The following is a 230,686-nucleotide window of genomic DNA, read 5'->3' as shown; positions in this document are numbered from 1 at the left end:
CCATTTCAAGCAATAAGATCATCTCCAGCCAATATAACTGGAAACTTTACCGTGAAGTAGAAAAACTGCCCTGGCATAAAGCGGTTTACTACTTTGCTTGGTATACTTACAGAAGTCTTTTGAAGTACAAGTCATAAAATATAGAGAGTGAGGTATGTATGCAGTTCCAACCAATCCATGATAAAAGAGTCGATACAAAGTATCTAATTTTGTTAATGCTTGTGGCCTATGCCTTCAGTTTTTTGATCCGTATGATATGGGTATGGCAGTTCCAGGATAATCCAAGCTTCTATTGGAATGATCAGATCATGATCAATACCAATGACGGATACTTCTTTGCAGCAGGTGCGCAGCAGGCACTTTTTGATATGCATCAGCATAACCCTAGAATTCCAGATATCTATAGTTACGGCATGGTTTTCTTAACGACCTGGTTGGTAAAATTAACCCCTTTTAGTTTGGAGACGATCACGCTTTATCTACCGGCTGTGATATCCGGTTTAGTGGTGATTCCTATTATTCTGATTGCTAGATTGTATGGTGAGGCACTTTGGGGATTTTTTGCTGCTTTACTTGGTTCGATTGCATTGAGTTACTATAACCGTACGATGATCGGTTATTACGATACGGATATGTTCTCGGCTATGGCTCCGATGTTTATTTTGTACTTTTTGATGAAAAGTACGATTGACTTTAACTTGCGTAGTGCTCTATATGCTGCGATTGCTATCTCTATCTACCCGTTTTTGTATGATCAGGGGGCATCAATCATCTATGCAATGGGGATCATCTATGCACTCTATCTTATATGGTATCACCGTGAAGAGAAGTTGACGTATATCTCATTATTGCTGGTATTTCTTGCGATGATCCCTTTTGGTCTGCCTAAACCTTATGAGTATATAGCTCATATTGTACTGGTTGTGGTTGTCTATGGTGTTCTTTCCAAAATATCGGTATCTCAAAAATATCTTATAGGTGCATCAGTAGCAGCATTTATCGCTTTATTATTTTTTGGAAATGTTTTTGGTATTATCTTGGGAAAAATGATGAGTTATATGGCTACGGGAACCAAAGCTGAGGGACTCCATTTTTATGGTGTGCATCAGACAGTAAGAGAGGCAGGGAAGATACCGTTTGATATTTTTGCAGACCGTATCAGTGGTTCGGTACCTGGATTGATCGCAGCAATGCTGGGTTATATACTGTTAGCAGTAAGACACCGTGCGTTTTTCTTGGCACTTCCTTTGATGGGTATCGGGATATTCGCACTTTGGGGTGGTCTTCGTTTTACTGTGTATGCGGTACCTGTAGCTGCGATGGGAGCAATCTACTTCTTCTATATGCTGGGAAGTTATTTTAAAGATAAAAAAGCGCAGTATGCATTGGTCTTAGCGGCTACTGCGGCACTGCTTTATCCAAATATTAAACACATTATAGGATATAAAGTCCCGACGGTAATGACTAAAGATGAGGTACAGGATCTGAAGACACTGAAAACAATAGCAAAACCGGAAGACTACACGCTCACTTGGTGGGACTACGGATACCCTATCTGGTACTACTCTGAAACCTCTACGTTAATTGATGGAGGTAAGCACCAGAATGACAATTTTATCATTTCAAAGATCCTTCAGACCACTTCTCCTGAACTTGCAGCAAATCTCAGTCGTTTGGCAGTGGAAACTTATGTAAATTCCGGATATAAGATAGTGGCGGACACTTTGTTTAAAAATGAGCAGAAGGATCAAACAGATCCAAACCTGATGCTTTCTGAGCTGGAACTGTCAAGCTACAAATTGCCTCCAAAGACAAGAGATATCTATCTTTATCTGCCGTACCGTATGCTGCGTATATTTCCAACGGTAGTTCAGTTTGGAAACCTTGATTTGACTACCGGAAAGCCATTACGTGAGCTGATGTTCTATCCGCTATCTTTAGATAGTCAGAAAGACGGGATGTTAAAATTTTCCAATGGTATTGTCATGGATGCGAAAAAAGGAGAGCTGTATCTTGGCAAACAAAAAGGTGATGTCAGGTTCTTTATCCTTACTGACAATTTAAAAAATGGTGAAGTAAATGTCAAAGCACAACAGTTTCATCCAGAGGGGAAATATGTTGTCATCTATATGCAAAGCTATGGGCAGTTTGTGCTAATGGATACAGAGACATTCCTTTCGACCTATGTACAAATGTTTATCCTGGGGAAATATAATCCAGATCTTTTTGAACTAGTGGTATCTACCCCGTATAGCAAGATCTACCGTCTCAAAAAATAGAGGAAAAGCAACTACCTCGCATTCTCTTTTTTTGAGAGGAAACGGTAGAAGAACACATAACAGACAATAAAGATCAGCAAGATCAAGATATTGGCTTTTGAATTATGCGGGAAAAGTGAGGAGAGGAGTATAAAAGGGGCATAGCCTCCAAGCAATACAAGGGAAGTGAGGGGATTATTTTTGGTAATATGCCTATAGACAAGCATATGTAGATGATAAGCATCCGGCTGCAAGGGTGAACGTCCTGCTCTCAGTTTGCGGTAGATAGAAAAAAGCACCTCCCAAACAGGGTAGCCCAAAATCGCCAAAATATACCATGGACTGATTGCCGGGTAGGTACTTGCCAAAAAGATACCTATCAGTGCCACAACAAATCCTATAAGATATGCTCCTCCATCTCCCAAAAATATTTTTCCTTTTGGAAAATTGACGATAAAAAAAGCAAAAACGGCACTCCAAACGATTAAGATCATATCAATCATCCCCTTGTCCCCTACAAGCAGTGCTGTGTGCCCAAGAGAAAAGAGTATAAGGAGTGTCGCACCGGATGCCAGACCGTTGAACCCGTCGATAATATTCATGGCATTCATCAAACCGACAATACTAAAGATGCTAAAAATGATGGCAATGAGATAAGGCAAATAGATTCCAAGGCCCAGATAAGTAATAACCGAATGTGTAAGAAGTATCGCCGCACCTGCAGCGATCATTTGTAAGATTAGGCGAACCTTTGGTTGCATAGACCGGTGAAAATCTTCAAAAATACCACTTAAGAACGCTAAAATCATTGAAATAAGAAGTTTCCATCCGATGGGTGTGAAAAGGACAGCAATCATACCCAAAAGAATACCTATCCCTCCGGCACGCGGTGTTGAATCATCGTGGAATTTTTGAGGTTTTTCATCCAGGTGGGAATCAATGAACAGATTGAACTTCTTACTATATTTGATAGTAATGGTCTGTAGTGTCAAAGAGATTAAAAATGCACTGAGTGCAAGCTCCCATGCATAGGTCATGATTCGCCTTTGATTGAATTTAAAAGAGATTTTAACATAATAGCTTAATTGCACTATATTTTTAACGTAAAGATAATGCACGCTACAATCATCTGCCTCTTGGAAGAGGGGTTATATTAATAAAAAGGGGACAATATGTTCAAGAAAATGATTCTGGGTGCTTTGCTATTTGCAGGCACTTCGTTGATGGCGATGAGTGTTAGTGAGCTGAATAAAGATTCAAAAGAGGAATTGATGGCGATAAAGGGTATCGGTGCAGCGAAAGCCGAAGCGATCATAAAAGAGAGAAATAACGCTGCATTCAAATCTGTGGATGACCTTGCCCGTGTCAAGGGTATCGGAAATGCGATCGTAGAGAATGTCAAAAACGATGTGAAATCAAAACAGAAGGCTTAAGTAGTCAGACTAAGAAACTCATCCAATGACGAACCAGCTTAGAGGAGATTTCTCTTTGCTGGTGTTACACTCTCCTTTTAACCACAACTTTGTTACAATTTCACAATTTAACTTCAAGGTATTACTATGGCAGTCACACGTTTTGCACCCTCTCCTACAGGGTATTTACACATTGGTGGACTAAGAACAGCACTATTTTCCTGGCTATGGGCGAGAAAAACAGGCGGAAAGTTTTTACTTCGTATCGAAGATACGGATCTTGCACGTAACTCAGAGGATGCGCTTGATGCGATCATTAAGGCATTTGACTGGGTAGGAATGAGCTATGATGGTGAAGTGCTCTACCAATCCAAGCGTTTTGATATTTATAAGAAGTATATTCAGCAGCTTCTTGATGAAGGGAAAGCCTATAAGTGCTATATGAGCAAGGAAGAGCTCGATGCTCTCAGGGAATCGCAAATGGCAGCAGGTGAACGTCCTAGATATGATGGAAAGTATCGTGATTTTACCGGTACACCGCCTGAAGGGGTCAATCCGGTAATTCGTATCAAAGCACCGACTGAAGGAACGATCTCGTTTGTTGATGGTGTAAAAGGTGATTTCTGTGTATCTGCAGATGAGGTAGACGATTTTATTATCGCACGTAGCGATGGGACACCGACGTATAACTTTGTTGTGGCGATCGATGATGCATTGATGGGACTTAGTGATGTGATACGCGGAGATGACCATCTTTATAATACGCCTAAGCAGATCGTAGTTTATAATGCACTCGGGTTCAAGTTGCCAAAGTTCTACCATGTGGCGATGATAAACAATGAGCAGGGGAAAAAACTTTCAAAACGTGACGGTGCTACAGATGTAATGGAGTATGAGAAACTTGGTTTCTTGCCAGAAGCACTGCTTAATTTCCTGGTACGTCTTGGGTGGAGCTATGGGGATCAGGAGATCTTTAGTCTTGAAGAGATGGTAGAATTATTTGAACCAAAGAATCTAAGCAAATCATCATCAAACTACAATCTTGATAAGCTGCTTTGGCTAAACGCACACTATATCAAAAATACACCTAATAGCAGACTTGCTGATCTGCTTCATCCATTTGGTGTGGATATCAGGGAGCATGATAAGAACGAACTGCTTCTTGATGCGACCAAAGAGAGAGGAAAGACACTTGTAGAGCTTGCCGAACAGATTAAGCTGATCCTTCATAGACCTGAAGCATATGATGAAAAAGCGGTGAAGAAAGCTTTCAAAGGTGATGCAAAAGAGATTCTTGCAGAATTTGCAGAGATGTTGCAAAGTTGGGAGAAAGCACTGCATCTTCCTTGTGACTACCATGAAGTACTTGAGAAGATCGTTGAGACCAAAGAGATCGGGTTTGGTAAGATCGGTCAACCGTTGCGTATAAGTTTGCTCGGAAGCATGACCGGTTCAGGACTTGATGAGATCATGTCCATTATTGGTGTAGAAGAAACCGTACAAAGAATCAACAAGGCAATTGCTGAGATCGAGTAAGTCTGTTTCTTGAAAAAGGGAGGGGGAGAGATGAAGCTTTTACGCTATGCTGTATCACTACTGTTTATGGTCACAGGCCTTGTGCATGGCTCGGACAAATATGTCGTGGCATTTGCACAAGATACGATGGCAAATGATTTTAGAAAAGCCCAGGTACATGAGGTAATGGATACCCTTGCCAATCAACCTGATATAAAATTTATCTACTCAGACGGGGAGGGTAGAATCTCACTAATGATCAATCAGGTAGAACACTTTATCGAACAAAAAGTGGATGTACTCATCATAGGCACCAGTGATGCTTCAGCCATCGTCCCCATAGTTGAAAAAGCACATGCGTCTGGTATCAAGGTAGTGATTCTTGACCGTGGCGTCGATACAAATGCCTATACCACCTTTATAAACTCTGACAATAGAAAAATCGGTATATTGGCGGCTGAGTTCATTGCCAAACAGTTGAATAATGAAGGAAAAGTATTACTCTTTGAAGGCTTGCAAAATGCTGATGTAACACAGGATAGAAGTCAAGGATTCCTGGGCGAGATCGGTAAGCACAAAAAAATCAAAGTGATCAAACGTACCGGCAACTACCTTAGAAGAGATGCGATCATAGAGATGGAAAAGCTCATTGAAGAAGGCGTTCAACTCGATGCTGTTTTTGCTGAAAGCGACAGTATGTTAAGCGGTGTACGTACTGTCTTAAAACGTCACGGTATTGACCCCTCCTCTATGATTATGGTAGGATGTGATTATACTACTGAAGCAAAAGAGTCGATTATGAAGGGGACACAGAGTGCCTCTATACTGTTCCCTTTGGGGGGAAAGGTTGCTGCGGAGGTCGCAATTTCATTGCTGAACGGGGAAAGTGTTCCCAAGCATATTCAGATACCGGTGAAATTGGTGACCCAAGAGAATGTTAAAGAGGTGTCCCCTATATTTTAAACATGAAAAATCTTAAACTCAGTCATAGCCTCTCACTTTTAGTACTGACAGCAATTATTATATTGGTTAGTGTTTTGGGTATCTATTTTGATACGGTACTGAAAAAAAACTATATGGAAAATACCAAAAAACGTATGATCAATGGTTTTACAAGACTGTACAATGAAACCAAACAGTCTGAAGAGATGTTAAAAGAAGGGATCTCTTTTATCAAAACAGATAAGTATCTTGTCAGTTCGATTGATCTGGTCAATAATTATCAGAATAAGTATGAATATAATGCGGCATTGTTAGATGAAGAGAAAAAAATGATTGTCAAGCAGTTGCTTGACAGGGTAAAGCTCTCTTTGAATGATGATATTGCACTTCATGATAAGAATGAAGAGCTTATCGCTTTTGTTCAGAAAGAAAAAGGTGATTACAGGCTAAATTTTTTCTCTTATGAAAATGGTAATCGCGTACTTTACAGCAAACTTGAGAGTCAGCAAACCTATCAAAAAATATCCTATAAAGAAGACCTGCTACTAACCTTTAATCATAGATCGTACTATAATCTTGAAAATACCTTTGAGGGTGTTGTAACATATCATTACTCAAACGGGAACCTGGTCATCAAATCACATCAAAGCCTTTTTGAAAAGGATAATTCACAGATAACGGCGCATATCGAAATGTCCCATATCATTACAAATAGTTACCTTTCCGAGTTATCTAATGCTCTTGGCATAAAACTGCAAATGAGTCTGCAGTCACCCTATGCCTCCAGTGCTATATTGCTCAATGATCCAAAAAGTTTTGATAGGTTGGAAGTATTTGATGTTGATGATAGCTATTTTGCGCTAGTAAAGCTCAAAACAGAAAACGGAATGGTCTATTTTACTGCCAAGCTCAATACATCATTGCTGCTAAAAACATTGTATGAGAATAGATATCAGCTGCTCTTTATTTTGGTGATAGTGACACTGCTTGTATTGTGGTCATTGCATCGGTTTGTCTCAAAGAGATTGACTCAGCCGCTTAACCAGGTGATGGGACAGATAGAAAAGATAGAACATAGTGACTACACACCCTCTCAATCTGTTCATACAGGGGATGAACTGGAGATGATCTCTGATAGTATCAATCAACTGGCACAGACGATCAATAAGCGTGAACGAGAGTTGAAAGCATCACAAAAAGACCTTGAGTTCCTCTCATTGTATGATGCTTTGACCAACTTGCCAAACAGGCGACTTTTTATATCCAAACTTGAATATGCCCTTCATAAGGCACAAGCACAGAGCACAAAGCTTGCGATCATGTTTTTAGATATTGATCAGTTCAAGCAGATCAATGATACCTTGGGACACAATGTCGGCGATCAGCTTTTGCAGGCAGTAGCTACACGGCTCAACCATGTGATACGTTCTGTAGATACTTTGGCTCGCCTGGGGGGAGATGAGTTTATTTTGATGATCGAAAATGTAGAGGGATCTAAAGAAATTGAGACAATCGCACAAAAAATTCTGAATGTATTCAATGAGCCGTTTGTATTTGATGAACATATTCTCAATACAACTGTCAGTATAGGGATCTCCGTATACCCTGAAGATGGGGAGGATACCGTTACCCTGATCAAACATGCCGATATGGCAATGTACCACTCCAAGGATCAGGGACATAACGGTTACAGTTTCTTTTCAAAACAGTTGGCAACAGAGGTTGAAAAGAGAGCAGAGCGCATCAATGCGCTTAAATCCGCGATCCGTAATGGTAAAGAGTTTCATCTCCTTTATCAACCGAAGATCTCCATAAGTACCGGAAAAATTGTAGGGATGGAGGCACTGGTAAGGTGGGAAAGTGAGAGTTTTGGTCTGCTTGGACCCGATGAGTTTATAGATCTGCTGGAAGAAACCAACTTGATCATACCATTTGGTGCATGGGTGACACAAAAAGCTTGTAGTGACTTTATGTCTTTGTACAACGAAGGATATTCTATCAAACAAGTGAGTATCAATATCTCAACAATCCAACTGTTTAACAGTGATATTGTCGAAATGATGGATAGGATCATAAAAAATACGAAGATCCCTCCTAAAATGATTGAACTTGAAATTACAGAGAGCTTTTCGGCGGATTATAAGGAACAGGTACTTCAGACACTTTACACATTAAGACATATGGGAATTGAACTTGCCATTGATGATTTTGGTACAGGATACTCATCAATGGCATATCTGCAAAAACTTCCGGTTACACGATTAAAGATCGATAAATCATTTGTTGACGGCATTCCTGTCTCAAAGGAGAGTATCGCCATTGTCAAAGCGATTGTAGCATTGGCAAAAACCTTTGATCTGAATGTCACAGCAGAAGGTGTGGAAACCGAAGTGCAATTAAGGTACCTCAAGGATCTTGGATGTGATGAGGTACAAGGGTACTATTATGCCAAGCCTATGGATCTTGAGACACTTAAAACATTATGTGCGAAGATAAATCAATAGCCCGATTTAACGTGTTTTATGAGCATGTGTTAAAAAAAGCTTCAATGCTCTTTTTGACCGGTAGTCCATAGTATAATTGATATGCTCCAGGTACCATAGTAGCTCTTTAGGGGTTATCCCTCTTTTTTCTGCTTCTCTTTTTAGAATATATTGTGGTATCCGTGTTTTTGTATGAGAAAATTTTTTCGCCAGCTTTTCTATGTCTCTTTTGTGACGGTTATAGCATAGGCGGGCAAAGACAAACGGAAGCTTTTTCTTTTTATACCATGCCTCAGCCAGATCGATACCTTCCCCGCCTGAAAGATAATATTTGAGTGCCTGATCGCCGATAAGTACTTTGCCCTTGAGTCCCAGAACTTTTGCAAGCTGGTTAGAGGTAGCTGAAGCCGGATCAGTCTCTTCGTCACCGGGGATGACAAAGACACTGTAAACCTTTTTATTTGCTATGATCCCAAGATCGGTACATTGACGTTTTCTGGATTCAATGGATGAAATAAAAGCTGCGTTGACCTCACCTCTTTTTAGTGAAGCATTGATCTGACTGGGTACAGCACGTTTATACCGGAAGACCATTTTTGCGGTATTAGAGCGCAGATACTTTTTCAAAAAGAGTTGAAATGGTAAGAGATTAAGGTAACTGATAGAACCAAATAACATCGATATACATATGCTCCCAAAATCTGTTTAAGCGTAATTATAGCAAACAACTTTTATAATCCACGTCATTTATATAGTATTCTTAGCTAGTGTTTAGAATAGTATACATGAGACGGATATGCGTATCTGTTTAAAGCAACACCAGTGTTGTGAGCCGTCCGCTAAGGATAATTGCGTGTATGGGAGCTTTACTTCTGTGCAAATTAGCAAAGGAAATATATGATAAAAGTAGAATTTTTAGGCCCTATCGGTAAATCACCGATCGAAATAGAGGCTGATACGCTTGCAGATGTTTCTGTAAAACTAAAAGAAGATGAGACTATCGCACCTTGGCTTAGCAAGTGTGCTGTAGCAGTGAATGATACGATGGTCAATGACCGTAACTTTGAACTAAAAGATGGGGACAGGGTATCGATCCTTCCTCCTGTGTGCGGCGGTTAAGTGATGGAATTGTATCACGGACCATTGGATATCAAAGAGATCTTTGGGCGCTGGCTGGATGAAGAAGCAGAGTCAAACTATGGTGCCTACATCCCTTTTGTCGGTACGATCCGTGCTGAGGGAAATATCGAAGCACTTAGTTTTGATATCTATGAGCCGGTGTTGAAGTCATGGTTTGAAAGTTGGCAGCAAAAGGCCAAAGAACGTGGAGCGATCGTCAAGATGGCTCACTCTATCGGTGATGTACCGGTGCATACCTCTTCGTATATCTCTGCAGTTTTTTCTCCTAAACGCCGCGTGGCACTGGAGTTGATCGATGAATTTGTAGAGGACTTCAAGGCCAATGCCCCAATCTGGAAATATGATGTGATAGAGGGTAAACGAATCTACGCAGAAGACCGTAGTACGCCAATGGATGGCTCAGGCCTTTTACACTAAGAAAATCTATTTCTACAAAAAGAAGTCATGAATATTTTTTTATGACTGTTGAGTGTAGAAGCAAGATAAATTAGAATGAGACTTGTTTCTCATGGAAATAAGAAGGATAATTATGTTTATGCATTTTGATGCATCTATGCAGATCATAGACGATCAGCAGATCAATCATTATAAGACAAAAAAGCTTTATTTGATGGAGTGTTTGGGGTATGTATTGGCTGAAGATATTATTGCCGATCATAACTCTCCTGCTTTTCCGACTTCAGCGATGGACGGATATGCATTTAAGCACGAGGATATCACTCTTGGAAGACTAAAGATCGCAAGTATCAATCCTGCAGGATCTGAGTTGAAAGAGGAAGTATTTGGCGGTACCTGTATCAAAACCTTTACGGGTTCATTGATGCCTATAGGTGCAGATACGCTTATCCCTATAGAGAATGTAGAGGTTGACGGTGATGAGATCGTTATCAAAGAGGAAGTTCCTTATGGTTTTGCCGTTCGTGAGGTAGGTGAGAACTATGCCCAAGGACAAAAACTGATCCCTCAAGGTACAAAAATCGATTTTCCCCAGATCGGTGTCATGGCGAGTCTCAATGTAGTGAGTCCACTCGTTTATGACAAACCGGTTGTTTCTATCATCTCGACAGGTTCAGAGCTTTTAGAGCTTGGTCAAACTCAGACGAATGATGCTCAGATAAGAAGTTCTAACAACTATATCCTGGAAGCTATCACTGCAAAGTATGGTGGTAGAGCGCTTCAGATGGGATGTATCAAAGATGATAAACAAAGTATCACCGATGCTGTAGCTGCAGCACTGGAAAAGAGTGATATTGTTGTTACAACAGGTGGAGTAAGCGTAGGTGATTTTGACTTTGTCAAAGATGTGATTGCAGAACTTGGGGCAGAAGTGCTCTTCAAAGGGGTACGTGTAAAACCTGGTCAGCATATCATGGTAGCAAGAAAAGAAGACAAGTTTATTGTAGGATTGCCTGGTTTTGCTTACTCCTCAACAGTAACAGCACTGCTCTATGTGCTTCCATTGATCGCGAAGCTTCAACGAGGCAAGTGTGCTTTACGTAAGATTAAGGCGGTACTTGATGAACCGTTTAAAAAACGTGCGGGTAAAGCAGAGTTCACCACATGTAACCTCAAACTGATAGATGGAAAGTATCACATTGACTTCAAGGATAAAAAAGTAGGAAGCTCTGCGATTTTGACCAATATGCTTGGAGATGTTGCACTGCTCTTTACACCGGAAGAAGAGGGATCTAAAGAAAAAGGGGATGAAGTAACAGTACTAGTCTTGGACTAGGCTGTTATCTTTGTATGTAGTTTAATATAAAGTGCCAGTTGGGCTACGGTTTGGCATCCTGCATTGATCGCTTCATTGATAAGGTTTCTTTCGCTTTTGTAATTCATTTTTCATCCTTCCAATATTTTTTTGAAGTTTTTTACTTCTTTCTTGTTCAATAATATTTCAAAAATAGATTTATATAATAAAAATATCCCAAATTGTAATATTTTTAGAAAAAATGTACTATAATTTAAAAATAAGTGCTCATTAGAAGGACACACTATAAAAAAACAAGGAGATCGAAATGTTAATTTTAAATGAAATTATCGAGAAGTTAAAAGATGTGATTTCTGAAACTATGCCGGGGAAAAAGGTCTTTGATAAGGATGTTGCCCAGGTACTCAATATCCCGCAAAGTACTTTTGCTACGATGAAAAAGCGTAACTCAATCCCTTATGAAGAGATCCTGGAGTTTTGTGCTCTTAGAAAGATATCAGTTAACTGGCTTTTCTTTGATCAAGCGGTTGATATGCTCAAAGAAGAGACGGAGAAGTTCTTTCATGTACGCTACTTCTCTGATATCCGTGCAAGTGCAGGAGGCGGGGCTGAGGTTTTTGATGAGAACTATGAGACGATCACCATTGATGAGAAGGTAATGCGTAACATGGTAGGCTTTGGTAATACCGATCTTGAAGCGATCCATGTGGATGGTGAATCAATGGAGCCGACCCTTCAGGATGGATCGATCGTATTTGTCGACCGTGCCCAGAACAATATCAACAAAGACGGTATCTTCATCGCTTCAACCACTGCCGGACTATTTATTAAACGTATCCGTCAAAGAGCAGACGGGATGGTCGAGCTTATCTCGGATAACAAAAATTACTCTCCGGAAGTTTTGGCTCCGGATGAAGTAAGTATTGTAGGAAAAGTAGTGGGGAATATAGAGAGTTTATAATTTTCTTGGAATATAGATATCCTATTAGGATTGTGCATTCGCACACTCTACACATCGTACACTCTCAGGACGGATGCTCAACCGTCCAAAACCTATCTCTTCTTCACACTCAATACAGATACCAAACATTGGTTTGTCAATCCGTAGGAGTGCATTTTTTAGCCGTGTAAGGCGTAGTCTGGACTCATCAAGGATCTTATTATTGACATGCTGCTCACCCATCGCTTCAAGACGTGTGAGTCTACCAAGGCTGCAGTCCGGAGTGATAGGTTCAGCCTTTTCTTCGAGTGTTTTGATCTGTTTTAAGAGTGTGGCAATATCAGACTCAATCTTCTCTTTTATCTTTTTTTTCTCTTGGGATGTCATACTTTTACCTTCATATGCTATATTGGCATTATACATAAATAAGGAGATATCCTGATGCCTGATGAAAGTACACTGATATGCTACTGCCATGATGTCACATTGGGACAACTTGCAAAATATATTAAAGAGAATAAGATCAATACTATTCAAGAGATACTGGATGATACGGACTTTGTTTGCGGTGATACTTGTGAAAGCTGTTGGGAAGATGGCTATAACAATGACGGACTCTCTATAGCAATGGCGATAGGGATGGTAAAAAGAGGATATATTTAATGTTAAAGATGAACCATGATCTTGAGGGTGCGCTAAGAGAGTATATGAAGCTGCTCGATGAAGAGGAGTATTTTGAAGCGCATGAGGTACTTGAAGAGGCCTGGCATCCGCTGCGTCTTTCCTCCCATCCTCTAAGCAATCTTGTTAAAGGGCTGATCAACGGAGCTATTACTTTTGAACATATAAAGCGCAATAGAAAAAATATGCCCTCAAAAGCCCAAAAGGTCATCGCTTCTTATGAACGGTATAAAATGATGTGTACTCCCGACATAGAGCATGCAGAACTATTTGCTCATGCGTGTGCAAAGATCGAATCACTCAAAGTGAAACATAAAGAGGTCTTTGATGTTTTGGTATCATGAACAGACAAAACACTCTTATGCATCTGTAAGAAGCAACCCAAATCAGCTTGACTGGTCCTCACAACCTTCTACCTATAAAAACTACCCTGATACTTATTCTAAACGTAAACTTGATCCTGATCATAAAGAAGATAATTTCCTTTATCATATTGCAGGGCTTACGGTAAAGAAAAGCTATCCCGGTTTTGAATACTATTTGCGTATCAATCCAAGTGCAGGGGCTCTCTATCCTAACGAGCTATATCTTCAGGCTAGAGGAGTGGAGGGCGTAGAAGATGGTATCTACCACTATGAAGTGGCTACCCATTCGATCTCTTTGTTGGCATCGATTAGTGAAGAGGAGGGATTAGAGCCGTATCTGGGGTATGACCATGCAATGCATGGCTATCTTTTTTTCGTCTCTGCGATCTACTACCGCTCAAGCTGGAAGTATAAAAACCGTGCCTTGCGCTACTGTCTTTTAGATGCAGGACACCTTTTGGGAAGTATCGAAGCTTCCGCGCTCATAAAACCTCATGCAGTACAGATGGTATATGATATTGATAAGGAGAAGCTCAACCGGATGTTCGGATTTGAGCAAAGAGAGTTCTTCCTTTCTGCAGCTACAATGGCTATCCCAAGAAAAGAGCAGAAGATCAAAGCCGTGGAGTTTGCATTGCCGTATGTAGAAGGAAGTGGAACGTTTGAGCCAAATGAGAAGATAACACAGGCCTATAAAGAGACGATGTCACTCCAAGCATGTCATAAAGTATTTAAAGCACCTAAGTTTGACTATAGGAGCGATAAACTCATAGAGACGATTTTTAACAGACGTTCCCAGAGGGGGTTTGAAGGAGGTGCGATCACGAAAGCGCAATATTCGTACATCATGGAAATGATTACTCAGCCGATTCTTTCAGATTGCGATGAAGAGGTATCGGTCTATACCGTACTTAACCGGGTACTTGATATGCCTTTGGGAGTACAAAAAGACGGGGCTTATATCAAGTATGGAGACTTTTCCAGACAAGCCGGATACTTATGCCTTGAACAGTACAGCTTGGCTTCCAAGGGAGCAGTGACCTTTTTTCTTACGTCCAAGGCTCACAATTATCAGGCTCTTTATCAAAAGGCCGGTATTATCGGGCATAGACTCTATATCGCATCAAACTACCTGGGAGTAGGATGCAGCGGGATCGGGGCCTATTATGATGATGAAGTGAATGCGTTTGTAGAGAATGATGAGATGGTTTTGTATGCATTGGCGATCGGAAAATAAACCGTTTTCTTTAGTTGGAAATATCGGACCTTGGGTTCCTCAGTTATTTGATGGCTGTATTTATTACAAAAAATTCGATGTTCGATAAAGATGATCTAAAAAACTTACTGAGGATAAAAGACCAGATAAGGAGTAATCCTATTTAAATACCTTATGCTACAATATCCTAAATCTTCTTGGGGTATGAGGAATGTTCAGTTTAAGAGTTTGGTTACCATTAAGTTTTTTTATTTTTATCAGTTGGATCATCTTTTTAGCAGATAGTGCAAATTATAATTTTGCTTTTTATGTTGTAGGCGGTATTCCTTATGGAGACAAGATGGCCCATGCACTACTGTATGGTATGATGGCACTGTTATTAAACTATGGACTCAAATTTAAATCTTTCTCTTTTAAATGGCAGCGGATACAACTCGGTTCTATTCTTATTTTCCTTTTTGCTGCTATAGAAGAGTTCTCCCAATACTTTATCGCCTCAAGGACGTTTGACCTTTATGACTTGCTAGCCGATTTTATAGGAATAGTATTTTTTTCATTGATTAAAGGTGAAAGATGAAACATTACGATGTGGTTATTGTAGGTGCAGGTCCTGCAGGTTCAACGCTAGCTAGGTATCTCAAAGAACAGTATAGTGTACTTTTGATTGACAAACGTCCATTAGATAAAGAACCCAAAAAACTAGTTAAAAACTGTGGTGGGTTGATCGCACCAGATGCACAAAAAGCTTTAGCATCATTTGGGCTAAGTATTCCTAAAGATATCTTGGTTGATCCACAAATGTTTTCAGTTAATACCATTGACTTCGATAACAATTTACAAAGAGAATATCAAAGACACTATATCAATGTAGATAGAGAACTGTATGATAGATGGTTGGTTTCATTATGCGGTGATGATATTGAGTATGCGTTTTCAACACGATTCAAATCTTTTTCTTCTCAAAACGGTGGGTATATCGTTTCTCTTGCAAATGCTGATGAAAAGATAGAAGTAAGCACAGACCTTATAGTCGGGGCAGATGGAGCTAACTCAACGGTAAAACGTTTACTGCCGTCTTATTCTAAAGAAAGCATAAAGCGATATATCTCAATACAAGAATGGTTTGATAATACCACTGATCTCAATGAGTTTGTAGCGATATTTGATGAAGAGATCAGTGATTTTTACTCATGGATTATTCCAAAGGATGGTCAAGTTATTTTTGGTTCAGCCATTCCTGAAGACAAGGATGCAACTACCTATCATAATTTACAAAAAGAGAAGCTCAGAACCTATGGGTTTGATCTTACAAAAGCTAATAAAAAAGAGGGGTGTTTTATCCTAAGACCTTATAGTAGTCAAGAGATCAATTTAGGTGAAGGTAATATTGCATTTGTAGGTGAAGCAGCAGGTTTTATCAGTCCTACATCAGCTGAAGGTATCAGCTACGCTATGCTTAGTGGTTATGCATTAGCGAAAGCATTATTGACTGATAAGTCAAATTTTATGAGTCATTACGATCGTTTTAGCAAAAAATTACAACGAAATATTAATTTTAAAATGCTCAAATACCCTGCAATGTACAATAAGTGGCTGAGAAAAATTATTCTTGGTCTTGGGATAGGGGCTTTTAAAAAAGTGAAATGACTACTTAAACCTATATCCCAAATTTTCAAGGTGAGTATGCAGAATCTCAGCAATTTCCCCTTGAAACTCTAAGCTGTCCTCTTTTGCCGTTCCTCCCGTACCCAGTTTCTTTTTCAATACTTTTAACAGTGCCTGAAGGTCTTGCTTCTCTAGATGAAAAGGTTTGACAATAGTGACGATCTTTCCTCTCCGCTTCTCTTTGGCAAAGTGGAGCTGGTGTTTTTCTGGTGCTTTGACTTCTATAGTTTTCTTGTTGGAAGGCTTATCTTTATTGTCAGAACTCCAACTATCTTCAAAGTTTGCACCCATTTCAAATAGATTTTCTTTCACATCAATTCCTTAGTTATAGTTAGTATCAAAGAGTATGCCGAGTATCACAAAGAGCACCAGCAGAAAAATAAAAATTTTATACAGTGTCCTATCACTTGGCAATTTCATCTTATCCTCATTTCATGCCCTATAAAGAGCACCTAGGTGCGTGAGCCCATTGCTGAAGTGGACACAGCGTCAGCGTAGCTATCTGAGCTTTGCTTGGATAGCGTTCTATCAATAGTATGCTGCAATGATCGCATAACAGACAAAGAACATCAGCTGAGCAAGTCCTTCAAAGTAGTTGGTCTGTCCTTCTTCCGTACTCTTCCATGCGAGGATCACAGTCATGATCAATGCCCCTACTTGCAGAGGGTTGAAGTCAAGCATCAGTGTCAGACCACTCAGATAAGAAAGCCCAAGCAGGATAGGCACTGTTAAGAGGATAGAGACTACTGATGCACCCATTGCGATATTGACTACTCTTTGTATCTGGTCATTGCGTGCTGCTTTGATGGCAGTGAATATCTCAGGGGAAACTGAGATGATCGCGATGATCAAACCGGCTATCCCTGCAGAGACACCATACTCTTTGGCAAGCTTTACTCCATCACTGGCAAATACTTCTGCACCGATGGCGATTGTGGCAATAAGTACCAAGAGGACAATAAAATTGGCGAAATTGTTAAATCTCTCAAAGAGATAATCACTATGCTCTTCCTCATTGATCTCTTCTCCCTCTTTAAGTTTTCTTTTAAGCCTGAAAAAACGGCTTTTTGCTGTAGCCTGGAAAAAGTGTGTGTGAGTTTTGGTCTGAAAGATAAAGATAATGATATAAAAGAGCATCAGCACAACAGCAATACTGTAGCTTGCTTTTTCGATCACTTCATCCCCATGTTGTGTGTGGCTGAGCAGGCTGGGCACCAAGAGAGCTAAAGCTGTTACAAAAAGAATGGTAGTGTAGGTACTGGAGGTCTCTTTATTGTGTTCTTGTTCAACATACTTTAACCCTCCGATGAAAACGGCAAGGCCTAACAGTACATTCATGTCCACGATTACCGCTGAGATGATCCCGCCTTTTACCGTCTCTACAACTTCAGGGGAATGCAATGCTTCACGCAAGACGATATAAAGTAGTACGATCTCCACGATAACCGCACTAAAGGTAAGGACCATACTTCCATAAGGCTCTACCAGTCTTTCAGAAAGAATCTCTGCGATTTCAGAAACTGTCACAGAGAGTGCAGCGATCCCTAATGCAGCAAACATTGTGGCCATCGCACCATTACCGTTTTGGTGCATAACAATCGAAGTAATGATAGCAATGATACCTACTACGAGATCCCAGTAGTCTTCAACGTAGTATCTTATCTGTCCGGGCTGATGGTCTGTTTCAGAATTTTCCATAACTGCATTATATCCTTAATTTAGAGTAAAATCATTGTTGCTAGACCAAGGAAGCTGAAAAAGCCTACGACATCGGTCACAGTAGTTAATAGTACAGTCGATCCGATGGCAGGGTCGATACCGAACCGTTTAAGTCCTAAAGGGATCACTGCACCAAAAAATCCGGCTGAGAGAAGGTTGATCACCATAGCAGCACCGATCACTACACCAAGCATTGGCAGAGCAAACCACCAGTATGCAATGAGTCCCATCACAATGGCATAGATCATTCCGTTCATCAGTGAAACGACTACCTCTTTGTAGATTGTCTCTTTGGCTTCATCCAGATCGATATCGCCCAGAGCCATCTGTCTGACCGTAACGGTAAGTGTTTGTGTGCCGGCATTGCCTCCCATAGATGCAACGATAGGCATCAAAACAGCAAGTGCAACCAGTGATTGGATAGTGCTGTCAAACAAGCCGATCACAAGTGAAGCCACAATTGCAGTCACTAAGTTCAGTCCCAACCAGATTCCTCTGGATTTTCCTACTTTCCAGAGACTCTCTTCTTGTTCGGCTTTATCATTAACCCCTGCAAGGTGGTAGAGCTGGTCTGTTGCTTCCTCTTCGATGATATCGTAGATGTCATCCGAGGTGATTCTTCCAAGCAAGGTACCCTTCTTATTGACTACCGGGATAACACTAAGGTCATAATTGCTGACTGTTTCAACAACACTTTTGATCTCATCGCTATCATTGACAGAAACGGTGATCTTCCCTTCAGCCTCGATGATATCTTTGTAGTACTCTTTAGGTCCGTGTAGGATCAGGTCCTCAAGGGGAATCATCCCCAGGAACTTTTTTTTGTCCGAGACAACAAAGACATGGTGGATATTGCTTACTTCATTGTGTGCTTTCATATGCTTAAGTCGTTTTATAGAGTCACCGATTGTTTCATCAATATGTGCATCAAAAAGCTCTACCTGCATATAGGCACCAGCTTCATTCGAATTATAGGAGATAAGCTCTTCTATAGTATCTCTGTCTTCAGATGGAAGGTTATTGAGGATAGCTCCGGCTTTTGTTTCATCGACGACTTCGATATGCTGGATCAAATCTGCAGCATCATCGGTATCGAGTTCCTGTGTAAGCTGAGCAAGCTCTTTGGCCCCATGCTCTGCATAAAACTCCTCTTGCAAGGGTTTTGGAAGTTCGACAAGTACTTCAGCCAGTAGAATGTGAGGAAGAATCTCTAAAAGACCTTGATAGACACTTTTGTCAAGTTCTGCTATCTCAACAAGAAGATCAGCGATTTCATAAGGGTGAACACCCAGTGCCATCCCCTCATTATATTCAGTGATACAGTGTTTGATCTTTTCTACACTTGAGAATAGTTCTTCGTTCATTGCCAACCTTTTTAAATGTCAATACAGATCTGAATTTGAAAGCGCAATATAGCACAAAAAGCCACTTTTTAGTATACATTTTTTATGGATTTTTACGCAATGATTTAGAGTGTAATTAGAGTATGAGCTATAATAGGATGAAAATAAGCAGAGATTGGCATAGCAGACGGGCTATGCGTTTATCTCATAAATGATCTCAGTCTTGTTCTTGCTGTGCAGTATTTCCTGCACACATAATCCCTCAATCGGAAGTTTCATAAACTCTTCAAGACTCTCTATGCCTGCTTTGGCTACTTCTTTAAGTACGATGCCCCTATAGGCTTTTGCCCAGTGGCTTACCACTTTGCCTTCTTTGATAAATTTGAGTGTGGTATAGGGCTTGGAAGGTATGTAGAACTTATCATAAAAGCCTGCACGGAGGTCAAGGACGTCTTCATCTGCAAGATAGTTATCCATATGTTCGGAAAGATGTTCTTTATAAAATTTTTCTACTTTTATCTCTCCTATAGGTTCTCCCTGTTTGAGCCTATACTCCGGTATCTCATCATTAGCACGCAGTACACCGAATAGATTTGAGAATAAAATAACATGGCTGTCTATATAGATTTTAGCATTAGCATTAAGCGTATCATAACTAAGGTGATCAAATGCTACACCTGTATATCGTTCTATCGCTTTCATTGCAGGCTCATGGATAATATCTTTAATGTGTACCTTAATATCCGCTTCTTTTTTAAGACCGAACATTTTAGAAAGCTGATGAAGATCTCCTCTTTGCAGGATATTTATATAGCTGTGCAAAAGCCTGTTTCTATAAGGAAGCAATTCATTAAAGAGCAGACTGCTGATATCAAAGGGTTTTTCCCCACCTGATTTTTTTGTTTCACTAGGAGCAAGTAGTATTTTCATTGTATATTCTTAACGTGGAAATTAGGGCTGTATTTTAATGAAATTAAATAAAAAAGAGAAATTTTAATTTTTTTTCAAAAAACTCTTGACAACTAAAACTTTTTTGTCTATAATTCCCGTCCATTTTGAGTCGAATAACTCGGAATGACGGTGCTGGTGTAGCTCAGTTGGCTAGAGCAGCTGATTTGTAATCAGCAGGTCGGGGGTTCGAGTCCCTTTACCAGCTCCATAAAATTTATCAGTGTTTGACCAGAAATAACATTTCATTAATTTCGATTAATGTTTTTTGGTGAGTTACTCAAGCGGCCAACGAGGGCGGATTGTAAATCCGCTGACTACGTCTTCGGAGGTTCGAATCCTCCACTCACCACCATGTTGACCATAAAAGACGCGGGAATAGCTCAGTTGGCTAGAGCGTCAGCCTTCCAAGCTGAGGGTCGCGGGTTCGAGTCCCGTTTCCCGCTCCATGGTTTGATCTGGGAGCTGATGTGAAAACCATTAAACACTTCACATTACTACAATATCAAACACTCATAACATTTTTACAAACAAACGTCAAACAGTGATAAATTAAATGGCCTATTTAGGTTAATATGCCCATATGGCTCAGGGGTAGAGCACTTCCTTGGTAAGGAAGAGGTCGTGAGTTCAAGTCTCACTATGGGCTCCACCCTCCAAAAGTATGGACAAAAGTGTTACAGTCGTGTAATAGTTTTGTCCATATGGGTTTATGGGGTCTAAGAAATTTTAGGTATAATTATGCCTTTAAAAACATAATCAAGCTAGGAGAAAAGCATGGCTAAAGAAAAATTTACGCGTACGAAACCGCACGTAAACATCGGTACTATCGGTCACGTTGACCACGGTAAGACAACTCTTACAGCTGCAATCACAATGTGTCTTAACCTTAAAATGGGTTCAGGTAAGGCAATGGATTACGATCAAATTGATAACGCTCCAGAAGAAAGAGAAAGAGGGATTACAATCGCTACTTCTCACGTAGAGTATGAAACAGCAACAAGACACTATGCTCACGTTGACTGTCCAGGTCACGCTGACTACGTTAAAAACATGATTACTGGTGCTGCTCAAATGGACGGTGCGATCCTAGTTATCGCTGCGACTGACGGACCAATGGCTCAAACTAGAGAGCACATCCTTCTTTCTAAGCAAGTAGGTGTACCATACATCGTAGTATTCTTGAACAAAGAAGATCAACTTGATGACGAAGATAAAGAAGAAATGCTTGAGCTAGTAGAGATGGAAGTTAGAGAACTTCTTTCTGAGTATGACTTCCCAGGTGACGATACACCAATCATCGCTGGTTCAGCATACCAAGCACTTGAAGAAGCAAAAGCTGGTAACCTTGGTGAGTGGTCTGAGAAAATCTTTGCACTTATGGATGCAGTAGATGAGTACATTCCTGAGCCAACAAGAGAGACTGATAAAGACTTCTTGATGCCAATCGAAGATATCTTTACTATCCAAGGTCGTGGTACAGTTGTAACTGGTAAAGTTGACAGAGGTACTGTATGTGTTGGTAATACTGTTGAGATCGTTGGTATCAAAGATACAATGACAACAACTGTTACTGGTGTTGAAATGTTCCGTAAAGAAATGGATTGTGGTGAGGCTGGTGATAACTGTGGTGTTCTTATCAGAGGTATCGATAAAAACCAAGTACAAAGAGGTATGGTTCTTTGTAAGCCAGGTTCAATCACTCCACACAGCAAGTTTGAAGCAGAAGTATACGTACTTACAAAAGAGGAAGGTGGTAGACACACTCCATTCTTTGACAACTATAGACCACAGTTCTACGTACGTACAACTGACGTAACTGGTTCAATCAAACTTCAAGAAGGTACTGAGATGGTTATGCCAGGTGACAACGTTAAAATCAACGTTGAACTTATCGCTCCAGTAGCTCTTGAGCAAGGTACTAAGTTCGCGATCCGTGAGGGTGGTAGAACAGTTGGTGCTGGTGTCGTAGCAAAAATTATCGAATAATTGTCTGCAAGGGTAACCCCTTGCATACATCATAGGAGAATATGATGAGAGAAACTGTTCACCTAGGTTGTGAGAAGTGTACAAGACGTAACTATCACACAACAAAGAACAAAAAAAATACAACAGAGAAGCTTGCAATTAAGAAATTTTGTAAGTGGTGTAAAACACATACTGTTCATAAAGAGATGAAGCTCTAATAGCTTTGCCTCTTTTTTAAATCTAGGCCAATAGCTCCAATGGTAGAGCATCGGTCTCCAAAACCGAGTGATGGGGGTTCGAGTCCCTCTTGGCCTGCCACTAAAAAGGTATACAAAATGGAAAAACTTTCAACTTTTATTGCACATGCGAAAGCAGAGATACATAAAGTAATATTTCCAACTAAAGTACAAGTAAGACAAGCATTCTTAGCGGTTATTCTTGTAGTGACTGTTATTTCAATATTTTTAGCATTGGTTGACCTTTTAATGTCATCAATCGTATCATCAGTATTATAGGATAGAAGATGGCTTATCAATGGTATGCAATTCAGACATATGCAGGAAGTGAACAATCTGTAAAAAGAGCAATTGAACAGATGGCAGTTGATCATGGAATTGAAGATAAGGTCAAAGAACTTGTAGTCCCAACTGAAGAAGTAATTGAAGTTAAAAACGGTCAGAAAAAAATCACCGAGAGAACACTTTATTCAGGATATGTATTTGCACATATAGATCTGGATACTGATCTATGGCATAAGATTCAGTCTTTGCCACGTGTATCTAGATTTATCGGTGAACAAAAGACTCCTACTGCACTCTCTGAGGCAGATATCAAAAACATCTTAGAAAAAATGGAGAAAAAATCTGCTCCTAAGCCTAAGGTTGATTTTGAAAAAGGTGAAATGGTGCGTATCATTGATGGATCATTTGCTAACTTTACCGGAATTGTTGAGGAGTATGACCTTGACCACGGTAAGTTGAAGCTTAATGTTTCTATCTTTGGTAGAAATACGCCGGTAGAGATACTGTATACACAAGTAGAAAAAATCATATAACCTAAGTGGTTAAATCTAATAGAAGGACAAAGAGATGGCAAAAAAGATAGCAAGTAAATTCAAAATGATCATTGCTGCTGGTGCTGCGAACCCGTCACCACCGGTGGGACCTGCACTTGGTCAACGTGGTTTGAACATTATGGAGTTCTGTAAAGCGTTCAATGAAAAATCAAAAGATATGATGGGATTCAAAGTTCCTGTAATTATTACAGTATATAGTGATAAGAGTTTCACATTTGAACTTAAGCAGCCACCTGCATCTCAACTTATCATGAAAGCGGCAGGACTTAACAAAGGTTCAGACAATCCACTTAAAAATAAAGTAGCTACTATCAGCCAAGCAAAAGTTGACGAGATTGTAGATCAGAAAATTAAAGACCTTAACACAAATGACAGAGAGATGGCAGCTAGAATCATCGCTGGTCAATGTAGAAGTATGGGTGTAGATATCGTAGGCTAATACGATCTAAAGAATAAATCATTACCACATTGATTGAATGTGGGAGCATAAAAGCGGAGAGAATAATGGCAAAGAAAGCAAGTAAAAGAAGAGAAGCTCTACTAAAAAAAGTAGATGTAAGTAAAGTATACAGTGTTGATGAAGCTATCGCTACACTACCGGAGCTTAAATCAGCAAAATTTGATGAGACTGTAGAAGTTGCACTTAACCTTAATGTTGACCCGAGACACGCTGATCAAATGATCAGAGGTTCAGTAGTATTGCCACACGGAACAGGTAAAACAGTAAGAGTTGCAGTATTTGCAAAAGATGCAAAAGCTGATGAAGCAAAAGCAGCAGGTGCAGATCTTGTTGGTAGCGATGAACTAATCGAGCAAATTCAGGCTGGTAACATCAATTTTGATATCGTTATCTCAACTCCTGATATGATGGGTGTACTTGGTAAAGTAGCAAGAGTACTTGGACCAAAAGGTTTGATGCCAAACCCAAAAACTGGTACTGTAACTATGGATGTAGCTAAAGCTGTTGAGAACGCTAAAGGCGGACAGGTTAACTATAGAGTTGATAAAAAAGGTAACATCCATGCAGGTATCGGTAAAGTAAGTTTCGATAATGCTAAAATCAAAGAGAACTTTATTACATTCGTAAGAGCGATCAATAAAGCAAAACCAGCATCTGCAAAAGGTAAATATATTACTAATGCAGCAGTATCACTTACAATGAGTCCTTCAGTGACACTAGATGCTGCAGAACTAATGGAACTAAAGTAATCATACATTTTTCAAGTGCAGCTCAGCTGCATCTTGAACTATTTTCAAACAAGTGCTAACTTAGCATTTTATTGAGAATAGTATTCTCAAATTTAGGTCAAAGACAATAGGGGCGAAAGCTTAATTAGTATGGCTGAAGGGCTATACATGTGGTTTACCACACCCTGTTGTAGGTCGAAAGGAGAAAATATGTTAACTAAAGCACAAAAAGCGCAGATCGTTGCAGAGTTGGCTGCTGAGTTCAAAGAAGCTGGTGCCGTTGTAGTTTGTGACTACAGAGGTATGACAGTTGAAGCTCTTGAAGCAGTAAGAAACAATGCACGTGAGCAAGAGTGTAAAGTGAGAGTTGTTAAAAACAAACTTGCACAACTAGCTATTAAAGAAGCTGGGTGTGAAGAGCTTGTACTTACAGATACTAATATCTTTATCTGGGGTGAAACACAAGTACTTCCGTGTAAGGTAGCTGATAAAGCTGCATCAGACAACAAAGATCACTTTTCTATCAAAACTGGTCTAATTGAAGGTAAAGCAGCTGACCTAGCGACAATCAACGCTATGGCTAAACTTCCTACAAGAGACGAGCTTCTTGGTATGCTTCTCAATGTTTGGAATGCACCGGTACAGAACTTTACAATCGGTCTGGATGCACTCAGAAGAAAGAGAGAAGAAGAGGCTTAATAGCGAGTGGTGAGGGCAATCACTGCTCTCTAATAAGTAAATCGTATAAGATTTCTGCATAATAGATAAAAAAGGAAAATATTATGGCAATCACAAAAGAAGATGTAATTGAGTTTATCTCTAACCTTTCTGTACTTGAGCTTTCTGAGCTAGTAAAAGAATTCGAAGAAAAATTTGGTGTAACTGCACAAGCTACAGTAGTAGCTGCTGCTGGTGGTGCTGCTGCTGAGGCTGCTGAAGAGCAAACTGAGTTCAACGTAGTACTTACTGACGGTGGTGCTAAGAAAATCAACACTATTAAAGTTGTAAGAGCTGTTACAGGTCTTGGTCTTAAAGAGGCTAAAGATGCAGTTGAAAACACTCCAACTGTACTTAAAGAAGGTGCTTCTAAAGAAGAAGCAGAAGATATCAAAAAACAACTTGAAGAAGCTGGTGCTTCTTGTGAGCTTAAGTAATCGATATTACTTCCAATTAAAGCCGGGATATATCCCGGCTTGACAAACTAACCTTCGTTAGATACAGTGATAAGCTATTCGGAGATGAGACATTTTCATACCCTCCTCTAATAGTTTCTTGGTGTATCTAACTAATTATGATTTATTAGTTACATAAATTTTATAAACAACGATATTAACCATTAACCTAACCATTCAAAAGAAGGATAACCATGTTAAACTCTTTACATTCTGGTAATAGACTTCGCGTCGATTTTTCAAAAACCCCAAGAGAGATAGAAATCCCTAACCTTTTGCAACTTCAACAACAAAGTTATGATGACTTTTTGATGATGGGCAAAAAAGATAGAAAAAACTCTACATTAGAGAAGGTTTTTAAAGGATCTTTCCCTATCCACGACCAGCAGAACAGACTTACACTTACATATAAAGGCTCAGATATCATTAAGCCGAAGTATACAGTACGTGAGTGTATGGAGAGAGGATTGACTTACTCTGTTTCATTGAAAATGAACATTGCATTGACAATCTGGAACAGAGATGAGAAAACCGGTGAAAAACTTGATCCAAAAGAGATCAAAGAGCAGGCGGTATTCGTCCGTGACATCCCATTGATGACAGATAGAACATCATTTATTGTTAATGGTGTAGAAAGAGTGATCGTGAACCAACTTCATAGATCTCCTGGTGTAATCTTTAAAGAAGAAGAGGGTACAACTACTGCAGCTAAACTTCTTTACTCAGCACAAATCATTCCGGATCGTGGTTCTTGGTTGTATTTTGAGTATGATGCAAAAGATATCCTTTATGCACGTATTAATAAAAGAAGAAAGATCCCTGTAACGATTCTATTCCGAGCACTTGATTATTCTAAAGAAGATATTGTTAAACTTTTCTATTCTACAAAAGAAATCGTGATCAAGAACAATAGATTCCTTACAAAATATAATCCGGATGACTTTACAGGTAGAGCTGAGTATGATGTAAAAGACGCTGATGGTAACATCGTAGTAAACCTTGGTAAGAGACTTACAAAGAAAAAAGCTCAATCTCTTCAAGAAGAGGGATTAGAGTGGATTGAATACCCTGTTGATGTACTTATGGAAAGACACTTGGCTACACCAGTGATCGATCAAGAGAGCGGTGAAATACTTTATGATGTAGTTACACCACTTGATGAAACTAAACTTAAAAAGATGATCGAGCAAGGTATTGACAGCATTACGATCATTGATGATCTTGCTGAAGGTTCAGATAATTCTATCATAAATGCCTTTATTGCTGATCAAGAAAGTTTGAGACTACTTAAGCAGACTGAAGAGATAGAAGATGAGAACGTACTTTCTGCTATTCGTATCTATAAAGTGATGAGACCAGGTGAACCGGTTACACCTGAAGCGGCAAAAGCATTCTTGCAGCAACTTTTCTTTGATCCTGAGAGATATGATCTGACAAAAGTCGGTCGTATGAAAATGAATCATAAGCTAGGTCTAGAGACTCCAGAGTATACAACAATACTAACAGCAGAAGATTTGATCAATACAGTAAAATATTTGATCAAAGTGAAGAACGGTCAAGGCCATATCGATGATAGAGATCACCTTGGTAACAGACGTATCCGTGCTATCGGTGAATTGCTAGGTAATGAGCTTCACAATGGTCTAGTTAAAATGCAAAAAGCGATCAAGGATAAGATGACTACTATTTCGGGTAGCCTTGAAGAGTTGATGCCACATGATCTAGTAAACTCTAAGATGATTACAAATACGATCCTTGAATTCTTCTCAAGCGGACAGCTTTCTCAGTTTATGGATCAGACGAACCCACTTTCTGAAGTTACACACAAAAGAAGACTTTCTGCACTTGGTGAGGGTGGTCTTGTTAAAGAGAGAGCAGGATTTGAAGTACGTGACGTTCACCCGACTCACTATGGACGTATCTGTCCGATTGAGACACCGGAAGGTCAAAACATTGGTTTGATCAACACACTTTCAACCTATTCGAAAGTAAATGAGCTTGGATTCATCGAAGCACCATATAAAGTGGTAAAAGACGGTAAAGTAACTGATGAGATTATCTATGTAACTGCTACACAAGAAGAAGATAAGTGTATCGCTCCTGCATCAACTGAAGTAGATGAGAAGGGATATATCGTTGGTGACCTGATTGAGACAAGACTTAACGGTAACATTGAGTTGAATGACTCAAAGAGAGTAGACCTTATCGATATCTCTCCATTGATGATCTCAGGTTCGGCAGCAGCACTTATTCCGTTCCTTGAGCACGATGATGCAAACCGTGCACTTATGGGATCGAACATGCAACGTCAGGCAGTACCACTTCTAAGAACAGAAGCACCAATGGTTGGTACAGGTATGGAAGCGATTGTAAGCCGTGATGCATGGGAGTGTGTGAAGGCAAACCGTGGCGGTACAGTTGAAAAAGTTGATGGTAAGAATGTTTATATCATGGGTGAAGATGAAAGTGGCGTATTTATCGACCACTATGCGCTTGATAAAAATATGAGAACCAACCAAAATACAACATTTACTCAAACACCGATTGTTAAGCTTGGTCAAAAAATAGAAGCTGGACAAGCAATCGCGGATGGTGCGAATATGGATCAAGGAGAGCTTGCTATCGGTAAGAATATCCGTGTTGCGTTTATGCCATGGAACGGGTATAACTATGAGGATGCGATTATTATCTCTGAAAAACTGATCCGTGAGGATACATTTACTTCAGTTCACACGTATGAAAAAGAAGTTGAAGCAAGAGAATTGAAGCATGGTACAGAAGAGATCACAAGAGATATTCCTAACATCCGTGAAGATGAATTACTTCACCTTGATGAGTCCGGGATCGTTAAGATAGGTACCTATGTGAAGCCTGGTATGATCCTTGTTGGTAAGGTAAGTCCAAAAGGTGAGATCAAACCGACACCTGAAGAGAGACTACTTAGAGCGATCTTTGGAGAGAAAGCTGGACATGTTGTGAATAAATCACTTTATTGTCCTGCTTCAATGGAAGGTGTAGTTGTAGATATCAAAGTATTTACAAAAAAAGGGTATGAAAAAGATGCACGTGCTATCCAGGCGTATGAGGCAGAGAAAGCACAGCTTGACAGTGACCACCATGATCAACTTCTTATGATCGATAGAGAAGAGATTCTTCGTATCGCTAAGTACCTTTCTGAACAAGATCTTGTAAAAGATGTGACAATCGGTGAAAATGAGTATAAATCTGGTTCTAAGATAGACCAAGAGACGATTAAAGAGGTAAACAGATTTGCTCTTAGAGGCGTGGTACAGTCATATTCTGAAGAGGTACAAGAAGAGTATGAAGCACTTAAGAACTACTTCCTTAAACAGAAGAAGAGACTTAAGACTGAGCATGAAGAGAAACTTTCTGTACTTGAGAAAGACGATATTCTCCCTAGCGGTGTAACAAAACTTGTAAAAGTGTATATTGCAACGAAGCGTAAGCTAAAAGTTGGGGATAAGATGGCAGGACGTCACGGAAACAAAGGTATCGTATCTAATATCGTTCCTGAGATCGATATGCCATATATGGAAGATGGTACACCGGTTGAGATCATCCTTAACCCACTAGGGGTACCTTCTCGTATGAACATTGGACAGATCCTTGAAGTACACTTGGGGCTTGTAGGTAAAAATCTTGGTACACAGATCCAGGAGATTTTCGATAACAAGCAGGCTGATTTTGTTGAACAGCTTAGAGCAAAGATGACTGAAATTGCTGATGTTGCGAAACTAATGAATGCCAAAGAGACATTAGCGAAGATGAGCGATGAAGATCTGATCAAGTACGGTAGAGACTGGAGTAAAGGTGTTAAGTTTGCTACACCGGTATTCGAAGGTGCGAACCAAGCAGAGTTTGATAAACTCTTTGAGCTTGCAAAAATCGAGAGTGACGGTAAAATGGTACTCTTTGACGGGAAGACAGGTGAGCAGATGATTGAGCGTGTAAATGTTGGATATATGTATATGCTTAAACTACACCACCTTGTTGATGAGAAGGTGCATGCACGTTCAACTGGTCCATACTCACTTGTTACTCAACAGCCAGTAGGTGGTAAAGCCCTCTTTGGTGGACAAAGATTTGGGGAAATGGAAGTTTGGGCACTTGAAGCATATGGTGCATCACACATTCTAAAAGAGATGCTCACAATCAAATCAGATGATGTTGAGGGTAGAGCAAGAGCATATAGAGCGATCACTAAAGGAGAGCCGGTACCTGAGTCTGGTGTTCCTGAAACAATGTTCGTATTAACAAAAGAGCTTCAAGCACTTGGACTTGATGCAGAACTTTATGCACAGAAAAATGAAGTGGAGGTTGAAGATGAGTAAGCAACTAGAAAATTTAACACCAATAGATCTTAACAGTGAAGAGAGACCTCAGGATATTGAGGCCTTCCAACTAAGAGTAGCAAGTCCTGAGAAGGTACTTTCTTGGAGTTACGGTGAGGTAAAAAAACCTGAGACGATCAACTATAGAACACTGAAGCCTGAACGTGACGGTCTTTTCTGTGCGAAAATCTTCGGACCGATTCGTGACTATGAGTGTCTGTGCGGTAAGTACAAAAAGATGCGTTACAAAGGTGTTGTATGTGAGAAGTGTGGTGTTGAAGTTACTACTTCAAAAGTAAGAAGAAGCAGAATGGGTCATATTGATCTTGTTGCACCGGTTGCACATATCTGGTATGTATCTTCACTTCCATCACGTATCGGTACATTACTTGGTGTTAAGATGAAAGATCTTGAACGTGTACTTTACTACGAAGCATACATCGTAAAAACTCCGGGTAGTGCAAGTTATGATAGTGAAGGTCTTAGTCCACTAGCAAAATATGATGTTCTTAATGAAGAGCAGTACCAGCAGATCATGCAGCGTTTTGCTGATACAGATCTTGATGCGCGTATGGGTGGAGAGATCATTCAAGAGCTTCTTGCAGACCTTGATCTTGTAGAGATGTATAATCAGCTTAAAGAAGAGATCGAATCAACAAGATCAGAAGCAAAGAGAAAAACGATCGTTAAAAGACTGAAAGTAATCGAGTCATTCCTACACTCAGGAAACAGACCAGAGTGGATGATGCTTACACAACTTCCAGTACTTCCTCCGGATCTAAGACCACTTGTAAGTCTTGATGGCGGTAAATTTGCAGTTTCAGATGTTAACGACCTTTATAGAAGAGTAATTAACAGAAACCAGCGTTTGAAGAGACTGATCGAACTTGATGCGCCTGAGATTATTGTAAGAAACGAAAAACGTATGCTTCAAGAAGCGGTAGATGCACTTTTTGATAACGGTAGAAGAGGCAATGCAGTTAAAGGTGCAAACAAAAGACCATTGAAGTCACTTTCAGAGGTAATTAAAGGTAAGCAGGGACGTTTCCGTCAGAACCTTCTTGGTAAAAGGGTTGACTTCTCTGGACGTTCTGTTATCGTTGTTGGTCCGGACCTTCGTATGGATCAGTGTGGTCTTCCTAAAAAGATGGCGATCGAGCTATTTAAACCTCACTTGATGGCGAAGCTTGAAGAGAAAGGGTATGCAACAACGCTTAAACAAGCTAAAAAAATGATTGAAAAGCAGGAAAACGAGGTATGGGAGTGTCTAGAAGAGGTAGTTGAGAACTATCCGGTTCTTCTTAACCGTGCACCGACACTTCACAAACTTTCGATCCAGGCGTTCCACCCAAGATTGATTGAAGGTAAAGCAATTCAGCTTCACCCGCTTGTGTGTGCGGCATTCAACGCCGACTTCGATGGTGACCAGATGGCTGTACACGTACCGCTTTCAGATGAGGCAATAGCTGAAGCAAAAGTATTGATGCTGGCTTCAATGAACATCTTGCTTCCAGCATCAGGTAAAGCGATCGCTGTACCGTCTCAGGATATGATTTTGGGTCTTTATTACCTAACGTTAGAGAAAAATGATGTAAAAGGTGAGCACAAACTCTTTGCAAACGTTGAAGAGGTTGAGATCGCATTTGAACAGCAGTCTCTTGACCTGAATGCACGTATCAGAACAGTGATCGAGGGACGTATCACGACATCTACTGCAGGTAGACTGATCTTGAAATCGATTATTCCTGATTATGTACCTGAGAAGTACTGGAATAAAATTCTTAAGAAAAAAGATATCGGTGCACTAGTTGACTATATCTATAAAATTGGTGGTGTAGCAGAGACTGCAACATTCCTAGATAACCTTAAGGATATGGGTTTCAAATATGCAACAAAGGTCGGTGTATCGATCTCAGTTGAAGATATCAAGATCCCTGAGCTTAAAGAGGAGCTTGTAAAAGCTGCTACTGAAGATGTAAAAGAGATCCAAAGACAATTTGGTGCAGGTCTACTTACTGATCAAGAGCGTTATAACAAAATTATTGATATCTGGACAGATGCGAACAACGGTATCGCAGAAGGTTTGATGGCTAAGATCAGAGCTGATAAAGACGGATTTAACTCAGTTCACATGATGGCTGACTCTGGTGCGAGGGGTTCTGCAGCTCAGATCAGACAGCTTTCAGGGATGAGGGGTCTTATGGCGAAATCGGATGGATCGATCATTGAAACACCGATTACCTCAAACTTCCGTGAAGGACTAAATGTACTTGAGTACTTTATTTCAACACACGGTGCGAGAAAAGGTCTTGCCGATACGGCACTTAAGACAGCGAACGCTGGTTACTTGACAAGAAAACTGATTGACGTTGCACAAAACGTGAAGATTGTAATGAGTGACTGTGGTACACATGAAGGTGTAGAAGTATCGGATATCGTAGTTGGTAACGAGATGATCGAACCACTATCAGATCGTATCTACGGTAGAGTATTGGCTCAAGACATCATCGACCCAATCACTTCAGAAGTATTGGTAAGTGAAGGTACACTGATCGATGAAGAGATGGCTCAGCGTGTTCAAGATGCAGGAGTTAGATCAGTAGTGATGAGAGCTCCATCTGCATGTAAAGCGCCGAAGGGAATTTGTGCAAAGTGTTACGGTCTGAATATGGCTGATAACAAACTGGTAAAACGTGGTGAAGCGGTTGGTGTTATTGCAGCACAATCGATCGGTGAACCTGGTACACAGCTTACACTACGTACATTCCACACTGGTGGTACGGCAACAGCAGGTAAGGAAGAGAGACAAATCGTAGCAAGTAAAGAAGGTTTCATCCGTTACTATAACCTTGCAGTTTATAGAAATACTGAAGATAAGTTGATCGTTGCGAACAGAAGAAATGCCGGTGTACTTTTGGTTGAGCCAAAAGTAAAAGCGACTATTTCTGGTAAAGTGAAGATTCAGGTTACACATGATGAATATGTAATCTCTGTGGTTGCTGAGGGTAAAGATGAGATTAAATACAATTTCAGAAAGTCTGACGTAGCAAAATCAAACGAGCTTGCTGGGGTTGCAGGTAAGATTGAAGGTAAATTCTTCTTACCGTTAGAAGATGGTGATGTTGTTGAAGAGGGTGATTCTATTGTTGAGATGATCAATGAAGGTTGGTCAGTACCATCACGTATCCCATTTGCTTCAGAGCTAAAAGTGGAGAATGGTGCACCTGTAACACAAAAAGTGATCTCTGAATCAAAAGGTAAAGTGAAGTTCTTCTTACTTAGAGGTGATTATCTTGAAGCACATCCTGAAAGTAAAGAGGGTGATGTAGTTACACAAAAAGGTCTCTTCGCGGTTGTCGTTGATGATAACAATAGAGAAGCAGCAAGACACTACATTTCAAGAGGATCGAAACTTCATGTGTCAAATGATCAGAAAGTGGAAAGAGGAGATCTCCTTTCTGCACCGGAAGTAATGGAACAAACTGTTGTTGCAGAGTGGGACCCTTACTCAGAGCCGATCATTGCAGAACAAAAAGGTACGTTGAAGTTTGAAGATATCATTCCTGGTGTTACGGTAATCGAACAGTTCGATGAAGTGACGGGTGAGTCAAGACTAGAGCTTAATGAGTATATCCCGGCTGCATATAAACCGGCGATCATTCTTGCAACAGAGTCAGGAGAGCTTATTCGTTATCAACTTGTTCCAAGAACAAGCCTTTTTGTGAAAGACGGAGCAGAGGTTAACACAGCAGATATCCTTGCAAAAACACCAAAAGCTGCGATCAAGTCAAGCGATATTACCGGGGGTCTTCCAAGAGTATCCGAACTCTTTGAAGCAAGACGTCCTAAAGATATTGCTCTGATTGCACAGATTGATGGTGTCGTAAGCTTTGGTAAACCTCTACGTGGTAAACAAAGACTTATCATTACAGGTGACGGAGATCAGATCACTGAGCAGTTTGTTGATAAGAACAAGAACGTATTGGTTCATGCAGGAGATTATGTACACGCAGGTGAGAAATTGACTGACGGTACTATCTCAAGCCATGATATTCTTGCTGCACTAGGTGAGAAAGCACTGTATGAATATATCGTTTCTGAAGTACAGATGGTTTACCGCCGTCAAGGGGTTAACATCTCAGATAAACACATTGAGATCGTTGTTTCTCAGATGATGCGTCAGGTAAAAGTAATTGATAGCGGTAATAGTAAATTCATCGCTGGAGATATTGTATCTCGCCGTAAGTTCCAAGAAGAGAACGAAAGTGTGTTGAAACTTGGTGGTGAACCTGCGATCGCTGAGCCAATGCTAGTAGGTATCACCCGTTCAGCGGTTGGTGCAGACTCGATCATCTCGGCTGCATCATTCCAGGATACTACAAAAGTATTGACTTCGGCATCAATCGCTGGAACAGTAGATGCGCTTGAAGATCTTAAAGAGAACGTTGTTATCGGTCGTCTGATCCCTGTTGGTACAGGTATGATCAACCTTGACAAAATCTCAATCAGTACTACAGAAGAGTAGTATAAGAACCACTTCGGTGGTTCTTGAACTTTCCTTTACATTAACTACTGTAAAAATGTATATAAAAAAATCTTAAGATATTTTCAGTATAATATGCCTCCATTTTTCCGGGGTTTGTTCGATTTTAGAGCATTGTGGTGTTTTAAGATGGGATTATCCCAAGATTGATGAGTTATGGAGTGTATTTTTAGCGCAAAGCTTAAAAAACTTCGTGAACACCGGGTTTACTTCAACAGAAGACACCTATAGGAAGTGCCCTTTGGGTACTAGCAGCTAGCTGCTTTTACATTAAATTCGAGTACTTAATTATAAGTATTGTTATTTGGTGTAACAGCCAATGATTCAATTCAAAATAACAAAGAGAAAGGATTACGATTGCCTACAATTAACCAATTGATTCGTAAAGAGCGTAAAAAAGTGATTAAAAAATCAAAATCACCAGCGCTTGTGAACTGTCCTCAAAGAAGAGGTGTTTGTACAAGAGTATATACAACTACTCCTAAGAAACCAAACTCAGCACTTAGAAAAGTTGCTAAAGTAAGACTTACAAGTGGATTCGAAGTAATCGCTTATATCGGTGGTGAGGGTCACAACCTTCAAGAACACTCTATCGTACTTATTCGTGGTGGTAGGGTAAAAGACTTACCGGGTGTTAAGTATCACATTGTTCGTGGTGCATTGGATGCTTCAGGTGTAGCTAACAGAACTGTTGCTAGATCTAAGTATGGTGCTAAGAGACCTAAAAAATAATTTTAGGAATATACTTAAAAGAGGTTAGCCTGATATCAGGCTTATGCAGGTATTGTCAGTGAACCTTCGTGGACAAGACTTGAGTAAATCAACAATATAAAGATTGAAGAGGAAAAACAAATGAGAAGAAGAAAAGCTCCTGTTAGACCGGTACTTCCAGATCCAGTATACGGTTCTAAAGTTTTAACAAAATTCATCAATGCAGTAATGCTTGATGGTAAGAAAAGTACAGCACAAAAAGTAGTTTATTCTGCGTTAGAAAGAATTGAATCAAAGACAGGTGAAAAAGGTATCGATATCTTTAACCAGGCAATGGACAATGTAAGACCATTGATGGAAGTAAAGAGTAGAAGAGTTGGTGGTGCTACTTACCAAGTACCAATGGAAGTAAGACCTGTAAGACAACAATCATTAGGGATCAGATGGATCGTTGATGCTGCAAGAAAAAGAAATGAAAGAACTATGATGGAGCGTCTAAGCAACGAGCTAATGGATGCTGCAACTGAAAAAGGTTCTGCTTTCAAGAAGAAAGAAGATACTTATAAAATGGCAGAGGCTAATAAAGCATTTGCTCACTACAGATGGTAAGGAATTAGATTATGGCAAGATCACATAAACTAGAAGACGTAAGAAACATCGGTATTGCTGCACACATTGATGCAGGTAAAACGACAACAACTGAAAGAATTCTTTTCTATACAGGTGTTGAGCACAAGATCGGTGAGGTTCATGATGGTGCTGCTACAATGGACTGGATGGAGCAAGAGCAAGAAAGAGGTATTACAATTACTTCTGCTGCGACAACTTGTACATGGGCTGATAAGCAGATCAACATTATCGACACTCCGGGTCACGTTGACTTTACAATTGAAGTTGAGCGTTCAATGAGAGTACTTGACGGTGCAGTTTCTGTATTCTGTGCAGTTGGTGGGGTTCAGCCACAATCTGAGACAGTATGGAGACAAAGAAACAGATACGGTGTACCATCTATCGTATTCGTAAACAAAATGGACAGAACAGGTGCAGATTTCTATGAAGTAGAAAGACAAATTCGTGAAAGACTTAAAGGTAACCCGGTTCCTATCCAACTTCCTATCGGTGCTGAAGACAACTTCGAAGGTGTCGTTGATCTTGTAAAAATGAAAGAGATCGTATGGGATATGGATGCAGCGATGGGTTCAGCATACCATGAGCAAGATATTCGTCCAGAGCTTCAGGATAAAGCAGAAGAGTACCGTGAATTGATGATCGATGCGATCTCAGCAGTAGACGGTAACGAAGAGCTTATGGAAAAATTCCTTGAAGGTGAAGAGATCAGTAACGATGAGATCAAAGCAGCGATCAAGCGTGCGACTATCGCAATGCATATTGTTCCAATGACTGCTGGTACTGCGTTCAAGAACAAAGGTGTTCAGACACTTCTTGATGCGGTTGTTGATTATCTTCCTGCACCAACTGAAGTACCACAAATCAAAGGTACGATGATGGATGATGAGACTCAAGAAGTTGTGGTTGAGTCTACGGATAACGGACCTTTTGCTGCACTTGCGTTTAAGATCATGACTGACCCGTTTGTTGGACAGTTGACATTTATCCGTGTGTACAGAGGTATTCTTGAAGCTGGTTCATATGCGCTTAACTCTACAAAAGATAAAAAAGAGCGTGTTGGTCGTATTATGAAGATGCACGCGATCAAACGTGAAGAAGTTAAAGAGATCTATGCAGGTGAGATCGGAGCAGTTGTAGGTCTTAAAGATACAACAACAGGTGATACGCTCTGTTCAGACAAAGATAAAGTAGTTCTTGAGAGAATGGATTTCCCAGAGCCGGTTATTTCAGTTGCGGTTGAGCCTAAAACAAAAGCTGACCAGGAAAAAATGGGTATTGCGCTTGGTAAACTTGCTGCAGAGGATCCATCATTCAGAGTTGCGACAGATGAAGAGTCTGGTCAGACAATTATTTCTGGTATGGGTGAGCTTCACCTTGAGATCATCGTTGACCGTATGAAGAGAGAGTTTAAAGTAGAAGCAGAAGTTGGTGCACCACAAGTTGCTTACCGTGAAACAATCAGAAGCTCTGTTGAAAAAGAGTACAAGTACGCAAAACAATCTGGTGGTCGTGGACAGTTCGGTCACGTATACCTCAGAATCGAGCCGCAAGAAGCGGGTGCTGGTTACCTATTCGTTGATGAGATCAAAGGTGGGGTTATTCCTAAAGAGTTCGTTGGGCCGGTTGATAAAGGTATCCAGGAAGCAATGCAAAGAGGTATCCAAGCTGGTTATCCGGTAGAAGACGTTAAAGTAACACTTTACGATGGATCATACCACGATGTTGACTCTTCTGAGATGGCATTTAAACTTGCTGGTTCGATGGGATTCAGAGAGGGTTGTAAACAAGCTAACCCTGTTATCCTTGAGCCACTTATGAAGGTTGAAGTTGAGACGCCTGAAGAGTCAATGGGTGACGTTATCGGTGACGTTTCAAAAAGACGTGGTCAGGTAAATGGAATGGATGATAGAGCAGGTATGAAAGTTGTTAGAGCATTCGTACCACTTTCTGAGATGTTCGGTTACTCAACTGACCTTAGATCGATGACACAAGGTCGTGCGACTTACTCTATGGAATTTGACCACTATGAGGAAGTTCCGACTAACGTTGCAAAAGAGATCATCGAAAAGCGTAACAGCTAATTTCAGATTTCTTTACTGCATATCCGCCCGAACGGGGCTTGCTCCGTTCGGTCACTTACTTAAATGTAAGCTCTCTCACTATACAATCACCATTCAAACAAATCTACAGCAAATTAACTCTGAAATAAGTATTTATTTTTAAACCACATTATATTTATACATTTAGGATTTTTTATGAAATTCATTATTGACCTTATTGAAGATATCAGAGTCGAGATTGGTAATAACCCTGATTTTACAATAAATGCTATGCTCCTTAAAGAGGATGTTAATGATCCTCAGAAGCTTATCTATGGCGGTGAAGCAGGTCTTAATAGCTTTACGTTGGATGAAGCTGGCAGAAAACTTATGATCAAATTTAACGGCTCAACTGAGATATTGACAATAGGTGAACTGATCAAGCATATTTTGATCTATGATATGGATAAGATGATGTATGAAGCAAGACTCAATATAAACCATCAGCACAATGATATAGAGGTGCTTGGTTTTGGTAAATCTATTGAGGAAAAGAAGTATTTTATTTTTATCAAACTGTAGCAGGTAGAACGATCTGTCTACCTGTTATCAGTTAATCATATATTGCTGTTTTACCGAAGTTCTTTGCTAATTGAGCATAAAAAAGTGCTCTGTATTTGTGTCTATTGGAATTTCCCATCATTTCGCATACATTTGCAATAGCTGCATCAAGTTCTTTATCAGATTGTGTAAGACCCAATTTATTTTTTAGAAAATTTTCTCGGACGGTCTCTACTTCACTCTCATCAGTACATGATACTATTTCTGAATCATTATTATAGATTGACGGTCCTAAAGCAATTGTGACTTTTTCTATCAATTCTGAGCTAAGTGCCAGGCCTAATTTTTTGCACTCTTCAACATAGTGTGCTACTTTTTCATCCAGTTTACTCATGGTCACTCCTTTTTTTAATGATGTGACTTCATTATAACATATAACTATCTTAGTCGAGTAACATTGGATTTTGACTAAACAGTATCCAGTTTATAGAGACCTTATGGTATTGACAAAACAATGCTATTGATTCATAGGGGATCTTTTTTCGTTTTTTTATCACGGCATAATATTGGGGATCAAGTTTAAGTGCATGCGCGATATCTCTATCATAAATTTTCTCTTTTTTAAGTGTAGAGTGCAGGATAGTACGGATACGTTCAGTAACTTCTAAAAAATCTATCATGTAACTCCTTTTGGGATATCATAATAGATTTTTGAAGAGCATGAACAATATATGTCACATTGACATATTTTAGTTGTTTTCGCTATCGATTTCTATAATTGTATGTACATTCCCACGTGGATTAAAATCAGCGATAAGCTTCATAGATTTTGGTTGAAGTTTATTAAAGAGTGTGTCATAAAACTCATTTGCAGCATTTTCATGTGAAATATATCTATGCATAAATGAGTTGATATAAAGTTTCAACGCTTTTAGCTCGATCACTCTTTCATCGGGTTGATATGATAGTCTAAATGTAGCAAAATCAGGGTAACCTGACCTAGGACACATACACATAAATTCAGGGAGTTCTATGTTGATCGTATAATTTTTCTTATGTTCATTTGGCCAGAAGTTCTCTTTCGCATTGATATCAAATTCACGTATTTCTTTTTCACCGTATTTCATTTGTTTCCTTTATTGTATTTTTCTATTAAATGATATTCATCAATTGGTTTGGCGATACCAAATCCTTGTAGGTAATCGATACCGAGTAATTTTAGTTTTTCTTTTTGTTCTTCTTTATCCACCCATTTGGCTACAGTAGTAATCCCAAGTTCTTTGGACATTTTGATTAATGAATCCAACATAGCTAGGGTGTTTTTGTCAGAGAGTTTTGTGACGTACTCTCTATCAAACTGTATCATATCAAAGGAGAAGTGTTTCATGTATTCCATAGAGGCATTAGATGCACCGAAATTATCGATACATATGCGTACACCATGTGCACGTATTTGTTTTAGTGTTCTAAGGTAACCACTAAGGTTATGGTGTGTTTTTCTCTCATAGAGTTGAATGATGATACGGGATGCATCAATATTTGATTCTTCAAGCAGTTTGAAGAACTGATCTTGAAACTGTTTATCTCTTAATGAAAAAGGTGAAAGGTTAAAGGTTAAAGAGATATTCTTATCAATTAAAGGCAGCAAGTCAACAACATGTTTGAGCAGCATCATATCGTACTCTCTACCAAGTCCCATTTTGTTAATGATAGGTAGATAGACACGTGGAAGAATATCTTCTTTTGTCTGATGCTTGAGTTTAGCAGCGATCTCATATGTATCTATCGTATTGGTATGAAGATTGAAAAGCGGACGAAAAGAGAGAGATAGGTCTCCTTTTTTCATAGCATTGACAATCGTTTGTTCGATTTCAGAATACTCTTTAGCATCTTTTACCAGCTCTTTTGAATCATCATCTTTACTTTGGTTGGAGTTCAAAATATTTCTGAGCTGTGAAATATCTTTTTTTAGATTGAAATCCGGATTAGTGATCACTGCATATTGATAATCCAATTCAATGTGGTCGATCGTGCCATATTTGTTGATAAATGCATTGATAATATCCGTCACCGGTTCATCTATGGTAGTCAGGCCTATAAGGAACTCTGCTCCGTAACGTCTAGCGATGAGTGGTTCTTTAATCCCTTTTTCGCGCAAATAATGATTGATCTTATGTATCATATTATACAGCAGTAGGTCAACTTGCTCATTACTATAGTTCTGGTTAATCAAATAGAGGTTATCAACAACGAGAAGTGCCAATGCGTCAGGTTTTTTCTTTTTGAGTTTTTCCCAAAATGCTCTTTCATTAAATCCATGTGTGACAGGGTCTATCAATGACTCCTCAACACTTCGTTCCAAAAAGAAGTAGATAAAATAGACGGAGATAAAGACCATTGCAGCGATCAAGATTTTGTTTTCAAAGTTAAGATCTACAATTTCGCCCTTGAGGTATGTAGAATAGACGACCAACGCAACCAATACCAGAATAGGTATTGCTGCCCTGAGGGCAAGTTTGAATCGTCGTCCTCGTTCCTCAAGTTCGGATAAGAGCATTATACATCCAGGTGTTTTACATCTTTTGCATGTGTTTCGATGTAGTTACGTCTTGGTTCAACTTCATCACCCATGAAGAGTGTAAAGGTTTCACTAGCAGTTTCCAAGTCATCGATTTTGACCTGAAGCAGTTTTCTGTTCTCAGGAGTCATCGTAGTTTCCCATAACTGTTCAGGGTTCATCTCACCCAGACCTTTATAACGTTGGATATAGGCACCTTTTTTAGCATTGCTTTCTATCTGTTCGAAAAGTTCAAGCAGGTCTTGATCAGCAAACTCTTCTGTGATATGATCGTTGATACGTGCATGGATCTCGATCGCACTGTTGTATTGCGGATTCGTAAAGAGGACATCATCGATGATAAGCTCTTCAAGTCCATCCTTGGTCTGAACATAAAGGTGGATCTGATCATCAGTGACAGACTTGTTGAGAATGTTATAGCCAAGTTGGTCAATGTAGGCTTCAATCGTTTTAAAGAGGGCTTCATTAGAAGTACCGATGATATCAGGGTTCTCTATCATATAACGTACCACTTCAGGCAGGGCAAAACGGTTCTCTAGGTCTTTCAATGTCATTTTATAGTGTCCTACAAGCTTGAAGAGATCCACAAGATCGTTATCTCCCATTGTCTGACTCTCGATTGCTGCGATACCGTTTTCGATCAGGAAGTTGTTAAGATCTACATCATCCTTAAGGTACATTTCATTCTTCCCTTTTTTATAACGGTAAAGCGGCGGTTGAGCAAGATAGAGATATCCTTTTTCGATCACCGGTCTTAAGAATCTGAAGAAGAATGTCATCAGAAGTGTTTGAATATGGCTACCGTCGACATCGGCATCGGTCATGATGATGATTTTGTGATAACGTAGCCTTTCCTCATCGAATTCATCACCGATACCGCAACCAAGAGCAGTGATCATATTTTTGATCTCATCAGATTTCAGGATCTTGTCTAAACGTGCTTTTTCTACGTTAAGGATTTTACCTTTTAGTGGCAATATAGCTTGGAACACTCTATCACGTCCCTGTTTTGCAGAACCACCAGCAGAGTCTCCCTCAACAAGATAGATTTCAGAGATTTCCGGATCTTTGCTTTGGCAGTCTGCAAGTTTACCCGGAAGTGTTCCAATGCTCATAGAATCTTTACGTTTTACGAGCTCTTTTGCACGTTTTGCAGCGTCACGTCCACGTGCAGCAAGAAGGACTTGCTCCATAATAGCTTTCGCTTCGATCGGGGTCTCTTCAAGATACTTGTTAAAGTTTTCACTAAAGAGCTTCTGAACCAGTGGTCTTACGTAACTTGAACCCAGTTTCCCTTTAGTTTGTCCTTCGAACTGTGGTTCGGGTACACGTACTGATACGATAGCGATGAGACCCTCTTTGCAGTCATCTCCAGTGATTTTTGTATTTTTTTCTTTGGCATTGGCATTTTTAGAGATGTAACTTGCAATTGATCTGGTCAGACCGGCTCTAAATCCTGCTTCATGCGTACCACCTTCAGGAGTTTTAATGTTATTTACAAAAGAAAGTACTTTTTCGGTATCTGAGTTACAGTACATCATCGCGATATCGATTTCTACGGTTCCTCCCTCTGCATCTTCTGCACTACCGCTGAAGAACTGTGCACTAGAGAGCGGTTCTTTTGTATTCATCTCCTCAACAAATTGGCGGATACCGCCTTCAAAGTGGAAGAGTTCTTTTGTATCGTCTCTTTCATCTCTAAAGTCGATAGTGATCTTTGGATTAAGGTAACAAAGCTCTTTGAAACGCTTCATCAAGATCTCTTTTTTGAAGGTTACTGTCTCTGTAAAGATCGTTTCATCCGGCCAGAACTCGATCTTGGTTCCGTGTTTTTTTGTACTGTCACCTGATGCAAGCGGTGCATCCGGGATACCTTTTTGGAAGCTTTGTGTATGGATCTCACCGTCTTTGAAGATGGTCATGTCCAGTTTTTTAGAGAGTGCGTTTACTACAGAGACACCAACTCCGTGAAGTCCACCTGAGACCTTATAGGTGTCTTTGTCAAATTTACCACCGGCATGAAGAACTGTAAGTACTACTGTCGCAGCAGAGATCTTTTCAGTCGGATGTTCTGTAACCGGGATACCACGGCCGTTATCCTCAATGATCGCTGAACCCTCTTTGGTAAGAGTGACTTTGATCATATCACAGTAACCTGCCATTGCTTCATCGATTGAGTTGTCGACAACTTCGTAGACTAGATGGTGAAGCCCTCTTTCTGAGGTGTCACCGATATACATCCCCGGCCTTTTTCTTACCGCTTCTAGACCTTTTAGGACCTTAATATTACTAGCACCATAATCTGCCATTTTGCACTCCGTTCTGTGGGGTTATAATAGTAAATATTTTAGCCAAAAAGTGCTTAGAAATGACGTGTAAAATGTCAACACTTTTGTAGAGCTAAAAAATAGAGGAGAGTTAGGCTATAAGAGCATCCCGGCTTGTTGTTTTTTGGTCACAACAACGTCGATCTCATAAGGATCGATAAACTGCTTTTTCTGATAGGCTTCGAGAGCAAAACGTCCTATCATTGCAGCATTGTCCGAGCAGTATTGAAGCGGTGCAACATGAAGGGTTTTGTCAAACTCATTACAGAGGTTTTGATAGGCTTCTCTGATATATTTGTTCGCCGAAGCCCCACCTACGATCGCGAAATCTTTGATCGTTTCGGATTTGAAGATCTTTTTGCTTTTTTGCACCAGATGAAGTTTGAGCGCTTTTTGGAAGCTTGCAGAGAGATCACACTTGTCCTGCTTGCTCATTCCTTCAATCCCGCCAAGCTTTTCGATTTCCAGCCGTACGGCATTTTTCAGCCCGGAAAGAGAAAATGCAATGAGTTTTGAGTTTCGGAGTGGTACAGGTAGATCAAAACGATCTTCATCCCCGTTAAGGGCAAGTGATTCAATGATAGGCCCTCCCGGATATCCAAGTCCCATCATTTTAGCGACCTTGTCATAGCTTTCTCCTACACTGTCGTCCATACTGGTTGCCAGTATCTCCATTCGCTCAAAACTCTCTACACGAATGATTTGTGTATGTCCTCCTGAGATAAGAAGGACCAATAGAGGCAAAGTGGTCTCTTTTTCAATAAAAAGCGAATAGATATGTCCTTTGAGATGGTGTACAGCGATCAATGGAATCTTCTGAAGTGATGCAATCGTCTTTGCCATAGCGATCCCCTCAAGCAAAGTGACACCCAAGCCCGGCTGGTTCGTGACAGCTACTGCTTTGAGTTTATCAAAATAGGGCTTGGTCTCTTCAAGGAGTTTGGGAAGTGTTACTGCATGAAGTCTGGAAGCAAGTTCCGGTACGACGCCTCCATAACAGGCATGTTCTGCTTCTTGGGAGATTTTTTTGTGGAAGAGAACCTTTTTGGTTGCTATCTCTGTGATCGCCAGTGAGCTGTCATCACAGCTTGATTCAATACTTAAAATCATTTTTTCTCCATTACCAGATTCTCTATTAGTTCCCATTTTCCATATCCGCTGTCAGCATTGATATGTCCCGCATTTTCAATGACTTTTAGCGGTATATTGTAATGAGATGCGATTTTTGCTGCTTCGTCAACACTTACCCAAGGATCATTATCAGAGACGATCATATGAACCTCTTTTGCATGTAAAGAAGTCGGCATAGGTGCAGGGAAGAAGGTCTTGATCGTTTTCTCTTCTGTGTCTAGACTTGGAGGTGAGACCATAAAAAGACGCTCTACCGTATTCATTCCATCTTCTTCACAGAGCCATAACCAGAGTGTATTTGCCAAAGAGTGGCAGACCACGGTATCGGGTTTAAACTCTTTTAGTAACTGCATCACCTGTGTAACCCAACGGTTTTTGCTTGGGAAATGACAGTTATCTAAAAGCGGAAAAGAGACCGTACCATAGTTTCTTGCAACTTCTGCAGCAAGTTCTGCCTGCCAGTGCGGCGCATCACTCCCACCCCATCCATGCAGGATAAGTACTTTATCATTTCTTGACATAAGCCCGTACCTCTTTATCTATTGCAATGATCTCATCAATTGTATCGGCTTTGAAATTCTCAAACTTTTTATACGCATCCAGTACCATTTCACTCATTCCAAAAAAACTGCACTGCTCACGTTTAAAGGCTTCGATCGCTTCTTCATTGGCTGCGTTGACCACTACACCAAGATGCGGATTTCCCAGGATATGCTCCTTGATCTGCCAAATAGGATATCTTCGCTCTTCTATCGGTAGGAATTCAATACTGCCCATTGTCAGCAAATCTGTAGGAGGCAAGATCGGTTCGGTGACCTCTCCTCGCAATGCAAAAGCGATAGGCAGCTTCATATCTACTCCTGCAAAGTGTGCTGTTGTTGAGCCGTCTTTAAACTCAGCCAATGCATGAACCATGGATTTCTTTTCGATCAGGGCATCGATATCAGTCGTATCAAAGAGCCATTTGGCTTCCAGCAGTTCAAAAAGTTTATTGGTCATGGTCGCTGAATCAATCGTAATCTTGTCACCCATCGACCAGTTGGGGTGTTTGAGCGCATCTGCAAAGTTTGCATTTTTCATCTTTGCGATCTCCCACTCTCGGAATGCTCCTCCACTGGCCGTGATATAAAGTTTGGAGAAGGGACGGTCGTTCATCAGGTACCAAAGTCCAAAGTGCTCCGAATCAATCGGAGTGATCAGGGACATATCAATGAATTCACCGGCAACTACCAGTGACTCTTTATTGGCAAGTGCCACTTTTTTACCAAGGCTTGTTGCTTTGAGTGTAGGAGCCAACCCAACATATCCCACTAAAGCATTGACGACTGTCTCGCTTTTACTCTCTTCGATTGCTTCCAAGATCGCTTTACTCCCTGCCCTTACATCGGTGTGGTTGACCTTGGCTCTGTCTGCCTCATTGGCAATAACAACTGTTTTAGGATGATGCTCTGCGATCTGTTCGTTGAGCAGATCAATATTGTTGCCTGCTACCAGTGTTTCTATCGCGATATTGTATCGCTTGGCAATGATCAGTGTATTGACTCCGATAGAGCCGGTAGAGCCCAGTAGTACAATGCTTTGCATACTTAGATCAGTGCTCTCAGGGAGATCAACATCATGATAGAACCGAAGAGGTAACCATCAATGCGGTCAAGTACACCACCATGTCCTGGAAGGATATCTCCCGAGTCTTTGACCTCTGCTTCACGTTTGAGGTAAGACTCGAACAGATCACCAAATACTGATGATGCAGAAGTAAAGAGTGTCACAAATACAGCGATCCAAAACGGTACTATATAGGCACCGATCGCACTTCCGATCAATGTTGCAAAGAATAGACCTCCATATACACCTTCAAGTGTTTTGTTTGGAGAAGTATCCGAGAACTTTGTCTGCCCGAACTTTTTACCGGTGAAGTAGGCTCCCGTATCCGTCAAAGTGATAGTGATAACCAACCATAGTATCGTCATCATGCCAAAATCCTGGTAAAGCGTCAAGATAAAGAGCATTCCGCTGACTGGATAGAGAAACGGCAGGATAAGTTTTTTATCAAAGTTGTGAAAATAGGCAATAGCAGCACCAAAGATTACCGCAATAAAGAAGAACAGGTCATCAGGATTTGGGTAAAAATAGGCAATGACCCAGATAAAAACCGCCCAGAAGTAAGCACTGTTGGATTGAAGTTCAAAGAGTCTCATCGCTTCAAAAAAAGCAATGATATAGATTGCACCCAAAAATATCCATGTCAGTGTAAAATTATCGATCAATCCAATAAATAAGACGAGAGTGAATAGTCCCACGCCGGTAACCCAGCGCTTTTGATACTGAGATAGGTTTTCTATCATTGTTGTGTCCTGATTTTAATATGGATAATATTATATCAGATGGTGAGTTATACTCTGATTTCTACACCCTCTTTGGTCACATGGATGGTGTGGTATTGATTGTAAAGGACATTGGATCCCTCTTGGACCTTGACAAATTTTCGTTTGGTATAGTCTACTTCGTAATCCCCCGGATTTTTTACAGAAAAGTCTACACAGAGTTTGGCCGCAGCCTGAATGACCGATTCTGGCAGATTTTGTTTGTCCGTACGGATAATCACGTGCGAAGAAGGGATATCGCGTACGTGCATCCAAACATCATTGGCCTTGGCAAGCTGAAGCAGTTTTTGGTTTTCTGTGCTGTTGCGGCCGACAAGTACTTTATAGTCTTCGATCCAGAAGAGCTCTCCCTCTTTGAGTTTCTCTTTTTTCCTCAGGGATTTTGCACGCTTTGGTACAAGAAGTTCCAGTTCATAAGGGGTTTGAGCCTGCTCTAGAGCATAGTAGATGTTTTCATAAAATGCTTTTTTGCTCTCCAGGTTACTCTTTTCGATATGGACATTTTTCGCTTTGTTCTTGGCACGTTTGGAGAGGTTGAAGTAGTAGTCTGAAAGTCTGTTGGTCTTTATATCTTTAGGAAAAGGGATAGTCACCTGATGGCCCTCAAAGTCATAAGTCTCCAGCTTTTTATCGTAGGGTTTGATCTGGTAGAGATTTGCCAGGATGAGGTTGGCATAATTGGTATATTTTACTGATTCAGCTTCAAGATCTGTTTCACTTGGCAGATTATCGACGAGCTGTTTGAGTTTATCGATCTTTTTTTGTGTAGCGGTAAGTTTTTGTTTTTTGAGCTCTCTTAGTTTTTTTGACTGAACTAAAGAAAAGTTATCTTCCAGGAATGCATCGACATCATTGAGTTCACCTTGTTCCTCTTTGCTCTCAAAGGGGGGCAACTCAAGCAACTCAACACCAGGGCGTATGACCCTGAAAGAACTTTGTGCATCTATATGTCTGAGTGCTTCAATGATGATCCCGTGTTCATCTAAAAGTATGGCATTGGTATTTTTCCCGGTAAATTCCAGTTGCAGCACTACGACTTGATCTTTATAGGAGCTTTTAGGGGCGACTTTGATCCGTAGTATACGGTCGTCACCGGGTACTTCGATAGAGAGGATTCTGCTGGCTGCAAGCAGTGAATGAAGCAGGGCATCAAAAGGTGCGTTATAGCTTTGCATAGGCCGTTGGGAGGGTGCTTTATAGACAAAGCTGTGTCCTCTGGTCATATTGAAAAAGTAGCTCTCGTTTTTATCAAAGACAAGCTCTATGGTATTGTCCTCCACGCGTCTTGCACGGCTAATGAAACTAAAGTCGTTCAGTCGTTTGGCGATGGCCTGTAGTTCGTACAATTTCATGGAGATACCTTAGTGGAAATAATAGTGAAATTCTAACATAAAAAAATTTCGATATAATTCGCGTAATTTACAATGTATTATCAAGGATAACATAATGGGTCAAACTATTACAGAGAAGATCTTTTCAGAACATGCCGGACATGAAGTAAAGGCTGGAGAGATCGTAAGAGTAGATATCGATATGATCATCGGTAATGATATCACTACACCGATCTCTATTAAAGCATTTGAAGAGAGCGGAGCGACAAAACTTGCAAGACCGGATAACTTCTGTATCGTTATGGATCACTATATCCCGGCTAAAGATATCGCTTCGGCAAACCAGGCAAAGATCAGTAGAGATTTTGCATATAAGCATGATATGAAATATTTCTTTGATGAGAAGGATATGGGTATCGAGCATGCATTGCTTCCTGAAAAAGGTCTTGTGGTCCCTGGTGATGTGATCATCGGTGCGGACTCTCATACGTGTACACATGGTGCGCTTGGTGCATTCTCAACAGGTATGGGTAGTACAGACCTTGCGTTTGGTATGATCACAGGGGGTAACTGGTTCAAAGTACCTGAAACGATCAAAGTTGAGCTTACAGGTAAGCCGGGTAAACATATCTACGGTAAGGATATCATCCTTGAGCTTATCCGTATGATCGGTGTGGATGGTGCACTTTATAAAGCGATCGAGTTCACAGGTGAAGCAGTACAGTACCTCAGTATGGCAGATAGATTTTCGATTGCGAACATGGTGATCGAAGCAGGTGCTAAAAACGGTATCTTTGCTGTGGATGATGTGACACTTAAATATCTTGAAGAGAGAAAAGCTGAAAACGGTGGACTTAGAGCAGAGCCGAAGATCCACTATGCAGATGCAGACGCAAACTACTGCCAGACACTTACTATCAATACAGCAGCACTTTCTCCGGTAGTTGCGTATCCGTTCTTGCCGGAAAACGGTAAGCCGATCGAAACAGCAGTAGCAGATGATCTTAAGATCGATCAAGTGATGATCGGTTCTTGTACGAATGGACGTATCGAAGACCTTAGAATTGCTGCAGAGATCATGAAGGGTAAACGTGTGGCAAAACATACACGTATGATCGTAACACCGGGTACACAGAAGATCTTGCTTCAGGCACAGCATGAAGGATTGATCGATATCCTTATCAATGCAGGTGCAGTCGTATCCAACCCGACATGTGGTGCTTGTCTTGGTGGATATATGGGTATTCTTGGGGATGGAGAGCGATGTGTTGCTACGACTAACCGTAACTTCGTAGGTCGTATGGGTGCGAGAACTTCCGAGATCTATTTGGCGAACTCGGCAGTAGCAGCAGCTTCAGCGATCGCAGGAAAGATCGTAGATCCAAGAGATATCTAATTTTTTGTTTTGAAAAAGCCTAAGTTTAGTCATCTTTTCCCCAAAGAGAAGACTGAACAACGACATTTGCCTACCAAACCTGCCAAAAAGGCAGTGTTGGTACTCTTTACGCTTTTTTTACTTCTCTATATCAATTATAAACCTTATCTAACGACTCCGCATCATATCACTAGTATTTCAGAATATTTTTTTACGATCTATCAGTTTATCATCAACCAAACTCTAGGTATCGTACATGAAGGCGGGCATGGGGTATGTTATATCCTGCCTTGTCCAAAATTCATGATGATCAGTATGGGGACGGTTTTCCAATGGCTTTTCCCGTTAGGAATTGCATATTATTACAAAAAAAGAGGTAACCAGACAGCCTTTCTGATAGGGTTGTTTATTTTGGGTATTTCAATGGATTATACCGCATGGTATATGTCTACAGCACATGAGGGAGCGATCCTGCCTGCACACAAATCCTTCCTTGGGGTGGATGCACTGCATGATTTTCACTATATCTTCAGTAGTTTAGGGGTATTGGGGTATGAATCATTGATCTCAGGTATGACAAGGGTCATGGGTTATCTTTTGATGATAGGTGCTGTGATCGGGATGTTTTTTGAGGCATTTTCGAATAAGCATCAGTAATTATTTTTTATCTTTCCACAAAGATCACTTCATCCGGATGGTTCTGATAGAGCATTTGCAAAGCATTGTTGATCTGATCTTCTGAGTTGATATCAATGTCATAGGCACAATCAGTGATGTGAATACCGTCGTTTTTATATTCGGCTATTTCATCTTTTGAGAGAATATGTTGATTGACCCAAATGGTCAGATGTGCAGATTCTCTGAGTTTCATTACTTCATGAAAGCCTTTCTGTGTGAGTACCAATACCACCATGTTTAACCTCCCCTCATTCAGGTTAATTTCACTTAATATAGAGTGTATCTAAATTTATCTGTTAAAAGTTTGTTAGAAGTAAGGCATTATTTCTAACAACCATTGATATAAATTATTGATAGATTTGACTCTGTTAAGTCATTTTTTCATATATTTCATATATTATACATCTGTAAAATTTATTATTGTTGGAGGGTAGGGCGAAAGGTAAAAAATGATTAGAAAAATCCTTTTTGTTCTGCTATTTTTCAGTACAACAATGCAGGCGGGTTATGTCATTCAGCTTGGGCTGTATAAGAACCGTCTGATGCTTCAAAAAATGGTCGATCGTATTGCTCAGACCAAGCTCAAATCAAATGTGACCATAGAAAAACTTGGAGAACTTCACTGGGCTCACTCTCAACCTATAGAAGATAAAGTATCCGCACAACGGGCACTTCTGCATTATAGAAAAGTTTTTAAAGATGCATTTATCAAAGAAGTCTCAGCAAAACAGAACCAAAAAAAAGAGCAGACCAATATCCCTGTTGTCTTAGATCAAATGGTGTCAAAGAAGGGTCATGCAAAACGTGCCAAGAAACGTTCTTTAGAAACATTGTTGAATGGAAATGTCTTTTATGTCTGTTTTGAGGCCGCAGATAAAGAGCTCGTCATAGTAGCATTTGATGGGGATTATATCGAATATAACACAATCATAGGAGATATTCCTTCCTTTAAAGAACGTTACAATGTGATAAATAATCGTTTATATACATTTAAAGAAAAGGTTTCTCAACACTCAGTATACTCAACGCTTGAAGAGGTAAAAGAGAAGTATCTGCTGATCAGCAGCTGGCATAAAAATGAAAAGGTAAATTCCATACGTTATTACTATAAATTAGAGGATGCCTTAGCGTATGTAAAAAGGGGTTAACTCCCCGCATTCGCATCTGCCTTGGGGCATACTCTTTTTAGCAAAGCTCAATTTACCTTAAAATCCAAAACCTCCGCCTCCAAAGTCAGGTGTACCAAAACTCATTTGAGAGAAGCTCGGATCTTCATAACCTTGTTGTACGGAAGTAGAGCGTAGCATGGTGATATCCATCTTTGGGTCGATTCCCTTGGGACATACTGCTGTACATTCACCACATAAGGTACAGTCCCACACACCATTACTCTGTATGTTATCAATGATGCCTTTTACATTCTCTTCACGTTTGTCTACACTGTAGCGGTAAGCACGGGTGAGGGCAAATGGACCTATAAAGTCAGGGTTAACAGCTAATACCGGGCAGGCAGAGTAGCAGCTATCACAAAGGATACAGTCGGTTTGTCTTTCACTCATCTTCTCATCGGCGTGGTTTTGTGCAGCTTCTTGAAAACTGTGCAGCCATGCAGTGGATGTAGAGAGTGTCTTTTTGGCAGGTTGTTTGTCTACTTTGAGATCACGCAATACCGGGTGGTACTGTAACGGCTCGATGATATCGCCGTCTTGTACCTTGTACGCACAGGAGAGCTTTTCCCTCCCGTTCACACGTACCGCACACGTTCCACAGACTGAGGCACGGCACCCCGCACTAAATGTCAGTGTAGCATCCTGTGTGGCTTTGATATGTGTAAGTGCCTTAAGAAGAGTGGTCTCTCCATCGGGAAGGGTATATTCTTGATGCGTATTGGTTTGGCTTCTTAGGATCTTAATTTTCATTGTGCATCCTTGTTCCACTGTAGTACGATATGTTTTTGAAACCTCTCATCATCTTCACATTCAAATCCACGTTTGAAATGTGCACCACGGCTCTCATCTCTTGCTATAGCGGAAGAGATCACCGTAGGAGCGAGAAGCAGGGCATTACTGAACTCCAAAAACTCTATCAGGTTTTGATTATGTGTTGTGGCTTGGTCTTCTATGCCCATCTTTGACAGCGCTACCTGCATTGTGATCACCTCATGAAGAGCATGCTCAAGTTTGTCATTCTCTCGTACGATACCGACTTGATCATAGAAGAGTTTTCCAAGTTTGTCTCTTTCTTCATAGAAATTGATACTGCATTCCTGGCTGTAAATCTTTTCGATATGGGCTTTGTCTTTTTGCAGCTGCGTATCATCTGCAGGTGTGCTTTTGGCAAACATAGCATGTTTATAGGCATTCTCCCCTGCGAACTTTCCAAAGGCTGTGATCTCAAGCAGTGAGTTCCCCCCCAGACGGTTTGCCCCGTGGATTTTTGCATTGGAACATTCACCTACGGCAAAACATCCCTTTATTCCGTTTACTTCAAGGACATCATCCACATCGATCCCTCCCATGGTATAATGTGCTACCGGTTTGATGGGGACAAGTTCAGTTACGGGGTTTACTCCTTCGTGCAGACGACAAAGTTCTACTTCTTGTGGCAGCAGTTCCATCAGTTTTGTTTCACCAAGGTGTCGCACATCAAGAAAGACCTCCTGGCCGGCTTCGAACTGCTCAAAGATCGCACGGGCTACGATATCACGTGGTTTGATCTCATCCACAAATCTTTCCCCATCACTGTTCAACAGATACCCGCCTTCACCTCTAGCTGCTTCTGAGATAAGAAGGCTGGAGTGTTTGAGTGCAGTTGGATGGAACTGTATAAACTCCATATCGCTCACCGCTCCTCCAGCACGCAGTACGGCTGCTATACCATCACCCGTTGAGCCGTATGCATTGGTCGTATAGCCATGGTAGAGTGCCCCGAAACCGCCTGTAGCGATCACTACGGATTTTGCATCGATCTTTACTACTTCACCACTACGGATATCCAGGAAAGTTGCACCTTTGATAGTCCCTTCATGAGTAATGAGATTGAGTAGATAATGCTCTTCTAAAAAGTCAATCCCTTCTTTAAGACAATTGTCATAGAGGGTGTGGAGGATCTTCAGCCCCGTATAATCCTGTGCATAACATGCACGTTTTGCACTCGCTCCACCCATTTGACGCTGTGCGACACTGCTTATACCGCTTTGTCCGTTATCCAAACGTGAGAAAGGGACACCGAGCTGTTCCAGCCACTCGATCACCTGCGGTCCATCTGCACACATTTTTCGTACCATATTCTCATCACAGATACCGTGCGCTGATTTGATCGTATCTGCAATATGTGAGGCAATATGGTCCTCTTCGACATTTCCCAGTGCAGCGTTCATCCCACCTTGTGCCATAGAAGTTTGAGAAGTGGTCGGATAACTCTTACCGACTACCAGTACTGAAGCCCCTTCCTGTTTGGCTGTAAGTGCCGCGCTCAGTCCCGCACCGCCACTGCCGATCACTAAGATATCTACCATGAAAAAATCCTTTTATCCAAGGTTTGAGTTTGTCACACCAATAAAGAGATAAAAGCTGCTGACAATACTCCTGAGTATTGCAAAGATTGTTCTCAAAACCTTTTTTAGCTCAATTCTTTATTTAAAAATGTACTGATATTTCCCACTATGCCTTCCAAAAGCTTAACTCTAGCTTCTTTACTGGTCCATGCTATATGCGGGGTGATAAGCAGTCTCTCTTGTGCTTCGATGTGTAGCAGAGGGTTATCAGTTGGGATAGGTTCTTTTTCTACCACATCCAATCCTGCATAAATAGTTCTGGAATCCAGTTCTTTGGCAAGGTCAGCTTCATTGATGATCCCACCGCGTCCTACATTGATAAGGATACTTTCTTCTTTGAGCAGTTTGAGATTTTCTGCATTGATAAGGTTTTTGGTTTGTTCATTAAGTGGTGCATGGATTGAGATGATCTCACAAGTGCTTAGAAGTTCTTCTAAACTTTGCTGGGTATAGCATGTATCGGTATTTTTCCCTGATGTAGAGTAGTAGCTTACTTTTGCACCGAAGGCTTCAGCAACTTGAGCTACTCCTTTACCTATCTCTCCAAGACCGATGATCCCCCAATTTTTCCCGGCTATCTCAAAAAACGGATGACTTACATCAGTAAAAAGTCCCGAACGGCTCCATTCCTGACTTTTAACACTGTTATCATAATATGCCATCTTTTCCAAAAGATAAAGAGCCATTGCAAATGTATGCTGTACCACTGACTGAGTAGAGTACCCTGCAACATTTTTGACTTTGATACCGATCTGGGCAGCAGCATCCAAGTCAACATTGTTCGTACCTGTCGCCGCAATACAGATAAGTTTTAACAGCGGGCATCGCTGCATATGGAGTTTGCTGATAACAACTTTGTTTGTGATAACGATGGTAGCGTTTCTGATACGTTCATACGTCTCTGAAGGATCAGTGGTTTCATATCTGACAACTTTGCCAAACTGATCTAATACACTGAGATCGAGATCATTACCCAGTGTTTTTGCATCCAGTATAACGATATTCATTAGGCATCCATGATCTGATCTACGATCTGAGTCGCTCTTTTCTTTGCCTCTTCTACTTCATCAAGAACCAGGCTCACTGCCATACGGCGGCCTACGTGTGATTCCGGTTTTCCAAAGACTCTTACAAAACTGTCTTTTGTAAAGGCACTATCAGGGATCTCCAGTGTCGGTGTATGACTCTCATTTTTGGCTTTGTAGGCGCCACATGCACCGCTTCCATAGAAAGTAAAATCAAGTGGAAGCCCGAGTACAGCTCTTACATGCAAAGCAAATTCACTCTGGCTTTGTGTAATGAGTGTAACCATCCCTGTATCATGTGGACGTGGAGAGAGCTCCGAGAAGTATACTTCGTCCCCTTTTACGAAGAACTCCACACCGAAGATACCGCGGCCGCCCAGTCCGTCAGTCACTGCTTTTGCAATATCTTTGGCTTTTTGAAGCGCAATATCGCTCATTTGCATTGGCTGCCAAGAGAGGATAAAGTCCCCGTCTTTCTGTACATGACCGATAGGTTCACAGAAGCTTGTACCTGTTTCGTTACGCACGGTAAGCAGTGTGATCTCATAATCAAACGGGATAAACTCTTCTACGATCAGTTCACTTGCATCACCACGTGCTTCTTTTGCGATCTCCCAAGATTTTTCGATATCATCTGCGCTTCTCGCGATACTCTGTCCGTGTCCTGAAGAACTCATAACAGGTTTAATGACACAAGGGAATCCCATACGCTCGCCGGCTTCCTTGAGCCCTTCAAGCGTAGTAACGAATTCATAGCTGCTTGTTTTAAGACCTAATGTTTCAGCAGCAAAGACACGGATGTTTTTACGGTTCATTGTTTTATTAACCGCTTCAGCATTAGGGATCACATGAAAACCTTTCGCTTCCGCTTCAAATAATGCAGCGATGCTGATCGCTTCAACCTCAGGAAGGATAAATGTCGGCTGCTCTTTTTCGATCAGTTCAAGCACCGCTTCTTTATCTTGCATATTGATCGCATAAGAGCGGTTTGCAACCAGGTGAGCCGGCGCATTTTCATACTTGTCGACCGCGATAACTTCAACACCGAGTCTCTGTGCTTCGATCGCAACTTCTTTACCAAGTTCGCCTGAACCAAGCAGCATGATCTTGATAGAGTTTTGTTGTAGTGGAGCTGTATATGTCATAGGAAAACCTTTGAAAAAATAATTAGAATTATTTTACCGAAAAGTTAAATAAGGCGTAATGAGTTTGGATAAAAAATGAATAATATAGAGGTTGAAGTCACAGGGCAAAAGCCCTGTGAAGATATGATTAGAGTCTTGACTCGTATCTTCTAAGCATGAAAAGTTTCTTGAGGATCTTCTTTCTAGTAGCGATCTTCTCTTTCTTTTTCTTCTCTGTAGCTGTCTCATAGTGTTTACGAGCTCTTGCTTCAGTTACGATAAGGTTTCTATCACACTGTCTTTTGAACTTTCTGTACGCATCATCAAATGAATCACGTGAAGTTAGTTTAATTCCTGGCATTTCAAGCACCCCCTTCCTTATCAAAATTTTCTGCGTTTAGAACGGCAGAAGGGATAAAAGTAAAGCGGATTATACCGATTTAATTTTAAGATATGCTAAACCTGTAGATGGATGGGTGAAGAAGTACTATTTTGTGGACATTTTATAGTTGTATGTTGTCGGTTATTGAAGTGATATAAAAGAAAAATGTAGAGTAAGCTGCGTACTTGGCAGCTTACTCTGTAAGAAGATTATAGTTCTTCGAGTGCAGCAGATTTTTCCAGCATTGCATACATACCGGTTCTTACTTCATTCGCAAGCTCTAGCAAATCCGGAGATAACGGACGTCCTCCATTGATCATAAGCTCCATACTCATTGTATAGATCCAGATCTCACCCTTGTCATTTTCAACAAAACCTACTCTACAAGGCATGAATCCAATAAATTCGCCTGAGTGTGTCAAGAATTTATCAGCAATAGTAGGAGAACAATAAGAACGGATATGTGTCAGTTTCCCACCATCTTTAAAGAGTTTACCCTCTCTTGGCATGGTTTTTTGGTCTACCATTGAAAGTCCATGTTCATTGGCTACTTCATCCATGATCTCTAGAGCATTTGCAAATGCTTCTTGTTTCGTCATGCCCTCAGGGATGATTAGTTGCTTTTTACGGATCATTCCTTTAGCCGGATCACCTGTTTCAAGTACCTTATCAAACATTTTCATATATTCTGGCAATGCTTGAGGGTCAAGTTGAGCAGCCTGTCCTATTCTTGTTCCCAGATCAAACTTTACGAATGCAAAGATTACTGCAGCTACTACCAAAAACCCAATAACGCTAAAAAGATTTTTTAAAAAATTCATGTTGTCCCTTTCCTTTTACGAGGATTAGTTATATTTTCTAATCTCAGTATGTGCAATGATATAAAAGTATATTTTAAATATTGATTAACTTTATTGATCATGATAAATTATATAGATAAATATAAATAAAATATATTAATGTCTTAAGAAAATATTATCAAAGAACTATTTTGATAGCTTTTGTTTAGAATTTATGATAAAATCGAAAGATAGTGAGGAGGTGAAGATGCAAAAAGTATTTAAGTCCTGTGATAAGCTTGATCAGAAGTGTTATGAGTCCTATATAACAGAAGATATACTGATGGAACATGCAGCGATGGGTATGGAAAAGTACATTCGTACGCATTTTGCACCTGGTAATTCTGTATTGATCGTTGCCGGACCCGGTAACAATGGTGCAGACGGTATCACACTGGCCCGACTTCTCTATCATGATTATGAAGTAAAACTACATCTTCCTTATGGCATAAAATCTCTGATGCCAAAACTTCAGCTAAAAAGGGCCAATGCATTAGGAATTGAGGAGACAGAAGAGTTAGAAGATGCAGATGTGATCGTAGATGCTCTATTTGGTGCTGGACTCAATCGCCTTTTAGATGATCTATCGATACAGCTTATACATAAAATGAACAGTTTTAAGGGACATAAGATCGCTTGTGATATTCCTACGGGGGTAGCAGAAGATGGCACGCTGATGCCACTGGCTTTTAATGCTGATACTACATTGACAATGGGGGCCTATAAAGAAGCTCTCTATCTTGATGAAAGCAAAGACGTCATCGGAAAAGTAGAACGGATCAACCTGGGTATGAGCAGTCAGCTGTATGAAGGAGAGAGCGATACGTTTGTCCTGGAACCTGAGGATATGAAACTTCCTACCAGAGATAAAGAGGCGACACATAAAGGCACTTTTGGCCATGCAGCGATCTTTACAGGAGAAAAAGAGGGTGCAGGTATCATTGCAGGTACTGCGGCGACACGTTTTGGTGCAGGACTGACTACATTGGTGATCCATGAGAAGATCATGGCACCACCTTATCTGATGCATGCTACTACCGTACCGGATAATGCTTCTGCTTTAGCCATCGGTATGGGGCTTGGAGGACATTTTGAAGAAGAGTTTTTGCAAAAATATGTGATCAATTCACACCTTCCTATTGTACTGGATGCAGATGCGCTCTCTTCTATGTTGTTACTCTCCATTATAGAGCAAAGAGACAGAGAGATTGTACTTACCCCACACCCTAAAGAGTTTGTTTTGCTATGGATGATACTTACAGGTGAAGTTTTAAAAGTTTCTGAAGTTCAGGCTAAACGTTTTGAAATGGTACGGATGTTCAATCATAAATACCCTCATGTCACACTTCTGCTCAAAGGTGCCAATACGTTGATCATGCAAGAGGAAAATCTCTATATCAATCCACTAGGATGTACAAAACTCAGTAAGGGAGGCAGCGGTGATGTGCTCAGTGGATTGATCGTCTCATTGCTCGCACAAGGTTATCCTGCAATTGATGCAGCCATTCATGGCTCACTTGCTTTGGCTATAGCTGCACAAAACTATCAAGGAGCAAGTTATGCGATGCTTGCTACAGACCTTATCGATGAGGTAGCCAAACTTGAGTTGTGCTAAGCACTAAAACGCTACAATGCGCTCTATGAAGAGAATAGCAGTACTTTTTAGTGGCACAGGAAGCAACTTTGCCCACATTATCAATACCTTACATAAGCAGGAAGTTGAGATTGCCGTAGCACTTACCAACAATCCTGAAGCCGGAGGGATCCAGCTTGCCAAAGAACATGGTATTCCGCTTGAGATCATTGATTCAAAAGCTTACGATAGTAGAGAAGCATTTGACAGTGCAGTGATAGAAAGACTTCGCCCTTACGGTGCAGACCTGACAGTGCTTGCAGGGTTTATGCGTATTCTTACTCCGGTATTTACCGACCAGATCAAATGTATCAATCTCCATCCTTCCCTTCTTCCAAGGCATAAAGGGCTTAAATCAATAGAGCGAAGTTATGAAGATGAGTATCCTACGGGTGGCGTTTCTGTACACTGGGTAACTTCTGAACTAGACGGAGGGGAGATCATACTGCAAAAAGAGGTAGCCAAAGAGGGGCTTAGCTTTGAAGAGTATGATGAGAAGGTACGTGCGATTGAGAAAGTAGCATTGGAAGAAGCGATACGAAAAGCTTTAGATTAATCTAGTATAAAAAGAGGGGGAAGAGAAATGAAACTACAAAATATCATCTTTATTACAATTATCGGATTTTTTTTAACTGCTTGTACAGAACCAAGCTTGGAAAGTTCGTCTGAAGGACTTAACTCACAGCCGGCTTTATGGGTAGCAACCAGTAAACAAAGTACAGTGTATTTATTTGGTTCGGTACATGTATTACCTAAAGAAGTGAAATGGTATGGGCCAAAACTCAGAAAAAGTTTTGAGTCATCGGATGAATTGGTCTTTGAGACAATTTCAAGTGAAGCAAACAAGAAGGACTATATTGCTTATGGTAAAGAGCATGGTTTGTTGCCAGATGGTAAAGTGATTAGTGATTATCTCACAGATACTGAGTATAAAAGGTATACAGAGATTGTTGAGTTGGCTAAAATGGATAAGTATTTTGCCAATAGAATGAAACCGTGGCTCTTTTATCTTAGCTTGAATGCTGTGGCAACGAAAGAGTTAAGCCGTTACGGTGTCGATGGGATATTTGAAAAAGAAGCAGTAAAAAGAGGAAAGAGAGTTGCAAGTTTGGAGAGTGTTCAAAGGGCTCTTTCATCACTTTCCTCTACACCGTTAACAACAGATATCAAGAACCTCAAAAAGATGCTCAATAAAAAAGAGAGTAAAGAGAGCAGAAAAAAAGACGTATTGAAAAGAATTGAATTACTTGTATCATGGGCAACTGGTGATACGGCCAGAACCGAACGTTTATTGGCAGAAGAGACACCGGGTAACATGTATAACAATATCATAGTAAACCGTAACAACCATTGGTATCCAAAAATCAAAAAATACCTGAAAAAAGAACAAACAACTATGATCATAGTAGGTCAAGCACATCTTATCGGACGTGGAAATCTTATTAGTAAATTAAAAAGAGATGGATATAAGGTAGAAAGAGTGCAGTAGTATCACCTTTATCAGTTTGAAGGTGATACTGTATTGACCTCATAAATACTTTGATACTCCAACCCTTTGGAGGTCCGTTTACTCTCATACAAAGAAATCTGGGGCAAGATGATCCCCAGCTTCTTCTCTCTATACTCTTTCATCTTCTCTTTATAAGCTTTATAATCATGTATGACTTTGATACGGCAGAGAGTGATATGAGGTTTGAAGCGGTAGAGATCAAAGCCTGCTTCTTTAAGATGACGGGCTTTCTCATAAAGTAATTTTTGTTCTGCCCTTGCAAAGAAGATCTTGGGAGGCCTGCCGAAGTATCCTAGCTCTGCGATCTGCACTTCACTTTCGAGATCGGTAAGTGATGACATCCTTGCAATAGTAGACTTGGCTTTAGGTATCTCCCCTAAAAAGACCCAGGTCATGTGTAGGTTCTTCTCTTCTACCCATGTACCTTCGATGATATCTTTGAAATCTTCTTTGATGGCGTCATAATTATCGAGAAGTACCGGGGAAGCGATGAAGAGTCTCATGGATATTCTTTTTTGGTTTATTATAGCAGATATGACAAATTGAGATAATAGTATGGATTTCTCATCTTAGTATGGCACAATTAGATGAATGGATACTCTTAGGAGAAAAAGAAATGAGCAACACAACTATAAAATGCCCTAACTGCGGTACACAGATCGATATCGATGAGATCTTCTATCATCAGATCGAAGAGAAGTTCAAACAACAGCATCTTCTGGAACAAAAGAAGCTGCAAGATGAGATAGAGGCGAAACGTAAAGAGTACAAAACATTTCTTGACCAACTTAAAGCAAAAGAAGAAGCTCTACTTGAAGAGAAAGAGAAGTTTGATGAGCAGTTGCGCAAGGCCACCAATGCATTGCTAAAACAAGAGAGAAACAAACTCTATGATGAGATCAAAAAAGAGCTTGCTCTGGAGCAGAGCGAGTCAGTCGCACTGCTGCAAAAGGAGATTGCCCAAAAGTCTGCTCAGGTGCAGGAGCTGGGTGCGGCTAAGATCATGATCGAACAGCTTAAGCGTGAGAAAGAAGAGGCCGCAATGGCAGCGAAGCTGGAAGCGCAAAAATCTTTGAATGAAGAGTTGAGGTTGGAAAAAGAGAAGCTGTCAAAAATGGCTGAGGAAGAGAGGGAGCGTATCGTCAAGCAGGTGGCTGAAGAGAACGAACTGAAATTGAAGGCCAAAGACGAGCAGATGGAACAGCTCAAACGCAGTCTTGAAGATGCAAAACGCAAAGCCGAGCAGGGAAGCATGCAGGTGCAGGGTGAAGCACTGGAGCTGACCATTGAGAGCTGGCTCTCTACACAGTTTCCTTTTGACACTATCGAAGAGGTCAAAAAAGGTGCATACGGTGCAGATTGTATCCAGACGGTTCATACAAGAGAAGTGCAAAACTGCGGGCTTATCTGCTATGAGAGTAAGAATACCAAGGCATGGAGTGAAGGATGGATCAGCAAGCTCAAGCAGGATATGCTGAAAGTCAATGCCGATATCGGTGTGCTTGTTACTTCTGTATACCCAAGCGGTATGGATCGTATGGGTTTTGTGGAGGGAATCTGGGTCTGTAGTCTTGATGAGTTCAAGGGGTCTGTTTCGCTGCTTCGTGAAAGTCTGATACGTGTACATGCAACACTGCAAAAAGAGGAAAACAAAAGTGACAAGATGACACTGCTTTACAACTACCTAACAGGCAATGAATTCAATATGCAGTTAAGATCAATCGTTGATGGATTTATGCAGATGCAAGCAGAACTGGATAAAGAGAGACGTTCGCTGATGGCAAGCTGGAAACGGCGTCAAAAGCTGATAGACGGTGTACTGCAAAATACTACGGAGATGTACGGTTCACTGCAGGGAATCGCCGGGCATGCTGCATTGGGACATATCGATGCACTGGAATTGTATGAGGATGAAAATCTTTTGGAAGAGTAAATGAACTTCTGAAAATGAATTGATGTTTTATTGCATGGTGAAAAACTGGATAGTTGAAGCAATGTTAGACGTTTATGGTAACCTTCAGGAAAAAAGGGAGGGAGGGACTAAAGGATCACTGCATAAACGCCCAATCTTGCTTATTAAAAACGAAGTAAAAAAATATGTGGAAAACTTGTGAAAATTAGGAATAGTAGAATATATAGATAAGTCTATAATATCTGGCAACCCGGCTATCTACTTGAGACCCGTGGCTTTCCGTCCTTGCTTCACAACAAGTTTGGCACAACAAATAATACTGATTTTTAATAGGTGTATTATAGTGCATCAAACTTTAAGTAAATCTTAAAAATACAATATATTCTTTTTTTATTTGATCATAGCGTTAAATTAGAGATTGGATATAATGCATCTTATGTTGATCTCATGAGCGGATCAAAAAGGAGTAAAGGGATGCAAAAGTATGATGATACGCAAACAAAAATAGGGCTTTACCTCTATTTTGTTCTATATCAGATCTTTATGCTGTTGATCGTTTATGCAGTGGTTTATACTGCTTTTATCGCCTTACGTTTAGCAATCGAAAAATACGATCTGACCCTTATGGCTTATTTTCCGGCAGTACTTGCCGTAGCTGGGTATCCGGTGGCACTCTATAAAACAAGAAAACAATTTCAACAAGAGAAAAGATTACGGGCTGTGGCATGGGTGATGGCATGGGCCTGGGTGATCATCATCGGGCTTTACTGGCATCTTTCTCAAATCACGATATCTTAAAAAGAACAATAAAGTTTGGTTTAGTCGTTCATTGTCCTTATATCCACAAAACTGCCGCTTTCATACTCATGGAGTTTTGGGAAGGTGTTTATAAGCAAGAGAGCAGCTTCCTTTGGTGACTGGATCTTTCCGCTTTTGAGTCGGGATACGGAAGGATATTTTCTCTCATCGATAGTGTGAATGATATGGCGGACCATGTCAGTATCAATCACTCCTGGTGCAAGAGAAGTGAAATGTATGTCAGGTAACTCTTTGGCATAAACGTTTAGAAGCATATTGAGTGAAGATTTGGAAAGTGAGTAGGTACCCCATCCTTTGGGTCCACTCACCGAAGCCCCCGAACTGATACCTACAATCTGTTGAACAAAGGCATATTGGCTTAAGGTATCAATGATCTCTTTGTTGGCCCATACATTGACCTCCATGACCTCTTTGATCTGCATCAGATTGGTCTGATTGAGCGGTTTGATATCCCCTAAGACCCCGGCATTGAGAATAGCGATCTCAAAAGTTCGTTTCTGTATGAACTCTTTGAGCGACTCTTTGAGCATATAGGTATGAGAAAGATCATAGGGGAAGAAGAAAAAGTTAGGATTTTTATCAAGTATAGAAGGGACTTTTCTTCCTACGGCATAGACTTTATAGCCTTGTGAAAGATAGGCAGCTGCTAGAGCATTTCCCAATCCTGTATTGACACCGGTAATGAATATATTTTTCATCTGTATCCCTTTTGTTTGGTAGCTGTGTTATAATTATAGCAGAAGAAAAAGATTGCTGTTGATCGATAAAAAAAGGATGAAGAATGAGTAATAAAGAAAGCAAAAGTATTGAAGAACGTATAGAACGCATCCATAAAATGGCAAAAGAGCATTTTGGAGAAGTACGTTTTGTGGGGATCAAGCTTCATACTAAGATCGGTTGGGTAGCAAAGATACAGTTTGATGAGTTTGACTCTTTGATCGCAGAGGGAGACAATGCCGAGCTGGCACTGAAAAACCTGAGAAAACGTCTTAAAAAGATCATTGATCGTTACAATATGGTGTAAACAAAAAATAATATATTCAGAGTGAAGTTGTCAAGGGTTGGGTACGATTTAGAGAATGAATCATACATTTATCCTCAAGAAGAAGGTAATAGAGAGTGAAAAAAAACATTATTTTAATCGGATTTATGGGAGTGGGCAAAGGGACAACAGCACGTGCTTTTGCCAAAAAATATGAAGTATATAACATTGATACGGATGATCTGATCGAGTCAAAAGAGAATAAAGAGGTAAAAAAGATCTTCGAGAAGAAGGGTGAAGCATACTTTAGAAAACTCGAACAGAAGACTGCTGATTGGATCATTGACTCGGTACAAGGTACATTGATCAGCTGCGGTGGTGGATTTTATAAGGTGAAAAACCTTCACAAGATGGGGACTGTTGTGTTGCTTGACGCTTCATTTGACTGGATACTCAATCGTCTTAAAACGGCTAAAAACTCTGAATCAAAGCTTGCGAAAAGACCGCTTTTTTCCCAAGAAGCTGAGGCTAAAAAACTGTATGATGAAAGAGAGAAAGCTTATAAGAAAGTGGCGGATGTCATTGTCAACGTAGAGGGAAAATCTTTAGAAGAGATCGTCAAAGAGATTGCTAAAAAATGCAGGGTACAGTAAGGAATATGTATTCCTTACTTTTCCGCATCCTCGATACCTACAAAAAACTGAAGAAGTACTATCAATACATAAAAAATTGAAATGATAATAAGGGTATCTTGTCCATAAGAGAATAAGGCTTCTAAAGCTGAGTCAAACGATTCTTTGTGTGACATCACATAGACCCAGATACCAAAAGCAATAAGGAATAGAAAACCTTTAAGATTAAGCATGGTCGAACGATTAACTTTCTTTTTATTCATGGTCTTTACCTTTAGTGATGTGTGCTTCCCATCTTTCCAAGCCTTTAAAGACAGCTGTAAGAACTCCAAAGGTTAGCATAGTGCCGGCCATACAGTAAGGTGCTTGTTCCATAAACGGTGCGGATGTCTGCATGATAGTGTAGAGGATGAAAATCCATATAAAAAAAGCGGTCACTCCCAACCCTCTTTTTGTCCATACAATGAGTTTGATTTGTGCATTTTTGTCCATGAGGGACATTTTATCGAAATTCGATATAATTGCGCAATATTTTAAAGTGAAGCAATTTTTCATAAGGCGAAAGTTTTATTGATATAAATTGAACATGAGATAATAGAGAGAAAATGCAACGATTTGAGACGTATTTAACGAAGCACCTTCCTAAAGTAGCTACTTTCCATCCAGTGTATGAAGATGCATTGGGTGCGATGCTACTTGCGGGTGGGAAACGTTTCCGTCCGATGTTGTTGTTGAGTATCGTTGAGGCGTATGAACCGATGCTGTATGAAGGAGCACTCCCTGTTGCTTTGGCAGTAGAGATGTTTCATACCTACTCTTTGATCCATGATGATCTGCCGGCTATGGATGATGCCGACCTTCGTCGTGGACATAAAACACTGCACAAACGTTATGATGAAGTGACTGCAATCCTTGCCGGAGATGCACTCAATACTGATGCATTTTTGATGATCGCCAAAGCACCGTTTCGTGAAGATGTGAAGATCAAGCTTGTTGAACTGCTTGCACGTAACGGTGGAGGTCAGGGAATGGTGCTTGGTCAGGCGATCGACTGTTACTTTGAAAATCAACCGCTTACCCTCGATCAGGTAAAAGTGCTGCATATCAACAAAACTGCCAAGCTGATCGCGGCAAGTCTTGTGATGGGTGCTGTGATCGTACGACTTGATAAAAAAGTGCAGGATGCGCTCTATGCTTTTGGTATCGATCTTGGTCTGTTGTTCCAGATACAAGATGATATCATCGATGAGACTCAGAGCCCTGAGGAAGCGGGTAAAACGACTGGAAATGACACGGATAAAAATAGCTTTGTAAATCTTTTAGGACTTGAACAGAGTATCAAGGAAGCCGATGATCTTGCAAAAGATTTGCAAAGACGATTTGAATCGTTTGAGGAGAAGCTGCAGACAGCTTTGAACCCTTTGATGGAACAATATCTACATAGACACAAAAAGGATTAACACAATGCCTATGACTGAACAAAATATAATGCGCAAAAAAATGGCAAATACTATCAGATTTTTGGCAGCTGATATGGTACAAAAAGCAAACTCAGGACACCCGGGTGCACCGATGGGACTTGCAGATATCGCAGTAGTACTTTCTGAACACCTTTCACATAATCCGAAAAACCCAAAGTGGCTGAACCGTGACAGACTGGTATTTTCAGGTGGGCATGCATCTCCGCTGATCTACTCACTCCTTCACCTATGGGGATACGATGTTAGTATGGATGATCTTAAAAACTTCCGTCAGCTTGATTCTATCACTCCGGGACACCCAGAGTACGGTCATACAGCAGGTGTTGAGATGACAACGGGACCTCTTGGACAAGGTGTTGCGAATGCTGTTGGTTTTGCGATGGCAAGAGCATATACTGCAAACCAGGTGAACTCTGAAACATGCGAACTGATCGACCATAAAGTATATTGTCTGTGTGGAGACGGTGACCTTCAGGAAGGTATCAGTTATGAGGCATGTGCACTTGCAGGTCACCTTGGTCTTAAAGATCTTGTTTTGATCTATGACAGTAACCACATTACGATCGAGGGTGATACAAGTATCGCATGGAGTGAAGATGTAGAAAAACGTTTTGAAGCACAGAACTGGAACGTAATAAAGATTAACGGTCACTGCTATACAGATATCGATAAAGCGCTTACTGAAGTAAAAAATGCAAATAAACCGACGATCATCATTGCAAATACGATCATCGGTAGATGTGCACTTGACCTTGAAGGTTCACACGAGACACACGGTGCACCGCTTGGTGAAGAGATCATTTGCGGATCAAAAGAGAAAGAAGGATTTGACAGAGATAAGAAGTTCTTCATTCCTGAAGATGTATTGCTAAGATTCAGATGTGCGATAGAGCAGGGTGAACTTGCTGAAAAAGAGTGGATCCACAGACAAAAAGAAGCACCGTTGGTTGAGCAGAATGAAGCATTGGCTCGTCTTCTTAACCCTGATTTCTCTGCGATCGAGTTCCCGGATTTCAGTAATGATAAAGAGATGGCAACAAGAGACTCAAACGGTAAGATCCTCAATGCGATCGCAAAAGCGGTACCTAGCTTTATCGGTGGTTCTGCTGACCTTGCTCCGTCAAACAAAACTGAGCTCAAAGATATGGGTGATTTCCCAAAAGGTAAAAACCTGCACTTTGGTATACGTGAGCATGCTATGGCAGCGATCACGAATGGTATTGCACTGTATGGTACAACGATCCCGTTCAATGCGACATTCTTTGTATTCTCAGATTATATGAAGCCTTCAGCACGTATCGCAGCACTGACTAAGATACAGAACTTCTTTGTCTGGACGCATGACAGTATCGGTGTAGGTGAAGATGGTCCGACACATGAGCCTATCGAGCATCTAAGCCAATTCAGAGCATTGCCTAACTTCTATGTATGGAGACCGGCAGATGCAACTGAGAACGTAGAGGCATGGAGAACAGCGCTTGAGATGAAAGCACCACACGGTTTCGTTCTTAGCCGTCAGAAACTTAAAACACTGAAGCCGGAAAGAGACTTCGGTGATGTGAGTAAAGGTGCGTACATCGTGAAGAAAAGAGAAGATGCGAACTTTACTTTGATGGCATCAGGTTCAGAGCTTATGCCGTGTCTTCAGGCTGCATGTTCTCTAGAAGCACTCGGTATCAGAGCGAACGTAGTTTCTGTACCTTGTTTTGACCTATTCAATGAGCAAGATGAGGCATATAAAGCACAAGTAGTTGATGCGAACACAAAAGTACTTGCAGTAGAAGCTGCTACAGCAACTGAGTACTACCGTTATGCAGACGATGTACTCGGTATGGAAACATTCGGGGCTTCTGCACCGGCAGAGCAGCTCTTTGAGAAGTTCGGATTCACTCAAGAGAACATCATGAAACGTGCATGTAAACTCATGGGTGTAGAGTATAAAGAAGTAACTAAAGAAGAGTGCTAATCCTATTCTTTCACTTCATCGTATAACTTATCTTTTCAGAGGGCTCCCATTAAAACAATGGGAGTCCCTCCTTTCAACTTATTTCCCTTATCGAGTCTCATCACTATATTGGCTATAATGTTAAAGCTTTACCACCATCTTGTTGGTAACATAGGGGAAAATCATCGTAACTTTCAACCATTTAAACAAAATTAGAGGATACTAATGAGATGCAATATATTCGGGCATTCTTTTTTATATTTACTTCTTTTTTATTTTCACAAGAGAGTATCTGCTATGGTACTACTTCAAAGGGTAGACTTGAAAATGGTGTAGCACTTCCTAGTAGTGGAGAGAACTATACCAGCTACAGTACAATGGGTGAATTGCTGGGTAGAACCTATGTACACTCCAAGGTAAAAGAGATCATTGTTGCTTCTTACAGGTCACTTGAAACCTCGATGCCGGATAAAGTCTATAAGTATGCAGAGACAGGTTTTGAAGAGGGAGGGAAGTTCTCTCCGCACAAAACCCATCAAAACGGTTTATCTGTGGATTTTATGGTACCGGTGAATGATGCAGAAGGGAAGTCAGTACATTTGCCTACCCATCCGTTCAATAAGTTTGGTTACAACATTGAGTTTGATAAAACAGGGCATTATGATGAGGTTACCATTGATTATGAGGCAATGGCAGCCCATATCGTAAGCTTGCATAAAGAAGCAAAAAAAAGAGGGGCAAGGATATGGCGCATCATCTTTGATCCCAAACTACAACACTATCTTTTTAAAACCAAATACGGAACTTATCTAAGAAAACATATCAACTTTTCTGAAAAGAGATCTTGGGTAAGACATGACGAACATTATCATGTCGATTTTATCATCCCTTGCAAAGGAATATAGGATGAAACGATTATTGAAGTTTTTCATTGCTTTTTCACTTTTGGGGACAACTGTTGCTTTGGTACTGGGGTATCTCTCTTTTTTGCATCCCCTGTTTGATTCAATGAGTCATTTCCGTATACACCTTTTGTTTATCTGGTGTTTTCTTGTCTTGATAGTAGTTTTTCTGCAACGCCATACGGTCAGGTATATCTTGATTGTATTACTCATCGTTGTAGGTGGTTACATCACTATGCTCTTGCAGCCTTACAAAGGTGAACTTCAAACAACTACAGATGCAAAAGTCATCAAGTTTATGCAGTTTAACCTCAATTTTAGAAATAGACATATGCAGCGTGTCAAAGAGTATCTTGAAGAACAAAAGATAGAGATAGCGACGTTTCAAGAGGTCACTTCAAAGCACCGTCAGTTTTTAGAGGAGATGAAAGAAGCATATCCATTTCAGAGACATTGTAAGTTTGCTGGCGTTGGTGATGTCGCGATCCTTTCAAAATATCCCTTTGTAGAGTCTCAAGGAGGATGTGTCAAGGAAGAGGGTTTGGTATGGGCTAGAGTACAGTTTGGTGAGGGTGAACTCAGTGTGGCTTCCTTGCATCTACACTGGCCTTATCCCTATAAACACCATAGTCAGATAAGCAGGCTTGAAAAAGCATTTGCCAAGATACCGTCACCGAAGATCATCGCAGGGGATTTTAATGCTGCTCCGTGGAGCTATGCAGTAAAAAGAGTGATGAAAGCATCAGATACGAAGGTAGTGGAGGGTATACGCTGGTCGCTCAATATAGGTGATCCAAGCTCGTTTGTTCATATGCAGATACCGATAGACCATATCTTGCTATCTAAAGAGTTTGGACTCAAAGATATCCATGTAGGGAAGTCACTGGGATCAGATCATTTTCCGATCATAAGTGAGATTGTTTTTCAGAAAAAGAGATGAGTTAATTATATGAAGTTAGATGTTCAAAAGATTGCAAACCAAATAAAAGAGTTGTTTTACTCAAAAAAGTTCCTTATCTATTTATTTTTAAATACTGTTATGGTGTGGGGCTTTATCATCTTTTTATTTTCAAGAGAAAAAGAGTTACATGTAGTCTTTCTTTTCTTGTTTCTTTCTTGGGTGATAATTATTATTCAATATACTCCGATTAAGAATGCCAAAACATGGATAAGAAAAATTTTGTATTATCTTATCAGTATGTTGTCTTTTCTTTTTTTAATAGGCATGCTATTTGGTATGTTTAGTGACCCATCAAATTTTCTTAAAGGCGGATTATTTATGGCAGTGGTTGGAAGTTGGATTTCAATCATATCAGTACCGGTTTTCCCTAGTTTTGTATTGATAAACTGGCTATTTAGGAAAGAGACAGGTATAGGATGATACTAGCTGAGGGCTTAACTCAAAAGCCCTCTTACTTCATCTTCATCGATAAGATCTTTTTCATACTTCACTACAGCGATGTTTTCTGTCTCATTGATATAACTCTCTACGATCGCTTCATGTTCGGTGAGTGCAGCTACTTTTTCTCTATCAAAGATATCAAGTGGCAGATAGACATTTCCGCGGTTATTGGGATTTGGCATGGTCATTACCCAGACAAACCACATCGCACTAAGCAGAGCAACCATAAGTGCCAATGCACCCCTGTCGTAATGATCCATTACATATCCGGCCAGAAGACCTCCAAGGAAGATACCGATATAGGCAAAAGTATTTGCTACACCGAGTGCAGCACCTTTTTGGTGTACTTTTGCAAATTTGCTCACAAAACTTTGCAGCAACGGTTCGAACATGTTGAAACCGATAAAGAAGAATACCACTCCGACAATGAACAGCCATGGAGAGGTCGCATATCCCATCGCGATGAAGCCTAAAAAGATCACGGCAACCGAGATCATGAAGACCTGACGGCCTTTACCGTACTTTTCACCAAATACGGCAGCAGGACCCATCGCAAGCAGTCCGAAGATCATTGCAGGAAGATAGACCTTCCAAAGCTCAGCTTTCTCCCATCCAAATCCACCTTCATTCACGCTCTGTGTCATCACTAACGGGATGATGAAAAAAGCCATCGTCATGATAGAAGAGTGGAAGAGGAAGGTGATATACATTCGTGTAAGTGATCTATCCTTGAACACATCAAGCATTTTGGACTCTTCTTCTGCATAAGAGTGAACGATTTTCGGTGGTTGAGGGACGGCAGTAAAGAGGATACCGATAGCCAGAACTGAAAGGATGGCAGTGAGCCAGAAGAGTTTGTCAATCCCCCAGTTACCACCAACAATTGGTGCGATGATCATAGCAGCCGCAAAACTCATTGCGATGGTTCCTCCCATGATCGCCATCGCATGTGCTCTTTGCTCCTCTTTTACCAAGTCTGCGATCATTGCAGAGACCACTGATCCGATCGCACCGGCACCTTGTAGGAAACGTCCAAGCATCAACGTATAGATATTGTCACTTATTGCACAGATCACAGATCCGATGATAAAAATGATCAGTCCGAAAAGCAATGTCTTTTTACGGCCGATTTTGTCACTCATTAATCCAAAAGGTACTTGGAAAAGTGCTTGTGTAAGTGCATATCCACCTACGACCACGCCGGCTAAAAATGCCGTAGCACCCTCCATTTCCAATGCATAGACCGAAAGTACCGGAAGAACAATAAAAAGTCCAAAAAAGCGCAAGGCAACGATAGAACTAAGCGGAAATATCTGTTTAAACATTAAATACCTCGGAAATCCTGTTAATAAGGATAATTTTACTCTTATTATATAATGTTATAGTTAAGAAAAGATGATAAAATTTTAATAGATAATGAGTGATGAGGAGTGAGTGTTCAATGAAGCTGGTATTGGCAACGGGCAATAAAGGTAAATTACGAGAGTTCAAGCAAATGTGTGAGGTAGAGATCACACCATTTTCTGAGCTGTTGGGAGAATTTGATATAGAAGAAACCGGGAAAACTTTTGCAGAAAATGCACTGATAAAAGCTCGAACAATCTATGAAAAACTGGGAGATGACTATTTGGTGATCTCTGATGACAGCGGTATCTCTTTACCTATATTGGACGGTGCACCGGGTATCTATTCGGCGCGATATGCACAGGAAGACATCAAAGACAGAGCAGTGACTGATAAAGATAATCTGTATAAGCTGATTAATGCAGTGAAAGCCAAGGGCTTGAAACGTACACCGGCATATTATACTGCTGCGATCGCTATCGTCAGTAAGTATGGTGAGTATGTAGTGCATGGATGGATGCATGGGGATGTGATCGATGAAGCAAGAGGTGATAAAGGGTTTGGATATGACCCGATGTTCATCCCTGACGGCTTTGATAAAACGTTGGGTGAACTTGATGATGAGATCAAGAAGAAGATTTCTCACCGTGGACAGGCATTGGAGCTTGCAAAACCGATCATTAAAATGTTAAAAGACAAATAGTTTATAATAAATAAAGACCAAAGGAGGGGAAGATGGAAAGAAAAAAATTTGTAGAAGATCTGCAACTAGTCTATGATGAATTACAAAAGCGGCAAAATGAGCTTAATGAATATTACAAGCTTTTAGAGGGAAGGCATGCTGAGGCATCTAAAGTAGTAAACGCATTTCTCTCACGTTTAGAGCTGAAAGATACAAAAGAAAATATCATGGCGGCGTTGACACGTATTGTAAATTTACGTGAAGATGCACTCGATCAGGTATTGCAAAAAAGCGGTTACAGTCAAACCGAGATCATGGATAAGAAAGAAGAGGCTTACTTGTTTGTGAGCAACTTTCATATCGCCCGTCATGAGGCTTTGATCTCCTGGATCGAGGATAAAAAGCTTCTTACCCCGTTTTATCGTACGATCATTTCCGGAGTTGATGCGGTCGGAATTGCAATAAGCGGATGGCAAAGTGCTTGGACGGCACATATCATCAATGGGGTAAACCGTGATCTTTTTGAGCTTTTTAACGGTGATGAAGAACAGATTTTTGAGAAACTGCAGAGTGAAAACCTGCTCGATCTTGACAGCACAGGTTCGGTAGGAGATCGCTGTTATTCGGTATTGCACCAGCAAAAAGACGGCAGTTATAAACGTGTGGCTTATGCAGAAGCGTTTAAAGAAGAGGTGAAGCAGATCTGTAATGCACTTAAGCTTTTTATCGATGAGCTAAGTGGACTTGAAGATGATGTTTATGATCAGAAAAAAGAGTGGCTGGAGTACCTTGGTACGATCCTTGATGCCTTCGGACATACCCATCCTGATGAGCTCATTACATACTGGGCCAATGTGGACAGAGCATGGATGAAAGTCACTACTCCGATCCAGATAGGACATCCGCTTGAGTATTATGAAGATCATTACCGTAAAGCCGTTGCACTTGAGTGGGATCTTCGTATTGTCAATCCTAAGTTGCAGACAAGTTCACATACTAGGGAAAATATCATCTCCTTTGCTAAAGAGATGGCCGAGAATATCGGGGGGGAAGCAGGTAGGATCATTGATAAAAATATCACTCAGGTAGATGAAACACAGCTTTATATCGGTCAGCCTGTACTCTACTACGGAGCAGAGTTTAATGGACTTTTTTCTGCACAGGTAGTACCTAATGATGAACAGGTTTCAGCTGAGCTTGGCAAAAAGATCTTTGCCTATGCTGATTTTGTTATGGAGTCAAAAAAGAGTAAACCGGTCATGAAGCTCAGTGTAGAGACTTTCGGTGAAGCCTTTATCAAGTCACAGCGTACACTGATCTCCGAAAATCCTGAGTTATGGCACGATATCTATGATATCTCGACCATTGGACATGAGTTTGGCCATATTTTGTGGATCGATAGCGATACAGAAATGAAAATGAACGGTACGGGACAGTTTAAAAATATCGAAGAGTTTAAAGCGACTACAGGCGGACTCATGGCATTTTTCCATAATGAAAGAGAGGAGATGAAAGAACATGTCGTGGATGATCTTGTCTCCCGTGCAGTGGGATTGATGGCATGGAGAGAAGTCGGAGAGGTACTGCCTTACTATTGTGAAGGGTTGATACATCTGGATATCCTGTTTAGATCGGGAGTGATCACCTATCAAGATCAGATTGGGATCGATTACAGCAAATATGATGCCATGAAAGAGGGGTATATCGCTGCTTATGAAAAACTGGCAAGACACTATCTGAGTAAAAAGGATGCGTATGGCTATCTTGGCGAGTATGCAGAAAAACTAGGCGGTGTATTCCTTCCTGTGGATGAGAAGATCAGGGAGTTTGTCGAGTATTACTATAAGAGATACAAAGAGATCGGGCAGGAGACAGTTGTTCTAAATTAAGGTGAAAGTATAATTCAACCTATTTTTAGATGAAACGAATACAATAGTCACTATCAATTTTTCAAAAAGGAGAGATAATGAAAAAAAGTTTGGTTGCATTCTTTATGATGAGTCTAGCATTGTTCGGATATGAAGTGAACAGTGTTGAGGTTGGATTTACAGCATTTAAAACACCTGCAAAAGTAGGTGTAAACGGTAGTTTTAACAATGTCGAAATCGTAGGGAATAAATCTGCAGAAAGTATCGAAGCGATGTTGACAGGGTTAGGTGTGAATATCCAAACCAAAAACGTTAACAGTGGGAACGAGGGCAGAGATAAAAAACTGGTAAGTGACTTTTTCCTTACTCAGTTCACTCATACTATTCAAGCAAAGATCGTATCTGTCAAACCTGACGCAATGGTAGTTGAGATCACAATGAACAACAAAACACTATCTGTTCCAATGGTTTATAAAGTAGAAGAGAACAAGGTCATCGCAAAAGGTTATATCGATTTAGGTGATTTTGACATGCTTCCGTCACTTATGAGTATCAATAAAGCATGTTATGATCTTCATGCAGGTAAAACTTGGCAGGATGTCGAAGTCGGATTTTTGCTTAACTTCCAATAAAAATGTACAAGAGAGATTTCTCTTGTACCCCCCCTCTCTCTCTCTATCTATACCTTTCCCTCTTTTAAATACTTCTATTTGTTGTTTACATTCGTTCACAAAGCATTGACAAAAAATTTACATAACTGTTTTATGATTGTAGTATCTCAAGAATGAGAGATAGTACACTTTTATAAAGGATAGACAATGAAAAAAACAGTTATCGCAATCATAGCAACAGTTGGTCTGAGCAGTGCACTTATGGCAACAGGACCAGGTATGAATCCATGTAAAGATTCTATAGGTAAGCATTATAAAGAGAGAAGTGAAATTTATAAAGCGATACAGCAGCTAGATCTCACGCAGGCACAAAAAGAACAGCTGCAGACATTCAGAGAGTCTCAAAGAGAAGAGAGAAAAGCTAATAGAGCAGCGCTAAAAGAAAAAAGGGCAATGAAACAGAATAGAACTGATCTAAGCAGATTTATGTCAGCAGAGAAGTTTGATAAAAATGCCTATAAAACTGCTATGAAAGAAAGAATGCAGCAAAGGGAGGAAATGAGAGAAAAACGCCGTGAACTTGTGCTGGAAAAAAGAGCAGAAAGAATGGAGAAGATCTTCAATATCCTCACTCCCGAGCAAAGAGAAAAATGGATACAATTATCTAAAAGCAATAGTTAGGAAGAGAGATGTCACGTATTTTGATGGTAGAGGATGATGTACAGATCACCGAACTTTTGGAAGAATATCTTGCCAAGTACGGTATCGATGTATTTTCAGTTTCTTTACCTACCGTGGCACTTGAGAAGTTAAAGATCGAACAATATGATTTGGTGCTGCTTGATCTGGGATTACCCGAGATGGATGGTTTGGAACTGTGCAAACACATCAAAGCAGATCATCCCAATCTCCCTGTGATCATTTCAACAGCGCGTGCCGATGTAAGTGATAAAGTCGTGGCATTTGATGTCGGGGCGGATGATTATATTGCCAAACCCTATGAACCCAGGGAGCTTGTTGCCAGAATACAGGCGATGATCAAGCGTTATGATAGATTCTCTTTTAATTTAAATGATGAAGAGTTTAGGGTCGATAGAGTGAAGATGCAGATTTTGCAGGAAGGTAAAGTACTGGATCTCACCCTTGCAGAGTATGAGATATTTTCACTCTTATTGGAGAAAAAACACCAGGTAGTGAGTCGTGAATTTATCATCAACAGTATCAATGCAGTCAAATGGCAGAGCAGTGACAGAAGTATTGATGTAATCATCAGCAGGATCCGTCAAAAGATCGGTGATGATACCAGAAATCCTAAATACATCAAGTCTATACGGGGTGTAGGTTATAAATATATTGGACAGTAAATGAATCAGCATTCTGTATTTTTTAAATTAAATATTCTTTTTATGATCGCTTTGATGGCGACAGTGATTGCAGGAAGTTCTTTTATAATACATTTTGCCAAAAAAGATAACAACGATTTACTGTTCAAGGGCAGGATTATCATGCATGAGTATAAAATGACACAGCAATCCCCTCTACAACTCTTTGAAGAGCTCGATCTCACGCTTATCAAAGGTAAAGAGAAAGAGAAGATCCTTAGACAAAGCTCTAGATTTCTGAAACAGACTAAGGAGCATTTAAAAAGAGGAAGAGTTATACGTTATCAAGATCATTTATATCTCTACCTTGAAAATCATCATATCAATTTCCTACTTAGAGATGATCGGACCTATTGGGAGCGTTTTTTTATACCGTTATTAGTAATGATCGGCACGATTGTTTTGTTGATCAGCATGTATATTTTGTTGAGGAAAACCCTTGTACCGTTAAAAACACTTCAAAAGGATATCGAGCGCTATGGTGAAGGCACATTAAAGAAGTACGTTTTTTCAGATAAAAATGATGAGATATCCCAGGTTTCCAATGCATTTTATAAATCAGTTTCCAAAATCCAAAGACTTTCCGACTCTCGTACACTCTTTATACGCAATCTTTTTCATGAGCTTAACACACCGGTAACCAAAGGAAAAATTCTTACAGAGATCGTTGAAGATCCCAAAACCAAAACGATGCTGGATGCGATCTTTTCAAGGCTTGCTTCTTTACTCAAAGAATTGGCACAGGTTGAACAGATCACTTCGGAGAACTATGTGTTATCCAAAAAAGAAGTACGTATCATCGATCTTATCGATGAAGCAAAAGACCTTTTATATTTAGATCAAACAATCCGGACAAATGTCACAGACCAAACAATATTTGCAGACTTTGCATCGATGAGTATCGTATTTAAAAACCTGATCGATAATGCTTTAAAATATGGACAAAATCTGATGATTCATTATGAAGATGACGCCCTTTCTTTTATCAGTGAGGGTGAAGCTTTAAAAGGGGAATTTAGTGCATATTTGGAACCTTTTTCAGATAAAAAAAGCAGTGAAACTGCAGGTTTTGGATTGGGATTATACATTGTCAAGGAAGTGCTCAATATGCACAATATGGGGCTTGAATATACTTATCATGAAGGTAAAAATCAATTTACAGTAAATTTCAAAAACATCTTCTAACCTCATTTTAGCTATAATCGCAACCAATTATGCCGTTATTAAAGCGGTTTTTATGAGGATTATTATGCTACTTTTTACTCCAGGACCGACACCGGTACCAGAATCAGTACGTCAAGCGATGGCTACGCCTACACTACACCACAGAACTCCTGAATTTGAAGCGATCTTCAAAGAGGCCAGAGAGCGTCTGCTAAAGCTTTATGGTATGGATGAATGTGTGATGTTAGCAAGTACAGGTACAGGTGCAATGCAAGCATGTGTAGTTAACTTGTGTGAGAAAAAAGCGTTGACAATCAATGCCGGAAAATTCGGTGAGCGTTTTGGCAAGATTGTTGAGAGCATGGGTAAAGAACTTGTAGAGCTAAAATACGAGTGGGATACACCTGCAAAAATTGAAGATGTCAAAGAAGCATTGGCAGCCAATCCTGATATTGATGCATTCTTTGTTCAAGTCAGTGAGAGTGCTGGGGGACTTCGTCACCCGGTTGAAGAAATTGCAGCGTACATTAAATCAGTGAATCCTGCGATCATGGTAGTAGCTGACGGGATCACAGCAGTTGGTGTTGAGCCTATTGAAGTGACAAATATCGATGCATTGGTAACAGGTAGCCAAAAAGCATTGATGCTTCCTCCTGGGCTTGCAATGATCGGTTTGAGCAGTGCAGCAGTAGAGAAGATCGGTAAAGGGAAAGACTATTACTTTAACCTTGCTAGCGAGATCAAAAAGCAGCAGCAAAACACTACAGCATATACTGCAGCAACGACACTGATCATCGGTCTTAATGCAATTTTTGATGAGATCGATAAAGAGGGTCTGGATGCATTGTTTGAAGCTACTGCAAAAAGAGCAAAAGCAACACAGGCTGCACTGGAAGCGATCGGTTTTGAAATGTATCCTCAAACTCCGGCTCTCTCAATGAGTACTGTTTTTGATGAAGATGCTGAGCCGATCAGAAAGCTGCTTAAGACAAAATACGGTGTCAACATGGCAGGCGGGCAGGATCACCTCAAGGGAAAAATTTTCCGTATCAACCAGATGGGATTGATCCCTGTTTATGAGTCTGCATGGGTCGTGAACAGTATCGAGTTGGCACTTGATGAACTCGGTAGACGTCCGTTTGACGGTACGGCAAGCCGTGTGTTCAACCAAACCTACTTTAAGGCGTAGAAACTATGATATTTGAACATGAGATACCAAGCGGGAGCCGTCTCTATTTTGGCAGCAGTGCAAAGATCAAACGTCAGATCGAAGCTACTGCAAGTCAAACATTGGAGTCGCTAGGGTTTGAAGAGATCGTTACACCGCTCTTTTCTTATCACCAGCATGATGCGTTTGATGAGATGACGCCTTTGGTACGTCTCAATGATGCAAGTAACAACGAAGTGACACTGCGTGCTGATTCTACAACAGATGTAGTGCGCATTGTTACTAAAAGATTGGGACGCAGTACCGAGTCTAAAAAATGGTTTTACATTCAGCCAATCGTTACTTTCGCAACGAAAGAGCAGTATCAGATCGGTGCAGAGATTATCAACGGGAACTTTGTAGAAGTTGCCCAGACAACAGCAACACTTTTACAAAAATTGGATGAGACGCCTATCATGCAGATCTCAAATATCCGTATCCCGCATCTTCTCAATGAAAAGTACGGAGTGAGCCTTGAAGTGCTTAAGTCGATGCATATAGAGCAGATCATGAAAGCCAAACTGCCATGGATCGAACAATTGGTAAAAGTCCATAGAGTAGAGGACCTGAATGATCTGAGTGTTTTCCCTCAGGATATCAAAGAAGAGCTGCAAATGATTAAAGAAGCAGCTTCCAGTATCGAGTATGCAAAAGTTGTAATCTCTCCGCTTTTTTATGCGAAGATGAGATACTATGATTCGTTGACATTTAGAATGTTTGAAGACAATGCGTTGATCGCAACAGGTGGTACATATAGTATTGACGGTGTAGAGGCAGCAGGATTTGCGCTCTTTACCGATGAATGTATCGCAAGTAAAATAAGTAAAGGGAAGTAAGTGAGTAGTAAAGCAGATTTGATCGTAGGTCTCCAGTGGGGAGATGAAGGTAAAGGTAAGATCGTTGACCATATGGCACAGACACATGATTATGTATGTCGTTTTGCAGGGGGTCATAATGCAGGACACACGATCGTACTGGATGGTAAGAAGTATGCACTTCACTTGATCCCGTCAGGAGTACTTAATCCAAATGCAAAAAATATCGTAGGAAACGGTGTTGTAATTTCTCCTAAAGATTTTATCAAGGAGATGAGCCAGTTTGACAACCTTGAAGGTCGTCTTTTCCTTTCAGATAAAGCACATGTATTGTTCCCTTACCATGCAATGATCGATCAGGCCAGAGAGCGCATGAAAGGTGATAAAGCAATAGGTACTACAGGAAAGGGTATCGGACCTGCTTATGGAGATAAGATTGCACGAGTAGGTCATAGACTAGGTGAATTGCACCACCCTGAAAAACTTGCTGATAAGATCATTGCGTTTTTTGAGATGAACAAACCGGTATTTGACGCAATGGAAGTAGAAGCACCAAACAAAGATACTTTACTTGCTGAATTGAACGAGTATAAAGAAGTACTTGGAAAATATATTGTTGATACGACAAAGATGGTTTGGGAGATCCTTGATCAGAATAAAAAAGTATTACTCGAAGGTGCACAAGGAACGATGCTTGATATAGACCATGGTACCTATCCGTATGTTACATCATCGACAACGGTAAGTGCAGGGGCTTGTTCCGGTCTTGGACTCAATCCAAAAGATATAGGTAAAGTAACCGGGATAGCAAAAGCATATTGTACCAGAGTAGGAAACGGTCCATTCCCAAGTGAGGATCTTGGAGAGGATGGTGATATTCTCAGAAAGAACGGGCATGAATTTGGTACAACGACAGGACGACCAAGAAGATGTGGATGGTTCGATGCTGTGGCAATGCGTCATGCAGTGCGTGTGAACGGTGCAGACCAAGTCGCATTGATGAAGCTGGATGTACTTGACGGATTTAAAGAGATCAAAGTATGTGTGGCTTATGAAGTAGAAGGTGAACAGATTGATTATGTACCGTATGATCTTGAAGATGCAAAACCTGTCTATCAAACATTCCCGGGTTGGGAAAAGACAGAGGGTGTAAGAAGCTTTGAAGAGCTTCCTGAAACAGCACAGTCGTATATCGCTGCACTTGAAGCAATGATCGGCACAAAGATCGGTATCATCTCGACAAGTCCAGAAAGAGATGATACAATTATAAGATAATAAAGGAGTAGTATGAGACTTAAACCACAACAGACGGGATATGTAGCTACAAAGATCGGTATCGACCTTGCCAATGCTCCTTTTGTAACTTTGCCAAAAGGTAGAGAAGCTGTAGTCGCGGCTGCAAAAAAGATCATCGATGAGAACCTTGCTAAAGAACGTGCATTGGATGAAAAGGTAAAGTCTATTTTGTCGGAGAACGATGAAGAGATTGAGTTTCAGCATGCTGATGAAAGACAACTTTTCTTTATGATCAAAAAGAAACTGGCTCCTGAGTACGGAGTGATCATGAACTATGACGATAGATATAATGATCTGGCTCATGTTATCTTGGATGAACTATATGAGAACTACCTTGCAGAGTATGATGTCAATGAAAACCAGATTAAAAATGTGATCTTCAAGTCATTTAAAGAGTTTGCAAACGCTTATGAAGAGATCGATGACATTGTTTACAATAAGATCAAAAAGATGAAAAAAGAGGTGATACCGGGTTCGCAAGAGTATGAATTGCTCTATGAGAGATTGTATCAGGAAGAACTATCTAAAAGAGGAATGCTATAATGAACAAAGTTTCACTCTATTTTGAAAATGGGCTCTTTCTTGAAGCAAAGAGTTTTGGAAGTGATGGAACAAGTGTCGGTGAATGTGTATTTAACACTTCAATGACAGGTTATCAGGAGATTGCTACCGACCCTTCTTATGCAGGACAGTTTGTGACATTTACAATGCCTGAGATCGGTAACGTGGGATGTAATGCTCAAGATATGGAGAGTACTAAAGCCCACTGTAAAGGTGTAATCGTACGTAGCTACCAAGATAGACCATCAAGCTTCAGATGTGAGGAAACACTTGCAGCACTTCTTAAAAAACATGGTGTACTTGGAATCACAGATATCGATACAAGATATATCACCAAAATACTCAGGGATGAGGGTGCGATGATGATGGTGGCTTCAACTGAGATCCATGACAAAGAAGAACTTAAAAAAGTGTTAGAGAACTCGCCTCGTATTGAAGAGATAAACTATATTGAACAGGTAAGTACCAAAGAGCCTTATGTACATAATCAAGCACGTTATGATATCTTACAGTTTGACTATGCAAAGCCTAATACCAGCAAAAAAATTATTGCATTGGATTTTGGTATTAAACGTAATATTCTCAATGAATTGACTCATGCTGGGATGGAAGTGACTGTAGTACCAAACAGTATGCCGTCTTCAGAGATCATTGCAAAATTCGAAGCAAAAGAGATTGATGGTGTATTCCTTTCAAACGGACCGGGAGACCCTCTTATCCTTAAAGATGAACAAGAGAAGATCAGAGATATGATCGCAGCGAAAGTACCAATGTTCGGTATTTGTCTGGGACACCAGCTTCTTTCTATTTCACATGGATATGATACATATAAACTGCAGTTTGGACAACACGGGGGTAACCACCCGGTTAAGAACCTTCAAACCGGTTCAGTGGAGATCACTGCGCAAAACCACAACTATAATGTACCTGACAATATCACTGAAGTAGCAGAGATCACACATATTAACCTTTTTGACAACACAATCGAAGGGGTTAAATATAAGGATGCGCCTATCATGTCAGTACAGCATCACCCTGAAGCAAGCCCTGGTCCACATGAGAGTGCTTATGTGTTCCAAGAATTTGCAGATATGTTAGGATAGTGTGAATGAAACTAGCTATACTCTTTGGGGGCTCAAGTTTTGAGCATGAGATCAGTATCGTCTCTGCTATCACGATGAAAAAGGTGTTCAAAAACACTGAACTCTCTTTTATCTTTGTGGATGCAGAACGTCAATTTTATCTGATAGAATCAGATAAAATGAAATCAAACTTTTTTAGTTCCGGTGCATACAAGAAATCAAAAAAACTTGTTTTAAAGAACGGTGCATTTAATATAGAAGGAATTTTTGGTTCAAAAGAGATCGTATTTGATACACTGCTTAACTTGATCCATGGAAGAGACGGTGAAGACGGCAAGATCGCATCACTGATGGAATTCTATAAAATACCGTTTATCTCTCCTCGTATAGAAGCTTCTGTACTTAGCTTCAATAAACTCTATACGAAGTTTCTTGCAGAAAGTCTTGGTGTTAAGACATTATCATATCAGTACCTTTCTAAAAATGAAGAGAGAAAACTAACGATGGAATATCCAGTGATTGTTAAGCCTGTACGTCTTGGTTCTAGTATCGGTGTCAGTATCGTTAAGAATGATGAAGAGCTTGACTATGCACTGGATGTAGCATTTGAGTTTGATACGGATGTGATCATTGAACCGTTTATCGATGGTGTGAAAGAGTATAATCAGGCCGGTACTTACACGCGTGACTGGGAACTTTCTATCGTAGAAGAACCGCATAAAGAAGAGTTTTTGGATTTTGAGAAGAAGTATATGGATTTTTCTCGTGATTCACAAGTATTGGCAGCAGATATTGATGAATTACTTGAATCAAAGATAAAAGATACATTCAAAAAGATTTATGACCCACTTTTTAAAGGGGCAATCATCCGTTGTGATTTCTTTGTCATAGAGGGAGAAGTATATCTTAATGAGATCAATCCTATCCCAGGCTCAATGGCAAACTATCTATTTAGTGATTTTGAAGGTATGGTAGAAAGACTCTCAAATAATCTTCCAAAAGAACAAAGTATTCAGATCAATTATCAATATATCCACTCAATACAATCCGCAAAAGGCAAAGCTTAATACTATCAATTTAGATTTGATAGTTAAAAAATAGGAGTATTCCACTCCTATAAAGCTTCGGCATAAAATACCCCAATAATTCAGAGTTTTTTACTCCTATTAAATCCTCACAAGAGCCCATATATTGGGAATGTGTGACGTTTTGTATCATAATAAATTTAATGTATAACTTTTAAGTAATTTAACATTAATTTAACACTATAATTGATGTTGAATGTTGTCATTTCACAACATAAGATTTTTTTACAAGGGGGTATGCATGCAGTCAAACGCAGCATTGGAATACGATTATTCCGTAGCAAGGTTGTTTACTTATACGACAATTTTGTTTGGATTTTTAGGTATGTTGATTGGTACGCTTATCGCATCACAGTTAGCATTTCCAGAACTTAACTACCTATTGGGTGAGTATGGTACGTTCTCAAGACTTAGACCACTTCACACTAATATAGTTATTTATGGTTTCACTTTAAGTGGTATCTGGGCTACTTTTTATTACGTTGGACAAAGAGTACTGAAAGTATCAATTGCAGAGTCACCATTTATTATGGCAATTGCAAAGATTCACTTTTGGCTTTACTTTGTAGGAGCATTAACAGCAGTTATAACACTTCTACTTGGTATTACTCAGTCAAAAGAGTATGCAGTATTTGAATGGCCAATTGACATTGTTGTAGTACTTATCTGGGTACTATGGGGAGTTGCAATGTTTGGTCTCATCGGCATAAGAAGAGAAAAAGCACTTTATATCTCTATGTGGTATTACATCGCTTGTTTCCTTGGTATCGCTATGCTTTATCTATTTAACAACATGGCAGTTCCTACATATTTTGCAGCTGGTGGTCTTGGTAACATTATGCACTCAGTATCTATGTATGCTGGAACAAATGACGCACTTGTACAATGGTGGTTCGGTCATAATGCTGTTGCATTTGGATTTACTGTGCCTATCGTTGCTATGATCTACTACTTCCTTCCAAAAGAGTCTGGTCAAGCAGTTTACTCATATAAACTGTCACTTCTTTCTTTCTGGGGATTGATGTTCGTATACCTTTGGGCTGGTTCACACCACCTACTTTGGTCAACAGTACCAGACTGGATGCAGACAATGGGTTCAGTATTCTCTGTAGTACTTATCCTTCCATCATGGGGTTCAGCGATCAACATGCTACTTACTATGAAAGGTGAGTGGAATCAATTAACTGAGAACCCGCTGATCAAATTTATGGTACTTGCATCAACATTCTATATGCTTTCAACACTTGAAGGACCGATCCAAGCGATCAAATCAGTAAACGCAATTGCGCACTTCACTGACTGGATTCCTGGACATGTTCACGATGGTGTACTTGGTTGGGTTACATTCATGATTATGGCTGCTCTCTTCCACATGGCACCAAGAATATTCAAAAGAGAGATCTTCTCTAAGAAGTTGATGGAAGCACAATTCTGGCTTCAAACAACAGCGGTTGTTCTGTACTTTACATCTATGTGGGTTGCAGGAATTACACAAGGTATGATGTGGAGAGCGGTTGATGAGTATGGTAACTTGATGTATTCATTCATCGATACTGTTACAGTACTTCACCCATATTATACAATCAGAGCAGTTGCGGGATTGATGTATTTAGTCGGGTTCTTAATGTTCGCATATAACATGTATATGACGATCACTGCTTCTAAGAGATTGGAAGAAGAACCACAATTCAGAAGCCCTATGGCAGCATAAGGAGGTAGGTTATTATGTTTCACTGGTTAGAAAAAAATCCGTTCTTCTTTGCGGTAGGAGTTTTTGTAGTTATCGCGTTTGCAGGTCTTATCGAGATCGTGCCTAACTTTGCTGAAGCATCAAGACCAGTTGTAGGGCTTAAGCCTTATACTGTTCTTGAGCTTGCAGGTAAAGAAGTGTATAAAAAAGACAACTGTATTGCTTGTCACTCACAGCTTATTCGTCCATTTAAGTCTGAAACTGACAGATATGGTCAGTATTCACTATCTGGAGAATATGCATACGACAGACCATTCCTTTGGGGATCAAAAAGAACCGGTCCGGATCTTCACCGTGTAGGAAACTATCGTTCAACAGACTGGCATGAAAACCACATGTGGGAGCCAACTGCTGTTGTTCCAGGTTCAATTATGCCTGCATACAAGCATCAGTTCACAAATATTGCTGATATTGAAACAGCATATGCTGAAGCAGTAACAGTGAAGAATGTATTTGGAACACCATATGGTGATGAGTTCCAACCTTCAAAAGAGGCGTGGGAAGCACATAAACCAAAAGTGCTTGCTGAAGCAAAAGCGATTGCTGATGATATGAAAGATCCAGGTGTTAAAGCTGCTGTAGAAGCAGGAGAAGTACCTGAAATCGTTGCATTGATCGCATATCTTAATAAACTAAAGTAAGCAGATAAAATGGACATCAGAGAACTTCAAGGCTATGCCAGTTTCTTTATGACCATTTTTTTGGTAGTGATGTTGTATGGGTATATTATTCACCTGTATAGAAGTGAAAAGAAGGGCGAGAAGGATTATGAAAAATACGGGAATATTGCTATCGATGATGAGATCGATAGCAAACCTGTAGATGAAATTTCCCAAGCTCAGAGTGAAAAGAAGGAGCAAAACAAATGAATTCGTTAGTCGTTAAAGCATTAGCTTTTGCAGCAGTACTAATCGTAGTAACGATGGTAGTTGTAAAGCAGATGAATGTTAACTTGGATGACCCGATCAACCAATTGACTTTACTTGGTGCAGTGGCAATTGCAGTACTTGCATTTGGTGTATCTGCAAAATATGTTTCTCAGATGAAGACTGATACTGCTGGTGGTGAACTTGCAGAGGATAACTGGGATGGAATCGGTGAGTATAAAAATGAACTACCAGCTGGTTGGGCATACTCTTTCCTTGGTCTATTGATCTGGGCTGTATGGTACTTCCTATGGGGATTCCCTGTAAATGCGTACAGTCAAATCGGTGAGTACAATCAAGAGGTTAAGAAGTATCAGTCTAAATATGAAGAGATGCATAAAGATCCTGATCAAGCAACATTAAATGCAATGGGTAAATCTATCTTCTTGGTACAATGTGCACCATGTCACGGTATCACTGGTGACGGTATGAATGGAAAAGCACATGACTTTACTGCAAGAATGAGTAAAGAACAAGTACTTAATGTGATCAACAACGGTCAGAACCAACTTGGTTATCCAATGGGTGCAATGCCAGCAGGTATGGCAAGTGGTGCAGATGCGGAAGCGATTGCTGAGTATGTATCAGGTGGTATGAAAGGTGAAGCACCGGCAATGTTCGCTGCATGTGTAGCATGTCATGGAGCTGATGGAAAAGGTAACATGGGTATGGCACCAAATATTGCTGGTTATGATGATACATTGGTTCATAATGTTCTTACTAACGGTAAAAAAGGTATGATCGGTAAAATGCCATCATTTAAAACAATGATCACACCTGTACAAGAAAAAGCATTGACTGTTTATCTACAGTCTTTGGTACAATAAGGAGTAAGCATGGCAGAAAATACAAGTAGAGGCGTATTTGGTCTAAATGGTATTTCAGGAATGTTGATCGCAACAGTACTATTGCTTTCAATTCTTGTTTTCTTGACATTCAATGCAATCAAAGTACAGAATGCAAATGCTACTAATGCATATAATCCAGCTCCAATTACAGGTAGTTTGGATAATGTTAAAAAGATCAGCAAAGAGAATGCACAACATGCATTCCAAGATGCTAAATAGTAAAAGGATAAATGATGATTACTATTATGGATAAAGTATTAACTGTAGGTATGATAATCACTGCTATTATTACTCTTTGGGCGGTTGTTACACCTAACCACCTATATATAGGATAATTATATGAGCAAAGCACAAGTAAGGGTAACCTTGCTTGCTTTGTTACTTCCACTACTTCTTAACGCTACACACATACTCTATAATAATATTTTAAAACCCGAAGTTTCAACTAACATTGAAAAGATGGGGACTGAGTTATCAGCAAAAACAGGTATTAATGCGTATGTAGTTGCAACCAATGAACCGTTTCCTGAACGATATAATCTGGTGGAGTATAGCAAGAAGTATGAAGATAACATGAGCAAGCCATACGTCCTGTTCATTTTTGCACCCTATGCAGTGATTACAAATGAGTCCAGACAAAAAGGTAGAGTTGGTTTTATCGCTTCCTCAAGTGAAGTAAAAAAATTGTATGATTATGATGAAGTAAGAGATGCTGCTATCGATGTGGTTGCTGCAAAAGATCAAAACAGTGATGAGGATAAGCACAATATCGGGGTACTCCAGGGATACTCAGAGTTAGCTGATCAGATTGGTAAATCAATGGGTGTTAAAATGACTACAACGATTCCTGATGATACAAGTTTTGTTATTAATATTCTCAAAATATTTGTCTATACGGGTTCTATTTTTGTCTTTTGGATATTCTTACTTAGACCGCTAATTATGAGGATAAAAAATGGCAAACAATAAAGAGAAAACCTACTGGCCGCATATGATACTCGGTTTCTTTTTCCTAGGTATTACACTCGGGTATTGGACGGTAAAGACAGCATCAAATATGCCAGTTCAAGAGTCAAATGACTATATGATGAAGTATCAATCGGCAGATATGAATATTAATGATATCATGGAAAAAAAGATAGCATTTGATAAAGAGTATATGATTGAACTGATTGGTAAAGAAACAATGGAAGTGCCTGACAACGTAAACTCTAATAAGGTACAGATGGACCCTGTAAAGCTTTCTAAGGGTCTTAATGAGTTTACTTATATGGTTATTAAGAATAACGGGAGCGTAGTGTCTGATGCAAACGTTTCATTTTTATTGACCAGACCTCATACTAGAGCAGATGATTTTGTAGTTGACTCGGTACCTTATGGTAGTGGTGAATATATTATAAAAGATATCAATATCACAAAGCCGGGAAGGTATACATTACAGCTTCGTGCAAAAGTAGGCGATGCTATAGGTTATTCAGAGATTCCGGCATATCTGAGATAGTCATCTATGACGATTTAGATCGTCATAGAAAAGATTCTTTTTTCCGGCTGGTCAGCCACTAATCTTAAATCAAATGCCATGCAGACATTTCTTACGAACATACGACTGGACTCTTTGACTACAAGTCTGTCTTCATAGATCTCGATGAGATCATCATCTTCCATCTCTTTGAGACGATCAAGTATTTCCGGCATCTTATCCAGTTTCATACTTTCATCAGTCCATGAGGTTTCAAGGTTACACATCAAGTTTAGGATATGTTTACGTACGATGAGATCCTCTTTTGTAAGAAGGTGTCCTCTAAAGACAGGTAGTTTGCCTTCATTGACACGTTTGATATAGTCTTCAACACGTTTTTCGTTTTGCGCGAAGCTATACCAACTATCTGAGATTGAAGACATTCCCAGTCCTATCATCAACTGTGTTTTTCCTGCAGTATATCCCATAAAGTTTCTATGAAGTGTATGGTTTTTCATCGCTTTATAGAGTTTATCCGTAGGCAGTGAAAAGTGATCCATCCCGATCTCTTCGTAGCCTGCATCAAAGAAGAGCTGTTTCCCCAGTTCATAGAGTTCCCTTTTGTACTCGTCTTTCGGTAGATCACTCTCATCAAAACCTCGTTGTCCAACTCCTTTGATCCATGGCACATGTGCATAGCTGTAGTAAGCGATACGATCTGGCATGAGTTTTACAGTATTTGCAATCGTTGTTTTAATATTTTCTTTATTCTGGTGTGGAAGACCAAAAATAATATCATGGGAAATAGACTCATAGCCTATTTTTTTTGCCATATTGTGGATCTTCTCTACATCTTCAAAACTCTGTATACGGTTGATCGCTTGCTGCACTGTCGGATCATAATCCTGAATACCGAAACTGGTACGTCTGAATCCTAGATCATACAGTGTTTGAAGCTGTTCTTCAGTGGTATTATTCGGGTGGGCTTCAAAGCTATAGTCATAACTTTCAGGACGCTTTGCATATACGAAGATACCATCAATAAGACGCTTAAGGTTCTCTGCAGAGAAAAATGTCGGTGTACCGCCTCCAAGATGTATTTCACGGATAATCGGAGTATCTCCTAAAAGATCAATATAAAGTTTCCATTCTGCTAGGAGTGCGTCAATATAAGGATCTTCAACAGAATGCTGTACAGTGATATGTTTATGGCAAGCACAAAAAGTACATAGATTTTCACAATAAGGAAGGTGAATATAAAGGCTAATACCCTCAACCTTATTACTCTCATCAAATGAACGCTTAACTGTTTCTTCCCAGTTATGTATAGATATTCCCTCTTTATCCCAGAACGGAACAGTTGGATACGAAGTGTATCTTGGGCCCGGAATATTGTATTTTTGTATCAGTGCTGCATTTTGAAGCTCCGCCATTTTTATCCTTCCTACTTTTAAATCTTAAGATTATATCCAAAAGGCACTATTAGCCAAATTATTAGTAAGATTGTCAATATGGGATATAATGCCTAAACTTACAACGGCTGTGATATACTACCCTCTATGATTAGAATGATAATACAACAGAAGCGAAATATATCATGTTAAGCCGTAGTGAACTGCATGTCTATCCTACTTCCAGAGCTCTTAGAGAAGTCAGTACCGCATTCAAACAAGAAGAGGGTTTTTTACCTACATTAATGCGTATGGATGAGTTTGAAAATCGACTGATTTTGCTTGATGGTAAGACACAGGTTGATGCACTTCAGCGTATTCTTTTTTTGAGAGAAGCAGCAAAATTTGAAGCGTTTGAAGGACTCAATTTCGATCTGGAGCTCATTCGTTTTTTTACAAGGTCTGATGCAATCTTCAAATTTTATGAAGAGTTGGCAGCTGAAGGCATCGGATTTAACAGACTGCGTGAAGCCGATGCTTATGCTGAGTTTGATGCCCACCTGGATATTCTTGAACAGCTTTTGGAAAATTATCACAAGATTCTTCTGGCAAGAGGATTGACTGATAAAGCATTTATCCCTGCTGCCTATGAGATCAATGAAGGTTTTATACAAAACTATCAAAAGATAGAGATTCATCTGGAGGGATATTTGAGCCGCTTTGAACTTGAACTGCTTCAAAAGGTATCTCAAAATATACAATTGATCATTCACTACAATACCAGTAGATTTAACAAGAAAATGCTGGAGCGCTTTGCAGAGTATGATATAGTGTTTCCTGAAAATGCTGAAGTTTCGATAGATTTTTCATCCAAAAGTATCCTGAAATCTGTCACGAATACTGCTAAGATCAATGTAAACACTTTCAAGGTGGGTGAGCGAAGTGAACAGGTTGCACTGGCTTTTGAGAAGATCGAGGTATTGGTTCAAAAGGGTATAGATCCAGAAAAGATGGTAATGATATTGCCTGATGAAAGTTTCAAAGCCTATTTGTCTATTTATGACAAATTGAATAATCTTAACTTTGCAATGGGATATGATTATAGTGATGGAAGAGTCTATAAATCTTTAGAGGTACTTTCACGTTATCTTGGAAGTTTTGAAAAAGATGATAGATATTTACTGCAGAAGTACGGAGTCGATCTAGAAAAAGTAACAGAAACTATCCCCTCTGGAGTATGTAATGTTATACAGTTCGCTCAGGTATTGGATGAACTTGGTTTACTTGATATACGTTTAGGTGATGAGGAGAATAAAGAATCACCGTCTAATGAAAGGGTCTATGAAAAGTATTTACAGTTTATACATACATTTCATGAAGAACAGTTGCGGTTTAAAGAGTGGCTTTATATATGGATGAAGGCACTTAGCAAAATAACGATTGACGATGTACGGGGTGGCAAGGTGACAGTCATGGGAGTACTTGAGACCAGAGGTGTAAGCTTTGATGGTGTGGTGATCGTAGATTTCAACGAGGGCATTGTACCCGCCAGTTCCAGCAAGGATCAGTTTTTAAATTCAAGTGTCAGGGCTTTTTCAGGATTACCCACACGAAGTGATAGGGAATCATTGCAAAAACAGTATTATAAGCGATTGCTGGAACAATCAAAAGAGGCGGTGATTATCTACTGTAGCAGTGAGAACAGATTGCCTTCAAAATTTCTTTATGAACTGGGTCTGCAACAATTTAGCGAATCGGAGGCATCTCTTGAGCTGCTTTATAATGAACCTAAACAGACTGTTGAGCAGCAAGATCCTGTTGTCGAGTCATTTGATGCAAAAGCGATCACATGGTCAGCCTCAAGGCTTAAAACCTTTTTAGAGTGTAAACGAAAGTATTACTATAGATATATCCAAAAGATAGAAGCAAAAAAAGAGGAAGAATTGAATGAAGGGGCATTTTTGCATGAGCTGCTGGAGTATCTTTTCAAAGAACAAAATCACTATTTCACAGCTGAAGAGATGGAGGAGAAACTTTACCGTCTGATGGATCAGCTGCTCATAGATAATGATGCTAAAACCAACTATCAAAAACTGCTTTGGAAAGAGAAACTTAAAGGTTTTATCAACAGTCAGATCACACACTTTGAATCCGGATGGGAGGTTGTAGAACGCGAGAAGGAGTTTGTGGGTGAGATCGGAGGATTACGTTTTAAAGGGCGTATCGACCGTATTGATCAAGATGCAACACGCACATTGGTACTTGACTATAAAAGCGGGAGTACAGCAGAGGCACAGAAGAGTAGAAATCTTGAAACGCTGAAAGACTTTCAAATGAGTATCTATCATCAAATACTTCAATCAAAGTACCAAAATATCTCCTTGGCATTTGTCAAACTTTTTGAGGATGGGATGATCGAAGAGATTACGTCACTGGAAGCGAAAAATGAACTGTTGGCAGAGCATATTATAGAGCTGAAACAGACGACGTCCTTTGTGGCCCAAAAGTGTGAAAAACTCTCTACTTGCACCTACTGCGAATTTGCACTCATGTGTGAAAGAGGGGAGTATTTATGAGTTTTAAACCTTTCTTGGCCTATTCAGCAAGTGCTGGCAGCGGTAAGACCTTCGCACTTTCTGTGCGTTATATCTCTTTGCTGTTTATGGGGGAGTCACCAAGTTCCATCCTGGCAGCGACATTTACCAATAAAGCAGCCTCAGAGATGCGTCAGAGGGTAGTGGATTCTTTACGTAATTTAGAGAGAGATGAAGCATTTTTAAATGCGATCTGTGAACAGACGGAGCTAAGCAGAGAGGAACTGCTTGATAAACAGCCTGAGGTCTTGGCAAAGTTTCTTGCATCTATTTCACATATCGTTACACTGGATAGTTTTTTCTCTTCTATTTTACGTGCTGCAGCACTAGAAATTGGGCTTGAACCTGATTTTGTGACAAAAGAACAGGGGGATGATGCATTAGAACGTCATTTCTTAAATGAAGTGCAAGCTCAGGGATTGCTCTCTTCTCTGGTAAAACTTGCAATGGACATCGAAGATAAACGCTTTAGCAAGATTTTCGATCTAATGCAAGGATTTTATACAGTAGATCCGCTTCTGCCGGAAGTACAGAAGATTCAGCACTCGGTTCAGAGTGTGGAGGAGCATTGTGAGTCTCTGAGATTAGAGATGATGAAGGCACTTAAGGATGCAGGATCGGCTGATAGGTGTATCAAGCAGTTTGAGACACAAAGTATCAAAGAGCTTTTTGGTAAAAAACTGTTTGAAAACGAAATGTTGGGTGAACATTCTTGGTTTAAAAAGAGTATCAATAATGAGATAGAAGAGGTTTATGCCCGATTAAAAGAGGCACTTAAACTTTGGGGAAAATCTAAAGAACAGGTGGTACTTTATAATCTTTTCAAGATTTATGACTATTATAAAAATGCCACGATCGCAAATGCCAAGTTCTCAGGTATATTGAGTTTTGATGATCTCACTTATTTTACTTATAGACTGCTGCATGAGAGTATTTCCAGTGAATTTTTGTATTTTAAGATCGATGCAAAGTTTAAACACATTTTACTTGATGAGTTCCAGGATACTTCTACCTTGCAGTTTTTGCTGCTAAAACCACTGATCGATGAGATATTTGCAGGACAGGGGCAGAGCGAATTTAAAAGTTTTTTTTATGTAGGTGATACCAAACAGTCACTCTACCGTTTCCGTGGTGGTGTTGAAGAGCTTTTTGACAAAGTTGCAGAACATTACGGCATTACGATTGAACCGATGGATACCAACTATAGAAGCTGTAGACATGTAGTAGAACAGGTAAATCGATGGTTTGAACCAACTATGACGGGATATATACCTCAAAAGAGCAGATCCGGAGCCAAAGAAGGCTTTGTGGAAGTTGTAGAGTCCGATGAAGTGATCGATGAAGCCGTTAAACAGGCACAAAACCTGATCCAACTTGGTGTAGATGTTGATGATATCGCTTTTTTGGTCAGTACCAATAAGGATGGGCAGCAACTGCAGGAAGCATGTGAATATGCAGGTATAGATACACTACTGAAGACTTCAAGCTCATTAAAAACCCTTCCAAAAATCGCTACGCTTGTTGCTATGATGGAGTATCTTTACCTCGGTGATAGGATAGATGCTGAAGCACTGATGATACGTATTAACAAGTCACTGGATGATATAGATCTTAACTGGTATTCCCCTTTGATGCAACCGCTTAAGATACTTGATAGATTGGTACGGGAGTTTGGCTATTTTGAAGAAGATAAAAATATCCTCAAACTCTTGGAATTTGCAGGGAGTTTCGGGGATATTCCTACCTTTATAAAAGAGTTCAAAAGTAGTTCAATCGGTGTAGCTGAACACTCGGTACATGGAGCTAATATCATGACCATACATGGTTCTAAAGGATTGGAATTTGGATATGTGATCGTCTTGGATAAACTCACCCGGCCAAACAGTGACAAGTCACCATTGATCTTTCATTATGATGAGAACCTGTCTGTTGAAGAGATCCTTTACCGGATCAGCGGTAGGGATCATTTTGATGAGCACTATGCACGCTTGATCGCATCAAGAAAACTCTCGGAGATAAAAGATAGAAAAAATGTACTTTATGTTGCACTTACACGTGCAGTGGAAGGGATGATCATCATCCGAAAAGAGAAGGATTCGATCTTTGATGAAGTTGGTGTTTCTCCTATGAAGATCGGTGAGATCAAAGTATCACAGCCGGTATTTGATATACAAAAAAAAGAAAAGAAGAGCCATCTAGTGAGACTGAGTCATTATGGCACGCAAGAGATACTGAAAGAACAAGAGGATGAAGAGAAGGATCTTCAAGCGATACTTTTTGGATCAGCACTGCACTATACATTAGAGATGATGGTAAGATTTGATCTTTCAAGCCTTTCTAAAGCACTGATCTCGATGCAGAACAGATATGGACAGCAGTTGGACATGCACCATGCAGTTCAAATTGAAGCGCGTATTAAAATGCTTATAGTTCATGAAGGTTTTCAGAAGTTGTTGCAAGGTGCACAGGTTAGTAAAGAAAGAGCATTTGCTTATGATGGAGAGCTTAAACAGGTAGATTTGTTGTTGGAATATGAGGATAGCTGTCTAGTTATAGACTATAAAAGTTCTAAAAAATATGATTTGAAGCATCACGTACAAGTACAAGGATATAAAAAAGCCTTAGCAAAATTGATGAGAAAACCTACAAAAGGATTGATCCTCTACCTTCTGGAAGATGCGATAGAACTCATAGAAGTATAAGAAAAAGGTATGGAGGATGTACCGAAGTTCTGATTTTAGAAATTATTTTATAGTAAGTTGAAGTGTAATATCATATAATATAATATGAGAATGAAAGTTTTGATTATTGAAGATGATAGTATTGTCGCAATGCATATGAAAGAGACTATACAGGGACGCAATCATGATGTTGTCGGGGTTGCAAAGAATGCCCAAAAGGCACTTAAGATAGCAGAGAAAAGCCCTATTGATCTTGTAATATCTGATATCAATATTGAAGGAGATATTGACGGCATAGAGTGCTGTAAAATACTCCAAAACACTTATCATACATCGGTCATTTTAGTGAGTGCTTACAATGATCAAATGACCCTAAAGAATGCTTCTACATTAGATTTTTCCGGCTATTTGATCAAACCGTTCCGTGAAGATGAACTGCTTACCCATCTTGATCTTATTGTACTGAGAGAAAAGAAAAAAGAACACTATAAAAGAAAGAAGATTAATGAAGTTTATAGTTACTGCCCAATACACCAGACTTTTTATCGATTTCAAGAAGTCATAGAACTTACTCAAAAGGAAAAAAGTTTTTTAGAAGCATTATTAAGGGCAAATGGTGCAATCGTTTCTTATGAGCATTTTTGGGATACTATATGGTATGGAGAAGTTGTGAGCGATGAGGCACGTAGACAACTTGTTTACAGACTAAGACAGAAGTTACCGGATTTTCCTCTCAAACTTGTTAAAGGTATAGGGTATAAACTGGAAAATAAAATTTAGACTAGCCCTGTTTACATTTTAATTCTTGAGAAATATCCATTTATTTGTTTGTAGAATAGTTTTTTTTAAAAAAATATTATGATTGTAACGTTTTTGTTATGTTAAATAGGTACTATATTGTGCATAGGGAGTGGAGATCAGTACAACACTTGGGGAAGAGGGGTGCCGGTTGCTGCAATTTATGTTTCAAATGTGACGTTAGCCAATGATTAGTAGTTATTATTGGTTAGTGTCCTTTGATGATAGAAACTCTTCAAAATGTTAATATTAAGCCATTAAATGCAAGCTTCAAATTCTTCTCTACGAAATAAAAATGAGAAAAATTCATTAATAATCTTAAATAAAACTTAATTTAAATAAAATTTAAGAATAACTCGATACAATCCGTCCACAAAAAGCATGAAAAGCCGCATGGAAAGCAAACTAAGTTGCTTTTTTAGCTTTGAAACCGAAACGGTTATCATTACATTTGAAGCCGTACATGGGAAAAATAAAATAAGGAAACATCATGAAAATGACAAAAGTCGTAAAGCCTCATGAAGTACAAAGAGACTGGGTTTTGATCGATGCTGAAGGTAAAACTTTTGGTCGTATCCTAACTGAAGTAGCTTCAATTCTTAGAGGTAAACACAAGCCATCATTTACACCAAATGTAGATTGTGGTGATTATGTAGTAATCATCAATGCTGAAAAAGCTATCTTCTCTGGTGCAAATAAATTAGAAGATAAAAAGTATTTTACTCACTCAGGTTACTTTGGTTCTACAAAGAGCAAAAAACTAGGTGAAATGATGGAAAACCATACTGAAAAACTTTATAAACTAGCGGTTAGAGGTATGCTTCCAAAGACTACACTTGGTAGAGCAATGCTTAAAAAACTAAAAGTGTATGCAGGTCCTGAACACCCACACACTGCACAGATCAATAAGGAGGCGTAAGAATGGCAACTGTCTACGCAACAGGAAAAAGAAAATCAGCTATCGCTAAAGTATGGTTGACACCGGGTAACGGTGAAATCAGCATCAACGGTAAGACACTTGATCAGTGGCTAGGTGGTCACGAGACTCTAAAAATGAAAGTAAGATTGCCGCTTGAAGCAACTAAACAGCTTGAGTCTATAAACATCAAAGCTTCTACACTTGGTGGTGGTTACTCTGCGCAAGCTGATGCAGTAAAACATGGTATCACTAAAGCACTTGTTGAGTTCGAACCATCATTCAGAGCGATCTTGAAACCTATGGGTCTTCTTACTCGTGACTCAAGAGTGGTTGAGCGTAAGAAACCAGGTAAGAGAAAAGCGAGAAGATCTCCACAATTCTCAAAAAGATAATCGATCTTTGTATTATCTTTTTTACAAGAGGTTTTTACCTCTTGTATCTCCTCTATATTTTATTTTAAATTTCATATATCACAATTTCTATTTCATAAGATATACCTCCTCCTTTATAGCTAAAACAAGGCATTGTTTCTTCAAGAGAGTAAAGTTATAATGTTATATTTTTAAAAAGAAGGGGAAATCGTGGAAGAATCAAATGTGAGTTCATCATCCTTGAATAAAGAGGCATGGCTGCGTTATTTTGCACGTGTCATCGATATAACTATCGGTACAATGATCGTGGGAGTTGTTATAGGGATCATTATAGGAATTTTCTTCGTGATCTTTGGAGTAGACATTCAAATATTGTCGGAGATTCCTGAATATATTTCTATGCTTTTTGTTATGATCATCTACTTTCTTATAGAAGCAAATGTAATTTCCAGTTTTGGAACAACACCAGGTAAAAAGTTATTAGGCATTAGTGTGCATCATAACAATGGAGACTATTTGGATTATATGACAAGTTTAAAAAGAACTTTTACCTTATGGTTCAAAGGTTTAGCCTTATCACTACCTCTTATCTCTTTGATTACCTTGATTGTTGCATACAATAGATATACAGATCATGGGATCACCTCTTGGGATGAAGAATACAATGTAAACGTTGCATATCAGCCTATCGGAACAATGAGATTAGGTGCAGGTATAGTGGTTTGGATTGTTGCAGTCATGATAAATTTGAGTGCATATATAAGTAATTAGATCTTTGATACGTTCAAAATGGATAAAGTATTTTAACTAAAAATATTTTTTGAGAAGATCACATAGGAGTTAATATGAGAATATGGATATATCAAGAAGAAAAAGATACTCATTTATTGGTTAAACTGTATAAAGAAGATCATGGTGAAGGTGAATACCTGGGTGATCTGGATGAAGAGAGTATCAAGAAGCTTATCTTGGAGATCAAGCCAGATGTAAAGATAGATCAGGCATATGGAACATTAGCTTATTTTGGATTATTACCTCTCCTGGTCTTTAAAAAGAAAAGTTAGCCCAGAATTATATATGCTCCAATGGCTAACACGATTCCTGTAATAAATCGTTTGATAATTACTCCAATATTATTTCCTATCTGACATGAGCTGCATTGTGAGTACTTTTTTGCTTCATACTGAGCATAGAAAAAGAATCCTATCATCAATACAAAAATAATCGGTAGCAAGAACTTATCCAATGTATACAGTGTATTTAGTGTCTCTTTAGAGAGGTTAAAAAAAGGTGAAACAAGTGTAAGTCCCATAATAAAAAGCAGCTTGTCAGTGAAACTGACAAAATAGTCTTTTTTGGAAAAAGTAGGACAGATTTCAACTTGTGGTATAAGACCATTGTTTTTCAGTGCTTCAAGTACACGTTCTCTATGCGCTTTACTCACTTTATCAAGAAATGTTCCTCCAAAGAGATAATCCACTTTTCTTTGGAACGTTGCAGCATATTTTTCATCATCAATATCAATTGATTTTGGTTTGCCATGACGGTCTTCATAGATAACCTTAATTCTTTGTGCTCGTGGAACGATTTGGGTGATTTCAGGGTAATATGCTGTAGTCTCTATAGAATCAAATTTCCCATAGCTTCCTATGATCCTTGGATTAATATATTCACTGTAACTTCCATCTGCTTCTTTGATCAGTACGATATTATATGGATAGGCAATCTGGATTGCAGCTAATGCATCTAGGTTATGTTTGATCATTGTATCTTTGATATCTTCGATCACATCCCAAAGTGTTTGATTAAAAGAACGCACATCAGTACATGCGATATTGACACGTTCATCCGGATATATAACAAGTTTTTGTACCATAAGCATCCTCTTCAACTATTTGTAAAAGCTAATTTAAATAGATAGATTTTAAAAAGAGTTGGAAAATATGATCACTCCTGCTTTGAAGCAGGAGTGTGTAATATTAGTGGCTTTTACGTACAACAATAAGCATTTTAATGTTGATAACGATAAATCTGATAATTTGCCAAAGTATACAAGTTCTCATGAATTTTACAAAACCTGTTGGAACCATTGTAGTAAAGTTCTGGTCGTAAGGCTTTACTCTCTCTTCAATTTGTTTCATTTATTTTCTCCTAATTTATTTTATTCGGTATTTCTACTTTCAACGATACTTTATTTCGTGCTTCTTATTCTGGGATCAAAGTCCAGCCCGGCTTGAGTTTTGCTTTATAGATGAACATATGGTGTAGGATATGTTTGATCCAGTGTCCAGCAAGTCCAATCTCTCCGAATGTATAGTCCAGATCTCGTCCAAGTCCAGGATATTTTTCAAAGTCAGGTACTACAGGATAGACAGTCAATGCTGCTGCCGTACCGTCAGTCAAACCTTTACCTGCAGATGCTACACATGCTGCACCCATTTCAGCCATTGAGGCTTCATGTAAATGAGCGTCCGGACCTTTTTGGATCAGATCAGTGATTGAGTGAGCCACTGCTTTTCCTATGATACCTGATGGCATACCAGTTCTAGGAGGCGTTGGGTTGATTGGAGTACCGTTTGGTGAGCTCATCGGTTTAGAAATGAGGTGCGGTGGTGCAAATGCAATACCACATGCAAAGATATTTTTGAAATCTGGGTTTTGATAAGTTCTCGGCCAGTCACTTGCTTTCCAATCTTCATACGCTTTTGGCGTATAGTCTGCATCAACTTTCAAGAAGCCATTTGGTGCAAAGATCTGAGCTGTCATATCCGAACCATCTTTATCATATGCCTTTAGACCTACTCCGGCAAATGGAGGGATAAGCATTGCAAAGTCAAATTCCATCTCTCCCGTACTTCCATCCAGAAGTTCATACTCAAGTCTTCCATCTTCTACTTTACTGACATGTGCACCAATTGTCCAAGGGATTCCTCTTTCCGTGTAAAGTGATTCCGCAAAAAGTCTCGAGCTTGCAGCATAGCCACCACGTTTCATGTGAAGTCCACCGATACCGAAGTCACCCAGGAATGACTCATTTGAGATCCATTGTATATCAACCATATCCCTTACGCCAGCTTTGTTTGCTTCGTGCTCAACGTTGAAGATATACTCAAATGCTGCACCCTGACATGTACACATACCATGACCTGTACCGATCACTACTTTTTGTCTTTCACCGGCTTTTGCTTTGGCAAATATCTGTTGAAGCTCAAGATTTGCATGCGTAGCATGGTCTGCAGTACATACTGAAACAGTATGTCCTCCGATCCCCCCTTTACCGTCACCAAGCCCTGGAGTTGCATCAAAATTGAGCTTAGGTCCAGTTGCATTGATAAGATAATCATAGCTTACCTCTTCACTCTGACCTTCTTTTCCTTGCCCAGTGTATTCAATTGTAATATACGGTGTATCGCTACCTTCTTTTCCATTTGGATGGATTGATACGGCTTTTGCCTGTCTATAGTCAATCCCTGCTTTTGCATATACAGGAGCAAGTGGGAAGACAACATCCTCTTTTTTCATTTCTCCAACACCTACCCAGATATTCGATGGAATCCAGTTCCATAGAGAGTTTGGGGTGACCACGACGACCTCATGAGCATCTCCCAACCATTTTTTTGCAAATGTTGCAGCAGTGTGTCCTGAGACACCACCACCCATAACTACCAAACGTGCCATATTCTTCCTTTAGTTTAAAATTTCTAGCAAGTATTAATTTTATGAAATGTAATGTTAAATATAAATTAATTATATAAAATTTATTTTTTTTGATCAGTTTATATCTATAAAAATAATTGAAAATATAATTCAATATTATATATTATCTTTCTGCTCTAATATTATGTCTGGGATAGAGGCTAATAATTTCTATGCTACTATTCTGTCTAAATGAATTAAAACAATATAGACAAGTAAGGATAGGTAATGCAGTCATTGATGGATATCTTGTTGACACCGATAAAGGCAATAAGGCTACGTTATCTCCCATTACTGTTGATATATTTTGCTTACGGTTCCAGTGTCTTTGTTGCTATTGCCAGGGACTTCTGGGTCAAAAAAGAGTTGAGCCTCAGTGCGGAAGATCTACTTGCACTGAGTGTATGGCTGACAGTACCCTGGACCATTAAAATGATTTTTGGACAATTGGTAGATTCAGTAACGATCTTTGGCTCCAACAGAAAAGTCTATGTCTTTATCGGGGCAATTCTGATTACAATAAGTACTCTGATGCTGATCGATGTAGTAGGGGATCACACGATACTTGCCGGTTACAGTAAAGAGCATATCTATATACTTGCTTCCGTAATAGGGGTAGTGGGTTTTGTAATGCAAGATGTCGTAGCTGATACAATGAGCACAGAAGTGGTTGATCGTACACAAAGCAGAGAAGAGATAAAAAAAGAACTTGCGATGATACAGGTACTTGCGCGTCTCTCTTTGGGGTTTGCAATCTTTATTATGGGTTGGCTTGGTGGTGAACTGGCGGGGATTTACAACTATGAAACGGTTTTTATCTTTTCTCTTTTTATACCTGTGTTATCCATCCTTGGTGTACTCTTTGTCAAACTTAACCCGGTTCCTACTTCCCCTATCAATAAAGAAGTATTGTTCGGAGGGCTTGCATTTGCTGTTTTTGTCGTAATGATGGGATATCATGACGTACCGTATTCTCAGTTGATTGTTTTTGTGATCTCACTTATCGTGGTGTTGTATCTTTTGCGTTCTCTGGTTGGTGATCTGGACCCTGAGACAATCCATCATATTAAGATGGCGATGATCGTGATCTTTGTGTATCGTGCGATGCCAAGCGTAGGACCTGCATTACAGTGGTGGGAGATCGATGTCCTTGGGTTTGATGAAGCATTTTTTGCCAAACTTGCGATGATCGGAGGAGGGATCGCGCTTGCCGGTATGTGGTTCAGTTCCAAGTTCATTGTTAACCAATCGATATCAAAGGTATTGATATTCCTAACTATTATAGGAACAATACTCTCTATGCCAGTACTGGGGATGTACTATGATTTACATACATTATTAGGTATTGATGCAAGAACTGTAGCACTGGTGGATACGGCGATCGCTTCTCCTTTTGAATATATTGCCGGTGTATTGATGCTGACACTTGTTGCGATCTATGCACCCGAAGGGAAAAAAGGTACGTGGTTTGCTTTGATGGCATCACTGATGAACATTGCATTGAGTGCAGCCGGGATCTTCAGTAAATATCTTAATAAACTATTTATTGTAACACGTGATGTAAGAGAAGATGGTATTATTGTTATCCCTGCAAATTATGATGAACTCGGTATTTTGCTTTGGGTAGTAATCTTACTGGGACTGGTCATACCGATCGTAACGATATGGAAATTCAACCCTGATCCGAATGGAAAAAAATAAACGATCTTCTATCTCATACTTGACAGTATTTGGAAAGTTTGGTATATAGTAACAAATTTTGCTCTCAACGAGAGACAAAAGGAGATCAATGATTATACTTTTTGACCTGGACGGTACACTTATCGACTCAACTGAAGCAATACTTGAGAGCTTTAAAGTTGCCTTTGAGACACACGGAGAAGCAGTACCAGACAGTAAACTTATCAAAGCAGAGATCGGACATCCCCTTGATGTCATGTTCACTACATTGGGTGTAGAAGAGGGGAAAGTATGGGATTACGTTGATGCTTATAAAATGCATTACCGCATTATTTCCTGTCAAAAGACTGTGCTTCTACCCCATGCTAAAGAGGCAGTTGAACTTGCGAGTCAACATGCTACTTTGGGTGTAGTGACCACAAAGACAGCAAAGTATTCGATTGAATTGTTGGAGCATTTAGGCTTAATGCATCATTTTGAAGTATTGATCGGTAGAGAAGATGTGGAAAACCCGAAACCGCATCCAGAACCGATACAAAAAGCCCTCCAGGCGTTACCAAAAGGTGCAAAAAATGTCTGGATGGTAGGAGATACCTGCATGGATATGCTTTCTGCTAAGGAAGCAAATGTTATAGGTGTCGGGGTCACTTGCGGTTATGCAGATGAAATAAATTTGATCAATTGTACTGATTACATTCATTCAAATGCGTTAGAGGCGGTTAGATTTATCGCAAACCGATAGGTACAGCTTAAATATATTATAATTTCAACCCGATTTAAGAGTCGCATGACTACAATAGGGAAAATATGATAATAGGTCCCTCTGCACAACACTACTTTTTTGTAGTGTTATCTAGAGGGTTTTATTATTTTAGATAGGAGAAAACATGACAGAGATTAGATGGCACAGCCGTGCTGGTCAAGGGGCGGTATCTGGTGCTAAAGGTCTAGGGGACGTTGTTGCAACAACTGGTAAAGAAGTTCAGGCTTTTGCACTATACGGTTCAGCAAAAAGGGGAGCTGCACTAAGAGCGTATAACAGAATTGACGATGAACAAATTTTTAACCATGCAAAATTTATGAACCCTGACTATGTCCTGGTAATCGATCCTGCATTGGCATATACGGATAATATCGTAGAAAATGAAGCCGATCATACTAAATATATCGTTACGACACACCTTACTAAAGAGGAGTTGATCGAAGGTATTCCTTCACTTAAAGGCAAAGAAGATAGAGTATTTGTCGTTGACTGTGTACAAATTTCATTGGACACTATCGGTAGATCAGTTCCAAATGCTCCAATGCTTGGTGCATTTGTAAAAGTTTCAGGTATGTTTGAACTTGATTATTTCTTGGAAAATATGAAGAGAGTACTTGCGAAGTTCCCTCAAAAGATCATTGACGGAAACATGGCAGCGATCACAAAAGCATACAACGACGTGAAGTAAGGAAAGAGGATTAGCATGCAAGATTTAAAATTATTAGCAAATGACAACAGAGGACAGCGCGGACTGGAAAGCGGTAGCAGTCTAGAGGGTTGGCATGAGGTAACACAAGGATGTATCCTTCCTTCATTTGAAGGTGATGCAACAGGTATCGCACTTAAAAAAGCTGAAGAGAGAACATATTCAAATCATAACTCTTATACAGCAACTGTTGCATCATGGAGGGTAAAAAAACCTGTATTTAACATAGATGTATGTATCGACTGTCAAAACTGTTGGGTATGGTGTCCGGACAGTTCTATTTTATCAAGAGATAAACAGATGTTAGGTATTGACTATGATCACTGTAAAGGGTGTGAGGTATGTGTGGAAGTATGTCCTACAAACCCTAAATCACTTTTAATGTTTAGTGAATATACTCCGCTGGATGAGGCATTGTCTCAGTGGCCAGAGAAAAAGAAAAAAGAGAAGTAAGGAACTGGTATGGCAGAAAAATACGATTTACAAGAAAGAGAAGTATGGGATGGTAACTTCGCCGCTTCTCAAGCGTTAAGACAAGCACAAGTGGATGTTGTTGCAGCATACCCTATTACGCCTTCTACGCCAATCGTTGAAAACTACGGAAATTACGTAGCAAACGGTTATATCGACGGTGAGTTTGTTATGGTAGAGTCTGAACATGCTGCAATGTCAGGATGTGTAGGTGCATCTGCTGCAGGTGGACGTGTATCTACAGCGACTTCATCACAAGGTTTTGCTTTGATGGCTGAGGTACTATACCAAGCATCTGGTATGAGACTTCCAATCGTACTTAATGTAGTAAACAGAGCGCTTGCTTCTCCACTTAACGTACGTGGTGACCATGCGGATATGTATCTTGGACGTGATTCTGGTTGGATCCAGCTTGATGCATTCAATGCACAAGAAGCATATGACTTGGCACTGTGTGCATTTAGAATTGGTGAGAACCACAATGTAAGACTTCCGGTCATGGTTCACCAAGATGGATTTATCACATCTCACACAGCTCAGAACGTGTATCCTCTTGCAGATGAAGTGGCTTATAACTTCGTAGGTGATTTCCAACCGGTAGATGATATGCTTGATTTCTCAAGACCGGTAACATATGGTGCGCAAACAGAAGAAGATTGGCACTTTGAACACAAAGCAAGACAACATAAAGCATTGATGGATTCTCGTCCTATTATTGATGAAGTGTTTGCTGACTTTGAAAAAGTATCTGGTAGAAAGTACAATAGAGTTGAGACTTATGATATGGAAGATGCTGAAGTGGCAATCGTTGCACTTGGTACGACTGTTGAGACAGCAAGAGTAGCGGCAAAAGAGCTTAGAGCCGAAGAAGGTATCAAAGCAGGTGTTGTTGCAATCAGATGTTTCAGACCATTCCCGTTTGATAATGTAAGAGATGCACTCGAAAATGTTAAATCAGTAGCGGTTCTTGACAGATCAAGTCCAGGTGGTGCAATGGGTGCATTCTTTAATGAAGTATCTGCAGCGCTTTATACAACAGCAAACAGACCACTTGTAACAAACTTTATCTATGGTCTTGGTGGACGTGACTTTTCTATCGCAGAAGCAAAAAGAATCTTCAAAGAGCAGAAAGCACATGCTGATGCAGGTTATATTACAACAGATATCCAACAGTTCTCAGGACTTAGAGGACCAACCCTTGGATTCTTTCAAACGAAAAGAGGTTAATTATGGCAATTACATCAATTAAAAACTTAAAAGATTTTTCAACGAACAATGACAGGTTCGAAGGAGCACATACTCTTTGTCCTGGTTGTGCGCACTCTATGATCGTTAGAGAGCTTATGAACTGTACGGATGACAACCTTGTTATCTCTACAAACACAGGATGTCTTGAAGTATCTACTGCGGTTTATCCGTTTACTTCTTGGGATACTTCATGGATCCATATCGGGTTTGAAAATGCTGCAACAGCAGTTTCTGGTGCAGAAGCAATGCACAAAGCTCGTAAGAGAAAAGGTACACTAAAAGATAACGATGCTCCGGTAAAATTCGTAGCATTCGGTGGTGACGGATCAACATTTGATATCGGTTTCCAATGGTTGTCAGGTGCAGTTGAGAGAGGTCATGACTTCACTTATATCTGTCTAGATAATGAAAACTATGCAAACACTGGTGGTCAAAGATCTTCAGCAACACCTATCGGTGCAACTACATCGACAGCTCAAGCTGGTTCACACTCTTATGGTAAAAAAGAGAAGAAAAAAGATATCGTAGCGATCATGGCTGCACATGGTGCGCCTTATGTTGCACAGCTTGCACCAAACAAGTGGAAGTCTATGGCAAAAGGTTTCCAAAAAGCATTGGAGACTGAAGGTCCATGTTTCATCAACACAGTATCACCATGTTGTACTGAGTGGAAATTCGACCCAAAAGATACGATCGGTATCACTGACTTGGCGACTGACTCATTGATGTTCCCAGTTTATGAGATCATCGACGGTCATGAGCTTAACATTCTTTACAGACCAAAGAATATCATCACTGTTGAAGAGTATATGGGTGCTCAAGGTCGTTATAAGCACCTCTTTAAACCAGAGTACAGACACGTCATTGATCAAGTACAAAAAGATGTGAATGAGTACTGGGATTATCTACAAAGAAGAGAAGAAGCAAGAGTTTAATCTTTCTTCCCTCATCTCTACGATCAGACGGATCTTTATTCCGTTTGATCACTGCACTTTAAAATCAATTATTTTAAATTACCCAACACGCATTAGACCCTTAAGTGTTACTTTTACAATTTTTTTAAACAAACTCTTTTGTATTCATGATTCACTCATGAGTTTTTCCGTTATAATTTGAAAAATCATAAGAAGGAAAATATCTATGCCGTTATTAGATAGTTTTACAGTAGACCACACAAAAATGAAAGCACCTGCAGTACGTGTAGCAAAGAAGATGAGTAGTCCAAGCGGTGATGCAATTACAGTATTTGATCTAAGATTTACACAGCCTAACAAAGAGATGCTTTCTGAGAAAGGCATCCATACGCTTGAGCATCTTTTTGCAGGTTTTATGAGGGACCATCTTAACAGTAAGAATGTGGAGATTATCGATATCTCTCCTATGGGATGCCGTACCGGTTTCTATATGTCTTTACTGGGTACACCTAAGAAAAAAGAGGTAGCCAAAGCATGGAAAGAATCAATGGAAGATGTTCTGGAAGTGAAAAGCGAAAGCGATATCCCTGAACTTAATATCTATCAGTGCGGAACATGTAAGATGCACTCTTTAAATGAAGCACAAGAGATCGCACAAAAAGTACTTGATGAGGGTATCGGTACAATGAGCAATAAAAAGCTTAAAATGAGTAAAAAGCAACTTCAAAAGGCAGCAACATGCTAATCCTTATACCTGTAGACAGTGATAACGGAATTCAGGCTAAGATCACTGCTTTGCCTGATATGAAAAAGTGGGCACTGGTAGAATTCGATGAAGGAGAAGCAAAGTCTATTACATTCCATGATGACAGGACGGAAACAGGTGCAGATTGGATTGACTTTGTTATCCTTGAAAACCGTTTTGAGAATGCCATGGATTTTATGAATGAAGGGATGATGTGTCTTGCTCGCCGTGAAGAAGAGACGATTGAGGAGATACTCTCGGCATTTAAGTTCAAAGAACTGGATGAAATCGGTTTTTAGAGTAGAAAGGAGGTATTAGTGTGGGCAGCGGATATGATGAATCCCTAAGAGGTCAAAAAGAGGTGATTGTAACTGAGGACGGTTCAATGACGCTTTACTCGAAAGAGTTCGATCAAGCATACCACTCAACAAAAGACGGTGCATTGCAGGAGTCACTGCAAAAGCATGTCATTCCCGCTTTTTCTCTCCAAAAATACAAAGACAAACTTACCATACTCGATATATGTTTTGGCCTGGGGTACAATACCTTAGCTACACTTTACTATGTTAAATTAAACCATTTGGATACTAAGGTGCATATCATTTCTCCGGAATTTGACCGGGAACTTGTCGAGTCACTTTCAACATTTGAGTATCCTAAAGAGTTTGACAGTTTCAAACCGATTATCCGGGAACTTTCTCAAAACTTCTGTTATGAAGATGAACAGTTTAAGATCGAAGTACTGATCGGTGATGCCAGAGAAGTGATCCCAAAGATCAGTGAGAAGATAGATATCGTTTATCAGGATGCATTTAGCCCTAAGCAAAATCCATTACTCTGGACAAAAGAGTACTTCCATGATATTCGTGTGATCTGTAATGATGATGCGATCATTACGACCTATTCGACAGCGATAGCTACGCGTATGGGTTTATATGAAAATGGTTTTGAGATCTTTATTTATTATGGTGAAGAGGCGAGAAGATCGACTATTGCGAGTCCTCAAATGATCGAAGGATTGGAGTATGTAGATATGGAACTGAAAAAGCAGAGAAATAAAGATGCCAGAAGCATAAGCGATAAGGAGTTTCAATAACTCATCTGAATCGCATCGACTTCATCCCAGCTCATTGATTTTTTCCTGTTCCTGTGTGAAAGGATATGATCGATATATCTTGCAAAAAGATCAGTTTCCACATTGAGCGTTGTACCCACCTTATAATTTTTCATCAGTGTTTCATTGAGCGTATGAGGGATGATGGTTAGACGAAAACTATCTTCAAAGACATCATTAACGGTTAAAGAGATACCATCAATAGTGATCGAACCTTTAGGCACGATATGAGCTATGTATTTTGAATCCACCTTGATGATGAAGTCCGTAGCATTTTCTCTTGGAGTGATCTTGGCTACAGTTCCCACACAGTCTACATGTCCCTGTACGATGTGTCCTTCAAACCGGTCATTCATTTTCATCGCAGGTTCCATATGTACCTGTCCTGTGATCTTCGATTCATCGATGATTGAACGTGTTTCATCTGCAAGTTCCAGATCAAATCCGTCACTATTGACCTTGATAACTGTCAGACATACCCCGTTGATCGCAATAGAGTCACCCAGCTTTGCTTTGTGTTTGGACTGGATCGTCAAAATATTATTTCGATAGCTTTTGACAGTAGCGATTTCCCGGATAAGACCTGTAAACATAGTACCTCAATATATTTGGATATAATTCGATAATTATAGCAAAATCTTATTAGCAAAGATTGATGGAGAATTCAATGAATTATGAAGTAATAGTCATCGGTGGCGGTCATTCTGGTATCGAAGCAGCACTAGCTTCAGCACGTATGGGTGTGAAGACACTGATGGTGACGATATTGGCCGAGCAGATCGGTGCTTCATCCTGTAACCCTGCTATCGGTGGATTGGCAAAGGGGCACCTCGTACGCGAAGTCGATGCACTTGGTGGAGAGATGGGATTATGTACGGATAAAACAGGTATTCAGTTTCGTACTTTAAATGCTTCTCGCGGTCCAGCCGTAAGAGGGACTAGGGCACAGATCGATATGGATGCTTACCGTATCTATATGAGGAAAGTAGTGCTTAACACGGAAAACCTGGATGTGAAGCAGGAGATCGTAGAAGGGCTGATTATTGAAGATAATGTTGTGAAGGGTGTTACTACACAGCTTGGCAATGAGTATATGGCACCTAAGGTGATCATCACTGCCGGTACATTTCTTAACGGACTGATCCATATTGGTGAAAAGACACAGACTGCAGGAAGACAGGGAGAATTTGCCTCTGTAAAACTGGCTGAGTATCTAAGAGGATTAGGCCTTGAGATCGGAAGGTTGAAAACAGGTACCTGTGCAAGGATCGATGGTAAAAGTATTGATTTTAGTGTGATGGAAGAACAACCGGGTGATGTACCTCCTCCACCATTTTCATTCCGTACAGATAAAAAGACCTTTAACCCTACTCAGTTACCTTGTTATGTGACTTATACCAATGAGACAACTCACAATATTATCGAGAGTAACTTTTACCGTGCACCAATGTTCTCAGGCCAGATCGAAGGGATGGGACCAAGGTATTGTCCAAGTATCGAAGATAAGATCAACCGTTTTAGGGACAGACCTCGTCATCAGATCTTTGTAGAGCCACAAACGATGGAAGCTACTGAGTTTTATATCAATGGTATGAGTACTTCTTTGCCAACTGATGTACAGCTGGATATGATCCATTCAGTAGAAGGGATGGAGAATGCAAAGATCGTACGTTACGGTTATGCAATCGAGTATGATTATCTCTATCCGACAGAGTTAAAGCATACGCTTGAGGTCAAAAAGATCGAGGGACTCTACTTTGCTGGTCAGGTCAATGGAACGACAGGATATGAAGAGGCAGCAGCACAGGGGCTTATGGCCGGCATCAACGCAGCACTCAGTATACAGGGGAAAGAGCCTTTGATACTCAGACGTGATGAAGCATACATCGGGGTTTTGATCGATGATCTAGTGACAAAGGGAACGAGAGAACCATACCGTATGTTCACAAGCCGTGCAGAGTATAGACTATTGTTGCGTGAGGATAATGCTGATATGAGGCTTTCTCCTTATGGTAAAGAGCTTGGTCTGCTTGATGAAGACTATATTGAAAAGTTTGAAGCAAAAAGAGCGGACATTGAGGAAGCACTAAGCTTTTTACGTGATAACTTTGTGACACCGACCAAAGAGTTTCTTGCCCAACTTGAAGAGATAGGAGCGGTCAAGATCAATGATAAGACAGCATGGATCGATGTGATCGGGCGTGGTGATTTTGACAGAGATAAACTTATCACTCTTTTACCTGAATTTGATAAGTACAGCGATGAGGTAGTAGAGCAAATTCTGGTAGAGGCGAAGTACAGCCGTTATATTGAAAATCAGCAAAAGCAGATTGAAAAGATGAAAGACATGCTTAAAGTTAAAATCCCTGAAGATTTTGAATACCGAACTGTATCAGGTTTGAGTAACGAAGTGGTTGAAAAGCTTGAAAAAGCAACTCCTCCGACACTGTTTGCAGCATCAGAGATCTCTGGTATCACACCTGCATCATTGGAGATACTACACGTACACATTAAAATGCGACAAAAACAGAAGAATAAATAGAAGTTTTTTAGTTAACTTCGGTATAACAAGATATAGAGATTGCAAGACAAGGATAATAAATGTTGTACTACTATGCAAATACCGGGCATAAGATAGGTCTGGATCGAGTCAAAAGAGCAGTAGCATTGTTAAAAGCATTAAACGATAAAGGCGTAGAGACAAGACTTTTGGTCAATGATTTTAGAGCAGGATTAGCAGCCAGAGAGTTAGGGTTGCGTGATTATGTGACCATTGAAGGAGTCATGGATATCGATGCGATCGCTGATACGGGCGATTCGATCATTATGGATACTCCAGAAGATGACAGGGGGCGTATCCAGAAGTACTGTTCAGACTTTTCTCATGTATTTCGTTTTGCCAACAGTTCTGAAGATGAAGTCCGCGTGAGTGAAGTACTTTTTAAGCCTGAGTGTGATGATGAGAACTGTATAGAGGCACTCATTGTAGACAGCATGTATGAGAGTAGTGAACCCAAAAAGGAGAGAGTACTCTTTTTTCTTTCAGATGCAGACTATGACAAAGAGATCTTGAGTAATAAAGAATTTTTTCAAAATGCGGGTATGGAACTGCTGCTTGGGAACTATTTTTTTGTGAAGTATGAAGATGAGTTGGCTGAAATCTTTGAGAGACTTCATGAAGCTGAAGAGTATGAAGATCTACTCAAAACCTCTTCTCATATCGTGACAGCATCTGGACAGACTGCGTTGGAAGCCCATGTATGCGGTGCAAAAGTAGTCTATATCAATACAGCAAGAGAAGATATCATCCCGCTTTCAGTGATCAAGGGACTTGATATACCTGTGATTGAAGGTTTTAATAGAGCTGCTTATGAAGGAGTAGATAAAAATCAAAAGAGTGAAAAAACACTTAACTTCTCAGTTGATCAAATTTCCGACCAACTGATTGACAGACTTAAAAGCTAATTAAAACATCAAAAAATTAGGAGTTCAAATCTCCTAATTTACTCCCAGAAACAAGAACTTTTTTTATCCCCAAATTAATGGAATTTTTCAATTATATTTTTATTTAATATCTACTATAATATATGGTTAAACATAACAAAAGGAAAGGAGTAGGTATGAAAGAAAAAGGTCGTAGAGACTTTATGGGTATGGCACTAGGTGGCTTTACTGCATTGGGTGGCCTGGGTGCACTCTATGCAATGAAGCGTAGCTGGGATCCGTTACCAAGTGTTAAAGCTGCTGGTTTTACCACTATTGATCTGAGTGCTGCACAAGAAAATGTGCTAAATGTAGAAAAATGGAGAGGGAAGCCAATTTTTGTACTTAAGAAGTCAGCGGATATGACGCAGGATGAAAGAGATATCGTAATCGGTTCTGACAGATTTCACGTATCTATAGGTCTATGTACGCACCTTGGATGTATTCCGGCATATTTGCCAGATGCTAAAAAATTCAAGTGTGCTTGTCACGGGGGAGAATTTGATACTGCAGGACATCAGATCTTTGGACCGCCGCCAAGTCCACTAGAGATACCTCCGTTCAAAATCGAAGGTACTACACTAGTACTTGGTGAAGAAGGACCTGAGTTTAAAAAAATGAAAGACGCTGGTCTAATAGTATAAGGGAGAGAAGATGGCAAAATTTGATGAAAAAGCAAGACCATTTTCTGAAAAATGGTTAGATGAGCGTTTAGCGGTCAATACTCTGAAAAGAGTCCTTTCAACAGAGTATTGGATTCCAAAAGATATTAACTTTCTATGGGCAATGGGAATGGTACTTGCAGCGACTTTCGGTTTGCTACTTATCTCCGGTATTTTTCTTTTGATGTACTACAAGCCAGATGTCAATATGGCATTTGATTCTGTAAACTATACGATCATGTCTGAAGTTGGTTTCGGTTGGCTTTGGAGACATATTCATGGGGTAGCGGCATCAGTCGTATTCTTGATCATCTATATCCATATGTTCACGGGTATCTACTACGGTTCATATAAAAAAGGTAGAGAGCTTATCTGGATCTCAGGTATGTTGTTATTTGTGACTTTTTCTGCAGAAGCTTTCTCTGGGTATATGCTTCCATGGGGACAGATGAGTTACTGGGCTGGTATGGTTATTACAAACCTTTTCTCTGGTGGTTCTCTTGAGGCGTATGGTCTTGTTGAATGGATTAGAGGTGACTATGTACCTGGTGATGCGTTCCTTACAAGATTCTTCATGCTTCACGTATTATTATTGCCACTTGTAATCATAGGGCTTATCGTACTTCACTTCGGTACACTTCGTATCCCGCATGTTAACAACCAAGAGGGTGCAGAGATCGATTTTGAAGAGGCAGCTGAACTTTACAAAGCTGGTAAGAAAAAAGAATCAAAAGTGATTCCGTTCAATCCGGTATTCTTAAGTAAAGATGTTTTTGTAATGGGTGTATACTTTATCCTGTTCTTCTATTTGGTGTTCTACCATTTTGAATTTGCAATGGACCCGGTAAACTTTGACCCGGCAGATGGATTGAAAACACCACCGCATATCTATCCGGAGTGGTACTTCCTATGGAGTTATGAGATTTTGAGACCATTCCCTAAAGATCCAGGATTGATCGCATTTGGTATTGCTCAAGTTGCACTATTCATGCTTCCGTTCATTGATAGAAGTCCAAATGTTGCACCTGCACACAAAAGAGGATTGTTCTTTGTATGGTTCTGGGTATTCCTTATTGATATGATCGTACTTACTGTGCTTGGGAAACTTCCACCGGAAGGAATCTTCAATACTTTAGGAGCAGTTGCAGCGGTTATCTTCCTCTTATTGGGGCCTGCATTGATAGTAATCACAAAACTTGAGAAAAAACTATAGGAGGCAGGTAAGATGAGAGAACTAAAAATATTAGCAATTGTTGTATTCTTTACACTTGTCACTTACTACGGGGTTGAGCCTTTTGCTCACTCAAAAATGCATAAGCATGTAGAAGGACATGGATTTGTCTATGATGGTACAGCAGATGTAGAACAAGCATCTGATGAAAAAAAAGAGACTAAAAAAGCGTTCTGGAATGACGTAAACGAGATCGCGAAACTTGAAGGTAATGTTGCAGCTGGTGAAGCCGGGTTTGCAATGTGTATGGGATGTCATATGGATGGTGCTGTCGCAATGGGCGGTGTCGTACCACCAAGCCTTGAGCATGCAGGTGCATTGTATGATAAGAAATACTTGATCGCAGTTGTGAAAAACCCTGCTATGGCGATGAATACTGATCACAAATTTGCAGATCCTATGATGCATCCGATGGGTCCTGTTATGACAATGTTCATGGACAATCAATCTATCGCTGATGTCGTAGCTTATCTTAAGGCTAAAAAAGCAGGAGAAGTGACTCCTAAGGAAGCATTCACGGATGCATGTAGCAGATGTCACGCGATGCGTTATGCGAAAATGACACAGCTTGGAGATACACCGACATTCAAGTATGAGAAAGATGCACTGGCATATAAAATCAATGTACTTGACGCACAAGACGGTGTAAAAGGATACATGGGTAAATTGCCACCGGATCTTTCTATCATCATTAGAGCAAGAAGTGAGCACTTCCTTGAAACATTCATCGAAAACCCTCAAACTCAGCTTCCAGGTACCTCAATGCCTAGAGTTGGTCTAAATGAAGAGGGATATGAGAAAGTGAAAGAATTCCTTACTGAGATCGGTGATCCGAGTAAACCAAAAAGAGAGGCAGTAGGACCGTATGTGATTCTCTTCTTTGTTGTATTTGCTTTCCTCGCATTCCTATGGAAAAAGTATCAGTGGAGAGATTTACATTAATTTGACGCAATAGGGCGAAGCCCTATTTGCTACGCTAACGCTGAGTTTTTCTCAGCGGAAAGCTCTCGCGACTTGCCGCTCTTGGCTAATTACATTTTTAAACTTCATTTTTCAAGACTTTTTACGTTTGATCACTATTATCCTATTTTTATCTAGTTTTGGATACCCTACAAAAAAATTTATCTCAAAAATGTTATTTTTTTTGGGAATTATGGATATGTAATGCTTATAGATGGACACGGACGTACTGTTAACTATCTTCGTATCTCAGTAACAGAGCGATGTAATTTTAGATGTCAGTACTGTATGCCGGAAAAGCCCTTTTCATGGGTACCCAAAGAGAATCTACTAAGTTTTGAAGAGCTCTTTTTGTTTGTGAAGGTAGCCATAGATGAAGGCGTGAACAAGATCAGAATTACCGGTGGGGAACCGCTACTTAGAGAGGATCTGGATAAGTTTATCAAAATGATCTCAGACTATAAACCTGATATTGATCTGGCATTGACGACAAATGCTTTTCTGCTTCCTGATGCCGCACAAAGGTTGAAAGATGCAGGATTGAAGAGGCTCAATATTTCTCTAGACTCACTAAAAACTGATGTTGCAGCAAAAGTAGCAGGGAAAGACGTACTAAGTGAAGTACTTAAAGGGATAGATAAAGCTTTAGAAGTAGGACTTCAAGTAAAGATCAATATGGTACCGCTTAAAGGTATCAATGACGATGAGATCCTTGATGTGATGGATTATTGTAAAGCACATGGTATGAAAGTACGTTTTATCGAATATATGGAAAATGAACATGCAGATAAAGCACTTAAAGGGATGCATGGACGTGAGATCCTCGCGAAGGTAAAAGAACGTCATACGATCAAAGCACTCGGACGTGAAGGTGCAAGCCCTTCATTTAACTATCTGCTTGATGATGGGTACGAGTTTGGATTGATCGATCCGCATAAGCATGATTTTTGTGAAAGCTGTAACCGTATCCGTCTTACGGCCGAAGGATTCTTGATCCCCTGTCTTTACTTTGATGAAGCGATGAGTATTGCAGAACATGTGAAAAAAGGCGATGTTGAAAGTGCTGCAGGTGTACTTGCACAGGTACTTAAAGATAAGCCGAAAGAGAACCGTTGGAGTGAAGAAGAGCTTGAAGACAGAGAGCTATCCAAGCGTGCATTTTATGAGACGGGTGGCTGATGTTTTATCTTACTGAAGAGTTTTTTTCTATACAGGGAGAAGGGAAATACGCCGGAGTACCATCTTACTTTTTACGGACTGCAGGGTGTAACCTGAGTTGTCCTGGGTTTGGTGCACGTTACGAGGTGAATGGAGAGGTTCAGTATGGATGTGACACTTACTTTGCAGTAGATAGAGGTTTCGCCAAGTCCTGGATAAAGATAGAGCAAGCTTCCGCTCTTATAGAAAAACTTAATGCCGAGTTCGAACAGATCGGATATTTACCTCATGTGGTGATCACCGGTGGAGAGCCATTACTTTACCATAAAGATGAAACTTTTTATGACGTAGTACAATGGTTGATAGATGCAGGCATTGATGTAACCTTTGAGACTAATGGGACAGTTGAGATTGATTTTGAATCTTATCCTGCGTATGCATCCTGTATATTCTCTCTTTCACTCAAACTTTCCAACTCAGGTGAACCAAAAGCAAAACGTATCTTACCTGAAGCGTTAAATGCAATTGCAAACTCTGCAAAAGAAGCGTTTCTGAAATTTACGATAGATACCCCTTTGATCGAGAGTACGGCATTGGAAGAGATCAAAGAGATCAGAGAGATCGTTCCGCAGTTAGCAGTATATTGTATGCCGGTAGGGGAAAGTCGTGATACAATATGGAAAAATGACAAAGCTGTTTTCGGATTTTGTATGAAGCATAATTTTCGGTATAGTGATAGACTACATATCCGTGTTTTTGATACGACACAGGGGGTCTAAATGTTAATACGTAAACTATTTAAATTTGAAAATGCCCATATCGTACGTGGATGCACGACGCAAAGATGCAGTCAAAATATCCATGGACACTCTTACAAGGTTGAAGTGCTTTTAGAATCTAACTATCTTGATGATGGACAGATGGTCTATGATTTTGGATTGACCAAATTGACAATTAAAGAGCTGATAGATTCGTTTGATCACAGTATTACCTTATGGCATAAAGATGATGCAGCATATCTTCAAGCGATGAAAACTCATAGTGCCAGGTGGGTAGAGTTACCTGTGTCTCCCTCTGCAGAACAGTTCAGCCGTGTGATCTATCTAATGGTTGAGCGTATCTTAGCGTGCACTGCAATGCAAAATGGTGAGAGAGAAGTGAAGCTGCACAGTATTATCGTACATGAAACAGATACAGGATATGCACAGGGATTCAAAGAGGATGCACACAGTATACTGATGGGAGAGATCAAACTTGAAGAGATCATCTTCTCTGCTCAGGTACAAAAAGAGTGGAGCGACCCGGGAATTTGGGACAAACTCTTAAAGATGGAGAAGATCGCTAACCCTACAATTGTTTAACGATTTTAATGTATAATGATTCTAACTCATATTTAAAAGGAAGCATAATGAAAAAAGTGGTATTACTTTCAATCGCAGCAGCCGCAGTACTGTTTACAGGATGTAGCGAAGAGACAAAAAAAGCGGCATCTGAAACTGCAACTGCAGCAAAAGAGACAACACAGTCGGCAGTAAAAGATGCGGAGACAGCGGTAACAGAAACGGTACAACAGGTTGTAGAAACCACTAAAGAAGCAGCGCAAGAGGCTAAGGAAAAAACATCAGAAGCAATTGAAGCGACAAAAGAAGCAGTAGCTCCGGTTGTGGAAGGTACTAAAGAAGCAGCGGAAGATATTATTAATCCAATTACTGGTCAAGTAGAGAAAACACCTGCATCGGCTGAAGAAGCTACTACTGTAGTAACATCTGCCCCAGCATCGGAGATGGAAGAACCTACAGAGGAAACAACAGTTTCTACATTAGAGACTGAAGAAAAAACAGAGACGGAAACGACCGCTGATAATGAAGCAGGGAAAACACTCTTTGCAAAATGTGCAAGTTGTCATGGAGCTGACGGTAAAACCAAAGCACTTGGCAAGTCCGAGATCGTTGCAGGACAAAGTGCTGCTGATCTTGAGACAAAGATTACAGAGTATAAAGCAGGGACAAGAGATGTAGCCGGTATGGGAGCTTTAATGAAAGGTCAAGTCGCTACATTGAGTGATGAGGATATTAAAGCACTTGCAGCATATATGGCTACACTGTAATTTTTAGAGAGTTTGTTTGTTACAAACTCTCTCCTTCAATTTGCTTATTTCACTTCATAGTTTCTAAAATTGTTTTTTATCCTGTATGCTTTATGTATGATGCCAAGAATAGATTGTACATTTACATTTTTTATAGGATTTGGATTTAAAAAATAGATGACTGATGATAAAAAAATGTTCACCAAAAGAATACGTTCATTGAAAAACTTTACACAGCTTAAGCTTATTATTTTGACAAGTATATTCCTTGTGCTATTTGATAACTATGCATTTTTTAAAAGTACAGTTGATATCTATCCCATCCATGAAAATATTGCATTTTTATTTTCTCTTGGAGTAGTTTTAGGTACATTGACAACATTACTTTTAATACTGTTCAGTTCAAAGTATACCACTAAGGCCATTTTGATTATAGTTGTTTTGGTCTCATCCCTGACAAACTATTTTATGAATACCTATTTTGTCGTGATCGATAGTGAAATGATCCGTAATACCGTTCAAACAAATATGAATGAGCTTTTGGATCTGTTGACATTGAACCAGGTAGGATATTTTCTATTTTTGGGTGTTCTTCCATCATGGTTTATTTACCGTTCAAAAATTGTTTATCAACCAATGCGAATAGAATTGATAGTCAAAATGAAAGTGATAGTTATTTCACTACTCATTATTTCCGGTACGGTTTTTATTTTCAGTAGATATTACACCTCATTTTTTAGAGAACATAAGCCACTTAGATACGCTACCAACCCTACGTATTGGATCTACTCTATCGGAGACTATATCAATAAGATCTATAATAACGGCCCTGTGATTGTCAATGCGATCGGTGAAGATGCAAAAGTAGTAAGAAAACAGGGAGATAAGCATAAGATCGTTATTGTTGTAGTAGGAGAAGCTGCTAGAGCAGATCATTTCAGTTTGAATGGTTATGAAAGAGAAACCAATCCACTTTTAGTAAAGCAGGATGTTATCAACCTTTCAAATGTTTTCTCCTGTGGTACATCTACTGCTGTTTCGGTACCGTGTATGTTCTCGATCTATGATCATAATGACTATAGCTATAATAAAGGGATATCAACGCAGAATGTTTTAGATGTTTTGAGTCATACCAATGAGATAGCTGTTCTCTGGAGAGACAATAACTCAAACAGCAAGGGTGTCGCACTCAGAGTACCTTTTGAGGATTATAGGATGCCTGAGAATAATCCAATTTGTGAAGGGAGCGAGTGTAGAGATGAGGGAATGCTGGCAGGACTGGATAGTTATATTGACCAGCACCCAAAGAAAGATATTTTGATCGTATTACACCAGATGGGTAATCACGGCCCGGCTTATTATAAACGCTATCCTAAACGTTTTGAGATGTATACACCTGTGTGTGAAACAAATCAGGTAGAACAATGTACACAAGAAGAGATCAACAATGCCTATGACAATGCACTTCTCTACACAGATTATTTTTTAAATGCAACCATTGAATTTCTTAAAAAGTATGACAAAACACATGCAACAGCAATGGTATACATGAGTGATCATGGTGAAAGTTTGGGTGAAAACGGTCTTTACCTGCATGGACTGCCTTATGTAATGGCACCAGAATCACAAACACATATCAGTGCGTTGATGTGGTTCAATACCTTCTTTAATGTGGAGAAGAAAATTCAAAAGTTCAAAAAAAGTAAGGATAAAGAGTATACACATGATAATCTCTTTCATACACTATTGGGACTTTTTAATGTGCAAACAAGTGTTTATCAACCATCAAAGGATATATTGTATATCCCCTAATGTAAAATCACTCCGAGAAACGGTTGATGAGGTCCTCTGTTTTTTCTGTACATGATTCCCATCTTAGCGGGATCATTTTGACTGTACTGTTTATTGACAAGTGAGCAATATCAGGACTAAGGAGTATCATCCCGTCAGCTTTTTGCATTGGTGATACCATCCCCGGTTTTTGATTGTGGATCGGTGTAAATGACTTTCCATCAAATGTACCCAGCAGTGCTGTAGTTTTTCCGCCTTTTAGTTTCAGTTCTTCTCCCATGATCGTCGTGACAGTTCCATGGCGTGCATCATTTCTTCCGCTCATTTTACGGATAATGGCTCTGATAAAAAGCTCGTAGTTTACCATAGAGGCAAGAGGATTACCCGGCAGGTTCACCACAACGGTTCTCCCTATGGTCCCAAATACAGTAGGACGTCCCGGTTTGATATCGACTTTTTCAAAATGTATCTGCATACCAAGATTGGTAAAAGCCTCTTTGGTAAAATCCTTATCGCCTACACTTACCCCACCACTCGTAATGATAATATCCGCATCAAGTACAGAAGCAACGGAATCTTGAAGTGCTTCAAGCGTATCAGCACTGGAACGGATAAATCGTACTTCACATCCCAGCTCTTTGCTTCTAGTGAGAAACATAGGAGAATTGGAGTTATAAAGCTGGTGATCTTCAATTTTTTCAAAATGAGGGCGGAGTTCATCCCCTGTTCCAAAGATGGCTATTTTGATCTTTCGGTTTACTGTGATATGAGTAACTCCCTGAGACGCAAGTGATGCTACAGTATAGGCATTGATCACTTCTCCTTGATGAAGATAGGTCGTATCCTTTGCTATATCTTCTCCTGCTAAACGAATGAAGTTACCCATTTTGATGTTACCTGGCAGTGTGACTTTGTCTTGTTCGATGGTCACATCTTCGATAGGTACGATCGCTTCACATCCTTTTGGGATGGGTGCTCCTGTCATGATTTTGATCGCATGGCCTATTTTGAGCTCTATAGAAGGATTGTCTCCTGCATAGATAACCTGGGTGCAAAGTACAGTAGAACCTGCATCTGATACTTTTACAGCATAGCCATCCATTGCCGAGTTATCAAATCTTGGGAGGTTGAAATTAGCAGTATAGGAGTCTTGTACCACACGGCCGACAGAGTATTCAATAGGGATGATCTCACCGTCTAATGGAGTAACTTTTTCATTGATGAGATCCAGTGCTTGAGGGATGGATACGAGCATAATAAACCTTCTTATATTAGTTATGGGGATTATAACAAATTAGAGTATAATTCCGATTATTATAGAAGGACATTTGATGATTGAAACGATTTTATTGACACATAGTATATTGATCTATATGTTTTTAGGATTTTTGGTTGGAGGACTTTTTATGCCGATGATGACTACCAAAAATCCGCAGGTACTTAAAAAAATCAGTATGATCTATACCTTTATCTTTCAAGCGATTATTACGATGATCGCCTTTGCGGGACTTGTGGCATTTGTCGTGGGAGAATATTCTATGAATATGGCTATTGTACTGATGATCGTGATCTGGGCAGTAATGATGTACATTGAGATACGTAAACATAAACTAGTGAAAGTCGCTAATCTGGGAAACCCTACAACGTATAAACTGATAAGAGGACTATTTATCAAGATTGGTTTTGTTCAGATTTTGCTGGTAGCTGTGATGGTTGTATTGATGGTGTTAAGGGTGAAGGGTGTTATATCTTTATAATACTTTAGCAGGACAGCCTTCCTTGATATTGGAAGGAGATGATCATCGATATATTTTTAAGGTACGTCGCCATAAGGTAGATGATATCCTTTATCTGCGTAACTTAGAAGACGGTTTGATCCACCGCTATTTGATCACACAGATGGATAAACGTAACGCTACACTCATTCTTCAAGAGAGTAAAATACTCGAAGTAAAAGCAAAGCATGATCTTCATATAGGATGGTGTATGATCGATCCTAAGAGTGTAGAGAAAGTACTCCCGTCACTCAATGAGATGGGGGTGGCAAAGATCACTTTTATCTATTGTGACCGTTCGCAAAAAAGTTTCAAACCTGATTTTAAACGTTGGGAAAAGATACTGCTGAACTCTTCCCAACAGTCAGGGCGAAGCGAGATGATGCAGTTTGATATTTCTGAGAATCTAAAAGCATTTATTGCTGAAAATCCTCAAAGTTATCTTTTGAACTTTTCAGAACATACTCTCTCATCCGGAATGACTATTGATACGATAGTGATCGGTTGCGAAGGTGGATTGACCGAGAAAGAAGTGGCACTTTTTGCACAGGAGAGAGTGGTAGGATTTGATACACCGCTGGTGCTTAAAAGTGAAAGTGCGGCATGTGCAGTAGCTTCAAAAATACTACTCTAAATTCTGCAAACACATTGAAATTATTTTAATGTATATACGTAACATCTGATAAAACTTATTCCGCCAATTGAAAACATGGAGTGTGATTTCACCTCACATTATGCAGTGACTACCTTGATGCAATCCTTGAAAAATACTTCATTAAGTGTTAGATGCATCTAACAGGCAAACCCTGTTTCTTACATTTTTTTTTTGATTTAAACTTGATATAATGCATCCCATAGAATTTTTGATCAGGAAAGAGCTTAGGCATTTTTTCATTTTGTTTTTAAAATAAGTAAAAACAAACAATCCTGAGTAGATATCCTCTCTAAAGTATCTGCTTAGCCTTACTCATAGTCTCAAGAAATGATCGAAAATACATTAATAGTGATAAAAGGAAAATTTTTGAACTTACAAAGTTTTTTATGGGAATATGGAGCAAAAGTCCCTGGATATGATATCAGGGTTATTAATGAAAGAGAAGCAAGAGCTGCAGCAGGAATACTTGGAATGCTGGGGATGATTGTCATCTTTGTCGGTATAGGATTTAACCACATTATAGTAGCAAGAGTCTATCTGGCATTTTTATTTATTGATTTTACGGCAAGAATTATAAGTCCGAACTATTCTCCCTCTTTGCTTTTGGGAAAATTTATTGTACAAAATCAAAAGCCTGAGTATGTAGGCGGATTACAAAAACGCTTTGCATGGACACTGGGCTGGCTTATCTCCATTCCTATGGTCTGGTGGTTTGTTATACACTGGGATATTACTTTTTACAAAGTTCTAATCTGTGTACTTTGTCTTGTACTTACATTTTTAGAAAGTGCTTTTTCCATATGTGTGGGCTGTATGATATACAAAGTTCTCACTAGAGTGGATCCGGTACATTGTCCGGGAGGTGCATGCGAAATACGTATCAAAGAGCCTATTCAAATGTTTAATCCGGTACAAAAAATGATTACTGCCTTAACTATGATCGGGCTTGTAGTAGGAACGTACTTCTTTATCGCGTATTCCGAGCCAAAAACATTCTTCGGAGAGTTCCTTCATGAAGCGGTGTTGACAAATGCACAACTTGAAAAACAGAAGGAAGAAGCGTACCAAAGAGAGATAGAAAATGAATTTGGAGATGATGACGAGTAGGTCTTGATACAGGTAAAACATGTATGGACGGGCAGAGTCCTGAGACAGATTGATATTTGGATAATCCATATCAATCTGTTTTATAATTTTTTAAAATTATTTAGATATAATTTCGCCCTAAAGTTGTCTCACCTCTTGAGTGTTGCAGCGACCCCTATCGGACTGAAGATAGCGGAAGAGCCATCGTGCTAGAACAGGTTAGTTGCCTGTCACATTTTAAAATTATTATTTAAAAGGTAACACAATGAGAAAAGATATTCACCCAGATTACAAAGCATGTGAAGTAACATGTGCATGTGGTAACAAATTTGAGATCAAATCAGATAAAGAAACAATGAGTATCGATATCTGTAATGAGTGTCACCCATTCTTCACAGGTTCTGAGAAGATCGTGGATGCTACAGGTAGAGTTGAGAAGTTTAAGAAGAAATTCAACCTTCAGTAAACCCTCTTCGGATTCCCCTATTTACGATGGGAATCCGAAATTCTGTTCATTTAACCTACCATGTTAACTTTCATACCAACCCCCATCGGAAACCCCCAAGACATTACCATTAGAGCTATGAAGCTTTTTGAAGAAGCTGAACTTTTTTTATGTGAAGATACCAGAGAAACTAAAAAACTTTTAAGACTTCTTGAAGAGCGTTTTGACATGGTTTATCCTGATGCAGATTTTGTCTCTTTTAATGAGCATAACGGCCACGAACGTCTCGAAGAGTACGGAAAAATACTGGAAAGTAAAAATGTAGTGTATGTCAGTGATGCAGGTATGCCTATCATCTCAGATCCGGGTCAGATACTTGTAGAGTATTGTCAAGAAAACGGTCTTAAGTATGATGTGCTTCCGGGTGCTAGCGCCGTGACTACGGCATATGCGGCATCAGGTTTTTCAGAAGGAAAGTTTCTTTTTTATGCTTTTTTACCACATAAAGGTAAAGAGCGGGCGATTGCATTGGCTGAAGCAATGAAAAATGGTTTTAATACTGTACTCTATGAGTCACCTCACAGGCTTGAAAAGCTTTTGGAGGAAGTGGTTGCAGCGGATGAAAACAGAGAGCTCTTTTTAGCCAAAGAACTCAGTAAAAAGTATCAACGTTACTATCGCGGCAGTGCAAAAGAGTTAAGCGAACAGTTAAAAAACGAGACAATACGGGGTGAGTGGGTCGTAGTAATCAGTGCAAAAAAATGTGTCGAAAAAAGTCTCTCTTTTTCTGAGGTTTTAGCACTGGATCTTCCCCCAAAGCCCAAGGCGAAATTACTCTCTATGTTAAGTGACAAGAGTGTAAAAGAATGGTATCAAGAACTGATAAACACTTAAACAGCAAAAAAAAGGTAAAATCACGCACATGATCATTTATGGAAAACAAGTCTGTTTTTATGCGCTGGAGCATAAAGAAGAAGAGATTCAAACTGTCTATATTGCTAAGAAAGGGATCCTTCCTCAGCCTTTGTTTCACAAGTATCACGATAAGATCAAGTTTTTAGAACCAAAGTGGGCGCAAGCGATGGCCAAAGGCGGCAATCACCAGGGAATTCTGGTGGAGATGACACCTTTTGAGCAAACAAGTTTTGCAAAGATCAAACAAAGTGATTTTATCGTGGTACTTGATGGGCTTACAGATGTTGGAAATATCGGTGCGATTGTAAGAAGTGCTTATGCCTTGGGAGTAGATGCGATTATTGCTTCAGGTGTCAACCAGCTTAACTTTGCAGCCATTGCACGAACGAGTGCAGGTGCATTGCTTGATATGCCTTTTATGATCAGTGACAATATTTTGGACAATATCAACGAGCTTAAGCAAGTGGGATACCGTTTCTACGGAGCATCGATGGATGGTGAGGCCGTACAGGGGTGTAGCTTTGCACCCAAGAGAGTTCTGGTAATGGGAAGTGAAGATAAAGGGCTTTCAAAAAAGGTTCTTTCAAAGATAGATACAACAGTATCTATCACGATGCAGCATGCTTTTGATTCACTGAATGTGAGTGCAGCAGCCGCTATATTAATACACAGGATGGTATATGCAGTTAAGTGACATTCTTGAAGAACATAGCCTCAAAAATATCAGTAAAAAAACGAATATCTCTGAAGATATGATCGAGTATCTTGTAGAGAGAAAGTTTGAAAAACTTGAAAGAGTAAAAGCTATAGGCTTCATCACTATCATTGAACGTGAGTACAAGGCAGATCTAGATGCATTGAGAAGTGAAGCACAGGCCTACTACGCTGAGCATGATAATAGCGATCGCGGTATCATTGTGACAGGGAACTTGCTTGGAGAAAAAAGAGGAAAGTCAAAGTGGCTGTTCTTTATTGTGTTGATATTATTGGCATATGCATCCTGGTATTTTGTCACACAGTATGATAAATCACATTTGAATACACTTCAACTGTTCAAAGAAGAGACTGAAGAACAAACAAGCGGAATGGAGAATACTTCCGACAATGATTTAGATATTATTCACACGATTAAACAAAAGTGGAACGATATTGTCAGCAATGCCCAAAAAGAAGCTACAGTGACAGATACAGAGATTAAGATCGAACAGCAGGAAGTTTCAGAAGCTGCAGTAGAGGTGATCGAGCCGGTTGAAGTTGAAGAAGCAAAACCGGAAGAGACAAATGTGGCCCGGGTTGCTGAAGAGGAACAGGGTTTAGGGATAGAGACGAAATAATTTTTCTAACAAAAGTAAAGTATAAAGAAAATATTAAATATTAGAGAGTAGAAATGTTTGACGAAATTCAATTTGAAAAGATAAATCAACTGCCAAAGTATGTCTTTGCAGCGATCGATGAGCTTAAAGCGCAAGCAAAAGAAGAAGGTAGAGATGTTGTAGATTTTTCTATGGGGAACCCTGATCAGGATACCCCGCCGCAGATCGTAGAGTCTTTGATAGAACATGTACGTACAGCAGGAACACATGGATATAGTGCAGGAAGCGGAAAAGGTCTTTTGGCACTAAGAGAAGCGATCTGTAACTGGTATAAAAGAAAATATGATGTTGACCTTGACCCGGAACGTGAAGCAGTAGCGACAATGGGTAGTAAAGACGGGTTTTTCCATATGGTTCAGGCAGTGACAAATCCTGGAGATATCGCTTTAGTACCTGATCCTACTTACCCGATCCATGCTTATGCATTCAGTATCAACGGTGCGAAACCTATCGGTATTAAAATACCTTTCAATGAAGAGAACTATGAAGTAGACGAGGCTAAATATCTTGAATTGATCGAATCAACAATCGATCTTCAACACGCACCGGTAAAGTATGTACTTGTGAATTTCCCGCACAACCCTAGTACAGCTACAGTGACGCTTGATTTTTATGAGAAATTAGTGGCTCTTGCTAAGAAGAAGCGTTTTTATGTAATTTCTGATATTGCGTATGCTGATATCGCATTTGACGGTTATAAATCACCGTCTATCCTTCAGGTAGAGGGAGCAAAAGATGTTGCAGTAGAAGCTTATACTCTTTCAAAATCATATAATATGGCTGGATGGAGAGTTGGTTTCCTTGTTGGTAACAAAAGCTTGGTAGGAGCACTTCAGAAGCTAAAAAGCTGGATTGATTACGGTATGTTTACACCGGTACAATTGGCTGCAGCTGATACACTGAACAAATACTATGCAATCGCTGATGAAGAGACGGCACCACGTTATCAAAGAAGAAGAGACTACCTGGTCAAAGCGTTCAATGAAGCAGGATGGAATATCGGTACGCCAAATGCAAGTATGTTCATCTGGGCACGTATTCCTGATCAATGTATGCATATGGGTTCACTCAAGTTCTCAGAAGAGCTTATCAAAAAAGCAGATATGGCAGTGAGCCCTGGTATCGCATTCGGTGATGATTCACATGTGCGTATTGCACTGATCGCTGATGAAGATCGTATCCAGCAAGCTGCAGATAAGTTGAAAGTATTTTTAGAGGAAATGAAGTAATATGGTTAAAATCGGGATTCTCGGAGTAGGGACAGTCGGTCAAAGCGTTGCAAATATCTTGGAGTCAAATGCTGACATCCTTGAAGCTAGAGCAGGCAAAAAGATCGTAGCAAAGTCTGGTGTAGTTAAGAACCTCTCTAAAAAAAGAGATGTCAACATCACCCTCTCTGACAATCCACTCGATGTAATTGACGATCCTGAGATCGATATCGTTGTAGAGCTTATGGGTGGTATAGAAGAACCCTATGAACTGGTCAAAAGAGCACTCAAAAACGGTAAGGCGGTAGTGACTGCTAATAAAGCATTGCTTGCGTATCATAGATATGAACTTCAAGAACTTGCCGGTGATCTCCCACTAATGTATGAAGCAAGTACAGCCGGTGGTATCCCTATCATTGGTGCATTGCGTAACGGGCTTGCAGCCAATCATATCGAATCAATCCAGGGGATCATGAACGGTACATGTAACTATATGCTTACCAAAATGATCAAAGAGGGTGCCAAGTATGATGAGATCCTCAAAGAAGCTCAAGAGCTTGGATATGCTGAAGCGGACCCGACTTTTGATGTAGGCGGATTCGATGCCGCACATAAACTACTTATACTCTCTTCTATCGCCTATGGTATCGATGCGAAACCTGAAGATATCGTGATAGAGGGTATCGAGAATATTACTCAAACTGATGTTGAATTTGCCAAAGAGTTCGGTTATGAGATCAAACTTTTGGGAATTGCCAAAAGAGCAGATAACGGCGTTGAACTACGTGTACATGCTACGATGATCCCTCAAGAATCTATGATCGCTAAAGTAGACGGGGTAATGAATGCCGTGACTGTAGTGGGAGACAGAGTAGGGGAGACGATGTTCTATGGTCCGGGTGCAGGTGGTGATGCAACGGCTTCAGCAGTGATTGCGGATATCGTTGATATCGTACGTGGAAACCAAGGACCGATGCTTGGATATAAAAAAGGTCTTGAGTCCGGTTTGAAACTGTTGCCAAAAGAAGAGATACGGTCGCACTACTATCTTCGTATGAGCGTGGATGATAAAAAAGGAGTCCTTGCTGAAGTGACACAGCTTCTAAGCAACCTTGATATCTCTATAGAGGCAATGATGCAAAATCCTGACAGTGATCATGATGCATGTGTGGAATTACTTTTTATCACACATGAGTGCCAAGAGAAGATGATACAAGAAGCGATCATAGCGCTTGAAAAACTTGATGTAATTCATGGAAAAGTTGCGATGATAAGGATAGAACAGTAATGGCAAAAGATCACTATTTTGATATCAGCGCGAAGCTGGATATGATGGAAATGAAGAATGCTGTCGTGATGGCAGAAAAAGAGGTAGCGACGCGTTTTGACTTCAAAGGGGTCAAAGCAGAGATCGATCTTAACGAAAAAGCAAAGACTTTATCACTTAGCTCTTCTTCAGATAGTAAGATCGATGCACTCAAAGATATCCTTATCTCAAAGTTGATCAAAAGAGATATCGCAGGTAAGTCTCTTGAAGAGGTAAAGACGGAAGGGATCAGCGGAGGCAATACCAAGGTGATCTACCGTATCGTTGATACGATCGATAAAGATGAAGCCAAAAAGATCGTCAAAGCGATCAAAGACAGCAAACTTAAAGTGACGCCTTCTATTCAGGGTGATGAAGTACGTGTCAGTGGTAAAAAGATCGATGATCTTCAAGCGGTCATGAAGGTAGTCAGAGAGCTTGATCTCAAAGCACCGCTTACTTTCGGAAATTTCAAATAACCCTTTCTTCTCATTCCCGACTTGCGCCCCAAGGGCATCGGGAATCTAATCTTTTAACTATTTAGATTTGTTCTTCTGTCACGTAGTATTGGGTGAGCAGTGATGAAAGCGTGCATATTTTGCGAAGCAAACACGCTGTCGTCACGTCCGCTCACTTGCGAAGTGACGCTTTTTTGCCTACTTTTTACTAAAAAAAATAGAGAAAGAATGAATAACCTTGATTAAATGTTCATTTTCTTTTTTTGTTGCATCGACAAAAAAAGAGAAACGAACCAAAAGAAAAAAAAGTGTAAACGGCTAACGCTATTAAAATATGTCATGAGATTTTTTTCTTTTTTTATATAAGATATTTCCGAAAATAACACCCAATAAAACTAAAGTAGCTGAACCATATAGTGCCATTACATAAGGTTTGCCTTGTTCTTTAATAATTGCCGATCCGATATCTGGCTCTATTAGTGTGTCATAGGCAAAGTAAAAAAATATAGCTGTTAACGGTATTGCAAGAATGTTAATCCATTTTGTCCACCGTAATAAGATTACTAATACTATGCCTACAATCGTACCAGATAACCATAAACCTTCTTGACTTGGTATTTTATCTGATACTTCGGCATAAGTATTGCATGAAATAATTAGAAGTGTAAGTATAAATTTTTTCATTTTTCCCCTCTTTATATATCTGCTAAATTATAGTTATGATAGAACTAGAAGTCAAGAATAATAAAGTATAGTAAGAAATATAATAATTTGTAAGGTGTTAGGAGAAAGTAAGAGTAGAAAAAATTTCTACTCTTTGCATGGCAAATCAGTAAACCGATTAACTACAGTGTCCGCCACCGCAGCATCCGCCACCGTGTGAGTGAGTTTGTGGTTTCATTTCTACCATGATCTTGAAGTTGTCACCGTCTTCTACTGCTGTAAATAGATGTTTTTGACAGAACTTTTGGTTCATGTGATTCTCCATAAGTTTTGCCTGCATTAAGGCATCATCTCTTGACTCAAAACTTTTGTTGTTTTCAAATGCACTTCTTTGGAAACATCCGCATTCTTTTTCTACGTTAATAGTAAACATTTTTTATCCTTTTGATATAATATTTTTCTTGAACGTAGCTTACGATACTTTACCTTAAGTATAAATAAGATAAAAATAGTCCTATATTAAAAAGTGTAAGAAGGTAGCCCTATGACTAAAAAATTTGACGGTGAAAAGCAGGACATAGAGAGCGTATGTACCTATTGTGGTGTTGGATGTGACATCACAGCACAGGTAGAGAACAACAAGATCGTGAAGATCTATGCACAAAAAGACGGTGTGGTTTCACAAGGAAAGCTTTGTATCAAAGGAAAGTACGGGTATGACTTTGTCGATTCAAAAAATCGTATCAGAGAGCCTCGTATCAAGAAGAGCTTTTTGGAAAAAAACCCGACATTGGCTCAGAAGTATGCAGGCAAACTCAGCGAATTCAGTGCAGAGTATATGACCTGTGATGTGGATACGGCTACCAGTATCGCAGCAGAAAAACTTCAGGAGGTCAAAGAGACATTCGGTGGAGACAGTTTCTGTGCGATCGGTGGTGCAAGAACCTCGTGTGAATCCGCTTACAGTTTCCAGAAGTTCTGCCGTGAGACGATGGAGTCTCCGCACGTAGACAATTGTGCAAGAGTCTGTCACTCACCATCACTCAAAGGGATGAGAACAACGATCGGTGAGGGGGCTGCAACAAACCCGTATAATGATATCTATGAAACAGAATTCATGGTAGTGATCGGTTCCAATACCATGGAAGCACACCCTATCATTGCAAATCGTATCATCGATATGGCAAGAACCCATAACAATCTTGCCGTCATTGATGTACGTGAGACCAAACTGGCAAAACTTGCGAAACACAACTGTATCATCCCTTATGAAACGAACCTGTTGGTACTCAATATGATGGCGCATGTGATCATCAATGAAGAGCTTTATGATGAAAGTTTTATCGCTAACCGTACCAAAGGTTTTGATGAGTTCAAAGAAAAGATACTGAACGATCCGTATGCCAATCCAAAATTCATGGAAAAGATCGAAGGGTATGAGTATCTGGCAAAGATGATCCCGAATATTGCCAGAGAGTATGCGGTCAAGAAGTCAATGATCTTCTGGGGCCTTGGTATCACTGAGCATCTGGATGGATCGTATGCGGTCATGGCAATCACACACCTGGCATTGATGACCGGCAATGTCGGAAAGACAGGTGCAGGGCTTATGCCGCTTCGTGGACAGAACAACGTCCAGGGTGCATGTGATATGGGATGTCTGCCTTACTTTGCACCAGATTATCAGCAGCCAAAAGTAGAGGGTCTTATGACACCGCAACTTGTTGATGCGATGCTGGATGGGAAGATCAAAGCGCTGCTGAATATGGGTGAGGATATCACACATATCCATCCAAATCTCAACAAGATAGACAAAGCGATCGAACAGCTTGAGTTCTTGATGGTACAAGAGCTCTTTATGACAGATATCGCGCAGCGTGCAGATATCGTGATCGGTGTAAGAAGTGCGTATGAGAAGACCGGTGTCTATGTCAATGCGATGAGAAGACTGCATCTTTCACAGCCATTAGTGAAGTCTGATCTTCCTGATGACTGGGAAGTACTGACGGAGATGGCGAAAAAGCTTGGAGACGGTGAGAACTTTGACTTTAAAACCAGTGAAGATGTCTGGAATGAGGTTAGAAAAGTGGCACCAAGACGTTTCTCAGGAGCGGACTACTATAGATTGGAGCGTCACAGAAAACGCGGTATGCAATGGCCGATCTATCATGAAGATACACCGGTACTTCACCTTCTTGACTTCCGTACCGAGGATGGACTTGGAAAGTATGTCTATAAGCAGTATCAGCTTCGAGGAATGGTTCAATCCATTTTGGAGAAAACTTTCTTTGATGACTCATTGAACGGTTTCTACCTGACTACCGGACGTACTTTGGCACACTATAACAATGCTGCACAGACTAAGCAGACCGAGAGTCTCTATAGCAAACATAGTGAAGATGTGGTTCTGGCTTCTGTAGAAGATGAAGGAAAGTTTGGTGATAAGATTATCCTTAAAAGTGAGTATGGTGAGAGTGAAGCACTTACAGTCAAATATACGGACAAAGTGAAGCCAAAAACACTCTTTTGTACCTTCCACCATGCTAAAAGCCGTATCAATGCCGTGTTTGGAGATGAGTCAGATGAGTTGATCCTTACTGCTCGTTTCAAGTCGGTAAAAGTGGATATCCTTCCTGTGGGTGATGAGATCGCCTGCGGGTAATCGGATAGAGATGGATACACAGCCTTGAAGCTTTAAGCTTCGGGTTAATGTCGGTAATCGACTGACTTCTCTGTTACGGTTAAGTGACAGATATTTGGCTATACTGCGCCAAGAAAATCCAATTCAAAGAATATTTATGAACCTTTTGTCAAAGACCGCCCCGGTGGAAACCTCGATCGAAAAAATGAAAGCTGCCCTCAAAGATGCAGGAAGCGAACCTTGTTTTTCTCAGGAAAAAAACCCGCTTAAACACTGTTTCTCTGTTAACCTTGCTTCTGTTGAGGCACCGCGGCATATTTATTCCAACGGGAAAGGGATCAATTCGCTGGCATCGATGGCAAGTGCCCTTGGCGAGTATATCGAACGGCTGCAGACCAATACTTTTTTTAACGACTTTTATCTTCCGGAGCGCAAAATCTATCCGGATGAAGTTGCTTTTGAATTTGGCGGAAAGTATCTTAATGATTCGTTGCATAAATTCTATGATCCTGACGGTGAAGTATGTATGGAAGACCTGCTAGACTTTAACAGTGACCATGATTCAAAGATTGTCGCTTTACCTTTTATACAGCCCTCTACCAATGAAAAAGTCTATTTCCCACTTAATATCCTGAACAATCTTTATGTCAGCAACGGTCTTGCAACAGGTAATACACCACAGGAAGCTCAGGTACAGGCACTCAGTGAAATATTTGAACGTCATGCAAAGCTGGAGATCATTAAAAACGGTTACGCACTTCCCTCTTTCCCGGATGATGTATTAGCTTCTTTTGAAAGGGTGTATGGCGATGTGATAAAGCTTCGAGAACTTGGTTATAGAGTTGAAGTACTCGATGCATCACTGGGAGGAGAGTTCCCTGTGACAGCTATTTCGTTGATCAATCCAAAAAATGCTTCGTTGTTCGTATCCTTTGGTGCGCATCCGATACTTGAGGTCTCTCTTGAAAGAACGATGACAGAACTGATGCAGGGGCGTGGATTGGATGATCTTGATGCCTTTGAAAAACCGACTTTTGATATGAGCCTTGTATCGAGCAGTTTTAATCTTGAGTCGCACTACATCGATTCGACCGGGAAGCTTGGATTTGGTTTTTTAAGTACGGATAAAAGTTTTGATTATGCACCATGGGTTTACCAGGGAGAAGGAACGGAAGATGAACTTCGTTATCTGAAAGGTCTTTTGGATACATTAGGCAAGGAGATGTATCTAAGAGAGTATGATTATCTTGGATTTTATTCCTGTCAGGTAATTGTCCCGGGCTTTTCCGAGGTCTACCCTGTTGAAGACCTTGTTTACAATAATAAAAATACAGGAAAACAGATCAGAGACATGATACTTCATTTTGATCAGTACGATCCCGAAGATATCCTTGATGCTGTTGAACCCCTGGATGATTCGATCAATGTAGAAGCCTATATCGGAGTGATCTTCGAACACAGTTTCACGATGGCTGATCTCAAGGCACAGCTTTATCTTTTGGTAGATGAGAGAGAAAATGCACTGATGCTTTTGGAAATGGGTTCTCATCCTGTCGGTCGCATCGTTGCAGAGTTGATCAGGATGGAAGAAGCACAGTTGCCGTTTGAAGCTTACGAAGAGGCATTCAATATGCTTTATCTGCCTGAAGATGTACAAAAAGCACGGCGTGTTCTGGCACTGGAAGAATTGATGATCGATACGACTCTGCATGTAGATTATCTGCGTATGCTTGAATTATACGACAGGCTCACGGAAAAGAAATCCAAGATTTTAGGATAGAAGATGTCAAAATGACATTTTTTGTTTTTCCTGTAGCTTGTTATGACATAATAGTGTATCTCAAGTGCAAGGATGTAGAGAATGCAGGAAATGAGCAGAAAGATCGGGGATAAAAGTGCAGAGTTGGCTACCGGATTTCTGGAAAGAAACGGGTTTGTGATCGTAGAGCGAAACTACTATGCGAGCAAGCTTGGAGAGATCGATATCATAGCTACGAAAGAAAGTGTTCTCCATTTCATCGAGGTCAAAAGCAGTTATGGTGATTTTGACCCTGTTGATAATATTACTCCATCCAAACTCAAAAAAGTGATCAACTCCGCATACTATTATCTTAAAACCAAAGGGTTGGCATCAACTTTTTGTATCGATGCCCTTTTGATACGTAAGGATGAAGTAGAGCTGATAGAGAATATAACGCTATAAAATTCTGCTATAATTTTTATAAATTTATGTACAACTGGTTGTACGAGCCGTCTGCTCAGGACAGTTGTGTACACAGGGGCTTTGCTTCTGTACAAATCAGTATAAAAAGGCAATCGATGAAACTAACTGAAGCGCAACTTGCACAGTTTCAAAATGACGGTTTTATCATTTTAAGAGATTTTGCCGACCCGGCACAGTGTGAAGCGATCCTGGATGTAGCCAAAGCACACCTCAAACACCGTATCGAGCCGATCGAAACAGAGACAGGGTATGATATAAAGAGCAAAGAGTATCGTACCGATGTAGCAGACTATACCAGTTTGCCGACAGAACAAGAAAAAACCGTTCGAAGACTTAGACAGGTCTATAGCAGAGATATACTTTTTAAAAAATGGATGGAGAACGAGAAGATTCGCCCTATCTTAGAGCAGATACTGGATGACCAGGTGGTGATCACTACTGCACATCATAACTCCATCATGACAAAAATGCCGCATCGCAGTACACAAACCAGATGGCATCAGGACAGACGCTATTGGCGTTACAGTGATAATAATCTTGTTAGTATCTGGTTAGCATTGGATAGTGAGTATAATGACAATGGAGTACTAGAGTTTATCCCCGGTTCACATCGTATGAAATTTGAAGCAGACCAGTTTGATGAAAAAGAATACTTTAGAGAAGATTGTGAGAAGAATATCCCTTTAATAGAAACGAAAGTTTCTACGACACTCAAAAGGGGTGATGTGATTATCTTTCATTCACTCTTACTTCACCGTGCCAACAAAAATGAAACAGATACACCTAAAATAGCTTTTGTTTATACGGTAAAAGGGGCAAAGACCAAGGCGTTAGAAGGTTCACGTTCGGCAGAATTTTCTGAAATTCCTTTGCCGTTTATCTAAGCATAAGTTAAATAGGAGTAGAATACTCTTATTTACAGAGATAAATAAATAAAAAACTAAATATAATGAAGAATATAAGCCGTGCATATTGATAATTCAATTAATTAGGTTATAATAACTTCATTAAATTTCAAAAAAGGAATGAACATGGGTAAATATGTAGAATTGACATCTGAAAACTTTGATGCGACAGTAGCTGAAGGTGTAACAATGGTAGACTTCTGGGCTCCATGGTGTGGACCTTGTAGAATGATCGCTCCTGTTATTGAAGAACTTGCTGAAGATTTTGAGGGTAAAGCAACTATCGCGAAAGTAAATACTGATGAAGAGCAAGAACTTGCTGTAAAATATGGAATCAGATCAATTCCTGCTATCCTTTTCTTCAAAAACGGTGAAGTGGTAGATCAAATGGTTGGTGCTGCAAGCAAAGATGCATTTGCTGAAAAAATCAACGCACAACTATAATTTATAGTCATATCCTGAGTCTGCATCAAAGCAGACTCTCTTATTAAACCTTATCTATACAACATTTAGATAAAATCTCCTAAAATTTTTAACCAAGTATTTTCACAGTATAATAGATGTCATTGGCTAATATATTTGTTTAAACATTTTACTTTTTTGAAGGAATTGTGGATGCTAGATTGTGCGATCATCGGTGGTGGACCTGCAGGACTTACTGCCGGGCTTTATGCTACACGCGGTGGATTGAAAAATGTAGTACTCTTTGAATCCGGTATGCCCGGTGGGCAGATCACTCAGAGTTCAGAGATTGAAAACTATCCGGGTTTTTTTGAACATACAAAGACAGGTATGGATTTTATGGATACCTGGCAAGAACAGTGTTTTCACTTCGGGTTGAAACATGAGATGAAACGTGTAGAGCGCGTGGCCAAAACAGGAAAACACTTTACGGTCACACTGGAGAACGGTGAAAAGATAGAGGCGATGGCAGTCATCGTCTGTACGGGTTCAACACCTAAAAGAGCAGGCTTCAAGGGTGAAGATGAGTATTTTGGACGCGGTGTAAGTACCTGTGCAACCTGCGACGGGTTTTTTTACAAAAATAAGCCTGTTACCGTACTAGGCGGGGGTGATACGGCACTTGAAGAAGCATTTTATCTCTCTAACATCTGTTCGGATGTGTATGTCGTGCACAGAAGAGATACATTTAGAGCAGCCCCCTCAACAGTGGATAGAGTCAAGAGAAAAGAAAATATTCATCTCATTACAGATACAGTGATTGAAGAAGTACTTGGCGATGCAATGGGTGTAAGCGGAGTGAAACTCAAAGATAAAGAGGGTAAGATTACACAACTTGATACACCGGGTCTTTTTGTCTTTGTCGGGCACAACGTCAACAATAGTGTACTCAAAGACGAGAACGGTACATTTATCTGTGAAATGAATGAATGGGGGCAAGTAGTCGTGGATCTTAGTATGAGAACTTCGGTTGAAGGGCTGTTTGCTGCAGGTGATATGCGTATCGAAGCACCCAAACAAGTTGTTATTGCAGCAGGTGATGGAGCAACTGCTGCACTTCAAGTAATTTCATATATTCAAGAACAAGCATAAGGAATAGTATAGATGGCAAAAGTAGGAATCGTAGGCAGTACGGGTAGAGTAGGAAACTTATTGATCAATGCACTGGTAGAGGACACAGAGCTTCCACTGGGAGCCGTACATGTATGTGGTGAACTCAAAAGAGAGCTTCCAAGCGGTGTATTGGTAACAAACAGTATGCAAACACTGCTTGAAAACTGTGATGTGGTTATTGACTTCTCTGCACCTGAGGCGACACAGGAGCTGTGTGAAGAAGCACTAAAAAATCCTACTCCACTGGTGATTGCAACGACGGGATTTACAGAACATCAGCAAAATCTGATGCTTGAAGCATCTAAAGAGATGCCGGTACTGTATGCATCAAATATGTCAGCAGGTATCGCATTACTTAAACAGCTGGTAGAGCAGGTATCAAGAACGTTGAAGGATTTTGATATCGAGATCGTCGAACAGCACCACAGGCACAAAGTGGATTCACCATCTGGTACTGCCCTTACACTTGGAGAATTTGCTGCGAAAGGCAGAGGACTTGAGTTAAGTGATGTACGTGTGAGTGGACGTGACGGACAGATCGGTGCCAGAAGCAAAGACGAGATTGCAGTCATGGCATTGCGTGGCGGGGATATAGTAGGACGTCATACGGTAGGATTTTACAATGATGGTGAGTTCTTGGAGCTCAACCATACAGCAACAAGTCGTGAGACATTCTCAAAAGGTGCGATCAGAGCAGCAAAATGGCTGATCGCTCAAGAAAAACCGGGTCTTTACTCGATTAATGATTGTTTAGGAATATAATATGTGTGCAATTGTCGGTGTTTATGGTTCAAAAAATGCTTCTAAGGTAGCTTACTACTCACTTTTTGCGATGCAGCATCGTGGGCAGGAATCTACAGGGATTTCTTCAGCTGATGATGAGAAAATCCATCTTATTAAAGCACGAGGTTTGGTAACTGAGGTATTTGATGATGATGCATTTAAGGTACTTACCGGTAGCTGTGCGATCGGTCACAACAGATACTCTACGGCAGGAGATGATTCTGTTCTCGATGCACAGCCTGTATTTGCACGTTACAAACTCGGAGAGATCTCTGTTGCGCATAACGGTAACCTTGTCAACAAATATGAGGTACGTAACGAGCTGATCGATAAAGGTGCGATCTTTCAGACAGGTATGGATACTGAGAATATCGTACATCTTATCGCAAAAAGTCAAAAAGACTCATTGATAGACCGTATTAAAGACATGATCACTAAGATTGAGGGAGCATACTGCCTTGCGATCCAGAGCCGTACCAAAATGTTCGTCATCCGTGACCGTTTCGGTATCCGTCCATTGAGCCTGGGAAGACTTGCTGATGGCGGATGGATCGTAGCATCTGAAACGTGTGCTTTTGATCTGGTAGGTGCAGAGTTTATCCGTGATGTTGAACCGGGTGAAATGCTGGTATTTGAAGAGGGTCAAGAGCCGCAGTCTGAAAAACTTTTTGAAGCAGATTATCATCCGTGTGCATTTGAGTATATCTATTTTGCAAGACCTGACTCGATCATTGATGGAAAGAACGTATATCAAAAACGTCTTGAGATGGGAAGAAGACTTGCTCAAGAGTCACCGGCAGAGGTAGACTTGGTATTGCCTGTACCGGATAGTGGTGTTGCAGCGGCAAGAGGATATGCAGAAGGGCTTGGCGTACCGTTTGAAATGGGAATCGTACGTAACCACTATGTAGGGCGCACTTTCATTGAACCGACTCAGGAGATCAGAGACCTCAAGGTAAAACTGAAACTCTCACCTGTCAAACATTTGATCGAAGGTAAACGTATAGCGATCATCGATGATTCACTCGTGCGTGGTACGACTTCGAAGCAGATCGTGAAAATGCTGATTGAAGCAGGAGCGAAAGAGGTTCATATGCGTATTGCTGCACCGGAGATCAAGTATCCGTGTAGATATGGTATCGATACTCCAACACAGGCCGAGCTGATCTCAGCAAGTCACTCGGTAGAGGAGATTGCCAAGAAGATCGGTGCAACGTCACTTGGTTTCTTATCTATTGAAGGACTTAAAGAGTCATTGGGCACTGATAGAAACTATTCATTGGTAAGTTTTGATGGAGAATATTTTGCGGGTGGTAATGCAGACAGCCCTGGATGTTGTAGCTCAGAATCGTAATTCCAAAACGAGGGAGTTTGATCTTTCAAACTCCTGCTATTTTTTTCTATTTTCTTTTTCTTCTATTCCACTCATTCCAAACCGTCTTGCAAGTTCTTGTTTCACACGGTCCGGAGAGATCTCTCTGTAACCTAGTCCGACTAATGTATGATAAAGAAGATCTGCACTCTCATAGATCACCTGTTCATCACTCTCTTCATTGATGGCAACACATACTTCATTTGCTTCTTCACGTATTTTGCTAAGCATAAGTTCTTTATCATTTAGCAGTTTTTTAGTCCATGATTTTTGGCTGTCATCTGCATTTTTACGTTCAAGGATCGTATGGTAGAGAGTATCGACTACGCCATAGATCGCATCGGTGTTTACTTCCTTTTCCAGTATGATCTTCTCTTGTACTGCTGAGGTGAAGAAACAGCTTTTGCGTCCGGTATGGCAGGCTACACCATTTTGCTTGATCTTTAGAATGATGGTATCTGCATCACAGTCGATCAAGATATCTTTGATCTCCTGTGTATGGTTGGAGCTTTCACCTTTTTTCCAGATACGCTGTTTGCTTCTACTGAAATAGTGTGCAAACCCTGTCTCTAGAGTCAGATTATATGCCTCTTCATTCATATAAGCAAGCATTAGAACTTCGTTGGTCTCTGCATCTTGGGCGATAACAGGGATAAGAGGATTTTTTTGCCAGTCAAGCTGCATGATAGGTCTCCATAGCATTTATAATGATGACATTATAGCTATTTGGTTTTAAACTGCAAGATAGGTATAGAGACAAGAGAATAATTTAAGAAATCTTTTAGAGTAAAAAGTCGATTTATGGACTATAATGCTACGCTTTATAGCTATCTTACTTTTTGAGCTTTAAATGATACAAATCAGTAATCATGTCTATTGTGATAAACGATTGGAACAATTGGAAATCACCAATAGATTGCTTCCTAATCCTTATAGAGAAACCCCCTATTTGATTATCAAAAATTTTTTTACTCCCGAGCTTTGTAAGCACCTTGCTTCTTTAGTAAAAAAAGATGAAGATGCTCAAGCAGCCAAAGTGAAACAAGAATCCATCAGTGGGATCATCGAGGCTGATATTGTCACGAAGTACCGCAAGACCAATATCTATACACTGGATGACTTTTATAGTGAGTATTATGAAAAACAGTTTTTGAAGTATAAGCCAGTCATTGAAGAATATTTTGGTGCAGTGATGACGCTCTCTACCGATATTCAAGTACTTGAGTATAAAGAAGGCTACTTTTATGTCAAGCATGCCGATGACTCAAGTGAACTGGTAGATGAAGATGGGCAGACAGTTGCATTTAAATGTGTGGCACCTGAACGCAAACTGACGACGGTGCTTTTTGCAACCAGTCATATCTGTAATAGTGATGACGACAATGATGGTTTCAGTGGTGGAGAACTGCTTTTTAACTACTTCTATGATAAAGAAGGAAATCCAGTCAAGATCAAACCGCAAGCCGGAGATATGGTAGTGTTCCCTAGTAATCCCTATTTTTCACATGAAGTTCTACCGGTACAAAAGGGATACCGTTTGACACTGGTTCAGTGGCATGATGCAATATGGTAAGTAGAAAAGGTAACTTTTAGTAGTTTAAACTAAATGTGATTATGTCATAATTAGTCCATACGTTCTTAAAAGGGGATGGACTTGATATTACGTTTGTTGATGATATTACCGCTGTTATTGTTTTTATCTGCCTGTTCTGTCAAATCACGTACTTTTAGTGCACCAAACAAGGAACACTATCTCAATGCCAGCGTCATAGGATATCAAAATATCCGTAACTGGGGAGATAGAACATCTGATGATATTTATCATAATGCTAAATCTTTACGGTCAAATAATTCGCTAAATAAGCGTGTTGATATATTGGCACTTTCAAGCGGAGGAGAAGACGGTGCTTATGGTGCAGGATTTCTAGAAGGGTGGAGTAAGCGTGGAGATCGTCCCGAGTTTTTCATGGTCACAGGTGTTTCAACAGGTGCATTGATCGCTCCGTTTGCTTTTTTGGGATCAAAGTATGATTATGTGCTTAAAGACCTTTTTACCCAAACTTCAAAAGAGAATATCGTTACCGCAACCCCATTAAGTGCACTTTTCGGTGGGTCTTCGATAGGTGATAATACACCGCTTAGAAGAAGGCTTGAAAAGGTAGTGACCAATGACTTGATAGCAGAAATTGCAAGAGAAGGGAAAAGGGGTCGCATACTTCAACTTGGAACAACCAATCTGGATGCACAGCGCCCCGTAGTTTGGAATATTACCAATATCGCACGAAGCGGTCGGCCTGATGCCCGTAAGCTGATCCTTGATATCATGCTCGCCTCTTCTTCTATCCCCGGTACATTTCCGCCTGTACTGATTGATGTAACGATTGATGGGAAAAGATATCAGGAGGTTCATGTCGACGGTGCAGTCACAAGACAGATCTTTGTGTATCCTCATGATATGAATATCCCCAAACTTGAAAAGAAATTGGGTGTACATCCTGAAAAGAAATTTTGGTTGATACGTAATACGAAGATCGATCCTGAATACTCTCCGGTTTCTCTTAATATCAGCGATATCGGTGATCGTTCCATAAGCACACTTATAAAATATCAGGGAGTTTGTAATCTATATAATATCATCTCACTTGCAAAGAGAGACGGTTTTGATGTCCATATTACGAATATACCTCCTAGTTTTAATATGCCTTCAAAAGATACATTTGATCGTGAGTATATGAGAGCACTCTATAAAGTAGGTTATGAAAGAGGGCGTTTGGGTCAAGCTTGGCATAATTCACTGAAATAATTATTGTAATTAACTATGAATTGAGAAGAAGTAAAAAGTGAAAAAATACCCGGCAGATCACCGGGTAAGAGAAAGGACTATTGTCCGACTACTGTCGGTTCCTTTTTGCTTTTGGCATCTACCCAGATATTTGGAACTGCACCACCAGGGGTGAGGAATATCTGAGCATCTTTATTGACTTGTAGTGCTTTATTGAACTCAGCTTGTGTTTTGATCTGTTCAAGCTGGATAAGCTGTTGTGTCAAGGAATCAGAGATTAGCTTGTTTGCTTTTGACTGCTCTTCAGCCTCGATACGGATCTTATCAGCCTGTCCTTGTGCTTCGATACGGTTTCTCTCCGCCTCACCTCTTGCGATCTCAGCTTTACGCTGTGCTTCCTGCTTTGCTTTTTCTTTTTGCTGTTCAGCGATCGTTACGTCCTGTTTGGCAATCTGAACACGTTCTATCTGGTCTTTGATCTTTGTAGGAAGGTCAATGTTTCTTAGTTCAACAGAAGAGAGAAGGACCGGTTCTCCTTCAAGTGCAGAGATTCTTTCGGTTACTTTGGTCTGGATTGCTGAAGCAATCTGGTTTCTCATCTCAGGAAGTTGTTCCGCAGTATATTGACCGATGACATCACGTACCACTTCACGTACTTTAGAGTTGATGATTTTCTCTTCCCAGCTTGCACCCCATGTCTCGATAGTTTTAGGTGCAGTTGACGCTTTAAGCGAATAAAGAACTGCCAAGTCAATGTTAACAGTCAATCCACGCTTATCAAGTACCTGAATCGCAGGATTTCTTTTTAGTCCACCTTCAAAACTCTCACTAGAGAGACCACGCGTATAGTCATCACCTACTGCTGAAGTTTTGGAGTTCGAGTAAGTGATCAATCTTACACGTGTGTTGACAGGAATGATCTTTTGGAAAACCGGGATATAGAAGTGAAGTCCGGGTTGTAAAGGAGTTTCATCGAATTTACCTGTTCTTACCTTGATCCCTACTTCACCGGAGTTAATGATAGTAAAGGGTTTGAAAGCAAAGAGTGCAAATGCAATCACTACAACAATCAAGATAAATGGTGCACCTTTACCCAAACCGTCAAGCGGATTTCCTCCACCCCTGTTACCGCTGCCTGTGCTACCGGTGTTATCAGGTTTGTTCATGTTTAGATTAGGTTTTTTCTTTTTAAAATAGTCATTCATATCTGCTGGCATATTTTAATATTCCTTTTGTGAGTTATTCTATAGTAATTCTAGGATATAAAACCCTAAACCTGCTTAAAAGAGGTTTAGAGTAAAAAATTGTAAGTTAGTTGATGTAAGTAAGATGTTGAATATAGTTCGGATTCTTTCCTGCAACTACATCAAAATATGCAGATTGAAGTTTTTCCGTGATTGGGCCTCTGCTACCGTTTCCGATAATACGAGCATCAACTTCACGGATCGGTGTAACTTCTGCAGCAGTACCTGTAAAGAATGCTTCATCAGCAATATAGATCTCTTCACGTGTAACACGGCGTCTTACTACCTCGATTCCCAAATCTTTTGCAAGATCAATAACAGTCATTTGAGTAATAGACTCAAGTGAATTATCATTTGGAGGAGAGATCAATTTACCGTCTTTAACCATAAAGAAACATGCACCCGAAGCTTCAGCGATATACCCTTGGTCATCTCTTAAAAGCGCTTCATCATATCCTGATTCTACCGCTTCATACTTTGCCATCTGGCTATTGAGATAGTTAGCAACCGCTTTTGCTTTACCCATACCCGAGGTGTTACCTGTTCTGTTGAATGATGAGATCTTTACACGGACACCTTTTTTAAGACCTTCTTCACCAAGATATGCACCCCATTCCCAAGCAGAAATTGATACATTTACGGGAGCATCTTTATGGTAAAGCCCCATTACTCCATATCCTAGATAAACAAGCGGTCTGATATAAGCACCTTCGAAGAGTTCATTCTCTTGAAGCAGCTTTACTTGTGCTTCGTTGAGTTCTTCAACAGTGTAAGGTACATCAATCAGTGTCATTTTAGAAGAGTTGATCAATCTTTGTGTATGCTCTTTCAGTTTAAAGATCGCACATCTGCCATCAACTGTTTTATATGCTTTTGTTCCTTCGATCGCACCGTTTCCATAGTGCAGTGTATGTGTGAGGACATGTACTTTCGCATCATCCCACGGTGTAAGTTCACCATCCATCCAGATATATTTTGCTTTGTTCATTCTTTCATCTCTAGTAGTTGAATTTTAGAAGAGATAATATCGAAACTTCCGTTAAAAATCGGTTAGTTTCAAGGGGTTGATACACCCTAGATTTACCACTCTTTGGTTATAATCAAAAAAATTGACTTTTATACTTTAAAGTTATGGAAGGTGTGAAGATGTTTGGACTGTTCAAAGGTAAAGATCAGATAGCTGAAGCAAAAATATTTTTTGGATCAACCGAAGCAACCACAGAAGAGTTGGATGAGAGAAGGAGCCCCTTTGATAATACTGTGGTGAGTAAAGCACCTAAGTGTAATGCAGAAGATACGATAAAAGCATTGAAAATTGCACAAGAGGCAGCTAAAGAGGCCAAAAAAATACCACTTTCCCAACGTATCTTATGGTTGGAAGACGTAGCTAAAAAACTTCAGGAAAGCCGTGAAGATTTTGCTATGATGCTTGCTAAAGAGGTTGCAAAACCGATTGCATTTGCCCGTGTGGAAGTTGATCGATGTATGGAAACTGTCAAGATCACTGCGATGGAACTGGCAAATCTTCATGGAGAGACACTTCCCACAGATCTTATGCCTTCGGGTAAACAGACCACAGCATTTTTCCGTAGAGAACCTGTCGGGGTAGTTGCCTGCATTACCCCTTTCAATTTCCCGCTTAACCTTGTAGCACACAAGATCGCTCCGGCACTTGGTGCAGGAAATGCTGTTGTGCTTAAACCTACACCTGAAGCACCGATGACAGCTTATATGTTTGCTAAGCTGTTTGTGGAATCCGAATATGCTGTAAAAGATGCACTCTCTGTGGTATACGGTGATGTGGAAGTAGGATCGACATTGGTTAAAAGTGATATTCCAAGGGTACTTAGCTTTACAGGATCGGTACCTGTAGGCAAAATTATCACTCAGCAGGCAGGGATCAAAAAGATCAGTCTTGAGCTTGGTGGTAATGCGGCTACCTATATCGATAGCAGTGCTGATATAAATTATGCGGCACAACGCTGTGCTTATGGAGCCTTTTACAACTCCGGCCAGGTGTGTATCTCCTTGCAGCGTATCTATGTAAATGAAGAAGTCTACGAAGCATTCTCTGATGCGATGGCAATTGAGACTAAGAAGCTTAAAGTAGGCTCGCCGTATGAAGAAGACACCTTTATTGGTCCAATGATCAACGAAGAGTCTGTACATAGAGCAAAAAGTTGGGTAGCAAGTGCCAAGAATGAAGGGGCTAGAGTCGTAGCTGGCGGAGATGAAATAGAGGGGATCTTCCCTCCTACAGTCATGGCCGATGTGACTGATGAAATGAAGATTGTGTGTGAAGAGGTCTTTGCCCCGATCGTAAGTTTGGTGAGTGTCCCTAATTATGATGTTGCGATTGAAAAAATGAATGACTCCCCATATGGATTGCAATTCAGTATCTTCACCAATGATCTGAAACGTACACAAAAGTTTATTGATGATGCGCAGTGTGGGGGTGTGGTGATCAACGATATCCCTACATTACGTTTTGATGTACAGCCTTACGGCGGTAGCAAATTCTCCGGTGTTGGAAGAGAAGGTCCTAAGTGGGCACTTGAAGAATTCACAGAAGTCAAATCAGTAGTGATTTGCTAAGAAAAAAAGAAAAAGGATATAAATAAATGTTTGAAGCAGGATTTTTAGGTACCAGAGCACCGCTCTTTATGGATATTGTCACAATCATCGTAGCACTTTTGCCTTTCTTGATATTAGGGGCTATCTCATTGGCTAAGCGTAAGCTTTATAATCTTCATGCGACGGTACAGAAGATACTCTTCATTGTTTCGGTAATTGTGGTAGTTTATTTTGAGTATGGTGTCCGTAATGTAGGTGGATTTGATGCGTTTATGGAAGGGAGCTCGACACCTAAAGGTTACGCATTTTGGGTACTCATCTTTCATATCGCTATCGCTGTAGTAACCTTGGGGATATGGATAAATACACTTTTAAGGGCAAAAAGAGACCGCCGTATGAATGTTCTGCCTGGAATGTATAGCATATCGCATAAGAAAGCAGGGATGAGAACCTTTACAGGAATTGTATTGACTTCGGTAACAGGGATCTGGGTTTACTACCTGCTTTTTGTGAACTAGAAATCTATGAGAAAAGTAGCGATATCGGCATGTTTATTAGGACAAAGATGTCGTTATGATGGAGATGATAATTATGCTCCATCCCTGCTTCAAATGCTGCAAGAGGATGAGCTGATCCCTTTTTGTCCCGAAGATGCAGTATTCGGTTCTCCCCGTCCTACCATGGATCTGGTACAAACTCCGGACCTCATAGAAGCAGTATGTAATGAGAGCGGCAAGTTACGCTCCAATCCGATACGCACCTATGCAAAAAATTTTTTTGATCAACATGGTCAGATTGATCTTTTTATCGGTAAAGACAGAAGTCCCAGTTGCGGTGTCTGTAGTGCCAGGTTATACGATGAAGAAAAAAATCTACTTAGCTCTTGTGCTGCAGGATTGATGGCACAGGAAGCAATAGATAGAAATATTGCTGCCATAGATGCAGAGAAATTTGAAGGAAAACAATGAGAGTTTTATGGGTTATCGTATTATCGGTTGTATCATTGTATGCACAAATAAAAGATGAACAGACAAAAGAAGCAATTGTAAAAATATATACTGTCTCCAAGGCACTGAACTACCAGCAGCCATGGAGCTCTTCAATGATGCAAAGTACAGGTTCGGGAGCTATTATTGGAGATAAAAATGGACAAAGATATATTCTTACCAATGCACATGTTGTTGCCAACGAGACATTTTTGGAAGTACAGAGGTATGGAGAGCGTAAACGTTTTATTGCTACTGTACATGCTGTATCCCATCAAGCAGATCTGGCACTGCTAAAAGTAGAAGATAAGAGTTTTTTTGGTGATGTCACACCGTTGGAATTTGGTGAACTGCCGTCTGTAGAACAAGAGATTGTCGTATATGGGTATCCAATGGGAGGGAACACTCTTTCTGCTACTATCGGTGTAGTCTCACGTATCGAACATCATCTTTATGCACATAGTGGAGAGAGTTTCTTAGCGATACAGGTAGATGCAGCAGTAAATCCGGGGAATTCAGGCGGTCCTGCACTCTCTGAAGGAAAAGTGATCGGGGTAGTGATGCAGGTGATCAGCAACTCGCAAAATATCGGCTATCTTGTACCTGTAAGTATGGTCAAGCATTTTATTGATGATATGCAAGACGGTAGATATGACGGGTTTCCTGAGCTTGGTATTATGACCCAAAATCTTGAAAATCCTGCCCTTAAAGCCTATTATGGGCTTAATGAACAAACTACCGGAAAGCTGGTTGCAGATATTGTTTATAATTCTCCGGTAAAGGGATTGGTCAAAGAGGGTGACATCATTACGCATATTGATGGTCATAAGATAGAAAATGACGGTACAGTGGAATTTCGCCATCATGAATATACAGACTATGGTTATTATGTTGATATGCATCAGATGGGAGAGAGTGTAAAGCTGAGCCTGATTAGAGAAGGCAAGTCTATGGAAGTCGAAGCGAATCTTACAAAAATTGCCGATGATGTATTACTTGTTAAAACTACTCAGTATGATCAAATGCCTAGCTACTTTATAGAGGGAGGCTATATCTTCTCTCCTCTTTCACGCAACCTTATACTTTCAACCAAGATAAATCAGCTACAGTTGAGTCAATATGCCAGAGAGTGGCCTACAAAAGAGAAAAGAGAGATCGCAGTACTTTTAAAAGTATTAGCCTCAGATATTAGCCGTGGTAACACAGATTTTAGGATGTGGCCTATAGAGAAAGTAAACGGTGAGACTTATGTTGATTTCGAAGATTTTTATCATAAGGTAAAGAACAGTAAGTCAAAGTACCTCGTTTTTGAAGATGAAGACGGTATCAAAGTCGTCATTGACAGAACAGAAGCGCAAGCCAAACAGAAAGAGATATTGAAACAGTACAATATAGAATTTGATAGATCGATCAACTTCAAGAGAACAGAGGTAAACAGTAAGTAATAGGTTTTTACCTTATTACTGTTATCTGTGCAGTGCTTATTATTTACTTTGAGTATTCAAATGTCTCTTGGTTACTCATATTTTTTAAACTGTTCCAACCACTTTTTATCTTCATCACTGAGTTTACCTACTTTCTCAAGCAGGTTATTACGCATGGAAATCAGATCATCCATACTCAGGTATGCTAAAAGATCAGGATTGATAGTGGTCTCCTGACTTCCGTAAGCGATCAGTTTTTCTATCTGGGAGAGTAGTATCTCTTTAGTTTCTTCATTCATTTTGTTATACTACCAAAATAATTACAAAATAAAGGAAAATAGATGTTAGAAGTAGGTACAAAAGCACCGGAATTTTGTCTTCCAAACCAGGATGAAGAGGAGATCTGTCTAAGAGATATCAAAGGAAGATGGATCGTACTGTACTTTTATCCAAAAGATAATACACCGGGATGTACGACTGAAGCATGTGATTTTACAGAGGCATTGCCTCAGTTTGACGAGCTTGATGCTATTATCCTTGGTGTTAGTCCGGACTCTCCTCAAAAACATAGAAATTTTATAGAGAAAAAAGAGTTGGGTATTACACTGTTAGCCGATGAAGATAAAGACTTATGTAACAAGTTTGGAGTATGGCAGCTTAAGAAGAACTACGGCAAAGAGTATATGGGTGTGGTCAGAAGTACTTTTATCATCGATCCTGAAGGCAACATCGCAGCAATGTGGGATAAGGTAAGAGTCAAAGGGCATGCACAGGCTGTAAAAGAGAAGCTTGAAGAGTTACAAAATTAAATTAGTGTATAATAATCAATAATAAAAAAAGGAGGAACCAGAATGATAAAACAGTATCATAAGCATGGAGACAGAAGACACAAGTCATCTCTCAAACCTTTACTCTACTTATTGATGGAGTTGACACTCCTATGCATTCTATGTTGGATAGTTTTCGAGGTTTTTGAGAGTACAATAGCGAATGTTTTAATTGTATTGGCATCTATCTATTTTTTTATTATTTCTTCATGGAAGCGTTATCGTATTGTTAGTGGGCGTCAAAAGTATTACGAAGAGTGATGCCCTTTAACTCAACACCTGCTTCGATTCTTCATTTCTCACTTCTATCATTTTATTTAGATTTAATTATATTTATAGTAAAATCGCGACTCTTATTTCCATGATGGAAGTAAAAAATACTCATGTAGTTATTCCTTGAAAGGTTGCGCTAATTGGAGCGTTAAGGACTACAGAGGATCAAACCTATGGCGAGGCATAAGCCTTTAGTATTTTAATAATGTTATACCAAGGAGCAAAATTATGGTAACAATGAAAGACCTACTTGAATGTGGTGTACACTTCGGTCACCAAACAAGAAGATGGAACCCAAAAATGAAAAAATTCATTTTCGGAGCAAGAAAAAATATCTATATCATCGATCTACAAAAAACACTTAGATACTTCAAATATACATATAATATAGTTAGAGATGCAGCGGCAGAAGGACAAACAGTTCTTTTCGTTGGTACAAAAAAACAAGCAAAACAAGCGATCAAAGAGCATGCAGAGAGAGCAGGTATGCCATATGTAGCTGAAAGATGGCTAGGTGGTATGCTTACAAACTACCCAACAATGAAAAAGTCTATCAGAAAACTTGAAGTGATCGAGCAAATGGAAGAGAGCGGTCAGATCAACCTTCTTACTAAAAAAGAAGCATTGATGCTCAGAAGAAAGAAAGAGAAGCTTAACTCTTACCTTGAAGGTTTCAGACACATGAAAAAGCTTCCAGATATCATGTTCGTAATCGATACAGTAAAAGAGCACATTGCAGTACAAGAAGCAAGAAGACTTGGTATGAAAGTTGTTGCACCGGTTGATACAAACTGTGATCCTGATATGGTAGATTACCTTATCCCAGGTAACGATGATGCGATCCGTTCAGTAAACCTTTTCTGTCAAGAGATTGCAAACGCAATTATCGAAGGTAAAGCAGCATACGCTGAAACTCACGGTGAAGAAGTATCAGAAGCTCCAACATCAGCTGAGGTTGAAGAGATCCTTTCTGAAGCAGATGCAGAAGTAGAAGGTGATGATCTTACAAAACTTTCTGGTATCGGTAAAGTAGGACAAGACAACCTTTATGAAGCAGGAATCACAACATATGCACAAGTTGCAGCAATGAGTGAAGAGGAAGCAAAAGCAGCGAAAGTTAAACCAGAAGCTGTAGCAGAAGCAAAAGAACTAGCGGAGGCGTAAGAATATGGCAAACTTTGGACCAAAAGATATCAAAAAACTCAGAGAGATGACTGATGCAGGTATGATGGACTGTAAAAAAGCTCTTACTGAGGCTGATGGAGATATGGACAAAGCGGTTGAGTGGCTAAGAGACCAAGGTATCGGTGCTGCTGCAAAGAAAGCAAGTAAAGTAGCTGCTGAAGGTTCAATCGCAGTAAAAGTTGAAGGAAATAAAGCTGTAGTGATCGAAGTTAACTCACAGACTGACTTCGTTGCACAGAATGAAAAATTCCAAAACATTCTTGCTCAGATCGCTGATCATGCATTTGAAAACAACCTTGCAGATGCAGATGCAATCAACGCTTCTGAGATCAACGGTCAAGCATTCAGCGAGTTCATGGCACACAATATTGCAACAATCGGTGAAAACCTTGTTGTTAGAAGAGCAGGTCTACTTGTAGCTGATGAGACTTCAGCAGTGAACGGTTACCTTCATGCTAACAAACAAATCGGTGTAATCGTTGAGGCTAAATGTGACTCAGCAGAAACTGCTGCTAAAATCCAGTCGGCACTGAAGAGTGTAGCAATGCACGCTTCAGCAATGAGCCCGTCTACACTTTCTTACAAAGACTTTGATCCGGAGTTCGTTGCTGCGGAAACTCAAGGTAGAATCATCGCGATCGAAAAAGAGAACGAAGAGCTAGTAAGACTTGGTAAACCTCTTAAGAATGTTCCACAGTACATCTCTATGTCTCAATTGACTGATGAAGTACTTGAGGCTGCTAAAGAAGAGATGAAAAAAGAGCTTGCTGCTGAAGGTAAGCCAGAGCAGATCTGGGACAAAATCCTTCCAGGTAAAGTTTCAAGATTTATCCTTGACAACACGACACTTGACCAAGAGCAGTGTCTCCTTGACCAAAAATTCGTAATGGATGACAGCAAAACTGTTGCTGAATTCATCGAAGAAGAAGCAAAAAAAGCCGGCGGTACAGCTGAAATCGTTAAATTCATCAGACTTGAGGTTGGTGAAGGTATCGTAGTAGAAGAGGCAGACTTCGCTGCTGAAGTTGCAGCTCAAATGGCATAATCATTTACTGTAAACGGCTTTGTAGCCGTTTATGGTACTTTTAAAACTTTTCTTTAATACTCAATCTATTCAATTCATTTTTTCAAAACGTTTATTTTCTTGATTGTATGCTTCAATCATTCCATCTTCTATCTTATAATACCATCCGTGTATTTCCAATCTTTTTTCGTCTACTCTTTTTTTAACTTCAGGATAGGTCAGAAGATTTTCAAGTTGATACAAGATTGAGACTTTCTCTGTTTTTCGGTAGAGCTCTTCTTGGTTTAATGTTTCAGAATATTGTTGAAGTACCTGAGTCTTAGCCTTTCTCCCAAGTTCAAGCCACTTTCGTATATGTATGAGCCCTATATCATCACTGAACTCTTGATAGAGTGCTTTACAAGCTCCACAGTGTGAATGTCCGCATACAATTATATGCTCTACATCAAGGATACTGACTGCATATTCGATCACAGCAGCACTGCCGTGAAATTCATTGTCTGCTTTAAAAGGGGGTACGAAATTGCCGACATTTCGTAAAATGAACATATCTCCGGGTTTGGAGTGCAGGATCAGGTCAGGAACAACCCTGCTATCGCTGCAGCCGATAAAAAGTACTTTTGGTTGTTGTCCCTTTTCTACAAGCACGTCAAAGTCCTCTTTAAATAATTTGAAAGAGGAGTTTTGAAAGGCTAGATTACCTTCTATCAGCTCGTCGATAGTCATAGCATATCCTTTATTGATATTTCCGAGGAATATCGCTTTTGATTAAAAGAGAAATTTCGAAAAGATAGATGAAAGTTTGCTTTCTATCTCTTTTTTAGTCTCCGGGTTGACAACATTAAATTTGGGAAGTTTTTTATCAAGATAGTTAGTTGTGAACTTTCCATTGATAAAATCCTCATCTCTTACGATCTGCTGATGAAGAGGAATATTGGTAGGCAGTCCTTCAATGAAGAACTCATCAAGTGCTCTTCTTGCTTTGTTGACCGCACCTTCCCAATCAAGTGCAGAAACGATCAGTTTACCTATCATAGAGTCATAGTTTGTCGGTACTTTATACCCTGCATATGCGCTGGTATCGAGTCTTACTCCAGGACCGCCCGGTGTAAGATATGCGCTGATGGTGCCACTTGATGGCATAAAATTATTTTCAGGGTTTTCTGCATTGATCCTGAATTCGATGGCATACCCTCTGAACTTGATCTCTTCTTGCATAAATTTGAGTTTGTCACCTGCTGCTATCTCAATCATTCTTTGGATAATGTCTATTCCGCTGATGATCTCAGTAACAGGGTGTTCTACCTGCACGCGGGTATTCATCTCGATAAAATAGATCGTATCATTTTCATCGAGCAGGAATTCGATTGTCCCCACACTCTCATATCCAAGTTTGAACATTGCTTTAGTAGAGATACGGAAGAGCTCTTTTTTTACTTCATCATTAAGCCGGGGAGATGGAGCAATTTCGATAACTTTTTGGTGTCTTCTCTGGATAGAACAGTCACGTTCTCCAAGATGCACGACATTTCCGTATTTGTCTGCGATGATCTGTACTTCGATGTGTCTAGGGTTTTCAACGTATTTTTCGATAAATACCTCTCCCTTTCCGAAAAACTTCAATGCTTCTGAAGTAGCACTTTCGAACATTGAATCAAAATCTTTTGCTTTATGAACGATCCTCATACCTCTACCGCCGCCGCCAAATGCTGCTTTGATAATAATAGGGAATCCTATCTCCTCTGCAATTTTTGCACCTTCTTTTTTATCCAGTATCGGCTCATCAGTTCCTTCAAGTACCGGTACTCCAACGGCTTTCATTGCAACCTTGGATGCCATTTTATCCCCGAACAAAGAGATATGCTCGGCTTTAGGACCGATAAAGATGATGTCATTTTCCTCACATGCTTTGGCAAACTCAGCATTTTCCGATAAGAAACCGTAACCAGGGTGGATCGCATCACAACCTGATTTTTTTGCAATACTGATGATATTTTCGTAATTTAGATAAGCTTGAAGTACATCTCCTTTGATCAGGTGTGATTCATCGGCTTTCAGCACCCATACACCCTCATTGTCTACTTCTGAGTAGATCGCTACGCTTTGGATGTCAAGTTCTTTACATGCACGGATAACTCTTAGAGCAATCTCACCACGGTTTGCGATAAGAATCTTGTTTATTTTTTTCATGATTTTATTCCTCATATGAAAATTTATGTCATTATAGGCAGTTTGAAGAGGCTATTTCTTCATAATTATTGTGCATTATATTGTTTATTATTGCTCAAAATAGTGTTTAATATATTCTAAAATTTTATTTATCCATGCTACAATATTGACATTATGAAAAAAGAAACATTGGAAAAAAGAACTCAATTAGCCAATGATATGATGTACTATATCTATACGCATATTGATACACATATCGACATTGAAGAGTTAAGTCAGGATCTGCATGTGAGTAAATTTCATATGCATCGTATCTTTAAGGAAGCATTCGGAAAGAACATTTATGAAAGCATCAAGTCCATTAGACTTCAAAAGGCAGCGAACCTTCTTGTGACCAATAAATATTCTACGATCTCCAATGTTGCCAACGAATGCGGATACAGTTCACAGTCCTCTTTTATTAAAGTTTTCAAAGAGCGTTTCGGTATGACTCCCAAAGCATGGCGTCAAGGTGGACATAAGCTTTACTCGAACGAAATTCTTAAACAGTCAAAAAATGCGATGCATTCCCAGGCAGATTTCAGTTCATTGATTCCTACTATCGTTAAAATGCCTTCCATTGAAAGTTATTATATCCGTAATCAGGGTTACAACGTCAATGTAAAAGAGACATGGCAGAAAATGCAGACATGGATACTCACTCATCATATTCAGGATTCTACCCAGATCGCACTACTGCATGACAACCCGACCATTACTCCTTTGGCAGAGTGTCAATACATTGCCTGTGTCAGTACATCAAAAGAACAGAAGATCACTAGTCAGCGTTTGCCGAAATTTAAAATCTCCGATGGAGTGTATGCGAAATTTGACCTGCAGGGAAAACATGGAGATATGCTTAAATTCATTCACTGGGTCTATCATGAGTGGTTGGTAAAGAGTGAATATGAGACAACTACAAAGCCTTCTTACGTGATCTATAAAAAAAATAATTTTCTAAGTGAAGATGGAGAATTTGATATCAGCTTCTATGTTTCTATCACATTTTAAATTTTTCAGCTTGTGTTAGTATGCTGATTAGATGTTATATTTACATTTCAAAAATCTTTTATGTTAGAATAAGCCAACTCATTTAAAGGCAATTATTGATGTCAGAAGCTCTGTTAGAAGCCAAGGGAATTTCTCACGGTTTTGAATATACACTATTTGATGATGTAGATTTTGTACTGAAAGCTACCGAGTCTGCAGCAATTGTAGGACGAAGCGGGAGCGGTAAGTCTACACTTTTACATATCGTATCTACTTTTTTAACCCCCAATGAGGGAAGTGTTAAGTTACTGAACAAAGAGCTCTATGCACTAAAAGAGAGCGAAATTGAGGAGATGCGCCGTTATGAGATCGGAATCATTTTCCAGTTTCACTATCTCTTTAAAGGGATGAGTGCGATGGAGAACGTGAATGTTGCTACGATGCTTTCGGGTGAAGAGATCGATGAAAATTTACTTGAAAAGCTTGAGATCAAAGAGGTTATGGATCATAAGATCGGAGACCTTTCAGGCGGGCAGCAACAGCGTGTCTCGATCGCAAGGGTATTGAGTAAAAAACCACGTGTTATATTTGCCGATGAACCTACAGGTAATCTGGATAAAGAGACAGCCAATCTGGTGATGGATGTACTCTTGGAATATACCAAACACAATGATGCAGCACTGCTTTTGGTAACGCATGATAATGAAATGGCATCACGTTGTGACAAAACCTATAGACTTGAAGAGAAACAGCTCAAAGAGTATGCATGAAAGAGATAAATTTACTGGATATTTTTTATACCGGAGGTAAGCTCTTTCTTGTCTTTTATGGAGCAATCATTATTACTAATCTATTGACAAAAAAGAAAAAAGAGCAAGACTCTAAAGAGTCAGAGGGAAAGTAGATTTACTTTGCTTGTGAGATCAAGACACCTTCGATGATCTTATCAATATCCCCATCTAGAATTGCTTCAACATTACTGAATGCCTGATTACTTCTGGTATCTTTAACTTGTTGGTATGGCTGAAGAACATAAGAACGTATCTGATGCCCCCATCCTATTTCGGATTTTTCCACTCCGTCAAGTTCCGCCTGTTTTTTAGCCATTTCAAACTCATAAAGACGTGACTTAAGCATTTTCATTGCAGAAGCTTTATTTTTATGCTGGCTTCTGTCATTTTGACACTGTACGACGATATTGGTCGGGATGTGTGTGATACGAATCGCCGACTCGGTTTTATTGACGTGCTGCCCCCCTGCGCCTGATGCGCGATAAGTGTCGATACGGATATCCTTATCCTCTATCTCTATCTCGATATCATCTTCTATCTCAGGGGATACCATGACAGAAGTGAAAGAGGTATGACGTTTGGCATTGGAGTCAAATGGACTGATACGTACAAGACGGTGAATGCCGTTTTCCACTTTGAGATACCCGTAAGCATTTTCTCCTTTGATGATGAAAGAGGCATCTTTAATCCCTGCTTCTTCTCCTGCCTGATAGTCAAGTACTTCGACTTTGAAGCCATGACGTTCAGCCCATCTTAGATACATACGATAGAGCATACTTGCCCAATCCTGAGACTCAGTACCTCCTGCTCCCGGATGGATCGAGACGATTGCGTTATTGCCGTCGTTCTTACCGCTGAGCATCATTTGTATCTCAAGTGCTTGTGTATTGGCTTCTAGATTTGGCGCATCCTCATAGAGCATTTCCAAAGTTTCATCATCCCCTTCTGCTTTTGAAAGTTCGAAATATTCTACAGCATCTTGAAGCGCATCTTTTGCATTGTTGTAGGTAGCAAGCACTCTTTCTGTTCTTGTTTTTTCCTGGGAGATCTTTCCTGCATTTTCCGCATCATTCCAGAAACTTGCATCTTGTTGCATCGCCTCTATCTCATCCAATCTCGCATTAAGCTTGTCAGGTTTGACGATATTGGTAATATTTGCCATCTTGGTAGAGAGGGTTTTAAGTAGTTCGCCGTATTCGTACGCATCCATAGTGAAAAAGGTCCTTTTTTATACTTTATATTTGCCTGCACGGCTTCGCTTTGCTATGTCCGTTTCGGTTTTTTGCTATAAACAACACGTATTTGTTGTTTATTTTGTCTTCACATCCAACTAAAGCATGGGCAGTTTGCCTCATCTATCATTATGATTTAATTTCTCTAGCGGATAGTTTTGGTAAAATTTTACCAAAATTGAGCGAAAGTTGAGGTTAGAGATGATCATCGTACAGACGATAAAAGAGTTGCAAGAAGCAAAGAGAGCATTGCATGGGAGTATAGGCTTTGTACCGACCATGGGCGCTTTGCACCAGGGACACTTATCTCTTATCCAAAAGGCTAGATCAGAGAATGACCATCTTATCGTTTCTATTTTTGTCAATCCAACACAGTTTTTGGAAGGTGAAGACCTTGATGCATACCCTCGCAAGGAAGAGGCTGACCGAAAGATCTGTGAATTGGCAAAAGTAGATATTCTCTTTATGCCGACAATCGATCAGATGTATGAGCACGATGAACTCAGCATAGGTGCACCTGCAATCCGCGGTTATATTTTGGAAGGTCAGAAGCGTCCGGGACACTTTGACGGAATGCTTCAGATCGTGATGAAACTGCTCAATATCAGTGGTGCAGATAATGCTTACTTTGGGAAAAAAGATGCACAGCAGCTTGCCCTCGTTACTCAAATGGTCAGAAACTATTTTATGGATGTGAATATCATTCCATGTGAGATCATTCGTGATGAAAAAGGATTGGCACTTAGCAGCCGCAATGCCTATATGAGTGAAGAGGAAAAAGTGAGAGCACTTTGTCTTTCCCGTTCACTTAAACGTGCTTCAAAGCTCATTATTAGCGGGAAACGTGATGTAGAAGAGATCAAGGCTGAGATGATGGAGGTGCTTAAAGAAGCGGATGAAGTAGAGTATGTTGCAATTGTTGATCGCACCTTCAAACCTTTGGAAAATGTTGAGATAGGCAATACGATGATATTGGTTGCTGCCTGGGTAGGTAAACCAAGACTAATTGATAATCTTTGGCTCTAACAGGAAGGAAAGTTACCTGTATCTGAGGCATATGCTTTACTAAATTCATAAAGAGGCTCTATCCAGTCATCTTTTAGTACCGTTGCCGTCTTTGGACAGATCTTATAGATCTCAATACGAAAGTTCCCCTCTTCTTTAAGTTCTTGCCACTCATTTAGAGTATGTGTTTGTGCAAACCTTGCACCTGTAAGTCCACATTTTCTTCTGAGTTTTTGTCTAAATACATTTCTGCCTATCGTGGCTTGGGTAGTATCTGATACCAGAGGTTCATTCGTATCAATTAGTGAGGTCGTTTCAGAAGCGACAATCAGTGCTGGTGAAGTTGTGAGTAAAAGTAAGCTCAAAAAAATTCTTTTCATGTGGTTTTCCTTATATAAATTAAGAAAAAAGAGAACTTTTTTCGAGCAGATAGTAACTCAAGAGAGTATCAAAATGATAACATTAAAAGAGATCTTCAAAGAGTTTATGAGGATTATTGTCTTTTACCGGCAATGGCTGTTGAACAGGCTCGACATAAGGTTTTGGTTGTGATTGTTGGGGTTTCTCTTTGAGCTTAAAGAGATCCGTAATCGTGTTTTTTGGCTTGCTTGTGCTACTTGATGGTTTTACCTGAGACGATGCAGGCTTATTGGCAACTGTTTCAATATCCTCTGGTGTTTCTGGCAAAGAAGGTTCATTCTCTTCTATTTGATAAAGCATTTCATTGGTAGCTATCTGTTCAGATGCATCCGGATCCGGCTTGAGATAGTTTTGATCAACCAGAATCTCTACGATATTTCTAAAGGTCGGTACAGCTGACAAAGAAGCAAAATATTTTCGGTATTTTTTGGCTTTGATCACCAGTACACCGATCGTATATTTGTTGCCCTCTTTATCATTGGCAAATCCATAAAAGCTACTATGGTACTCACGCAGGTAGTGTCCCTTCCTCGCGATGTGGGCCGTACCGGTTTTCCCTCCGATCTCCAGACCGGGATACTTTGCCTTTACCCCTGTCCCTTCCTGTACGACACGTATCAATATATCATGCACTGTTTGAGCGGTCTTTGGATCAATAGCGTGAAGATCGGGTACTTCCGGCTCTAGGGTATAGTGGTTGCCTTTTGCATCTTCAAGATAGCTTACTATCCTAGGTGTTACGGCTATACCCCCATTGTTAAAGGCGGAGTAGGCTTTAAAGAGTTGTGCAAAGGTAATTTGCATACCGTATCCGTATGAGGTACTGGCACGATGAAGTTCATGATTTAGTAAGTAGAGAGGTTTGAGACTTCCTGGTAGATCACGGGAGAGGTCAATTCCAGAAGGTCTCGCAACACCAAAAGCAAGCAGCCCATCTCTAAATTCTTTTCCTGTAAGTTTCCATGATATTTTTGAACTACCGATATTGGATGAGTGGATGATGATACCTGCTGCATCTAAAGATTCAAACTTGTCATCATCCCTGATCGTAAATTTACCTATCTTCATTTTACCGTTTTCTGTATTGATCATGGTGCGTGGAGTGATGACACCATGACTTAATGCTATAGACAAGGTGAGAGGTTTGAGTACGGATCCTGCCTCATAAGGATATTCTGCAAATTTCGGATTGAGTGCAGGGATATCTTTTTGGGTGATATGGGAAGGATCAAAACGTTCTGAACTGGCAAGGCTGAGTAGTTCTCCGGTATCACTTTTCATCACTCCGACAATGATCTCATCTGCATCGAGCTGTGTTTTCATCGCATCGAGCATGATCTCAATATGACGTTGCAGGGCCAGCGGAATGTTCAGATGCAGGTCAAGCCCGTCGATACGTTTGATCTTCATACTGTTTTTATCATGGATGACCGTCCCGATAACATCTCTTTTCCCTTGAAAATATCCGTTTTTCTTAGACGTGATATGTTCTTCGTATTTTCTTTCCAGGCCTTTTTTACCTTGCGGACGAATGTATCTTCCCTCTTGTCTGTCTCCTACATAGCCTAGTGTCGGGCTAAGTATATCTTTAAGAGGGAAACGTCTACTCTCTCCGTTTTCTATAATATCCAGTCCATAAAGCACTTTGACACCGTTACCATTCTCAACCCACTGAAAGACATCCATTTTTCTGAGTTTGTGTGCCAGTTCTTTAAGCTGCATTGCAGATTTTGCATTGAGCTCTTTTGAGAGTACAATATTCCCTGTGATAAGCCGGCCTTTTTTATCGGTAAACCTTTCTTGGATTGCTTTGATAGGGATACCGCTGTAGATACTGAAAAATTTGATGAAAAGTTCTCTTTTTTCAGGTTTGATACTTGCTCCGCGTATGACGGCCTGGTAGGTTTTTTGAGAGTAACTTAAAGTATATCCGTCAGCTGAGATGATAGATCCGCGTAATGAGCGGTCATGTATCTTTGCATGTTCGCTTGGGATTCGCCGGTCAGACTGGATCGTATGTATCACTGACATAAGAAAAACGACAACAAGAAGTACTAAAAGTAAAAAAATAGTAAGTACTTTATTGCTTCTTTCTCTGATCGCTCTATTATTAACTGCTTCTTTCATACGCTCCCTGTGTGACCCTTAACCCATACAATATAATATGATTTTATCAAATTTATCTACTAACTCTGATAAAATACCTTTTAACCTTAGTCCAATGTAGTATCCCCGTCACGGTTTTACAAGATTTTCACAAGCAAAGCTAAACTTTTGTAGGATTAAAGGGTTAATATTACAATTCCATTGAGAGATACTGTATTATGATAGATAAACCGCTTTTGGCAGCAGTCATTGCATTGTTGACATTTTCATTGATGATGAGTTATTCACTTTCGACCTACACGGTGATACACTTTCATTATAGTGATTTTCATTTTTTTCTAAGACAGTTTATTGCGATATTTATTGCTTTGTTGACGATGGTAACCATCAGCAAAATCAATCCCGATAAGTGGTTCGTACCTATGAGTATGGTATTGTTTGTTACATTTTTTCTGCTGATGATTTTTATGCAATTTTTACCGGCTAGTCTTGTGAAGGCCGTCGGAGGTGCAAAACGTTGGATTCATCTGGGACCGATTTCGATTGCGCCGGTGGAATTTTTCAAGATCGGTTTTGTCTTTTTTCTCTCATGGAGCTTAGCACGAAAGTTCCAGAACAAGAATAAGATGAGCTTTATAGAAGAGGTTAAGGCATTCTCTCCTTATGTAGTGCTCTTTTTGATTATCGTGGTTTTGATCGCAATCTTTCAAAAGGACCTTGGTCAGGTTGTCGTCCTAGGGGCTACACTTGTCGTACTTTTTTTGCTGGTGGGAAGCAGTTACAAATTTTTCTTGACTTTGGTTGCCGGTGCATTGAGTGCATTTGTCGCCCTGATCTTCGCCGCACCGCATAGAATTGCGCGGATTAAGAGCTGGTGGAGTACCGTACAGGACAATATACTTTCTTTATTGCCGTTTGAGGGTGTAGAGAATTTGCGTGTTGATGCTGCCAAAGAACCCTATCAGATATCAAATTCACTCAACGCGATCCATAACGGAGGCTTCTTTGGCCAAGGTCTTGGAAACGGACAGTTTAAATTGGGGTATCTTTCTGAAGTACATACGGACTTTATCCTGGCAGGTATTACCGAGGAGTTTGGTTTCTTGGGATTGGCATTAGTAAGCTTTGCGATCTTTTTTATCATTTACCGGATTTTTAAGATCGCAGCTAAAGTAGAAGAGCCTATCTATTATCTTTTTTGTGTAGGGGTGGGATTGTTGATCGCTTTTGCGTTCTTACTCAATTCCTTTGGGATCTCCGGGATCACTCCGATCAAAGGTATTGCTGTACCTTTTTTAAGCTATGGGGGATCGCATATTATGGCTGCAGGATTAGCGATCGGTATGGTACTGATGATATCCAAAAAAGTGCCAAGAGATGCACAAGGGCGTATGCTATAAGCGGCAACACATCTAAAATCTTGTAAGAAAAACAAAGGAAGCATATGAGTATCGTCATGACAGGCGGGGGTACTGGCGGTCACTTAGTGATCATCAAAGCAGTTAAAGAGTATTTGAAAGATGAGGAGTTGATCTATATCGGTTCAACTAAAGGACAGGATCAAGCATGGTTTGCAGAGGATAGTGACTTTGCCAAGACCTATTTTCTTGAGAGCAGGGGAGTGGTCAACCAGGGATTGCTTGGAAAGATCGGTTCACTTTGGAAGATATTTACTTCTGCCTTGAAAGTACGTAAGATACTGAAAGCCCATCAAGCCAAGGTAGTTTTCTCTGTCGGAGGTTTTTCTGCTGCACCCGCTGCACTTGCAGCAAAGCTTTCGGGAGTTCCTTTAGTCATCCATGAACAAAATGCCGCACTAGGCTCACTCAATAAACTTCTTAAGCCCTATGCGGATGTTTTTATCTCTTCGTATCTGGAAGAGAGTCCGGTCAAGGCCTATCCTATCAAACAGGAGTTTTTTGATAATGCACGGATTAGAAAGACGGTAGAAACGATCATCTTTTTAGGCGGATCGCAGGGAGCTAAAGCGATCAATGAGCTTGCCCTTTCCCTTGCACCGACACTGAAAGAACGAGGGATCAAGATCATCCATCAAGCCGGAGAAAGAAATATTGATGAGGTGAAAGCACAGTATGAAAAGCTGGGGATCGAGGCAGAGGTTTTCGGATTTACCAAAGAGTTGGCTAACTATATGAAAGAAGCGGATTTTGCAGTTGCACGGTCGGGGGCATCAACACTCTGGGAGCTCTCTGCTACGGCACTTCCGGCACTCTTTATCCCGTATCCTAATGCGGCCAGTGACCACCAGTATTACAATGCGAAGTTCTTGGTAGAGAAAAACCTGGCATGGCTCATGCGTGAAAACGAGATCGATAAAGATAAGGTACTGTCCCTTCTGGATGAGGACCTGGAAGCTAAAAGCAGAGGGTTGATGGAAAGTGTTGAAAAAGAGGGAAGCAAAAAGATCGCAGGGATCCTTACACAAATCTAACACATTTGTGTGCTATGATATAAAAAGAAGGAGTTAAGTATGAAAAAAATAGCAGGATTTTTAACTGCTGCAGTAGCAGTTTTATCGTTGAATGGATGTGGCGGTGGTAGTGATTCCTATGATCACATATATTACCTTCAAAAATTTGATAGTGTGAATTATGTTGGAGTACCTGATGTTTACTATGACTGCGGAGTCAATGTAGGTTATACAGGTCCAAATGGCGAGTTTTATATGAGAGATGGTGATATCTGTACTTTCTATGACTTAGATGAGACACTCTCTACTGAAGAGTATAATGTATTATATCTTGGTGCAAATGCGAGCGGAACCGTTGGTTTAAGTGGAGTTGACTATATTTGTGATTCAGACTTCTCATGGAGTACTACGGATCCAGATGGAATGTTTACCTATGATCCAACTTATTATGTCTCTGGTGATATATGTGATTTCTCTTTTAATTAGTGTATTATTGGTATGATTTTTACTTCAACCGCAGATTAACTACATTTTAGATAAAATACCCTCAATTTTTTATAGGCAACTTTAGTGCCTAAACTGAGGTAAATCAATGGATATCAGACAGAAATATTTAGACTATTTTGAGAGCAAAGGACACAGAGTTGTACCTTCTGCTCCACTTATACCGATCGATGATGACGGATCCCTGCTTTTTGTAAATGCAGGGATGGTACCTTTCAAAGGGATATTTACGGGTGAGGAGCCTATCCCTAATCCTCCGCGCGCAACTTCAGCTCAAACTTGTATCAGAGCAGGTGGAAAACATAATGACCTTGACAATGTAGGATATACAGCAAGACACCATACGATGTTCGAGATGCTGGGGAACTTCTCTTTTGGTGATTATTTCAAAAAAGAGGCGATGGCATATGCATGGGAATTTGTGACCTCTCCTGAGTATCTTGCTCTCCCGATCGATAGACTTTGGGTTACGGTACATGAGAATGATGATGAAGCCTTCGAACTATGGCAGGATCATGTCCCGGCTGACCGTATCATGCGTTTTGGAGACAAAGATAACTTCTGGCAGATGGGAGATACCGGTGCATGTGGACCATGTAGCGAGATCTTCTATGATCAGGGGGAACAGCACTTTAACGGTCCTGAAGACTATATGGGTGGAGAAGGAGACAGATTCTTGGAGATCTGGAATCTGGTTTTCATGCAGTATGAAAGAGATATCCAAGGTAATCTCAAACCGCTTCCAAAACCGAGTATCGATACGGGTATGGGCTTTGAAAGGGTTGCAGCGATCAAAGAAGGTGTGTTCAACAACTACCACTCAAGTATCTTCATGCCATACCTTGAAAAACTGGGTGAGCTGGTAGGTACAACATATGACTATGATGCTCCTAACTCTGCAAGCTACCGCGTGATCGCTGATCACCTTCGTTCTACTTCGTTCTTGCTTGCTCAGGGAGTCAACTTCGATAAAGAGGGACGCGGGTATGTACTCCGCCGTATTATGCGACGTGCGATCCGTCACGGATACCTTCTTGGATTACGTGAACCGTTCATGTACAAATTGGTTGATACGATCGGTAAAGTAATGGGTGCACAGTATCCGTACCTTATCGAAAAAGCTGAAGCGATCAAGGCTTCGATGAAGCTTGAAGAGGAGAGATTCTTCGATACGATCGATGCAGGGATCAAACTCTTTGATGAAGAGCTCGAGAACACAACGGATATGTTTAATGGTGAAGTGGCATTTAAACTCTATGACACTTACGGTTTCCCGCTTGACCTTACAGAGGATATGCTTAGAGAAAAGGGCATTGCACTGGACAGTGAAGGTTTTGACCGCAAGATGGAAGCGCAAAAAGCACAATCCAAGGCTAGCTGGAAGGGAACCGGTGAAGCAGCAGCAACGGGTGATTTTAAAGAGCTCAAAGAAAAATTTGGTCAAAACAAGTTTGTAGGCTATGAGCATAAAACATACCATACAAAAGTCCTTGGTCTGTTGGATGAGAACTTTAAGCATGTATCCACTCTTCAGCCGGGCATGATCGGTTGGGTAATGCTTGAAGAGACACCATTCTATGCTGAATCCGGTGGTCAGACAGGTGACAGAGGAGAGCTTGAAGGTAAAGCAAAGGTACTTGATACCAAGCTTTTCCAAGGGATGAACCTTTCAGAAGTAGAAGCAAAAGAGGTAATATCTGCTGATGACAGTGTGGTTGCTATCGTTGATCAGGATAGAAATGAGATCGTAAAACATCACTCAGCAACACACTTACTCCATGCAGCACTCTTTGATATATTGGGTGAGCATATTTCACAAGCAGGGTCTTTGGTTGAGGCTAACAGACTTCGTTTTGACTTTTCACACCCTCAGGCATTAAGTGCAGAAGAGATCCGTACGATAGAAAATTGGGTCAACGATAAGATCGCTAAGGGTGTTTCCTCTACTACCCAGGAGATGAATATTGATGATGCAAGAACATTGGGGGCCAAAGCACAGTTTGGTGAGAAGTATGGAGAGAGTGTACGTGTGGTAAGTATGGGAGATATCTCTGTAGAACTTTGCGGTGGAACACACGTACACAATACTTCCGAGATCGGACTATTTGTCATTTCCAAAGAGAGCGGTGTAAGTGCAGGGGTGAGACGTATCGAAGCGATCTGTGGTGCTACAGCTACCAAATATGTTTTCGGACTCAAAGATACACTTGAAGCGGTAAAAGCAGAGGTAAAAAACCAGGATCCGATTGCGGGGATCGGTAAGCTTAAAGATCAGATCAAAACGCTTAAAGATGAGCTTCAGACTGCCCTTAGCACAACGAAAAAACAACTGAGTGTCACACAGTTCAATGGTGTGAACGTGGTAGTAGATGAAGTTGAAGCTGGAGATATCAAAGAGATGATCGACGAGGCTAAGAACAAGTATCCAAATATTGCAATCATGCTTTTCCAGAAGAAGGGAGATAAAGTACTGATTGCGTGCGGAAGTAAAGAGACTGCTATCAAAGCCGGTGACTGGATCAAAGAGATCGCACCGGTTCTAGGCGGCGGGGGAGGTGGTCGTCCGGACTTCGCTCAAGCTGGTGGTAAAGACCCATCTAAGATCGCTGAAGCAAAAGAAAAAGCTTTGGCATACCTTGAGGAGAACCTATAAGATCATGAGTGAATTATATACGAACTATGCCCATACGATTGTTTTTTTGCATGTACTTTCTGCCTTTATCTGGGTAGGGGGTATGATCGCGATACGCTTTGCAGTGCACCCGTCAATGCAAAGTATCGATGATGCCAAGATAAAACTTGGCAAGACACTTATGCTGGTAGGAAAGTTCTTTCATTTAGTGATCCCGTTTATCCTACTGATCTTGATCACCGGGTTGATCATGGCAATCGCTCTGCAGGGACACCATGGAGGGCAAAAAATGATTTTTATCTTTAAAGAGTCTATCTGGGTAGTGATGGCTGTAAATTTTAGTTGGATGTATCTAAAGCGCAGAAAAGCACAAAAGCTTTTTGATGCGGGTGACTTGCCTGGGGCAAAAGCCTCGGTTGCTTTGATACCAAAGCTGCTCTTACCGATCAATATTCTTTTGGGTATCGCAGCACTCTGGACCGGTATCGCACTTAGAGGACTATAATGATCACGTTGTGTTCAGCCTCAGAGTCCAGGGCGCTGCTTTTACGCAATTTTGGTGTAGAGTTTATCCAGAAAGTACCTGATTATGATGAAGAGCAGATCACGACGAACATTGCCAAAGACTTTGTCTATACAGCAAGCAAAGGAAAGCTTGACGCTGCGGTACGTGAGTTTGGACTGGATATGCCACTCTTGTGTGCAGATACCGTGATCGCAGCAGCCGACGGTTCCATCCTGCGAAAGCCCAAAGATATCGAAGATGCCAGACGCATACTAGAGATACAGAGCGGTTCAACGATTTCAATCATTTCTTCAGCACACTATCGATCTAAAACACTGCTTTTTTCAGATATATCGGCAACACACTACCGCTTTGCAACCTTTGAAAAGGATGAAATGGAAGCCTATTTACAAAGCGGTCTATGGGAAGGAAAAGCAGGCGGATGTATGGTAGAAGGATTTTGTAAAAAGTATATTCTTGAAGTGAATGGATTTGAGAGTACCGCAATGGGTCTTCAGGTAGAGACGTTGCTTCCATGGTTAGGAAAATAATATGATGTATGAAAACGAAATAGAAGCTCTGAAAAGAGCCGGACGTTTTAGAGAACGCAAACTCTATGATGACACGTTAAAAGATCTTGCCTCCAACGATTATCTGGGTCTCGCTACCAAAAAAAAGCATTTAAAAAAAGCGATGAAGCTATTGGATGATTATGCAACGATCTCTCCTAAAGCAAGTATGCTGGTCAACGGCTATCATCCGATCCACCGAATTTTTGAAATGGAACTGGCTGAAGCGAATAATTTTGAGGAAGGGCTGGTAGTAGGATCGGGATTTTTGGCAAATATGGCACTGATCGAATCCTTGGTCCGTAAAGGCGATATGCTGTTTATGGATGAGGAGTACCATGCTTCTGGCGTTTTGGCTTCTCAGCTTTTGGGGAAGCGTGTTGTAAAATTTAAACATAACGACATCGAAGATCTGAAAGAAAAGCTAGAGGCTTATCCCGGCAAACGTCAGATCATTGCGATAGAAGGGGTCTACTCTATGGGTGGAGATCTTGCGAAAAAAGAGATTTTTGATTTGGCTGAGGAGAAACAGGCACTAATGATCGTTGATGAAGCGCATAGTGCAGGCGTACTTGGATGGAAGCTTCAGGGGATTTTTGAGCACTATGGTATCCCTATCACAGAACGCCATATCAAAATGGGTACACTGGGTAAGGCTTACGGCTCATACGGTGCGTATATCCTTGCAAGCAAGGAGATCATCAGCTTCCTGGAGAATCGTGCAAAGTCAGTCATCTACTCAACAGCTCCATCTGTGATCGATACGGCATTGGCTCTGGTGAATTTCCGCTATATCCGTAAAAAGGCAGAAAAGATAAAAGAAGAGATAAAAGAGCGCCAGGAGATTGTCAAACAAGAGTATGGCATCAACCTTCAAAGCCTTATTTTGCCAATAGCCGTGAAAAGTAATGAACAGGCACTTTTTTTACAAAAAGGGTTGATGGCACAAGGGTATCTCGTTGGTGCGATCAGGCCGCCAACCGTAGCGCAACCGATCTTAAGGGTGATCCTTTCTTTGGCTGTGCCGATGCGTGAGATCAAGCATGCGCTTGCACTGATCCATCACAATCTGGACTAAGAGGACATCTCTTGGCTAACTTAACTAAATACGATAAAATAAGAAGATTTTAACGAAAGGTAATCAGTGTTTCATAGTCTTATAAAAGGTTCCATAATCCTGGCGATAATTTTTTCTGCTGCGCTTTTAGCAGCATTTGTCTACGCCTATGAAGAGGTAAAACTGGATGCCGACAAATTGATCAATTATAAGCCCGAGATTTCATCCGTAATTTTGGACAAAAACGGCAATAGACTGGCATATGTTTTTAAAGAACAGCACCGTCTCTATGCTACTTATGATGAGCTTCCTAGTTTTATCGTAGAAGCTCTGGTAGCGATGGAGGATACGAAGTTCTTCGAGCATAGCGGTGTGAACCCTGATGCAATTATCCGTGCGATTATAAAAGATATTCAGGCCGGATCATTTGTAGAGGGTGGTAGTACACTTACGCAGCAGCTCATTAAAAACAAAATACTTAGCAGTGAAAAAAAGTTGGTCCGAAAGATCAAAGAGGCTATTTTAGCACTTAAGATAGAAAATGAGTTAAGCAAAGAGGAGATCATTGAACGCTATCTCAATGAAATCTCTTACGGGAATAACTATTTTGGGATCAAAACAGCGGCAAACGGCTATTTTCATAAAGAGTTGAATGATCTGACAATTAAAGAGGCGGCACTACTCGTCGGATTGCCGAATGCACCAAGCTACTATAACCCTATCAAACATTACCAAAGAGCCTTGGACCGTGCCAATAACGTACTCTACCGTATGAAAAATATTGGGTGGATCAGTAAAGAGGATTACCTCAAAGCAGTCAAAGAGTCACCAACTGTCTATCAGACATCTCTGACGCAAAATATTGCACCGTATATCGTTGATGAAGTTGTAAGACGATTTAACGGTAAGCTTGGTGATATCCGTACAGGCGGATACAAGATCTATACAACTGTGGATATGAAACAACAGGAGATTGCAAAAAAAGCGGTCACATTTGCATATGAGAAAGCATTGAAACAGTATAAAGAAAAAGTAGGTGAAACTACACTTAATGCAGCACTTGTCTCTGTAGAGAGCAAAACCGGAAATATCCTGGCAATGGTCGGTGGTGAGAATTATGAGCGAAGTACTTTCAACCGTGTGACACAAACAGAACGTCAACCCGGATCAGCTTTCAAGCCATTTATCTATCAAACTGCATTAGATATGGGATACAATCCTGCTACACCGCTTACCGATCTGGCTAGAACTTTCCAGTATTACTATAAGGGGAAACGTAAGATCTGGGCACCTAAAAACTATGAGCGTGATTTTCAAGGTTTTCTGCCACTTAGAGAGGCTTTGGTACATTCTCGTAACCTTGCTACGATCAACCTGGTAGCTGATATTGGAGTAAGTACGATTCGTAAAAGACTGGCTTTCCTGGATGTCCCTCATATACCAAGAGATATGTCGATCGCGTTGGGGAACCTTGGACTTAGTCCATTGAAAATGGCACAGATCTTCTCAGTATTTGCGAACAGCGGGCATATGATCGAGCCAAGATTGGTAAGTAAGATCATCTCTAAAGAGGGTGCTGTGATCTATGAAACGCGTCCTAAAGAGATCGCCAACTTTACGACTCCTGAGCAGGCTTACTTGATGACAGATGTGTTGAAAGATGTTGTTCTGAGAGGTACAGGAACTAATGCAAGAGTAGATGGGATAGAACTCGCAGGTAAGACCGGTACAACAAATAATAGTGTCGATGCATGGTTCTGCGGTTATTCTCCGGAAATCGAAGTGATCGTATGGTTTGGACGTGACGACAATAGACGTATAGGGAAGAGAGGTGCGACAGGCGGGGGTCTAGCGGCACCAGCATTCTCTTACTATTTTAGGGAACTACTCAAAGTATATCCAGATATGAAACGAACATTTGATATACCTGAAGGTGTCTACAGGGGAACGTATGAAGGTAAAAGTGAGATCTATACCAGACAATCTCCTCTACCGACTGTGAAGCCAAAAGATGAGTATGGTTTTAGTGATACGGAAGTTTCTTCAGATGACACGAACAGTGATGTCATGCCGGTACAGGATACAAATATTGTAGAGACAGTAAACTATGATGATGCAAATACGGATGATATGGGCTATGCAGAGACGATCCAGATCGATGGTGAAGAAGTAAAAGATACAGAAGAAGATGATCCGCTGCATCCGAAAAGAAAGGTACCAAAGACACCGGTATCAGAGGATAGCGGAACACTCTTTTAACAGCTAAAGGATTATCATGCATAGTTTTGCGCCTGAGATATTGCTCGTTACGATCTTGAGTCTTGTAGTGCTTTCTGACAGTATATCTGCAAGACTGAAAATACCTTCGGTCTTCTTACTGTTGATCGGTTCCTATCTTATTTATACTTATGCCAAAATGGCAGTTCCTATTGATTTGAAGCTCTATTTTGATACGGTGATACTTTTTTGTATTCCTCTGATCTTTATGGCCGATGCATTACATTTACATTTTTCAGATATCAAAAAACACGGCTGGAGTATTTTTTATCTTGCTGTTTTCGCTGTTGCACTCTCTATTACAGCTGGGGCCAGCCTGTACAATTTAGATCTCTTTGAAGGACTGACCTTAGGGGCTTATGTCTCTTTATTTGCGATCAATATGGCAACTGATGCAGTCAGTGTACAATCGGTACTCTCCCGTTTTCATGGGATAAGTCATGATATCAAAGTTTTGATCGAGGGTGAATCGCTGGGTAATGATGCAACAGCAGTTATTGCTTTTTTCTTTATCGGTCTTCCATGGATGATGAGCGGTACGATAGATGCCGGTGATGCAACAATGGATGCTTTACGCGTCTTTGTTGTGAGTATCGGGCTTGGTATCGCTTTTGGGTATCTCTTTTATATGCTTATGAAACTGATCGATGATAAGAGGGGTGAACTCTTTATTTTTATTATAGAAGCCTACTTAGCGTATCTCATTGGTGAGCATTTTCATGTCAGTGGTATTTTGACATTGATCACTGCTATTATCGCAACGAAAGCGTGGATAGACATCGATATGAAATCGTTGAAAGACGTGAGTGAAAAAAAGAGTAAGACTTTTTTACAAAAGCTTCGTTTGCATGGCATCGACCCCACTACATCAGAGAGAATGGAGTATATCTATGAGATGGCTAAAGAGTTTGGATATATTGCCGCAGTAGTGATCTTCTTTGTCTTGGCAGAAATGGTCAGTTTGGAGAAGTTTTGGGAGTACAAAACAGAGATCCTGATCATGTTTGTTGTCACAACAGTGATACGTGCACTCTCCATGGCAAAGTTTGCATTTTGGGGCAACAAGGTGAAACATATCAAGCCTGTAGGTTTTGAGGGGTGGTTTATCCTTACCTTCTCAGGGATGAAAGGGGCACTCTCTATCATCCTCGTGCATATGATCCCTGCAAGCTTCGAGTATAAAGAGCTCTTTGAAGTCGTGACTACGGGTGTTGTGATACTCTCTATCTTCGTCTATGGTACAACGCTGTGGGCTTATTTTACATTTTTTAAGAAAGATGAAGAGAAGAAGTTGTTTTCACACTAGATTTTACATATTGAAAACCTTATAAACATATAAATTTATAAGGTTTCTGCAAAAGAAAAAGTAGACGATGTCTTTGTTCGCTTTCGAATGCATGCAAAGTAGTATTTTGATTAATAATTGAGTGTTGTATTCCAAGCTGACTTTGAACGCCCCTTTTCATATCCCACTTGATAAAGTGCATTCATATATTTTTTGTCAAAAACCTCTTTTAGAGGTACATCAAAACTCTTTGGTACATTGGTTATTTGTACATTAAATCCATCACGTTTAGCTAATGATATGATATTAACAAGGTCACCCAGACCTTGGTATTTTGTCAAGGTATAAATAGACCGTTCTGCAACATCACTAACTGAAAGGGAAACAGGTTTATATTCAGGGTCTACCTTGGTATTTCGTATCAACCACATATTTTGTTGAGGATGTATATGTAACATACGTTGCAGTTTTCGAATATCCAGGTCACGCGGGTATACGAATATCTGTCTGGTTACACCACCGTCTACATGAACTTCCTCATGCTTCTTCCCATTAATCACTACATCTATTAGTACTGGAGGAAAGACTCCCGGAATGGAAGATGAGGCCAACATAATATCCCTAATAAGTTTTGGTGCATCTGAACGACCACTTAAAGCAATTTTAGTAATATCCCAAACAACTGGGCGCTGTGCATCAAGATTGGTAGTACCGATCTGCAGCATACGTCCTTTACTTGCTTCCTTTGCTAAATCGGCTACGAAAACGTCATTTATCTCTTCAGTGAGAATCTTTCTAAGTGGTGCCGAATCTCCTAGTGAAGCACCAAAAAGTGCTTCAATCGGTGAAAATAAGACGATATTTTTTTGAGAGGACTCTGTATAGAGCCTTTGTATCACATTATCATACTTTGATCCCATGAATGCAAAAGGAGCAATCAGTGCACCGGTCGATATGCCAGTAACCACAGTGAACTGAGGTCTATCTCCACGTTCACTCCAACCCTTTAAAAAACCTGCACCATATGCTCCGTCTTCAGCACCACCTGAAAGGGCAAGTATATCTATTCTTTTGCGAAAAGTTTTATTGGCTTCAAGTCTCTTTAGATTTTCTCTTGTATAGGTATAATGCGCTGTTTTGTCACCCCAGTAACGAATGTTTGTATAACCCATTATCGTAGCTTTCGTATAATCTTCTGTAGGAGATGGAGGATAAGAGCGTTGCTTAGCAGAGCAAGCAGAGAAAAATAACATGAATGGTAAAATGCTTATTAAACTAACGAATTTTAAAATCTTCTTATCTACATAAAACTTATCAAATCTTTTCAAATGCTTTATCTCCTTAATTTAAACTCTTTTTGAAAATTGAAAGTGAAAACAGGAAAAAAAACATTCCAATTATGAAAATCCAAAACATATCAACCCATACTACATCCAAGCCAGCTCCACGATAAAGGATGGCTTGTGCCATACTGACAAAATGACTTGTAGGCATCAGTAGCATAACATTCTGTAGCGCTTGAGGCATACTCTCAAAAGGTGTGATAGCTCCCGAAAGTATCTGAAGCGGTAAAATGGTAATAATGATAATAAGACCAAGCTGTGGCATAGATCTGGCAACAGTTCCCATGAAAATCCCCATTGAAGTTGTTGAAAAAAGCATCAAAAATGCTCCAAACAAAAAGAGCCCTTCAGACCCTGCTATAGGAATATCAAGTATCCTTTTGATGACAAACTCCAGAGAAAGGGCTGCAGCGACCAGTACAACAGCTCCCATAGACCATACTTTCGATAACATAATTTCTGTAGCGCTTAAGGGCATAACAAGCAGATGCTCAAGCGTCCCATGCTCACGCTCCCTGATGAGTGCTGCACCTGAGAGAATGATCGAAAGTAAAGAGATTTGTTCAATGAACTCCATGATACTACCGAACCAAGTACTTTCAAGTGCAGGGTTGAATTTAATCCGGGTTACTAGCTCTATAGGAAGTTGTGTAGTAACTGAAGAGCCTTGTAAAAAGGTATTTATTTCATTATGAATGATCTGTTGTATATATCCGGCCCCAATACCTGCCTGAGACATGCGTGTAGCATCGATATTAAGTTGAATTGTTGGTTGATTACCATGAAGTATTTCTTTTTCAAAAGAGGCAGGAATAATGAGTACAAACGTGTAGATCCCTTTATCCATTCCAAGATCAGCCTTGTCTGCATCAACTAAATCAGGAGGGAGGAAGCGGGGTTTATAAAAAGCCCCCATAATTCTCGCAGATAGTGCCGAATGATCTTCATCTATAAAAGCAATTGGTACTTTATTTAATTCCGAAGATGTTGCTGTTGCGCCAAGGTAGATAGCGAAAGAAAAAGTATAGATAATCAGTACAGCCATAATTTTGTCATGCCATAGGCTTTGAAGTTCTTTGATACCTAGACGATAGATATTTAGAAGACGTTTTTTCATTTAGGCCTCCTGCTTTTTCAATGCTATCATACTGAGTAGCGTGATGACGACTACGGTTGCTGTAAGAACTGCAAAGTCATGACTAAGATCATTAAATTCAAGTGCTTTACTGAAGATACCACGGCTTATATTGATAAAATATGTTGCCGGAAATATGTTCCCGATTACTGCTCCGGCACCTTCGAGTGCACTGACCGGTTCTTGTAGTCCAGAAAAACTTACAGTCGGTAATAATGTGAAGATAGCTGTTGCAGCTAGTGCAGCGATTTGCGTTTTTGCAAAAGAAGACATCAAAAGTCCCAAGCCTGTAGTTGCCGTAACAAAAAGCAGTGCACCAAGACTTAAGATCAATAAACTTCCTTTAAGAGGTACTCCAAAAAGTGTAATAGCAAAAAACACCAAGCCAAAATAGCCAATCATACTGATAACAATATAAGGTAGCTGTTTCCCCAATAAGAATTCCAACCGTGTTACCGGTGTAGCGTAGAAATTGGTGATAGAACCAAGTTCCTTTTCACGAACTACACTTAGTGCCATAAGAATAGATGGGATAAAGACCAGGAGCAGAGGGATAACGGCCGGTACCATTGCATAGATACTTTTAAAGTCCTGATTATACCGATAACGCATTTCGATATTGACTGCCGAGAGAACGGGAGTATATCCTAACTGCTCTTTTGTCTGTTGAACCAGGTAGTCATAATGCATACCTTTGACATATCCACGAATGGTCTCAGCTATAAATGGCATAGCTCCATCTACCCAAACGCCAACCTGTACAGACTTTCCCTTCATTAGTTCCCGGCCAAATCCCGGAGGTATTTCAAGTGCCAGGGAAATTTCTCCACTGCGCATTCTCAAATCAAGTTCTTCAGATGACTTGATTTCAGGCTGTTCGAGAAAATAACGAGACCCCGAAATATTTTGTATATAAGAACGACTTTGGGGTGTTTGATCTCGGTCAAGCACCGCAAAACGTAGGTCCTCTACATCCATGTTGATTCCATACCCGAGCGTTAACATCAAGAAAATCGTTCCAAATAGAGCAAAAATTAGTCGGATAGGATCACGAATTAGTTCCAAAGATTCGCGGTAAGTATATCCAAGAAGACGCAGGGGACTGAAATATCGATTCTGAGGTACTGATTTAGGAAATGAGTGTGATGCCTGAATACTTTTGGATTGTTCTTTACTTTCATCAGCCTCTGTGAGGTAGTCTATAAATGCATCTTCAAGGTTTTCTTTATTTCGGGCATGGATCAAGGTTTCTGGAGTATCGCTGGCCAATACTTTTCCTTGATGCATCAAAGAGATCCGGTCACAGCGTTCCCCTTCATTCATAAAATGGGTTGAGACAAAGATCGTAACGCCTTGATTTCGTGAGAGGTCAATGAGCAGTTCCCAAAAACGGTCACGAGAGACAGGATCAACGCCGGAAGTAGGCTCATCAAGAATCAGTATCTGGGGGTTATGGACGACAGCCACAGCTAAAGAGAGACGTTGCCTGATACCAAGAGGAAGTTCTGCCGCAAAACTGTCAGCATAATGTTCCAGGTCAAAATGTTCTAGCATCTCTTTGATCCTAGGTTCTATTTCAGGTGGCGGAAGATGAAAGAGCTGGGCGTGTAGTTTCAGGTTTTGCCTGACCGTGAGCTCTGAATAAAGTGAAAAGCCCTGGGTCATGTAACCTACTCTACGACGTGTTGCTATATCTTGGGCATCAGAAGGATGACCAAAGAGCCATGCTTCCCCTTCGCTTGGGTTGAGTAATCCTGTGAGCATTTTCATTGTTGTAGTCTTACCACAACCGTTTGATCCCAGAAAGCCAAAGATCTCTCCACGTTCAATACTAAAACTCACATCTTCAACTGCAGTGAAGTCACCAAAACGCATAGTTAGCCCCTTGGCGATGATAGCTTCTTCACTATTTTTATAGTTCATATCGGTTCGTGGCGGCACAACAAGTGTTTTGTATCCTCGTCGCTTTGACTCAGGAAGTAATGCGATAAAGGCATCATCAAGATTGTTGGTTTCGGTTAATAGGTACAATTCATCCGGTGTACCTGTAGCTAATATCTTGCCATCATCCATTGCAACGATCCAGTCGAATCGTTCGGCTTCCTCCATATAGGCTGAAGCAACAATAACACTCATCCCCTCTCGACGAGTCCTTATTCGTTCAACTAGTTCCCAGAATTGACGGCGAGAAAGAGGATCGACCCCTGTTGTCGGTTCATCAAGGATTAATAGATCAGGATCATGAATAAGTGCACAGCAAAGACCCAGTTTTTGCTTCATACCACCGGAAAGCTTTCCTGCAGGACGATCACGGAAATGAGAAAGACCCGTACTTTCAAGAAGTTCATCAATCCTTGCTTTACGCTCGGCTTTTTCTTGTCCAAAAAGACGACCGAAAAAATCGACATTTTCTTCGACCGAAAGTGACATATACAGGTTTTTCCCAAGTCCCTGTGGCATATAGGCAATTCGAGGACCGATACTGCTCCGGTGTTTTTTGAAGCGCATGTCTCCATCAAAGACTTTGACAGATCCCTCCTGTATTTTTCTCACACCAGAAATTAATGCTAATATCGTTGATTTTCCAACCCCATCAGGACCTATAAGTCCAACCATGCAACCTTTGGGTATATCTAGACTTACATTATCCACTGCCATAGTATCACCATAATGATGACTTAGATTAAGCAGGGATACTATAGATTTCATGGTCTTGACTCGTTACGATCTCTCATAGTTAATGAATCCGGCCAAGGCATTGTTTCATTGAGTCGGACATAAGCAACACCTGGTAGTCCACTTTTGATTTTATGTAAATGTCCTTGTAAAAGTTCAGGAGCTATTTTTACTTTAACACGAAACATCAGTTTTTCTCTTTCTGTCTCAGTTTCTATCTCTTTAGGAGTGAATTGTGCTTCAGGAGAGATAAAACTTACCTTTGCAGGTATTGGGATATTCGGTAATGCATCCAAAACGATACGTGCTTCTGAACCAATGTTGATAAGACCAACTTCTGATGTCGGTAAAAAAATGGTCATATAAGTATCAATAAGATCTAGGACAACTAAAGCTTTACCGCCATTTCCGATCATTTCACCTTCTTCAACCAAGCGGTAAAGCACTCTTCCTTTTACTGGAGAGTAAAGTTTACTTTCTTGAAGTTGGACCTCTATACTTTCAGCATTTGCTTTTGCTGCATTAATTGCAGCTTCATAATTTGTTACCTGTGCTTTTGCTGCCATCAGCGCAGCTTCTGCCCTTTGATATTCAGTTTCATCTTCTTCTAACGTGATCAAAGCAATACTCTTGCTTTCAAAAAGTGTTTTACTTCTTAAATAATTTTTCTTTTTTTGAGTGAGATCAATTTCTTGTTGTGAAACAATGGCCTGAGCATAATTTTTATTTTGCTTAGCCTGTTCAACGCCTGCAAGTGCAACCTTATATTGGGCTTCAATTTCTCTTGTATCAAGTTCTGCCAACAACTGCCCTTTTTCAACCATATCTCCTTCTTGAGCATAAATATTGGCTATTCTCCCACCATATTTCGTTGTAATATCGACTTCCGTAGTTTCTAGTCTTCCATTACCAGAGGCGATTCCTTCATATTGATCAGTCTTATCCCAGTATTTTGTGAACATAAGTACAGAAGTGATCAGACCTATGATTACTAAAACATATAAGATATTTTTCAATAGACTTTGTTTCACATTTTTCTCCTCTGGCAACTTTTTTAATATTAAATAGTTAAGTATATACTATCTTAATTCCCTAAAAATGAAAACTTATAATATATACTATATTTGAGGGTTTTATAATGATTTAGTCTAAAGTATTATTTGCAAAAAGTATTATTTTTTTGAGTTTGAGTGAGAACAAAAATTATAGATATTTTTGAAGTGAAAAAGAAGTTCTCTCGGGCAGAAGCCCGAAAAGAGAAATTAGCAAGAGTAAGTTGTAATGTACTCGTATGCTGTTGGTCTACCTTCATCCGGCCAGATCTGTCTTTCGAACTGGTAGTGTTGGTAAGTAGTGATGAATTCTTCAGTAAATACCGGCTTAAGGAAGTCGTTATCAGCGATAAGTCCTTCAACTGCTTCTCTAAGCGTGTGTGGCATTTGAGGAATTTTCTTCTCTCTGATCTCATCAAGGCTGAGTTCGAAGAGGTCTTCATCCATTGGTCCAACGATTGGGTAACCACCTTTTTTGATACCGTCGATTCCTGCCATAAGAAGTGCAGCAAATGCAAGGTATGGACATGCAGTTGAATCCGGGAATCTTGTCTCGATTCTTACTGCCGGCTCACTTGCACCGTATGGGATACGACAAGCAGCAGATCTGTTTTGGCTTGAATAAGTCAAGATAGATGGTGCCTCAAATCCTGGTAGAAGTCTCTTATAAGAGTTTGTACTTGGGTTTGTAATTGCTGCAACTGCATCTGAGTGCTTGAAAATACCGCTTAGGTAGTCAAGTGCTGTTTTACTTAGGTTACCGTACTCACCTGGTGCGTAGAACATGTTTTTACCGTCTTTCCAGATAGACTGGTGTACGTGCATTCCGTTCCCGTTGTCTCCATAAAGTGGTTTTGGCATGAATGTAGCAGTCTTCCCGTTAAGGTGAGCTACCATTTTAACTACATATTTGTATTTTTGTACGTTGTCTGCTGCTTCAACCAATGTACCGAACTTGATACCGATCTCACCTTGACCTTGAGCAACTTCGTGGTGTCCAAGTACAACTTCAAGACCGATCTCTTCCATGATAAGCATCATTTCAGCTCTAAGGTCTACCATAGAGTCTGTTGGCATTGTCGGGAAGTAACCACCTTTTGTTCCTGGTCTGTGAGCCATGTTACCATACTCATATTTTGTATCAGAGTTCCATCCACCTTCTTCAGTGTCAACTTTGTAGTAAGCAGAGTTGATATCGTCTCTGAACTCTACGTTATCAAAAACAAAGAACTCATTTTCAGGTCCGAAGTATGCTACATCACCGATGTTTGCTTCATCAAGGTATTTTAGTGCATTTTTAGCAATTGATCTTGGACATTTTTCATACATTTGACCTTTGTAGATATCGTAAACATCACAGATTACAACGATCGTACTGTCAGCTGTGAACGGGTCAAGGAATGCAGTTTCTACATCCGGCTTAAGGATCATATCTGATTTGTCGATCGGCTGCCATGCGTCGATTGATGAACCGTCGAATGGAAGACCGTTCTCCAACATCTCTGCGCTTACTGCATGATTTCTATATGTAACATGGTGCCATGCACCTTTGATGTCTGTAAATCTAAAGTCTACAAACTCTACTTCGTTCTCTTCACAATATTTGTAAAATTCATCTGTGTTGTTCACAAATTTACCCATTAGGTTCTCCTCTGACATGAATTAAAATTTATCCAATAATTATAGCAGGTAAATATTTAGAGGAGGTAGTATTTATGATGAAAAATTAATCAATTATTTGAGCTTGAACTTTTAAGGGGATTTTTTGCTGTCTAAAAAGTAACCAACATACGGTCTCGCTGTCTAAAAGTGACTGCTTTTGTATAGCCTACTTCTTTGGCAAGCGCTGTGATCTCTTCATAGGCAAATCCGACCTGAGAAGGGGTATGTGCATCCGAACCGAAGGTGATCGGAATATCCAGTTCATAAGCTTCTTCGAGCAGTAGTTTGGAAGGATAAATCTCTCCTATCGGTTTACGAAGACCGGCAGCATTGAGTTCCATGACCATATCGGCTTTTTTAATCGCTTTAAGTGCATCTTTGGCAAGTAGTCTTATGTCGTGTTTTGGAAGGTATTTAAAGACTTTGATAAGGTCAAGGTGCCCTGCGATATCAAATCTTCCGAACTTTGCCATTGCTTCGATCGCTTCAAAGTATGCTTCCCATATTTCATCGACATCACGGTCCTTCCAACCGCTTAAAAACTCTGGATTGTCAAAACTCCACTTATCGATGAAGTGTACCGACCCGATGAAGTAATCTACCTCTTCACCCAATACACGTTCATCCATATGTCCCGGTAGATAATCTACTTCATAACCAAAGAGGATATCGATCTTCTCTTTATACTTTTCCCTGGCTTCAAAAATGTCATTACGGTAAGCATCCATCTCTTCAAAGGCCAATCTGTAATGCGGATCAAAATCCATTGGTGCATGCTCGGAAAACCCATATACATCAATACCGAGTTCAATGGCTCTTTGGATGTATTCATCAATGGTTCCTTCCGCGTGATTACAGCGGGTTGTGTGGTTGTGTATGTCAATTCTCATGGAGCAAATTTTAACATAAAAACAGATTTTTACTACTATTTAGGTAAAATTAGAGCAAAAATTATCCTAAATAGGCAAAACATGACTGAACAGAAGAAAGTAGAACTTTTAGCACCTGCAGGTAACCTGGAGAAGATGAAGATCGCTCTTAATTACGGTGCCGATGCCGTATATGGCGGTACCAGCACCTTCTCTTTGCGTATTCGTTCGGGTAAAGAGTTTGATATGGATGCCTATAAAGAGGGGATTGATTATGCTCACGCGAGAGGTAAAAAAGTCTATACGACGATTAATTCCTTCCCTTTTAATTCTCAAGTAAAACTGTATGAGAACCATATCGCAAAGATGGCTGAACTTGGGCCTGATGCACTGATCGTCTCAAGTCCGGGGATCGTAAAGATGGCAAAGCAGATTGCTCCCAATATCCCGATCCATCTTTCTACTCAGGCTAATGTAATGAATGCCCTTGATGCACAGGTTTATTATGACATGGGAGTAACACGTATCATTGTGGCACGTGAGATCAGTCTTAAAGATTGTGAAGCGATCAAGTCTGTACTCCCTGATCTTGAACTGGAGGTTTTTGTACATGGGTCGATGTGTTTTGCTTACTCAGGAAGATGTCTGATCTCAGCTATACAGACAGGGCGTGTGCCAAACAGGGGAAGCTGTGCAAATGACTGCCGTTTCCCATATGAGATCTACGCTCACAATCCTGAAAGCGGTACGACGTTTAGACTTGATGAAGAAGAAGGTATAGGTACCTACATCATGAATGCCAAAGATATGAATATGGCTTCACATGTCGATGAAATACTCGCTTCAGGGGTGATCGATTCACTTAAAATAGAGGGGCGTACCAAGTCTCCATACTATGCGGGAGTCGTGACTAAAGCATATCGTGCAGCTATCGATGATTACTATGCGGGAAAATTTGATCCCCAAAAGTATCAGGCTGAACTGAACACCACACAGAACAGAGGTTTCAGCGATGCATACTTGATCTCACGTCCTTTTGAACGTAATGATACCGAATCACATGACTTTACTATCCAAAACGGTACGCATCAAGTCGCTGCTTTGGTCAGTGAAGACGGCAAAACCTGGCGTTGTAAAGACAAGACCTGCATAGGGGATGAGGTAGAGATCGTGCTTCCTGTAGGTGCGACTGTAGAACTGGTGGATAATGAATACGGTAAGGTCGAAGAACGTGATGGTAGATACTGGCTTACGTTCAAAAAACTTATTTCCATCTCAGGCAAAGAGTTTGAGTGTATTCACAGCGGTGACCTGAATGATATCCTTCTCCCCGCAGAACTTCCTGGCTATACGATCCTTAGACGCGGTATCGCTGAAGCATTGGAGAAGAAAGGGTTGACAGAAGACTCTACCCCTATGAAAATGGTGCCAAAAGACAGGGTATGTGACTAAGTGGGCTTTGGAATGTATATTTGAGTTTGACCATTTAAGTGTCGCATTGAGATATGCATTTTGCCAAAAGAAAAACCAAAAAGCTTTAAATAAAAGGAAAACAAAATGAAATTTGTATCGATTGTAATGGGAAGCAAGAGTGACTTTGATGTAATGAAAGAGTGTGCTACTACACTTGAAAAGTTTGGTGTACCGTATGAGTTGATTATCTCTTCAGCACATAGAAGTCCTGAGAGAACAAAAAACTATATCAAAGATGCAGAAGAGAGAGGGGCACAGGTATTTATCGCTGCTGCAGGTATGGCAGCACACTTGGCAGGTGCACTTGCAGCAACAACTACGAAGCCTGTATTGGGTGTTCCTATGGAGAGCGGACCGCTTAAAGGTGAGGATGCTCTTTTGAGTACGGTAATGATGCCTGCTGGTATGCCGGTAGGTACAGTAGCGATCGGAAAAGCAGGTGCAACAAATGCAGCATACCTTGCGATCCAGATCATGGCACTGCAAGATGATGAACTGAGAGTAAAACTTCAAGAAGACCGTATCGCAAAAGCAAAAAAAGTAGAGCTTGACTCTGCTGAGATCGAAGTAAGACTCTAGTCTTTAAAAGTTAGGAATATTATGAATAAAGATGCTATCACATTTAGCGAATTACTACTAAAACTTCAGCAGTTCTGGGCTGAGCAGGGATGTAATATCGTACAACCGTATGATATTCCTGCAGGTGCAGGAACATTCCACCCTGCTACCCTGCTTAGAAGTCTTGACAACAAGCCTTGGAGTGCTGCATATGTTGCACCGAGCCGAAGACCGACAGACGGTCGTTACGGAGAGAACCCGAACCGTCTTGGAGCATACTATCAATTCCAGGTGCTCATCAAACCGAGTCCGGATAATATCCAGCAGCTTTATCTTCAGTCTCTTGAGTATTTGGGGCTTGACCTTACTCAGCATGACATCCGTTTCGTCGAGGATAACTGGGAATCTCCGACGCTTGGTGCATGGGGACTTGGCTGGGAAGTATGGCTTGACGGGATGGAGGTAACACAATTTACCTACTTCCAGCAGGTTGGAGGTATCGCGTGTGATCCGGTGGCCGTGGAGATCACTTACGGAACAGAGCGTCTGGCAATGTACCTGCAAGGTGTGGAATCTGTCTTTGATATCGTTTGGAACAAAAACGGTGATGAGGTGACAACATATGCGGATGTACACAAAGAGAGTGAGTATGAATTCAGTAAATACCACTTTGAAGTAGCAACTACAGAGAAGCTTTTTGCACATTTTGAAGATGCGAGTGCAGAGTGCAGACTCTGTTTGGAAAAAGGGCTTCCTCTTCCTGCGTATGATCAGTGTATGACTGCTTCACATGCCTTTAATGTACTGGATGCAAGAAAAGCAGTTTCACAGGCGCAAAGACAGAACTACATTCTCAAAGTACGTGAATTGGCGATCGGTTGTGCACAGTTGTATAAAGATCAGGAAGCAGAACGCAATCAAAGAGTCGCACAAAGGTAAGCGGGATGAAACTACAAGAAGTCTATGATTTCCTTGATCGTATCAGTCCTTTTGAACTACAGGAGAAATGGGATAACTCCGGACTGATCGTAGGTGATATGCATAGAGAAGTCTCACAGGTTGTTGTCTCTCTTGATATAGATGAAGCGATGATAGAAGAGGCAAAAGAGGAGACGCTTTTTGTAGTGCATCATCCATTGATATTTGGTAAACTTACACAACTTGACTTCTCCAAATATCCTTCCAATCTGATCGAAAAGATGATCTTGAAAAGACAGTCATTGGTTGCTTTGCATACCAATTTTGACCAGACACATCTCAATAGATATGTCTTTGAAAAGGTACTTGGATTGAAAATGGCGCATGAAGCACCATTTGTCTGTATGGCACGAGGTGAGTGGTGTTACAAAGAACTGCTTGAACTGATCAAAAAGAAGTTTGACCTGCCGACACTTAAAGTAGTAGGTAAAAAAGAGAAGATCACCTCTATCGCTCTGACTACCGGAGCAGGTGCTTCCCTTATCGATATGGTCGATGCTGACTGTTTTTTAACAGGTGACATCAAATACCACGATGCGATGAAAGCAATGAGTGAAGATCTGATGATGGTTGATATCGGACATTACGAGAGTGAGAAGTTCTTTGCACAGATACTTTATGATGAGTTGAAAGTTTTACCTCTTTTGGTTATAATTGCGCAATCTAAAAATCCGTTTGAGATTGATAATACTATCTAAAACCCCAAACCCTTTAAAGGAACAAGATGAATAAACATCTAAATGAATTGATCGCACTTGCAAAAAACGATCAGACGATCGACAGTTATGCACCTGCGATTGAAGCTGCAGATAAAAAAGTAAAAAAAGCACAGAAAAAAGTGGATGCTGTACAAGAAGAGATCGATACGCTAACGAAAGAAATTTCTCAAAATGAAGAGAAAGTCAAAAGCTTTGATGAACAGTTGAAGATCCTTAATGAACAGTTAGCAAGCAATGCAAAAAAAGCAAAAGACATCAGCACTGAAAAAGAGATGCAGGCACTTTCACTTGAAGAAGATATTGCAAAAGAGAAGATGACTTTTGCCAATGAAGAGATCGAAAGACTTCAAGGTATCAATGAGACAAAGAAAGAACTTCTAAAAGAAGCAGAAGAGAGACTGCAAGCACGTAATGAAGAGCTTACTGCGATTGCTGAAGTTGTGAATGTTGAGAAAGCTGAGATCGAGCAATCAAAAGGTGAGTTGTTCGTTAAAAGAGAAGAGCTTACAAGAAACCTTGAGCAGAAAGTTTTGGCATTTTATGAGAAGATCCGTATCTGGGCAGGTAACACAGCAGTAGTTCCAGTGAAAAAACAGGCATGTTACGGATGTTATATGAAACTCAATGATAAAACATATGCTGAAGTAATCAAGGCTGAAGAGATTGTGACTTGTCCACACTGTGGAAGAATCCTTTATATCGAGCGTGTTACGCCAGAAGCGTAATGAAATGAAAGACTATGGAGAAACTTTTCTTTTTTCTCTATAGCAGTACTATGGCAGTGGTTTATGTCACTGCTCTGCCTTTTTTACTCCTTTTTGCACTTAAACAAAAGTATCGCCTATCGATACCTGCAAGATTTTTTCTATGGAAGAACAGTCCGTTGAAAAGTGATGGTGTATGGTTCCACTCCTGTAGTTTTGGAGAAGCACTGGCAATTAAACCTTTGGTATCACAGTTGCCTCAAGATGCACTTCGTATGACAACAACGACACAAACAGGTTTTGAAGTAGTAAAACACTATACGGATCAAAGTCGTTTTTTACCCTTTGAGCCGTTACTCTTTGGTTGGTTGAAGCCGCAAAAAGTACTGGTAGTGATGGAGGCAGAATTTTGGTATCTGCTTTTTACTTTGGCAAAAATAAGGGGTGCAAAGACACTCTTGATCAATGCACGTATGAGTGACAGGTCATTTCCAAAGTATTATAAGATACGTTGGTTTTATGCACATATATTTAGATCGATTGATGAAGTATATGCACAAACTCAGAAAGACAAAGAGCGCTTGGAGCTTCTGGGTGCTAAAAATGTGGCAGTGATCGGAAATATAAAGCTGGCAAAACTCACTGCTGCGACTAAAATAATGCAAAAGCCATCGGGGTTGATCGTATGCGGTGCCAGTACGCATGAGGGGGAAGAGGGATTGATACTTGATGCCTATATGAAGCTTAAGGCTGAGCAGAATGATGCCAAGCTTATTTTGGTTCCAAGACATCCCGAACGCTTTGATAAGGTCGCAGATCTTATTGCACAGGTTGCCAAGTATCATGGATTGAATTGGCACCGGTATTCACAAGATGAGGGTCTAGATAGCGATATCATACTTGTTGACAGATTAGGTGAACTGGTGAATATCTATGCAGTAACCGATATTGTGATCCTCGGGGGTGCATTTGAGCCTATCGGAGGTCATAATGCTGCTGAAGCAGCACAGTTTGGCTGTAAGATCATTTCCGGTAAACACTATTTTAATCAAAAAGACATTTTTGATGCAATAGAAGGTATCGCTGTGGTTGAAGCATTTAATCTTTCACGTAGACTTTTGCAGCATAATCTGCTTAAGCCTACAGTGATAAAACAAAGAAGTGATATATCACCGATCGTCGAGAGTATACAAGATGTTTTATAGTATTAAAGAAGATCATGTTACACTCAGGATCAAGGCTCAGCCCGCAGCTAGCAAGAATGCATTTTCCGGGATCTATGGCGAAGATGCAATCAAGATTACAATCAAAGCACCGGCAGTTGAGGGTGCAGCGAACCAGGAACTGGTAAAATTTTTGGCAAAGAGTTTCAAAGTTGCCAAAAGCGATATTGTTTTTAAGAGTGGAGCACAGAGCAAAATAAAGATTATTGAGCTCCCTGTAACAGAAAAATTTAAAGAGTGGGTGGAACACAATGGCTACGGAACAAGCATTTAAAGTATTGGCAATACAAGAAGGTATTTCCAATAATAGAGCAAAAGCACTGATTGATAACGGGTTGGTCTTTGTTGGAGATAAACAGGTAAAGATCGCTAGGGCACAGATCAACACGGAAACTAAGTTTCGTATCGAGTATCCAAGTGACGTAGAAGTCCTTTATGAAGATGAGAATATCATTGCGGTCAATAAACCGGCACAAATAGATAGTTATGATATTCAAGATGCAATTGAAGGTGCTGAATTGTTACATAGACTGGATCGAGATACTTCAGGCGTTCTGTTACTTGGAAAAAATCGTGAGTTCGTTGACAAAGCGGTCAAAGAGTTCAAGAATCGTAGAGTAAAAAAAGAGTATATCGCCTGGGTTGAGGGTGTAGTGTATGACACAATGGAGATTAATGACCCAATACTCACGATCAAAAAAGGTAAGGCCTTTTCAAAGATTGATCCTGTACGCGGTAAAAAAGCGTATACAAAAGTGATCCCTGATGAAGTACAGGGTAAAAAGTCCAAGGTGAGAGTAGAGATCACAACAGGACGTACACACCAGATACGTGTGCATTTGGCAAGTGTAGGGCATCCTATAGTGGGTGATGAGCAGTATGGTTCAGTTACGAAGTCTAAGCGTATACTACTGCATTCAGCAAAAATGTGTATTTTTGACTACACTTTTGAAGCACCTGAGCCTCAAGATATCCGTAGGTATAAATAGGCCCTATAAGCCAAGATTGGATAAAATCACAGCAATATTATTGAGAATTCAAGGTAAAAAATGTTTGATACGTTAACCGATAGTTTTAAAAATGCCATAGGCAAGATTCGTTTTCATGATGATGAGAAAGCACTCAAGAAAGCGACTGATGAACTTAAAAAATCACTTCTGAAAGCAGATGTTCACCATAAAGTGGTCAAAGAGCTTATCAAAGCTGTGGAACTGGATACCAAGAAAAACGGTATTGGTAAAGAACAGTTTATGGCTGCATTACAAAAAGAACTCACCGATATACTTACTATTGAAGGTGCCCCCAAAGGGTTTACCTTTGCTTCCAAGCCACCAACCGTGGTGCTCATGATCGGTCTTCAGGGTTCCGGTAAGACAACTACAACTGGGAAGCTTGCTTATTTCCTAAAGGAACAGAAAAAGAAAAAAGTATTGGTTATTGCTGCTGACCTTCAGAGACTTGCAGCAGTAGAACAGCTTAAACAGATCACTTCACAAATTGAAGTTGATCTGGTTGCTGATGAAAATGCTTCTCCTGAAACGATTGTGAAGCAGGGACTCGAGAAGGCCCAAAAAGAGCTTTATGATGTGGTACTGATCGATACTGCCGGACGTTTGGCTATCGATGAGGAACTGATGGATGAACTGGCACGCGTGAAAGAAGTGGCCGAGCCTGATGAACTCTTCTATGTAGCAGATGCTATGACAGGTCAGGATGCTGTGAGAACAGCACAGACCTTTAAAGAGAAGATAGGAATCACAGGTGTTGTACTCTCGAAATTTGACGGTGATAGTAAGGGTGGAGTTGCACTTGGACTAAGCGAGCAGGTAGGTGCACCACTTCGTTTCATTGGTGCGGGTGAGAAGATGCCGGACCTTGAGCAGTTCATTCCTGATCGTATCGTGAGCCGTCTTATGGGAGCAGGGGATGTAGAATCACTTGCTGAGAAAGCTGCTGCGGCTATTGATCCTAAAGAAGCGAAAAAAATGACTCAAAAGATCAAGAAAGGTCAGTTTAATTTCAATGACTTCCTAGATCAGATGGAGCAAATGAAGAAGCTTGGATCGATGAAATCAATAATGGGGATGATCCCGGGAATGAGCGGTATGGCAAAACAGATCGGTGATCTGGATTTGGAAAATTCTGCTGAGATCAAGATGATCAAGGCGATGGTATCCTCTATGACAGCCAAAGAGAGAGAAAACCCTGATCTTCTCGATAATATGCGTAAAAGAAGAATTGCTGCAGGTGCAGGGCTTGATCAAATGCAAGTGAACCGTGTCCTAAAGCAATTTAAAAATGCTGCGAAGATGGCTAAAAAGCTATCAGGTAAGGGTGGCATGAAACAAATGCAGGATCTAATGAAACAGATGCAAGGCGGTGGATTCCCCGGTATGCCTCGCTAAGCTGCCATAAAATCAGGTGCAAGTCATTGCACCTTAATTTAATAAAAACTTTATATTTATTATGTTAGAATCGCGTTCCAAAAGTCTTGATGAGTGTTCTGAGTCATTAAAGAACAGTTGTCAGGATTTATCAAGTAAATCTTAATCCTCTGAGATTACATAAAAAAAATATTTTCATAAGGAAAAAAAATGACAAAGATCAGAATGACAAGAATGGGTAGAAAGAAGAAGCCATTTTACAGAATCGTAGTTACAGACAGTAGAAAAAGAAGAGACGGTGGTTGGATCGAATCTATCGGTTACTACAACCCGATCGGTGAAACTAAAGATATTAATATCGATGCTGAAAGACTAAACTACTGGCTAAGTGTTGGTGCTCAAATGACTCCAACAGTACAAAGAATTGCTGGAAAATAATTTTTTATGGTAGATGCGTTCCTTATCGCTTATTCGAAACTTTTAGTGGAGCATCCCGAAGATATCTCAGTAGAGATTACTGAGATAGATGAAGGGTTGGATGAGATCACTATATATGCTAACGATGAGGATGTCGGCAAGCTTATCGGTAAGCAGGGACGCATGATAAACTCTATCAAGACAGTCATCTCCGGCTGTAAAGCAAAATACGGTAAAAACTACCGTCTCAATGTAAAGCCAATCGCATAATGGAAAAATTTTTTATCGCTCAGATCGGGCGTACCGTAGGACTTTGGGGTGACCTTAAGATCCATCTTCATACAGACTTCCCGGAACAGTTTAAAGTAGGACAGACGTATCATAGTGACCGCGGAGAGCTGACACTGATTGATATCAATGCAAATAAGGGCACTGTACGTTTTCAAGGGTATGCAGGTGTAGAGGCTGCAAAGAAGTTGACTAATGCAAAGATCTATGCAACTGAAGCAGAAACCAAGGCCAATTGCGCCTTGAGTGAAGGTGAACATTTCTGGTTTGACATTATAGGTTGTAAAGTGATGCAGGATGATGAGCTTCTGGGTGAAGTAGAAGATATCCAGCGTATGCTGGATGTGGATTACCTGCTAATCACAACTGATGAGTCATTGGTAAAAGAAGGGTTTGCAAAAAACTTCCTTTTGCCATATATTCCAAGATATATACTCAATGCGGATACTGATAATAAAAAAATCTTTACACAAGATGCTAAAGATATATTAGAAGCCTCCTGATCATAGGAGGCTTTTGAACAAAGTTCAAAAACTACGCTAACGCTGTATCTGCTTTTGTAGCAGGTTCATGCGATTAATCACTTTAAGGAATAATCATGCGCTTTTCTTTTGTAACACTTTTTCCTAACTTGATTAAAGGGTATTTCACTGAGAGTATCCTAAAGCGGGCTATTGATGAAAATAGGATCTCGATAGATTTTTTTAATCCACGCGACTTTACAACAGATAAATTCAATAGAGTAGATGCTCCAATGGTAGGTGGAGGTGCAGGAATGCTGATGACCCCACAACCGCTTATGGATACATTGGATAGCATAAAAAAAGAATCTCCTGATGCCCATATTATTTTTGTTACACCTGTGGCAAAACCGTTTAAACAAAACGATGCTAAGCGTTTGGCCGGGAAAAAGCATATTGTTTTTGTTTCAGGAAGATATGAGGGGATTGATGAGAGGGTGATCGAGGCACATGCAGATGAGGTTTTTTCGATCGGAGATTTTATTCTTACCGGTGGAGAATTGCCGAGTATGGTGATGTGTGATGCGATAAGTAGAAATATTGAAGAGGTATTGGGCAACATTGATTCATTGAGTATGGAAAGTTATGAAGGGTCGTTTTTAGAAGCACCTTCATTTACAAAACCAAAAAATTATCATGGACGTGAAGTAGTTTCAGAGTTCTTAAAGGGTAATCATAGTAAAATCACGGACTTTAAAAGAGACTTGGCTTTGTGTAAAACAAAGTTTTTCCGTCCAGACTTATACAAAAAAGGTATAAAACATGAGAAATAAATACATCGAAAGCTTCGAACAGGCGCAACTAGAAGGTAAAACTATTCCTGAATTTAGAGCGGGTGATACTTTAAAAGTATCTGTAAGAATTAAAGAAGGTGACAAAGAAAGAATTCAGGACTATGAAGGTCTTTGTATCTCAATCAGAGGTGAAGGAACAGGTAGAACTTTCACTGTAAGAAAAATGGGAGCAAACTCTGTAGGTGTTGAAAGAATCTTCCCACTTTACTCTGATAGTATCGAGAACATCGAAGTTAGAAGAAGAGGTAGAGTTAGAAGAGCGAAGCTTTACTACCAAAGAGCACTTAAAGGTAAAGCTGCACGTATTAAAGAGCTTAGAAGAAAGTAATCTTTCTCTCTGCTTTTTGCATCTTCGGATACCTGGGTGCGGTCAGCTGCATATATGTAGCCTTCTTTACCCAGGTATCCAAATCTACAACAATTTAAAAATAAATCTTTACTTCCTTTAAATAAAACTCCAAAACTTTACACAATTACAAAGACACTTTATATATCACTACTTTATCATTGTACTTAATGCTAAATGCTTTTTGCTATAATTATCCAAAACTGAGGTATAGGGGACTCTTTTTTAATGCTAACTACTGTCATACATAGAATTATCACTCTTTTACAGCTTATTTTTGTCATTACTTTTATTGTTTTTGAAGAGCTGATCTGGGAAGGAATCGCAAAGCCGATCTACACATATGTACATGGATTGAGGATACTTCAACGTATAGAAGTCAGGGTACATGATGCCAATCCTTCATTAATCCTTTCAATATTCGTAGTACTATTGGCTCTTGTAGAGTCATTTGGTATTTATGCAGGTGTACTTTTTGTGAGTGGTCAGGTTATCTTGGGTGTTATACTTTATGTAGCAAAAATCCCTGTAGCAGCATTTACATTCTGGCTGTTTAGAGTGACTGAAGATAAACTTATGCAGTTTGGCTGGTTTAAATGGATTTATGAAAAAATTATGGATGCAGTCGACTGGCTTAAATCATCTGATATCTATATCCAAACAATGAACAGGCTGAAGATGGTCAAAATGAAATTGAAAGAGTGGTTCAAGACTTTTAAATCAAAGTATTTCGCCAAAGAGAGCCCTTTTGTTACTAAAATAAAACAGTTTTATAAAGCGATCAAAACAATACTGCGCAGATCATAGTCATGAAAAGAAATAGTATTTTTTGGCTCTTTACAGTCTTTTTGAGTACTATAATTGTCTTAGGATTATTGCTAAGTATTGAACAGAGCCGTACCTTTTTAGTAGCATTATTTATCCGTATATTTGTTTTTGCAAAACATCATGTGATTGCTATTCTTTCTGGATTTTTTCTTGTAAAAGGAAAGTTTATTTTTTCACTTTTTATCAAAAAGATCGCTTTGCTCTCTGCAACAGGACTAAGTAAACGCTATTTTATAGAGAAGGTTCTCACACATCATATTAGAATACACTTTGTTGATCATATCAAGGATGATCTGCTGCGCTTGGGGCATTATGTCAAGAATAATTTTAGAAGATTCCCGATCATTAAACAGATTATTGCTGTGATGGCATTTCTTAGTTCATTAGGAATAGTAGGAAAATTCATGGGCTTGATGTTGGCAATCAAGGTATTTGTGGCAAAGTTCTGGAGTTTTTTGTTGGCGGTATTTCTCAAGCTTGGTACGGCAGCCGGCTACTTTTTTACTGATTATCTATGGGGTAGCTGGATCGCACCTATTCTTGAAGTGGTCATTTTCTCTTGGTTTTTGGAGTGGTTGGAAAAGGTTCCTTTTCTTAAAAGTTTTTTTCAAAAACTGTATGGAATATTATATAAGGGTTTGAAAAGTGTTGAAATAATTATTGAAAAGATCTTTACTCTCCCTTTAAGAGCCATTTTTGCTTATCTGGCAAAATGGGTAAAGCAGTGGATAGAAACATTTATAGGAGAAAAAAGGTTGTCTTCCTGGTACGCACTTCAAAAAATAAAATCACTCAAGCCAAGTACCTATGTAAAGCTTCAAAAAAAGCGTCAAGAGAGAAAAAGAGAGAAAAAAGGATCTCTCTCTGCATATGAAAAGCTTAAAGCAAAACGTTTGAAAAGAACTCAGTAAGATCGGTTCTTCATTGCTTGTTTTGCTTCTCTATCCAATGTTTTTTCTTTGAGGTCAGCACGCTTGTCGTGTAATTTCTTTCCTCTGGCTATAGCTATACTTGTCTTAGCTCGGTTTTGTTCATTAAAGTAGATCATAAGCGGTACGATCGTAAGGCCCTCTTTATGTACTTTTACATAAAGTTTTTCCAGTTCTTTTTTATGAAGAAGCAGTTTTCTTGGTGCCCTTGTATCCGGGGTAAAGTGTTTACTGGCAGTTTCCAGATGTGCAATATGGGCATTCATCAAAAAGAGTTCACCTCTGATAAAACGGCAGTAGGAATCTTGTAAATTGGCACGTTTTGCACGCAGTGCTTTTACCTCTGCACCGGTAAGTACGATGCCGGCCTCGAACTTTTCAAGAATTTCATAATCATGTTTGGCTTTTTTATTTTGTGCGATGATATTGATAGCCAAAACTTTCCTTTTTTCAAAATATTTTATTTACGTAATTATAGCATAAGGAGTACTTAGCAGATCATTTTTCAATAAACTAGTAATTAATTTAAGAATGTTATAATTTACTATAATATAATTACTATGCATCATTAAAAAAGCCAAATTTAACGTAAGGGGAGACAACAAACCAGAGACTCGGGTAGGAGTCAATGGATTGCCTGAAGATGTTTATTTTTCTTTGTGATTCATTAGTTTAAATCTTATCAATAAGGGAGGAAGGAAGATGAAACTGTTTTGGGCAGTAATCTCACTATTGGCAATCACTAGTTTGCAAGCAGAGGAGATCAATAAAAAATATGAGACCAATGAGAACTGTAACGCATGCCATATGGAGATATCCAAAAGATGGGCGACTTCAAGACACTCAAACTCACATTTTTCCAAAAATGATCTTTTTAAAAAATCATTAGAGTTTATGGTTCGCAAAAATCCTACACTTATCTTGGATGAAGTAAAAGTTGAATGTGCTCAATGCCATAATCCTAGAATTACAAAGAAAACAGTTGAAGATAAAGATAAATATCTCTTGTTAATGGGCATTGAAGAGAACAAAAAAGAGATGGACAGAGTACTCAATACCAAAAATATGCAAAATGGTATTAACTGTGTTGTATGTCACAATATTGATGAGATCCATTTAGATAAATCTAAAGGTTCGCAGGGGATGAACACGGTTAAGTTCGGAGAACAGGGAACAATGTTCGGACCATTTGATGATGCTGTCTCGCCATATCATAAGACAGCACAAAGAGCACACTTTATGACGGATGAGCCTACACTTTGTTTTGTATGCCACTACAGTACTCCAAATAAACACGGTGTTGAAGTTTATGCAACAGGGAAAGAGTATGATGCTACAGGATCGAACGAAGGGTGTAAAGATTGTCATATGAGCGAGAAGTATGAAGGATTTGCTTCTAACTACAGTCAAGGTGGCGGAAAACCTAAGCCGAGGATGGTGAGAGAACACCGTTTTGCAAGTGTTGATAATAGCAATATCATGATCAATTATATCGATGTTAAAAGCAGTACAAAAAGGGGTAAATTTATCCTTACTTTGAAAAACAAATCACCGCATGCTATCCCAACAGGTTATGGACTTAGAGAGATTATCCTGCATGTAGACTATTTTGACAAGACAGATAAAAAAGTCGGTGAGGACCGAAAAGTATTAGAGACAAGATGGGTAGATGCAAAGGGTGAAGAGACGATCCCTCATTTGGCAGCTTCAAAATCCAAAGATACAAGACTCCAAGGGAAAGCTACACAAGATTATGAGTTTGATGTACCGCAAGGTGCAGATTATGCAAAATATACTTTCTCATATCGTCTGATCAATGAAAAGATGGCTAAAGAACTTGGTGTTACTGATCCATTCTTCTTAAAAGAGTATATATTCTCAGAAAGAAGAATTCACCTTAACTAAATAGCAGAAAAAGAGGCTTGGTGGAAGAGTATCAAAAAGAGGAGCTTGAGGTACTCTACCAAGACCGGTTTCTGATCGCTGTCAATAAACCCTCAGGACTGCTTGTCCATAAATCTCCCATTGATAAACATGAAACAAGGTTTGCACTTCAGATCGTACGTGACCAGATAGGACAGTATGTCTATCCTGTTCATAGACTCGATAAACCAACCTCCGGGATACTGCTGTTTGCTCTAGATCAAGAGGTTGCCAAAGTCATGTCCGATATGTTCCGAAGCGGGAATGTTTCAAAGGAGTATGTCGCTGTAGTAAGAGGCTATTGTGAAGAGGAGGGTTTTATCGATCATCCGCTCAAACAGATGCTTGATACAAAGGCTCAAAAAGAGCAGGGGATTACCAAAGAAGCTCAGGATGCACAGACCTACTATAAGCGTGTGGCTACAGTAGAGCTGCCTTATGCTGTAAGCCGCTACTCGGTTGCCAGATACTCACTGGTCAGGCTCCAACCCAAAACAGGCCGTAAACATCAGTTAAGACGCCATATGAAGCATATCTTTCATCCGATTATAGGAGATACAAAACACGGTAGGGGTGAGCACAACAAGCTCTTTAGAGATAAGTTCGATGTTCACAGGCTTTTGTTGCATGCCAATAGAATGAATTTTGAGCATCCTGTAACCAAAGAGAAGTTGGAGATCAGCGCTCCCTTGGATGAAACTTTTGAAAAGTTATTTGAGATATTCGGATGGGAAACTATCTAGTGTCTTTTAAGCAATAAAATTTATAATAAAATAAATCACAAATACAAAGGTAGGACTATGAAAGAAGATGATTTAAACACACACTTTTCAGGGCACACTTCTTCTCTGCAACTACTTTATGAAAATGCTTCTTTAGACGAAAAGCATCAGCTAAATGAGCACATTAAACACCTACTTGGTACATATAAAGAAGCAAATACTCATTTTATAGAAAAAAAGCTGCACCTGAATGAAATTGACGAAAAAGGAACTCTGATATTTTTCACTGGAAAGATGGGAGCTGGAAAATCAACTTACTCAAAAAAACTGGCTAGTGAATTGGACGCAGTTCTTTTATCTGAAGACGATTGGCTATCTGCTATTTATCCAGAAGAAATAAAAAACTTTGACGACTACATTAAATACTCCTCTCGCTTAAAGCCTTTATTAAAAGAACATGTACAAAGAATTTTACATTCAGGAACTTCTGTGGTTATGGATTTCCCTGGGAACACAAAGAAGCAGAGAGCATGGTTTAAAGAAATATTTTTAGAGGATCAAATCCCTCACAAATTGATTTATCTTAAAGCAGAAGATCAATTGTGTTTAAAGCGGCTTAAACAAAGAAGGCAAGATTTGCCAGAACGCGCTCAATTTGATACGGAAGAAGTTTTTCATCAAGTAACCAGCTATTTTCAAGCTCCTACTGCTGATGAAGGGTTTAACATTGAAGTTGTATGTCAATAGAGACTCACAATTTACAAAAAACAGACATACAAACTGGAGCTTATTGGTTCCCACGTTGTACGTGGTAACCCATACTTCAATCAATGATTCAAGTAAAATGTTTTTTGTTAATAAATCAGCTATATGCATTCCCACGAAAATCGTGGGAACGAGAGAAATATGAAGTGGTACTAATGTAAGTTTGCATTCCCGATCAGGAGATCGGGAACGAGAGAAAATCGGCATAGTCTTTACTGACTCAATAACTGATATAAGTTAAGCAATAGGAGTAATATTTGAAGGGAAAAGCAATAATATTTTTTGCTACCAAAGACGAACTGATAGATATCATCGAAGAGGCATTCTTGGATATTGATTTTAAATTGTATCGCATTGATGATATACAAAATAACGAAGCAGAAGTATATCAGTCAATTGAAGAAGTTCCGGATATAGGTATTTCAATTGCAGGAAATCATGTATTAGATAAACGGTATTTATTAATCCCCTCAAATCAGGAAATGGCTATTGAATCAATAGCGCTTAAAAAGGGTGGATTTAATTATAATGCAGATCAAGGTAATAATCCTGATAGTGTATTATTTGAACCAGGGGGCGTTTATAAAGATTATGAAGCAATTATTTCTGGACAAATTAGTACTATCTCAGAAAGTGAATGGTCATTAAAACTTTTCAATAACTTATCATCAAAAATTAAGAAGAAGTTTACACCGATTAAGTCTTATTATGTGAGTAAAAATGCAGAAGTAAAATTAGATGAGGGGATCCGCCTAACAGCAGCTGTTAATAGACCTACTTTATATGATTTAAAAAAAGAGGAAAATAATTAGACAAATATAAAATAAGAGAGCTGGAATGAAAACCTTATAAAATATATAACTTTATAAGGTTTTGTATACATATTTGCACTGGTCTCACTGGACATTAGTTTTTTATTCGAAAAAACGTACTTCCGCTCCCCGAAAAGAACCATCCCTCTTTGGCCTGCGGAACCTCTCCAAGTTCCGGGTAAGCGATCAGGGCAGCAGCGTAAAGGTCATTGAGTATGATCGGATCAGCGATTGTTTCGAGTAGCGTTCTTGAGTCGATCTTCTCCCATCCCGTAAAACTGCATAAGGTGATGTCATCAAGTAGATGTTTTTTAAAGGTTTTATAGACTACGGTGGTATCACACCCTATCTTGGGAGTGAAAAGTTCCAAGTGAAGTGTTTCCTCTTCAAAAGGCTCAACGATCTCCCCAAAACCGCTGACATTCGCAGATGGGTAGTTTTGAATAAAAAAAGGCAGATCGGCACCTATCTGGCTACCAAGCTGAGAGAGGGTAGGTGTATCGATCCCGAGATTGCACACCTCATTGCATAGGCGCATAAATGCAGCAGCATCCGAGCTTCCCCCGCCAAGTCCTGCCTGGCTTGGGATACGTTTGGTGACGATCACTTTATGATGTTTAAAAAAGTTTTCCAGTTTAGGGTCTTTGGTATACTTTTTCAGGCTTTGGTAGGCCTTATAAATGGTATTTGATTCCAAAGGTACACCTTCGCATCCCTCTATCGAAAACTCTTCAGCTATACAAGGTTCAAAAGTGATCGTATCATAGAGGTCATCCACTCTCATAAAACGCGAGATCAGTGTATGGTATCCCTCTTTGTGTCCGGTAATCTTCAAAAAGATATTGACCTTGGCATGGGCATTGATCGTATACACCTAATTCTCCTCGAACTTTGGGATTCTATTGAGTTTGTAGCTCACCTCTCCCTCTTTTATCTCTAAGATAGCAAAGAAGTTGGAAGTCTCGATAAGGTAAGTTCCGTCTTGTTTGATATCAAAATAGTCTATAGAGAGTTTCTTGCCTAGTTCAAGATAGGTTGGATCTCCCGTATAGGTATTGCGGGGGATCGCCAGGTGTTCAAAAGGATTGAGTGCTTTTTCATTCTCAAACTTGAACTTTCCTTCATGGATACGGTGAAGTGATGAGAGTGTTCCGTCTACACCTAATTTTTCAGCGATTATTGCACCAAGGCTGCGTATATAAGCCCCTTCGCTTACAGTTGCTTCAAAATGGATAAAGGGATGGTTATAGTTGATTAGTTTGATCTCATAGATGGTGGAGGTGATCGTTTTGAGTTCTACCTCTTTTCCTTCACGTGCCAATTCATAGGCTCGTTTCCCACCTATCTTTTTTGCAGAGTATTTGGGTGGATAGTAGGTAAGTTCACCTTTAAGTGCAGCAAGTGCTTCTTTGATCACTTCTGTACTGAAGGGTTCCACTTCCATGATACTATCGACATTTTCGATATCCAGACTTGGAGAGTTCGCTCCAAGCCAAAGTGTAGCTCTATAGCTTTTGGGTGTTTTATCGAGGAATTGGAAGAGCTTGGTATAAATACCGGTAGCAACGATGAGACACCCTGTAGCAAAGGGATCGAGAGTTCCTGAAAAGCCTACTTTTTTTGTACCGTATTTACGTTTCACATACCCCATATAGCTATTGGATGAACGGAAGATAGGCTTATTGACAACAAAAAGACGGTTCAATCTCTATCCTTAAACGGGTTGTACAAAAGAACTGAGTATCTCTTTTTTGTTACCGCCGAAATTGATCAAAAGCTTATACTCTTTGCCGGATTTGTTTGCTGCTTGAACACGTCCGATACCAAAAATTTTATGTTTGACCAGATCACCTTTTTTGAATGTAGAGCTTTTTGTGATCTTGAGTGAGGCATCCTGTATCAATCCTGCCTCACCCAGGAAACGGCTTTTATCTATCATTTTTCTACGCCCTTTATAGAAACGGCTATCGACGTAACAAAGGGTGAGGTAAGACTTGGCTCTGGTGATCGCAACATACCCCAATCTGCGTTCTTCCTCCATATTGCATCCTTCACCTAATAGAGGGAAGAATTCTTCTTCTAGCCCTATGACAAATACATGTTCAAACTCTAGTCCCTTTGCTGCATGGATACTCATGATCGTTATAGCATTTTCTTCTATCTGATCCTGATCACTTTGCAAAGAGATGTCATTGAGAAATTCATCAAGATGGAGATCCGGATTTTTGGAAACAGCATCCCTGAAGTATCCATAGAATTCATCGATGTTCATAGTCCTTTCAAACCCATCCACCATTGCAGCATAATGTTCTTTTAATTTGATACGCTCTTCAAAGAGGCTGATAAAGTTTTCAAGCGAACCTGAGATCTCCTCACGTAAAAAGGTGATGTCCTCTACCAGATTTTCAAGTGCTGTTTCAACTTTTTTGCTGACTGTCAACGGCACTTCTCCCGTTGACATCTTTTGAATAAAGGCAAATATGGAGAGATGTGCATCATATGCGGCTTTTTGCAATTTCTCTATAGAAGCTTTACCGATACCTCTTTTGGGTTTGTTGATAATACGCAGTAAAGAGAAATCATCATAAGGGTTTGAGATAACTCTGAAATAAGAGATGATATCTTTGATCTCTGCACGTTCGTAGAAACGCATTCCGCCGATCAGTTTGAAGCTGATGCCTTCTTTGGTAAATCCTTCTTCTAAAGATCTTGAAAGTGCATTGATACGGTAAAGTACGGCGATCTCTTCAGGATCAACCCCTTTATCTAAAAGTGCATGTATCTCATGAGCTATCGATTTCGCTTCCATGGACTCATCGAGTGAGTGTAAAAGTTTTACCGATTCCCCTTTACCTTTGTGACTTACAAGTTTTTTACCCAAACGTCTGGAGTTGTGTTCGATGAGTGTGTTTGCCGCTTCCAAGATAGGATCCGTAGAACGGTAGTTGGTTTCCAGCTTAACAACTTTTGTCCCTTCAAAATTGTCTGAAAACTCCAAGATATTACGTATATTGGCACCTCTCCAGCCGTAGATACTTTGGTCATCGTCTCCGACCACACAAAGATTACCGTGTTCGCTACAGAGATGCTCAAGTAACTTAAATTGAAGTTCATTGGTATCCTGGTACTCATCTACCATGATATAACGGTACCGCTCACTTGTCTCTTTACGAAGTTCAGGGTACTCATCGAGTATCTTATAAGTAAGCATCAAGAGATCATCGAAGTCCACCAGGTTGTTCTCTTCAATATTCTCCTGGTATTTTTCGTAGATAGCAGCAACTTTTTTGTAATCAGAAAGTTCTGCATTCTCCTTGACTACTTCAGGAGAGAGCAGCGAGTTTTTGTATTTTGAGATCTCAGAAGCGATAAATGAGATATTAAGATCAATTTTAAGCTCTTTGGCAATGGTACGAATGAGACGTTTTTTGTCATCACTGTCGATGATCACAAAATTATTGTTACGTCCGAGCTTTTCAATATGGAATTTCAAAAAGAGCAACCCGAACTTATGGAAGGTACATAACAGAGGAGGATAAGTAGACTGTCTTGGCATAAGTTTAAGTGCACGCTCTCTCATCTCTGCAGCAGCTTTATTGGTAAAGGTCAAAGTGAGTGTGTTTGCCGGATCAATACCTACTTCTCCTATGAGATATGCAAGTCTTGTTGTAAGGGTTTTAGTCTTGCCTGAACCGGCACCCGCAAGGATAAGCAGTGCACCGTCGATATGCTCTACAGCTTCACGCTGTGAGGGATTGAGCTGATTTATTATTGTTTCCATTTAGTCTTTTATTTAACTCCTAATATCTATTAATTATACCCTTAAAATGATTAAGGAAGACTAGAGGACATTCGGTTAGATAGAGAGAGAAGTAAAAGCTATAAACTTACTAATAAGTTCAACTTATGTATTGTTAAGTATAATTTGTTATAATATTTTTTAGAATTATTTGTTTATATATAGTAAATGATCATCATTAGTACTATATATGATTTAAAAAAGGAAATGAATGTTAAAAGATTTTGTTAAACTTGAGACGTTTCTTACTGTTGCAAGAGAGAGAAGTTTCTCAAAAGCATCTGCGAAGCTTGGTATTTCTCAGCCTGCAGTAACACAGCAAATAAAGTTTATAGAAAAATATTTAGGTGAGAAGATCATTGAACGTAAGAAAAACGGGATCAAGCTTACAGCAGCCGGAGATGAACTCTATAAGATCGCATTACGTTTAGAAAAAGAGATCCATGCATCTGAGAATGAAGTTTTGAAGATTATCAATAAAGAGATCACTTTTAGATTGGGTGCATCTTTCACGATCGGTACTTATATTATTCCTGGGCAATGTCTCAACACTATGAGTAAAGCGATCAATAACGATGTTAAGTTAAGTATCGACTTGAGTGAAAATATCGTGCAGAATATCAAAGATAGAAAACTTGATCTCGGTTTGATTGAATCTCCTGTGTTCGATAATGAACTGATCTATAGAGAGTGGCTGGAAGATGAGCTTGTTGTCGTAAGTAACGTACCGATTCCTAAAGTATTGAAAACAGAAGAACTTTATGATTTTCAATGGATCTGTCGTGATGAAGGTTCACATACAAGACAGGTAGTTTCCGAAGTATTTGAGGAGTTGGGTGTATCATGTAAAAGCTTTAATGTACTTAGTGAAGTGAGTAACACTACCGCAGTACTACAGTCGATCAAAAAAGCTAAAAGGAATGAAGCAAAGCCGGTTGTTTCAATTATTTCTAAACATGCAATTGAAGAAGAGGTAAGTAGAGGTGAACTATTTGAGGCTAGACTTCGTGGTTATACGATGTCAAGAAGCTTCTATATTGCTTACTCTAAAGAGAATAAACATAATGCTTATGTAGAGAATGTTGTGAACTACATTCTTACTGGAAACTGTGACGCTTAAGTCACAGTGGACACTTTTCTATTTTTTTTTCAAAAATTTTTTATTTTTCGGGTTACTTAGAAGTACATTCATAGAGCTTTGTGTTGAAGCCTCTTTAGATAGAACCTTAGAGGTAACTTCCGCATGGTTAATAACAACCGGAGTATCGCCGACAAAAAGCTGTTTAATCGCCAGTAACGGCATCGAAACGGTTGAACCGAAATTTTCATTGCCAAAGCCTGCTTCAAATGAAAATATACCTTCTTCTACTTTTGCACTTTGAAAGGTATAACCACTTAAAACAAACAACACAGTATCTTTAAATGATTCATAGATATTTGAAGGAAGTTCAGGTGTAAAGGTGACATGTTTGATTTGACAGACGATCGCAAAATCCTGATCCTTTTCAAAAAGGTATGTTAGGTTTTTGCTTAAATGCTCTTCCATAATGGCTCTGTATTCGGGTGTTTGAAAAAGATTGATCGTCATGTTGTGCCTTAAGATTTTAAAATGTTGATGTGACTTAGAATTTTAAATCCTATCATAGCATTCATTAAAGCTACTTTTTCACAGCTTTTCAGCGAATCACTTGTGATATCTCTTAGTTGGAGGAACCCCTGATCTATGAGGTAAGCACGCATGGTTCCTTCAAGTAAAGGTTTTCTGGGAGTGATCCATCGTTTGCCGTCAAACAAAGCGATATTGGCAATGGTCGTATCTGTGATCAGTCCATTTTTTTCTATAATGACATCATCAGCATCCTGGTTTGTCTTTAGGAGCTTGTCAAGTTCACTGCGATCAGCAAATTTATAATCATAGGTAATGTCTGCGGGAACGACTTTTAGGGTTTTGATCTCTTTTGGGGTATAAGGAATGTATTCGATGGATTTTACAGTATGAGAGTAGAGTACTCTGCAACGGTAGAGTTTTTCATCGGGAGCCTTGAGCACAGATGCAAGATCAAGTGTTTCTGTCAAACCGAAAAGCTCTCTCCTGCTTTTGTCAACTCTGTTTTGGTGGTACTCTAGATGATGTATCTCACCGTCCTCACATTTAATGGTCTCTAAAAGAAGGTCGGTCGATCGCATGGTAAAAATTATTCAAACAGTTCTGTAGATAAGTAACGTTCAGCAGTGTCACAAAGTATAGTGACGATGGTCTTACCCTTATTTTCCGGTCTTTTTGCCAATTCCATAGCTGCATGCAAGTTGGCACCTGCGGAGATACCTACCAACAATCCTTCCTCTTTAGCTACTCTTCTTGACATTGCAAATGCGTCTTCGTCTGACACAGGGAGTACTTCATCATAAATATCAGTATTGAGTACACTTGGGATAAATCCTGCACCGATTCCCTGAATTTTGTGCGGACCTGCAGATTTACCGTAAAGTACAGAAGAAGATTGAGGTTCCACCGCAACACAGTAAGTATTAGGAAGATGTTCTTTAAGCACTTCGGAAGTACCGGTAAGTGTACCCCCTGTTCCAACTGCAGCAACAAAGATATCCACATGATTATCTGTATCTTTTAATATTTCTATAGCGGTAGTTCTTCTATGAATATCGGGATTGTCAGGGTTGTCAAATTGTTGTAAAATGACGGCATTATCCAACTCTTTTACAAGTTGACTGGCCTTCTCGATCGCTCCACCCATCCCTTTGGTCGCTGGTGTGAGTACAAGATTTGCACCTAGATGCGTAAGCAGCTTACGTCTTTCTATACTCATGGATTCAGGCATTGTCAATATAAGTTTAAGCCCTTTCGCTGCACAGATAGCGGCAAGCCCGATACCTGTATTTCCTGATGTAGGTTCTATGATGGTTGTATCTTGATTGATCTTACCTGCTTTCATCGCTTTATCGATCATATTGAAAGCAATACGGTCTTTGACAGATGAAGTGGGATTCATAAACTCACATTTACCCAGTATGGTTGTCCCTGTTTCTTCAGAGAGAGAATTGATCTTTACTAACGGTGTGTTACCGATCAGTTCGGTAATGTTATTTGCGAACACAACGTTCTCCTTATGGAATTGATGTATAATTTATACTATTATTTATCTTAATAGATAATTATTACTTTTGACTTAATGGGATGAACTCAAATATTTCATCGTCATAATGTTCAATGACCCCGCTTTCAAGGTCATAATGCCATGCATGCAAGAAGAGATTCCCTTCTTCAATGCGCCGTTGTATACCAGGATAAGTCAGCAGGTTCTCCAGCTGGTATACTACCGATATCTTTTCTGTATAACGTAACATTTCCGCGCGATCTTTTCCTTTGTAGGCAAGCGAAGCAATCTTCTTCGCATCCCTGCCAAGATCAAGCCACTTGATTGTGTGCAGGTTCTCATCTGTCTGAGGAAGGTTTGCGTACAACGCTTCTATCGCACCACAGTGAGAGTGTCCACAGACGATGATATCTGAAACCTCCAGAATACTGACGGCATATTCAATGGCCGAGGCAGTTGAGTGGTAATCTTCATCAGGCTTATAAGGTGCCACGAAGTTTCCGATATTGCGTATAATGAAAAGATCACCCGGTTTAGCTCCGGTGATCATATCTGGCATAACCCGGGAATCACTACACCCAATAAAGAGTGCTTTGGGATTTTGGCCTTCTTCAACAAGACGTTTAAAACGTTCTTCATTCTTTTTAAACTTGACTTTTTGAAAGGCGCTGTGACCCTTAACAAACTTTTTAAGTTTACTATCCAACATTGACCTCTTTGATCGAGTATGCAATTTCCTCTCCTGCATACATCGGTACAACGCCGTTATAATCATTTGGTACTACAAAGGGACTCTTTTCCAGTACTACCTCTTTAGACGGCGGTGTAACTCCATAGATACGCATTGCATTCCCACTGATAAAATCAGGCAGTCTGTCCAAAGCATCATGTTTCTCAAAGAGTTCAGCTAAGACTTGCAGTGCTATTGGTGCAGTGAACACCCCTGCCGCACAACCACATGCTTCTTTTGCTTCCTTTGGATGCGGTGCAGAGTCTGAACCAAACATCACTTTAGGATGTGCTTTGAGTGCAACTTCCAGAAGAGCTTTTCTATCATGAGGACGTTTTGCAATCGGTTTACAGAAAAGGTGAGGCTGTAACATTCCGCCGGCTACATCATCCAGTGTAATGAGCAGGTGATGCAGTGTGATCGTTGCATAAAGGTTTGGATGTTTTTCCAGCGCTTCCACACTCTCTTTTGTTGTGATATGTTCCATAATGATCTTCAGTTCAGGAAAAGCTGTTGCCAACTTCTCGTAGATGGAAACAAATTCAGCTTCCCTGTCCATGACAAACCCGTTGGTCTCTCCATGGATACATAAAGGAATGCCAAGATCGCTCATCGCTGTGAGTGTAGGGCGAAGTTCTTCTACATCAAAGCCGCTTACACCGCCTTCACTGTTGGTAGTGATCCCTGCAGGGTAGAGTTTGAGCGCTGTGATCTCATCACGGACTGATTCAAGAAATGCTCTATCGTAACTAGGTTTGAAAAAAAGTGTCATATAAGGCTCAAAGCTCTCTTCGCCGATCGCCTCCATAATACGTGATTTGTAAGCAATGACCTCTTCTTTGTTTGTTACCGGTGGTACAAGGTTAGGCATAATGATCGCACCGGAAAATGTATGAGCACTTGCTTTGGCAATGTTTTTTAACATCTCCCCGTCTCTGAGGTGAAGGTGCATATCAAGCGGTGAGTGGATACTCAATTGTTGTGGCATCAAAGTCCTTTAGTACATAAAATTGGGTTGTTCCGGCCTTGGGGACAAGCCAGTAGATGATAACTATTTTGCCACAAAATTGATTAAAATGGAGTAAATCCATCGGTTTAGGAGGGGTGTAGTCTACCAAAGGATAATCGATTCCCCCTTTGAAAAATTGGTTACAACGCAAAATCCGCAGTGAAGATGCTGTCAATGCCTTGTAAGGAGCATTGAATTCGAACTGCCATTTAGCATACTCAGAGCAGCTCGGATAGTAACGGCAGTTGGCAGGAAGCATACGGGAGATATACTGGTACCCTTTGATCGGTGCGATAAAGAATTTTTTGAAGTTCATTGCATACTTTTATTTCTATATATTTTATCTAAATTCATTACAATGAGTCAATCAACCAAGTTTCCTATCCATCCATTTACAGAGGATATAGAGTGAGAATATCTGATGTTGAAATCTTCCCTGTTCCCCTTCTAAAAGAAGCCATTTGAGCTGATTATCATTAAACAGTTTAAACTTCTTTTGGACTGTCAGAATAATCTCCAGTTCATTACTGCTTTGCAGCCATTCCAAGTATGGATAGTTAAAGCCTTTTTTCTTACGGTGTATGATCGCTTCAGGCAGATAGGTTTTGGCAATTTCTTTGATCCATCCTTTGGATATCTGTTCAATTCTGAGTTCAGGAGCAGAGGCAAAGACGGTTTGAACAAGTTCTTTATCTAAAAAAGGTGTTCGTGCTTCGATACTTTGTGCCATACTGATACGATCGAGTTTCCGTAAAAAGACTTCACCGAGTTGTATCTTGAGGTCCAAAAAGCTATACCAGTCTACCGGTGCCTTTCTTTCGCATTGTTCAAACTCTTGGATATACGCAGTGATCTTATCTAGTGAGTGATTGTCTTTGATGTTCATCTTGAGCAGCTTGTTTTGCTGTAGATCCGTAAAGAGTTCAGCACTGGAACGGAAAAGAGTTTTGTCTTCTAGGATACGTTTATACCACTCCCACTCTTTATGCATGGAAAAGTGTGATTTAAGATAGGTTTTGAGCCAGTTTTTGTGTTTGAGATTGGAAAGCTGTTCGATATCCAGGTACTCTTTGTAGGTGCGATAACCAAGAAAGAGTTCATCACTCCCATCACCCGTAAGTACCACTTTGATACCTTCTTTATGTATCTGTTCCATAAGATAAAAAAGAGGTACCATCGCCGGATCGGAAAAAGGCTCATCAAGGATCACAAGTATCTTTTCCATAGTCTCCAAAAAGTTCTCTTTTGTAAAACTATAGGCGTGATGTGTTGAACCGATATGTTCTGCAACTCGTGCAGCGTAAGGACGTTCGTCATGCTGTTCATAGCCTTCATAACCGATACTGAATGTGTGTAGGGGTGCATTGGATGCCGCCAGTGCAGCAATAAGTGAAGAGTCCAGACCTCCTGAAAGCAGGGCACCGTATTTCACCTCCGCCGGAAGGCGTAGTATCACGGAATCTATGAGTTTCTGGTGAATTTGATCGATCGCCTCTTCCTTGGTATTGAGAGTAACAGGTGTATCCAGTACAGAAAAATACTGATGCGTGGAGACATCATGGGTTTGCGTAATACTCACTTGGTATCCTGCACCGACTTGAAAAACATTTTTATCGAAAGTAGAGGGGGTTACAGCAGCTTGATAAGAAAGGTAGCCGGGAATGACCTCTCTGGTAAACTCTAAAGGCTTTAGTGAGTGAATTGCTTTGAGTTCGCTGGCAAAGATGATCTGTCCATCATGGATTGTATAGTAAAGCGGTTTTTTACCAAATGGATCGCGAAAAAGTTTAACGGTACCATTCTCTATGATCGCGATCGCAAACATCCCGCGCAGTTTTTCTACAAAACGATCACCCCATTGCTGATAGGCAGCAAAAGCAACCTGCGTATCGCTTTTAGCTTCGATACCCAGTTCGTGAGCCAATGTCCGGTAGTTGTATACTTCACCGTTCATAGCAAAGAGGAGATTCTCTTTTTGGATGGGTTGGATATGCGGCGTATGAATGGCAGTAATAGCAAGACGGTGCACTCCAAGAAAGTATTGTTCGTTGCCAATCGCATTACTTTCGTCTACTCCCCTGTGAGTCAGTGTCTCAAAAGCTCCTTGTGCCTGAGTTGTATCATATTTCCCGACAATGCCGAAGATCGCACACATTACTCTACCTCCATGATCATACCGTCTTGAATGATATAAGAGGGCGACATATTGATACTGTGATAGATGGTCGTATCATACTTTTTGTTGTAATAAAGCAGCAGCAATTTTTGTAAACTCGGCTCAGTAGAGGGAACAAACCAGCCATTGTTACTTAATACAATCATATGTTCTGGATGATCTTTGTAGAGCTTTTCGCTGGTTGCTTCAAAGCAGATCGCATTGCGATAGACTTTACCTTCAACCTTGTAGTCTGTGATATCCGCACTGGCGACATAATCCACTGCACCGTCATAAAAGACTTCATTGACCCAGTCACTAAGAAAGTCAGGCAGAGGATTACTCTCTCCAAAGGGTACCAGCACGACTTTGTTAGCGACCAATATATGATTTTTGGTGAAGATATAAGTAGAGTTACGTGGCACAGTGCCATCAGCAAAGAGCCCTCCGGTGACGATATTGATTTTTTGGGCACGTGCTTGAAGTTTGTCGATGATTTCCTGGGAATGGTTGATAAATACAGGGAAGACCGACTCCGGAAGAATGATCAGTTTTTTATCAGCATTGATCGCTTTGTCGATCTGCTCAAAAAACATCTGAAAATGCAGAGGCTGATGAGACTCTTTCCACTTATCCTCAACTGGAATTGATGTAGAGATGATCTGTAGATCCTTATCAACTGTCGGAACATTTTTGGGTAAAGGATGGTAGGCTAATACGATTAAAAGCAGATAATAAGGACGGGATTGCCAAAGGGTTAAAATGACCGCGGAAAGAATGATAGCAAACTGCCACTTTTCTATCCCCAGGTAGCTCTCAATAAAAATGAGTTCAGGTTTGAGCCAGTCAAAGCTAAAAGGGTGGATATAGCTTATTGCCAAAACGCCAAGCCCTTTTAGTATAAGTACAGATAGAGCCTGAACAGGGAGTGTTGAAGCAAGTTTTTCACTAAGATAAGCAATGGCCCAAAAAATTATCCCATAGATCAAAGCGATGAATAGCAGTCCGATAGGTATAGCCCAAAGCATTTGGTAGTGTTTGAAACTGAGTATGATCCACCAAAACCAAAAGAGTCCGACAAATACGCCGCTCCAGAACCAGCTCTTACGCTCTGAAGCCAATAAAAGATAGAGTCCCAGAAGCCCTAATAACGTATTTAAAATCGGATATGAAAGGTTGAAATGATGGATGTAGATAAAAGCGGATAACAAAAAAGATATTAGCAAGCCTCTTGTTATATCAAAGGTGTTAAAATATTTGCCAATTTTATTCATTGAAGGATATCCATGGAACAACAAGGTAGTGTAATCGGTTCATTTTTGCCACTTATCATTTTATTTGCGATCTTTTATTTCTTGATCATCAGACCACAGCAGAAACATCAAAAAGCACACCGTGCGATGCTTGATGGCCTTACAAAAGGTGACAAGATCGTTACAAGCGGTGGGCTTATTGCAGAGATTGTGAAAACTGAAGAAGATTTTATCAAAATCAAACTAAATGAAGATACGATTGTCAGACTTGACAGATCGTTTGTAGCAAAAAAAGAAGAGGTAACCGGTAGCGATGCTTAATTTTAGAGTGATCATCTTTGCTTTTGCACTGATTTTCGGGGTGGTATTCTCTATCCCGTCTTTAATGCAAAGCGAAAGCGGGAAGAAGATCACCTTGGGGCTTGATCTTCAAGGTGGGCTCCATATGCTGCTTGGTGTTAAAAACGAAGTTGCGATTGCGTCTAAGTCTAAATCCATCGCATCAAGCGTTAAATATCTCTTTGATGATGAAGAGATCATCTTTGATGCATTGAAGCTGGATGAAGATACGGGTGTAATCACTTTTGAGATCTTGGACAAAGATGATATCGCTAAGGTCAATAAGCTCCTCAAAGAGGAGTTGGAAGGTGTGACATTTAGCGAGAATGCTTTGAAGTACTCTATACAGATGACCGCACAGGAGATCGAACGAACTAAAAAAGATGCGATTGATCAGGCAGTTGATACGATCAGAGGTAGACTGAATGAGTTCGGATTGGCTGAGCCTACGGTTGCAAAACAAGGTGAAGATAAGATCCTTGTTGAGGTACCCGGTATCAAAACACAAGAAGATGAACAGCGTATCCGTGAACTCATAGCACGTGCAGCACACTTACAGTTGATGGCAGTCGATGAAGATAGAATTGCACGTGTAAACTCCATGAGTGCAGCAGAGGCGAAAAGCTATGGCAATGTGATATTGTCAGATGTCAATACAGGAGAGAAGTATCTACTTAAAGGGATCCCTGTACTAGATGGTTCCATGCTTACTGATGCAAAAGTCGGTTTTGATGAGAACAGCCAGCCTGTGATCAACTTCACACTTAATGGGCAGGGAGCAAAAATATTCGGTGATTTTACAGCTATCAGTGTAGGTAAACGTATGGCAGTTGTACTTGATGATCAAGTTTACTCTGCACCGAATATCCGTGAACGCATCGGTGGAGGACATGTGCAGATCTCTGGACAGTTTAGTATGGAAGAGGCACACGATCTAGCGATCGCTTTACGATCAGGGTCACTGCTCGCACCTGTATATGTAATGGAGAAGAGAAGTGTAGGACCAAGTTTGGGTGCAGATAGTATCAAGGCAAGTTCTATCGCATTAGTACTTGGATTTGTACTTGTTGTTGCCTTTATGGTGATCTACTACGGTATGGCAGGTGTGATTGCCAATGTCGCATTGATAGGGAACCTCTTTTTGATCCTTGCAATTATGTCTCTCTTTGGCGCGACTCTGACACTGCCTGGAATGGCTGGTATCGTACTTACCGTAGGTATGGCAGTAGATGCCAACGTAATCATCAATGAGCGTATTCGTGAATTGCTTCATGAAGGAAAATCGATAGTAAAATCGATTGAAGACGGTTACAATAATGCCTTCACTGCGATCTGGGATGCCAACGTTACAACACTGATCGCTGCAACTGTGCTCTATGCATACGGTACAGGTGCGATCAAAGGATTTGCACTTACTATGAGTATCGGTATTATGGCATCAATGCTAACAGCTATTGTTGGAACACACGGTATCTACCAGTGGATAGTGCCAAAAATGGATAAAAACAGACTGGGTTACTGGTTTGGAATAAAAGGGAGTAAATAATGGAACTTTTTAAATATGAAAAACCTCTCTCTTTGATGTCACATGCAAAACGTTTTGGAATTCTTTCGATGATATTGGTGCTTACCTCTTTAGGACTGATCTTTACCAAAGGTTTCAATATGGGTATCGACTTTGCCGGCGGTACCGTGATACAGGTTCAGTATGATCAGAAAGCACCGATAGATGAAGTTCGAAATGTTCTTAATACCCAAGAAGCATATAAAGGTGCAAGCGTTACTTACTTCGGTGTAGATGAAGAGATCGTGATCAAAACAAAGACAAGTTCGAAGAATGTCGGTACGGATATAGGAGATCAGGTTAGAGAACTGCTCAAAGACACTCAAGGGTTTAAAGAAGTAAGACGTGTCGATATGGTTGGTGCAAAGGTCGGTTCAGAGCTTCGTGAGAAGGGGCTGATGGCTATGGTACTGGCGATCATCGGTATTTTGATCTATGTATCATTTAGATTTGAGTGGCGTTTTGCAATAGCATCTGTAATGGCACTTATTCATGATGTTACTATTGCTATGGGTATGATCGTACTCTTCAGTGTAGAAGTGAACCTGGATATCTTAGCGGCGTTGCTGACGATCCTTGGATACTCACTTAACGATACAATTATTGTTTTTGACCGTATCCGAGAGGGGATCAGAACGATCAAAGAGCCTGACCTCGCAGGGATTATCGATGAGTCTGTGACACGTACACTTTCGCGTACAACATTGACTTCTTTGACAACTTTTTTTGTGGTATTGACACTCTTCTTGTTTGGAGGAGAGATCATTAACGGATTCTCATTTACTCTGCTTGTAGGTGTGATCGTAGGTACTTACTCATCAATCTTCGTAGCCTCACCGATCTTGATGTGGCTTGGTTTCTCAGTAGGCGGCTTTAGAGCCAAAGAGGCCGAAAAGCTTAAAAGAGAAAAAGATAAAGAGAAGATGAGAGCAATGTACGAGCAAGGTACGTTATAATAGCGACAAAGAGACTTAAGGAGTCAGAATGAACTGGGGTAAAGTTTTTTATATGTTCTTTACACTGATGTCTTTAACGACATCAGCGGCATTTATATTTGAGCATTCATTGGTTGCTCTATTTATCGCCGGATCGGTCAACGTAGTGTCAACATTGATGAAAATCGGAGTAAGAAATGTTCTATCTGCTGAACTTTTGGCCGGTTCATTGGTTGCGGATCTTCACTTGATCCCTGCATTTTTTGCGATGAAGTTCTATACCAATGTTGATATGGCTGTTGGATTGGTGATCGGTGCAGTGATCGCTAACCTTTATACAATCTTCATTTCTATGATAGAAAGTGCAAAACAAAAAACAGAGTTTTAGTGATTTATGCTTTGTAGCCTCGATATGTAGGAGAAGAGTGATCGATGCTGAGAACTCCTATACTTACAGGAATGGACGCTCAATCCAAGCGACAAGAGATCAGAGACTATTTTCAGTCTTGCTACCGACGTTACGAGTCACTTTTCGAAGTGATCTCGGATGAGAATGCCTATTATAACAAGGCTGATCCGCTTCGTCATCCTTTAATTTTCTATTATGGACACACTGCTGTCTTTTATATCAATAAATTCAAACTTGCAAAACTTATTGACTACAGAGTAGATAAGCATCTTGAGTCGATCTTTGCTATCGGTGTTGACGAGATGAGTTGGGATGATCTGAATGAAAAGCACTATGATTGGCCTACACTTCAGGAAACACGGCAGTATCGGGACAAGGTATTTGAGATTGTCAATGGAGTGATTGATAGGCTTACTTTAGAGCTTCCTATTACAGAGAAATCTCCCTGGTGGACTATCTTGATGGGAATCGAACATGAAAATATCCATTTAGAAACCTCTGCGGTATTGATGCGTCAACTTCCCTTAACCTGGCTAAGGCAGCATCACTCATGGCAAGCATCAGAGTCTGCCGGTATGTCTCCTTCAAATAGCTTGCTTGAAGTCAAGGGAGGAACGGTACATTCAGGAACAGCTATACATGCATCGCTCTATGGCTGGGATAATGAGTATGGAGAACATACTTGTGAAGTACCTGATTTTAAAGCCTCGAAATACCTGGTAAGCAATCAGGAGTTTCTGGAGTTTGTCGAAGATAGAGGGTATGAGACTTCCTCATTTTGGAGTGAGGAAGGAAATGCTTGGCGTAGTTATGAAAAAGTTTCAGCTCCGCGTTTTTGGATCGCTGCAGGGGATCACTACAAGCTTCGTACTTTGACCAAAGAGATACCTTTGCCTTTGAATTGGCCAGTAGAGGTAAACTTTCATGAGGCCGAAGCATTCTGTAAATGGAAAAGTGAAAAATTGGGTGTCACTGTAACTTTGCCTACTGAGGATGAATATTTTCGACTCAGAGACTTTACACAAGTTGAGCCGATTTTATCGTGGGGAGAGAAAGTACCGGGTAATTTAGCACTTGAAGGGGCTGCCTCGAGTACACCGATAGATTGTTATGAACATCATGGTTTTTATGATGTAATAGGCAATGTATGGCAATGGTCCAGGACGCCTATCTATCCTTACGAGGGATTTAAGGTACACCCTATCTATGATGATTTTACTGTACCGACCTTTGATGGGGAGCATAACTTGATCAAAGGCGGGTCATGGATCAGTTGCGGGAACTTGGCGACAGAGAGCAGCAGATATGCCTTCAGGCGTCACTTCTATCAGTTTGCAGGCTTTAGGTATGTAGAAAGTATGTATGAAGAGGATATCAAAACTTCAGCCTACATGAGTGATATATTGATCTCACAGTATTGTCATTTCGGTTGGGGAGAGAATCGTTTTGGTGTAGCAAATTATCCTCAAACATGTGCTAAACTTGCATTAGAATATATGAGGCAAAAATCCAAAGGAAGAGCACTTGATGTCGGATGTGCCATCGGGCGTAGCAGTTTTGAGCTGGCACGTGAGTTTGATGAAGTGATCGGAGTGGATTTTTCGGCACGCTTTATCCAGCAAGCACAACTGCTCAAAGAAGAAGGAGTGTTACGTTATAGTATTCCTATAGAGGGAGAGCTGGAGTGGTTTGAAGAGGTTAGCTTAAATACTTACGGGCTGGAAGAGATAGCACATAAAGTCAGTTTCTGGCAGGCTGATGCATGCAATCTAAAATCAATTTATGAGGGATTTGATCTAATCTTTGCAGGCAATCTGATCGACAGGCTCTATGATCCCGGAAAATTTCTTGATTCATTGGCGGCACGGTTGAATGAAGAGGGGATGTTGATTTTGACCTCTCCTTATACATGGATGGAAGAATACACCCCTAAAGAGAAATGGATCGGGGGCTATAAAAAAGACGGGAATGCTGTCACGACACTGGATGGTCTTATGGAGTATTTAGGTGGGGACTTTGTTCTGGTAGATACTCAGGAGATCCCTTTTGTTATCAGAGAGACAGAAAGAAAACATCAATATACGATTGCACAGATGAGCATTTGGCAAAAAAAGAGAAAGTGAGATGAGATTGGAAGCGGTAAATAGAGAGGGAACCTACACGGTCAAACTTGATGATGCCATCAAAAAATTCGGGAGTGATGATCTGCTTCCGTTATGGGTGGCAGATATGGATATCGCATCACCTATATGTGTACAAGAGGCACTCAAAAAAAGGGCGGACCACCCGATTTACGGTTATACGGTCTATCCGGAGCGATATTTTGATGCCATTAAAGACTGGTATTTGAAGCGGTTTGGATGGGTGCTCGAAAAAGAGTGGATCGTACCGGCTTATGGTGTGGTACCATCTATCAACTTTGCGATTCATGCTTATAGTAAAGAGGGTGACAGTGTCATTATACAAACTCCTCTATATCCACCATTTTCCGGTTCTGTACGTAGACAGGGAAGGCTAGTTCTGGATAATAGTCTAGTCTATCAAAACGGCAGCTACACTATAGATTTCAATGACTTTGAAAGCAAAGCCAAAGAAGCAACACTTTTTTTACTATGTTCTCCTCACAACCCTACAGGTAGAGTATGGGATAAAGGTGAGTTGGAAAAAATAATCGATATCTGTCTGGAGAATGATGTGATCATTGTATCAGATGAGATCCATGCTGATATTGTCTATAAGAAGATGCATTATGTATTAGGCGGTTTTGATAAGATCCAGCAGCAATGTGTCGTACTTAATGCACCATCCAAAACTTTCAATATCGCAGGGCTTAATACCTCCTATGCGATCATCCCAAATAGCAAATTGCGACATGCCTATATCCATGAGCAAAACAAGTCAGGTATCACCAATGGTACCCCTTTTGGCATCGAAGCATTGATGGCCGCTTATGAAGGAGGTGAAGCATGGTTGGAAAAATTGAAAGTTATGATGTGGGAAAATGTGTTGTTTGTTAAAAACTTTATAGCTGATCATGATCTTCCACTGAAGGTGATAGAACCTGAAGCAACTTTTTTAGTATGGCTTGACTGCCGTGGATTAGGGTTTTCTTCAGAAAAGTTAGCCGAGTTTTTTATTAAGAAGGCAAAACTCGGGCTCAATGAAGGGGTGAGTTTTGGCAAAGAAGGAGAAGGATTTATGCGTTTAAATATAGGTACTTCAAAAGAGGTACTGCATAAAGCGATGCAGCAACTGCTTGGTGCGTATGAGGAGATAAAGTGAGAAGCATACTTATCTGGCTGATGGTTTCAGTCTGGCTATTTGCCTTACCATCAGATATTGAGTATTTTCTGAACCAGGCAAAACTTCCGAAAAAAGATGTCAGTATTTATATAAAGGAGCTTGGGAGCAATCGCGTCGTTGCTTCACTTAATGCAGATACGATACGTCAACCTGCTTCAGTGATCAAAGTATTGACAGCCTATGGATCTCTGTTGAAGTTAGGATTTGATTATCGTTGGCCGACAGAGTTCTATATGGGCGGGAATTTGCGTTCGGGGTATCTGGAAGGAGATCTTATCATTAAAGGATATGGAGATCCATCTCTTGGCTCTGAGAATTTACCTGATATTGTTGCCCAGATCAAACAAAGAGGGATCCATCAGATCAATGGGGATATCGTGATAGATAGAACATACTTTGATGTTGGAGACAAGGACAGTGCATTTTTTGATAACTATCCTTATAGTGCATATAATGCAATGCCCGATGCCATGATGTTCAATGAACGCATCAGTACAGTCGGCATATCACCGCGTGATGGATCGGCATATAAGGAGATTGAAGACCCTAGTTATACGGTAGTCAATAAGGTCAAGTTCGTCAACAGGTCGTGTCGTGGAAAATATGCATGGGCAGGTTCTAAAGTAGATATGCAATCATCTGTACCACAACTGATACTCACAGGCGAACTCTCAAAACACTGTAAAGAGCGAAAGGTATGTATGATCGTCACTAAACCTTATAAAGCTTTTTACTATGCCCTTAAAGAAGCATTGGGAAAAGAAGGGATAACAATCAAAGGGAGATTAAGACTCTCCCGTGTGCCTTCAAGTGCCAGGTTATTGTTTACACACTACTCGGAGCCGCTTGAATCGATCGTATCAAAAACCTTAAAAGAGAGTAACAATGTTTATGCCAGACACCTTCTCCTCCTTACAGGAGCAAAGGTTTATGGTGCCCCGGCAACAGTAGAGAAAGGTAGAAAAGCAGTCATCAATCTTCTGAAAAGTCAGGGTGCATTGCGTCAAAATGAGTTTTTTTTGGATAACGGATCAGGGCTTTCCCGACGATCCAAAATGACCGCTAAAATATTTTCCGGAGTCTATGAGAGTGCATACAGGGTTTTTGGCGACCAATGGATGGAGACACTCTCAATTGCAGGCGTGGACGGTACGATCAAAACCCGCTACCGTTATAAACCGGCGCAAAAAAGAGCCTGGATGAAAACAGGGACACTCAAGTATGTTAAGAATATCGGAGGGTATGTTAAAAACAAGGCAGGGATGTATTACAGTGTTGTGATTTTGGTAAATACCAAAAAGGGAACATTCAAAGCTGTACAACTCCAGGACAGTATCATTAACTGGCTGGCACAGTCAACGAAAAATCCAAGTGAACAGAGCAGTAAAGTAGATGCACCTAAAAGTAAGAAAGTGTTCTCTTCGGTAGAGACCAAACCGTCATCTCCTCTATCACAGAAAAGCAAACCATCTTCAGGAAGCTACTACATACAGGTAGCTTCTGTGACCAAGAAGCCCGACAGTCATTATCTCTCCAAAATAGAAAAAGAAGGGTTCAGTTATAAAGTAGTGCATGAGAAAAACTATAAAGTACTGATAGGAGGATATCCTAGTAAGGAAAGTGCCCAAAAAGCATTGCTGAAGATACGTCAAAAGTTCAACAAGGGTGCGTTTATTGTAACAAGGTAATTACGGTATAATCTCTCTTTAATTTATAGAGCATATAGGACTGTAATGAACTTCGAAACTTACCCGTTTGAAAAATTAAATAATTTACTTGAAAACATTACACCAAATCAGGAGTTTTCACCGCTTAGCTTGACGATCGGTGAACCCCAGTTTGATACACCGAAATTTATTCAAGATGCACTCAGTGAGTATAGTGACTTACTCAATAAATACCCTAAAACGGCTGGGGAAAGTGTACTTAGAGACGGGATGCTTAAGTATCTAAAGAACCGCTTTAACTTGGAGCTTAGTGACGAGCAGATTATCCCGACATTTGGGACCAGAGAAGTACTTTTTAATTTCCCTCAGTTCTTGTTGCATGATATTGAAAATCCGGTGATGGTATACCCTAATCCTTTTTATCAGATCTATGAAGGGGCGGCCATAGCAAGCAGGGCCGAGGTGATCTATCTGAATCTCAATGAAGCAAATAATTTCCAACCGTTGATTGATGAAGAGCAGTTGGCCAAAGCAGATTTTGTCATCCTTAATTCACCGAACAACCCGACTTCATCCGTGATGAGTATGGCACAGATGAAAGAGTGGGTAGCACTGGCACTTAAACATGACTTTGTTCTGCTTAATGATGAGTGTTATGTAGACCTATACCTTAATGATCCGATCCCTTCATTGCTTAATGCAAGTATCGAAGCAGGCAATGAAAGTTTCAAAAACGTATTGGTGATCAACTCCATCTCCAAGCGTTCTTCTGCTCCTGGTCTTCGTTCCGGATTTATCGCCGGTGATGCTTCGATCTTGAAGGAGTATATGGTTTACCGTACCTACATCGGATGTGCTTCACCTCTGCCGTTACAGTATGCAGCAGCTGTTGCATGGGCAGATCAGGATCATGTTGATCTTTTTAGGGAAAAATATATCAAGAACTTCGAAGTAGCAAAGGAGGTACTAGGTATCGATGCCCCAGAAGCGACCTTTTATATCTGGCTAAAAGTGGGTGATGAACTGGACTTTACCAAAAAGCTTTATGAGAAGTACAACCTTAAAGTGTTACCGGGATCTTTCCTTGGAAGAGAAGGTGAAGGTCAGGGGTACGTAAGGCTTGCCCTGGTTTATGAAGCTGAAAAAACGAAAGAAGCGTTAGAGAGAATTGCAGCTCTTCTTAACAAATAGCATAGTAGGAGAATTAGTATGGAAATACCTGATATTCACGTAGAAGAGCTCAAAAAAGACCCTGAGTTTCTGGCAAATATCGAAAGACTTGAAAAAGAGTGTAGAGATGAGCAGAGTATTGCTAAAGGGTATCAACTTTTAGATGCAAGATTGATCATAGAATCACCTGAAGATGAGATCAACGAGATCTTTACATTTATTGTGAACAATGCATTTGATAAACTTGCGGAGAACCTCACTGCAGGAAAATCATTTGATATGAGTGATGTCGAGGATATTGCAGCAGCACGAGCGATCTATGAACATGCGATGCAGCGTTACAGTGAAAATGATATGAAGGGTGCTAAGGAGATGTTCCTGGTACTTAACTATACGATGGACCATGCTGATCTAAAAGATGCTATGATGATACATGCTTGTTCAGTGATGGCAGGCAAGAGCTTTGAAGATTTTGTAGAGAGTATGGTGGATATGGAGAGTGTAGATGTGCACAATCCTTTAGCATTTTTCATCCAGAACTTTACACAGCCGACCGATATCCTTCTTACAATGTTTTCCAAGTATGTGAAGCAGGGGGAAGAGGAGCTTAAAGTGCTTGATGAAAGTAAAGAACAGTAAATGACTACACAGAAGAAAATCCACTTTATAGGAATCGGGGGTATCGGACTCTCTGCTCTGGCAAAATTTCTTGCAAATGACGGGCACAAGATCTCCGGTTCTGATATCAAGCAGAGTGAGATCACCAATGATCTGGCAACAAACTTTCATGCCAAGATCACGATACCTCACCATGAAGATGCTGTTGAGGGTGTTGATATCGTTATCTACTCTGCAGCAGTACGCCCGACGAATGTTGAATATCAAAAAGCTAAAGCATTGGGTATCACACTTCTCTCACGAAAAGAAGCATTGAAGTTTATTCTGGGAGAAAAAGAGGTCTATGCAGTGGGAGGTGCCCATGGTAAAAGCACGACTTCAGCGATGCTCTCTTCTCTTATTCCAGAATCTAATGCATTGATAGGTGCAATAAGCAAAGAGTTCGGTTCCAACGTACGTTACTATGACAATGAAAAAGTAGTTTTTGAGGCCGATGAGAGTGATGAGAGTTTTTTGAACTCTAATCCTTATTTGGCGATTGTTACCAATGTAGAGCCTGAACATATGGAGTACTACAAGTATGATGAAGAGCTCTTTTACAACGCCTATACAAACTTTTTATCCCTTGCAAAGATACGGGTAATTAACGCCGAAGATGAATTCTTGTCTTCATTGGAAATGGAAAGTATCAAGCTTTATCCAAGTAAAGATATCAAAAATATTGAATTTACATTGGTAGATGGCAAACCGCATACAAAGTTTGAGTTGCGTGACTTGGGAACATTTAAGGTTTTTGGGTTGGGAGAACATATCGCTTTGGATGCAGCATTGGCGATATTGGCAGCTCTAGAACTTGGTCAGTCGATTGAGGATATTAGGAAGAGTTGTTTCAACTACAAAGGTATCAAGAAGCGATTTGACATTATCCAGGATAAAGAAGAGTGTGTTGTGATCGATGATTACGGTCATCATCCGACTGAAATAAAAGCCACTATGAAGGCTTTAAAGATCTATCAAAATCTTAGAGGTTTTGGACAGTTAAATGTCATCTGGCAACCTCATAAATATAGTCGTACGATGGACAATTTGGCTGGTTTTGTTGAGTGTTTTGAAGGGGTGGATGAGTTGGTTATCCTCCCTATTTGGGCAGCAGGCGAGATTGAAGTAGACATTGATCTCAAAGGAGCATTCAGCCGTTATAAGCTATGGATGGCGGATGCTGTCACTAAAGAGGACGGTATCGTCAAAATTTTAAAAGATGGGCATGTGGTACGAGAATACAACCAGGGGCTCATCACTGCATTCGGTGCAGGGGATATTACCTATCAGATCAGGGGTGAAGCGTAATAGCGATACTCTTTGTATAGGCCTGCTCTCCATAATGGTATGATGGTTCTATCGTTAAACGATTGATCCATCGTACCAAAATATCTGAAAATGAAGCAAAAGTGATATAATTTTAACAAGAAACACTTTGGGAATTGACCGCGTGAAACAAGAAGAAACAAAACAAAAATCTATCATCCAAAAGCTTGATCTTGATGGCTATATTACACAGTTCAAGCAATTTTTTGCCCGAGAGAAATCTGTGGTCATGCAAGGTGATATCAATCAGCACTTCCGCTATATCAAAGCACTTTCTTCTGTGGAATTTCCTCCGCCCAAAGAGGTCAAAAACCTCGATCGTGAACTAAGTCTTATCAAGAAGCAAGCTGTACTCGGACTTGAAGAGATCTATGCATTTGTCACGATGATCTCTTATTTCAACCGTCTCAAGTCTCAGACTTTCCAAGAACCGATCTCTTCATGGCTGCACAGTATTGAGATCCCTGATGAGATACTCGAGATCATTGACTACTTTACCGCAGAAGGTCAGATCAATCCTGAACGTGACCCTGAGCTGTATAGTCTTGAAAAGTCCATCAGACAAAACAAGGTAGACATCAAAGAAACACTCTATAAGCTTACACATTCTGCAAAGCTAAGAGAATATCTGGTAGATACACAGGTACACTTTAATGGTGGTGAAGAAACCCTCTTGGTAAAGGGAGGCTTCAATAATGTCCTCAAAGCTACGGTGGTATCTAGAAGTTCAGGTGGACATTTTTATATCATCCCCCAAAGTATCGGACATCTTAAAGAGAAAGAATCTGCGCTTCTGAGCCGTAAAGAAGAGGTCATCTACCGTTATTGTAAAGAGATCTCTGCAAAATTTACTAAATGGGAACGTTTTTTAGCCTTCATCAACAAAGAGTATGACAGGTTCGATCATTATCAGGCTCGTGTGCAATTTGCCAGAAGCAAGGAGTATGAGTTTATCCTGCCAAGTAGGTCAAAACGTATCAAACTTGAAGAGTTTGCCCACCCTGCAATAGAAGACCCTGTACCCGTATCAATCGATATGGATAAACAGGTCATGTTGATCACCGGGGTGAATGCCGGTGGGAAAACAATGCTTCTAAAATCCTTGCTAAGTGCGGTCTACATGGCAAAATATCTTTTGCCGTTTAGGTGTAATGTGGCCAAGAGTGAAGTAGGGCATTTTAAAAGTATTGAAGCAGTCATCGATGACCCGCAATCGGTGAAAAACGATATCTCAACTTTTGCAGGACGTATGCAGGAATTTGCAAAACTCTTCACTAAAGAGAATGCGATCGTCGGGGTTGATGAGATCGAGCTTGGAACAGACAGTGATGAAGCGGCAAGTCTCTTTAGAGTACTACTCGATGAGCTAAGAAAAAAAGGTATCACGTTTATCGTCACGACACACCATAAACGTTTGGCATCCTTGATGGCAAGTGATGATCAAGTAGAACTTATTGCAGCATTGTATGACGAAGAGAAACGACTTCCGACCTATACATTTCTTCAGGGAAGTATCGGAAAAAGCTATGCTTTTGAAACCGCTGAACGTTATGGTGTACCCGAGCGTATTGTGGCACGTGCAAAAGAGGTATACGGTGAGGATAAAGAGAAGCTAAATGAGCTGATAGAAAGATCAACCGCATTAGAGCGTGAAATGCGGGAGAAGATCAGAAAAGTGGATGATGAACTGGCTGCTATACAGAAGAAGCAACAATATCTTGAAAATCAGGAATTAAAACTTCAAGAGAGTCATAGAAAAGCGATCGCGACACTTGAGAACCGTTATAATGCAGCGACCAAGAGAGCCCAAGAAGCACTTAAAGCCAAAGAATCAACGGAAGGAAGACGACTGCTTACTGAGGCGCACAAGTATAAAAGTTTTACGCCAAAAGAGACACCGACAGAAGAGAAAGAGCCATTGAAAGAGGGTGATAAGATCAAGTATCGATCCCACAAGGGTGTACTTCTCTCTATTCGCGGAAAAGAAGCAACCATAGAAGTAGACGGATTGAAGATGAGAGTTCCTCTTAAAGAGCTGAAAAAAAGAGGTGAAGAGCCAAAAGTTAAAGTACCTCAAAAGTCCAAAAAGGCCACAGTGGCAGTCGAAAAATCAAAGGCTTCGGTTTCTGTGAAGCTGCTTGGAATGTATGCGGATGAAGCACTGGATACGGTAGATAAGTTCCTCTCTGATGCAATGGTCAATAATCTTAATGAAGTGCAGATCATTCATGGAACAGGGGGTGGTGTACTGTCAAAAATGGTCACCGAGTATCTCAAAAAACATCCAAAGATCAAAAACTTTTATAGAATGCCGGGCAATCTCGGGATTACAATAGTTGAACTGTAGAAAAGATGGAATTCCAATGTGGTACAGGAAAGTAAAAAAGTATTTAGTATATCTGTCTGCAGTCGTATCGATCACTTTTTTTGTTACGGGGTGTGTAAAGCAACAGCTGTCACCTGTTTCCCCCGAACATCCTCCTAAAAAAGAGATACTAAAAATGCAGGTACACGCTACCGCATATACCTCACGACTGAAAAGAAAAAATGCCAAATATCCTGTCGGTGCATGGGGAGATGCATTGACTCCCACATGCCACTGTATTGCAGTCTCTGATGATCTGTTCAAAATGGGTTTAACCTACAAAACGAAGGTAAGAATTGATGGACTTTCCGGTGAGTATGTAGTAATGGATAGAATGCATCCCAAATGGAAGAAAAGAATCGATGTCTATATGGGAGATGATTTTAAAAGAGCAAGATACTGGGGTAACCGGATGGTAACCATACACTGGGCACAGCCTAAAGAGGAAAATGTAAGATAGAAAGATTCACGTATGTTTGATTTGCAAGGTGAGGAAAGAGATAAATTTAATAATATCTCCAAGTAAACGCTAACCCAAATCTTAACTCCAAAAGGTATAATATATCCCATTAATTTAGTTTAGGAGATTGCAGTGAATATTGCAGACGTAAAACAAGAGTTGAGTAGTGATGAAAAGGTACTTGAAAGTGCTTTTAAACTGGAAACACTCTATAAAAAATATAGAGTTGTGATCTGGAGTGTTATTGTTGTATTGATACTTTTATTTGTCGGCAAAAGTGTTATGACTGCAATGGAAGAGGCAAGATTGTCTGAGGCGAACAATGCACTTTTGACACTTCAGCAAAATCCTGAAGACACAGCAGCACTTAATACACTGAAAGAAAAAAACCCGGCACTTTTTGAACTTTATAGCTATGCACAAGCTTCAAAAACCGGGGATAAAAATACTTTGGCTATATTGTCTCATAGCAGCAATAGTGTGATTGCAGATGCAAGTGGATATACTTTGGCTGTAATGGAGGATAAAACTACAGATTCTGTGCTTTACAAAGAGATGACAACTTTGGAAGAGGCATATCTTGCTATACAAAACGGAGAGATGAAAAAAGCCCAAGAGAAGCTTAATATGATAGATCCGCGTTCACCAGTTGCAACACTGGCTCAGCTTCTTAAACATTCTACAATAAAGGCAAAATAATGAAATATTTGGCACTGGCTGGTGTTACAGCTGCTTTAATTTTTACCGGGTGTAGTAGTAAAAAGTATTTTGAGCCGGAACAAACGTTCAGTGCTTCTAAAGCGACAGGTAGTTATGAAAGCAAGATCATCTCTGTAAACAGAGACGGTGCTACTCTGGAAAACGGCCGATATATAAGTAAAAAAGAGGGTATACGATCAATCAGCCTTACCCAAGGATATAGATTATTAAGTGAAAATAACCGATATGTATTGGCATCCAATATCGAGGGGTCATTGAAAGTCATAGATAAGGATACCCGACAAACAGTAAGTGAGATCACTTTTGATTCTCCGGTAGTAACAGCATCTCTTCAGGGTGGAAAGATCGCTTATATCCTAAACAATAACTCATTTGGTCTTTACAATATGAATGCTAAGAAGAAGATGTTGGAGGAGAAGTCGGATGAAACATACGCGATCGATGTAAGAACTGCAACACCTATATTTATTGATTCGCTTACGGTTTTCCCTATGTTGGACGGAAAACTTATTATTGTAAACGGTTATGATACCACCAATGCAAAAGTAGTGTACCTCAGTAGTGAAAAGGCTTTTAACAATGTAATCTACCTTTCAAGAACCGGCAATACAGTGGTGGCAGCAACACCGAAAACATTGTTTACTTTGGGAGAAGCAGGAGAGCAGGAGTATCAGGCAAATATCTCTGATGTAGTCGTATCAGACGGTATGATCTATCTGTTTACTAAAGAGGGTGAGATCGTTAAGTTGAACAAGGCGTTGAATGTAATTAAAAATACAAAGTTCAAGTTTGCACACTACTCCGTTGCTACGGTAGATGGGGGAAAAGTATATGCACTTGATCAGCAGGGTTCACTGATCGTACTTGACACTTCTCTTACCAAAAGCAAGATCTATGATGTGGGTAAGGTTAAACATCCTGCATTTATCTCAGGGACTAAGCTCTACAAAGACGGAGACGTTATAGAGCTTTCAAAATTAGGTTATGAGTAAGAGTAATATTCTCATTGCTTTTGATGAGTATCTAAGTGTTACCAAAGCACTTGGTACTCTCACTATCTCCTCATATCTTTCCGATCTGGAACAGCTTGAAGTTTTTAGCAAAAAGGCATTAACGCAACTTGATACTAATGATGTTTTGAGCTTTTTGGCATCATTTGAAAATAAACGTACTCTCAATCGCAAGCTCTCGTCAATCAACGCTTTTTTTCAGTTTTGTCATATCCATGATTTTATTTCAAAAAAGATCAAAATACCAATGGCCAAGGTTCCCAAGAACCTTCCCAAATATTTAAGCAGTGAAGAGATCATGAAAAATCTTTCTTTGATTGATCGTTCTACGCTTATGGGAATGCGAGATTATGCATTGATACTTTTTTTATATGCAAGCGGTTGTCGTGTTTCAGAAGCATTGAACGTGCAAAGGGAAGATATCGTTGACGGTTGGTTGAAGATACGTTTTGCCAAAGGTGAAAAAGAGCGGGTCGTACCTCTTGCCCCAATTGCAATAGAAGCGCTTGCAACCTACCTTCAACATGAACAGATGCATAGCAGTTATCTATGGCTGAATTATCGCGGAGAGGTACTAAGCCGTATTTCGGCCTTCAAGGTAGTTAAAAAGTATCTGGGAGTCTCACCTCATGTATTGCGACACTCCTTTGCCTCCTCATTGATCATAGGAGGGGCAGACCTGCGTGTAGTGCAGGAATTGCTTGGTCACAGTTCACTGGAGACCACACAGATCTATACCCATATCCAAAAACAGAATCTGGCCGAGACAATGCGCAGTTATCATCCATTGAGTTAAATAGGGTATGATACAGGTATGAAAGAGATCACAGAGTATTTACAAAAAAAGAATCTAATCTTCAAATCATTCAAAGAGATCAAGCCAAAAGAACTGGGCTCTAGAAAAAAAGTAGAGATCTACCTTGGAGTTGACCTCAAAGGCTACTATTCATTAGTCATGCAGTTGGAAAAAAAGAGCAGGGTATTACAGAAAGAGGCGCATGAATTGATAGGATTACATGAGAAGCTTGAAAAGATGATAGAAGCAAAAATCACTCAAAAATATATCCTTATTCATGCACCGCTTTGTTCCAAAGCCAAGGCATTTTTGCAAGATCATGGTTGGACAGTCTGGAGCAAAGGGGTATCAAGCAGTGCAAAATAGACTTTTAGCCGATATCGGCAATACGCATGTGCATATCCTTGATAATGGGCAGATATTTCATTTGAAGCATGAAGAGGCTATCGATCACTATCAAGACCGTAAGCTTTACTATATCTCCGTAAGTCACACGCTCGATCAGAAGATCACCCAGATCCAGAACTGGGAAAATATCGCCGCTAAGGTGGTACTTCAAGGTGCTTATGAAACAATGGGTGTGGATAGAAAGGCACTTTGTTTAAGTCATAGAGACGGTATCTTTGTAGATGCAGGCTCAGCAATCACTGTAGATATAGTGAAAAACGGTACATATAAGGGAGGTTTTATCCTCCCCGGGATCAATGCATATCTTGATAGTTACCGCAGGATATCTCCGGCACTAGATATCAAGATCAATCAATCTATAGCCCTAGATAAACTACCCCTTACAACCAAAGATGGGATAAGCTATGGTATAATCGCGTCTATAAAAGCACTCATTGATCAGCATAGGGATGATCAACCCCTCTATTTTACCGGAGGTGACGGACAGTTTTTAAGCCGCTTTTTTGAAGATGCGATCTTTGATGAACGCTTAGTATTTGACGGGATGTATAACGCACTGGGTGCAAATTAAAAGTTAAGGACAGACTGTATGTTGACAGTAGCACTTCCAAAAGGAAGAATCGCAGAGCAGACGTTAGAGATCTTTGCAGAGATCTTTGGCGGAGAGTTTAAGTTTGAAGGACGTGAACTGATCCTGGATATGGGTGAATTCCGTTTTTTGAATGTTCGTAATCAGGATGTACCGACCTATGTAGAACATGGTGCAGCAGATATCGGTGTTGTCGGTCTTGATGTGATCACCGAAAAAGAATTGGATATCATCCAGCTTCTGGATATGCAACTTGGTAAGTGTAAAGTGGCAATCGGTATTAAAAATGAAGACGAACTGGATTGGAGCCGTCCGAATATCAAAATAGCGACAAAAATGGTCAACATTACCAAGGATTATTTTGCACAAAAAGCAGTAGGCGTAGAAGTGATCAAGCTCTACGGTTCTATCGAACTGGCACCACTGGTTGGACTTGCAGATGCGATCGTGGATATCGTGGAGACAGGTAATACCATGAGAGAGAACGGTCTGAAAGTAGCTGAAGATATCATGGATTCTTCAGCACATCTTATCGCGAACAAAAACAGCTATTATGCTAAAAAAGATGAGATCCTTTCACTTTATGAGAAGATCAAAGAAGTGGTAGAACGTGCCAACTAACACTTCAGAGTCACTTGACCTCTATGCCAAAGTAGAGGATCTTCTAGGTATAGAAGAAGCAACTCCCCGTCTCTATGCCCATTATCTTCTTTTTTTACAATCTATTCAACCAAAAACCCTACTTGATGTCGGATGCGGTTCTGGCGATTTCCTGGTACAGATGAAAAAAGCATTGAAATTGGATGAAGCCAAAGGGGTTGACCTGAGCCCTATCATGGTCGAGCGAACCAAAAGCAAAGGGGTAGATGCAGAATGTATCGACCTGTGTGATCTTGATGGCAAATATGATGTGATCACGGCAGTGTTTGATATGGTGAACTACCTTGATGCAAAATCACTTAAAAGATTTTTGGGATGTATTGCAGATCATCTCAATGATGGTGGTTACTTTGTCTTTGATGTCAATACACTCTATGGATTTGAAAATGTCGCTGTGGGGGCCTTCATCGTAGATGATGAAGAGCGTTTTTTGGCCATTGACAGTGATTTTGAGAAGAAAACATATGAGATGGAACTTACCCTCTTTGAAAAAAAGAATAACTCTTTTGTTAAATCAAAAGAGATGATCACACAGCACTTTCATACCCTTAGAGCACTCTCTTCTCATAAAGGATTGGAACTTATCAAATCTGATGAGGTAGAACTCTATGAGATGGGAGAGCCGGATAAGCTCTTTATCGTGTTGCAAAAACGTTAACTGATATTCCCTACAAGTAATATAAAATTTAAATTATAAAACGCATGAAGAATAATACCGGGCACTATGCTTTGGTATTGTTCTTTAAAATAGCCAAATACTAAAGATGGAAAAAAAACCAGTAAGACCCAGATAGCCTGATGGTAAAAAAAATGGATTGCGGCAAAAAGGACAGAGGTCAGTATATTGGATAATGAGAGATAAAAAAATAAAGGAAATCGGTTGGTTTTAGTGGCAATGTACTCTTGAATCATCCCACGGAATGCCAACTCTTCAATTACCGGGAAAATGATCACTCCCCATAAGAGTATTTGTTTCTTACCAAATAGTTCTTCATAAATCAGAGACTGTGATGTAAAAAAGACATGATAAACAAGACAAAATAGCGGAGCAGCAAGTAGTGCAGCTCCGTAGTGTAGTTCTCTTTTCCCCATCATTTACTTTATGAATTTCCGTCTCCACGGATAGAGAAGAGAGAGCATGAAAAGCATGAAGAACATTGCATCAAACTTTTTAAGATTTGGATTGTATGTACAACCGCCGCCGCCACCACCGCTGCTTGATATAGGTGCTTCATTAGCATGAGAGAGCATAGCTCCTGCATTTAATAAACCTGAGGTTGCAATCTTTGTTTCATAGGTACTTTTATACGTTACATTATTCAGTAGGATCTGTTTTCTTTGGCTCGCATTGAGATTATTGTCTATAGAGGCTAGGAGTGCTATCGCACCAGATACATGAGGCGTTGCCATTGATGTACCACTGTAAGCCGCATAGTTGTTATGATTAATTGTACCGCTTGTGATCGAGATATCATCAATATTGTATCCTTGGTAGACTATACTGCCGTCACTGATTCTCGTTAAGGCTACACGTAAGTTTGAGACTAGGTATTCTTTTGGTATGAGAAAAGAAAATTCCGTCCAATTTGGGATGTTACCTGAAATTGGACTGAAAGAGTACCAGCTTGCTCCTTCATCTTTAGAAAGTTGGATATTAAGAGTATCCCAATCTGTTTCAGTTCTTCCATAAATTTTAAGAGAAATACATACTCCTGCGTTCTCTGTTGAAGTAGCTCCTGAAAGGTTGATAGTATTTTTTGTAAGGGCAATTTGTGTTCTATTATTGTTGTAAGTAGTTCCGGGACTATCACTCAGTGAATAAAAAGGTGATGTAAAAAGTAAATTATCAAGCTGCCAATGTTCACTTGGAATATCTGTTTTTGAGAGATCACTTGTATTGTATGTAAGAAATTCCCATTTATTTGTTCCATTTTCAAAATCATCTGTAAAGAAAATATCTGTGTTATTAGGAGTACAGGTACTTGGAATAGTACTCCATATTTCTACTCCTGGGGCAGCAAGATCCACTGAAATCATACCGTAGTTCGAAAAAGAGGCTAGGTTACCATTGATGTCTGACGCTGCAACAGAAACAACGTTAGCTGTCGTATAACTTGCAGGATAAGTCGGTGTAGCATCATTATTGGTTCCTTCGTTGCCTGCAGCAGCAACAAAAAGGATGTTTTCATTATTTGCTGTTTGCACTGCTTGTTCAAATGTGTAGTCTTCTCCTACTCCACCCCATGAATTATTTAGAGCAACAATATTAATACCGTCTTGTTTGAGTGCATTAAAGTAATTGACACATTCCAATGCATCACTTGTATAACCTTCTCCTGCCGAGTCTAGAAACTTACAGACTGCCATTTTGACATTCCAGTTGACACCTGTAACACCATTTGCATTATCACCGACTGCACCGATCGTCCCGGCAACATGTGTTCCATGCATATTATCATCCATGGGATCGCTGTCACCGTTAAAAGTATCAATACCGTGGATATCATCTACATATCCATTATGATCGTCATCTTTCCCGTTGTCGGGGATCTCATTGGGATTTGTCCAGATATTTGCACTTAGGTCACTGTGGGTATAGTCCACACCAGAATCAATGATACCTACTACAACTTCATTTGAACCTGTACTGAATTCCCATGCTTCTGTTACGTTGATATCTGTGATGGGAACATTGTTATTGTCCAGCCCCCACAGATCTTCGAACTTTGGGTCATCAGGTATCACCTCGTATGTATGAACCACATGATCTTCTGTAACACTTTCTACTCCAGGCATTTTTTTGATGGTTTCTATGAGCTCATCGATACTTAATGTAGAAGAGGAGATAACTAAAACCTGTTTTTGTGCTGGTGCCTCAGTAGAACTTGCATCGTTGTTTTTCTCTTTTGCTTGGACAAGTGGGAAACTTTTTTTGATTTTAAAGTTACTTTTATTCGTATCAACTGCTTGCATGAATGATACCTGTGCATCTTTGCTGTTCAATATAGCAATGACCTGTACATGTTTCTTTTGAGGGATCTGTGTATCAGTAGGCTTGGATTTTACTTCGATAGTATCTATAAGCTTTTGCATTACCGTTGAATTATCAGATAGGGCAGGTAATGTAAGCAGGCTGGTTATCATTAAACCTATAAAGTATTTTTTCATTATAAACCCCTTTTGCTTATCTATAATAAGTATATCTAATTATTGAGAAGTAATAATAAAAATTGTAAAAATAATAAGGTGAAAAAGAAAAGTGAAAGTAAAGGATTTAAACTTTCCACCAAGTGGTGGAGAGTTTTTTTATTTGATCATCTCAAATGGAGATTCTACAACGTTCTTT

The 230,686-nt window shown here is 40.1% G+C and carries 235 protein-coding genes, 5 tRNA genes and 1 riboswitch (1 of these 241 cut by a window edge); of the genes, 174 read left to right on the top strand and 66 right to left on the bottom strand.

The window, feature by feature from the left end:
- Together PGH07_RS09415 and PGH07_RS09410 are read left to right on the top strand one after the other, a co-directional pair.
- On the top strand, nt 1-137 hold the end of the coding sequence (locus PGH07_RS09415) for a glycosyltransferase family 2 protein (RefSeq protein ID WP_289414200.1). It extends 616 nt beyond the left edge of the window; the window shows 137 of its 753 coding nt (coding positions 617-753); its start codon lies off the left edge, out of view; the stop codon is at nt 135-137.
- A 21-nt stretch (nt 138-158) separates the two neighbouring features.
- On the top strand, nt 159-2,279 hold the full coding sequence (locus PGH07_RS09410; protein WP_289414199.1) for an STT3 domain-containing protein: 2,121 nt from the start codon (nt 159-161) through the stop codon (nt 2,277-2,279).
- 11 nt (nt 2,280-2,290) lie between these two features.
- On the opposite strand, the gene PGH07_RS09405 is transcribed toward PGH07_RS09410, so the two are convergent.
- Nucleotides 2,291-3,295 carry a glycosyltransferase family 4 protein gene (locus PGH07_RS09405; protein ID WP_289414198.1) on the bottom strand — a complete coding sequence of 335 codons (1,005 nt, stop codon included), beginning with the start codon at nt 3,293-3,295 and terminating at the stop codon, nt 2,291-2,293.
- Nucleotides 3,296-3,430: 135 nt separating this feature from the next.
- Between PGH07_RS09405 and PGH07_RS09400 the strand changes: the two genes are divergently transcribed.
- From PGH07_RS09400 to PGH07_RS09385, 4 genes are all read left to right on the top strand, one after another.
- The gene (locus PGH07_RS09400; protein ID WP_289414197.1) at nt 3,431-3,691 is read left to right on the top strand and encodes a ComEA family DNA-binding protein; all 261 of its coding nucleotides are present in this window, start codon (nt 3,431-3,433) and stop codon (nt 3,689-3,691) included.
- 126 nt (nt 3,692-3,817) lie between these two features.
- Nucleotides 3,818-5,206, top strand: a complete 1,389-nt coding sequence (gene gltX / locus PGH07_RS09395) for a glutamate--tRNA ligase (RefSeq protein WP_289414196.1) — start codon at nt 3,818-3,820, stop codon at nt 5,204-5,206.
- A gap of 30 nt (nt 5,207-5,236) precedes the next feature.
- On the top strand, nt 5,237-6,148 hold the full coding sequence (locus PGH07_RS09390; RefSeq protein ID WP_289414195.1) for a substrate-binding domain-containing protein: 912 nt from the start codon (nt 5,237-5,239) through the stop codon (nt 6,146-6,148).
- Nucleotides 6,149-6,150: 2 nt separating this feature from the next.
- Nucleotides 6,151-8,631 carry an EAL domain-containing protein gene (locus PGH07_RS09385; RefSeq protein ID WP_289414194.1) on the top strand — a complete coding sequence of 827 codons (2,481 nt, stop codon included), beginning with the start codon at nt 6,151-6,153 and terminating at the stop codon, nt 8,629-8,631.
- 6 nt (nt 8,632-8,637) lie between these two features.
- Here the strand turns inward: PGH07_RS09385 and PGH07_RS09380 are convergent, their stop codons facing one another.
- Nucleotides 8,638-9,288 (bottom strand): MqnA/MqnD/SBP family protein, encoded by a 651-nt coding sequence (locus PGH07_RS09380; protein ID WP_289414193.1) that lies wholly within the window; start codon nt 9,286-9,288, stop codon nt 8,638-8,640.
- A gap of 219 nt (nt 9,289-9,507) precedes the next feature.
- Here PGH07_RS09380 and PGH07_RS09375 point away from each other — a divergent pair, with 219 nt between their 5' ends.
- From PGH07_RS09375 to PGH07_RS09360, 4 genes are all read left to right on the top strand, one after another.
- Entirely contained in the window at nt 9,508-9,729 is a 222-nt protein-coding gene (locus PGH07_RS09375) for a MoaD/ThiS family protein (RefSeq protein WP_289414191.1), read from the top strand.
- A gap of 3 nt (nt 9,730-9,732) precedes the next feature.
- Nucleotides 9,733-10,167 (top strand): molybdopterin synthase catalytic subunit, encoded by a 435-nt coding sequence (locus PGH07_RS09370; protein ID WP_289414264.1) that lies wholly within the window; start codon nt 9,733-9,735, stop codon nt 10,165-10,167.
- A gap of 112 nt (nt 10,168-10,279) precedes the next feature.
- The gene (locus PGH07_RS09365; RefSeq protein ID WP_289414189.1) at nt 10,280-11,482 is read left to right on the top strand and encodes a molybdopterin molybdotransferase MoeA; all 1,203 of its coding nucleotides are present in this window, start codon (nt 10,280-10,282) and stop codon (nt 11,480-11,482) included.
- Between the two features lie 286 nt (nt 11,483-11,768).
- Nucleotides 11,769-12,422, top strand: coding sequence for a LexA family transcriptional regulator (locus tag PGH07_RS09360; RefSeq protein ID WP_289414188.1), 654 nt, complete (start codon nt 11,769-11,771; stop codon nt 12,420-12,422).
- 24 nt (nt 12,423-12,446) lie between these two features.
- Here PGH07_RS09360 and PGH07_RS09355 read toward each other — a convergent pair whose 3' ends face one another.
- Nucleotides 12,447-12,788, bottom strand: coding sequence for a TraR/DksA family transcriptional regulator (locus PGH07_RS09355; protein WP_289414187.1), 342 nt, complete (start codon nt 12,786-12,788; stop codon nt 12,447-12,449).
- 54 nt (nt 12,789-12,842) lie between these two features.
- On the opposite strand from PGH07_RS09355, the gene PGH07_RS09350 reads away from it, so the two are divergent.
- From PGH07_RS09350 to PGH07_RS09330, 5 genes are all read left to right on the top strand, one after another.
- Nucleotides 12,843-13,064 (top strand): bacterioferritin-associated ferredoxin, encoded by a 222-nt coding sequence (locus PGH07_RS09350; protein WP_289414186.1) that lies wholly within the window; start codon nt 12,843-12,845, stop codon nt 13,062-13,064.
- Entirely contained in the window at nt 13,064-13,426 is a 363-nt protein-coding gene (locus PGH07_RS09345) for a DUF309 domain-containing protein (protein WP_289414185.1), read from the top strand. The genes PGH07_RS09350 and PGH07_RS09345 overlap by 1 nt, the downstream gene beginning before the upstream one ends.
- Complete coding sequence (locus PGH07_RS09340) at nt 13,410-14,684, top strand: SagB family peptide dehydrogenase (protein WP_289414184.1); 1,275 nt, start codon at nt 13,410-13,412, stop codon at nt 14,682-14,684. The genes PGH07_RS09345 and PGH07_RS09340 overlap by 17 nt, the downstream gene beginning before the upstream one ends.
- Nucleotides 14,685-14,874: 190 nt before the next feature.
- Nucleotides 14,875-15,240: a VanZ family protein gene (locus PGH07_RS09335; protein ID WP_289414183.1), complete on the top strand. Its 366-nt coding sequence runs from the start codon at nt 14,875-14,877 to the stop codon at nt 15,238-15,240.
- Nucleotides 15,237-16,310, top strand: a complete 1,074-nt coding sequence (locus PGH07_RS09330) for an FAD-binding protein (RefSeq protein ID WP_289414182.1) — start codon at nt 15,237-15,239, stop codon at nt 16,308-16,310. The genes PGH07_RS09335 and PGH07_RS09330 overlap by 4 nt, the downstream gene beginning before the upstream one ends.
- On the opposite strand, the gene PGH07_RS09325 is transcribed toward PGH07_RS09330, so the two are convergent.
- The 4 genes from PGH07_RS09325 to PGH07_RS09310 all read right to left on the bottom strand — a co-directional run bounded on the left by PGH07_RS09325 (nt 16,311) and on the right by PGH07_RS09310 (nt 20,320).
- The gene (locus PGH07_RS09325; RefSeq protein ID WP_289414181.1) at nt 16,311-16,640 is read right to left on the bottom strand and encodes an SUI1 family translation initiation factor; all 330 of its coding nucleotides are present in this window, start codon (nt 16,638-16,640) and stop codon (nt 16,311-16,313) included. It lies immediately after the preceding gene.
- Between the two features lie 216 nt (nt 16,641-16,856).
- Complete coding sequence (locus PGH07_RS09320; protein ID WP_289414180.1) at nt 16,857-18,026, bottom strand: calcium:cation antiporter; 1,170 nt, start codon at nt 18,024-18,026, stop codon at nt 16,857-16,859.
- A 20-nt stretch (nt 18,027-18,046) separates the two neighbouring features.
- A complete protein-coding gene (gene mgtE / locus PGH07_RS09315) occupies nt 18,047-19,411 on the bottom strand; it encodes a magnesium transporter (protein ID WP_289414179.1) in 1,365 nt (454 codons plus the stop codon).
- A gap of 171 nt (nt 19,412-19,582) precedes the next feature.
- Nucleotides 19,583-20,320 (bottom strand): YaaA family protein, encoded by a 738-nt coding sequence (locus PGH07_RS09310; RefSeq protein ID WP_289414178.1) that lies wholly within the window; start codon nt 20,318-20,320, stop codon nt 19,583-19,585.
- 152 nt (nt 20,321-20,472) lie between these two features.
- Here PGH07_RS09310 and PGH07_RS09305 point away from each other — a divergent pair.
- The 19 genes from PGH07_RS09305 to PGH07_RS09215 all read left to right on the top strand — a co-directional run bounded on the left by PGH07_RS09305 (nt 20,473) and on the right by PGH07_RS09215 (nt 38,598).
- Nucleotides 20,473-20,549, top strand: a tRNA-Thr gene (locus PGH07_RS09305).
- A gap of 59 nt (nt 20,550-20,608) precedes the next feature.
- Nucleotides 20,609-20,693 (top strand) — tRNA-Tyr (locus tag PGH07_RS09300).
- Nucleotides 20,694-20,710: 17 nt separating this feature from the next.
- Nucleotides 20,711-20,787 (top strand) — tRNA-Gly (locus PGH07_RS09295).
- Nucleotides 20,788-20,915: 128 nt separating this feature from the next.
- A tRNA-Thr gene (locus PGH07_RS09290) sits at nt 20,916-20,990 on the top strand.
- A gap of 125 nt (nt 20,991-21,115) precedes the next feature.
- Nucleotides 21,116-22,327 (top strand): elongation factor Tu, encoded by a 1,212-nt coding sequence (gene tuf, locus PGH07_RS09285; protein ID WP_289414177.1) that lies wholly within the window; start codon nt 21,116-21,118, stop codon nt 22,325-22,327.
- Between the two features lie 44 nt (nt 22,328-22,371).
- Entirely contained in the window at nt 22,372-22,524 is a 153-nt protein-coding gene (gene rpmG, locus PGH07_RS09280) for a 50S ribosomal protein L33 (RefSeq protein ID WP_289414176.1), read from the top strand.
- Nucleotides 22,525-22,548: 24 nt separating this feature from the next.
- Nucleotides 22,549-22,624 (top strand) — tRNA-Trp (locus tag PGH07_RS09275).
- 17 nt (nt 22,625-22,641) lie between these two features.
- Nucleotides 22,642-22,821: a preprotein translocase subunit SecE gene (gene secE, locus PGH07_RS09270; protein ID WP_289414175.1), complete on the top strand. Its 180-nt coding sequence runs from the start codon at nt 22,642-22,644 to the stop codon at nt 22,819-22,821.
- Nucleotides 22,822-22,829: 8 nt separating this feature from the next.
- Nucleotides 22,830-23,360: a transcription termination/antitermination protein NusG gene (gene nusG / locus PGH07_RS09265; RefSeq protein ID WP_289414174.1), complete on the top strand. Its 531-nt coding sequence runs from the start codon at nt 22,830-22,832 to the stop codon at nt 23,358-23,360.
- 34 nt (nt 23,361-23,394) lie between these two features.
- Nucleotides 23,395-23,820, top strand: coding sequence for a 50S ribosomal protein L11 (gene rplK / locus PGH07_RS09260; protein ID WP_289414173.1), 426 nt, complete (start codon nt 23,395-23,397; stop codon nt 23,818-23,820).
- Nucleotides 23,821-23,885: 65 nt separating this feature from the next.
- Nucleotides 23,886-24,590: a 50S ribosomal protein L1 gene (gene rplA, locus PGH07_RS09255; protein ID WP_289414172.1), complete on the top strand. Its 705-nt coding sequence runs from the start codon at nt 23,886-23,888 to the stop codon at nt 24,588-24,590.
- A gap of 189 nt (nt 24,591-24,779) precedes the next feature.
- Entirely contained in the window at nt 24,780-25,268 is a 489-nt protein-coding gene (rplJ, locus tag PGH07_RS09250) for a 50S ribosomal protein L10 (protein WP_289414171.1), read from the top strand.
- Nucleotides 25,269-25,351: 83 nt separating this feature from the next.
- Nucleotides 25,352-25,723: a 50S ribosomal protein L7/L12 gene (gene rplL / locus PGH07_RS09245; RefSeq protein ID WP_289414170.1), complete on the top strand. Its 372-nt coding sequence runs from the start codon at nt 25,352-25,354 to the stop codon at nt 25,721-25,723.
- Between the two features lie 212 nt (nt 25,724-25,935).
- Nucleotides 25,936-30,093 (top strand): DNA-directed RNA polymerase subunit beta, encoded by a 4,158-nt coding sequence (rpoB, locus tag PGH07_RS09240; RefSeq protein WP_289414169.1) that lies wholly within the window; start codon nt 25,936-25,938, stop codon nt 30,091-30,093.
- Nucleotides 30,086-34,618 (top strand): DNA-directed RNA polymerase subunit beta', encoded by a 4,533-nt coding sequence (gene rpoC, locus PGH07_RS09235; protein WP_289414168.1) that lies wholly within the window; start codon nt 30,086-30,088, stop codon nt 34,616-34,618. Before rpoB ends, rpoC begins: the two co-directional genes overlap by 8 nt.
- A gap of 375 nt (nt 34,619-34,993) precedes the next feature.
- The gene (rpsL, locus tag PGH07_RS09230; protein WP_289414167.1) at nt 34,994-35,368 is read left to right on the top strand and encodes a 30S ribosomal protein S12; all 375 of its coding nucleotides are present in this window, start codon (nt 34,994-34,996) and stop codon (nt 35,366-35,368) included.
- Between the two features lie 120 nt (nt 35,369-35,488).
- Nucleotides 35,489-35,956 carry a 30S ribosomal protein S7 gene (gene rpsG / locus PGH07_RS09225; RefSeq protein WP_289414166.1) on the top strand — a complete coding sequence of 156 codons (468 nt, stop codon included), beginning with the start codon at nt 35,489-35,491 and terminating at the stop codon, nt 35,954-35,956.
- 11 nt (nt 35,957-35,967) lie between these two features.
- Complete coding sequence (gene fusA / locus PGH07_RS09220; RefSeq protein WP_289414165.1) at nt 35,968-38,058, top strand: elongation factor G; 2,091 nt, start codon at nt 35,968-35,970, stop codon at nt 38,056-38,058.
- A gap of 174 nt (nt 38,059-38,232) precedes the next feature.
- Nucleotides 38,233-38,598 (top strand): hypothetical protein, encoded by a 366-nt coding sequence (locus PGH07_RS09215; RefSeq protein WP_289414164.1) that lies wholly within the window; start codon nt 38,233-38,235, stop codon nt 38,596-38,598.
- A 31-nt stretch (nt 38,599-38,629) separates the two neighbouring features.
- Here PGH07_RS09215 and PGH07_RS09210 read toward each other — a convergent pair whose 3' ends face one another.
- The 10 genes from PGH07_RS09210 to PGH07_RS09165 all read right to left on the bottom strand — a co-directional run bounded on the left by PGH07_RS09210 (nt 38,630) and on the right by PGH07_RS09165 (nt 48,349).
- The gene (locus PGH07_RS09210; protein WP_289414163.1) at nt 38,630-38,971 is read right to left on the bottom strand and encodes a DUF2853 family protein; all 342 of its coding nucleotides are present in this window, start codon (nt 38,969-38,971) and stop codon (nt 38,630-38,632) included.
- Nucleotides 38,972-39,020: 49 nt separating this feature from the next.
- Entirely contained in the window at nt 39,021-39,257 is a 237-nt protein-coding gene (locus tag PGH07_RS09205) for a hypothetical protein (RefSeq protein ID WP_289414162.1), read from the bottom strand.
- Between the two features lie 69 nt (nt 39,258-39,326).
- Nucleotides 39,327-39,704 carry a preQ(1) synthase gene (gene queF / locus PGH07_RS09200; RefSeq protein ID WP_289414161.1) on the bottom strand — a complete coding sequence of 126 codons (378 nt, stop codon included), beginning with the start codon at nt 39,702-39,704 and terminating at the stop codon, nt 39,327-39,329.
- The gene (locus PGH07_RS09195; RefSeq protein ID WP_289414159.1) at nt 39,701-41,134 is read right to left on the bottom strand and encodes an EAL domain-containing protein; all 1,434 of its coding nucleotides are present in this window, start codon (nt 41,132-41,134) and stop codon (nt 39,701-39,703) included. The genes queF and PGH07_RS09195 overlap by 4 nt, the downstream gene beginning before the upstream one ends.
- On the bottom strand, nt 41,134-43,464 hold the full coding sequence (gene gyrB, locus PGH07_RS09190; protein ID WP_289414157.1) for a DNA topoisomerase (ATP-hydrolyzing) subunit B: 2,331 nt from the start codon (nt 43,462-43,464) through the stop codon (nt 41,134-41,136). Before gyrB ends, PGH07_RS09195 begins: the two co-directional genes overlap by 1 nt.
- A 114-nt stretch (nt 43,465-43,578) precedes the next feature.
- A complete protein-coding gene (gene tsaD, locus PGH07_RS09185; RefSeq protein ID WP_289414155.1) occupies nt 43,579-44,592 on the bottom strand; it encodes a tRNA (adenosine(37)-N6)-threonylcarbamoyltransferase complex transferase subunit TsaD in 1,014 nt (337 codons plus the stop codon).
- A complete protein-coding gene (locus PGH07_RS09180; protein ID WP_289414154.1) occupies nt 44,589-45,134 on the bottom strand; it encodes an RBBP9/YdeN family alpha/beta hydrolase in 546 nt (181 codons plus the stop codon). Before PGH07_RS09180 ends, tsaD begins: the two co-directional genes overlap by 4 nt.
- The gene (gene dxr / locus PGH07_RS09175) at nt 45,121-46,188 is read right to left on the bottom strand and encodes a 1-deoxy-D-xylulose-5-phosphate reductoisomerase (RefSeq protein WP_289414263.1); all 1,068 of its coding nucleotides are present in this window, start codon (nt 46,186-46,188) and stop codon (nt 45,121-45,123) included. The genes PGH07_RS09180 and dxr overlap by 14 nt, the downstream gene beginning before the upstream one ends.
- An 11-nt stretch (nt 46,189-46,199) precedes the next feature.
- Nucleotides 46,200-46,958 carry a phosphatidate cytidylyltransferase gene (locus PGH07_RS09170; protein WP_289414153.1) on the bottom strand — a complete coding sequence of 253 codons (759 nt, stop codon included), beginning with the start codon at nt 46,956-46,958 and terminating at the stop codon, nt 46,200-46,202.
- A 47-nt stretch (nt 46,959-47,005) separates the two neighbouring features.
- On the bottom strand, nt 47,006-48,349 hold the full coding sequence (locus tag PGH07_RS09165; RefSeq protein WP_289414152.1) for an NFACT RNA binding domain-containing protein: 1,344 nt from the start codon (nt 48,347-48,349) through the stop codon (nt 47,006-47,008).
- 94 nt (nt 48,350-48,443) lie between these two features.
- Here PGH07_RS09165 and leuC point away from each other — a divergent pair, with 94 nt between their 5' ends.
- Both leuC and PGH07_RS09155 read left to right on the top strand, forming a co-directional pair.
- On the top strand, nt 48,444-49,724 hold the full coding sequence (leuC, locus tag PGH07_RS09160) for a 3-isopropylmalate dehydratase large subunit (protein ID WP_289414151.1): 1,281 nt from the start codon (nt 48,444-48,446) through the stop codon (nt 49,722-49,724).
- A gap of 9 nt (nt 49,725-49,733) precedes the next feature.
- Nucleotides 49,734-50,360 carry a hypothetical protein gene (locus PGH07_RS09155; RefSeq protein ID WP_289414150.1) on the top strand — a complete coding sequence of 209 codons (627 nt, stop codon included), beginning with the start codon at nt 49,734-49,736 and terminating at the stop codon, nt 50,358-50,360.
- A 7-nt stretch (nt 50,361-50,367) separates the two neighbouring features.
- Here PGH07_RS09155 and PGH07_RS09150 read toward each other — a convergent pair whose 3' ends face one another.
- Complete coding sequence (locus PGH07_RS09150) at nt 50,368-50,616, bottom strand: hypothetical protein (RefSeq protein ID WP_289414148.1); 249 nt, start codon at nt 50,614-50,616, stop codon at nt 50,368-50,370.
- Nucleotides 50,617-50,830: 214 nt separating this feature from the next.
- Between PGH07_RS09150 and PGH07_RS09145 the strand changes: the two genes are divergently transcribed.
- A complete protein-coding gene (locus PGH07_RS09145) occupies nt 50,831-51,529 on the top strand; it encodes a hypothetical protein (RefSeq protein WP_289414147.1) in 699 nt (232 codons plus the stop codon).
- A 57-nt stretch (nt 51,530-51,586) separates the two neighbouring features.
- Here PGH07_RS09145 and PGH07_RS09140 read toward each other — a convergent pair whose 3' ends face one another.
- The 6 genes from PGH07_RS09140 to PGH07_RS09115 all read right to left on the bottom strand — a co-directional run bounded on the left by PGH07_RS09140 (nt 51,587) and on the right by PGH07_RS09115 (nt 57,289).
- On the bottom strand, nt 51,587-52,300 hold the full coding sequence (locus tag PGH07_RS09140) for a succinate dehydrogenase/fumarate reductase iron-sulfur subunit (protein WP_289414146.1): 714 nt from the start codon (nt 52,298-52,300) through the stop codon (nt 51,587-51,589).
- A complete protein-coding gene (locus tag PGH07_RS09135; protein ID WP_289414145.1) occupies nt 52,297-53,898 on the bottom strand; it encodes an FAD-dependent oxidoreductase in 1,602 nt (533 codons plus the stop codon). The genes PGH07_RS09140 and PGH07_RS09135 overlap by 4 nt, the downstream gene beginning before the upstream one ends.
- A 104-nt stretch (nt 53,899-54,002) precedes the next feature.
- Nucleotides 54,003-54,944 carry a D-2-hydroxyacid dehydrogenase gene (locus PGH07_RS09130; RefSeq protein ID WP_289414144.1) on the bottom strand — a complete coding sequence of 314 codons (942 nt, stop codon included), beginning with the start codon at nt 54,942-54,944 and terminating at the stop codon, nt 54,003-54,005.
- Nucleotides 54,944-56,107, bottom strand: a complete 1,164-nt coding sequence (gene purT / locus PGH07_RS09125; RefSeq protein WP_289414143.1) for a formate-dependent phosphoribosylglycinamide formyltransferase — start codon at nt 56,105-56,107, stop codon at nt 54,944-54,946. The genes PGH07_RS09130 and purT overlap by 1 nt, the downstream gene beginning before the upstream one ends.
- Before the next feature lie 127 nt (nt 56,108-56,234).
- On the bottom strand, nt 56,235-56,447 hold the full coding sequence (gene rpsU, locus PGH07_RS09120; RefSeq protein WP_289414142.1) for a 30S ribosomal protein S21: 213 nt from the start codon (nt 56,445-56,447) through the stop codon (nt 56,235-56,237).
- Nucleotides 56,448-56,677: 230 nt separating this feature from the next.
- Nucleotides 56,678-57,289 (bottom strand): DUF302 domain-containing protein, encoded by a 612-nt coding sequence (locus PGH07_RS09115; protein WP_289414141.1) that lies wholly within the window; start codon nt 57,287-57,289, stop codon nt 56,678-56,680.
- A gap of 226 nt (nt 57,290-57,515) precedes the next feature.
- Here PGH07_RS09115 and PGH07_RS09110 point away from each other — a divergent pair, with 226 nt between their 5' ends.
- From PGH07_RS09110 to PGH07_RS09100, 3 genes are read left to right on the top strand one after another with little or no spacing between them, the layout of a single operon-like run.
- Complete coding sequence (locus PGH07_RS09110) at nt 57,516-58,922, top strand: NAD(P)H-hydrate dehydratase (RefSeq protein ID WP_289414140.1); 1,407 nt, start codon at nt 57,516-57,518, stop codon at nt 58,920-58,922.
- A gap of 16 nt (nt 58,923-58,938) precedes the next feature.
- Nucleotides 58,939-59,496, top strand: coding sequence for a phosphoribosylglycinamide formyltransferase (purN, locus tag PGH07_RS09105; protein ID WP_289414139.1), 558 nt, complete (start codon nt 58,939-58,941; stop codon nt 59,494-59,496).
- A gap of 27 nt (nt 59,497-59,523) precedes the next feature.
- Nucleotides 59,524-60,429, top strand: coding sequence for a TraB/GumN family protein (locus tag PGH07_RS09100; protein WP_289414137.1), 906 nt, complete (start codon nt 59,524-59,526; stop codon nt 60,427-60,429).
- Nucleotides 60,430-60,440: 11 nt separating this feature from the next.
- On the opposite strand, the gene thpR is transcribed toward PGH07_RS09100, so the two are convergent.
- Complete coding sequence (gene thpR, locus PGH07_RS09095) at nt 60,441-60,953, bottom strand: RNA 2',3'-cyclic phosphodiesterase (protein WP_289414136.1); 513 nt, start codon at nt 60,951-60,953, stop codon at nt 60,441-60,443.
- 71 nt (nt 60,954-61,024) lie between these two features.
- On the opposite strand from thpR, the gene PGH07_RS09090 reads away from it, so the two are divergent.
- Both PGH07_RS09090 and PGH07_RS09085 read left to right on the top strand, forming a co-directional pair.
- A complete protein-coding gene (locus tag PGH07_RS09090; protein ID WP_289414135.1) occupies nt 61,025-62,383 on the top strand; it encodes a DUF2130 domain-containing protein in 1,359 nt (452 codons plus the stop codon).
- A 220-nt stretch (nt 62,384-62,603) separates the two neighbouring features.
- Nucleotides 62,604-62,678: riboswitch (cyclic di-GMP riboswitch) on the bottom strand.
- A gap of 158 nt (nt 62,679-62,836) precedes the next feature.
- Entirely contained in the window at nt 62,837-63,160 is a 324-nt protein-coding gene (locus tag PGH07_RS09085) for a hypothetical protein (protein ID WP_289414134.1), read from the top strand.
- 20 nt (nt 63,161-63,180) lie between these two features.
- On the opposite strand, the gene PGH07_RS09080 is transcribed toward PGH07_RS09085, so the two are convergent.
- The gene (locus PGH07_RS09080; RefSeq protein WP_289414133.1) at nt 63,181-63,879 is read right to left on the bottom strand and encodes an SDR family NAD(P)-dependent oxidoreductase; all 699 of its coding nucleotides are present in this window, start codon (nt 63,877-63,879) and stop codon (nt 63,181-63,183) included.
- 83 nt (nt 63,880-63,962) lie between these two features.
- Here PGH07_RS09080 and PGH07_RS09075 point away from each other — a divergent pair, with 83 nt between their 5' ends.
- A complete protein-coding gene (locus tag PGH07_RS09075; protein WP_289414132.1) occupies nt 63,963-64,205 on the top strand; it encodes a hypothetical protein in 243 nt (80 codons plus the stop codon).
- Between the two features lie 95 nt (nt 64,206-64,300).
- Nucleotides 64,301-64,816, top strand: coding sequence for a shikimate kinase (locus PGH07_RS09070; RefSeq protein WP_289414131.1), 516 nt, complete (start codon nt 64,301-64,303; stop codon nt 64,814-64,816).
- Between the two features lie 14 nt (nt 64,817-64,830).
- On the opposite strand, the gene PGH07_RS09065 is transcribed toward PGH07_RS09070, so the two are convergent.
- The gene (locus tag PGH07_RS09065) at nt 64,831-65,058 is read right to left on the bottom strand and encodes a hypothetical protein (RefSeq protein WP_289414130.1); all 228 of its coding nucleotides are present in this window, start codon (nt 65,056-65,058) and stop codon (nt 64,831-64,833) included.
- Nucleotides 65,051-65,287, bottom strand: a complete 237-nt coding sequence (locus PGH07_RS09060) for a hypothetical protein (protein WP_289414129.1) — start codon at nt 65,285-65,287, stop codon at nt 65,051-65,053. The genes PGH07_RS09065 and PGH07_RS09060 overlap by 8 nt, the downstream gene beginning before the upstream one ends.
- A gap of 113 nt (nt 65,288-65,400) precedes the next feature.
- On the opposite strand from PGH07_RS09060, the gene PGH07_RS09055 reads away from it, so the two are divergent.
- The 5 genes from PGH07_RS09055 to PGH07_RS09035 all read left to right on the top strand — a co-directional run bounded on the left by PGH07_RS09055 (nt 65,401) and on the right by PGH07_RS09035 (nt 70,504).
- Nucleotides 65,401-66,255 (top strand): polyprenyl synthetase family protein, encoded by an 855-nt coding sequence (locus tag PGH07_RS09055; protein ID WP_289414127.1) that lies wholly within the window; start codon nt 65,401-65,403, stop codon nt 66,253-66,255.
- A gap of 4 nt (nt 66,256-66,259) precedes the next feature.
- A complete protein-coding gene (gene tkt / locus PGH07_RS09050) occupies nt 66,260-68,242 on the top strand; it encodes a transketolase (protein ID WP_289414126.1) in 1,983 nt (660 codons plus the stop codon).
- A gap of 209 nt (nt 68,243-68,451) precedes the next feature.
- Complete coding sequence (locus PGH07_RS09045) at nt 68,452-69,126, top strand: penicillin-insensitive murein endopeptidase (RefSeq protein WP_289414125.1); 675 nt, start codon at nt 68,452-68,454, stop codon at nt 69,124-69,126.
- A gap of 1 nt (nt 69,127) precedes the next feature.
- Nucleotides 69,128-70,063 (top strand): endonuclease/exonuclease/phosphatase family protein, encoded by a 936-nt coding sequence (locus tag PGH07_RS09040; protein ID WP_289414124.1) that lies wholly within the window; start codon nt 69,128-69,130, stop codon nt 70,061-70,063.
- Nucleotides 70,064-70,072: 9 nt separating this feature from the next.
- Nucleotides 70,073-70,504 carry a hypothetical protein gene (locus tag PGH07_RS09035; protein ID WP_289414122.1) on the top strand — a complete coding sequence of 144 codons (432 nt, stop codon included), beginning with the start codon at nt 70,073-70,075 and terminating at the stop codon, nt 70,502-70,504.
- 14 nt (nt 70,505-70,518) lie between these two features.
- On the opposite strand, the gene PGH07_RS09030 is transcribed toward PGH07_RS09035, so the two are convergent.
- Nucleotides 70,519-71,850 (bottom strand): MFS transporter, encoded by a 1,332-nt coding sequence (locus PGH07_RS09030; RefSeq protein WP_289414121.1) that lies wholly within the window; start codon nt 71,848-71,850, stop codon nt 70,519-70,521.
- Between the two features lie 116 nt (nt 71,851-71,966).
- Between PGH07_RS09030 and rdgB the strand changes: the two genes are divergently transcribed.
- The 19 genes from rdgB (at nt 71,967) to PGH07_RS08935 (ending at nt 88,647) form a co-directional block, all read left to right on the top strand.
- A complete protein-coding gene (rdgB, locus tag PGH07_RS09025) occupies nt 71,967-72,572 on the top strand; it encodes an RdgB/HAM1 family non-canonical purine NTP pyrophosphatase (protein ID WP_289414120.1) in 606 nt (201 codons plus the stop codon).
- Between the two features lie 32 nt (nt 72,573-72,604).
- Entirely contained in the window at nt 72,605-74,440 is a 1,836-nt protein-coding gene (gene ciaB, locus PGH07_RS09020; protein ID WP_289414119.1) for an invasion protein CiaB, read from the top strand.
- Nucleotides 74,441-74,517: 77 nt separating this feature from the next.
- Nucleotides 74,518-75,051, top strand: a complete 534-nt coding sequence (locus PGH07_RS09015; protein WP_289414118.1) for a YceI family protein — start codon at nt 74,518-74,520, stop codon at nt 75,049-75,051.
- 186 nt (nt 75,052-75,237) lie between these two features.
- Complete coding sequence (locus tag PGH07_RS09010; protein ID WP_289414117.1) at nt 75,238-75,711, top strand: Spy/CpxP family protein refolding chaperone; 474 nt, start codon at nt 75,238-75,240, stop codon at nt 75,709-75,711.
- Nucleotides 75,712-75,719: 8 nt separating this feature from the next.
- Nucleotides 75,720-76,394, top strand: a complete 675-nt coding sequence (locus PGH07_RS09005; RefSeq protein WP_289414116.1) for a response regulator transcription factor — start codon at nt 75,720-75,722, stop codon at nt 76,392-76,394.
- Nucleotides 76,395-77,597 carry an ArsS family sensor histidine kinase gene (locus tag PGH07_RS09000; RefSeq protein WP_289414115.1) on the top strand — a complete coding sequence of 401 codons (1,203 nt, stop codon included), beginning with the start codon at nt 76,395-76,397 and terminating at the stop codon, nt 77,595-77,597.
- Between the two features lie 64 nt (nt 77,598-77,661).
- Entirely contained in the window at nt 77,662-78,765 is a 1,104-nt protein-coding gene (locus PGH07_RS08995) for a pyridoxal-phosphate-dependent aminotransferase family protein (RefSeq protein ID WP_289414114.1), read from the top strand.
- Between the two features lie 5 nt (nt 78,766-78,770).
- Nucleotides 78,771-79,619: an ATP phosphoribosyltransferase regulatory subunit gene (locus PGH07_RS08990; RefSeq protein ID WP_289414113.1), complete on the top strand. Its 849-nt coding sequence runs from the start codon at nt 78,771-78,773 to the stop codon at nt 79,617-79,619.
- Nucleotides 79,620-80,873, top strand: a complete 1,254-nt coding sequence (locus PGH07_RS08985; RefSeq protein ID WP_289414112.1) for an adenylosuccinate synthase — start codon at nt 79,620-79,622, stop codon at nt 80,871-80,873.
- A 12-nt stretch (nt 80,874-80,885) separates the two neighbouring features.
- Nucleotides 80,886-81,437, top strand: a complete 552-nt coding sequence (locus PGH07_RS08980; protein ID WP_289414111.1) for a DUF507 family protein — start codon at nt 80,886-80,888, stop codon at nt 81,435-81,437.
- The gene (carA, locus tag PGH07_RS08975; protein ID WP_289414110.1) at nt 81,437-82,558 is read left to right on the top strand and encodes a glutamine-hydrolyzing carbamoyl-phosphate synthase small subunit; all 1,122 of its coding nucleotides are present in this window, start codon (nt 81,437-81,439) and stop codon (nt 82,556-82,558) included. Before PGH07_RS08980 ends, carA begins: the two co-directional genes overlap by 1 nt.
- 5 nt (nt 82,559-82,563) lie before the next feature.
- On the top strand, nt 82,564-83,604 hold the full coding sequence (locus tag PGH07_RS08970) for a D-alanine--D-alanine ligase (protein WP_289414109.1): 1,041 nt from the start codon (nt 82,564-82,566) through the stop codon (nt 83,602-83,604).
- Nucleotides 83,605-83,863: 259 nt separating this feature from the next.
- Complete coding sequence (ccoN, locus tag PGH07_RS08965; protein WP_289414108.1) at nt 83,864-85,333, top strand: cytochrome-c oxidase, cbb3-type subunit I; 1,470 nt, start codon at nt 83,864-83,866, stop codon at nt 85,331-85,333.
- A gap of 14 nt (nt 85,334-85,347) precedes the next feature.
- Nucleotides 85,348-86,013 (top strand): cytochrome-c oxidase, cbb3-type subunit II, encoded by a 666-nt coding sequence (gene ccoO / locus PGH07_RS08960; RefSeq protein ID WP_289414107.1) that lies wholly within the window; start codon nt 85,348-85,350, stop codon nt 86,011-86,013.
- A 9-nt stretch (nt 86,014-86,022) separates the two neighbouring features.
- Nucleotides 86,023-86,241, top strand: coding sequence for a cytochrome c oxidase, cbb3-type, CcoQ subunit (locus tag PGH07_RS08955; protein WP_289414106.1), 219 nt, complete (start codon nt 86,023-86,025; stop codon nt 86,239-86,241).
- Nucleotides 86,238-87,125, top strand: coding sequence for a c-type cytochrome (locus PGH07_RS08950; protein ID WP_289414105.1), 888 nt, complete (start codon nt 86,238-86,240; stop codon nt 87,123-87,125). The genes PGH07_RS08955 and PGH07_RS08950 overlap by 4 nt, the downstream gene beginning before the upstream one ends.
- Before the next feature lie 9 nt (nt 87,126-87,134).
- Nucleotides 87,135-87,365, top strand: a complete 231-nt coding sequence (locus PGH07_RS08945; protein ID WP_289414104.1) for a DUF4006 family protein — start codon at nt 87,135-87,137, stop codon at nt 87,363-87,365.
- A gap of 120 nt (nt 87,366-87,485) precedes the next feature.
- On the top strand, nt 87,486-88,115 hold the full coding sequence (locus tag PGH07_RS08940) for a hypothetical protein (protein WP_289414103.1): 630 nt from the start codon (nt 87,486-87,488) through the stop codon (nt 88,113-88,115).
- A complete protein-coding gene (locus PGH07_RS08935) occupies nt 88,102-88,647 on the top strand; it encodes a FixH family protein (RefSeq protein ID WP_289414102.1) in 546 nt (181 codons plus the stop codon). The genes PGH07_RS08940 and PGH07_RS08935 overlap by 14 nt, the downstream gene beginning before the upstream one ends.
- Before the next feature lie 14 nt (nt 88,648-88,661).
- On the opposite strand, the gene hemN is transcribed toward PGH07_RS08935, so the two are convergent.
- Complete coding sequence (gene hemN / locus PGH07_RS08930) at nt 88,662-90,038, bottom strand: oxygen-independent coproporphyrinogen III oxidase (RefSeq protein WP_289414101.1); 1,377 nt, start codon at nt 90,036-90,038, stop codon at nt 88,662-88,664.
- Nucleotides 90,039-90,202: 164 nt separating this feature from the next.
- On the opposite strand from hemN, the gene PGH07_RS08925 reads away from it, so the two are divergent.
- The 7 genes from PGH07_RS08925 (at nt 90,203) to PGH07_RS08895 (ending at nt 98,423) form a co-directional block, all read left to right on the top strand.
- Nucleotides 90,203-92,572 (top strand): PD-(D/E)XK nuclease family protein, encoded by a 2,370-nt coding sequence (locus PGH07_RS08925; RefSeq protein ID WP_289414100.1) that lies wholly within the window; start codon nt 90,203-90,205, stop codon nt 92,570-92,572.
- Complete coding sequence (locus PGH07_RS08920; RefSeq protein ID WP_289414099.1) at nt 92,569-95,292, top strand: RecB-like helicase; 2,724 nt, start codon at nt 92,569-92,571, stop codon at nt 95,290-95,292. The genes PGH07_RS08925 and PGH07_RS08920 overlap by 4 nt, the downstream gene beginning before the upstream one ends.
- 90 nt (nt 95,293-95,382) lie before the next feature.
- Entirely contained in the window at nt 95,383-96,051 is a 669-nt protein-coding gene (locus PGH07_RS08915) for a response regulator (protein ID WP_289414098.1), read from the top strand.
- A 514-nt stretch (nt 96,052-96,565) separates the two neighbouring features.
- Complete coding sequence (gene rplM, locus PGH07_RS08910) at nt 96,566-96,988, top strand: 50S ribosomal protein L13 (protein ID WP_289414262.1); 423 nt, start codon at nt 96,566-96,568, stop codon at nt 96,986-96,988.
- Nucleotides 96,989-96,990: 2 nt separating this feature from the next.
- Nucleotides 96,991-97,380, top strand: a complete 390-nt coding sequence (gene rpsI / locus PGH07_RS08905) for a 30S ribosomal protein S9 (protein WP_289414097.1) — start codon at nt 96,991-96,993, stop codon at nt 97,378-97,380.
- Nucleotides 97,381-97,569: 189 nt separating this feature from the next.
- A complete protein-coding gene (locus tag PGH07_RS08900; RefSeq protein WP_289414095.1) occupies nt 97,570-98,130 on the top strand; it encodes an RDD family protein in 561 nt (186 codons plus the stop codon).
- 74 nt (nt 98,131-98,204) lie between these two features.
- A complete protein-coding gene (locus tag PGH07_RS08895; RefSeq protein ID WP_289414094.1) occupies nt 98,205-98,423 on the top strand; it encodes a hypothetical protein in 219 nt (72 codons plus the stop codon).
- Here the strand turns inward: PGH07_RS08895 and PGH07_RS08890 are convergent.
- From PGH07_RS08890 to PGH07_RS08880, 3 genes are all read right to left on the bottom strand, one after another.
- Nucleotides 98,420-99,235: a peptide deformylase gene (locus PGH07_RS08890; protein ID WP_289414093.1), complete on the bottom strand. Its 816-nt coding sequence runs from the start codon at nt 99,233-99,235 to the stop codon at nt 98,420-98,422. The two genes, PGH07_RS08895 and PGH07_RS08890, sit on opposite strands and share 4 nt — an antisense overlap.
- A gap of 103 nt (nt 99,236-99,338) precedes the next feature.
- Nucleotides 99,339-99,500, bottom strand: coding sequence for a hypothetical protein (locus tag PGH07_RS08885; protein WP_289414091.1), 162 nt, complete (start codon nt 99,498-99,500; stop codon nt 99,339-99,341).
- 64 nt (nt 99,501-99,564) lie between these two features.
- Nucleotides 99,565-101,037, bottom strand: coding sequence for an NAD(P)/FAD-dependent oxidoreductase (locus PGH07_RS08880; RefSeq protein ID WP_289414089.1), 1,473 nt, complete (start codon nt 101,035-101,037; stop codon nt 99,565-99,567).
- 246 nt (nt 101,038-101,283) lie between these two features.
- On the opposite strand from PGH07_RS08880, the gene PGH07_RS08875 reads away from it, so the two are divergent.
- The 9 genes from PGH07_RS08875 (at nt 101,284) to PGH07_RS08835 (ending at nt 108,678) form a co-directional block, all read left to right on the top strand.
- Nucleotides 101,284-102,756, top strand: coding sequence for an MFS transporter (locus PGH07_RS08875; RefSeq protein WP_289414087.1), 1,473 nt, complete (start codon nt 101,284-101,286; stop codon nt 102,754-102,756).
- A gap of 88 nt (nt 102,757-102,844) precedes the next feature.
- Nucleotides 102,845-103,477, top strand: coding sequence for an HAD family hydrolase (locus PGH07_RS08870; RefSeq protein WP_289414086.1), 633 nt, complete (start codon nt 102,845-102,847; stop codon nt 103,475-103,477).
- 145 nt (nt 103,478-103,622) lie between these two features.
- Nucleotides 103,623-104,186 (top strand): pyruvate flavodoxin oxidoreductase subunit gamma, encoded by a 564-nt coding sequence (locus PGH07_RS08865; protein ID WP_289414085.1) that lies wholly within the window; start codon nt 103,623-103,625, stop codon nt 104,184-104,186.
- A gap of 15 nt (nt 104,187-104,201) precedes the next feature.
- Nucleotides 104,202-104,657 carry a 4Fe-4S dicluster-binding protein gene (locus PGH07_RS08860; RefSeq protein ID WP_289414084.1) on the top strand — a complete coding sequence of 152 codons (456 nt, stop codon included), beginning with the start codon at nt 104,202-104,204 and terminating at the stop codon, nt 104,655-104,657.
- A gap of 9 nt (nt 104,658-104,666) precedes the next feature.
- On the top strand, nt 104,667-105,902 hold the full coding sequence (locus tag PGH07_RS08855) for a 2-oxoacid:ferredoxin oxidoreductase subunit alpha (protein ID WP_289414083.1): 1,236 nt from the start codon (nt 104,667-104,669) through the stop codon (nt 105,900-105,902).
- Between the two features lie 2 nt (nt 105,903-105,904).
- Nucleotides 105,905-106,858: a thiamine pyrophosphate-dependent enzyme gene (locus PGH07_RS08850; RefSeq protein WP_289414082.1), complete on the top strand. Its 954-nt coding sequence runs from the start codon at nt 105,905-105,907 to the stop codon at nt 106,856-106,858.
- A 205-nt stretch (nt 106,859-107,063) separates the two neighbouring features.
- A complete protein-coding gene (gene luxS / locus PGH07_RS08845) occupies nt 107,064-107,582 on the top strand; it encodes an S-ribosylhomocysteine lyase (RefSeq protein WP_289414081.1) in 519 nt (172 codons plus the stop codon).
- Complete coding sequence (locus PGH07_RS08840; RefSeq protein ID WP_289414079.1) at nt 107,576-107,881, top strand: hypothetical protein; 306 nt, start codon at nt 107,576-107,578, stop codon at nt 107,879-107,881. Before luxS ends, PGH07_RS08840 begins: the two co-directional genes overlap by 7 nt.
- 20 nt (nt 107,882-107,901) lie before the next feature.
- Nucleotides 107,902-108,678 carry a tRNA (5-methylaminomethyl-2-thiouridine)(34)-methyltransferase MnmD gene (locus PGH07_RS08835; RefSeq protein ID WP_289414078.1) on the top strand — a complete coding sequence of 259 codons (777 nt, stop codon included), beginning with the start codon at nt 107,902-107,904 and terminating at the stop codon, nt 108,676-108,678.
- On the opposite strand, the gene ribE is transcribed toward PGH07_RS08835, so the two are convergent.
- Nucleotides 108,672-109,289 (bottom strand): riboflavin synthase, encoded by a 618-nt coding sequence (ribE, locus tag PGH07_RS08830; RefSeq protein WP_289414077.1) that lies wholly within the window; start codon nt 109,287-109,289, stop codon nt 108,672-108,674. The two genes, PGH07_RS08835 and ribE, sit on opposite strands and share 7 nt — an antisense overlap.
- Nucleotides 109,290-109,363: 74 nt before the next feature.
- On the opposite strand from ribE, the gene mnmG reads away from it, so the two are divergent.
- From mnmG to PGH07_RS08780, 10 genes are all read left to right on the top strand, one after another.
- Nucleotides 109,364-111,238 (top strand): tRNA uridine-5-carboxymethylaminomethyl(34) synthesis enzyme MnmG, encoded by a 1,875-nt coding sequence (mnmG, locus tag PGH07_RS08825; protein ID WP_289414076.1) that lies wholly within the window; start codon nt 109,364-109,366, stop codon nt 111,236-111,238.
- A 59-nt stretch (nt 111,239-111,297) separates the two neighbouring features.
- Nucleotides 111,298-112,161 (top strand): hypothetical protein, encoded by an 864-nt coding sequence (locus PGH07_RS08820; RefSeq protein ID WP_289414073.1) that lies wholly within the window; start codon nt 111,298-111,300, stop codon nt 112,159-112,161.
- A gap of 155 nt (nt 112,162-112,316) precedes the next feature.
- Nucleotides 112,317-112,823, top strand: coding sequence for a Rieske 2Fe-2S domain-containing protein (locus tag PGH07_RS08815; RefSeq protein ID WP_289414072.1), 507 nt, complete (start codon nt 112,317-112,319; stop codon nt 112,821-112,823).
- A gap of 10 nt (nt 112,824-112,833) precedes the next feature.
- Nucleotides 112,834-114,054 (top strand): cytochrome b, encoded by a 1,221-nt coding sequence (locus tag PGH07_RS08810; RefSeq protein ID WP_289414071.1) that lies wholly within the window; start codon nt 112,834-112,836, stop codon nt 114,052-114,054.
- A gap of 12 nt (nt 114,055-114,066) precedes the next feature.
- Entirely contained in the window at nt 114,067-115,014 is a 948-nt protein-coding gene (locus PGH07_RS08805; RefSeq protein ID WP_289414070.1) for a c-type cytochrome, read from the top strand.
- A 222-nt stretch (nt 115,015-115,236) separates the two neighbouring features.
- Nucleotides 115,237-116,211 (top strand): GTP 3',8-cyclase MoaA, encoded by a 975-nt coding sequence (gene moaA, locus PGH07_RS08800; protein WP_289414069.1) that lies wholly within the window; start codon nt 115,237-115,239, stop codon nt 116,209-116,211.
- Nucleotides 116,211-116,969: a 7-carboxy-7-deazaguanine synthase QueE gene (locus PGH07_RS08795; protein WP_289414068.1), complete on the top strand. Its 759-nt coding sequence runs from the start codon at nt 116,211-116,213 to the stop codon at nt 116,967-116,969. The genes moaA and PGH07_RS08795 overlap by 1 nt, the downstream gene beginning before the upstream one ends.
- Entirely contained in the window at nt 116,970-117,551 is a 582-nt protein-coding gene (locus tag PGH07_RS08790; protein WP_289414066.1) for a 6-pyruvoyl trahydropterin synthase family protein, read from the top strand.
- 47 nt (nt 117,552-117,598) lie between these two features.
- Entirely contained in the window at nt 117,599-118,297 is a 699-nt protein-coding gene (locus tag PGH07_RS08785) for a c-type cytochrome (RefSeq protein WP_289414065.1), read from the top strand.
- A 174-nt stretch (nt 118,298-118,471) separates the two neighbouring features.
- A complete protein-coding gene (locus PGH07_RS08780; RefSeq protein WP_289414064.1) occupies nt 118,472-120,088 on the top strand; it encodes a phosphoethanolamine transferase in 1,617 nt (538 codons plus the stop codon).
- 7 nt (nt 120,089-120,095) lie between these two features.
- On the opposite strand, the gene PGH07_RS08775 is transcribed toward PGH07_RS08780, so the two are convergent.
- Nucleotides 120,096-121,322 (bottom strand): molybdopterin molybdotransferase MoeA, encoded by a 1,227-nt coding sequence (locus PGH07_RS08775; protein ID WP_289414063.1) that lies wholly within the window; start codon nt 121,320-121,322, stop codon nt 120,096-120,098.
- Nucleotides 121,323-121,398: 76 nt separating this feature from the next.
- On the opposite strand from PGH07_RS08775, the gene PGH07_RS08770 reads away from it, so the two are divergent.
- The 10 genes from PGH07_RS08770 to PGH07_RS08725 all read left to right on the top strand — a co-directional run bounded on the left by PGH07_RS08770 (nt 121,399) and on the right by PGH07_RS08725 (nt 129,309).
- Nucleotides 121,399-121,824 carry a hypothetical protein gene (locus tag PGH07_RS08770; protein ID WP_289414062.1) on the top strand — a complete coding sequence of 142 codons (426 nt, stop codon included), beginning with the start codon at nt 121,399-121,401 and terminating at the stop codon, nt 121,822-121,824.
- The gene (locus PGH07_RS08765; protein WP_289414061.1) at nt 121,808-122,476 is read left to right on the top strand and encodes a 16S rRNA (uracil(1498)-N(3))-methyltransferase; all 669 of its coding nucleotides are present in this window, start codon (nt 121,808-121,810) and stop codon (nt 122,474-122,476) included. The genes PGH07_RS08770 and PGH07_RS08765 overlap by 17 nt, the downstream gene beginning before the upstream one ends.
- A 387-nt stretch (nt 122,477-122,863) precedes the next feature.
- Nucleotides 122,864-123,604 carry a DUF4395 domain-containing protein gene (locus PGH07_RS08760; protein WP_289414060.1) on the top strand — a complete coding sequence of 247 codons (741 nt, stop codon included), beginning with the start codon at nt 122,864-122,866 and terminating at the stop codon, nt 123,602-123,604.
- 244 nt (nt 123,605-123,848) lie between these two features.
- Entirely contained in the window at nt 123,849-124,049 is a 201-nt protein-coding gene (gene rpmE, locus PGH07_RS08755) for a 50S ribosomal protein L31 (protein ID WP_289414059.1), read from the top strand.
- Between the two features lie 60 nt (nt 124,050-124,109).
- Nucleotides 124,110-124,922 (top strand): 16S rRNA (cytidine(1402)-2'-O)-methyltransferase, encoded by an 813-nt coding sequence (rsmI, locus tag PGH07_RS08750; RefSeq protein WP_289414058.1) that lies wholly within the window; start codon nt 124,110-124,112, stop codon nt 124,920-124,922.
- Between the two features lie 28 nt (nt 124,923-124,950).
- Complete coding sequence (gene rlmB, locus PGH07_RS08745) at nt 124,951-125,637, top strand: 23S rRNA (guanosine(2251)-2'-O)-methyltransferase RlmB (RefSeq protein ID WP_289414057.1); 687 nt, start codon at nt 124,951-124,953, stop codon at nt 125,635-125,637.
- Nucleotides 125,624-126,277, top strand: coding sequence for a hypothetical protein (locus tag PGH07_RS08740; protein ID WP_289414056.1), 654 nt, complete (start codon nt 125,624-125,626; stop codon nt 126,275-126,277). The genes rlmB and PGH07_RS08740 overlap by 14 nt, the downstream gene beginning before the upstream one ends.
- 53 nt (nt 126,278-126,330) lie before the next feature.
- Nucleotides 126,331-127,545 (top strand): aminotransferase class I/II-fold pyridoxal phosphate-dependent enzyme, encoded by a 1,215-nt coding sequence (locus PGH07_RS08735; protein ID WP_289414055.1) that lies wholly within the window; start codon nt 126,331-126,333, stop codon nt 127,543-127,545.
- Nucleotide 127,546: 1 nt separating this feature from the next.
- On the top strand, nt 127,547-128,812 hold the full coding sequence (locus PGH07_RS08730; RefSeq protein ID WP_289414053.1) for a homoserine dehydrogenase: 1,266 nt from the start codon (nt 127,547-127,549) through the stop codon (nt 128,810-128,812).
- Nucleotides 128,812-129,309 (top strand): YajQ family cyclic di-GMP-binding protein, encoded by a 498-nt coding sequence (locus PGH07_RS08725; protein ID WP_289414052.1) that lies wholly within the window; start codon nt 128,812-128,814, stop codon nt 129,307-129,309. Before PGH07_RS08730 ends, PGH07_RS08725 begins: the two co-directional genes overlap by 1 nt.
- A gap of 306 nt (nt 129,310-129,615) precedes the next feature.
- Here the strand turns inward: PGH07_RS08725 and PGH07_RS08720 are convergent, their stop codons facing one another.
- Together PGH07_RS08720 and PGH07_RS08715 are read right to left on the bottom strand one after the other, a co-directional pair.
- A complete protein-coding gene (locus PGH07_RS08720; RefSeq protein WP_289414051.1) occupies nt 129,616-129,972 on the bottom strand; it encodes a hypothetical protein in 357 nt (118 codons plus the stop codon).
- A gap of 157 nt (nt 129,973-130,129) precedes the next feature.
- The gene (locus tag PGH07_RS08715) at nt 130,130-130,384 is read right to left on the bottom strand and encodes a hypothetical protein (RefSeq protein WP_289414050.1); all 255 of its coding nucleotides are present in this window, start codon (nt 130,382-130,384) and stop codon (nt 130,130-130,132) included.
- Between the two features lie 111 nt (nt 130,385-130,495).
- Between PGH07_RS08715 and PGH07_RS08710 the strand changes: the two genes are divergently transcribed.
- From PGH07_RS08710 to purF, 8 genes are all read left to right on the top strand, one after another.
- On the top strand, nt 130,496-132,613 hold the full coding sequence (locus PGH07_RS08710; RefSeq protein ID WP_289414049.1) for a molybdopterin oxidoreductase family protein: 2,118 nt from the start codon (nt 130,496-130,498) through the stop codon (nt 132,611-132,613).
- Nucleotides 132,614-132,749: 136 nt separating this feature from the next.
- The gene (locus tag PGH07_RS08705) at nt 132,750-134,372 is read left to right on the top strand and encodes a YcaO-like family protein (RefSeq protein WP_289414048.1); all 1,623 of its coding nucleotides are present in this window, start codon (nt 132,750-132,752) and stop codon (nt 134,370-134,372) included.
- A gap of 90 nt (nt 134,373-134,462) precedes the next feature.
- Nucleotides 134,463-134,795, top strand: a complete 333-nt coding sequence (locus PGH07_RS08700; RefSeq protein ID WP_434481309.1) for a YraN family protein — start codon at nt 134,463-134,465, stop codon at nt 134,793-134,795.
- 116 nt (nt 134,796-134,911) lie between these two features.
- The gene (locus PGH07_RS08695; protein WP_289414046.1) at nt 134,912-135,700 is read left to right on the top strand and encodes a phytanoyl-CoA dioxygenase family protein; all 789 of its coding nucleotides are present in this window, start codon (nt 134,912-134,914) and stop codon (nt 135,698-135,700) included.
- Between the two features lie 147 nt (nt 135,701-135,847).
- Nucleotides 135,848-136,165 (top strand): thioredoxin, encoded by a 318-nt coding sequence (gene trxA, locus PGH07_RS08690; protein WP_289414045.1) that lies wholly within the window; start codon nt 135,848-135,850, stop codon nt 136,163-136,165.
- Nucleotides 136,166-136,336: 171 nt separating this feature from the next.
- On the top strand, nt 136,337-137,275 hold the full coding sequence (trxB, locus tag PGH07_RS08685; RefSeq protein WP_289414044.1) for a thioredoxin-disulfide reductase: 939 nt from the start codon (nt 136,337-136,339) through the stop codon (nt 137,273-137,275).
- Between the two features lie 12 nt (nt 137,276-137,287).
- Complete coding sequence (dapB, locus tag PGH07_RS08680) at nt 137,288-138,058, top strand: 4-hydroxy-tetrahydrodipicolinate reductase (RefSeq protein WP_289414043.1); 771 nt, start codon at nt 137,288-137,290, stop codon at nt 138,056-138,058.
- 1 nt (nt 138,059) lies between these two features.
- On the top strand, nt 138,060-139,433 hold the full coding sequence (gene purF, locus PGH07_RS08675) for an amidophosphoribosyltransferase (RefSeq protein WP_289414042.1): 1,374 nt from the start codon (nt 138,060-138,062) through the stop codon (nt 139,431-139,433).
- Nucleotides 139,434-139,469: 36 nt separating this feature from the next.
- Here purF and hisIE read toward each other — a convergent pair whose 3' ends face one another.
- Nucleotides 139,470-140,135 carry a bifunctional phosphoribosyl-AMP cyclohydrolase/phosphoribosyl-ATP diphosphatase HisIE gene (hisIE, locus tag PGH07_RS08670; protein ID WP_289414041.1) on the bottom strand — a complete coding sequence of 222 codons (666 nt, stop codon included), beginning with the start codon at nt 140,133-140,135 and terminating at the stop codon, nt 139,470-139,472.
- A 166-nt stretch (nt 140,136-140,301) separates the two neighbouring features.
- On the opposite strand from hisIE, the gene PGH07_RS08665 reads away from it, so the two are divergent.
- Nucleotides 140,302-141,024, top strand: coding sequence for a 2OG-Fe(II) oxygenase (locus tag PGH07_RS08665; protein ID WP_289414040.1), 723 nt, complete (start codon nt 140,302-140,304; stop codon nt 141,022-141,024).
- A gap of 75 nt (nt 141,025-141,099) precedes the next feature.
- Nucleotides 141,100-142,254 (top strand): patatin-like phospholipase family protein, encoded by a 1,155-nt coding sequence (locus PGH07_RS08660; protein WP_289414039.1) that lies wholly within the window; start codon nt 141,100-141,102, stop codon nt 142,252-142,254.
- Nucleotides 142,255-142,331: 77 nt separating this feature from the next.
- Here the strand turns inward: PGH07_RS08660 and PGH07_RS08655 are convergent, their stop codons facing one another.
- On the bottom strand, nt 142,332-143,450 hold the full coding sequence (locus PGH07_RS08655; RefSeq protein ID WP_289414038.1) for an SPFH domain-containing protein: 1,119 nt from the start codon (nt 143,448-143,450) through the stop codon (nt 142,332-142,334).
- Nucleotides 143,451-143,544: 94 nt separating this feature from the next.
- Entirely contained in the window at nt 143,545-144,465 is a 921-nt protein-coding gene (locus PGH07_RS08650) for a branched-chain amino acid transaminase (RefSeq protein ID WP_289414037.1), read from the bottom strand.
- A 158-nt stretch (nt 144,466-144,623) separates the two neighbouring features.
- Between PGH07_RS08650 and PGH07_RS08645 the strand changes: the two genes are divergently transcribed.
- The 4 genes from PGH07_RS08645 to PGH07_RS08630 are packed head-to-tail and all read left to right on the top strand — an operon-like array spanning nt 144,624 to nt 148,482.
- Nucleotides 144,624-146,072 carry an aldehyde dehydrogenase family protein gene (locus PGH07_RS08645; protein WP_289414035.1) on the top strand — a complete coding sequence of 483 codons (1,449 nt, stop codon included), beginning with the start codon at nt 144,624-144,626 and terminating at the stop codon, nt 146,070-146,072.
- Between the two features lie 26 nt (nt 146,073-146,098).
- On the top strand, nt 146,099-146,569 hold the full coding sequence (locus tag PGH07_RS08640; protein WP_289414033.1) for a DUF420 domain-containing protein: 471 nt from the start codon (nt 146,099-146,101) through the stop codon (nt 146,567-146,569).
- Between the two features lie 6 nt (nt 146,570-146,575).
- A complete protein-coding gene (locus tag PGH07_RS08635; RefSeq protein WP_289414032.1) occupies nt 146,576-147,019 on the top strand; it encodes a 2-thiouracil desulfurase family protein in 444 nt (147 codons plus the stop codon).
- Entirely contained in the window at nt 147,016-148,482 is a 1,467-nt protein-coding gene (locus PGH07_RS08630) for a S1C family serine protease (RefSeq protein ID WP_289414031.1), read from the top strand. Before PGH07_RS08635 ends, PGH07_RS08630 begins: the two co-directional genes overlap by 4 nt.
- Nucleotides 148,483-148,553: 71 nt before the next feature.
- Here the strand turns inward: PGH07_RS08630 and PGH07_RS08625 are convergent, their stop codons facing one another.
- Nucleotides 148,554-148,760, bottom strand: a complete 207-nt coding sequence (locus PGH07_RS08625) for a hypothetical protein (protein WP_289414030.1) — start codon at nt 148,758-148,760, stop codon at nt 148,554-148,556.
- Between the two features lie 42 nt (nt 148,761-148,802).
- Here PGH07_RS08625 and bcp point away from each other — a divergent pair, with 42 nt between their 5' ends.
- The 3 genes from bcp to tsf all read left to right on the top strand — a co-directional run bounded on the left by bcp (nt 148,803) and on the right by tsf (nt 151,791).
- Nucleotides 148,803-149,270, top strand: coding sequence for a thioredoxin-dependent thiol peroxidase (gene bcp / locus PGH07_RS08620; RefSeq protein WP_289414029.1), 468 nt, complete (start codon nt 148,803-148,805; stop codon nt 149,268-149,270).
- Between the two features lie 519 nt (nt 149,271-149,789).
- Entirely contained in the window at nt 149,790-150,725 is a 936-nt protein-coding gene (gene rpsB, locus PGH07_RS08615) for a 30S ribosomal protein S2 (RefSeq protein ID WP_434481306.1), read from the top strand.
- 4 nt (nt 150,726-150,729) lie between these two features.
- A complete protein-coding gene (gene tsf, locus PGH07_RS08610; RefSeq protein WP_289414028.1) occupies nt 150,730-151,791 on the top strand; it encodes a translation elongation factor Ts in 1,062 nt (353 codons plus the stop codon).
- Between the two features lie 69 nt (nt 151,792-151,860).
- Here the strand turns inward: tsf and PGH07_RS08605 are convergent, their stop codons facing one another.
- The gene (locus PGH07_RS08605) at nt 151,861-152,496 is read right to left on the bottom strand and encodes a carbonic anhydrase (RefSeq protein WP_289414027.1); all 636 of its coding nucleotides are present in this window, start codon (nt 152,494-152,496) and stop codon (nt 151,861-151,863) included.
- A gap of 42 nt (nt 152,497-152,538) precedes the next feature.
- The gene (locus PGH07_RS08600) at nt 152,539-153,960 is read right to left on the bottom strand and encodes an acetyl-CoA carboxylase biotin carboxylase subunit (protein ID WP_289414026.1); all 1,422 of its coding nucleotides are present in this window, start codon (nt 153,958-153,960) and stop codon (nt 152,539-152,541) included.
- A 153-nt stretch (nt 153,961-154,113) separates the two neighbouring features.
- Here PGH07_RS08600 and PGH07_RS08595 point away from each other — a divergent pair, with 153 nt between their 5' ends.
- From PGH07_RS08595 to PGH07_RS08585, 3 genes are all read left to right on the top strand, one after another.
- Nucleotides 154,114-154,989 carry an AraC family transcriptional regulator gene (locus PGH07_RS08595; RefSeq protein WP_289414025.1) on the top strand — a complete coding sequence of 292 codons (876 nt, stop codon included), beginning with the start codon at nt 154,114-154,116 and terminating at the stop codon, nt 154,987-154,989.
- A 98-nt stretch (nt 154,990-155,087) separates the two neighbouring features.
- Nucleotides 155,088-155,738: an ABC transporter ATP-binding protein gene (locus PGH07_RS08590; protein WP_289414024.1), complete on the top strand. Its 651-nt coding sequence runs from the start codon at nt 155,088-155,090 to the stop codon at nt 155,736-155,738.
- Complete coding sequence (locus PGH07_RS08585; RefSeq protein WP_289414023.1) at nt 155,735-155,872, top strand: hypothetical protein; 138 nt, start codon at nt 155,735-155,737, stop codon at nt 155,870-155,872. The genes PGH07_RS08590 and PGH07_RS08585 overlap by 4 nt, the downstream gene beginning before the upstream one ends.
- A gap of 2 nt (nt 155,873-155,874) precedes the next feature.
- Here PGH07_RS08585 and prfB read toward each other — a convergent pair whose 3' ends face one another.
- Nucleotides 155,875-156,969, bottom strand: a complete 1,095-nt coding sequence (gene prfB / locus PGH07_RS08580) for a peptide chain release factor 2 (protein ID WP_289414021.1) — start codon at nt 156,967-156,969, stop codon at nt 155,875-155,877.
- 223 nt (nt 156,970-157,192) lie between these two features.
- Here prfB and panC point away from each other — a divergent pair, with 223 nt between their 5' ends.
- Nucleotides 157,193-158,017 (top strand): pantoate--beta-alanine ligase, encoded by an 825-nt coding sequence (gene panC / locus PGH07_RS08575; protein ID WP_289414020.1) that lies wholly within the window; start codon nt 157,193-157,195, stop codon nt 158,015-158,017.
- On the opposite strand, the gene PGH07_RS08570 is transcribed toward panC, so the two are convergent.
- The gene (locus PGH07_RS08570) at nt 158,014-158,376 is read right to left on the bottom strand and encodes a cytochrome C (protein ID WP_289414019.1); all 363 of its coding nucleotides are present in this window, start codon (nt 158,374-158,376) and stop codon (nt 158,014-158,016) included. The genes panC and PGH07_RS08570 overlap by 4 nt on opposite strands.
- Nucleotides 158,377-158,458: 82 nt before the next feature.
- Nucleotides 158,459-160,543: a peptidoglycan D,D-transpeptidase FtsI family protein gene (locus PGH07_RS08565; protein WP_289414018.1), complete on the bottom strand. Its 2,085-nt coding sequence runs from the start codon at nt 160,541-160,543 to the stop codon at nt 158,459-158,461.
- 197 nt (nt 160,544-160,740) lie between these two features.
- Here PGH07_RS08565 and PGH07_RS08560 point away from each other — a divergent pair, with 197 nt between their 5' ends.
- From PGH07_RS08560 to PGH07_RS08520, 9 genes are all read left to right on the top strand, one after another.
- Nucleotides 160,741-161,922 (top strand): FtsW/RodA/SpoVE family cell cycle protein, encoded by a 1,182-nt coding sequence (locus PGH07_RS08560; RefSeq protein ID WP_289414017.1) that lies wholly within the window; start codon nt 160,741-160,743, stop codon nt 161,920-161,922.
- Nucleotides 161,923-161,966: 44 nt separating this feature from the next.
- Entirely contained in the window at nt 161,967-162,974 is a 1,008-nt protein-coding gene (murG, locus tag PGH07_RS08555; RefSeq protein WP_289414016.1) for an undecaprenyldiphospho-muramoylpentapeptide beta-N-acetylglucosaminyltransferase, read from the top strand.
- A 39-nt stretch (nt 162,975-163,013) separates the two neighbouring features.
- Nucleotides 163,014-163,439, top strand: coding sequence for a hypothetical protein (locus PGH07_RS08550; RefSeq protein WP_289414015.1), 426 nt, complete (start codon nt 163,014-163,016; stop codon nt 163,437-163,439).
- A 106-nt stretch (nt 163,440-163,545) separates the two neighbouring features.
- The gene (gene alaS / locus PGH07_RS08545) at nt 163,546-166,110 is read left to right on the top strand and encodes an alanine--tRNA ligase (protein ID WP_289414014.1); all 2,565 of its coding nucleotides are present in this window, start codon (nt 163,546-163,548) and stop codon (nt 166,108-166,110) included.
- Between the two features lie 4 nt (nt 166,111-166,114).
- Nucleotides 166,115-166,594 carry a hypothetical protein gene (locus PGH07_RS08540; protein WP_289414012.1) on the top strand — a complete coding sequence of 160 codons (480 nt, stop codon included), beginning with the start codon at nt 166,115-166,117 and terminating at the stop codon, nt 166,592-166,594.
- Nucleotides 166,594-167,145 carry a septum formation inhibitor Maf gene (gene maf, locus PGH07_RS08535; RefSeq protein WP_289414011.1) on the top strand — a complete coding sequence of 184 codons (552 nt, stop codon included), beginning with the start codon at nt 166,594-166,596 and terminating at the stop codon, nt 167,143-167,145. Before PGH07_RS08540 ends, maf begins: the two co-directional genes overlap by 1 nt.
- Before the next feature lie 4 nt (nt 167,146-167,149).
- A complete protein-coding gene (locus PGH07_RS08530; protein ID WP_434481308.1) occupies nt 167,150-168,241 on the top strand; it encodes an aminotransferase class I/II-fold pyridoxal phosphate-dependent enzyme in 1,092 nt (363 codons plus the stop codon).
- A 66-nt stretch (nt 168,242-168,307) separates the two neighbouring features.
- Complete coding sequence (locus PGH07_RS08525) at nt 168,308-170,479, top strand: transglycosylase domain-containing protein (RefSeq protein WP_289414009.1); 2,172 nt, start codon at nt 168,308-168,310, stop codon at nt 170,477-170,479.
- A gap of 16 nt (nt 170,480-170,495) precedes the next feature.
- Nucleotides 170,496-171,803 (top strand): cation:proton antiporter, encoded by a 1,308-nt coding sequence (locus PGH07_RS08520; protein ID WP_289414008.1) that lies wholly within the window; start codon nt 170,496-170,498, stop codon nt 171,801-171,803.
- A gap of 110 nt (nt 171,804-171,913) precedes the next feature.
- Here PGH07_RS08520 and PGH07_RS08515 read toward each other — a convergent pair whose 3' ends face one another.
- From PGH07_RS08515 to PGH07_RS08490, 6 genes are all read right to left on the bottom strand, one after another.
- On the bottom strand, nt 171,914-172,954 hold the full coding sequence (locus tag PGH07_RS08515) for a patatin-like phospholipase family protein (RefSeq protein ID WP_289414007.1): 1,041 nt from the start codon (nt 172,952-172,954) through the stop codon (nt 171,914-171,916).
- Between the two features lie 169 nt (nt 172,955-173,123).
- Nucleotides 173,124-174,242, bottom strand: a complete 1,119-nt coding sequence (locus PGH07_RS08510) for an ABC transporter permease (RefSeq protein WP_289414006.1) — start codon at nt 174,240-174,242, stop codon at nt 173,124-173,126.
- Nucleotides 174,243-176,969 carry a ribosome-associated ATPase/putative transporter RbbA gene (rbbA, locus tag PGH07_RS08505; protein WP_289414004.1) on the bottom strand — a complete coding sequence of 909 codons (2,727 nt, stop codon included), beginning with the start codon at nt 176,967-176,969 and terminating at the stop codon, nt 174,243-174,245.
- Nucleotides 176,966-177,967: an HlyD family secretion protein gene (locus tag PGH07_RS08500; protein WP_289414002.1), complete on the bottom strand. Its 1,002-nt coding sequence runs from the start codon at nt 177,965-177,967 to the stop codon at nt 176,966-176,968. The genes rbbA and PGH07_RS08500 overlap by 4 nt, the downstream gene beginning before the upstream one ends.
- Nucleotides 177,968-178,198: 231 nt before the next feature.
- The gene (glnA, locus tag PGH07_RS08495) at nt 178,199-179,629 is read right to left on the bottom strand and encodes a type I glutamate--ammonia ligase (protein ID WP_289414001.1); all 1,431 of its coding nucleotides are present in this window, start codon (nt 179,627-179,629) and stop codon (nt 178,199-178,201) included.
- Nucleotides 179,630-179,760: 131 nt separating this feature from the next.
- Complete coding sequence (locus tag PGH07_RS08490) at nt 179,761-180,540, bottom strand: histidinol-phosphatase (RefSeq protein ID WP_289414000.1); 780 nt, start codon at nt 180,538-180,540, stop codon at nt 179,761-179,763.
- An 81-nt stretch (nt 180,541-180,621) separates the two neighbouring features.
- Between PGH07_RS08490 and PGH07_RS08485 the strand changes: the two genes are divergently transcribed.
- The 16 genes from PGH07_RS08485 to PGH07_RS08410 all read left to right on the top strand — a co-directional run bounded on the left by PGH07_RS08485 (nt 180,622) and on the right by PGH07_RS08410 (nt 192,663).
- Complete coding sequence (locus PGH07_RS08485) at nt 180,622-181,971, top strand: peptidase U32 family protein (protein WP_289413999.1); 1,350 nt, start codon at nt 180,622-180,624, stop codon at nt 181,969-181,971.
- A gap of 105 nt (nt 181,972-182,076) precedes the next feature.
- Entirely contained in the window at nt 182,077-182,571 is a 495-nt protein-coding gene (purE, locus tag PGH07_RS08480; RefSeq protein WP_289413998.1) for a 5-(carboxyamino)imidazole ribonucleotide mutase, read from the top strand.
- Nucleotides 182,572-182,592: 21 nt separating this feature from the next.
- Nucleotides 182,593-183,489 carry a glycine--tRNA ligase subunit alpha gene (gene glyQ / locus PGH07_RS08475; protein WP_289413997.1) on the top strand — a complete coding sequence of 299 codons (897 nt, stop codon included), beginning with the start codon at nt 182,593-182,595 and terminating at the stop codon, nt 183,487-183,489.
- Between the two features lie 5 nt (nt 183,490-183,494).
- Complete coding sequence (locus tag PGH07_RS08470) at nt 183,495-184,226, top strand: Nif3-like dinuclear metal center hexameric protein (protein WP_289413996.1); 732 nt, start codon at nt 183,495-183,497, stop codon at nt 184,224-184,226.
- 26 nt (nt 184,227-184,252) lie between these two features.
- Nucleotides 184,253-184,972 carry a zinc ribbon domain-containing protein gene (locus PGH07_RS08465; protein WP_289413995.1) on the top strand — a complete coding sequence of 240 codons (720 nt, stop codon included), beginning with the start codon at nt 184,253-184,255 and terminating at the stop codon, nt 184,970-184,972.
- 14 nt (nt 184,973-184,986) lie between these two features.
- Nucleotides 184,987-186,156, top strand: a complete 1,170-nt coding sequence (gene waaA / locus PGH07_RS08460) for a lipid IV(A) 3-deoxy-D-manno-octulosonic acid transferase (protein ID WP_289413994.1) — start codon at nt 184,987-184,989, stop codon at nt 186,154-186,156.
- Nucleotides 186,146-186,448: a DUF167 domain-containing protein gene (locus PGH07_RS08455; protein WP_289413993.1), complete on the top strand. Its 303-nt coding sequence runs from the start codon at nt 186,146-186,148 to the stop codon at nt 186,446-186,448. The genes waaA and PGH07_RS08455 overlap by 11 nt, the downstream gene beginning before the upstream one ends.
- Nucleotides 186,426-187,163 (top strand): RluA family pseudouridine synthase, encoded by a 738-nt coding sequence (locus PGH07_RS08450; protein WP_289413992.1) that lies wholly within the window; start codon nt 186,426-186,428, stop codon nt 187,161-187,163. Before PGH07_RS08455 ends, PGH07_RS08450 begins: the two co-directional genes overlap by 23 nt.
- Nucleotides 187,164-187,223: 60 nt before the next feature.
- Nucleotides 187,224-188,579 (top strand): signal recognition particle protein, encoded by a 1,356-nt coding sequence (gene ffh, locus PGH07_RS08445; RefSeq protein WP_289413991.1) that lies wholly within the window; start codon nt 187,224-187,226, stop codon nt 188,577-188,579.
- 189 nt (nt 188,580-188,768) lie between these two features.
- Entirely contained in the window at nt 188,769-188,996 is a 228-nt protein-coding gene (gene rpsP, locus PGH07_RS08440) for a 30S ribosomal protein S16 (RefSeq protein ID WP_289413990.1), read from the top strand.
- A 6-nt stretch (nt 188,997-189,002) separates the two neighbouring features.
- Nucleotides 189,003-189,245 carry a KH domain-containing protein gene (locus PGH07_RS08435; protein ID WP_289413989.1) on the top strand — a complete coding sequence of 81 codons (243 nt, stop codon included), beginning with the start codon at nt 189,003-189,005 and terminating at the stop codon, nt 189,243-189,245.
- Entirely contained in the window at nt 189,245-189,766 is a 522-nt protein-coding gene (rimM, locus tag PGH07_RS08430; RefSeq protein ID WP_289413988.1) for a ribosome maturation factor RimM, read from the top strand. Before PGH07_RS08435 ends, rimM begins: the two co-directional genes overlap by 1 nt.
- Before the next feature lie 95 nt (nt 189,767-189,861).
- Nucleotides 189,862-190,557 (top strand): tRNA (guanosine(37)-N1)-methyltransferase TrmD, encoded by a 696-nt coding sequence (gene trmD, locus PGH07_RS08425; protein ID WP_289413987.1) that lies wholly within the window; start codon nt 189,862-189,864, stop codon nt 190,555-190,557.
- On the top strand, nt 190,547-190,906 hold the full coding sequence (gene rplS, locus PGH07_RS08420) for a 50S ribosomal protein L19 (RefSeq protein ID WP_289413986.1): 360 nt from the start codon (nt 190,547-190,549) through the stop codon (nt 190,904-190,906). The genes trmD and rplS overlap by 11 nt, the downstream gene beginning before the upstream one ends.
- Before the next feature lie 246 nt (nt 190,907-191,152).
- Nucleotides 191,153-191,731, top strand: coding sequence for a hypothetical protein (locus tag PGH07_RS08415; protein WP_289413984.1), 579 nt, complete (start codon nt 191,153-191,155; stop codon nt 191,729-191,731).
- Nucleotides 191,732-191,733: 2 nt separating this feature from the next.
- Nucleotides 191,734-192,663: a hypothetical protein gene (locus PGH07_RS08410; protein ID WP_289413982.1), complete on the top strand. Its 930-nt coding sequence runs from the start codon at nt 191,734-191,736 to the stop codon at nt 192,661-192,663.
- On the opposite strand, the gene smpB is transcribed toward PGH07_RS08410, so the two are convergent.
- Entirely contained in the window at nt 192,657-193,118 is a 462-nt protein-coding gene (smpB, locus tag PGH07_RS08405) for an SsrA-binding protein SmpB (RefSeq protein WP_289413981.1), read from the bottom strand. The genes PGH07_RS08410 and smpB overlap by 7 nt on opposite strands.
- 265 nt (nt 193,119-193,383) lie before the next feature.
- Here smpB and PGH07_RS08400 point away from each other — a divergent pair, with 265 nt between their 5' ends.
- The 4 genes from PGH07_RS08400 to PGH07_RS08385 all read left to right on the top strand — a co-directional run bounded on the left by PGH07_RS08400 (nt 193,384) and on the right by PGH07_RS08385 (nt 196,903).
- Nucleotides 193,384-194,586, top strand: a complete 1,203-nt coding sequence (locus PGH07_RS08400) for a multiheme c-type cytochrome (RefSeq protein WP_289413980.1) — start codon at nt 193,384-193,386, stop codon at nt 194,584-194,586.
- A 20-nt stretch (nt 194,587-194,606) separates the two neighbouring features.
- Nucleotides 194,607-195,347, top strand: a complete 741-nt coding sequence (gene truC, locus PGH07_RS08395) for a tRNA pseudouridine(65) synthase TruC (protein ID WP_289413978.1) — start codon at nt 194,607-194,609, stop codon at nt 195,345-195,347.
- Between the two features lie 57 nt (nt 195,348-195,404).
- Complete coding sequence (locus PGH07_RS08390; protein WP_289413977.1) at nt 195,405-196,073, top strand: P-loop nucleotide/nucleoside kinase family protein; 669 nt, start codon at nt 195,405-195,407, stop codon at nt 196,071-196,073.
- Nucleotides 196,074-196,348: 275 nt separating this feature from the next.
- Nucleotides 196,349-196,903 carry a hypothetical protein gene (locus tag PGH07_RS08385; RefSeq protein WP_289413976.1) on the top strand — a complete coding sequence of 185 codons (555 nt, stop codon included), beginning with the start codon at nt 196,349-196,351 and terminating at the stop codon, nt 196,901-196,903.
- Between the two features lie 94 nt (nt 196,904-196,997).
- On the opposite strand, the gene PGH07_RS08380 is transcribed toward PGH07_RS08385, so the two are convergent.
- The 3 genes from PGH07_RS08380 to PGH07_RS08370 are packed head-to-tail and all read right to left on the bottom strand — an operon-like array spanning nt 196,998 to nt 200,684.
- The gene (locus PGH07_RS08380) at nt 196,998-197,777 is read right to left on the bottom strand and encodes a 4-(cytidine 5'-diphospho)-2-C-methyl-D-erythritol kinase (protein ID WP_289413975.1); all 780 of its coding nucleotides are present in this window, start codon (nt 197,775-197,777) and stop codon (nt 196,998-197,000) included.
- Entirely contained in the window at nt 197,778-198,608 is an 831-nt protein-coding gene (gene truB / locus PGH07_RS08375) for a tRNA pseudouridine(55) synthase TruB (RefSeq protein ID WP_289413974.1), read from the bottom strand.
- 9 nt (nt 198,609-198,617) lie between these two features.
- Nucleotides 198,618-200,684 carry an ATP-dependent helicase gene (locus PGH07_RS08370; protein ID WP_289413973.1) on the bottom strand — a complete coding sequence of 689 codons (2,067 nt, stop codon included), beginning with the start codon at nt 200,682-200,684 and terminating at the stop codon, nt 198,618-198,620.
- A 229-nt stretch (nt 200,685-200,913) separates the two neighbouring features.
- Here PGH07_RS08370 and PGH07_RS08365 point away from each other — a divergent pair, with 229 nt between their 5' ends.
- The gene (locus tag PGH07_RS08365; protein ID WP_289413972.1) at nt 200,914-201,822 is read left to right on the top strand and encodes a LysR family transcriptional regulator; all 909 of its coding nucleotides are present in this window, start codon (nt 200,914-200,916) and stop codon (nt 201,820-201,822) included.
- Between the two features lie 18 nt (nt 201,823-201,840).
- Here the strand turns inward: PGH07_RS08365 and PGH07_RS08360 are convergent, their stop codons facing one another.
- The 8 genes from PGH07_RS08360 to PGH07_RS08325 all read right to left on the bottom strand — a co-directional run bounded on the left by PGH07_RS08360 (nt 201,841) and on the right by PGH07_RS08325 (nt 208,983).
- Nucleotides 201,841-202,290, bottom strand: coding sequence for a hypothetical protein (locus PGH07_RS08360; RefSeq protein ID WP_289413971.1), 450 nt, complete (start codon nt 202,288-202,290; stop codon nt 201,841-201,843).
- A gap of 8 nt (nt 202,291-202,298) precedes the next feature.
- Complete coding sequence (locus PGH07_RS08355) at nt 202,299-202,889, bottom strand: aminotransferase class IV family protein (RefSeq protein WP_289413970.1); 591 nt, start codon at nt 202,887-202,889, stop codon at nt 202,299-202,301.
- Nucleotides 202,890-202,897: 8 nt separating this feature from the next.
- Nucleotides 202,898-203,815 (bottom strand): cysteine synthase A, encoded by a 918-nt coding sequence (gene cysK, locus PGH07_RS08350; RefSeq protein WP_289413969.1) that lies wholly within the window; start codon nt 203,813-203,815, stop codon nt 202,898-202,900.
- A 61-nt stretch (nt 203,816-203,876) separates the two neighbouring features.
- Nucleotides 203,877-204,524, bottom strand: coding sequence for a carbonic anhydrase (locus PGH07_RS08345; protein WP_289413968.1), 648 nt, complete (start codon nt 204,522-204,524; stop codon nt 203,877-203,879).
- Nucleotides 204,514-205,533 (bottom strand): dihydroorotase, encoded by a 1,020-nt coding sequence (gene pyrC, locus PGH07_RS08340; RefSeq protein ID WP_289413967.1) that lies wholly within the window; start codon nt 205,531-205,533, stop codon nt 204,514-204,516. Before pyrC ends, PGH07_RS08345 begins: the two co-directional genes overlap by 11 nt.
- Nucleotides 205,499-205,870 carry a membrane protein insertion efficiency factor YidD gene (gene yidD / locus PGH07_RS08335; protein ID WP_289413966.1) on the bottom strand — a complete coding sequence of 124 codons (372 nt, stop codon included), beginning with the start codon at nt 205,868-205,870 and terminating at the stop codon, nt 205,499-205,501. The genes pyrC and yidD overlap by 35 nt, the downstream gene beginning before the upstream one ends.
- A 51-nt stretch (nt 205,871-205,921) precedes the next feature.
- The gene (gene asnB / locus PGH07_RS08330; RefSeq protein ID WP_289413964.1) at nt 205,922-207,709 is read right to left on the bottom strand and encodes an asparagine synthase (glutamine-hydrolyzing); all 1,788 of its coding nucleotides are present in this window, start codon (nt 207,707-207,709) and stop codon (nt 205,922-205,924) included.
- A complete protein-coding gene (locus PGH07_RS08325) occupies nt 207,709-208,983 on the bottom strand; it encodes an apolipoprotein N-acyltransferase (protein WP_289413963.1) in 1,275 nt (424 codons plus the stop codon). The genes asnB and PGH07_RS08325 overlap by 1 nt, the downstream gene beginning before the upstream one ends.
- A 12-nt stretch (nt 208,984-208,995) precedes the next feature.
- On the opposite strand from PGH07_RS08325, the gene yajC reads away from it, so the two are divergent.
- The 19 genes from yajC (at nt 208,996) to PGH07_RS08230 (ending at nt 227,998) form a co-directional block, all read left to right on the top strand.
- Complete coding sequence (gene yajC / locus PGH07_RS08320) at nt 208,996-209,283, top strand: preprotein translocase subunit YajC (protein WP_289413961.1); 288 nt, start codon at nt 208,996-208,998, stop codon at nt 209,281-209,283.
- The gene (gene secD / locus PGH07_RS08315) at nt 209,276-210,847 is read left to right on the top strand and encodes a protein translocase subunit SecD (protein ID WP_289413960.1); all 1,572 of its coding nucleotides are present in this window, start codon (nt 209,276-209,278) and stop codon (nt 210,845-210,847) included. The genes yajC and secD overlap by 8 nt, the downstream gene beginning before the upstream one ends.
- The gene (gene secF, locus PGH07_RS08310) at nt 210,847-211,821 is read left to right on the top strand and encodes a protein translocase subunit SecF (RefSeq protein ID WP_289413958.1); all 975 of its coding nucleotides are present in this window, start codon (nt 210,847-210,849) and stop codon (nt 211,819-211,821) included. Before secD ends, secF begins: the two co-directional genes overlap by 1 nt.
- A 28-nt stretch (nt 211,822-211,849) precedes the next feature.
- The gene (locus tag PGH07_RS08305) at nt 211,850-212,188 is read left to right on the top strand and encodes a DUF6394 family protein (RefSeq protein ID WP_289413957.1); all 339 of its coding nucleotides are present in this window, start codon (nt 211,850-211,852) and stop codon (nt 212,186-212,188) included.
- Between the two features lie 44 nt (nt 212,189-212,232).
- Nucleotides 212,233-214,332 (top strand): 5-histidylcysteine sulfoxide synthase, encoded by a 2,100-nt coding sequence (gene ovoA, locus PGH07_RS08300; RefSeq protein WP_289413956.1) that lies wholly within the window; start codon nt 212,233-212,235, stop codon nt 214,330-214,332.
- A gap of 1 nt (nt 214,333) precedes the next feature.
- Nucleotides 214,334-215,491: a MalY/PatB family protein gene (locus tag PGH07_RS08295; RefSeq protein WP_289413955.1), complete on the top strand. Its 1,158-nt coding sequence runs from the start codon at nt 214,334-214,336 to the stop codon at nt 215,489-215,491.
- Complete coding sequence (gene dacB, locus PGH07_RS08290; protein WP_289413954.1) at nt 215,488-217,200, top strand: D-alanyl-D-alanine carboxypeptidase/D-alanyl-D-alanine endopeptidase; 1,713 nt, start codon at nt 215,488-215,490, stop codon at nt 217,198-217,200. Before PGH07_RS08295 ends, dacB begins: the two co-directional genes overlap by 4 nt.
- 45 nt (nt 217,201-217,245) lie before the next feature.
- The gene (locus PGH07_RS08285; protein WP_289413953.1) at nt 217,246-218,370 is read left to right on the top strand and encodes a succinyldiaminopimelate transaminase; all 1,125 of its coding nucleotides are present in this window, start codon (nt 217,246-217,248) and stop codon (nt 218,368-218,370) included.
- Nucleotides 218,371-218,388: 18 nt separating this feature from the next.
- Entirely contained in the window at nt 218,389-218,988 is a 600-nt protein-coding gene (locus tag PGH07_RS08280; protein WP_289413952.1) for a hypothetical protein, read from the top strand.
- A complete protein-coding gene (gene murC, locus PGH07_RS08275; protein WP_289413951.1) occupies nt 218,989-220,314 on the top strand; it encodes a UDP-N-acetylmuramate--L-alanine ligase in 1,326 nt (441 codons plus the stop codon).
- A 142-nt stretch (nt 220,315-220,456) separates the two neighbouring features.
- Nucleotides 220,457-222,679, top strand: a complete 2,223-nt coding sequence (locus PGH07_RS08270) for an endonuclease MutS2 (RefSeq protein ID WP_289413950.1) — start codon at nt 220,457-220,459, stop codon at nt 222,677-222,679.
- A 16-nt stretch (nt 222,680-222,695) separates the two neighbouring features.
- Nucleotides 222,696-223,157: a 3D domain-containing protein gene (locus tag PGH07_RS08265; protein ID WP_289413948.1), complete on the top strand. Its 462-nt coding sequence runs from the start codon at nt 222,696-222,698 to the stop codon at nt 223,155-223,157.
- Between the two features lie 132 nt (nt 223,158-223,289).
- Nucleotides 223,290-223,856 (top strand): hypothetical protein, encoded by a 567-nt coding sequence (locus tag PGH07_RS08260; RefSeq protein ID WP_289413947.1) that lies wholly within the window; start codon nt 223,290-223,292, stop codon nt 223,854-223,856.
- On the top strand, nt 223,856-224,869 hold the full coding sequence (locus tag PGH07_RS08255) for a PQQ-binding-like beta-propeller repeat protein (protein ID WP_289413946.1): 1,014 nt from the start codon (nt 223,856-223,858) through the stop codon (nt 224,867-224,869). Before PGH07_RS08260 ends, PGH07_RS08255 begins: the two co-directional genes overlap by 1 nt.
- Nucleotides 224,862-225,683, top strand: a complete 822-nt coding sequence (locus tag PGH07_RS08250; protein ID WP_289413945.1) for a tyrosine-type recombinase/integrase — start codon at nt 224,862-224,864, stop codon at nt 225,681-225,683. Before PGH07_RS08255 ends, PGH07_RS08250 begins: the two co-directional genes overlap by 8 nt.
- An 18-nt stretch (nt 225,684-225,701) precedes the next feature.
- Entirely contained in the window at nt 225,702-226,049 is a 348-nt protein-coding gene (locus PGH07_RS08245; protein ID WP_289413944.1) for a hypothetical protein, read from the top strand.
- Nucleotides 226,039-226,662, top strand: a complete 624-nt coding sequence (locus tag PGH07_RS08240; RefSeq protein ID WP_289413943.1) for a type III pantothenate kinase — start codon at nt 226,039-226,041, stop codon at nt 226,660-226,662. The genes PGH07_RS08245 and PGH07_RS08240 overlap by 11 nt, the downstream gene beginning before the upstream one ends.
- 18 nt (nt 226,663-226,680) lie before the next feature.
- Complete coding sequence (hisG, locus tag PGH07_RS08235; RefSeq protein ID WP_289413942.1) at nt 226,681-227,301, top strand: ATP phosphoribosyltransferase; 621 nt, start codon at nt 226,681-226,683, stop codon at nt 227,299-227,301.
- Nucleotides 227,291-227,998: a class I SAM-dependent DNA methyltransferase gene (locus PGH07_RS08230; RefSeq protein ID WP_289413940.1), complete on the top strand. Its 708-nt coding sequence runs from the start codon at nt 227,291-227,293 to the stop codon at nt 227,996-227,998. The genes hisG and PGH07_RS08230 overlap by 11 nt, the downstream gene beginning before the upstream one ends.
- Here the strand turns inward: PGH07_RS08230 and mrtJ are convergent.
- Nucleotides 227,995-228,432: a JDVT-CTERM system glutamic-type intramembrane protease MrtJ gene (gene mrtJ, locus PGH07_RS08225; RefSeq protein WP_289413939.1), complete on the bottom strand. Its 438-nt coding sequence runs from the start codon at nt 228,430-228,432 to the stop codon at nt 227,995-227,997. The two genes, PGH07_RS08230 and mrtJ, sit on opposite strands and share 4 nt — an antisense overlap.
- Nucleotides 228,433-228,435: 3 nt before the next feature.
- Nucleotides 228,436-230,508 carry a S8 family serine peptidase gene (locus tag PGH07_RS08220; protein ID WP_289413937.1) on the bottom strand — a complete coding sequence of 691 codons (2,073 nt, stop codon included), beginning with the start codon at nt 230,506-230,508 and terminating at the stop codon, nt 228,436-228,438.
- Nucleotides 230,509-230,686 lie beyond the last annotated feature (178 nt).

This window comes from Sulfurovum zhangzhouensis (genome assembly GCF_030347965.1).
Taxonomy (GTDB): Bacteria; Campylobacterota; Campylobacteria; order Campylobacterales; family Sulfurovaceae; genus Sulfurovum; species Sulfurovum zhangzhouensis.
This window is presented reverse-complemented; position numbering and strand designations above follow the sequence as displayed.

What these genes read in the sequence shown, in the direction of transcription:
- PGH07_RS09410 (WP_289414199.1), top strand. Translation starts at nt 159, where the DNA reads ATGCAGTTCCAACCAATCCATGATAAAAGAGTCGATACAAAGTATCTA.
- PGH07_RS09405 (WP_289414198.1), bottom strand. Translation starts at nt 3,295, where the DNA reads ATGACCTATGCATGGGAGCTTGCACTCAGTGCATTTTTAATCTCTTTG.
- PGH07_RS09400 (WP_289414197.1), top strand. Translation starts at nt 3,431, where the DNA reads ATGTTCAAGAAAATGATTCTGGGTGCTTTGCTATTTGCAGGCACTTCG.
- gltX (WP_289414196.1), top strand. Translation starts at nt 3,818, where the DNA reads ATGGCAGTCACACGTTTTGCACCCTCTCCTACAGGGTATTTACACATT.
- PGH07_RS09390 (WP_289414195.1), top strand. Translation starts at nt 5,237, where the DNA reads ATGAAGCTTTTACGCTATGCTGTATCACTACTGTTTATGGTCACAGGC.
- PGH07_RS09385 (WP_289414194.1), top strand. Translation starts at nt 6,151, where the DNA reads ATGAAAAATCTTAAACTCAGTCATAGCCTCTCACTTTTAGTACTGACA.
- PGH07_RS09380 (WP_289414193.1), bottom strand. Translation starts at nt 9,288, where the DNA reads ATGTTATTTGGTTCTATCAGTTACCTTAATCTCTTACCATTTCAACTC.
- PGH07_RS09375 (WP_289414191.1), top strand. Translation starts at nt 9,508, where the DNA reads ATGATAAAAGTAGAATTTTTAGGCCCTATCGGTAAATCACCGATCGAA.
- PGH07_RS09370 (WP_289414264.1), top strand. Translation starts at nt 9,733, where the DNA reads ATGGAATTGTATCACGGACCATTGGATATCAAAGAGATCTTTGGGCGC.
- PGH07_RS09365 (WP_289414189.1), top strand. Translation starts at nt 10,280, where the DNA reads ATGTTTATGCATTTTGATGCATCTATGCAGATCATAGACGATCAGCAG.
- PGH07_RS09360 (WP_289414188.1), top strand. Translation starts at nt 11,769, where the DNA reads ATGTTAATTTTAAATGAAATTATCGAGAAGTTAAAAGATGTGATTTCT.
- PGH07_RS09355 (WP_289414187.1), bottom strand. Translation starts at nt 12,788, where the DNA reads ATGACATCCCAAGAGAAAAAAAAGATAAAAGAGAAGATTGAGTCTGAT.
- PGH07_RS09350 (WP_289414186.1), top strand. Translation starts at nt 12,843, where the DNA reads ATGCCTGATGAAAGTACACTGATATGCTACTGCCATGATGTCACATTG.
- PGH07_RS09345 (WP_289414185.1), top strand. Translation starts at nt 13,064, where the DNA reads ATGTTAAAGATGAACCATGATCTTGAGGGTGCGCTAAGAGAGTATATG.
- PGH07_RS09340 (WP_289414184.1), top strand. Translation starts at nt 13,410, where the DNA reads ATGTTTTGGTATCATGAACAGACAAAACACTCTTATGCATCTGTAAGA.
- PGH07_RS09335 (WP_289414183.1), top strand. Translation starts at nt 14,875, where the DNA reads ATGTTCAGTTTAAGAGTTTGGTTACCATTAAGTTTTTTTATTTTTATC.
- PGH07_RS09330 (WP_289414182.1), top strand. Translation starts at nt 15,237, where the DNA reads ATGAAACATTACGATGTGGTTATTGTAGGTGCAGGTCCTGCAGGTTCA.
- PGH07_RS09320 (WP_289414180.1), bottom strand. Translation starts at nt 18,026, where the DNA reads ATGGAAAATTCTGAAACAGACCATCAGCCCGGACAGATAAGATACTAC.
- mgtE (WP_289414179.1), bottom strand. Translation starts at nt 19,411, where the DNA reads ATGAACGAAGAACTATTCTCAAGTGTAGAAAAGATCAAACACTGTATC.
- PGH07_RS09310 (WP_289414178.1), bottom strand. Translation starts at nt 20,320, where the DNA reads ATGAAAATACTACTTGCTCCTAGTGAAACAAAAAAATCAGGTGGGGAA.
- tuf (WP_289414177.1), top strand. Translation starts at nt 21,116, where the DNA reads ATGGCTAAAGAAAAATTTACGCGTACGAAACCGCACGTAAACATCGGT.
- rpmG (WP_289414176.1), top strand. Translation starts at nt 22,372, where the DNA reads ATGAGAGAAACTGTTCACCTAGGTTGTGAGAAGTGTACAAGACGTAAC.
- secE (WP_289414175.1), top strand. Translation starts at nt 22,642, where the DNA reads ATGGAAAAACTTTCAACTTTTATTGCACATGCGAAAGCAGAGATACAT.
- nusG (WP_289414174.1), top strand. Translation starts at nt 22,830, where the DNA reads ATGGCTTATCAATGGTATGCAATTCAGACATATGCAGGAAGTGAACAA.
- rplK (WP_289414173.1), top strand. Translation starts at nt 23,395, where the DNA reads ATGGCAAAAAAGATAGCAAGTAAATTCAAAATGATCATTGCTGCTGGT.
- rplA (WP_289414172.1), top strand. Translation starts at nt 23,886, where the DNA reads ATGGCAAAGAAAGCAAGTAAAAGAAGAGAAGCTCTACTAAAAAAAGTA.
- rplJ (WP_289414171.1), top strand. Translation starts at nt 24,780, where the DNA reads ATGTTAACTAAAGCACAAAAAGCGCAGATCGTTGCAGAGTTGGCTGCT.
- rplL (WP_289414170.1), top strand. Translation starts at nt 25,352, where the DNA reads ATGGCAATCACAAAAGAAGATGTAATTGAGTTTATCTCTAACCTTTCT.
- rpoB (WP_289414169.1), top strand. Translation starts at nt 25,936, where the DNA reads ATGTTAAACTCTTTACATTCTGGTAATAGACTTCGCGTCGATTTTTCA.
- rpoC (WP_289414168.1), top strand. Translation starts at nt 30,086, where the DNA reads ATGAGTAAGCAACTAGAAAATTTAACACCAATAGATCTTAACAGTGAA.
- rpsG (WP_289414166.1), top strand. Translation starts at nt 35,489, where the DNA reads ATGAGAAGAAGAAAAGCTCCTGTTAGACCGGTACTTCCAGATCCAGTA.
- fusA (WP_289414165.1), top strand. Translation starts at nt 35,968, where the DNA reads ATGGCAAGATCACATAAACTAGAAGACGTAAGAAACATCGGTATTGCT.
- PGH07_RS09215 (WP_289414164.1), top strand. Translation starts at nt 38,233, where the DNA reads ATGAAATTCATTATTGACCTTATTGAAGATATCAGAGTCGAGATTGGT.
- PGH07_RS09210 (WP_289414163.1), bottom strand. Translation starts at nt 38,971, where the DNA reads ATGAGTAAACTGGATGAAAAAGTAGCACACTATGTTGAAGAGTGCAAA.
- PGH07_RS09205 (WP_289414162.1), bottom strand. Translation starts at nt 39,257, where the DNA reads ATGATAGATTTTTTAGAAGTTACTGAACGTATCCGTACTATCCTGCAC.
- queF (WP_289414161.1), bottom strand. Translation starts at nt 39,704, where the DNA reads ATGAAATACGGTGAAAAAGAAATACGTGAATTTGATATCAATGCGAAA.
- PGH07_RS09195 (WP_289414159.1), bottom strand. Translation starts at nt 41,134, where the DNA reads ATGCTCTTATCCGAACTTGAGGAACGAGGACGACGATTCAAACTTGCC.
- gyrB (WP_289414157.1), bottom strand. Translation starts at nt 43,464, where the DNA reads ATGGCAGATTATGGTGCTAGTAATATTAAGGTCCTAAAAGGTCTAGAA.
- tsaD (WP_289414155.1), bottom strand. Translation starts at nt 44,592, where the DNA reads ATGATTTTAAGTATTGAATCAAGCTGTGATGACAGCTCACTGGCGATC.
- PGH07_RS09180 (WP_289414154.1), bottom strand. Translation starts at nt 45,134, where the DNA reads ATGTCAAGAAATGATAAAGTACTTATCCTGCATGGATGGGGTGGGAGT.
- PGH07_RS09170 (WP_289414153.1), bottom strand. Translation starts at nt 46,958, where the DNA reads ATGATAGAAAACCTATCTCAGTATCAAAAGCGCTGGGTTACCGGCGTG.
- PGH07_RS09165 (WP_289414152.1), bottom strand. Translation starts at nt 48,349, where the DNA reads ATGAAATTGTACGAACTACAGGCCATCGCCAAACGACTGAACGACTTT.
- leuC (WP_289414151.1), top strand. Translation starts at nt 48,444, where the DNA reads ATGGGTCAAACTATTACAGAGAAGATCTTTTCAGAACATGCCGGACAT.
- PGH07_RS09150 (WP_289414148.1), bottom strand. Translation starts at nt 50,616, where the DNA reads ATGGTGGTATTGGTACTCACACAGAAAGGCTTTCATGAAGTAATGAAA.
- PGH07_RS09145 (WP_289414147.1), top strand. Translation starts at nt 50,831, where the DNA reads ATGATTAGAAAAATCCTTTTTGTTCTGCTATTTTTCAGTACAACAATG.
- PGH07_RS09140 (WP_289414146.1), bottom strand. Translation starts at nt 52,300, where the DNA reads ATGAAAATTAAGATCCTAAGAAGCCAAACCAATACGCATCAAGAATAT.
- PGH07_RS09135 (WP_289414145.1), bottom strand. Translation starts at nt 53,898, where the DNA reads ATGGTAGATATCTTAGTGATCGGCAGTGGCGGTGCGGGACTGAGCGCG.
- PGH07_RS09130 (WP_289414144.1), bottom strand. Translation starts at nt 54,944, where the DNA reads ATGAATATCGTTATACTGGATGCAAAAACACTGGGTAATGATCTCGAT.
- purT (WP_289414143.1), bottom strand. Translation starts at nt 56,107, where the DNA reads ATGACATATACAGCTCCACTACAACAAAACTCTATCAAGATCATGCTG.
- rpsU (WP_289414142.1), bottom strand. Translation starts at nt 56,447, where the DNA reads ATGCCAGGAATTAAACTAACTTCACGTGATTCATTTGATGATGCGTAC.
- PGH07_RS09115 (WP_289414141.1), bottom strand. Translation starts at nt 57,289, where the DNA reads ATGAATTTTTTAAAAAATCTTTTTAGCGTTATTGGGTTTTTGGTAGTA.
- PGH07_RS09110 (WP_289414140.1), top strand. Translation starts at nt 57,516, where the DNA reads ATGCAAAAAGTATTTAAGTCCTGTGATAAGCTTGATCAGAAGTGTTAT.
- purN (WP_289414139.1), top strand. Translation starts at nt 58,939, where the DNA reads ATGCGCTCTATGAAGAGAATAGCAGTACTTTTTAGTGGCACAGGAAGC.
- PGH07_RS09100 (WP_289414137.1), top strand. Translation starts at nt 59,524, where the DNA reads ATGAAACTACAAAATATCATCTTTATTACAATTATCGGATTTTTTTTA.
- thpR (WP_289414136.1), bottom strand. Translation starts at nt 60,953, where the DNA reads ATGAGACTCTTCATCGCTTCCCCGGTACTTCTCGATAATTATGACGCC.
- PGH07_RS09090 (WP_289414135.1), top strand. Translation starts at nt 61,025, where the DNA reads ATGGCACAATTAGATGAATGGATACTCTTAGGAGAAAAAGAAATGAGC.
- PGH07_RS09085 (WP_289414134.1), top strand. Translation starts at nt 62,837, where the DNA reads ATGCAAAAGTATGATGATACGCAAACAAAAATAGGGCTTTACCTCTAT.
- PGH07_RS09080 (WP_289414133.1), bottom strand. Translation starts at nt 63,879, where the DNA reads ATGAAAAATATATTCATTACCGGTGTCAATACAGGATTGGGAAATGCT.
- PGH07_RS09075 (WP_289414132.1), top strand. Translation starts at nt 63,963, where the DNA reads ATGAGTAATAAAGAAAGCAAAAGTATTGAAGAACGTATAGAACGCATC.
- PGH07_RS09065 (WP_289414130.1), bottom strand. Translation starts at nt 65,058, where the DNA reads ATGAATAAAAAGAAAGTTAATCGTTCGACCATGCTTAATCTTAAAGGT.
- PGH07_RS09060 (WP_289414129.1), bottom strand. Translation starts at nt 65,287, where the DNA reads ATGGACAAAAATGCACAAATCAAACTCATTGTATGGACAAAAAGAGGG.
- PGH07_RS09055 (WP_289414127.1), top strand. Translation starts at nt 65,401, where the DNA reads ATGCAACGATTTGAGACGTATTTAACGAAGCACCTTCCTAAAGTAGCT.
- tkt (WP_289414126.1), top strand. Translation starts at nt 66,260, where the DNA reads ATGCCTATGACTGAACAAAATATAATGCGCAAAAAAATGGCAAATACT.
- PGH07_RS09045 (WP_289414125.1), top strand. Translation starts at nt 68,452, where the DNA reads ATGCAATATATTCGGGCATTCTTTTTTATATTTACTTCTTTTTTATTT.
- PGH07_RS09040 (WP_289414124.1), top strand. Translation starts at nt 69,128, where the DNA reads ATGAAACGATTATTGAAGTTTTTCATTGCTTTTTCACTTTTGGGGACA.
- PGH07_RS09035 (WP_289414122.1), top strand. Translation starts at nt 70,073, where the DNA reads ATGAAGTTAGATGTTCAAAAGATTGCAAACCAAATAAAAGAGTTGTTT.
- PGH07_RS09030 (WP_289414121.1), bottom strand. Translation starts at nt 71,850, where the DNA reads ATGTTTAAACAGATATTTCCGCTTAGTTCTATCGTTGCCTTGCGCTTT.
- rdgB (WP_289414120.1), top strand. Translation starts at nt 71,967, where the DNA reads ATGAAGCTGGTATTGGCAACGGGCAATAAAGGTAAATTACGAGAGTTC.
- ciaB (WP_289414119.1), top strand. Translation starts at nt 72,605, where the DNA reads ATGGAAAGAAAAAAATTTGTAGAAGATCTGCAACTAGTCTATGATGAA.
- PGH07_RS09015 (WP_289414118.1), top strand. Translation starts at nt 74,518, where the DNA reads ATGAAAAAAAGTTTGGTTGCATTCTTTATGATGAGTCTAGCATTGTTC.
- PGH07_RS09010 (WP_289414117.1), top strand. Translation starts at nt 75,238, where the DNA reads ATGAAAAAAACAGTTATCGCAATCATAGCAACAGTTGGTCTGAGCAGT.
- PGH07_RS09005 (WP_289414116.1), top strand. Translation starts at nt 75,720, where the DNA reads ATGTCACGTATTTTGATGGTAGAGGATGATGTACAGATCACCGAACTT.
- PGH07_RS09000 (WP_289414115.1), top strand. Translation starts at nt 76,395, where the DNA reads ATGAATCAGCATTCTGTATTTTTTAAATTAAATATTCTTTTTATGATC.
- PGH07_RS08995 (WP_289414114.1), top strand. Translation starts at nt 77,662, where the DNA reads ATGCTACTTTTTACTCCAGGACCGACACCGGTACCAGAATCAGTACGT.
- PGH07_RS08990 (WP_289414113.1), top strand. Translation starts at nt 78,771, where the DNA reads ATGATATTTGAACATGAGATACCAAGCGGGAGCCGTCTCTATTTTGGC.
- PGH07_RS08980 (WP_289414111.1), top strand. Translation starts at nt 80,886, where the DNA reads ATGAGACTTAAACCACAACAGACGGGATATGTAGCTACAAAGATCGGT.
- carA (WP_289414110.1), top strand. Translation starts at nt 81,437, where the DNA reads ATGAACAAAGTTTCACTCTATTTTGAAAATGGGCTCTTTCTTGAAGCA.
- PGH07_RS08970 (WP_289414109.1), top strand. Translation starts at nt 82,564, where the DNA reads ATGAAACTAGCTATACTCTTTGGGGGCTCAAGTTTTGAGCATGAGATC.
- ccoN (WP_289414108.1), top strand. Translation starts at nt 83,864, where the DNA reads ATGCAGTCAAACGCAGCATTGGAATACGATTATTCCGTAGCAAGGTTG.
- ccoO (WP_289414107.1), top strand. Translation starts at nt 85,348, where the DNA reads ATGTTTCACTGGTTAGAAAAAAATCCGTTCTTCTTTGCGGTAGGAGTT.
- PGH07_RS08955 (WP_289414106.1), top strand. Translation starts at nt 86,023, where the DNA reads ATGGACATCAGAGAACTTCAAGGCTATGCCAGTTTCTTTATGACCATT.
- PGH07_RS08950 (WP_289414105.1), top strand. Translation starts at nt 86,238, where the DNA reads ATGAATTCGTTAGTCGTTAAAGCATTAGCTTTTGCAGCAGTACTAATC.
- PGH07_RS08945 (WP_289414104.1), top strand. Translation starts at nt 87,135, where the DNA reads ATGGCAGAAAATACAAGTAGAGGCGTATTTGGTCTAAATGGTATTTCA.
- PGH07_RS08940 (WP_289414103.1), top strand. Translation starts at nt 87,486, where the DNA reads ATGAGCAAAGCACAAGTAAGGGTAACCTTGCTTGCTTTGTTACTTCCA.
- PGH07_RS08935 (WP_289414102.1), top strand. Translation starts at nt 88,102, where the DNA reads ATGGCAAACAATAAAGAGAAAACCTACTGGCCGCATATGATACTCGGT.
- hemN (WP_289414101.1), bottom strand. Translation starts at nt 90,038, where the DNA reads ATGGCGGAGCTTCAAAATGCAGCACTGATACAAAAATACAATATTCCG.
- PGH07_RS08925 (WP_289414100.1), top strand. Translation starts at nt 90,203, where the DNA reads ATGTTAAGCCGTAGTGAACTGCATGTCTATCCTACTTCCAGAGCTCTT.
- PGH07_RS08920 (WP_289414099.1), top strand. Translation starts at nt 92,569, where the DNA reads ATGAGTTTTAAACCTTTCTTGGCCTATTCAGCAAGTGCTGGCAGCGGT.
- PGH07_RS08915 (WP_289414098.1), top strand. Translation starts at nt 95,383, where the DNA reads ATGAAAGTTTTGATTATTGAAGATGATAGTATTGTCGCAATGCATATG.
- rplM (WP_289414262.1), top strand. Translation starts at nt 96,566, where the DNA reads ATGACAAAAGTCGTAAAGCCTCATGAAGTACAAAGAGACTGGGTTTTG.
- rpsI (WP_289414097.1), top strand. Translation starts at nt 96,991, where the DNA reads ATGGCAACTGTCTACGCAACAGGAAAAAGAAAATCAGCTATCGCTAAA.
- PGH07_RS08895 (WP_289414094.1), top strand. Translation starts at nt 98,205, where the DNA reads ATGAGAATATGGATATATCAAGAAGAAAAAGATACTCATTTATTGGTT.
- PGH07_RS08890 (WP_289414093.1), bottom strand. Translation starts at nt 99,235, where the DNA reads ATGGTACAAAAACTTGTTATATATCCGGATGAACGTGTCAATATCGCA.
- PGH07_RS08885 (WP_289414091.1), bottom strand. Translation starts at nt 99,500, where the DNA reads ATGAAACAAATTGAAGAGAGAGTAAAGCCTTACGACCAGAACTTTACT.
- PGH07_RS08880 (WP_289414089.1), bottom strand. Translation starts at nt 101,037, where the DNA reads ATGGCACGTTTGGTAGTTATGGGTGGTGGTGTCTCAGGACACACTGCT.
- PGH07_RS08875 (WP_289414087.1), top strand. Translation starts at nt 101,284, where the DNA reads ATGCAGTCATTGATGGATATCTTGTTGACACCGATAAAGGCAATAAGG.
- PGH07_RS08870 (WP_289414086.1), top strand. Translation starts at nt 102,845, where the DNA reads ATGATTATACTTTTTGACCTGGACGGTACACTTATCGACTCAACTGAA.
- PGH07_RS08865 (WP_289414085.1), top strand. Translation starts at nt 103,623, where the DNA reads ATGACAGAGATTAGATGGCACAGCCGTGCTGGTCAAGGGGCGGTATCT.
- PGH07_RS08860 (WP_289414084.1), top strand. Translation starts at nt 104,202, where the DNA reads ATGCAAGATTTAAAATTATTAGCAAATGACAACAGAGGACAGCGCGGA.
- PGH07_RS08855 (WP_289414083.1), top strand. Translation starts at nt 104,667, where the DNA reads ATGGCAGAAAAATACGATTTACAAGAAAGAGAAGTATGGGATGGTAAC.
- PGH07_RS08850 (WP_289414082.1), top strand. Translation starts at nt 105,905, where the DNA reads ATGGCAATTACATCAATTAAAAACTTAAAAGATTTTTCAACGAACAAT.
- luxS (WP_289414081.1), top strand. Translation starts at nt 107,064, where the DNA reads ATGCCGTTATTAGATAGTTTTACAGTAGACCACACAAAAATGAAAGCA.
- PGH07_RS08840 (WP_289414079.1), top strand. Translation starts at nt 107,576, where the DNA reads ATGCTAATCCTTATACCTGTAGACAGTGATAACGGAATTCAGGCTAAG.
- ribE (WP_289414077.1), bottom strand. Translation starts at nt 109,289, where the DNA reads ATGTTTACAGGTCTTATCCGGGAAATCGCTACTGTCAAAAGCTATCGA.
- mnmG (WP_289414076.1), top strand. Translation starts at nt 109,364, where the DNA reads ATGAATTATGAAGTAATAGTCATCGGTGGCGGTCATTCTGGTATCGAA.
- PGH07_RS08820 (WP_289414073.1), top strand. Translation starts at nt 111,298, where the DNA reads ATGTTGTACTACTATGCAAATACCGGGCATAAGATAGGTCTGGATCGA.
- PGH07_RS08815 (WP_289414072.1), top strand. Translation starts at nt 112,317, where the DNA reads ATGAAAGAAAAAGGTCGTAGAGACTTTATGGGTATGGCACTAGGTGGC.
- PGH07_RS08810 (WP_289414071.1), top strand. Translation starts at nt 112,834, where the DNA reads ATGGCAAAATTTGATGAAAAAGCAAGACCATTTTCTGAAAAATGGTTA.
- PGH07_RS08805 (WP_289414070.1), top strand. Translation starts at nt 114,067, where the DNA reads ATGAGAGAACTAAAAATATTAGCAATTGTTGTATTCTTTACACTTGTC.
- moaA (WP_289414069.1), top strand. Translation starts at nt 115,237, where the DNA reads ATGCTTATAGATGGACACGGACGTACTGTTAACTATCTTCGTATCTCA.
- PGH07_RS08795 (WP_289414068.1), top strand. Translation starts at nt 116,211, where the DNA reads ATGTTTTATCTTACTGAAGAGTTTTTTTCTATACAGGGAGAAGGGAAA.
- PGH07_RS08790 (WP_289414066.1), top strand. Translation starts at nt 116,970, where the DNA reads ATGTTAATACGTAAACTATTTAAATTTGAAAATGCCCATATCGTACGT.
- PGH07_RS08785 (WP_289414065.1), top strand. Translation starts at nt 117,599, where the DNA reads ATGAAAAAAGTGGTATTACTTTCAATCGCAGCAGCCGCAGTACTGTTT.
- PGH07_RS08780 (WP_289414064.1), top strand. Translation starts at nt 118,472, where the DNA reads ATGTTCACCAAAAGAATACGTTCATTGAAAAACTTTACACAGCTTAAG.
- PGH07_RS08775 (WP_289414063.1), bottom strand. Translation starts at nt 121,322, where the DNA reads ATGCTCGTATCCATCCCTCAAGCACTGGATCTCATCAATGAAAAAGTT.
- PGH07_RS08770 (WP_289414062.1), top strand. Translation starts at nt 121,399, where the DNA reads ATGATTGAAACGATTTTATTGACACATAGTATATTGATCTATATGTTT.
- rpmE (WP_289414059.1), top strand. Translation starts at nt 123,849, where the DNA reads ATGAGAAAAGATATTCACCCAGATTACAAAGCATGTGAAGTAACATGT.
- rsmI (WP_289414058.1), top strand. Translation starts at nt 124,110, where the DNA reads ATGTTAACTTTCATACCAACCCCCATCGGAAACCCCCAAGACATTACC.
- rlmB (WP_289414057.1), top strand. Translation starts at nt 124,951, where the DNA reads ATGATCATTTATGGAAAACAAGTCTGTTTTTATGCGCTGGAGCATAAA.
- PGH07_RS08740 (WP_289414056.1), top strand. Translation starts at nt 125,624, where the DNA reads ATGCAGTTAAGTGACATTCTTGAAGAACATAGCCTCAAAAATATCAGT.
- PGH07_RS08735 (WP_289414055.1), top strand. Translation starts at nt 126,331, where the DNA reads ATGTTTGACGAAATTCAATTTGAAAAGATAAATCAACTGCCAAAGTAT.
- PGH07_RS08730 (WP_289414053.1), top strand. Translation starts at nt 127,547, where the DNA reads ATGGTTAAAATCGGGATTCTCGGAGTAGGGACAGTCGGTCAAAGCGTT.
- PGH07_RS08725 (WP_289414052.1), top strand. Translation starts at nt 128,812, where the DNA reads ATGGCAAAAGATCACTATTTTGATATCAGCGCGAAGCTGGATATGATG.
- PGH07_RS08720 (WP_289414051.1), bottom strand. Translation starts at nt 129,972, where the DNA reads ATGAAAAAATTTATACTTACACTTCTAATTATTTCATGCAATACTTAT.
- PGH07_RS08715 (WP_289414050.1), bottom strand. Translation starts at nt 130,384, where the DNA reads ATGTTTACTATTAACGTAGAAAAAGAATGCGGATGTTTCCAAAGAAGT.
- PGH07_RS08710 (WP_289414049.1), top strand. Translation starts at nt 130,496, where the DNA reads ATGACTAAAAAATTTGACGGTGAAAAGCAGGACATAGAGAGCGTATGT.
- PGH07_RS08705 (WP_289414048.1), top strand. Translation starts at nt 132,750, where the DNA reads ATGAACCTTTTGTCAAAGACCGCCCCGGTGGAAACCTCGATCGAAAAA.
- PGH07_RS08700 (WP_434481309.1), top strand. Translation starts at nt 134,463, where the DNA reads ATGAGCAGAAAGATCGGGGATAAAAGTGCAGAGTTGGCTACCGGATTT.
- PGH07_RS08695 (WP_289414046.1), top strand. Translation starts at nt 134,912, where the DNA reads ATGAAACTAACTGAAGCGCAACTTGCACAGTTTCAAAATGACGGTTTT.
- trxA (WP_289414045.1), top strand. Translation starts at nt 135,848, where the DNA reads ATGGGTAAATATGTAGAATTGACATCTGAAAACTTTGATGCGACAGTA.
- trxB (WP_289414044.1), top strand. Translation starts at nt 136,337, where the DNA reads ATGCTAGATTGTGCGATCATCGGTGGTGGACCTGCAGGACTTACTGCC.
- dapB (WP_289414043.1), top strand. Translation starts at nt 137,288, where the DNA reads ATGGCAAAAGTAGGAATCGTAGGCAGTACGGGTAGAGTAGGAAACTTA.
- purF (WP_289414042.1), top strand. Translation starts at nt 138,060, where the DNA reads ATGTGTGCAATTGTCGGTGTTTATGGTTCAAAAAATGCTTCTAAGGTA.
- hisIE (WP_289414041.1), bottom strand. Translation starts at nt 140,135, where the DNA reads ATGCAGCTTGACTGGCAAAAAAATCCTCTTATCCCTGTTATCGCCCAA.
- PGH07_RS08665 (WP_289414040.1), top strand. Translation starts at nt 140,302, where the DNA reads ATGATACAAATCAGTAATCATGTCTATTGTGATAAACGATTGGAACAA.
- PGH07_RS08660 (WP_289414039.1), top strand. Translation starts at nt 141,100, where the DNA reads ATGGACTTGATATTACGTTTGTTGATGATATTACCGCTGTTATTGTTT.
- PGH07_RS08655 (WP_289414038.1), bottom strand. Translation starts at nt 143,450, where the DNA reads ATGCCAGCAGATATGAATGACTATTTTAAAAAGAAAAAACCTAATCTA.
- PGH07_RS08650 (WP_289414037.1), bottom strand. Translation starts at nt 144,465, where the DNA reads ATGAACAAAGCAAAATATATCTGGATGGATGGTGAACTTACACCGTGG.
- PGH07_RS08645 (WP_289414035.1), top strand. Translation starts at nt 144,624, where the DNA reads ATGTTTGGACTGTTCAAAGGTAAAGATCAGATAGCTGAAGCAAAAATA.
- PGH07_RS08640 (WP_289414033.1), top strand. Translation starts at nt 146,099, where the DNA reads ATGTTTGAAGCAGGATTTTTAGGTACCAGAGCACCGCTCTTTATGGAT.
- PGH07_RS08635 (WP_289414032.1), top strand. Translation starts at nt 146,576, where the DNA reads ATGAGAAAAGTAGCGATATCGGCATGTTTATTAGGACAAAGATGTCGT.
- PGH07_RS08630 (WP_289414031.1), top strand. Translation starts at nt 147,016, where the DNA reads ATGAGAGTTTTATGGGTTATCGTATTATCGGTTGTATCATTGTATGCA.
- PGH07_RS08625 (WP_289414030.1), bottom strand. Translation starts at nt 148,760, where the DNA reads ATGAATGAAGAAACTAAAGAGATACTACTCTCCCAGATAGAAAAACTG.
- bcp (WP_289414029.1), top strand. Translation starts at nt 148,803, where the DNA reads ATGTTAGAAGTAGGTACAAAAGCACCGGAATTTTGTCTTCCAAACCAG.
- rpsB (WP_434481306.1), top strand. Translation starts at nt 149,790, where the DNA reads ATGGTAACAATGAAAGACCTACTTGAATGTGGTGTACACTTCGGTCAC.
- tsf (WP_289414028.1), top strand. Translation starts at nt 150,730, where the DNA reads ATGGCAAACTTTGGACCAAAAGATATCAAAAAACTCAGAGAGATGACT.
- PGH07_RS08605 (WP_289414027.1), bottom strand. Translation starts at nt 152,496, where the DNA reads ATGACTATCGACGAGCTGATAGAAGGTAATCTAGCCTTTCAAAACTCC.
- PGH07_RS08600 (WP_289414026.1), bottom strand. Translation starts at nt 153,960, where the DNA reads ATGAAAAAAATAAACAAGATTCTTATCGCAAACCGTGGTGAGATTGCT.
- PGH07_RS08595 (WP_289414025.1), top strand. Translation starts at nt 154,114, where the DNA reads ATGAAAAAAGAAACATTGGAAAAAAGAACTCAATTAGCCAATGATATG.
- PGH07_RS08590 (WP_289414024.1), top strand. Translation starts at nt 155,088, where the DNA reads ATGTCAGAAGCTCTGTTAGAAGCCAAGGGAATTTCTCACGGTTTTGAA.
- PGH07_RS08585 (WP_289414023.1), top strand. Translation starts at nt 155,735, where the DNA reads ATGAAAGAGATAAATTTACTGGATATTTTTTATACCGGAGGTAAGCTC.
- prfB (WP_289414021.1), bottom strand. Translation starts at nt 156,969, where the DNA reads ATGGATGCGTACGAATACGGCGAACTACTTAAAACCCTCTCTACCAAG.
- panC (WP_289414020.1), top strand. Translation starts at nt 157,193, where the DNA reads ATGATCATCGTACAGACGATAAAAGAGTTGCAAGAAGCAAAGAGAGCA.
- PGH07_RS08570 (WP_289414019.1), bottom strand. Translation starts at nt 158,376, where the DNA reads ATGAAAAGAATTTTTTTGAGCTTACTTTTACTCACAACTTCACCAGCA.
- PGH07_RS08565 (WP_289414018.1), bottom strand. Translation starts at nt 160,543, where the DNA reads ATGAAAGAAGCAGTTAATAATAGAGCGATCAGAGAAAGAAGCAATAAA.
- PGH07_RS08560 (WP_289414017.1), top strand. Translation starts at nt 160,741, where the DNA reads ATGATAGATAAACCGCTTTTGGCAGCAGTCATTGCATTGTTGACATTT.
- murG (WP_289414016.1), top strand. Translation starts at nt 161,967, where the DNA reads ATGAGTATCGTCATGACAGGCGGGGGTACTGGCGGTCACTTAGTGATC.
- PGH07_RS08550 (WP_289414015.1), top strand. Translation starts at nt 163,014, where the DNA reads ATGAAAAAAATAGCAGGATTTTTAACTGCTGCAGTAGCAGTTTTATCG.
- alaS (WP_289414014.1), top strand. Translation starts at nt 163,546, where the DNA reads ATGGATATCAGACAGAAATATTTAGACTATTTTGAGAGCAAAGGACAC.
- PGH07_RS08540 (WP_289414012.1), top strand. Translation starts at nt 166,115, where the DNA reads ATGAGTGAATTATATACGAACTATGCCCATACGATTGTTTTTTTGCAT.
- maf (WP_289414011.1), top strand. Translation starts at nt 166,594, where the DNA reads ATGATCACGTTGTGTTCAGCCTCAGAGTCCAGGGCGCTGCTTTTACGC.
- PGH07_RS08530 (WP_434481308.1), top strand. Translation starts at nt 167,150, where the DNA reads ATGTATGAAAACGAAATAGAAGCTCTGAAAAGAGCCGGACGTTTTAGA.
- PGH07_RS08520 (WP_289414008.1), top strand. Translation starts at nt 170,496, where the DNA reads ATGCATAGTTTTGCGCCTGAGATATTGCTCGTTACGATCTTGAGTCTT.
- PGH07_RS08515 (WP_289414007.1), bottom strand. Translation starts at nt 172,954, where the DNA reads ATGGGTTATACAAACATTCGTTACTGGGGTGACAAAACAGCGCATTAT.
- PGH07_RS08510 (WP_289414006.1), bottom strand. Translation starts at nt 174,242, where the DNA reads ATGAAAAAACGTCTTCTAAATATCTATCGTCTAGGTATCAAAGAACTT.
- rbbA (WP_289414004.1), bottom strand. Translation starts at nt 176,969, where the DNA reads ATGAAATCTATAGTATCCCTGCTTAATCTAAGTCATCATTATGGTGAT.
- glnA (WP_289414001.1), bottom strand. Translation starts at nt 179,629, where the DNA reads ATGGGTAAATTTGTGAACAACACAGATGAATTTTACAAATATTGTGAA.
- PGH07_RS08490 (WP_289414000.1), bottom strand. Translation starts at nt 180,540, where the DNA reads ATGAGAATTGACATACACAACCACACAACCCGCTGTAATCACGCGGAA.
- PGH07_RS08485 (WP_289413999.1), top strand. Translation starts at nt 180,622, where the DNA reads ATGACTGAACAGAAGAAAGTAGAACTTTTAGCACCTGCAGGTAACCTG.
- purE (WP_289413998.1), top strand. Translation starts at nt 182,077, where the DNA reads ATGAAATTTGTATCGATTGTAATGGGAAGCAAGAGTGACTTTGATGTA.
- glyQ (WP_289413997.1), top strand. Translation starts at nt 182,593, where the DNA reads ATGAATAAAGATGCTATCACATTTAGCGAATTACTACTAAAACTTCAG.
- PGH07_RS08470 (WP_289413996.1), top strand. Translation starts at nt 183,495, where the DNA reads ATGAAACTACAAGAAGTCTATGATTTCCTTGATCGTATCAGTCCTTTT.
- PGH07_RS08465 (WP_289413995.1), top strand. Translation starts at nt 184,253, where the DNA reads ATGAATAAACATCTAAATGAATTGATCGCACTTGCAAAAAACGATCAG.
- waaA (WP_289413994.1), top strand. Translation starts at nt 184,987, where the DNA reads ATGGAGAAACTTTTCTTTTTTCTCTATAGCAGTACTATGGCAGTGGTT.
- PGH07_RS08455 (WP_289413993.1), top strand. Translation starts at nt 186,146, where the DNA reads ATGTTTTATAGTATTAAAGAAGATCATGTTACACTCAGGATCAAGGCT.
- PGH07_RS08450 (WP_289413992.1), top strand. Translation starts at nt 186,426, where the DNA reads ATGGCTACGGAACAAGCATTTAAAGTATTGGCAATACAAGAAGGTATT.
- ffh (WP_289413991.1), top strand. Translation starts at nt 187,224, where the DNA reads ATGTTTGATACGTTAACCGATAGTTTTAAAAATGCCATAGGCAAGATT.
- rpsP (WP_289413990.1), top strand. Translation starts at nt 188,769, where the DNA reads ATGACAAAGATCAGAATGACAAGAATGGGTAGAAAGAAGAAGCCATTT.
- PGH07_RS08435 (WP_289413989.1), top strand. Translation starts at nt 189,003, where the DNA reads ATGGTAGATGCGTTCCTTATCGCTTATTCGAAACTTTTAGTGGAGCAT.
- rimM (WP_289413988.1), top strand. Translation starts at nt 189,245, where the DNA reads ATGGAAAAATTTTTTATCGCTCAGATCGGGCGTACCGTAGGACTTTGG.
- trmD (WP_289413987.1), top strand. Translation starts at nt 189,862, where the DNA reads ATGCGCTTTTCTTTTGTAACACTTTTTCCTAACTTGATTAAAGGGTAT.
- rplS (WP_289413986.1), top strand. Translation starts at nt 190,547, where the DNA reads ATGAGAAATAAATACATCGAAAGCTTCGAACAGGCGCAACTAGAAGGT.
- PGH07_RS08415 (WP_289413984.1), top strand. Translation starts at nt 191,153, where the DNA reads ATGCTAACTACTGTCATACATAGAATTATCACTCTTTTACAGCTTATT.
- PGH07_RS08410 (WP_289413982.1), top strand. Translation starts at nt 191,734, where the DNA reads ATGAAAAGAAATAGTATTTTTTGGCTCTTTACAGTCTTTTTGAGTACT.
- PGH07_RS08400 (WP_289413980.1), top strand. Translation starts at nt 193,384, where the DNA reads ATGAAACTGTTTTGGGCAGTAATCTCACTATTGGCAATCACTAGTTTG.
- PGH07_RS08390 (WP_289413977.1), top strand. Translation starts at nt 195,405, where the DNA reads ATGAAAGAAGATGATTTAAACACACACTTTTCAGGGCACACTTCTTCT.
- PGH07_RS08370 (WP_289413973.1), bottom strand. Translation starts at nt 200,684, where the DNA reads ATGGAAACAATAATAAATCAGCTCAATCCCTCACAGCGTGAAGCTGTA.
- PGH07_RS08365 (WP_289413972.1), top strand. Translation starts at nt 200,914, where the DNA reads ATGTTAAAAGATTTTGTTAAACTTGAGACGTTTCTTACTGTTGCAAGA.
- PGH07_RS08360 (WP_289413971.1), bottom strand. Translation starts at nt 202,290, where the DNA reads ATGACGATCAATCTTTTTCAAACACCCGAATACAGAGCCATTATGGAA.
- PGH07_RS08355 (WP_289413970.1), bottom strand. Translation starts at nt 202,889, where the DNA reads ATGCGATCGACCGACCTTCTTTTAGAGACCATTAAATGTGAGGACGGT.
- PGH07_RS08345 (WP_289413968.1), bottom strand. Translation starts at nt 204,524, where the DNA reads ATGTTGGATAGTAAACTTAAAAAGTTTGTTAAGGGTCACAGCGCCTTT.
- pyrC (WP_289413967.1), bottom strand. Translation starts at nt 205,533, where the DNA reads ATGCCACAACAATTGAGTATCCACTCACCGCTTGATATGCACCTTCAC.
- yidD (WP_289413966.1), bottom strand. Translation starts at nt 205,870, where the DNA reads ATGAACTTCAAAAAATTCTTTATCGCACCGATCAAAGGGTACCAGTAT.
- asnB (WP_289413964.1), bottom strand. Translation starts at nt 207,709, where the DNA reads ATGTGTGCGATCTTCGGCATTGTCGGGAAATATGATACAACTCAGGCA.
- PGH07_RS08325 (WP_289413963.1), bottom strand. Translation starts at nt 208,983, where the DNA reads ATGAATAAAATTGGCAAATATTTTAACACCTTTGATATAACAAGAGGC.
- yajC (WP_289413961.1), top strand. Translation starts at nt 208,996, where the DNA reads ATGGAACAACAAGGTAGTGTAATCGGTTCATTTTTGCCACTTATCATT.
- secD (WP_289413960.1), top strand. Translation starts at nt 209,276, where the DNA reads ATGCTTAATTTTAGAGTGATCATCTTTGCTTTTGCACTGATTTTCGGG.
- secF (WP_289413958.1), top strand. Translation starts at nt 210,847, where the DNA reads ATGGAACTTTTTAAATATGAAAAACCTCTCTCTTTGATGTCACATGCA.
- PGH07_RS08305 (WP_289413957.1), top strand. Translation starts at nt 211,850, where the DNA reads ATGAACTGGGGTAAAGTTTTTTATATGTTCTTTACACTGATGTCTTTA.
- ovoA (WP_289413956.1), top strand. Translation starts at nt 212,233, where the DNA reads ATGCTGAGAACTCCTATACTTACAGGAATGGACGCTCAATCCAAGCGA.
- PGH07_RS08295 (WP_289413955.1), top strand. Translation starts at nt 214,334, where the DNA reads ATGAGATTGGAAGCGGTAAATAGAGAGGGAACCTACACGGTCAAACTT.
- PGH07_RS08285 (WP_289413953.1), top strand. Translation starts at nt 217,246, where the DNA reads ATGAACTTCGAAACTTACCCGTTTGAAAAATTAAATAATTTACTTGAA.
- PGH07_RS08280 (WP_289413952.1), top strand. Translation starts at nt 218,389, where the DNA reads ATGGAAATACCTGATATTCACGTAGAAGAGCTCAAAAAAGACCCTGAG.
- murC (WP_289413951.1), top strand. Translation starts at nt 218,989, where the DNA reads ATGACTACACAGAAGAAAATCCACTTTATAGGAATCGGGGGTATCGGA.
- PGH07_RS08265 (WP_289413948.1), top strand. Translation starts at nt 222,696, where the DNA reads ATGTGGTACAGGAAAGTAAAAAAGTATTTAGTATATCTGTCTGCAGTC.
- PGH07_RS08255 (WP_289413946.1), top strand. Translation starts at nt 223,856, where the DNA reads ATGAAATATTTGGCACTGGCTGGTGTTACAGCTGCTTTAATTTTTACC.
- PGH07_RS08250 (WP_289413945.1), top strand. Translation starts at nt 224,862, where the DNA reads ATGAGTAAGAGTAATATTCTCATTGCTTTTGATGAGTATCTAAGTGTT.
- PGH07_RS08245 (WP_289413944.1), top strand. Translation starts at nt 225,702, where the DNA reads ATGAAAGAGATCACAGAGTATTTACAAAAAAAGAATCTAATCTTCAAA.
- hisG (WP_289413942.1), top strand. Translation starts at nt 226,681, where the DNA reads ATGTTGACAGTAGCACTTCCAAAAGGAAGAATCGCAGAGCAGACGTTA.
- mrtJ (WP_289413939.1), bottom strand. Translation starts at nt 228,432, where the DNA reads ATGGGGAAAAGAGAACTACACTACGGAGCTGCACTACTTGCTGCTCCG.
- PGH07_RS08220 (WP_289413937.1), bottom strand. Translation starts at nt 230,508, where the DNA reads ATGAAAAAATACTTTATAGGTTTAATGATAACCAGCCTGCTTACATTA.